Genomic DNA, 227,522 nt, shown 5'->3' with positions numbered 1-227,522 from the left:
CCGCGCACGTCGTAGATCCGAGTCACCACCGCCCCGAGCGCGAGGCCGATCCCGAGACCCAGCAGGGTCATCAGGGCGCCGCGGGTCAGCCCCGCGGGGCCACTGCCGTCGAAGTACAGGATGGCCCGGGTCGCGATGTACACCTGATGCATCGGTTCGAAGGTCGACAGCCACGTGTACAGCGGGGGCATCGCCTCGAGCGGCACGGTCCCGCCCGACGACGGCAGGCCCAGGATGATGAAGATCAACAGGTTCACCAGCAGTCCGGCGGAACCGAACACGGCCATCACCGAGATCGAGGTGACGCCCACGGCCGTGATCGCGAGGGCCCCGTACTCCCACAGCAGCAGGGCGCGGGTCACGGGCATGCCGAGCAGGGTGGCGATCCACAGGTAGAGCGCCGACACGATCAGCCCCAGGATCACCATGATCGCCCACTTCACGAGCAGCACCCGGAACCGCGACAGATGCGCAGTCTTCCGGTCGACGTACCACGGCCCGTACTCGGTGGGGACGAAACCGAGGGCGCTGTCGACGAGCGAGTTGACGATGGTGGCGCCGGTGAAGCCCGCGAGAATGAGCAGCAGTGTGTAGTAGAACGCGGACAGGCCCAGTCCGGTGCCGTCGGGCAGCGGCTTGTGCTCGACGAAGCGGACATCGATCGGATCCGCCAGCGTCAACCGGCTGCCGCCGGACAGCTGCAGATCCGGGGCGCTGGTGGCGAGGGTGTCGGTGACCGTGGTGGTGAGTTGTTCCCCGACGGTGGCGTTCACGGTGGTCAGGGCGCGGTCGGCGATCGATTCGACGATGCCCTTGCCGAAGGTGCCGATGCGGGGGTTGGTGTAGACGGTGATGATCGGCTTCTCGATGTCGCCGGGGATCACGCTGCCCTGCGCCAGGATGGACGTGCGTTTGGTGAAGTCGCTCGGAATCACGATCGCGCCGTAGAGTCGGCCCGAGTCGAGACCCGAGATCGCCCCGGAGATCCCGACCTGCTGCAGGTCGATCTCCGCCGGATCGACCCCGTCGGCGACGGCGGCGGTGATCTCGGCGCCGAGATTGCGCTGCTGGTCCGAACCGGGCAGCACGTCGCCGACGTCCTGGTTGACGATGGCGACCGGGAACCTGTGCAGATTGTCGGCCGGATTGATCATGCTGCCGATGTAGAGGGCCGCCAGGGCCGCCATCACGGCGGTCACCACGACGACCGGCGCCAGCCAGAAGTGGGGGCTGCGCAGGGTGCCGGCGTGCGGGTCGGCGCTGATCTCCGTCGAACTCATTCCAGGCCTTCCGTGATGCGTCGAGTCGGTGCGGTGCCCTTCAATTGTGCACACCCGTAGTCAGATGCGGATGCTTCCCCGCCGCCTCGTGGTACGAGACACGAAACGTGCACGCCCGCGAGGCAGCTCACTCCCGGACTGTATGGTGCCCCGCGGAACAATTCGATACGGGGGGATTTCATGGGGGAAATCGTGCGCGCGGGCCGGGCGTCCGTCGCGAAACGGGCGGTGCCGGTGCTCGTGTCGTCGCTGCTGCTCGTGGGCTGCGGCGGCGAGAGCCGGGACCACATCGCCGAGACCTACGAGCATCGGGAGACGAGGAGAAACACCGAGGTCTACCACTCGCCGGATCCGGTGCAGGCGACGGTCGACGCGATCGTGCGCAGGCAGGAGCCGACCGCGCAGACGGTCGATCGCGGCCGGTGGGAGCTGCGATTCCCCGGCGACGTCGTGATCGTCGAGGCCGCGGCCGAGGGCGGCAGCACAGTCATCGTCCGGGACCTCGACCGGCGACCGCGCCGGGGTCTGTTGCAGCGGCTGGGGGCGCTGTTCGGCTCCGACGCGTCCGGAGCGGGGCACCGGTCGGGGTCCGAACGAGGGGCGAGGTAGGAGCGTAGGCGGGCGGTCGATCGGGATGATCCGGCCGACCCGCGCGTGAGCCGTGGTCGTTCGGCCGCCGGTGCCCTCCGATGCTCTGCCGGGTCGGGGGGCACACCCATGTAATTAATACGTGTACTAAATTATCGAGCTCGGATAAGGTGAAGGCCATGACCGAAGCGGACGCCCGCGACCTCGACTACTGGTCCTTCGTCGAACTCGCGAACCGGCGCCTGAGCAACCGATACGGCGACTACCACGAGCAGGCCACCGAGGTGCTGCTGACTCTCAACCGCGCCTCCGACATCGTCACGTACGACCTCGAGGCGGCCGTGCACCGCCCGCGGGGGCGGTCGTGGTCGGCCTATCGGCTGATGTTCGTCACCTGGCTGGCCGGTCCGATCGAGCCGAAGATGGCCGCCAAGCTCACCGGCATGAGCCGTGCCGCCGTCTCCAATCTGGCGAAACCGCTGGTCGAGGCGGGTCTGTTGACGCGAACCCCGGATCCGGAGGACGGCCGGTCGGTCCGCTTGTCGCTCACCGAGGCCGGCGAGCGGGAGATCGTGGAGACGTTCCGTGCCCAGAACGAGCGGGAAGCGGCATGGGTGGACGTGCTGAGCGAGGCGGAGCAGCAGATTCTCGTCATGCTCCTCAACAAGCTCATCACCAAGCGCAGCCAGTTCGACATGCGCGACCGCAACTGACGACCGATCGGGCCGATGTGGTTGCGCTCACGCCCGAAAAGTAGTTAAGGTGTTTATCAACACCGCGGCCTCCCGCGGATCCGCCACGAAGAGCCCGAGGAGCTGAATCTCATGGCGTTCTACCGACAGCTCGGCGTCATCCCGCCGAAGCGCCACACCCAGCACCGCAACGAAGACGGCGGGCTGTTCTACGAGGAGCTGATGGGCGAGGAGGGCTTCTCCTCGGACTCGGCGCTGCTCTACCACCGGCACATCCCGTCGGCCATCGTCGACGCCACCGAGTGGAAGCTGCCCGACCAGGCCACCACCCCGAACCACCCGCTCAAGCCGCGCCACCTGAAGCTGCACGATCTGTTCCCGCAGACCGTCTGGGCCGAGACCGACGCCGTCACCGGCCGCCGGCTGATCCTGGGCAACGCGGACGTGCGCCTGTCGTACGTCGTGTCGGCGAAGGAGTCGCCGCTCTACCGCAACGTCGTCGGCGACGAGATGGTCTACGTCGAGTCGGGAACCGCCCGCGTCGAGACCGTCTTCGGTGTGCTCGACGCGAAGGCCGGCGACTACGTGCTGCTGCCGATGGCCACCACCCACCGCTGGATCCCCACCGGCGACGAGCCGCTGCGCGCCTACGTCATCGAGGCCAACAGCCACATCGTCCCGCCGAAGCGCTTCCTGTCGCGGTTCGGCCAGTTCCTCGAGCACGCGCCGTTCTGCGAACGCGACCTGCACGGCCCGACCGAGCTGATCCAGGTCGAGGACAGCAACGTCGAGGTCCTGGTCAAGCACCGCACCTCGCACGGCATCGTCGGCACCCGCTACCTCGTGCCCAACCACCCGTTCGACGTCGTCGGCTGGGACGGCTGCCTGTACCCGTACACCTTCAGCATCCACGACTACGAGCCCATCACCGGCCGGGTCCACCAGCCGCCGCCGGCGCACCAGGCGTTCGAGGGCAACAACTTCGTCATCTGCAACTTCGTGCCCCGCAAGGTGGACTACCACCCGCTGGCGATCCCGGTGCCCTACTACCACTCCAACGTCGACTCCGACGAGATCATGTTCTACTGCGGCGGAGACTACGAGGCCCGCAAGGGCTCCGGCATCGGCCAGGGATCGATCTCCGTCCATCCCGGCGGCCACGCCCACGGTCCGCAGCCCGGCGCCTACGAGCGCAGCATCGGCGTCGACTTCTTCGACGAGCTCGCCGTCATGGTGGACACGTTCCGGCCGCTCGAACTCGGTGAGGGTGCGCTCGCGTGCGAGGACGCGGCCTACGCCGGAAGCTGGAACCGGGGGCTGCAGAAGTGAGCACTCTCGGAGCCCTGCTGACGGAACTGTGCGACGACGCCGCGCTGTTCCCGCCCGGTAACGCCCCGCTCGATCGCGCCCTGCCGGCCCATGCCGCGCACCGCATCGCCGACCATGCCGGGCTGGTGGGCACGTTCGTGTTCCCGGCGCCGCGGATCCCGGAGTTGCTCGAGGCACTCGGACAGCGCCCGTTCGGGGGCGACCTCACCCTGAGCCTGACCGTTCCGGGCGGGCCGTCCGCGGTCGTTCCCGCAATGGAGAGCCTGCGCGACGTCGACGGCGTCACCGTGGCCGCCCTCGAGATCGCCGTGCCCGCCGGGGAGAGCCCCGCCGGTGTGCTCGTCGCCCTCGACCTGATCGCCGCAGAGTACCCCGGAGTCGCACTGTTCGTGGAGGTTCCGCGCGACGAGCGCCGCGCCGAGATCCTCCAGGGACTCGTGGGATCGCGTTACGCGGCGAAGTTCCGCACGGGCGGGGTGGTCGCGGAGGCGTACCCCGACGAATGGGAACTCGCCGACGCCCTCTCGACCGTGGTCCGCACGAAGGTCCCGTTCAAGGCCACGGCGGGCCTGCACCACGCGGTCCGCAACACCGACCCGCACACCGGGTTCGAACAGCACGGATTCCTCAACGTGCTCGCCGCCGTCGACGCCGTGCTCGACGGTGCGGACACCGCGGCCGTCGCGGCGGTGCTCGCCGACCGGGACGGCGCCGGCCTGGCCGCCCGGCTGCGCGACCTGTCGCCTGCTCGAATCGAGGAGCTGCGCAACAGCTTCCGCTCGTTCGGCACCTGCAGCATCGTGGAGCCGCTCGCCGATCTCGTCGAGGTCGGCCTGGCTCCGCCGACGATGTCCCCGATCACCGAAGGATCTCTCGCATGACCGTCATCGACATCCCGGAAGGTTCGCTCTTCGGCGCGAACAACCTGCCCTACGGCGTGTTCTCCACGGCCGGAACGCAGCCGCGCGTCGGCGTGCGTGTCGGTGACTCCGTTCTCGACCTGTCCGTCGTGTTCGACGATCCCGCGTTCGCCGCGCCGACCCTCAACGCCTTCATGGCGCAGGGCCGCGCCCGCTGGGACGAGGTGCGGGCCGCGCTGCAGGATCTCGTCGCGGGGGACGTGCCCGCCGAGGCCGTGCACGCCGTCGCGGACGTGACCCTGCATCTGCCGATCGACGTCGCCGACTACGTCGACTTCTACGCCTCGGAGAACCATGCGTCGAACCTCGGGCGCCTGTTCCGGCCCGACAATCCGTCGCCGCTGATGCCGAACTGGAAGCACCTGCCGGTCGGCTACCACGGCCGGTCGAGCACCGTGGTCGTGTCGGGAGTGGACATCGTGCGTCCGTGCGGACAGCGCAAGGGCCCGAACGATCCGGCGCCCGTGTTCGGCCCCTCGATCCGCCTCGACATCGAGGCCGAGATGGGCTTCGTCGTCGGCGTCGGGTCGCCGATGGGATCGTCGATCTCCCCGGACGAGTTCGCCGACCACTGCTTCGGGGCCGTCATCCTCAACGACTGGTCGGCCCGCGACATCCAGGCGTGGGAGTACGTGCCGCTCGGTCCGAACCTCGGCAAGTCGTTCGCGACCTCGATCTCCCCGTGGGTCGTGCCGCTGGCCGCGCTCGAGGCTGCCCGCGTCGACACCCCGGTGCAGGACCCGGAACCGCTGCCGTACCTGAAGGGCACCGAGAAGTGGGGCCTGGACATCGATCTCGAGGTCGAGTGGAACGGTCACGTCGTCTCGCGTCCGCCGTACGCCCAGATGTACTGGTCGCCGGCGCAGATGCTCGCGCACACCTCCGTCAACGGTGCCGCCACCCGCACCGGCGACTTGTTCGGCTCGGGCACCATCTCCGGTCCCGAGAAGGACCAGCGCGGGGCGTTCATCGAACTCACCTGGGGCGGTATGGAACCAGTGCAGGTCGGCGACGAGACCCGGACCTTCCTCGAGGACGGTGACGAGATCTCGATCTCCGCCACCGCGCCCGGGCCGGACGGCACCCGCATCGGGTTCGGTGAGGTCCGCACCCGCATCCTGCCCGCGAAGGACTCGGGCCGCTGACCGACCCGGATCCGCGCGCCGGCTCGACAGCGGCGCGGTGAACTCCGCGCGTCGACGTCCGGTCGGCGCGCGGATCCGTTTCAGCGAACGGTCAGTGAGTCACCCAGCGAGAGAACGCCTTCCGATACGACGTCGGCGTACACCCCGATGCACGGTGCCGGCCTGGCCTCGGGACGGTTCGGGACGCGGTTGCGGTCGGTGACGGTGCGCAGCATGTCGCGCCGCGCCGGCACCTCCTGGTGCGGCAACGTCACCATCACGCACCGCGCCGTGCGCTGCGTCGGCACGAGCGCGACGGAACCGGCCTCGAGCCGGCGGCCCAGCCAGCCGTCCTCGACGAAGCCGGTGCCGTCCGCCGAGACCACGACGTTGGGGCGGAAGCGCCGCAGCGCGACGTCGGCGGGGTCGCCCGTGCCGAGCGCGTCCACGGCTGCCGTCGTGAGCAGGTGCAGCGGCGCCTCGTCGTAGGTGCGCGGGCGGGCCTCCAACGTCAGTGCCCGCCCGGTCAGTTCCGACAGCAGCGCGGGGGTGCGCGGGTCGTCGCCGCGGGTGCACCGGCCGTCGGGCAGGGTGATCTCGAGGACGGCGGGATCCGACGGGTCGGCGTCGTCGAGCAGCCGGGCGCGGCATTCGAGCAGTCGCGACCAGGCGCGCACCTTCTTCGCCGTCGCGACGGCGCCGGTCTCGGCGTCGATCACCGCCCACAGGTGGTCGCCGCGCAGCCCGTCCGGCTCGATCGTCGCCGACGGCAGTTGCTCGCCGCCGAACGACTTGACCGGGTAACGCCAGAGCTGAGAGACCTGCACAACGGGCCAGCATACGGACCGGTGTGCCCTTTGGGCGGTCCTGGCAGCCCAAAGGACGCACCGGCGCAGCCTAAGGTGTGGCGTATGAGCGATGATGCGACGCCTCGCCGTTGGGGCCTGACGATCCCCCTCGACGGCATTGCCCTGCCCGACCAGCGAGATCTGATCGCCGAACTGCCCGACCTCGGCTACACCGACGTGTGGTCGTCCGAGAGCAGCGTGGCCGACGCCTTCACGCCCCTGGCGCTGGCGAGCGTGTGGGCCCCGACGCTGCGGCTGGGCACCGCGATCGTGCCGGTCTTCACGCGCGGTCCCGCCACCCTGGCGATCTCCGCGGCCACCCTCGCCGCCGCCGCCCCGGGCCGTTTCGTCCTCGGCGTGGGCACCTCGTCCAACGTGATCGTCGAGAAGTGGAACAGCACCCCGTTCGAGGAGCCGTTCAAGAGAGCCCGCGACACCCTGCAGTTCCTGCGTGCCGCGCTCGCCGGCGAGAAGATCAGCCACAAGTACGACACGTTCGAGGTCGGCGGGTTCCGCGCCGGACTCGTCCCCGATCCCGCCCCGCCGCTGCTGCTCGCCGCCCTGCGCCCGGGGATGTTGCGCCTCGCCGGACGCGAGGCCGACGGCGCGATCGTCAACTGGCTCTCGGCCGACGACGTGCGCACCGTCGCGCCGTACGTGCACGAGGGAGGAGCGGGCAAGGAGATCGTCGCCCGCATCTTCGTGCTGCCCGGTTTCGACGCCGAAACCGCCCGCAGCATCGGTCGTCGCATGATCGCCGCCTACATGAACGTCCCCGTCTACCGTGCCTTCCACGAATTCCTCGGACGCAGCAACGATTTCGAGGGCATGTGGCGGTTGTGGGCGGAGGGGGAGCGGTCGGCGGCCCTCGCTGCGATCCCGGACCACGTGGTGGACCAGCTCGTCGTGCACGGGCCGCCGGAGGCGTGCCGCGAGCACATCGAACGGTACGTCGAGGCGGGCGTGACCACTCCCGTGATCGCGATGACCACCGCCGGCGACCCGACGGAGATGATCCGGGCCCTCGCCCCGCGCTGACCATCGGTCACGATTCGGTCGCGGCCGTAACGCGCGGCTCGGGCATCGACGACATTCCCGGCAGATCGACCGCTGGGAGGCCGCGATGCCTGGACCGGATCCGCGCCGGGTGACCGTCGCCGCCGACGACGGTGTGCCCCTGTCGGTGCGGGTGCACGGACCCGTCGACGCGCTCGTCACCGTCGTGCTGGTGCACGGCCACTGCCTGCACACCGGCAGCTGGTCGGCGGTACGCGAGCGCCTTGCCGGGCAGGCCGGCGCGGGGGTCCGCATCGTCGCCTACGACCAGCGCGGGCACGGCCGGTCGGGGATCGGCGCGCCGGAGACGTACACCATCGAGCAACTCGCCCACGACCTCGACGTCGTCCTGCGCACCGTCGTGCCCCCCGGGCCGGTGGTGCTGGCGGGGCACTCGATGGGCGGCATGGTGGCGATGGCCTACGCGCGGCTGTACCCGGAGCGGATCGGCAGCCGCGTCGTCGGTGCCGCCCTCGTCGCGACCGCGGCGAGTGGCCTGGCCGAGTCGGGGCTCGGCCGTTATCTGCGGCACCCGGCGGTGTCCGTGCTGCACCGCGCGGTGCGACGCGCGCCGCGGGTGATGCAGGGATCGATGCGGATCGGCGGGCGCATGTGCGGTCCTGTGGTCCGTCGCGGCGCCGCGGACTCGTGGGCACGGTCGCTGGCGACGGCCCTGGCCACCGAGACGTCGATCGTGACGCTCTCGCGCTTCCTGGCGGCGTTCGCCGTGCTCGACGAGTCGGCGGCCCTCGCCGTGCTGGCTGCGATCCCGGTCCTGGTGCTCGGCGGCTCGGCGGACGAGCTGACGCCGTTCGCGCACTCGCGGGCCATCGCCGCGCGGCTGCCCGCCGCCGAACTGGTGCGGGTCGACGGGGCGGGGCACTCGGTGATCGTCGAGCGCGCCGACGAGGTGGCGGCCGCGCTGCTGCGACTGCTCACCCACGTTCGGGGGGTGGCCGCCCCCGTCGCGGTGGTGTAGGCAGGAGCGCATGACCGACACGCGCACCGACCAGCCCGCCGCCGTACTCATCGCCGTCGACGAGGCGTCCGGGATCGGCCTGCTCACCCTGAACCGTCCCGATCAGCGAAACCCGTTGTCCGCGTCGGCGATGCGCGAGGTCACGATGGGGCTGCGCGCGCTGTCCGCGGAGTCCGCGACCCGGGTGATCGTGATCCGCGCCGAGGGCCCGGTGTTCTCGGCGGGCCACGACCTGCGCGAGATGATCGGCCGGACCCTCGAGGACGAGCGGGTCATCTTCGACACCTGTACCGAGATGATGCAGACCGTGCAGTCGGTGCCGCAGCCGGTGATCGCGTCGGTGCAGGGTGCGGCCGTCGCGGCCGGCTGCCAGCTGGTGGCGTCGTGCGACCTGGCGGTCGCGTCGTCGGACGCGGTGTTCGGCACCCCGGGGGTGAAGATCGGCCTGTTCTGTTCCACGCCGATGGTCGCGCTCAGCCGGGCCGTGGGGCGCAAGCGGGCCATGCAGATGCTGCTCACGGGCGAGACGATCGACGCGGCGACGGCGGCGGACTGGGGGCTGATCAACTTCGTCGTCGACCCGGCGGCCCTGGAATCCGAGACCGCGGCCCTGGCCGCGAAGATCGTCTCGGCGTCCCCGGCGACGGTGCGGATCGGGAAGGAAGCCTTCTACCGGCAGATCGAGCTGCCGCAGGAGCAGGCCTACGAGGCGATGGCCGAGACCATGGCGACCAACGCGATGATCTGCGACGCCCAGGAGGGCATGACGGCGTTCGTGGAGAAGCGCCGGCCGGTGTGGCAGGGTCGCTGACGCTATCGATCGATCGGTCTGGTCAATTGGTTGGACGTCCTATAACCTGTCGGCCATGAGCCTCGACCCGCGCGCGAACACCGTCGACGGCGTGCTGCACCGCAGCGCCGTCCGCTTCCCCGACCGCACCGCCCTGCGGTTCGGCGACCGCACCCTCAGCTACCGCGAGCTCGACGACGCGGTCACCCGGGCGGCCGGACGGTTGCGCGCGCTGGGCCTGGACCAGGGCGATCGCGTCGCCGCGTACGGCACCAACTCCGACGCCTACGTCGTCGGGTACCTCGCGGCCGCCCGGGCCGGCCTCGTGCACGTGCCGATCAACTACGCCCTGCGCGGCGAGGAACTGAGCTACCTGCTCGGCCAGTCCGGGGCGCGCGCCGTCCTCGTCGACCCCGCGTTGCGCGAGAACCTCGACGCAGTCCTCGGCGACGTCCCGGCCGAGCATGTGGTGCCCCTGCGCGACGCCGACGACTCGCTCCTCGCCGTCGCGTGCACGGGCGACGTGCCGGAACTCGACGTGACCGTCTCCGACGCCGACCTCGTGCAGCTGCTCTACACCTCCGGCACCACCTCGAAACCCAAGGGCGCCATGATGCCCCACCGGGCGCTGGTGCACGAGTACACCTCGTCGATCGTCGCCCTGGACCTGGCGGCGGACGACAATCCGCTGATCTGCATGCCGCTGTACCACTCCGCCGGCATGCACGTGTTCATGCTGCCGTACCTGGCCGTCGGCGCCACGGTCACGCTGCTGCCCGCCCCCGACATCCCGGAGATCCTGCGGCTCGTCGAGTCCGAGCGGATCGGCTCGCTCTTCCTCGCCCCGACGGTGTGGGTGCCGCTGGCGAGCCACCCCGACCTCGAGACCCGCGACCTGTCGTCGCTGCGGAAGGCGCAGTACGGCGCGTCGATCATGCCCGTCACCGTGCTGAACCGGCTCCGCGAGCGCTACCCGGACCTCGGGTTCTACAACTGCTTCGGTCAATCCGAGATCGGGCCGCTGGCAACGGTTCTGCGCCCAGAGGAGCACGCGGACCGGCCGTCGTCGTGCGGGAAGGCGGTGCTGTTCGTCGAGACCCGCGTCGTCGACGCCGACGGCAACGACGTGCCCGACGGCGAACCCGGCGAGGTGCTGTACCGGTCGCCGCAGCTGTGCCTGGGCTACTGGGACAACCCGGACGCCACCGCGGAGGCGTTCCGCGACGGGTGGTTCCACTCCGGCGATCTCGTCACGCGCGACGCCGAGGGCTACATCACCGTCGTCGACCGGATCAAGGACGTCATCAACACCGGCGGCATCCTCGTCGCGTCCCGGGAGGTGGAGGACGCCCTCTACACCCACGAGGCCGTCGCCGAGGTCGCGGTCATCGGCACCCCCGACGAGAAGTGGATCGAAGCCGTCACCGCCGTCGTCGTGCTGCGCGCCGGCGCGGACACCGACGAGAACGAGCTGATCGACCACGTCAAGCAGCGCCTGGCGCCGTTCAAGGTTCCGAAGCTCGTCCGGTTCGTGGACACCCTCCCGCGCAACCAGAGCGGCAAGCTTCTCAAGCGCGAGCTGCGCACCCGGTGACCGAATGTCACATGGGTTCGATCGAATCGACGCGATGTGACATTCGGTCACGCCGGACGGAAGGTTGAAGGACACCGATGGTGACGAAGCACGTGCCGTCCTGGCACGACGACGAGGTACAGGCCGTGTCGGAACTGGCCCGCGACTTCTTCGAGCGCGAGGTCATGGCCCATGCCGAGAAGTGGGACAGCCAGCGGCGCATCGACCGCGAGGTGTGGCTCGCGGCCGGCAAACTGGGACTGCTGCTGTGCTCGATCCCGGAGGAGTACGGCGGCGGGGGCGGCACCTTCGCGCACGACCTCGCGGTCTTCGAGGCGCAGGGCTACTCGGGTGACCTCGCCCTGGGCATCTCGGTGCACAGCGGCATCGTCGCCCACTACATCCTCGAGTACGGCAGCGAGGAGCAGAAGCGAACCTGGTTGCCCGGCATGGCAACCGGCGAGATCCTCGGCGCGATCGGCATGACCGAGCCGGGCGCCGGGTCGGACCTCAAGGCCATCAAGACCACCGCGCTCCGCGACGGCGACGAGTACGTGGTCAACGGCTCGAAGACCTTCATCACCAACGGTTCGTCGGCCGACGTCATCGTGCTCGCCGTCAAGACCGACCCGAAGGCCGGCGCCAAGGGCGTCTCCCTGCTGATCGTCGACCTGCGGGACTGCCCCGGCTTCGCGGTCGGGCGGGTGCTGGACAAGGTCGGCCAGCACGGCGCCGACACCTCCGAGCTGTCGTTCACCGACGTGCGGGTGCCGGTGTCGAACCTGCTCGGCGAGAGCGAGGGGCAGGGCTTCGCGCAGCTGATGGCGCAGCTGGTGCAGGAACGGCTCATCATCGGCGCGCAGGCGGCCGGGGCGATGGACCGCGCGGTCGAGGAGACGGTGCGCTACACGAAGGAGCGGCAGGCGTTCGGGCACAGCCTGTTCGAGTTCCAGAACACCGCGTTCGAGCTGGCGGAGTGCCGAACCATCGCCCGCACCTGCCAGGTGTTCCTCGATCACTGCATCGAGCAGCACCTGAAGGGCGAACTCGACGCCGCGGACGCCGCGATGGTCAAGTACTGGCTGACCGACAAGCAGTGCGAGGTCATCGACCGCTGCGTGCAGCTGCACGGCGGCTACGGCTACATGCGCGAGTACCTCATCGCCCGGATGTACGAGGACGCCCGCGTGCAGCGGATCTACGCCGGCGCGAACGAGGTGATGAAGCAGATCATCGCCCGCTCCCTCTGAGTCCGTCGGAGGTGGAGGGCTCCCGCGAGGAGCCCTTCGCCTGCCGGGTGTGGTGCGCGAGCACCTTCGTGAGCAGGACGGCGAGCTGGTCCCGCTCGGCCGGGTCCAGCGACGCGAACGCCTCGTCCTGCGCCGCGACGAGGACGTCGTCGAGGGTGCGCAGGTGTTGCCGCCCACGGCGCGTGACGCTGATGATGTTGCGGCGCCGATCGGTGGGATCGGGACTGCGATCGACGAACCGCCGATCGGCCAGCTCGTTGACGGTGGCGACGATGTCGCTGCGGTCCATCCCCGCCCGTCGGCCCAGATCCGCCTGACACAGCGAGCCGTACTCCTCGAGCGCCGCCAGCGCGCGGTAGTGGTAGCCGCGGGCGTCGGCCAGGCCGAGCCGGCCGGACGCCACTCGGTGCACGTGGCGCGCGGACTGGGTCAGCAGCCAGCTCGGGAGCCGCGCGAGTCTCGTGGGCGCGGTCGAAATGTCTGGGTCGGACATGCCACCAGGGTACGGTCCGGCGGCCGAAATCCGACGGTCAGCCGTCGGCGCCGCGGCAGCGCAGCCCGGCGGTACCGGGCCGACGACTCCGGCCCCGGCGGCGCGACCGGCGCGGAGACCTGCTCAGTGCCGACGATGATCGGTGATCGGCGTGCGCGGCCCCCGCCGCGGGACCCGCCCCGCCCCGCCGGTCGCCATGATCAGCCGCACGGCCCGGTAACGATGTGGCCGAAGGGGTTCCAGGTACTCCACCATGCCGGCGTCGTCGAGCGGCGCGCCGAGCAGCGACCAGCCGACGATCTTCGCGAGGTGGTAGTCGCCCACCGACAGCGCGTCCGCGTCTCCGAAGGCGCGCTGCGCGACCTCGGCGGCGGTCCAGATCCCCACGCCCGGGATCGAGTGCAGTCTGCGCTGTGCCTCGACGGGATCGAGGTCGACGAGGCGCTCGAGCCGGTCGGCCAGCTGGGCGCAGCGCACGACGGTGCGGGCCCGGCCGGGGTCGACGTTCGCCCGGTGGAACTCCCACGACGGAACGCGGCGCCACGTCTCGGCGGCCGGCGGCACCCGCATCCCCTCCGGTGCCGGGCCGGGCGGGTCGTCGCCGAACCAGGTGACGAGCCGCCGCCACGACGCGAACGCCGCGACGGCGTGCACCCGCTGTTCGAGGATCGCCGGGACCAGCGCCTCGAGCACGCGGCCGGTGCGTGGGATCCGCAGGGCCGGGAGACGTCGATGGGCCTCGGCCAGGCGCGGATGCTCGGGCCGGAACCCGGTCGGATCGTCGTCGGCGCCGAGCAGGGTGGGAAGACGGTCTGCCAGTTCCGCGGCTCCGGGACCCCACGCCTGGCAGCGCACGCCACGTGGACCGTCCTGCACGAGCCGGTAGGTGACCGGCCCCGACGCCAACCGGGACGTGCGCCACACCGCGTGCCCGTCACGGCGGTGGCAGGGGTCGTAGGGGCCGCGCTGGAGCGGCTGCAACGTCAGCGCGACGTCCACCGGCCGGGGCAGCTCGGCGCGGACGACGAGCGCGCCGGTGCTGGGTGGAGCGGGGACGGGCACCGGTCCACCGTACTGTGCCGCCGTACCGGGCGACGAGGTGCGGATCGAAGGCGGCGACCCGCCGAGTGTGCGCTTCTCGTGCCGACACGCCGAGGAGGGCCGCGATTTCTGCACAGCCGCGGCGCGTCGGTGCCTCGGGCGCGACGTCGCCTCTGCCACGGGATATGGTCTGGCACATGATCATCGTGAGCACCGACGGTTCGTGCCTTCGAAACCCGGGCGGCGCCATCGGATGGGCGTGGGTCAATCACGAAGGGCCGAGCCGGGCCGGCGGGGAACGCTCCGGCACCAATCAGATCGCCGAGCTGCGGGCGCTGCTCGAGGCGCTGAAGGCCCACCCCGGTCCGGAACCGATGATCATCGAATCCGACTCGCAATACGCCATCAAGTGCGCCTCGGAGTGGCTGCCCGGATGGAAGCGCAAGGGCTGGAAGACGGCGACGGGCGCGCCGGTGAAGAACCTCGACCTGGTCCAGGCCATCGATCGCGTCCTCGCCGAGCGGTCCGGGCCGGTGCGGTTCCGGTGGGTGCGCGGGCACGTCGGCAACCACTTCAACGAACTCGCCGACAAACTGGCGGGCGAGGCGGCACGCGCCCAGGGGGCGGCCCCGCCCGCTCCGAAGGCGCCCGTCTCCGAACCGGCCGGGCCCGAGCCGACCCCCGCGCCCGCGCGGCCCGAGCCGACCCCCGCGCCCGCGCGGGCGAAGAAGGCGGTGCGCCGGACGGTGAAGGTGGTCGAGGAGGTCGAGCTCACCCTCTTCTGACGAGCCGTCAGAATCCGTCGGCGACCTCGATCACCGCCCGGCCGGTGAACTTGCCGGCCCGCACGAGATCGAGCACGGACACCAGCTCCCGGGCGGGGATGCGGCGCATGATGTCGGCCAGGTGCCGGGGACGCAGGTCGCCCGCGAGGCGCTCCCACAGCTCGCGCCGCGGGACGATGGGCAGCTGCACCGAGTCGATTCCCAGTAGCGCGACGCTGCGCAGGATGAACGGCATCACCGTGGTCTGCAAGGCGGCGCCGCCGGTGAGCCCGCTCGCGGCGACCGCGCCGCCCCACTGCACGGTGCTGAGGACATGGGCGAGGGTCGCGCCGCCGACGCAGTCCACGGCCCCCGCCCAGTGCGCCTTGCCGAGCGGTCGCGGCTTCGCGTCGGGGTCCTCGGGCAGCCGTCCGATCACCGAGGCGGCGCCCAGCTCGGTGAGCAGGTCGTGGGCTTCCGGCTTGCCGGTCGAGGCGACCACCTCGAATCCGGCCGCGGCGAGCAGGTCGACGCTGACGGTGCCCACGCCGCCGGAGGCGCCGGTGACGACGATGGGTCCGTCGTCCGGGGTCAGGCCGTGCCGCAGCAGCGCCTGCACGCTGAGCGCCGCGGTGAAGCCGGCGGTGCCGATGGCGGCGGCGTCGGCCGTGGAGAGCTCGCCGAGCCGGACGAGCTGGTCGGCGGGGACGCGGGCGTACTCGGCGTAGCCGCCGTGCCGGCCGGTGCCGATCTCGTAGCCGTGCGCGAGGACCCGGTCGCCCGGCGCGAAGTCGGGGTGATCCGAGGTGACGACCTCACCGGCGAGGTCGATGCCGGGAATGATCGGGTAGTTGCGGACCACGCCGCCGCGCGGGACGACGGCGAGGGCGTCCTTGTAGTTGACGCTCGAGTGCAGGACGCGGACGGTGATGCCGTCGTCGGGCAGCATCGTCTCGTCGACGGTCTCGGGGGCGAAGTCGATCGCGCCGTCGTGCTCGCGCGCGACCCAGGCGGAGAACGTGGTTGAGGTCATGATCCGACCGTAGTGGCGGCGCGCTCGTCCGTGTGGAGACACGACTCTTGCCAACGGTAAGTAAAGGCATGCTAAGTTAGGCAACGCTTCGCTGAGTTCGGGGTGGCGGCGGGGCCGCACGAGCGGCTTCGCCTACCCCGGAAGTTCAATTTTCAAGGAGATTGCCCATGCGTATCCGGTTGTCCGCCGCCGTCGCGTTAATCGCGGCCGCCTCGCTCGGGCTTTCCGCCTGCTCCTCCGACACCTCCTCCGACACCGCGGCGGACACCGGCGCGACCGTGGTCATCAGTCACGCCCAGGGCGAGACCGAGGTGCCCGTCGATCCCGAACGGGTCGTGGTCTTCGACCAGAGCGTCCTGCAGTCCATGATCGACCTCGACCTGCCCGATGCCGTCGGCGTCCCCGCCCTCACGAACTGGCCCGAATCGTTCGCACGCTACCGGGGCGACGACGTCGCCAAGGTCGGATCGCTGTTCGAGCCCGACTTCGAGGCCGTCAACGCCCTCGAGCCCGACCTCATCATCGTCGCCGCCCGGTCGGCCACCAGCTACGACGCGCTCAGCGAGATCGCCCCGACCGTCGACCTCTCCGTCGACTCCAAGGACTTCCTGAACAGCGTCGAGACGCAGAACCGCAACCTCGCCACCATCTTCGGAGCCGAGGACGCGTTCGAGGAGAAGTTCGCCGGCATCGAGGAGTCGTTCGACGCCGTGTCCGCGGCGGCCGCACAGGCGAATCTGCGCGGGCTCATCGCGCGCGTCGAGGCCGCCGAGGTCACCGCGTACGGACCCGGCTCCCGGTACGGCATCATCCACGACCTCGGCGTCAAGCCCGTGTCGGAGACCTTCGCCGACGACGTCGCCCACGGGGACGCCGTGTCCTTCGAGTACATCGCCCAGGCCGATCCCGACCTGATGTTCGTCCAGGACCGCGAGGCACCCCTCGGCGACACCACCGGCCCCAACGCGTCCCGAGTCCTCGACAACCCCCTCGTCGGCGGCACCACGGCCGCGAAGGAAGGCCGGATCACCTACCTCGACCTGTACACCTGGTACATGGCGCCGAGCGCGCTGAGCTCCGTCCAGTCCCAGATCGACGTCGTCGGGCAGGCCGTCGGCACGGCCGCGGCGGCATGACCTCCTCCCGCCCGTGAGCGCCCCGGTAACGACCGGCAGGGCCGGCGACCGCACCCCGCGTGCGGCCGCCGGCCCGGCCGTGCGTCTGCGTCCCGTCCTGCTGGGCGCCGTGCTGCTCGCCGTCGCCGCCTTCGCGTCCCTGTTCGTCGGCGTCGCCGACGTCACGCCCGCAGACCTGCTGCGCGGCGACACCGCGACCCTCGAGGTGTTCTTCGTCTCGCGCGTGCCCCGACTGATCGCGATCCTGCTCGCCGGCGCCGCCCTGAGCGTGTCCGGCCTGATCATGCAGCACCTGACCCGCAACCGGTTCGTGGCGCCGGACACCGCCGGCACCGTCGAATGGGCCCTGCTCGGCATCCTCGTCGCGACCCTGTTCCTCGGCGGCCAGTCCGTGCTCGGCAAGATGCTCGTCGCCGTCGCCTTCTCCCTCGTCGGCACCTTCCTGTTCCTGCGGCTGCTGCGCCGTGTCCGGTTCACCGACATGATCGTCGTGCCGCTCGTCGGCCTCATGTTCGGCGGCGTCGTCATGGCCGTCACCACGTTCTTCGCCTACCGGCTCGAACTGATGCAGGCCCTGAACACGTGGACCAGCGGCGACTTCTCCGGCATCCTGCGCGGCCGCTACGAGATCATCTGGGTCGTCGTCGCCGTCATGGCCGTCGCCTATCTGTACGCCGACCGCTTCACCGTGGCCGGCCTCGGCGAGGGCTTCGCGAAGAACCTCGGCGTCCCGTACCAGCTGGTGATCAACATCGGGATGGTCGTCGTCGCCGTCACCACCGCCGTCGTCACCGTCGTCGTCGGCGCCATCCCGTTCCTCGGCCTCGTCGTGCCCAACCTGGTCACCATGGCGCTCGGCGACAACCTGCGCCGCGTCCTGCCGATCACCGCGCTCGCCGGCGCCGGATTCGTGCTCGCCTGCGACGTCGTCGGCCGTGTCATCCGCTACCCGTACGAGATCCCGGTCGGCACCGTCGCGAGCGTCGTCGGCGCCGTCGTGTTCATCGCGCTGATCCTGCGCACCCGGCGAGGTGCGCGATGAGCCAGGTCCTCGCCGCACCCCCCGCGACCCGTCGCCGGAACCCTGCCCGCGTGCTCGTCGTGCTCGGCGTCGTCGCCGCACTGGCGGTGTGCGCCTACCTGTTCCTCTTCGTCACCGGCTCGTGGGACTTCGCCATGAAGATCCGCAGCCGGCAGGTGCTGTCGATGGTGCTCGTCGGCTACGCCACCGCCTTCGCCGCGGTGATCTTCCAGACCGTCACCAACAACCGCATCCTCACCCCGGGCGTGATGGGCTTCGACAGCCTGTTCATGCTGCTGCAGACCCTCGTGGTGTTCCTGTTCGGCGCGAGCGCCCTCGCGACACTGGATCCGCGCCTGAAGTTCGGGGTCGAGGTGCTCGCCATGGTCGCCTTCGCGCTCGTGCTGTTCCGATGGCTCTTCGACCGCGGATCCCGCGACCTGTACGTGCTGGTGCTCGTGGGTATCGTGCTCGGCGCCCTGTTCGGGGGGCTGTCGTCGCTGGTGTCACGGCTGATCGACCCCAACGACTTCATGACCCTGCAGGACGTGCTGTTCGCCAGCTTCAACAACGTGCAGGTCGACCTGCTCGCCGTGTCGGCCCTGCTCGTCGTCGCGGCGACGGCGTTCTCGGTGCCGCTGCTGCGTCAGCTCGACGTCGTCGCGCTGGGCCGCGAGCACGCGGTCGGCCTCGGCATCGACCATCGGCGCGTCGTCACTCGCGCGCTGATCGTCGTCGCGGTGCTGGTCTCGGTGTCCACCGCGCTCGTCGGGCCCATCACGTTCCTCGGGCTGTTGGTGGCCAACCTGGCCCGGGAACTCGTCGGCACGTTCCGGCACCGCTGGACGGTGCCCGCCGCGACGCTCGTCGCGATCGTCGCGCTGGTCGGCGGGCAGTTCGTCCTCGCCCGGCTGCTCGACTACAACTCGAGCCTCATCGTCGTCGTCAACTTCGTCGGCGGCATCTACTTCATCTCCCTGCTCGTGAGGGGTGCACGCCTGTGATCACCGTCCGGGATCTCGCCAAGAACTACGCCGGCACCACCGTGCTCGGGCCCGTCGATATCGACGTCCCGCGCGGCGGGCTCACGTCGATCATCGGTGCCAACGGCGCCGGCAAGTCGACACTGCTGACCATCGTCGCGCGGCTGCTCGACTCCGACGCCGGATCGGTCAGCATCGACGGGCTCGACCTGCGGGCCACCCCCTCGGACGCGCTGGCGAAGAAACTGTCGGTGCTGCGCCAGGACAACACCACCGCGGTGCGGTTGTCGGTGCGTGAACTCGTCGAGTTCGGGCGCTTCCCGCATTCGAAGGGCCGGCTGTCGGCGTCCTGCCACGACGCGGTCGACCGCGCCATCGAGTACACCGGCCTGGGCGGGTTCGAGCACCGCTTCCTCGACCAGCTCTCCGGCGGGCAGCGGCAGCGGGCGTTCGTCGCGATGGTGCTCGCGCAGGACACCGACTACGTGCTGCTCGACGAACCGCTGAACAACCTGGACATGAAGCACTCGCAGCACATGATGCAGCTGCTGCGACGGATGGCCCACGAGATGGGCAAGACCGTGATCCTGGTGATCCACGACATCAACTTCGCGTCGTGCCACTCCGATCGCATCGTCGCGATGCGCGACGGTGCCGTCGTCGCCGACGGGGACGTCGACGAGATCCTCCGGCCCGAGGTGCTGCGCAAGGTCTACGACATGGACATCGCCGTGCACGAGATCGACGGCCGTCGCATCGCCGTGTACTTCTGAGGCGCCTTCGGCGCCGGTGTGTCCTTCGGGCGGCTGGGGCAGCCCAAAAGGCGCACCGGCGGTGGGGTCGCTACCTTCGGGGGATGGACGAAGCGCAGCAGGTAGCCGACTTCCGGGACCGGCACGGCCTCGACGGTCTGATCGACGTGCACACCCACTTCATGCCCAAGAGCGTCATGGACAAGGTGTGGGGATACTTCGATTCCGCCGGACCGCTCGTGGGACGCGAATGGCCCATCACCTATCGGCACGCCGAGGAGGAACGCGTCGAGCGGCTGCGGCGTTTCGAGGTCCGTCGATTCACGGCGATGCTCTACCCGCACAAGCCCGCGATGGCCGCGTGGCTGAATTCCTGGGCCGTGGACTTCGCGGCCCGCACCCCCGACTGCCTGCACACCGCGACGTTCTACCCCGAGCCCGAGGCGGGTGACTATGTCGCCGCGGCGCTCGAGCACGGCGCACGGGTGTTCAAGTCGCACATCCAGGTCGGGGACTACGACCCCAACGATCCGCTGCTCGATCCGGTGTGGGGCCTGCTCGAAGACGCCGGGGTGCCGATCGTCATCCACTGCGGCTCGGGGCCGGCGCCGGGCGCGCACACCGGGCCCGGGCCGATCGCCGCGCTGCTGGACCGGTTCCCGCGGCTGGCGCTGATCGTCGCGCACATGGGCATGCCCGAGTATCGCGAGTTCCTCGAACTGGCCGAGAAATATCCGTGGGTGCACCTCGACACGACCATGGCGTTCACCGACTTCACCCAGGAGTCGATGCCGTTCCCGGAGGACGAGCTGCCGCGGCTGCGGGCACTGGGCTCGAAGGTGCTGTTCGGCAGCGACTTCCCGAACATCCCGTACCCGTACATCCATCAGCTCGAGGCGGTCGAACGGCTCGATCTCGGCAGCGAATGGGTCCGCGCGGTGTGCTGGGACAACGCGGAGGCACTGTTCGGCGCGGTGTGAGCGGGGGCCGTCCGGCCGAATGTCACACCGGTTCGATGTGATCGAACCGGTGTGACATTCGGCCACTCAGGTGCAGCAGTGGGGGTCGAGGACGAGGCGGAGTGCCTGCAGTGCGTCGCTGCAGGCACGGTGGTGGACGTTCATGCCGCGGCGGGTCGATTGCACCATCCCCGCCTTGCGCAGCTGGCCGAGGTGGTGGCTGACGGTCGACTCCGTCAGCCCGACGGCCGACGCCAGGTCGCACGTGCACACGTCGTCCTCCCGCGTGGTGAGCAGGATCGACATCAGCTGGATGCGGGTCGGGTCGGCGAGCGCCTTGAGCCGCAGCGCCACCTCGAGGGCGGCTGCCTCGCTCATCGGTGCCGCCGAGACCGGCGCACAGCAGATGGGGGCGGAGACGTCGATGACCGGGAGCGCCTTGGGCATGCCCCCATCATCCACCCCTCTTGACATATGTCAAAAAGGTGACGACAGTGAAACCAGCAATTCGACGTATGTCTCACAGGTGGAGGTCATCATGTCCCGCGTCCAGCTCGCCCTCAACGTCGACGACCTGCAGGAGGCCGTGACGTTCTACACCAAGCTGTTCGGCACCGAGCCGGCCAAGCTGAAGCCCGGCTACGCGAACTTCGCGATCGCCGAGCCGCCGTTGAAGCTCGTCCTGATCGAGAACGCGGGCAAGGGCGGCTCGATCAACCATCTCGGCGTCGAGGTCGACTCGAGCGAGAAGGTGCACTCCGAGATCGCCCGCCTCACGGACGAAGGACTGTTCACCGACGAGGAGATCGGCACCACCTGCTGCTTCGCCACCCAGGACAAGGTGTGGGTCACCGGCCCGGCGGGGGAGAAGTGGGAGGTCTACACCGTCCTCGCCGACAGCGAGACCTTCGGCACGAGCCCGAAGCTGCTCGACCAGGACGAGAACGCGGAGGGCGTGTGCTGCGGCTCCGCCGCCGAACGGGAGCAGGAATCGGCGACCGGCACCGAGAAGGCGCCGGCCGCGACGACGTGCTGCTGAGCGACACCCACGGCCCCGCTCCGGGCCCCCGCCCGTAGGCGGGCCCGAGCCGGCGCGTCGTCGGCATGCCGGCGCCGCCGCAATCCGGTGCCGGACACCCGGCCGGAGCCCTATCGTGAGGGGATGACTGCCGACGAGCGCAGTGGCGGGGCGACGGGCGGGCGTCCGGCCCGGCCGTCGGAGGAGCTCACGCCGCTGCCGGATCTGGTGCACGGCCGTCCCCGCGCGGGGCCGGTGCGCCGGCGTCGGCCCGTGTATGTGGATCTGCTGCCGCCGTGCAACGCACGGTGCCCCGCCGGGGAGAACATCCAGGCCTGGCTCGCGCACGCGAAGGCCGGCCGGTACGAGCAGGCCTGGCGGCAGCTCGTCGCCGACAATCCGTTCGCCGCCGTCCACGGCCGGGTGTGCTACCACCCCTGCGAATCCGTCTGCAACCGCGCCACTCTGGACAGCGCCGTGTCCATCCATTCGGTGGAGCGCTTTCTCGGCGACCGGGCACGCGAGCAGGGCTGGATGTTCGAGCCGCCCCCCACCCGCACCGGCAAGCGGGTACTGGTGATCGGTGCCGGGCCGAGCGGGCTGTCCGCCGCCTGTCACCTCGCCCGCCGCGGCCACGACGTCGAGATCCGCGACGCCGGCGCCGCGCCCGGCGGGATGATGCGCTACGGCATCCCGAACTACCGGCTTCCGCGCGACGTGCTCGAGGCGGAGCTGGAGCGGGTCGCGGCACTGGGGGTGCGGCTGACCTGCAACCACCGGGTCGAGGATCTCGCGGCGGAACGCGCGGAGGGCGGTTTCGACGCGGTGTTCGTCGCGGTCGGCGCGCATCTGGCCAAACGGGTCGACATCCCGGCCTGCGACGCGGGCACGATGATCGACGCGGTGTCGTTCCTGCGCGGTGTCGCCTCCGGGGAGAACCCGCCCGTCGGGCGGCACGTGGCCGTCTACGGCGCCGGCAACACGGCGATGGACGCGGCCCGGGTGGCCCGCCGGCTCGGGGCCGAGGACGCGGTCATCGTCTATCGCCGCACCCGCGAGCAGATGCCCGCCCACGCGGAGGAGGCCGAGGACGCCGAACGCGAAGGCGTGCGGATCAACTGGCTGCGCACGGTCACCGCCTTCGACGGGCCCGAACTGCAGGTCGAGGTCATGGAACTCGACGAGTCCGGTCGTCCACGGCCCACCGGCCGTTTCGAGACGCTGGCCGCGGACACCCTGATCATGGCGATCGGCCAGGAGACCGAGTCGGCGTTCATGCGCACGCTGCCCGGGGTCGAGTTCGAGCGGGACGGCAGCGTGCGGGTGGACGAGTCGCTGATGACCGGCTGCCCCGGGGTGTTCGCAGGCGGCGACATGGTGCCCGGCGAGCGCACCGTCACGGTGGGGGTGGGGCACGGGAAGAAGGCGGCGCACCACATCGACGCCTGGCTGCGTCGAGTGTCCGGCGAGCGGCCCGCCAAGCATCCGATCGCGACGTTCGACCAGCTGCACCTGTGGTACTTCGCCGACGCGGATCGGCGTGTTCAGCCCGAATTGCCTGTCGAGGAACGTCTTTCCGGATTCGACGAGGTGGTCGGCGGAGTGTCGGCGGAGGCGGCGACCTTCGAGGCGGGCCGGTGCCTGTCGTGCGGCAACTGCTTCGAGTGCGACGGCTGTCTCGGCGCGTGCCCGGAGGACGCGATCGTCAAGCTGGGTCCCGGCCACGGCTACCGGTACGACTACGGCAAGTGCACCGGCTGCGCGGAGTGCTTCGAGCAGTGCCCGGTGCACGCCATCGAGATGTTTCCGGAGCCGACATGACGCGTGCCACGGTGGACGGTAACGAGGCGGCCGTGTCGGTCGCCTACCGGCTCAACGAAGTGTGCTGCATCTATCCGATCACCCCGTCGTCGGCGATGGCCGAGCTGGCCGACGAATGGTCCAGCCGGCACCGGCCGAACCTGTGGGGCACCGTGCCGAGTGTGGTGGAGATGCAGAGCGAGGGCGGCGCGGCGGGCGCGCTGCACGGCGCGCTGCAGGGCGGGGCACTGGCGACGACGTTCACCGCGTCGCAGGGCCTGCTGCTGATGATCCCGAACATGTACAAGATCGCCGGCGAGCTGACCTCGGCGGTCATGCACGTCGCTGCCCGGTCCCTGGCCGCGCAGGGACTGTCGATCTTCGGTGACCATTCGGACGTGATGGCGGTGCGCCAGACCGGGTTCGCGCTGCTCGCCTCGGCCTCGGTGCAGGAAGCACACGACCTGGCGCTGGTGGCGCAGGCCGCGACCCTGCGGACGCGGGTGCCGTTCGTCCACTTCTTCGACGGCTTCCGCACCTCGCACGAGCTCAACACCATCGAGACGCTGACCGACGACGACCTGCGGGCACTGGTGCCCGAGGAGCTGATCCACGAGCATCGCGGACGCGCGTTGTCGCCGGAGCGGCCGTTCATCCGGGGCACCGCGCAGAACCCGGACACCTACTTCCAGGCACGGGAGACGGTCAACCCGTTCTACGCCCGGGTTCCGGCGGTGGTGGACGAGCTGATGGCGCAGTTGGGTGAGCGCACCGGCCGCGGCCTGCGCATCGTCCAGTACGCCGGGCACCCCGAGGCGGAACGAGTGCTGGTCTTGATGGGATCCGGGGCGCAGACCGCATCCGACACCGCTGCCGCGCTCGCCGCCCGCGGTGAGCGCGTCGGGGTGGTGCAGGTGCGGCTGTACCGACCCTTTCCCGCCGAGGCGCTGCTGGCGGCGCTGCCGGCGACGGTGCGCGCGATCGGCGTGCTGGACCGCACCAAAGAGCCCGGGTCGCACGGCGAGCCGCTGTATCTCGACGTCGTCGCGGCCCTCGCGGAGGCACATGCCGACGGTGAGCGAGCCGTCATGCCCCGGATCTGCGGCGGCCGCTACGGCCTGTCGTCGAAGGAGTTCACACCCGGGATGGTGGCCGGCGTCTTCGCCGAGCTCGCCCGTGAGCGGCCCCGACGCCGGTTCACCGTCGGCATCGACGACGACGTGTCCGGCACCAGCATCACCTACGACCCGTCCTTTGACATCGAATCCCCCGACACCGTGCGGGCGATCTTCTACGGCCTGGGCTCGGACGGGACCGTCGGGGCCAACAAGAACACCATCAAGATCCTCGGCGACGAGGAACACCTGCACGCGCAGGGCTACTTCGTCTACGACTCGAAGAAGTCCGGCTCGCAGACCGTCTCGCATCTGCGTTTCGGACCGCGGCCCATCCGCGCACCGTATCTGGTGAGCCGCGCGGACCTCGTCGGCTGCCATCAGTTCCGATTCCTCGACAAGATCGACGTCCTGGGACCGGCCGCACCGGGAGCGACCCTGCTGCTGAACTGCAGACACCGGCCGGACAAGGTCTGGGACGCGCTGCCCCGCCGGGTCCAGGAACAGATCCTCGACAAGGGGATCACGCTGTACGCCGTCGACGCGGGCCGGATCGCTCGCGAGGTCGGGCTCGCCGGGCGGATCAACGTCGTGCTGCAGACCTGCTTCTTCGCGATCTCGGATGTGCTGCCGCGTGAGCAGGCCGTCGCCCGGATCAAGAAGTCGGTGGAGAAGACCTACGGCAACCGCGGAGCCGACGTGCTGCGGCGCGAACTGGCCGCGGTGGACCGGGCGTTGGACGAGCTGCACCGGATCGAGGTGCCCGGCCGGGTGACCACCACCCGAGTACCGGCGCCGATCGTGCCGGAGCACGCGCCCGAGTTCGTCCGCACCGTCACCGCGGAGATGATGGCCGGGCGTGGGGATGCCTTGCCGGTCAGCGCGTTTCCCGTCGACGGGACCTATCCGAGCGGCACCACCGCCTACGAGAAGCGCAACATTTCGGAACTGGTCGCAGCATGGGACCCGGACACCTGCATCCAGTGCGGAAACTGCAGTTTCGTCTGTCCGCACAGCGTGATCCGCACCAAGTTCTACGACAAATCCCACCTGGACGGTGCCCCGGAGCAGTTCGCCTCGGCGGCACTGGGGGCCGTGGGTCTGCCGGACGCCCGGTACACCCTGCAGGTCTACACCGAGGACTGCACCGGGTGCGGGCTGTGCGTCGAGGCCTGTCCCGCCGTGACTCCCGGCGCGACGGTCACCAAGGCCATCAACCTCGCACCCCGCGAACCGCGAGTGGCCGCCGAACGCGAGAACATCGCCTTCTTCGAGACGCTGCCGACGGCCGACCGGGCCCGGGTGGACTTCGGCACCGTCCGCGGAACGCAGTTCCTCGAGCCGCTGTTCGAATTTCCCGGCGCCTGCGCGGGCTGCGGGGAGACCCCGTACCTCAAGCTGCTCTCCCAACTGTTCGGCGACCGGTTGATGATCGCGAACGCCACGGGCTGCTCGTCGATCTACGGCGGCAATCTGCCCACCACCCCCTGGGCGACCAACGCGGACGGCCGCGGCCCCGCCTGGTCCAACTCGCTGTTCGAGGACAATGCCGAATTCGGGCTGGGGTTCCGGCTGGCCGCCGACGAGCACACCCGGCTCGCCCGGCGGCGCCTGACCGAACTGCGGGAGGCGGTCGGTGCCGACCTCGCCGACAGCATCCTGACGGCGCCGCAACTGCGCGAGTCCGAGCTGCGCGCCCAGCGGGAACGGGTCGCCGAACTCGAAACCCGTCTCGCAGAGCTTGATCCGACCACGGCCGCCGACCTGCGCAGTGTGCTCGACCACCTGGTGCGACGCAGCGTGTGGATCGTCGGCGGCGACGGCTGGGCCTACGACATCGGTGCCGGGGGTCTCGACCACGTCCTGGCCAGCGGTCGCAACGTCAACGTCCTGGTCCTCGACACCGAGGTGTATTCCAACACCGGGGGACAGATGTCCAAGGCCACCCCGCTCGGCGCGATCGCGAAGTTCGCCGCAGCCGGCAAGACGGTTCCGATGAAAGACCTTGCGTTGCAGGCCATCGCCTACGGCAACGTCTACGTCGCCCGGGTCGCGATGGGTGCCGATCCGCAGCACACCTTGCAGGCGATGCGGGAAGCCGAAGCCTACGAGGGCCCGTCGCTCGTCATCGCCTACAGTCAGTGCATCGCGCACGGTATCGACATGCGTCACGGGATGGACCAGCAGTACCGCGCGGTGGCCAGCGGGCACTGGCCGCTGATCCGCTACGACCCGGTGTTGCGGGCGGCCGGGGAGAATCCGTTCCTGCTCGATTCGCACCGGCCGAGGATTCCGCTCGAGGACTACCGCAGCCGCGAGCTGCGGTACCGCGCGCTCGCCAACACCGACCCGGCGGAATACGACCGGCTTCTCGGCCTCGCCGAGGAGGCGATCGCTCAGCGCTGGGACCGGTACGAGGACATGGCATCGCAAGGGTCGCACCACTTCACCGCCGACGCCCGCAAGGATCGCTGATGGACCTGTCGACGCGCTACCTGGGCCTGGGCCTGCCGAATCCCCTGATGGCGGCGGCATCCCCACTGTCCCGCACGGTCGGTGGGGTCCGCCGGCTCGCCGACGCGGGCGTCGGTGCGGTGGTGCTGTGTTCGCTGTTCGAGGAGCAGCTGCTGCGTGAGGCGGAACGCAATGCGGCACTGACCGAGCACGGTTCGCAGAGCTACGCCGAGTCCTCGTCGTACTTTCCGGACGACGCCGTCGAGGACCATGGACCGCGCCGCTACCTGAGCCTGCTCGAACGCGCCGCGCAGGCGGTCGCCGTCCCGGTGATCGGCAGCCTGAACGGCGTCACCCCGGGCGCGTGGGCGGGCTACGCACGCTCGATGCAGGACGCCGGTGCGGCCGCCATCGAGCTGAACATCTACTACCTGCCCGGTGATCCGCACATCAGTGGCCGGGACGTCGAGCAACGACACCTCGACGTCCTGGCCCGGGTCGCGGACGCCGTCACCGTGCCGGTGGCGGTCAAGATGAGCCCCCAGTTCAGTTCGATCGGCGAGATGGCGCTCCGTCTCGACGAGGCCGGGGCCGACGGACTGGTGCTGTTCAACCGGTTCCTGCAGCCCGGCATCGATTCCGAAACCCTCACGGTGGTCCCGGCCGTGACCCTGTCGACCCGCGCGGAGACCCGGTTGCCGCAGACCTGGATCGCGTTGCTGCGGGGACGGGTGCGCGCCGACCTGGCCGCGACCACCGGCGTCGAGGACGCCACCGACGTGATCGAGTATCTGCTCGCCGGTGCGGACGTCGTGCAGTCCGCCTCGGCATTGCTGCGCCACGGACCCGAGTACGCCGCCGTCCTGCTCGACGGTGTGCGTGAGTGGATGCGCCGCAAGGGATATCACAGTGTCGACGAGTTCCGCGGCGTGCTCGCCGTGTCGTCCGGCGCGGACGGGACCGGCCGCGGACGCGGTGACTACGTCGGCGCGCTCCGCGAGGCCGACCACCGCGCCTACGGCATCGTGTGAGGCTTCCGGTCCCGCTCGAGCCCCGGGGGTGCTCATAGGGGCGTTCCGGCCGCGGTGCCGGCTCAGAGGTCCAGCGCCAGGCCGGCGACGGTGGCCTTGGCGGTGCGCCCGACCCCGATCAACGTGGCCGAGCCGGGGCCGGTCCAATCCCCGTAGCCGAGCAGATGCAGCTTGGGTTCCTTCAACGCCTGGGTGCCCGCCACATCGATCGAACCGTCGGGCCCGCGCAGGTGCAGCGGCCGCAGCGGCGCCAGGGCGGGGCGGAATCCGGTGGCCCAGACGATCACGTCCGCGCGCCGGCTCTCCCCGGTGTCGTCCCACGAGATGCCGTCCCGGGTCAGCCGGTCGAACATCGGCAGCGGATCCAGCGCGCCGCGGTCCCGGGCCGCGAGGACCTCCGGAACCATCACGATGTCACCGAGGTCGGTGATACCGCCCGGATCGGGGCGTCCGGCCGCCAGCGCCAGCGCGCGCCGCGAGGCCATCTCGAACAACACGCGTCCGTCGACGTCGTCCGGCAGGAACCGCGGCGGCCGGGTGGTCACCCAGGTGGTGTCGGTGACCTCCGAGATCTCGGCGACCAGCTGGGCGCCGGAGTTGCCGCCGCCGACCACCACGACCGCCTTACCGGCGAATTCACCCGGGGTGCGGTACTGCACGGTGTGCAACTGTCTGCCCGCGAAGCCGCGGGCTCCGGGACAAGCGGGCCAGAACGGCTGCTGCCAGGTGCCGGTGGCGCTGATCACCCGCCGTGCCCGCCACACCCGCTCCGCGGTGTCCACCCGCAGCCGCTCCCCGTCGTCGTCGCGGGTGACCGCCCGCACCCGCACCGGCCGCCGCACCGGCAGGCCGTAGCGGCGCTCGTACGCGGTCAGATACTCGATCACGTGCCGGGCGGGTGGGAACCCGTCCCGCCACGGCGGCATCGGCCATCCCGGCAGCGACGCATACTCCGCGGGGGAGAACAACCGCAGCGACGGCCAAGTGTGCGGCCACGCGCCGCCCGGTGTGGGCTGATCATCGAGTACGACGAACTCGAGCCCGGCCCGGCGCAGGTAGTACCCGGCGGCCAGGCCGGCCTGCCCGCCCCCGATCACCACGACGTCCACCTCGACCGTGCTCATCGTCTCCCTCGGCATCGCGTGCGCAGATCGTCGATCCCGGCCGTCAGGGGTGACCGGGGGCGTCGAGCAGGCTCGCCGCGGCGATCAGGGCGGCCTTGACGATCAGTCGTTCGGGGATCTCTTCGAAGGTGACCGGTCCGAGTGCCACTGTCCGGCACGGGGAGTCGCCGCACACCGAGCAGCAGCGGCTGCTGCCGACGTCGGCGTCGAGCCAGTCCTCGAGCGGGCGGCCGGCGATCCAGATGCGGTTGGATTCGGCCGGGTCCGCGGCGAAGGCGGCGTCGTCGAGTTCGCGGACCTCGAGGTGCGGTGCGATGCCGAGCGGGCGCAGGACCTGCTCGAGCGTGCCGATCGCGTCCTGGACCTGCTCACCGGTGCCGGCGCAGCGGCGGCACGTCTGTCCCTGGCTGACCAGGCGTTGCCAGACGATGGGCAGTGCCGTCATCGCGCACCCCTTCTCGGTTCGCGGGGAAGGTGGGAGTCGACCCGGCTCCAGTGTGGCCGACCCGGCCGGGCCGCAGGGCGTGTCCCGGTGGATCCGGCCGGACACGCCCTGCGCTCGGTCAGCTGCGGACGGCGCCGGGGACGAGTTCGGCGATCAGTGCCTCGACCCGCGTCTTGATCTCGTCGCGGATGGGGCGGACCGACTCGACGCCCTTGCCGGCCGGGTCCTCGAGCACCCAGTCGCGGTAGCTCTTGCCGGGGAAGACCGGGCAGGTGTCGCCGCAGCCCATGGTGATCACCACGTCGGAGGCTTCGACGGCGTCGGTGGTGAGGATCTTCGGGGATTGGGTGGAGATGTCGATGCCGAGCTCGGCCATGGCCTCGACGGCGGCGGGGTTGACCTGATCGGCGGGGGCGCTGCCGGCGGAACGGACCTCGACGGCGTCGCCGGCGAGGGCGGTGAGGAATCCGGCGGCCATCTGGGAGCGGCCGGCGTTGTGCACGCACACGAACAGCACGGACGGCTTGGTGGTCATCGAGGGAACCTTTCGGGTGTCAGGCGGTGGGAACGGCGGTGAGGTCGGCGAGCAGAGCGCGGACCCGGGCGTCGACGTCGTCACGGATGGTGCGGACGACCTCGAGGGATTGCCCGTCCGGGTCGGGGACGGTCCAGTCGAGGTAGCGCTTGCCGGGATAGACCGCGCAGGCGTCGCCGCAGCCCATGGTGACGACCACGTCCGCGGCGGCGACGACGTCGTCGGTGAGCGGTTTGGGGAACTCGGCGCCGAGATCGAGGCCGAGCTCGGCCATGGCCTCGACCACCACCGGGTTGATCGCCGCGATCGGCGCGGAGCCCGCGGAGCGGACGTGGACGCGGCCACCCGCGTGGTGATCCAGCAGGGCGGCGGCCATCTGGGAGCGGCCGGCGTTGTGCACACAGACGAACAGCACCTCCGGAACGTCCTTGGCGACGGCGCCTTCGGCCTGGGCCAGTGCGGTCAGGCGTTCGGCGGCGAAGCGCGGGGCGAGCGCGGTCAGGTGGGTGTAGACGGTCGCGGTGCGGCGCAGCGCCGCATAGGACTCGAACACCACCCGTTCGACGGTCTGCGGGGAGAAGATCCCGTCGTACTTGTCGGCGAGGTGCTCGGCGGCACGCTGGAGTACCGCCTGCGGCATGAGCAGTTCGGGCTGGTAGCGGTCGGAGTGGTCGGACATGTCGGCTCCCTGGCTCTCGGGCTTCACGAAGCGGCAGGGGTGGCGGAGGGGGCGAAGCGCTTACGCAGGGCGAGCGAGACGTAGACGAGGCCGACGAGCACGGGCACCTCGATGAGCGGTCCGACCACTCCCGCGAGGGCCTGGCCGGAGGTGACGCCGAAGGTGGCGATGGCCACGGCGATGGCGAGTTCGAAGTTGTTGCCGGCCGCGGTGAACGCGAGGGTGGTGGTGCGCTCGTAGCCCAGGCCCATCGCCGCGCCCAGGAGGTAGCCACCGCCCCACATGATCGCGAAGTACGCCAGCAGCGGCAGGGCGATGCGGGCGACGTCCCACGGGTGGGAGGTGATCTGCTCGCCCTGCAGCGCGAAGAGCATCACGATGGTGAACAGCAGGCCGTACAGGGCCCACGGCCCGATCCTGGGCAGGAACTTCTGCTCGTACCAGGTCCGGCCCTTGGCCTTCTCGCCGAAGTGGCGGGTGAGGAAGCCGGCGAGCAGCGGGATGCCGAGGAAGATGAGCACCGACTTGGCGATCTGCCAGGGCGAGACGTCGAGGGTGGTCTGTTCGAGTCCGAGCCAGCCCGGCAGCACCGAGAGGTAGAACCAGCCGAGGCCGGCGAACATGATCACCTGGAAGACGGAGTTGAGTGCGACGAGGACGGCGGCGGCTTCGCGGTCGCCGCAGGCGAGGTCGTTCCAGATGATGACCATGGCGATGCAGCGGGCCAGACCGACGATGATCAGTCCGGTGCGGTACTCGGGCAGGTCGGGCAGCATCAGCCAGGCCAGGGCGAACATCAGCGCCGGCCCGACGATCCAGTTCAGGACCAGCGAGCCGATCAGCATCCGCCGGTCGCCGGTGACGGTGTCGAGCCGGTCGTAGCGCACCTTGGCCAGCACCGGGTACATCATGATCAGCAGGCCGAGGGCGATCGGCAGCGAGATGCCGTCGATCTCGACGGTGGAGATGATGTCGCCGAGGCCCGGGATCAGGCGGCCGAGCAACAGGCCGGCGACCATGGCGACGCCGATCCACACCGGCAGGAACCGGTCGAGGGTGGACAGCTTGCCGACCACGGCCGGGTGGTCGCTGGTGGTGGTCACGAGGCGACCTCCTCGAGGGTGCCGGCGGGCGCGCACGACGAGGTCGCGACGAGCCCGGATTCGACGGACAGCACCGCGGACAGCTGGGCCAGAGCGGCGGGGACGACCCGGTAGTGCACCCAGGTGCCGCGACGTTCGCAGTCGAGGAGGCCGGCCTCCCGCAGCACCTTCAGATGATGCGAGATGGTCGGTTGCGACAGGTCGAAGGACGGTGAGATGTCACACACGCAGCACTCGCCACCCTCGTGGCTGGCGATCAGGCTCAGCATCCGCAGGCGCACCGGATCGCCCAGGGCCTTGAACATGCGGGCCAGGTCACCGGCCCAATCGGAGGTGAGCGGCTCGCGGCTGAGCGGCGGGCAGCAGGGCTCGTCCCCGCGCGGTGGTTGATTCGGCATGCGTCTATATTGACGGTTGTCGAAACACGGCGTCAAACGGACAGCCGGCCCGGTCGAAAGGAAACCCTCCCGTGCGCACACCTTCGGTGCTGTTCGTCTGCGTGAAGAACGGCGGCAAGTCCCAGATGGCCGCCGCGCTGATGCGCAAGGCCGCCGGCGGCCGCATCGCCGTGCACTCCGCCGGGACGGCACCGGGTTCGGCGCTCAACGCCCTCTCGGTGCAGGTGCTCGAGGAGGTCGGCGCACCGGTGGCCGGCGAGTACCCCAAGCCGGTCGATCCGCAGCTACTGACCGAGGTCGACCTCGTCGTCACCCTCGGCCGCGACGCCCGCGTCGACGCGGCGCACGTGGAGAACTGGGACACCGACGAGCCGTCCGAGCGCGGCATCGACGGCATCGAACGGATGCGCCTCGTGCGCGACGACATCGCCGCCCGAGTCGACGCCCTCGCCGCCCGGCTGCTCGACTCCGCTTCCCCCACCCGCTGATCCGACCAGGAGAAACCATGAGCACCATCGCAGTCTTCGAGCCGGCCCTGTGCTGCAACACCGGCGTGTGCGGCGACGACGTGGACCGCAACCTCGTCACCTTCACGGCCGACATGCAGTGGCTGAAGGATCAGGGTGCCACCATCACCCGCCACAACCTGGCCAACGATCCGCTGGCCTTCGCGCACACTCCCGCCGTCAAGCGCTTCCTCGAGGTCGCCGGCTCCGCCGGTCTGCCGCTCGTGCTCGTCGACGACGTCACCGTGCTCACCGGGCGCTACCCCGATCGGACCCAGCTCGCCGCGTGGGCGGGACTCGACGTCGCCGAGGCACCCGTCGGCGCGACGATGCTGAATGTCGCGGACGATGCCTGCTGCACACCCGGCGACGCCACCTGCTGCTGAGCCGTCGAGGACGAGGAGAGCACCGGATGACCACCCCCACGTTTCTGACCGACCCGCCGAGGTTCGTGTTCTTCACCGGCAAGGGCGGCGTCGGCAAGACCTCCATCGCCTGTGCGAGCGCACTGCGTCTCGCCCGCGCCGGGAAGAAGGTGCTGCTGGTCTCGACGGACCCCGCCTCGAACGTCGGTCAGGTCTTCGGCCTCACGATCGGCAACGCCCTCACCGCGATTCCCGCGGTGCCCGGCCTGTCGGCGCTCGAGATCGATCCCGAGCAGGCCGCCGATGCCTACCGGGAACGCATCGTCGGGCCGGTGCGGGGATTGCTGCCCGACGCCGAGATCGCCTCGATCACCGAGCAGCTCTCCGGTTCGTGCACCACCGAGGTCGCGTCGTTCGACGAGTTCACCTCGCTGCTGACCGACACCGACGGCGAGATCGCGTCGTTCGACCACGTGCTGTTCGACACCGCCCCCACCGGACACACCATCCGGCTGCTGCAGCTGCCCGGGAACTGGACCGAGTTCCTCGCGGCGGGCAAGGGTGACGCGTCGTGCCTCGGACCGCTCGCCGGGCTCGACAAGCAGAAGGCCATGTACGCCGCCGCGGTCGACGCCCTGGCGGACCCGCAGCGCACCCGGCTCGTGCTCGTCGCCCGCGCCACCCGCTCCGCTCTCGCCGAGATCGACCGCACCCACGGCGAACTCGCCGCGCTCGGGCTGAGCCGCCAGCACGTCGCCGTCCGGCGACACGGACCCCCTCGCCCTCGCGATCCACCGCCGCGAACAGGCCGCGTTGGCGGGCATGCCGGCGGCGCTGAAACCCTTGCCGCTGGACCTGATCGAGCTCGAGGCCGCGAACATGATCGGTCTCGATGCCCTCGGGACGCTGTTCGAGACGGCCGACGTCGGCACGGACCTCCCTCCGGAGATCGGTGCGGTGCCGGACGTCGCGGATGCACCGCTGCGCGCCCTGATCGACGACATCGAGCGGGACGGGCACGGTCTCGTGATGTGCATGGGCAAGGGCGGGGTCGGGAAGACCACGGTCGCCGCGGCCGTCGCCGTGGCCCTGGCCGAACGCGGGCACGAGGTCCGCCTGACCACCACCGACCCTGCCGCACACCTGACCGACACCCTGCACGGCGACGTCGAACACCTCCATGTCTCGCGCATCGATCCCGCCGAGGCCACTCGCGCCTACCACGAGCGGGTGATGGCCACCAAGGGTGCGCACCTCGACGAGCAGGGCCGGGCGACCCTCGCCGAGGACCTGCGCTCCCCGTGCACCGAGGAAGTGGCGGTGTTCCAAGCATTCTCGCGGGTGATCCAGGAGTCCCGGCGCAAGTTCGTCGTCGTCGACACCGCGCCCACCGGCCACACCCTGCTGCTGCTCGACGCCACCGGGTCCTACCACCGCGACGTCACCCGGCAGCTGGGCCCGGGCCTGCACGCCGTCACCCCGATGATGCGCCTGCAGGATCCGGCTTCGACGAAGGTCCTGTTGATCACCCTCGCCGAGACCACTCCCGTGCTCGAGGCCGCGGGTCTCCAGGGCGACCTCGAACGTGCCGGCATTCACCCCTGGGCGTGGGTGATCGACAACTCCGTGGCCGCCGCCGCGCCCACCGCACCGCTGCTGCGCCGCCGCGCCGCCGCCGAACTCGGGCAGATCGACAAGGTCCGCACCGAACTCGCCGAGCGCTACGCGGTCGTGCCGCTGCTCGCGACCGAGCCGGTGGGAGTTCCGGCGCTGCGAGCACTCGGCGAGGCCCCCACCCGCGTCGCCGCCCGGTAGATCACGGCCACGAAAGGCACGGCCCCACCCCGGTATCCGGGGTGGGGCCGCGTGTGGGAGGCAGGATCAGGCGCCCGCAGCCTCGAGGCCGGTGGTGAGGTCGGCGAGGATGTCGTCGATGTGTTCGATGCCGACGGCGAGGCGGACCTGGCCGGGGGTGACGCCGGCGGCGAGTTGTTCGGCGGCGGTGAGCTGGGAGTGGGTGGTCGAGGCGGGGTGGATGACCAGCGAGCGCACGTCGCCGATGTTGGCGACGTGGCTGTGCAGGGTCAGCGCGTTCACGAACTTCTTGCCGGCGTCGATGCCGCCGGCGAGTTCGAAGGTGACGATCGCGCCGGTCCCGCGCGGGGCCAGAGCCCGGCCGCGCTCGTACCAGGGGGAGGAGTCGAGGCCGGCGTAGGCGACGGCGGTGACCTCGGGGCGGCGGGCGAGGAAGTCGGCGACCCTGCCGGCGTTGGCGACGTGGCGTTCCATGCGCAGGCTCAGGGTCTCGAGGCCCTGGGCGATGAGGAAGGCGTTGAACGGGGAGACCGCGGCGCCGAGGTCGCGCAGCAGTTGCACGCGGGCCTTGAGGGCGTAGGCGGGGGCGCCGAGGTCGGCGTAGACCACGCCGTGGTAGCTGGGGTCGGGGGTGGTGAACTGGGGGTGGCGGGCGGTGCCGTCGGGTCCGGCGGCGGTCCAGTCGAAGGTGCCGCCGTCGACGATGACCCCGGCGATGGCGGTGCCGTGGCCGCCGAGGTATTTGGTGGCCGAGTGCACGACGATGTCGGCGCCGTGCTCGAGGGGGCGGATCAGGTAGGGGGTGGCGACGGTGTTGTCGACGATCAGCGGCAGGGCGTGCTCGTGGGCGACGGCGGCGACGCCGGGGATGTCGAGGAGGTGGTTCTTGGGGTTGGCGATGGTTTCGCCGTAGAAGGCGCGGGTGGTGGGGCGGACGGCGGCGCGCCACTGGTCGAGGTCGTCGGGGTCGTCGACGAAGGTGACCTCGATGCCGAGGCGGGGCAGGGTGTAGTGCAGCAGGTTGTAGGTGCCGCCGTAGAGGTAGGGGCTGGCGACGAGGTGGTCGCCGGCGGCGGCGAGGTTGAGGATGGCGTAGGTCTCGGCGGCCTGGCCGGAGGCGAGGAGCAGGGCGGCGACGCCGCCCTCGAGGGCGGCGATGCGTTGTTCGACCGCGTCCTGGGTGGGGTTCATGATGCGGGTGTAGATGTTGCCGGGTTCGGTCAGGCCGAACAGGGCGGCGGCGTGGTCGGTGTTGTCGAAGGTGTAGCTGGTGGTCTGGTAGATCGGCAGGGCGCGGGCGCGGGTGTCGCCGCCGGCGGGCTGTCCTGCGTGGATCTGCTTGGTCTCGAAGCTCCAGGAGGCTGCGGGATCGATGGGGGTTTCGCTCATGGGGTTGCTGCTCCGTTGTTCGGTCGACGATCGTCTCGGGGTGACGTGACGGTTCCCGCCCGGGACGAGACACGGGGACGCCACGTCGATGCACACTCGGGATGCCCGGTACGGGCGAGGATCGGGTGCGGCCGGTCAGACGGCCGGACACCCGCACATACACATGCACACGGCGTGGCAGCGGGCGGAGGGCCCCGGCATTGCCTGAATTCGTGTCCGGCTCACGCGCCCGACACTATCTGCTCCGCGGGACGCCGACCAGCGCTCGCCGGAATTCACGCGATCTCGACCACGGTTCGCACCGGGGTCGGGTTGCGCGTCAGATCGAGGACGGGGCAGTGGGCGTCCACCGCTTCCTGCAGTTCGAGGTAGCGTTCGCGCGGCTCCGGTCCCGACAGCGTAACGGCGACCCGCACCTCCCCGAATCCGGGGCGGACGTCGCCGAAGCCGAAGAACCCGCGCACGTCCAGATCGCCTTCGGCGCGCGCCGAGATGTCGTCGACGCGGATCCCGAGCTGCTCTGCCCAGACGCGGTAGGTCACCACCTGGCAGGACAGCAGCGAGGCGAGGTAGTACTCGACGGGGTTCGGCGCGGTGTTCTCCCCGCCGAGAGCCGGCGGTTCGTCGACCTCGACGCTGAACCTGCCGAGGGCGACGGTGCTGGCGACGGCGTCGTGCCCGTGCGCTTCGGCGCGGAAGACGGCGTGAGCCCGGGTGGGGTCGCCGGCGATCGCCTCACGATTCGTGTCGACGACGGCGCGCAGGTGGGTGGACGGAGCAGTGGTCATGAATGTGCTTCCTCGACAGTCGGTTCGGGGGAGAGACGGGCCTACGGGCACGGACACGTGGACGTCGCCGTGCGGGCGAAGTCGATGTGGCGGCGACGGGTCAGCAGGAGCACGGCGCAGACCGTAACCAATTCCCGACCGGAAAGCTAGGGATAGGTGCGTGTGTTCCGCGGCTCAGTGGGTGCACCCGGCGGACGTCAGTTCGGCCAGCCGGGCGATCACGTCCTGGGCGGTGCCGCCGGCGGCGAACACCCGTCGCTGCCGGACGGCCCCGTTTCCGCATCCGAGCACGGCGTGCAGACCCTCACGCGCCTGCTGGTAGCTGCCGAGATCCTCGAGGGCCGGCCGGACGTGCTCGATCATCGCCCTGAGCAGGTGCGCGGCCGGGCGGCGGGCGGTCGAGGGCAGGTCGATGCCGTCGCCGGGCAGGCCGTCGCGCGCCGCGCGCCAGTACGCGGCCCGCAGTACTTCGGAGGAGAAGGCCACGGCGGTGCGGCCCGCTTCGAGATCGCGCAGAGCCGTGAGCACCAGAGCGCGAACGAGGACGGCGACGAGGACCGTCTCGGCGACGGTCACGGGGACGTCGCACACCCGCACCTCGACGGTGGGGAAATTGGTCGACGGACGGACGTCCCAGTAGACCATCGCCTTGTCGAGGATGCTGCCGCACTCCAGCATGGCCGCGACGGTGCTGTCGTACTCCTCCACCGACGAGAAGTACGGTGGTGGACCGGCGCTCGGCCAGCGCGACCACAGGATCGAGCGCCAGCTCGCGTACCCGGTGTCGACTCCCCGGTGGATCGGGGAGTTCGCCGACAACGACAGCAAGGTGGGCAGCCACGGCCGGAGGTGATTGCTCACCTGCACGGCGGTCGCCCGGTCCGGCACGGCCACGTGCACGTGACAGCCGCAGATGCCCTGTTCGCGGGCCAGCATGCCGAAGTGCCGTTCCATCCGCAGGTACCGCGGCTTCTCCGTGACCGGAAGCTCCCGGGACCCGACGACCGGGACACCCACCGCCACCAGCCGGGAACCGCAACGGCGGGCGGCCTCGGCGACGAGGGATCGCCGGGTGGACAGGTCGGTGTACAGCTCGTGGGCGTCGTGGCAGACCCCTGACGCCGTTTCGACCTGGCACCGGTCCAGTTCGTACTGCAGTTCCACCCCGAGGGCGCGGGCCTGCTCGACGACGTCGGAGTTGTTGACGGCGGGTTCTCCGGTTTCCGCGTCGACGAGGAGGAATTCCTCTTCGACCCCCACCGTGGGGAGGTCGGACGATGTGGCCATGGTGCCCCCGGCGGGAGTTGCGGTTCGTACCTGAATTCTGCGCCGCCGCCGACGGTGGCGCAGCACTTGTCCGGATACGCGTTCCCGGAGCGGGTGCGCCGGCGACGGGATTCCGTCGAGGAGGCCCGGCGGACGGCCCGGCCGAGTAGGGTCGTTTCCCGAACCGGGGAGGCGTGGTGAACGAATCGGCATCGGTTCCGGGCGGGGCGTGGCCGCGATTGCGCACGGCCGACTGGGCCGCGACTCGGGACACCCTGCACATGTGGTTGCAGATCGTCGGCAAGATCCGGCTGGCTCACGCGCCGATGGTCAACCACTGGTGGCAGTCGACGCTGTACGTCACGCCTCGCGGGCTGGGGACCTCGTCGATCCCGTACCGGCACAACGTATTCGACATCGAGTTCGACTTCTGCGAGCACCTCCTGCGTATCCGCTCGAGCGACGGTGGCAGCGGCTGCGTCCCGCTCGCTGCGCAGTCGGTGGCGGATTTTCACGGACGCGTTCTCGGCACCCTGGACGAGTTGGGCATCGCCACCCGGATCCAGGGCACCCCGAACGAGGTGGATCCGGCGATTCCGTTCGTGCAGGACCACGAGCACAACACGTACGACCCCGACGCGGCCCACCTCTTCTGGCGGCAACTGCTCGAGGCCGATCGCGTCCTGCACGAGTTCCGAGGGGACTTCCTCGGCAAGGTCAGTCCGGTGCACTTCTTCTGGGGCGCGATGGATCTCGCCTGCACGCGCTTCTCCGGGCGCACCGCGCCACCGCACCCCGGAGGCATCCCCAACTGCGCCGACTGGGTGATGACCGAGGCCTATTCGCACGAGCTCAGCAGCTGCGGATTCTGGCCCGGGGGCGCGGACGAAGGCGCCTTCTATTCCTACGCCTATCCGGCGCCGGAGGGTTTCGCCGAGTATCCGGTGCACCCGGACGCCGCGTACTACTCCACCGAACTGGGCGAGTTCCTGCTGCCGTACGAGGCGGTGCGGACCGCGGCCGACCCCGACGCGGAACTACTGCGGTTCCTGCGCAGCACCTACGAGGCGGCCGCCGATCTCGGCCGCTGGGAGCGAGCCGATCTCGAGCGGCCGACCGGATGAGGGTGCGTGCCGGCGACCCCGACCGGACGGGTCGCGCGAGACCCCACGACCTCGCGCGACCCCGCCGGTGACGGCTCAGAGCAGGTGGACCTTCTTGTAGAGAATCTTCGACGGCCCACCGATCAGGCCGACGCTGTCGAGGAACGTCATGAGCTTGGCGCCGGACTTGCGCACGCGGTCGTGGTAGTGGGTGTTGTTCGCGGCCTCGGCGAGTGCGCGGTCTCGGTCGAGTCCCGCGTTGCTGTACACGTCGGGATGGATCATGCTCTTGACCACGAAGTACACGGTCACCGCGGTGTTGATCCGCTCGAACTGCAGGCGGGCGCGGCTCGCCCCGGCCAGCCGGCGCGCGACCTCCTCGCGGGCGAACCGGATGTGCCGGGCCTCTTCGAGGACGTGGATCTTGCTGACCGTGCGGGTGACCGGCTGGACGCGTTCGTCGCGCATGAAGTCGCGCTGCATCATGTCCAGGATCTCCTCCGCGGCCATGACGCTCGCGTAGGCGTTGGCACCCCGGAAGAACCCGCCCCACACCCGGCCGAGGCGGTGGATGTAGCGGGCCGGGCCGTAGTCCGGCATGCCGAGGCGTTCCCCGGCCCGGCCGAACATGACGGAGTGGCGGCACTCGTCGGCGACCTCGGTGAGGGCGAACTGCACGTGGCGGGAGTGCTTGTCACGGTTGTAGACGTCGCGCAGCAGCATCTGCATGAGCAGGATCTCGAACCACAGGCCCACGCTCGAGACGCTCGCGGCCTCGTGCTTGGTCAGTTCGATGCGCTGTTCCTCGGTCATCTCGTCCCACAGTGCCGTGCCGTACAGCGTGCTCCACTCGGGGGTCATGCCGTACTTGTCGGTGGGGACGGGGGCGTCCCAGTCGACCTCCACCGTCGGGTCGTAGGACTTGCGGGCCGACGAGGCGAGCAGGCGCTGCGCGGTCTCCTCGCGCTCGGACAGCGGGACGCCGGGGACGAAGCCCTTGCTCTCGGCTTCCGACGGGCGGGTGAGCGATGCGGTCATGTCTCCACCTTTTAGTGTGACGACTGGTAACTGTTAATCCGAGGTTACCTCGACAGCCGTCGGTGCACAACGGGTGCGTGCGGATCGGGGCCGTGAGGGCCCGTGCGCGTCCGGCCCGGCAGTGCGTCGACGACACACCGCCGTGAATCGGGGCGCTGCTCAGTCCTGGGCCGGCCGCAGCACCGAGGGGCGCAGCCGATGGAAGTCCTTCACCCGCAGCGCCCGCAGGGGACGCAGCCGAAAACGGTCGTCGCCTTCGAGCACGTCGGCGAGGGTCGAATCGACCAGCACCGTCCCCGGTCGTGCGGCACCGGTCAGTCGCGCGGCGATGTTGACCGCCGAGCCGAACATGTCCCCGAACCGGGCCAGGACCGGCCCTTGCGCCATGCCCACCCGCAGATCCGGGGCGTCGGGTCGCGAAGTCGACGACTCCTGCAGCGCGAGCGCGATCCGCGCCGCGTCCGCCGGATCCTCGGCGGCGAACATCACCTCGTCGCCCACGGTCTTGATCACCCAGCCGCCGCCCTGGGTCACGATGCCCGTCGCGGTCGACTCGAAGTCCTCGAGCAGATCGTTGAGCTCGTCGGCGTCGATCCGACGGGTCAGGCGGGTGTACCCCACCATGTCGGCGAAGCCGACCACCAGGACCCGGCCGGCGGACTCGCCCCCGGCCCGCACCACGTTGCGCCCGGTCGTGGCCACCAGGTGCCGGCGCCACACGTACAGCTGCAGGTTCTCGGTGAGCGGCAGCACCCGTTGCAGCAGGCCGTCGACGAACGACCGGATCTCCTCCTCGGACGGGGTGGCTCCGGTGTACTCGGTCTCGAGCCGGTCCAGGATGTGGGTGTTCATCAACGTCACCTCCCACTCGGCCAGTCGCGACATGGACTGCCCCAGCGACCGCGCGGCCGCGAGCTCCAGGTCGGGGTGCAGGGCGCCGCTGCTCACGATCGCGTCGATGTTGCGCAGAGCCGCGACGTCACCGTCCGTGAACGTCCGCGCGTCCGGGTCCGGGTCCACGGTGAATCCCAGCGCCTGCCAGAGCCGTTGGGCGCGTTCGAAGTCCACGCCGGCCAGGGCGGCGCTCTCCTCCTGGGTGTAGCGGCGTTCGCCGCCGAGCAGGGTCCGTTCGAGTTCGGCCTGCACGGCCTGCAGGAGCTCGGTCCCGAGCTCCGGTTGCTCCGACGCGCTCACGTCGCTCCTTCCCGGCCGCCGAAGGTGACCGGCCGACCCAGCATCGCCCACCACAGTTCGGGTGCGCAACGAATTCGCGAGAGTGTCGCACCTGTGTGCGACAGTGATCGCGCCTCCTGCACCCCCAGCACGAAAGGACGCGCATGCCGCCCCGCAGACGAGCCGGCGCCACCGGCCCGGATCACCTCACCGACGAGCAGCTCGCCGAGCTGACCTCCGCCGTCGCGGACGGTCGCCGTGCCACCGTCTATCTCATCGAGGGCATCCCGAGCCTGGGCATCGCGCCGGGCACGTCGGCCCGGGCTGTGTCGGTGGCGGGCCGCACCGTCACCGTCCGGCCCAAGGGCGTCGACGACGAACTGCCCTTCGAGGCCGAGGAGTTGCGCCTGACGAAGGAGCCGGCCCGCAAGGCCGCGGATCGATCCACCCCGCGCCCCACCGCCCCGCGCCCCACCGCCGCGCGCCCCACCGCCCCGCGCACCCCCGCGCCGCAGCCGGCGGCATCGGGGGCCGCCCGCGGTCCCGCCCCGACGAGCTCGTCCCCGGCGTCCCCGCCCGCCACGAAGGAGACCACCGCCGTGCCGCCCACCGCACCCGAACCGCAGACCGGCGCGACCCCGAAGCCCAAGGCCGCGCCGCGCCGGGCCAAGAAGCAGCCCGGAGTGACCGTCACCATCACGATCGATCCCGAGCAGGAGTGGACGGTCGGTGTCGCGCAGGGCACCAGACGTCTGAGCAAGGCCAATCCCGTCAGCCCCGACGCCGTCGAGCGCGCCGTGCTCGAACTCGGCGACGAGGCGGCCCTCGAAGCGGTCCGGTCGGTGATCGACGCGGCGCGTCAGGCGGCGGAGGAACGCGTCGCGCAGCTCAGCCGTGAACTCGAGGAGGCCAGAAAGGCGTTGGAGAGCCTGGGGTCGGGTTCGACCGGGTAGGCTGACCCGCTGATGCGGCCGGAACCGGCCGGGCGGGAGGGCTCATGTTCAAGCGCGTTGCGATGGCGATCGTCGCAGGTGTTGCACTGCTGGCAGGTGGGACGGGCGTCGCGGTCGCGGCGCCGCCGGTTCCGCTCGGGGGCGGGTCGGGCATCACGCTCGGCAACGGTTCCGAGGATCTGTTCGACTGCACGCTCGCCACGATCGGCAACGACCGGGCCGGCCGGCTCGTCGGCTTCACCGCCGGACACTGCGGCGGACCCGGGACGACCGTGAAGTCCGAGATGGACCTCGGCGCCGGCGTCCTCGGCCGGATCGTCGGGACCAACGAGGTGCTCGACTACTCGGTCATCGAGTTCGACCGCGGCCGAGTCGCACCGGTGAATCGGGTCGGCAACGTCACCATCACCGGCGTCGGCACCCCCGTGGGGTTCCCCAACGTGGCGTGCAAGGAGGGCCGCACCACCGGCAACACCTGCGGTGTCGTCTGGGGCGACGTGTTCAACTCCCAAGAGACCTGGACGCAGGTGTGCGTGGTCGAGGGCGACTCCGGTGCCCCGCTGGTCGTCGGCACGACCCTCGTCGCCATGGTCAACGCGTACCTGCTCACCCCGTGCATCGGCCCGGAGGTGGGCACCAACTTCGTCACGATCCTCGGCGACGTCGACGCCCGCGGCGGCGTCGGTGCGGGGTACCGCCCCATCTGACGTACCGGCGCGGGCTCGTCGGCTACGGGACCGACAGCGGTAGCGGCCGGCCGACGAGGCTCCGTCTCGGGGCCGGCAGGGCCGCGGCGATCTGCCGGATCTGCGAGACGGAATGGGCGTGCGGCGTCGCCACCACGGCCGGGACGCCACTGTCTCCCGCCGCGCGTAGCTCGATGTCGAGAGGCACCTGCCCGAGGAGCGGTGCCGCGATGGCCCGGGCCAGGCGCTCGCCGCCTCCGGTACCGAACAGCGGTGTGCTCGCCTGGTAGGACGAGCACACCAGTGCCGACATGTTCTCCACGACGCCGACAACCGGCATCCGCAGGTCACGCGCCATGCGGCCCACCCGCTGGGCGACGGTCTGGGCCGCCGGTTGCGGCGTGGTGACGGCGAGGAGCGCCGCATCCGGCACGAGTTCGAGCAGCGAGAGGGTGACGTCTCCGGTGCCCGGGGGCAGGTCGACGAGCAGGACGTCGAGCTCACCCCAGTACACGTCGCGCAGGAACTGTTCGATCGCCTTGTGCAGCATGGGGCCGCGCCAGACCACCGGCTCGTCGTCGCGGACGAAGAACCCGACCGACATGAGAGCGACGCCGAAGGCTTCGACCGGCAGCATCGTTCCGTGCAAGGCGACCGGTGCGCGGCGCACTCCGAACAGATGCGGAACGGAGTAACCCCAGACGTCGGCGTCGAGAACGCCGACCCGCTTGCCCTGCTGGGCCAGCGCCACCGCGAGGTTGGCCGTGAGCGTCGACTTGCCGACACCACCCTTGCCGGAGGCCACGGCGTACACCCGGGTCGGCGAATCCGGACCGAAGGGGGGAGCGTCCGTGGGTTTCGCGCCGCGCAAGCGGGCGGCGAGTTGCCTCCGCTCGGTTTCGTTCATCGTCGCGAAGTCGACCTCGACGCCGGTCACGCCGGCGACTGCCCCGGCGGCCGCGGCGACGTCGGCGGAGAGGGTGGCCCGCATCGGACACGAGGCGGTGGTGAGCCGGACGGTCACCCGGACGAGTCCGGAGCGATCGATCTGCACCTCGCCGAGCATGCCGGCCTGCTCGAGCGGCAGATGCAACTCGGGATCCACGACCCGGGCCACCGCGGCCCGCACCGCCGCCGCGGAGACTGCCGGGCCGGACGTCCTCCGCGACAGCAGACTCATGCTCGCTCCTCCGCCCCGGGCGCGCGGAAGGCACGCCGACGGGGTTTGACCGGCCGCATCAGGAACTCCGGGCGGCGCAGCCCGGACCGGCTGGGCCCGGGCCGGGTGCACTCCATCCAGGTGCGGTAGACCTCCCGGGACCGCCGGGTGTCCACCACCACGTCGCCGTACCGGTCGTCGGTGCGGGCCTTCTCCACGCGCACCTTCTGGTGCCAGCAGTGCATGCCCGACAGGGGGTCGGGGTGCACGGCGAAGGCGAGGTTCTGATGCACGCCGGGATCGTCCCAGTAGATCCGCTCGCTGTCGGGATCGTCGCTGCGGAACGGCTGTACCCCCTGCTTGTAGCGCAGCCGCCACACCCCGTTTCCGTCGTTGTCGAGATCGACGAGGCCCATGGCCCACCGGGAGCCGGCGTTCTCGGACGTGCGCCAGCGGCCCATGTGGTGCGAGAGCGCGAGGACGCCGGGGCGGATCGCCTCGGTGGCCCACACCCGGGCCACGAAGTACCCGATCTCGGTGTTGATCCGGACCAGATCGCCCGTGCCGACGCCGAAGCGCGCGGCGTCCGCGGGATTCGTCCACAGCGGATGCGTGTTGCTGATCTCGTTGAGGTACTTCGCGTTCCCGGAGCGAGTGTGGACCAGGGTCGGCAACCGGAAGGTCGGTACGAGCACGATCTCGTTGTTCGCCGGGTCGATCGAGCGGTGCCCGACGTGGGACTCGATGTAGCCCGGGGTGGCGTACTCCTCCCACCCGAAATCGACCATGGTCTCGCTGAACAGCTCGAGTTTGCGCGACGGGGTGAGCCACCCCGCGGTCCTGCTGCCGTCCTCGTGGACGACGCCGACCGCACCCGCCTCGCCGACGAGAGGTGGGGTCGAGTCCAGGGTCACGGCTTTGCGCAGGACCCCGTGCTCGTCCGGGTCCGCCCCCTCGGTCTCGGCGGCCGTCAGCGGCCGCTCGTCGAGTCGGTAGGTGTCCTTGGCGACCTCGAAGACGCCGTATCTGCGCATGTACTCCAGCGGGGTGAGCCCTCGGTCGGCTGCGGCCTTCGGCAGACCCGGCACGCTGTTCTCGAACACCCACCGGTAGTACTCGTCGACGGTGACCTTCTCCCCGGGCCGGTAGGGGGATTCGAAGAACTTGCGGATCCCGAGGCTGCCGTCGGGGTCGATGCGCCAGGACAGCTCGAACCAGAACTCGTTCTCCTCCCACACCTCTCCCGGATTGGACTCGCGGGAGTCGGACACGCTCCGGCCCATGCGCTCGAGCGCCACCCGGGTGACGGGCTGACGGAACCCGAGCCACTTGCCGGCGTACTGCTCGTAGGACTGGGTGTCGTGCCGCTCGGTGCTGTGGCCCATGGGCAGGACGTAGTCGGCGAAGGTGGCCGTCTCGGACCACGTGGGGGTCAGCGCGACGTGGCAGCCCACGAGCGATTCGTCGGTCAGGGCCTCCAGCCAGCTGAAGCCGTCGGGGTTGGTCCACACCGGGTTGTAGACGCGCGAGAAGTACATCGACAGCGTGCCGCGGCCGTCCCGGAGCAGATGCGGCAGCAGGATCGACATCTCGTTGGTCGACAGGGGGAACTCGGCGGGCCAGAGCAGCTCGTTCCAGGACTCGTGTCCCTGCGGCACGTTCGGGCCGTGCGCGATGATCTTGTCCCAGCCGTTGGGGCTGGTGCCCCCCTTGGTGCCGACGCTGCCGGTGAGCACGTTGAGGAAGAACAGGGCCCGCGAGACCTGCCACCCGCCGAGGTTGCCGGCGGTCGCCGCCCGCCAGACGTGCGCCGACAGGGCCGAACCGGCGGTGGCGACGATCCGGGCGAGCTCGGCGATCTGCGCCTCGGGAACCTGCGCTTCCTGTGCGGCGTAGGCGAAGGTGTACCCGGAGTAGTCCTCGGTCAGTGCGCCGACGAACGCGTCGAAGTCGTCGGCGGGCAGTTCGGGGTGGCGGTGCTTCATGTAGGTGGACCAGTTCACCCAGCGACGCAGGAAGGCCCGGTCGATGCGGTCGGTGCGCAGCAGATGCGATGCGACGGACAGCAGGATCGCGGCCTCGCTGCCGGGCCACGGGGCGATCCACAGGTCGGCGTGCGACGCGGTGTTCGACAACCGCGGATCCAGGACGACGACCTTGGCGCCGCCCTGGATCTTGCCCTCCATGATCCGCTGCGCGTGCGGGTTGAAGTAGTGCCCGGTCTCGAGGTGGCTCGAGATCAGCAGGATGACCCTGGCGTTCGCGTAGTCCGGGGAGGGCCGGTCGTAGCCGCCCCACAGGGAGTAGCCCAGCCGGGCGCCGGCGGAGCAGATGTTGGTGTGGCTGTTGTGCCCGTCCACGCCCCACGCCAGCAGGAACCGCTCGGCGAAGCCGTCCTCGCCGGGCCGGCCCACGTGGTAGACGACCTCGTCCCGGCGGTCCTCCACGATGGCGGCCCGGATCCGGGCGGCGATGTCGTCGAGGGCCTCGTCCCAGCCGATGCGCTCCCACTGCCCACTGCCGCGGGCACCGACGCGCTTGAGCGGGTGCAGGATGCGCTCGGGGTCGTTGATCTGGTTGATCGTCGCGGGACCTTTGGCGCAGTTGCGCCCGCGTGAGCCCGGATGGGCCGGGTTCCCTTCGAGCCGCTTGATGGACAGATCGGACTTGTCGACGTACGCGAGCAGACCGCATGCCGATTCGCAGTTGAAGCAGGTGGTGGGCACCAGCATGTACTCGTGCGGAACCTTACGAGGGTGGGCCTTGGCGTCGTATTCGACGTGATGGTCCCAGTTCTCGACCGGAGGAAAGTTCCGCAGCCGCTCGTGCGTGCGCTGACCGGGCAGCACCGGCTCGGCCGCGATGTGTTCCGGCTCGGCCGCGATGCGCTCCGTCTCGGCAGTCATGGCAGTTCCCTTCGGATGGATGGGCGGGTGCCCGGTGGGCCCCTCACGACAGCGGCGGATCCTGACCCGCCCGGACGAACACCGTCTCGTAGGCCAGCAGCGCGACCTGCGTCAGCAGACCGGCGGCAATCAGGAGGACGGCACCGGCGGAGCCGTTCCACGACGGGGCGGCCAGCGCGGCCGCCACCACTGCCGGGGCGATCGCCCCCAGCCGGAACAGCCGGGCGTAGCGGCCTCGGGTGACGATGTGCGCGGCGACGGTCGCCTGCCGGCTCGCATGCCTGCCGGAGTACTCGATGCCCAGCATCAGCAGATGCAGCACGGTCGAGATCACGAAGACGCGGACGAGGAAGGCGACCGCACCGTCGGTGAGACCCGCGAACGGCGCGAGGACGAGCAGTGCCCCGGTCCCGACCATGGCGGCCTGGACCAGCAGGTGCCAGAACAACAGCGGTGACTGCCACAGGTCGCGCCCCTCGGCCTGCCCGAAGAGGAACCCGGTGTAGCCGGCGACGAGCGCGCCGGAGGCGAGGGCGGCCCAGGCGAGTACCGTTGTCGCCCAGCTTGATTCGAGCAGGCTGGCGAGGACCCACAGGGCGGCGACACCGCCGAAGGCGGCCAGCGCGTACGCGCCCCACACGAGCCACGAGGACCAGTTGGATTTGAGGAAGATGTAGAGAAAACGCTCGGGCCGCTTCAGGTCCCAGATCAACAGCACTCCGGTGAGCGCCGCGCCCGCCATGGCCACCACGGGGGCCGCGTAGTCGCCCAGCCACCCCAGGTCGATGCCGAGGAGGTGGGCCAGCCCTGCGACGGCGAGGGCGCCGGCTCCGACGGCCTTGGTCCACAGGTAGGTCGTCACGCGCCATCCCCACGGCCGCGGATGGGCCGTGTTCAGCGTGGTGCGCGCCTTGGTCGTGCGATCCCTGGGCAGGTCGGCGGCGGTCTCGCGGCGGTGCGCGTCCGGCTCCGCCCAGATGTAGGTGTCGGCGACCGGCGCGGCCAACGGATCGAGGACCGCCCGGTCGGCACCGAGATAGAAGACGTTCGGCCCGGTGTTCTGCTCCGGGGAACGCACGGTGGTCTGCTGCGTGCTGACCAGGGTGGCGATGCCGCTCGTCGGATCGTCGAGGTCACCGACCCAGATCGAGTGGGTGGGGCACACCACGACGCAGGCAGGCTCCATCTCGTTGTCGATACGATGCGCGCACATGTTGCACTTCGCCGCGGTGTGGGTGTCCTGATCGATGTAGATCGCGTCGTAGGGGCACGCCTGCATGCAGCTCTTGCACCCGATGCAGCGCTCGTTGTCGAAGTCGACGATCCCGTCGTCGCGCTTGAACAGCGCTCCGGTGGGGCAGATCTTCACGCACGGCGCATCGGTACAGTGGTTGCACCGCATCACACCGAAAGATCTTGTGGTGTTCGGAAACTCGCCGGAGTCGACGTACTTCACCCACGTACGGAACTGGCCGAGCGGCACCTCGTGTTCAGTCTTGCAGGCGACCGTGCAGGCGTGGCAGCCGATGCACGTGCGCTGGTCGATCGCGAAGCCGTAGCGCACCGAATCACTTCTTCCGGATGAGGTAGCGGTGGATGCCGTCTTCGCTGTTGTTGTCCAGCAGTTCGTTTCCCGTGTCGTTCGCCCACGAGGGGATGTCGCGTCTCGATCCGCCGTCGGTGGCCTCGACGAGCAGGATCTGCCCCGACTCGAGCTTCTTGATCGCGCGCGAGGCGAGCAGCACCGGCATCGGGCACTTCTGTCCCTTGGCGTCGACGACGACGTCGATCTGGTAGTCCACGGTCGGCTCCTGTGTCGGGAACGGATCAGATGAACAGGCTGATCTGGGACCTGCTCATGGCGGAGAGGGCGGTGGCTGCACCGACGGGCTCGCCGACGCCCTCGATGAGCTGGTCGTGGCGCACACCGAGCAGGTCCATGCTCATCTCGCACGGCCACAGGTTCACCCCCATTTCGGTGCACATCTCGACCAGCTCGGCGGGATGGGCCACATTCTTCTGGCGGGCAAGCTTTTTCATCATCCACGGGCCGGCGCCACCCAGGTGGAGCTTGGACAGTTTCATGTGCTGCATCCCGGGCCGGTTCATGCCGGCCAGCGCCTTGGTCATCGCGTCGGTCCCGGTGATCCGGACGTCGTCGCGCACCAGGGGGAACAGTCCCCAGAAGGTGAAGAAGATCGTGGTGGACATTCCGTAGGCGGCACCGGTGGAGCCCAGGATCAGCGCCGGCCACATCCTGTCCAGATCGCCGCTCCAGGCCACGATCGTCATGCTCTCGTCGTCGACGTCACGCTGCGGGTTGTCCGACATGCGCCGGCCCCTTTCGTGGTTGCCGGGGAGGCCTTGTCCGGCCTTCGCGCGGAGTGTTGCGATATGTGATCCAGGACACTACATTCGTGTATGCGCATACCGCAAGATGGTTCGGAAAGTCGCCCTCCCGGTGTGCGGACCACCCGCCCGTTTCGTCCCTGGGAGGACACGTGGCCGATACCGTCACCGCCTCGGAGCTGTTTCTCGAGCTCCGGGCGGGCACCGTTCCCGAGATCCTCGACATCCGCAGCACCGAGGATTTCCGGGCCGGCAGGATCGAAGGACCCCGGCCCGTTCCCACTCGCCACGTCCCGGTCTATCGGGTGATGGAAGAGCTCGAGGAACAGGCCGCCGCCACGCGGTCGGGTGCCGTCGTCGTCTGCGGGCAGGGCAACGGCTCCGAACTGGTCGCCGAGGAATTCGAGACGCTGGGCCTGCGCACCCGTTCCCTCGAGGGCGGTACCGACGCGTGGAACCGGCTCCTCGTTCCCGTCGAGATCGCCGGACTGCCCGGCGACGTGCGCATCTGGCAGTTCCAGCGCCCGGCGAAGGCCTGCCTGTCGTACCTCGTCGGCGTGCCCGGCGGCCGCGGCATCGTCGTCGACCCCGCCAGGTCGACCGAGGCATACCTGGAACTCGCTCGAAAACAAGATGTTTCGATCGTGCACGTCGTGGACACCCACGTGCACGCGGACCACGTCAGTGGTGGCCCGGCGCTGGCGGCCCGGCTCGATGCGGAGTATCACCTGCCGCCGGAGGACGCCGGCGGCATCGTCCCGTTCCCCAACCGGCCGCTGAAGGAGGGCGACGAACTCGACCTGGGATCCGCCGCCGTCCGGGCCATGACCATGCACCTGCCGGGCCACACTCCCGGCACGACGGCACTGCTGATCAGCGAATCGGTCCTGCTCGTCGGCGACACCGTCTTCGTCCGGGGCCTCGGCCGGCCCGACCTGACCGGCCGGGCCGAGGAGCTGGCGCGGGATCTGTTCCGCAGCGTGCACGACAGGCTGCGGCCCCTCGACCCGCGAACGACGATCGCCCCGGCCCACTGGTCGAGCAACGAGGAGATCAACGCCGACGGACTGGTCGTCACCACGCTCGAAGAGATCTTCACCGCCACACTGCTGAACGAGCACGCCCTCGAGCGCTTCGTCGAGCAGATCGTGAACTCGCTGCCCGCCGCCCCGGACACCTACGAGACGATCCGCCGCGTGAACGCCGGACAACTCGCTCCCGCCGACGACGAGATCGACGTCCTCGACGTCGGCCGCAACCAATGCGCGGCCTCGACCTCCCTGAAGGCCACCCACTGAGCGGCACGGCCGCCGACGACACCATCACGCTCGCCGCGCTCGCGCCCCGGCCGCGATCCGGGACGCCGCTGCCCCCCGACCGGCACACCTATACTCGGCACCCGACGTTCGGAGGAGTGATGGAACAAGACATCGCGGCACAGTTGCAGGAACTCCACGCCCGAGTCTGCAAGGCCATCGCCGACCCCAAGCGACTGCTCATCATCAACGAACTCCGGGACGGTGAACTCAGCGTCGGTGACCTGTGCGAGGCGCTGGGCTTCAGCCAGTCCAACGCCAGCCAGCACCTGTCCGTTCTCCGCGAGCGCGGGATCGTGAACGCGCGACGTTCCGGCAACAACGTCTTCTACTCGCTGCGCAGCCGGAAGATCGTGCAGGCGGTGGACCTGCTCCGGGAATTCCTGGCCGAAGACCTGGCCGACCAGGCGAACCTGCGGGGCGCCCTCGACGGCCGGAAAGTCGACCTCGGCCTCGATCGGTAGGGCGCCGTCACGCAGGACGATTCGCCACCGTCCCGGCGGATCCGCGAATCGGGTCAGCCGCAGACCGCCCCGCCCGACGCCGAACCGACCAGCTTCGTGTACTTGGCCAGCACCCCGCGCGTGTAGCGGGGAGGCAGCGGCTCCCACCCCTGCCGGCGGGACGCGAGTTCGTCCTCGTCGACCAGCACGTCCAGGGTGCCGTTCGCGACGTCGAGCCGGATCGGGTCGCCGTCGCGGACGAACGCGATCGGGCCGCCGTCCACGGCTTCCGGCGCCACGTGCCCGACGCACAGGCCCGTCGTGCCCCCGGAGAACCGGCCGTCGGTGAGCAGCAGCACGTCCTTGCCGAGCCCGGCGCCCTTGATCGCGCCGGTGATGGCGAGCATCTCCCGCATTCCCGGCCCACCCTTCGGGCCCTCGTACCGGATCACCACCACGTCGCCCGCCGTGATCGTGCCGTCCTCGAGGGCATCCATCGCCGCCCGCTCGCGCTCGAAGACCCGGGCGGTGCCCTCGAACACCGACTCGTCGAAACCGGCGGACTTCACCACCGCCCCGCCCGGGGCGAGACTGCCCTTCAGGATCGTGATGCCACCCGTGGGATGGATGGGCTCACCCAGGGCGCGCAGCACCTTGCCGTCCGGATCGGGCGGGGCGATCTCGGCCAAGTTCTCGGCGACGGTCCGCCCCGTGACGGTGAGGCAGTCACCGTGCAGCAGACCCGCATCGAGCAGCGCCTTCATGATCACCGGCACGCCGCCGATGCGGTCGACGTCCTGCATCACGTGCCGGCCGAACGGCTTGACGTCGGCCAGGTGCGGGACGCGCGCACCGATGCGGGAGAAATCGTCCAGCGTCAGCTCGACCCGCGCCTCGTGCGCGATCGCCAGCAGGTGCAGCACCGCGTTGGTCGACCCACCGAACGCCATCACCACGGCGATCGCATTTTCGAACGCCTCCTTCGTGAGGATGTCGGAAGCGGTGATGCCGCGGCGCAGCAGGTTCACCACGGCCTGGCCGCTGCGGCGGGCATATCCGTCGCGGCGGCGGTCCGTCGCCGGCGGCGCCGCGCTGCCCGGCAGCGACATACCGAGCGCCTCGGCCGCGCTGGCCATCGTGTTCGCCGTGTACATGCCGCCGCACGCGCCCTCGCCGGGGCAGATGGCCCGCTCGATCGCGTCGACGTCCTCCCGGCTCATCAGCCCCCGGGCACACGCGCCGACCGCCTCGAAGGCGTCGATGATCGTCACGTCGCGTTCGGATCCGTCGGACAGCTTCGCGACGCCCGGCAGGATCGACCCCGCATACAGGAACACGGCCGCCAGGTCGAGACGCGCGGCGGCCATCAGCATCCCGGGCAGGGACTTGTCGCACCCGGCGAGCAGCACCGACCCGTCGAGCCGCTCCGCCTGCATGACGGTCTCCACGCTGTCGGCGATCACCTCGCGTGAGACCAGCGAGAAGTGCATCCCCTCGTGGCCCATCGAGATGCCGTCGGAGACGGAGATCGTGCCGAACTCGAGCGGGTAGCCGCCGGCGGCGTGCACGCCGTCCTTGACCGCCTGCGCCAGCCGGTCCAGCGACAGGTTGCACGGGGTGATCTCGTTCCACGACGAGGCCACCCCGATCTGCGGCTTGTCCCAGTCGTCGTCGCCCATGCCGACCGCACGGAGCATGCCGCGTGCGGCGGTCTTCTCGAGGCCGTCGGTGACGTCGCGGCTGCGGGGCTTGATGTCCGGCTCGGTCGCCCTGCTCATCGCGTTCCTCCCGGCCGGGGGTCGCGCCCGGTCAGCGCCAGCAACCGGTCCTGCAGGGGCGCGTCGTCGGGCATCGGCACCGGCGGCGCGAACAGCCCGCTCGCACCCAGCATCTCGCGCTGTGGCTGCAGGTCCTCCCAGACGGCCGTCACCAGGTCGGGGTCGAGGGTCTCGTCGGCGCCGACGGCCCGCGCCAGATCCCAGGTGTGGATCGCGATGTCGCCCACCTGCTGTCGCAGATAGTCCCGCGCGGGGACCATCCCGTACGACAGGTGTACCTGTCTGTCCGGATCGGTGGACGCCCACGCGACGGACGCGTCGACCGCGTGCCGGTCCCACTCGGCCGACAGGTCGTCGCCGAGGGGGACGAGGTCGGCCTCCGCCTCGGCGATCGTCTTTCCGGCGAGGAGGGGCGGCACCCACCGTTGCTCGTCCACCACATGCCGGACCAGCGTGGCGACGTCCCATTCGGTGTCGGGGGTGGGGGCGGACCAGTCGGTGACCGCCGAGAGCCGGTTCTCGAAACCCTGCCGGGCGATGCGCTGCAATTCGAGCCAGTCGTACGACATGGATTCAGCGTAGGCGGGTGGTGGCGACGGCACCGGGTTTCCCGGACGTGCGCCGGATGCCGATGTTCGGAAGGATCGAGCAGGCGCGCCCGGCGCGCCTCCCGCTCGTCCGACATGCACTGGAGAATTCATGCCCGTCCCCACCGTCGCCCTCGCGCCCGGCCTGACCGTCAGTGCCCAGGGATACGGCGCGATGTCCGTCTCGCCCGCCTACGGCCCGGTCGACCTCGACGAGGCCCTCGCCACGCTGCATCACGCGGTCGATCTCGGCATCACGTTCGTCGACACCGCCGACGTCTACGGCGACGGCACCAGCGAGCGGGTCGTCGGGAAGCTGCTGAAGGATCGCGGCGACGAGGTGCAGGTGGCCACCAAATTCGGCCTGGTCGGCGCGCTGGGTACCGGCAACCGCGGTATCGACGGCCGCCCCGAATACGCGAAGCGGGCGATCGACGAGTCCCTGAGCCGGCTCGGGGTGGACAGCGTCGACCTGTACTACCTGCACCGCGTGGACCCGACCGTCCCGATCGAGGACACCGTCGGCGCCCTCGCCGAGCTGGTGCAGGCGGGCAAGATCCGGCACATCGGCCTGTCCGAGGCCACCGGCGACGAGTTGCGGCGCGCGCACGCCGTGCACCCGATCGCCGCGATCCAGTCCGAATGGAGCATCGTCTCCCGTGACGTCGAGAAGAACGTCGTGCCGACGGCCGCCGAGCTGGGCATCGGATTCGTGCCGTACTCGCCGGTCAGCCGGGGTCTGCTCACCGACGACTTCGACGCCGGACAGATCGGCGACCGGGATCTGCGCCGGCGTTTCCCCCGGTTCGACGCCGAGGCGCTGCCCGCCAACCTGCAGGTGCGCGCCGCGGTGCGCGCGGTCGCGGACGAGGCGGAGGCGACCGTCGCCCAGGTGGCGCTGGCGTGGCTCGACGCCAGGGCGCGGCAGTTCGGGTTGCCGTCGATCGCGATCCCGGGCAGCCGCTACGCCGCGCGCGTCACCGAGAACGCCGGGGCACTCGACGTGCGGCTCACCGACGAGCAGCTCGTCCGGCTCGACGCCCTCGCCGACACCGTCGTGGGCGGGCGGGCCGCGGACCCGACCTGGGTGTCGTGGGGCCGGGAGTGACTACCGGCGGGTAGACGCCTCGCCGCGTAGGGTCGTTTCATCATGAAACGGGTGTGGTGGGTGTGGGGCGTGGGTGTCTTCGCCTATGTCGTGGCCGTCATGCATCGCACGTCGTTCGGCGTGTCCGGTCTCGCCGCCACCGAACGTTTCGACATCACTCCGGCCGTGCTCTCCGGATTCGTGGTCCTGCAGATCGTGGTGTACGCGAGCATGCAGATCCCGGCCGGGGTGTTGCTCGACCGGTTCGGTTCGCGGGTGATGATCGCCTCGGGTGCGGCGATCATGGCGTCGGCGCAGCTGGTGCTGGCGTTCACCGAATCCCTGCCCGCCGCCTATGCGGCCCGAGTCTTCGTCGGCGCGGGCGACGCGCTCACGTTCATCTCGGTGCTCCGACTGGTGCCGGTGTGGTTCGACGTGCGACGGGTGCCGCTGGTCTCCCAGCTCACGGGCATCCTCGGGCAACTGGGGCAGGTGCTCTCGGCGCTGCCCTTCGTGCTGATCCTGAACGGATCGGGGTGGAGCGCGGCCTTCGCGAGCGCTGCCGCTCTGGGGGTGCTCGCGTGCGTGCTCGCCGTGGCCGTGGTGCGCGATGCACCGCCCGGCGTGGTCGTGCGGACCCAGGCTGCGGGGATGCGGCAGGTGCTCGGGCAGCTCGGGGTGGTGTGGCGCCGGCCGGGGACGCGGCTCGGGTTCTTCACCCACATGGGGACCCAGTTCTCCATCACCACGTTCGCGTTGTTGTGGGGCATGCCGTATCTCCAGTCGGCGCAGGGACTGTCCGCGGCCGCCGCCGGTTCGCTGCTCACCCTCTCCGTGGTGTCGGCGATCGCGGCCGGCCCGGTGCTCGGGATCCTCAGCGGCCGCTTCCCGCTGCACCGCTCGTGGCTGGTGCTGTCGATCATGGTGAGCAACGCGGTGATGTGGACGATCGTGCTGCTGTTGCCGGCGCCGGCCCCGATGTGGCTGCTCGTCCTGCTGATCGTGATCATCTCGGTCGGCGGGCCCGGGTCTATGATCGGATTCGACTATGCGCGGACATTCAACCCGAGCACCGCGCTCGGCACCGCCCAGGGCATGGTCAACATCGGCGGATTCCTGGCGTCCCTGCTGGTGATCCAGGCGATGGGGGTGATCCTGCAGCGTCTCGGTGGTTACACCTTCGAGGCGTTCCGGGTCGCCTGGCTGGCGCAGTATCCCGTGTGGATCGTGGCGATCGTCGGGGTGCTCGTCACCCGCGGCAAGGCTCGCCGCGAGGCGGGCGTATCGCCGCGGACGTTGCGGCAGGTGCTGCGCGACGGTCGTCGCGCAGGGCCGGCGAATCCGCAGACGCGCGTCGAGGAGGCTGGCGATGACGGGGATCGGACCCGAGCGGACTGACAGCCCCCGACGGGATCCGGCCGGTGTCGGCAGGTCCGGCGGGTTCGCCCTGGAGGACTTGCGGACCAAGGTCGGAATCGTGCGGGACGAGTTCGTCGATCGTCACGGCTACGACCCCGTCGAACACGTCGAGTCGTGGACAGCCGCTGCCGCGCCGTCGGCCGGGCTCGCCGGAATCCGCATCACGTGCGGAGTGAACGCCGACGTGTACCGGCTGCGGGATCTGCTCGCCGTCCGGCGGGACGTGCGGGTGGTGGAGGCGCGGGACTACATCAGACGCGCGGGTCCCGACGGATACCGGGGTCTGTGCCTCGTCGTGGAGGTTCCGGTGGCACGGTCGGACGGCGTGCGCGCGGTGCGCGTCGAAGTGCAGATCCGCACCGGGATCATGGAATCGTGGGAGTTCGTGGCGACCCGGCTGCGCACCGGATTCGCCGATCACCTGCCTCCGGAGATGCTCGACGAGCTGGGCGCGGCAGCCGAGCGTGCCCGCGACCTCGACTCGCGGATCGGCGCCCTGCACCGGCGCATGGAGGACCGCATCGCCGGGTCGCAGCAGGAGGCGCCGCCGGCCTAGGCCCGGCCGTGCACTTGCGCGCGCAAAACCTTGTCGCGCGGGCATTTACGGGCGCATACAGCACCACCCCGCGCGGGGACGACGACGGCACGGACCCCCGCCGAGAACTCGACGGGGGTCCGCGGTGTGAGGCTCAGTTGTAGCTGTAGAAGCCCTGGCCGGTCTTGCGGCCGAGACGGCCGGCGTCGACCATGCGGCGCAGCAGCGCCGGCGGCGCGTAGTGCGGCTCGGCGAACTCGTCGTACAGCGACTGGGCGGCGTTGAGCGTGACGTCGAGGCCGACGGTGTCGATGAGGGTGAGCGGACCCATCGGGTAGCCGCAGCCGCCCTTCATCGCGGCGTCGATGTCTTCCTTCGTCGCATAGCCCGACTCGAGCATCCGCACGGCGGAGGTCAGGTACGGGATCAGCAGCGCGTTGACGATGAAGCCCGCGCGGTCGCCGGCGCGGACCGTCGTCTTGCCGAGGGTGTTCTTGACGTAGTCGAAGACGGCGTTCGCCGTCTCCTCCTCGGTGGTCAGCGCCGAGATGATCTCCACCAGCGGCATCACCGGCACCGGGTTGAAGAAGTGCACACCCACGACCTGACCCGGACGCGACGTCGCCTGGGCCATCTTGATCACCGGCAGCGACGAGGTGTTGGTCGCCAGGATGCCGGACGGCTTCACGACCGCGTCGAGCTTGGTGAAGATGTCGACCTTGAGCGACTCGATCTCGGGCGCCGCCTCGATGACGAGATCACGGTCGGCGAGATCGGTGACGTCGGTGGTGACGCGGACCCGCGCGACGGCGGCGTCGGCCTCCTCCTGCGTGATCTTGCCGCGGGCGACGCCCTTGCCGATCGAGCCGGCGACACGCTTGCGTGCCGCCTCGGCGAATTCCTCGCTGGTCTCGAGCACGATGACGTCGCTGCCGGCCTTGGCGCACACCTCGGCGATGCCGGCACCCATCGTGCCGCCACCGACCACGCCGATCAATTCCACTGCCACGGGGGATTCTCCTCGTTACGAAGGTTGGACCAGGGTGAACTTACTGCCGCGGGGTCAGCGCAGCAGCGCGCGGGACATGACGACCCGCTGGATCTGGTTGGTGCCCTCGTAGATCTGGGTGATCTTGGCGTCGCGCATCATGCGCTCGACCGGGAAGTCGGTGGTGTATCCGGCGCCGCCGAACAACTGCACGGCGTCGGTGGTGACCTCCATCGCGACGTCGGACGCGAAGCACTTGGCGGCGGAGGAGATGAAGCCGAGGTTCGGCTCGCCGCGCTCGGCGCGTGCCGCCGAGGTGTACACCATCAGGCGTGCGGCCTCGACCTTCATGGCCATGTCGGCGAGCATGAACTGCACGCCCTGGAAGTCGGAGATCGGCTTGCCGAACTGCTTGCGGTCCTTGGTGTAGGCGATCGCCGCGTCGAGCGCGCCCTGGGCCAGGCCCACGGCCTGCGCACCGATGGTGGGCCGGGTGTGGTCCAGCGTGGCGAGGGCGGTCTTGAAGCCGGTGCCGGGCTCGCCGATGATGCGGTCGCCGGGGATGCGGCAGTTCTCGAAGTACAGCTCGGCGGTCGGGGAGCCCTTGATGCCGAGCTTCTTCTCCTTGGGACCGACCACGAAGCCCTCGTCGTCCTTGTGGACCATGAAGGCGGAGATGCCGTTGGCGCCCTTGTCGGGGTCGGTCACGGCCATGACGGTGTACCAGCTGGACTTGCCGCCGTTGGTGATCCAGCACTTCGAGCCGTTGAGGATCCAGTCGTCGCCGTCGGCCTTGGCACGGGTACGCATGCCCGCGGCGTCGGAGCCGGCCTCCCGCTCGGACAGCGCGTACGACGCCATCTCGCCCTTGACCAGGTCGGGCAGGACCTTCTGCTTGAGCTCCTCGGAGCCGGACAGGATCAGGCCCATGGTGCCGAGCTTGTTCACGGCCGGGATCAGCGAGGACGAACCGCAGACGCGCGCGACCTCCTCGATGACGATGCAGGTGGCGACGGAGTCGGCGCCGTCGCCGCCGTACTCCGTGGGGACGTGGATCGCGTTCAGGCCGGACTTGTTGAGGGCGTCGAGCGCCTCCTGCGGGAAGCGGGAGTTCTCGTCGACGTCCTTGGCGAAGGGCGCGATCTCCTTCTCGGCCAGCGCGCGGATCGCGGCGCGAAGCTCGTCGTGCTCCTCGTTCAGCTTGAACAGACCGAACTCCGGGTTGAAGGCCATGACGGCGGACTCCTATCGGCACGCAGTGCCAGTATCTGAGTTGGTGTCGCCTTCACCCTAGCGGACGTAGGGCGCGCGACGTCATGAAATTGCATCAAGTGAAGCACGGCACTCAGTGCCAAGTCAATGGCTGTGCTGGTCGGTTGTCCCCCGCGACGTCAGTCCGGTGTCCCCTCGAGCTGCGCCTGCACCCGGCGGGCGACCTCCGCAGGCGGGGTACCCGGCGGATAGGTGACGACCGTGATCGCCCGCTCGCCGGTGGCGGGCGTGGCCTCGGGGGCCCCGCCCTGTCCCGGTGCGACACCGAACGACCGTCGCACCTCGAGCAGCGCGCGGCGCAGTTCCTCCGCCGTCGCGGACTCGTCGCCGCGGATCATCGCGCGCAGCAGGAAGTTGTGCGTCGCGGTCATCGCGGCCGCGAAGCTGACGATCCGCACCCCCGACTCCGACGGCACGGCGGAACGCAGGTAGTCGGTGAACAGCCGCTCGTAGCGGTACGTCGTGACCAGCTCCCGCTCACGCAGCGCGGGCACCCGCTGCACCACCCGGTACCGCCACACCGCAAGCTCCCGCTTGTCCCGGAAGTGCCCGAACACCAGCTCCGCGGCCTCGGCGGTGGCCGCCCACGGATCCGCGAAATGCCCCGACAGGTACCGCGCGACCTGCTCGAGCAGCGACTCGTGATCGGCGAAGATCACGTCCTCCTTCGAGCGGAACTGCCGGAAGAAGGTCCGGCGCGAGACCCCCGCGGCCGACGCGATCTGCTCGACGGTGGTCGACTCGTAGCCGTACTCGGAGAACAGGCGGATCGCCTGCGTCACCACGTGCACCCGGAACTGGGCGGGATCGGGGCCGGTCGCGTCGATGCGGCGGGTGGAGTCGGGACCGAGTGCCATGGTTGTCAGTATCCAATCCGCCGCATCGAAGTCGAAACGGCCGCGCCGCCGATCCTTGCGGCGCGGCCGGCCTCAGGCCTGCGGCGAGTGCGCGGCCCGCAGCTCGAACTTGAGGATCTTGCCGGTCGGCGTGCGCGGCAGGTCCAGCGGGAACACGATCTCCCGCGGCACCTTGTACCCGGCGAGCAACGTGCGGGTGTAGGAGATGAGTTCCTCGGCCGTGACGGTCTCGTCCTTCTTCAGGATCACGAACGCCTTGGGCCGCTCGCCCCACTTCTCGTCGGGCACGCCCACCACCGCGACGTCCAGCACGGCCGGGTGGCTCACGATGGCCTGCTCGACCTCCACGGTGGAGATGTTCTCGCCCCCGGAGATGATGATGTCCTTCGCGCGGTCCTTGAGCTGGATGTAGCCGTCCGGGTACATCACGCCCAGGTCGCCGGTGTGGAACCAGCCGCCCTCGAACGCCTTCGTCGTGGCTTCCGGATCCTTGAAGTAGCCCGCCATGACGTTGTTGCCACGCAGCACGATCTCGCCCATCGTCTGCCCGTCGGCGGGCACGTCGTTCATGTTCGCGTCGACGACCCGCGCGTTCTCCGCCTGCAGCATGCCCACGCCCTGACGCGACAGCAGCGCCGCGCGTTCCTCGGCGGGCTTGTCGTCCCACGAGTCCTGGTACTCGCAGATCGTGTACGGCCCGTAGACCTCGGTCAGGCCGTACACGTGCACCACGGTCACACCGATCTTCTCGAGCTGTGCGATCACCGTCGGCGACGGCGGCGCGCCCGCCGTGGTGATCCGCAGCGGCCGGTCCAACCGGTGGGCCTGCGGGGCTTCGGCGATGGTCGAGCACACCGCCGGAGCGCCGCACAGGTTGGTGACCCCGAGGTTGTCGATTGCGTCCCAGATGGCGTCGGCCCGCACGGCGCGCAGGCAGATGTGTGTACCGCCCGCCGCCGTCACCGCCCACGGCGTGCACCACCCGTTGCAGTGGAACATCGGCAGGGTCCACAGGTACTGCGTCTTCCCGTCGAACGCGTTGTGGAACGTCTCGCCGAAGGAATTGAGATACGCGCCGCGATGCGTGTACATCACGCCCTTCGGCTTGCCGGTGGTGCCCGACGTGTAGTTCAGGGTGATGACCTGTTCCTCGTCGTCGACGCCCCAGTGCAGCGGGGTGTCGTCGAGGCCGTCGGCGGCGGCGAGGAACTCGTCGTACCGGGCGGTGACGATCCCGGCCGGAACGTCCGGGTACGGAACCGTCGAATCCGGCACCTCCACGACCTCGGTCAGCGACGGCACGCTGTCCGCGACGCCCGCGACCGAGCCGACGAACTCCGAGTCGACGAACAGCAGCGACGCTTCGGCGTGACCGAGGATGTACTCGAGCTCGGGTCCGGCCAGCCGGGAGTTCAGCGCGATGAGCACGCCACCGGCGAGCGGCACCGCGAAGTGCGCGATGAGAAGTTCCGGCACGTTCGGCGCCAGGAACGCCACCCGGTCGCCGGGCTGGATGCGGCTGCGCAGAACCCGTGCGAAGCGCTGTGCCTCGTCGGCGAACTGTGCGTACGTGTAGCGGCGGTCGCCGTGGATGATCGCGGTGCGATCCGGGAACACGGACGACGACCGTTCGAGGAACCGCAGCGGGCTGAGCGGGGTGTGGTTCGCCGTTCGGGCGGCGGAGCTGGACGTGAGGGTGGACGACGGGGTGGACACGGATACCTCCGGAACTTCGGCACTCGGTCGGTGTACGCCATTGTGATCGCTGCAACACCGGAACGGGTGGAGGTTATGGGTCACGGGAGATCCCCCGCTACCCTCCGAAGTGGGTATTCGTGGTCTCGGAGGTGGTTCCGGTGAGTTCTGTGTCGGAGAAGCTCGGGACGTCGACTGCTGCGCCGACGCGACCGGGCCGGCACGCGCAGCTGCGGCCGAGCGACGAGGACGCGCTGCGCGCCGAGCTGCGCCGGCTGCAGACCTCCACGGGGATGCCCGTGCTGTTCGGCGGCACCGTGCACGGCGGGGACATGCTCCTGTCCGGGTTCGTCGGCACGCGCAGCGGCATCCTCCGCGACCTGGTGATCAGCTCCGAGTGCGGGCTCGGCGGCAAGGTGGTCGCCGAGCAGCGGCCCGGCGCGGTGTCGGACTACTTCAACTCCCGCCAGATCTCCCACGAGTACGACCGCGAGGTCGCGGGGGAGGGCATCGAGTCGCTGCTCGCCGTGCCGGTGGTGGTGCGCCGCCGCACCCGCGCCGCCCTGTACGGCGGCCTGCGCACCAACCTGCCCATCGGCGACGTCGTCGTCGAGCAGGTGCTGCGCTCGGCCCGCACCCTCGCCCGCGAGATCGAGATCCGCGACGAGGTGGACCGGCGGGTCGCTCTCATCGACAACGCCCGTGCCGCCGCCCCGCCGGCCGTGTCCGCGGCGGTGTCGGAGGGCATCACCGAGAGCTACCTGGCCCTGCGGGAGATCGCGGCACAGACGTCCGACCCGGCGATCGAAGCGCGCCTGCGTGAGGTCGAGGAGAAGCTGCGGACACTGACCGGCGGCAATGCGGCACCGGCGGTGCGGCTGTCGGCGCGGGAGCGGGATGTGCTGGCGTACGTGGCGCTCGGGTGCCGCAACGCCGAGATCGCCGAGCGGCTGGCGCTGAGTGTGGAGACCGTCAAGAGCTACATGCGCAACCTGATGGGCAAGCTCGAGGTGGGCAGCCGGCACGAGGCGGTCGTCGAGGCCCGTCGGCAGGGCCTGCTGCCCTAGCGAAGCTTTGTCGCAGCCCACCTGCGTAGCGGACCGAGTCGGATTCCCGGCTCGGCGCCAGCCGGTAGCGGTGGGCAGCACCGGTATCGGATGAGCTTCTTCAACAGATCTTCACGGGATTTCGTGCCCGACTACAGAAGTGGACACCTACGGTGGGTGAACCCGCCGCAACCGCGGTCGGAGAAGGCGCCGGTGGCGCGCGCATGCCTCCGAGGTGAGAGATGTCTGCACCCGAAGCTGGTTCTGCGGAATCCGTAGGTGGATCGGGTGGTTCGACCCAGGCCCCGCTGCTGACGGCAGAGGGGGTCGAGAAGAGTTTCGGTCGTGGCTGGTGGCCGCGGCGGCACCGCACCGCGGTGCTGCGCGGGGCGGAACTGGAGTTGCACCCCGGCGAGGTGGTGGGGTTGGTGGGGGAGAACGGCTCGGGCAAATCGACGCTGATGAAGATTCTCGTCGGGGATCTGCGGGCCGATGCCGGCAGTGTGCGTCGTCCGCGGCGACTGGGCTATTGCCCGCAGCAGCCGGTGGTCTACGACCGGCTCACCTGCGACGAGCACTTCGAGTTGTTCGGACGGGCGTACCGGATGAGTCCGGAGGCCGCGCACCTCTCCCGCGGCCGCCTGTACACCGCGTTGGGGTTCGACCGCTACGCCGGTACCCGTGCCGACCGGTTGTCCGGCGGGACGCTGGCGAAACTGAACCTGGGGCTGGCGCTGCTGGCCGATCCGGAGGTGTTGTTGCTGGACGAGCCGTATGCCGGGTTCGACTGGGACACCTATCTGCGGTTCTGGGAGATCGTGGCGCAGCGTCAGCAGGCGGGTCGCTCGGTGCTGATCATCAGTCATTTCGTGGCGGACGAGCAACGGTTCGATCGCATCGTCGATCTGCGGGAGGGGCGGACGGTGCCGCGATGATCCTCACCCCCACCGCGCGGTCCGCGGTCGACGATGTCCGGGCGCTGAGCGGCCGGTTCCTGGCCGACTACGCCCGCAACCCGGTGAATCTGCTGGTGCTGGTGGTTGTGCCGGTGGTGTTCGTGATCGTTGCGGCCGGCGCGATGGCCGATGCGGCCCGGCTGCTCGGGGGTGCGAGCGGCCCGGCGGTGGAAACGGCGACGGCCGGGTGGGCGGCGGGTTTCCTGGCCGGGATCGCGATGTACTTCCAGATCAATGCCGCCCGCGCGGCGGACCGTCGACTGGTGTCGGCGGGCCTGACGGCACGGCGGCTGGTGCTGGCCCGGCTCGGTACCGGAGTGGTGTTGGCGGTGCTGGTCTCGGCGGTGGCGTTGCTGGCGCTGGCGGTGCGGGTCGGAATCGATGCTCCGGTGCGGGTGACGGTGGGCACGATGATGTTCGCGGTGATCTATCTGGCCATCGGGGCGATGGTCGGGGCACTGGTGCGCAACCCGGTCAACGGCACCGTGCTGATCCTGTTCGTTTGGATCGTCGACGTGTTCTTCGGGCCGGCGATCGGCTCGGCGCAGCGGGTGGCCACCCGCGGATTTCCCACCCACTTCGTGACGCTGTGGATGGTGGATGTGCCTTCCCGACACGGCGGGAAGGTCGGGGACCTGGGATGGGCACTGGTGTGGATGGCCGGGGCGCTGCTGCTCGGGGCGATGGTGGTCACCGCCACCGTCGGGGGATTGCACGGGCACCGCAAGCGCACCGGCCGGGGTGGGCGGGCGGACCGGTTCTCGGTCGGTCTGACCATGGGATTGCGGGACTGGCGCCGCAATCCGGTGCTGTGGGTGCTGCTGGTGGTGGTGCCGATCGTGTTCATCGCCTTGTCGAAGGCGATGACCGTCCCCGAGTTCGGAATGTTCTCCCTGGTCGAGGACGGACAGGCGGTGACGGAGGTGTTCTGGCTGCCGGACGTGCATGCCGGGACCATGACTCCGATCGCGATTGCGTCGCTGTCGGCGCTGGCCGGGTTGTTCGTGGTGCTCGATGCGCGCAGCGGTGATCGGCGACTGTCGCTGGCCGGCTTCGGCGCCGGGGTGCTGCTGGCGGTCCGGTTGACGGTGATCGCGGTGGCGGCGATGGTGGTGACCGCCTCGTCGTTGCTGGTCACCGCCGCGGTGTTCGATGCCCGTCAGTGGGGCCTGTACGCGGCCGGGAATCTACTGCTGGCATGGACCTACGGGCTGGTGGGCGTGTGCCTCGGGCCGCTGTTCGGGCGGGTCGGCGGCGTGTTCATCGCGTTCTTGGTGCCCTTCCTGGATCTGGGGATCGGGCAGAGTCCGATGCTTCGTCCGCAGCCGCCGCAGTGGGCGCAGCTGCTGCCCGGCTACGGCGCGACCCGGATGATCCTCGACGGCGGGCTGACCGACAGCTTCGACACCGCCGGCCCGCTGCTGGCCGCGTTGGGGTGGCTGGTCGGGCTCACCGCGGTGGCGGCCTGGTTGTTCCGCCGGGCCCCGGCAAGCACACCGCGGCCCGGCGCCGGGCTCTGAACCACCCGGCAGGTCAGTAGCTGGCAACGGTGAGCAGCGCGACCGTGTCGGCGACGGCGTCGATCCGGTGCCGGGTGCGGGGCAGGGCGATCAGGTCCCCGCCGCGCCCGTCCCAGCTCGCCTGGTCGGCGACGACCCGCAACCGCCCGCGCAGGATGTACACCGTTGCCTCACCGGGACCGACGTGCTCGGCCGTGGACTGCCCGGCCTGCAACACCATCAGAGTCTGCCGCAGCACATGGTCGTGCCCACCGTAAACGGTTTCGGCACTTCGACCGCTGGATGCGGTGGCGGCATGCGCGGCCAGGTGCCGGGCGAGCGCGTCGAGCGAGAGCTTCCTCATCGCCGCCCCCGTCCGCTGGTGCCGGCCTGCGCGGTACCGCGGGCAGGGATGGTGCGCGCGGTGCTGCGGGCACCTGCGGCGGCGGTGGCGGGCAGGCGCACGGTGAATCGGGCGCCGGTTCCGGGTCCGCCGCTGGAGGCGGTCAGCGTACCGCCGTGGGCCTCGACCAGGGCGCGGGCGATGGTCAACCCGATGCCGCTGCCCCCTTCTTGCCGGCGACGGGAGGGGTCGGCACGGTAGAACCGGTCGAACAGGTGTCTCAGGTGTTCGGGGGCGATGCCGTCGCCGGTGTCTGTAACGGTGATCTCGACGTCGCTGTCGACGGTGGTGGCGGCGAGGGTGACCGTGCCCCCGGTCGGCGTGTGCCGCAGGGCGTTGTCGAGCAGATTGCCCAGCACCTGCCCGATCCGATCCGGGTCGGCCGTGACCGCGTCGGGGTGCTCGACGTCTTCGACAAGCGCAACGCCCTTGGCGGCGTAGCGGTCGGCGGCGACGCGGACGGCGGCGTCGACGAGGGAGCGGGTGTCGGTGCGCGCGGGCGTGACGGACAGCCGGCCTTCTTCGGCACGGGAGACGGCGCCCATGTCCTCGGCAAGCCGTCCGAGCCGGGCAGTGCTCGACCGTAGGACCGCGAGGGTCTCGGCGTCGGGAACCCGGATGCCGTCTTCGAGGGCCTCGATGTGGGCATCGAGTGTGGCCAGCGGGGTGCGCATCTCGTGCGCGAGATCCGAGAGCATGCGCCGCCGGGTGGTTTCCACCGAGTCCAGCCGATCGGCGAGCTTGTTGAATGTTTCGGCGAGCTGGTCGAACTCGTGGCCGAGACCGGGGCCGGGCAGACGCACGTCGTAGTGGCCGCCGGCGATCTCGGTGGCCGAGGTGGCCACGCCGGTGACCGAGCGCTGCACCCTGCGGGTGAAATACCAGCTCACCGCCAGCGCCATCAGCGCCGAGACCACCAGCGCGATGGCCAACGAGATGATCATCGCCGAAGTGAACGCCTCCTCGACGTGCGCCGCCTCGGTCGAGACGTGCTCGATACCGGCCTGCTGGAGGTGATTGTGGAACAGTCCCGGGGCGACGGCGGCGGCCACCAGCCAGGCGCTGATTGCGCCGCCGACGACGACGATCGCTTGCGCGGCCAGTAGTCGGCTGCCGAAGCCTGCACTGCGACGCCCGGACCTCCGTCCTGCGGCCGCGGGTGGGGTCGTCATTGCCCGGCTCCCATGCGGTATCCGACCCCACGCACGGTGCGGACGAACACCCCGCGGGTGGCGTCGTCACCGAGCTTGCGACGCAGATGCCCGATGTGCACGTCGACCAGGTGTTCGTCACCGACCCAGCTCGGCCCCCACACCGCGGTGATGAGCTGCGCCCGGGTGAACACGACGTGGGGGTGCGCCGACAGCGCAGCGAGGATGTCGAATTCGGTGCGGGTCAATGCGATCGGGACGCCGTCGACCCACACCTCGCGTCCGGCGGCATCGAGGGTCAATGATCCGAAGGTACGGCGGCCGGTGTCGGCGCCGGACGACGCAGACGCAATGCTGTCGCCGGTCGAGGGCCGGGGGCGACGCAGCATTGCCTGGATGCGGGCGATGAGTTCGCGGGGGCTGAAGGGTTTGGTCATGTAGTCGTCGGCGCCGACCGAGAGCCCCACGAGGGTGTCGATCTCGTCGGCGCGGGCGGTGAGCATCACGACATAGGCATCGGAGAACGTGCGCAGCTGCCGGCACACCTCGATCCCGTCCAGACGCGGCAACCCCAGATCGAGCACCACGACATCCGGATCGACCTGGCGGGCACGCTCGACGGCAGCGAGCCCGTCGTGTACGAGCGTGATCTCGAAGCCGGCGCGTTCGAGGTAGGTGCCTACCACCGTGGCCAGCGCCATTTCGTCTTCGACGACCAGCGCCCGCAGACCGGTCGGGGGGCCCGGTGCGGTCGCGGCGGGTACAGGGACGAGCTGATCGGAACCGGAGGCCATGGTCCTATCGTGGCCGTCGCAGCAGGCTGGTGGCGACGTTCTTCAGCGAACCTTCATCGAACCCCCACCCCCGGCGTCGGGTAACGCACCCAGACTCGGATGCGAGACTTTCGAGAAGGGAGCAGCCGTGATGTGGGGTACGGGTGCGATGGGCTGGGCCGGCTGGATGGTCATGGGGCTGGTGATGATCGGTTTCTGGGCCCTGGTGGTCTTCGGCATCGCCGCAGTGTTCCGCACCGGTAAGCCACCGCGCCCGACATCGGGGGATCCACTGCGCGTCCTCGACGACCGGTTCGCCCGGGGCGAGATCGACGCCGAGGAGTACCGGGCCCGGCGTCGGGCCCTGCGTCCCCAACCGTGAGTGGCGCCGACCCCGTGTCGTGCGTTGTCGTCGCCAGTCGATCCAGGAGATCGTGTGATGCAGATGTCCCGCCGTTCGTTTCTGCTCGGTGCGTCCGCAGCCGCCGGGGCGATGGCCCTCGGTGGGCTGACCGGCTGCGCCCGCCCCGGTGTGGCGGGAGATCCGGTCGGGCCGAGTGCCGAGGTGGTGCGCCGGCTCGAGGCCCAGCGCCGTACCGCAGGGCAGACGGTGGTCGCCGCGCAGGTGACAGCGCGGCCGGTGCAGGTCGAACTCGGCGGTGCGGTGGTGTCGACCTGGGGATACGGTGACTCGTTGCCCGGTCCGCTGCTGCGAGCCGGAGCCGGAGATCTGCTGCGAGTGCAGGTCGACAATCGGCTCGACGTCGACACCAGCATCCACTTCCACGGCATCGCGATGAGCAACGACATGGACGGGGTCCCGGGACTCACGCAGCAGCCCATCACGGCCGGGGAGTCGTTCACGTACGAATTCACCGCCCCGCACCCAGGCACCTACTTCTACCACTCGCACAGCGGGCTGCAACTCGACCGCGGACTGTACGGAGTGGTGGTGATCGACGATCCGGCCGAGCCAGGCGGTTACGACGACGAATGGGTCGTCGTGCTCGACGACTGGGTCGACGGCACCGGTCGAACCCCCGAGGATGTCGCCCGCGAGCTCGGCATGCCGGCCCCCGGCCGGCCCGCCCCCCGCACGGGTGGGATGGGCTCGATGATGGACCACGGCGCGATGGGCGACATGGGCTCGATGATGGGTGCAGAGAGCATGCGCTCGGACCTGCTCGGCGGCGCCGGCGATGTGAACTACCCGTACTACCTGCTCAACGGCCGCACCCCTGTCGACCCGGTGACCTTGACCGCCGCGCCGGGACAGCGGGTGCGGATCCGGCTGGTCAATGCCGCCTCGGACACCGCCTTTCGCGTCGGGCTCGGCGGACATGCGATGACCGTCACCCACAGCGACGCCTTTCCTGTGACACCGGTCGACACCGACGCGGTGTTGCTCGGCATGGGCGAACGGTTGGATGTGCTGGTCACCCTCGCCGACGGGGTGTTCCCGCTCTTCGCCGACGCCGAAGGCAAACCCGGTCATGCGGTGGCCGTTGTGCGCACCGCCGCCGGGACAGCCACCACCGATACCCGGCCCGACGAGCTGGATCGACTGGTGCTGCTCGGTACCGACCTGTCCCCGGCCGAGCAGGTTCGCCTGCCCCGACGCTCCCACGACAACTACCTGAGCGTCGACATGGGCGGCACGATGATGCCGTACCGGTGGATGCTCAACGGCGCCACCTTCCCCGACGCCGCGCCGCTGACCGTCGCCGAGGGACAACGGGTGCGGATGCGGCTGCGGAACATGTCCGACATGTTCCATCCGATGCACCTGCACGGCCACACCTTCGCCCTGGTCGACGGCGGAGCCCGCAAGGACACCGTGACGGTGCGCCCGATGCAGACCGTGGAGATCGAGTTCGACGCCGACAACCCCGGCCAGTGGGCCCTGCACTGCCACAACGCCTACCACCAGGAAGCCGGGATGATGACGACCCTGTCCTACCGCGCCTGAAGAAGCGCCTGGAGACAACGGAGCCTGCGTATGACAACTCCTCCCGGTGACCGTCCCGGCACCGCCGAAGCCACGAGTATCCCCTCGGCGGCCCTGCCGTCACACAAGCGTCCGCTGGCCGCAGCCTGGAACGCCGTGTCCGCGACCCTCGGCGCGGTGATGGGGCTCGTGCCGCACGTGCTGCATCACGTGGGCCTGATCGCCGGCGCCGCGCTGGTCACCGGAGCCGGGGGCAACCTGTTGTTCTTCGCCCTCGGGGTGGTGCTCTCGATTCCGTTGCTGCGCCGACTGTATCGGCGGTTCGCCACCTGGAAGGCCCCAACGATCGCCCTGGTGGTGTTCGCGGTGATGTTCGCGTTGTCGGCGTTCGTGATCGGACCGGCCCTGACCGGCCGCTCGGATCCCGATCCGGCGCCGGGACCGAGTCCGGTGCCGACCTCCACCGTTCCGGCCGACCACGGCGAACACCACGGCGGTTGAGCAACTGGCACCGCAGGATCGGCCGGTACGGGTCCGGGCCACCTGCGATGCCCACCTCCGAATCTTCAACCGATCTTCACGGAACCGCCAGCCGAAACACGTACCGGGACCGGAAGAGTCATCGGTGGGCATGGTACTTCCACCCGCACATCGCCGATCCGAGGAGGCGAGATGGTCGACGCGCCGGGAGTGAACATCACCGGAGTCGAACGCGTGGGGCGGATGTTCCTCGGCGGCGCCACCGGATGGACCGTCGTGCCGGCGGTGCTGCCGCCGGCGGCCGGGGTGGACCTGCCGGTCACCGCAGCGATCGGACACTGGCCGCTGTACCACGAGTTCAGCTGCGTGCCGACGTCGTCGAGGACGGAATCGCGATGAACGAGACGAACGCACACGACTGGCGTCCCAGGGAATCGGTGGCCTCCGACCCCCCGACGGAACCGGCGGGCACCGGGGGACGGATCCGTCACCGCTGGATGATGCTCGTCTGCTGCGTACCGATGTTGATCATTGCCGGGGTGCTGGTAGTGACCGGAAATGTGAGCGTCGGCGGGCTCGTGTTCGCGGTCGTCTGCGTGGCGATGATGGCGATGATGATGGCCTCAGCCGGCAGTCACCGCCATTGACCGTCCCCGAACTGCTGCCGGAGGTGCAAGGTGAACGTCATCGGTGAGCCGGTTGCGTCCCGACCGTCTCTTCGGTCCCGACGTCGGCGCCGGAGTGCGGTGACCGCCACGGTCTTTCTCACGGCGGTGGCGCTGGCAGGGTGTTCCGAGGAAAGCGGTCCCACCCCGGGTCCGGCCTCGACGGCGGCCACCTCCGGCCCGCCCGGGCCTGTGACCGGGTCGGTGTGGGTCGCCGACGAGGACGGCAACAGCCTCACGGTCCTGGACGCGGCCACCGACGAGGTGGTGACGACCGTGACCGGGGTGGACTCCCCGCACAATGTTCAGGTCGGGCGCGACGGTGCGACCGTGTACACCGTCAGCGGTGACGACCGGGTGATCGAGATCGATCCCGCCACCTATGCGGTGCGCGCCGTCGCGCCCACCGGTGCAGCGCCGGCACACGTGATCGACGCACCCAACGGCAAGGTGTACGTCACCGATGCGGGGAACGGCACGGTCTCGGTGTTCGCGACCCCCGGACTGCAGCCGGCAGGGCGAATCGAGCTCGGCGGGATGCCGCACGGTCTGCGGCCCGCGGCCGGCGGCTCGGTGATCGTGGTCGCCGACACCGCAGCCGGCGTGGTGCACGTGATCGACCCGGCCGCCGATCGGGCCATCGGGGCGGTACCCGTCGGCGCCGCCCCGGCTCAGGTCGCGGTCACCGGCGACGGACGGTTCGCCTACGCCGGGACCACCGAGCCGGCCGCGGTGGTCAAGGTGGATCTCGCTGCCCGCCTGGTCGTGGGTGCCGCTCCGGTGCCGGCCGCGCCCGTGCAGCTGTACCTGTCCCCGGACGAGAAGACCGTGGTCTCCGCAGACCAGGGCACCCGGCAGCAGCCCGGGAGCACCCTCTCGGTGATCGATACAGCCGAGATGACGATCCGCGGGGCGGTCGGCACCGGCGCCGGTCCGCACGGGGTGGTGATCGATCCCTCGGGTACGCGGGCGTGGGTGACGAACACTTACGACGACACGGTGTCCGTGGTCGATCTGCCCAGCCTGTCCGTGGTGGCGACCGTGCCGGTGGGCGAGCGGCCCAACGGGGTCAGTTTCTCTCCCCGCTCGCCTGCGGTGGCCGGCAGCCGCACCCAGTTACCGCTTCCCACGTCGACCACCCCCGGTCACGGCACCGACGAGGGGGCCGAGCGAGAGCATTCGGACGAACACGGACCCTGACCCGAGACCCGGAGTTCTTCAACGAATCTTCATCCAACCGCCAGAAGATGCCACGGCGGGGCCGAGCAGACTCGGACACGGTCGGCGACGAGCGTGTATCGGTGCCGACCATCGGTAGCGGTATCGGAGCATCGCACCGCGCAGAGGGCGGGCATTGCGTGCCCGGCCATGAGAGGGAGGGACCGGATCGTATGAACCGAACCACCGTTCTGGAAGTAGGCGGCCTGCACTGGGCGACGTCGACGTCGGCCATCGAATCCACCTTGCTGCGCCGACCGGGGGTGTCCGCGGTGGAGGCGAATGCGGTGAATCAGACCGCCACTGTCACCTACGACTCCGACCGCACGTCGGTGGTGGAGCTGTCGGGGTGGGTGCGGGACTGCGGCTATCACTGCGCCGGACGGTCGGTGCCCGAGCACGTGTGCGACCCGATGAGCGAACCGGCTCCCGGCCCCGGCGCACCCGCACATCCCCCGCACCCGGCGGCGCACAGCCACGTCGAACAACAGGGACCTGCCGGGAAGGAGCACCGCCCCCACGCCGAGCACGGCACCCGCTCCGCCCAGGAGATGATGGGTCACGGCGGGCATGCGGGGATGTCGATGGATGCGATGGTTCGGGACATGCGCAACCGGTTCCTGGTGGCGCTGGCGCTGTCGATTCCGATCATGTTGTGGTCGCCGATGGGCCGCGACATGTTCGGTTTCACGACGCCGGCGCCTTTCGGGTTGCGCGACGACGTGTTCGCCCTGGTGCTGAGCCTGCCGGTGATCTTCTATTCGTCCTGGATCTTCTTCGACGGCGCCTACCGGGCTCTGAAGGCCCGGACCCTGGACATGATGGTGCTCGTCGCCGTCGCCATCGGCGCCGGCTGGCTCTACAGCGTGGGCGTGACCCTGACCGGCGGCGGCGAGGTGTTCTACGAGGCCGCTTCCGTGCTGGCGAGTTTCGTGTTGCTCGGGCACTGGTTCGAGATGCGTGCTCGCGGCGGCGCCAACGATGCCATCCGCACCCTGCTCGAACTCGCGCCCCCGAAGGCGGTGGTGCTGCGCGGCGGTGAGCCGGTGGAGGTCCCCACCGCCGAGGTCGTGGTCGGGGATCTGCTGCTGATCCGGCCGGGGGCGAAGATCCCGGTCGACGGTGTCGTCGTCGAGGGCAGCTCCGAGGTCGACGAGTCGATGGTCACCGGTGAGTCCCTGCCGGTGACCAAGGCCGAAGGCGCGGAGGTGATCGGTGCGTCGATCAACACCACCGGCACCCTGCGGGTCCGGGCGACCAAGGTCGGCTCCGACACGGCCCTCGCCCAGATCGTCGCCCTGGTGCAGGAGGCGCAGAACTCGAAGGCGCCCGGTCAGCGCCTGGCCGATCGGGCCGCGTTCTGGCTGGTCTTGGTCGCCCTGATCGGCGGGGTGAGCACCTTCCTGGTGTGGTGGCTCGTCGACGGTGACGTGCAGAGGGCGCTGCTGTTCGCGATCACCGTCGTGGTGATCACCTGCCCCGACGCGCTGGGGCTGGCCACCCCGACGGCGATCATGGTCGGCACCGGCCTGGGCGCCAAGCGCGGCGTGCTGTTCAAGAACGCCACCGCCCTCGAGACCTCGGCGCGGATCGACACGGTCGTGATGGACAAGACCGGCACCTTGACCAAGGGCGAGCCGGAGGTCACCGACGTCGTGGCCGACGGGCTGCCGGAGGACGAGATGCTGGCCTTGGTGACCGCGGTCGAACGCGAATCGGAGCATCCCCTGGCGGGGGCGATCGTGCGCTACGCGACCGCCCGTGACATTCCAGAGGTGTCGTTGGGGCACTTCCGCAACGTGCCCGGTCACGGCGCGGTCGCCGAGGTGGCGGGCCGGCGGGTGGCCGTGGGCAACCGCAAGCTGATGGTGGCCGAGAACGTCGACTTCGGCGCGTTGACGGACCGGCGCGACCAGCTGGCCTCGACCGGGCGTACCGCGGTGCTCGTGGCGGTCGACGGCCGCGGCGTCGGGGTGGTCGCCCTGGCCGACGCCGCCCGGGAGACCTCGGCCGAGGCGGTGGCGTCGCTGCACGATCTCGGCATCGAGGTGGTCATGCTCTCCGGCGACAACGAGGCCACGGCCCGGCGTATCGCCGGGCAGTTGGGCATCGACACCGTCATCGCCGAGGTGCTGCCCGGTGACAAGGCCGACAAGATCGCCGAACTGCAACGCGGCGGGAAGAAGGTCGCGATGGTCGGCGACGGTGTCAACGATGCCCCGGCCCTTGCGCAGGCGGATCTGGGCATTGCCATCGGTGCCGGCACCGATGTCGCGATCGAAACCGCCGACCTGGTGCTGATGCGTTCGGACCCGCTGGATGTGCCGATCGCGCTGCGCATCGGCCGCGGCACCTTGCGCAAGATGCGGCAGAATCTCGGTTGGGCGATCGGTTACAACACCATTGCGCTGCCGATCGCCGCCGGCGTGTTCGAACCCGCCTTCGGACTGGTGCTCCGCCCGGAGATCGCGGCGCTGTCGATGTCCGGCTCGAGTCTGATCGTCGCGGTCAACGCGCTGATGCTCAAGCGGCTGCAACTGCCGTCCCCACCGCAGGAGCAGCCGGCCCCGCGCCCGGCGCCGGAGCCGATTCCCACCAGTCCGCGCCGCTGATCCTTTTCGGGCCGCTGATCCTTTTCGGGGTGCCGGTGCATCAGTGGGCACCGACGAGAAGTCGGGTGGGCCGGCGTGGCGGTAGAATCGGTGGTGTGGTCCTCGTATACGAGATCGCGCTCGTGCTGGTGGCCGTGCTGATCGTCTGGTTCTCGGTCTATGTGCTGTACCGCCTGGTCACCGACGACTCCACCGGTCGCCACTACCGTCGCTGACACCGCCGCTTCCGGTCCCTGCGCAGCGGACGTGGGCGGAGCGATCGAATCCGATTGCAGGGGTCACGCTTTCGGGTCCGGACGATGGGTGTGCAAGGCGTCGAGACGGCGCCGGTATTCGTCCTCGTCGATCTCGCCCCGGGCGAAGCGCATGGCTACGACCTCTTCCGGCGTCGGGGCATAGCCCGACGGGGGCGGTGTCGACCGGGGAGCCGCGGCGCGCACCAGCATCACGATTCCGACGATCACCAGGGCCCAGAACGCCACCATCCCGACTGTCATGAGCACATAACCCCAACCGCTCATGCCGTCGCCGTACCAGAACATCATCGTCAACCACCCTTCCTCGGTCGGTGCCCGTGCACCGACTGTCCGGCCCCCGCACAGGGCCCACAGTGCCGGTCCCGTGCTCAGCGGCGCGATCCCGGTTCTGCGCTGTCCACGGTGCCCGGCCCGGGTGCGTTCTTCTCCGTCGTTTTCGTGAAGATCTGCTCAAGAACTCCGGTGACGGCCGCTCGGACGCCCGGGTGGAGTTCTTCAGGAAATCTTCACAGAATGGTCCGGGCTGCCACCGGGTGCAGCTGCCAGGCTCGGATCCGAACAAGGTGCACCGGCTCACCGGCCGGTCTGCAGCGCCGGCGCCCGCAGTGGTCCGCGTCCCGACGAGGGGCCCGTAACGGGACCGGGTTTGCCGCCTCCCCTGTGAGGGGATGCTTGCGATATCGCCACCGCGGGGCCTGCCGGTGCGCGTACACAACGGAAAGGAATGTGCTTGTGAGGAAGAAGTCCCTGGCCACCGGCGCGGTGGCAGTTGCCGCGGCGCTCACCCTGGCCGCCTGCAGCGACTCCGGCAACGATCAGGCCTCGCAGGCGAGCCCGTCGGCGACGGCGACCGCGAGTGCCTCCGCCGAGGCTGCCGCCGACCACAACCAAGCCGACGTGACCTTCGCCCAACAGATGATTCCGCACCACAGCCAAGCCATCGAGATGAGCGATGTCATCCTGGCCAAGGAGGGCATCGACCCACGGGTCACCGAACTCGCCCAGCAGATCAAGGCCGCCCAGGGTCCGGAGATCGAACAGCTGCAGAGCTGGCTCGCCGACTGGGGGCAGCCCACCATGCCCATGGGCACGACCAGCATGCCGATGACCACACCGAACATGCCCATGTCGTCACCCGGCATGGAGATGCCCGGTCACGACATGCCCATGCAGTCCACCCCCATGCCCGGCGGCGGACAGATGGGCGGCGGCATGAGCGGAATGATGTCGGCCGAAGACATGGCCGCGCTGCAGAACGCGGAAGGCGTCGACGCCTCCCGCCTGTTCCTGACCCAGATGATCGAACATCACCGCGGCGCGATCGAAATGGCGCAGACCGAGATCGATACCGGGCAGAATCCCGAGGCGGTGGCCATGGCCCGCACCATCGCCGAGACCCAGCAGCAGGAGATCGCGACGATGGAGAACATCCTGTCCTCGTTGTGATCACGAGAGAGTCGGTGAGCTCGCGGGACCGACACGGCAAGGCCCGGCACACACGTGTGCCGGGCCTTACCGGTTTGCTGGGCCGCAGCGCGGCCGGTCGCGTCAGGTCAGGGTGTACAAGGCCTCGGCGGTAGCGGCGTAGGCGGTGTCGAACCCTGTGGCGGTCAGCGCCTCCACCGCCCCGACGAAGACCCGCTGCTCCCAGGCGGCTCCGTCCCGGCTGCGCCAGGCGTAGCCGTCGGTGTCGATGCCCCACAGTCCGTCGCCGGTGCCGGTGAGCAGCACGAGGGCGGGTGTGTCCTCGACCGGGGTGAAGGTGTGTGCCAGGTCGGTGCTGCGCTCGAGCCCGGCCGGCGTGATCGCCCACACCGTGGCCGGGGTCAGCGCCAGGGCCGCAGCCGCCACGGGAGCACCGGCGCTCCAGGTGGTGCCGGCGTCGGTGGATACCCGGATCCCGCGGGTGCCGTCGAAACCGACCACCACCGTGCCGTCCGTGGCCAGAGCATGAAAGTCCACCTCTCCGACCAGGGACCGATCGGTCCAGGTGCGCCCGCCGTCGTCGCTACGGCGCAGTCCCAGCGGGTTCGGACCGGGGTTCGACGGCCCCGGGTGGCCCGAGGCGACCAGGACGTCGCTGCCGGGCACCCCGGCCAGCCCCATCAAGTCGTCGTCGGAGGTGCCGACCTCGGTGGTGGTGCCGGACGGCGCGAGAGCGACCAGTCCGCTGTGGGTGCCGGCCAGGATAGTGCCGGCGGAATCGACGGTCAGCCCGTGCACGTGATCGAGCGTCGGGGACAACGCAACGTGCGGTGCGACGACAGCGCCGGGAGGTGCGGTCGCCGCGCTCCGGGTGTCGGGGGACGAGCACCCTGCCACGAGCAAGGCGGCTGCGGCAATTGCCGACACGGCGCCCGGCAGGCGGGACACAGACATACGGGGATTCCTCTCTTCGGGCCGGACGAAAGGGTGCCGGCGGGGGCATCATGCCGAGGCCGAGACCTGCTCGTCGGTCGGCGTCGGGGGTGGCGCGGTGAGCCGGCCGGTGCGGTGGAGCAGAAACAGCGCTGCCGCGCACCCGATCCCGATCGCGGTGAGCAGCACCCAGATCAGCCATTCCAGGCCGGCGTCGGCGGCCCACCCGAACACCGCCCCGGTGCCGAGGTTGCCCAGCAGGATGCCGACCCCGACGACGGTGTTGTAGAACCCGTAGTGGGTGGCCACAAGCCGGTTCCCGGAGAGTGCGACGACGGTGTCCATCTCGAACGGGAACACCGCCGCCGTACCGACGGAGAGGATCACCGCCGACAGCACCAACGCCCCCGCGGCCATCGCCCAGCCGGTCCCAGTGGGGGAAGAGAACACCGCTACGGGTACGAACGCGGTCGCCATGACCACCATCCCGACGGCCAGGCTGCGTCCGGGTCCCCACCGGTTGCCGCACCAAGAAGTGATACGTAGCTGCCCGGCGATCGCCACCAGCCCGGAGACCGCGAACAGCGAGGTCACGAGCACCGTGGCCGATACCTGGTCCGGGGCGACGACCTCGGCCTGCAGCGGCAGGGCCAGATACACCTGGAACGAGAGAACGTACGAGCCGATCATCGCCGCCGCGAACAGCACGAACGACCTGTTGGTCACCACCGTGCGCCAGTCGTCGAGTATCGAGGGGCGGGGTCCGGCAGGGGTAGTGGCCTCGACGGTCTGCGCCGGCAGCGCTCGGATCTGCGTCAGCGTCAGCGCCGCGAATACCGCCGCTGCCACCAGCGCGGTGATCCGGAAGTCCACCGCGGTCAACGCCAGACCGACCAGCGGACCGAGCAGGATCCCGGCCTGGTAGAAGACGTTGAACACCGCGAAGGCCTCGACGCGGCGGGGCCCGGCGTCTGCGGCCAGGTATGCCCGCACCGCGGGGTTGAACAACGCGCCGGCGAATCCGGTGGCTGCTGCGGCCACCAGCACCGCCGGCAGCGAGTCGACGGCGGCGAGCAGCACGAACCCTGCGGTCCGTAGCAGGCAACCGGCGACGATGAGCGGCTTGTAACCCAGCCGGTCGGCCAGGGTGCCGCCCACCAGGAACATGCCCTGCTGGGAGAAGTTGCGCACCCCCAGCACCAACCCGACGGCCCAGGCTGCCAATCCGAGCGGTCCGGCCAGGTAGCTCGCCAGGTACGGCATGAGCATGTAGAAGCCGACGTTGATGGAGAACTGGTTGACCATCAGCACCTGGCTGGGGCGGTCGAAACTGCGGAATCGGGTGATCAGCGCCTTCACGACCGCAACTCCGCGGGGTCGACGACGGTGGCGCACCGCGTCCACGAGCGTACGACGCGGTCGGTGGGATGGTCGATGGTCATCGGTTCGGTCGGCGCCGGTCCGTCCAGCAGGCCGTGCTCGGCGCAGAAGTCGTCGTTGTAGACGGTGTCGAAGTACCGCTGGGGGCCGTCGGGGAAGATCGCGGCGATCCGAAGGTCGGGGGCGTGGGTGCGGGCGAGCCAGCCGGCGGCCAGGGCGACCGCCCCCACACTCCAGCCCCCGCTGGCGTGGTGAGTGGCGGCCAGGGTGCGGCACGACCACACCGCTTCCCGCGGAGCGACCCAGTGCACCTCGTCGAACGCGCCGTAGTCGATATTGCCCGGATGGATGCTCGAGCCCAACCCGCGCATCAGGCGGGAGGTGACCGGCTGGCCGAACAGGGCCGAGCCGACGGTGTCGACGCCCACCAGTTTCAACTGGGGGCAGAACTGGCGCAGCACCCGGGCGATGCCGGCCGAATGCCCACCGGTACCGACCGAGCAGACGAGTATGTCCACGCGACCGAGCTGGCCGAGCAGTTCCAGGGCCAGTGACTGGTAGGCCTCGACGTTGTCGGGGTTGTTGTACTGATCCGGGCACCAGGAGCCGGGGTGGGCCTCGAGCAGCTGACGCACCCGGTCCCGCCGGGCTTGTTGCCATCCGCCGGTCGGGTGCGGTTCGGTGACGAGCTCCACGTCGGCACCATAGGCGGCGAGCATGCGACGGATGATCGGTTCGAGACCGGGGTCGGTGACCACGGTCACCGGGTGACCGTGGACGATGCCGGCCAGCGCCAGGCCGAGTCCGAGAGTGCCGCTGCTCGACTCGATGATGCGGGCCCCGGGGGCCAGCTCGCCCCGGCTGCGGGCGCGTTCGACCATGTGCAGGGCGGGGCGGTCCTTCATGCCGCCCGGGTTGTTCCCTTCGAGCTTGGCCCAGAACCCGGCGCCGGCATCGGCGAAGGGTTCACCGATCCACAGCACCGGCGTGTTGCCGACCATGGTGGTCGGCTCCGGGCAGCACGGGGCAGAGGTCAACAGCCGAGCCGACGATTGCGGCGGAGTGGAAACGGGGAAGACAGCACTGTTCATGACGAGTCATCTCTGTGGTGGCGCGCAATGAGCGCACGATGCGATGGGCAGCACGAGACGGGCCGACAGGGGGTCCCTGCGGCCGGTCCGCTGCCGATCAGCACCTGCTGATACAGAGTTCGTCGAGGATCGCCCGGCCGCTGCGGGCCGGGGCGGGCGCCGGTGGCGGGGCCCGCGACAGGGTCGGGGCGTGCCGCCGGGCGATCGCGGCCGTAACCACCACCGCGACCACCGTGACCACCGTGACCACCGCGATCGGACGCCCGGCGTTGTCCGCACGAGGGCCGAGGAACAGTTGATCGTGGTGAGGATCGAGGCCGGACGAGTCGTGATCGACATGGGCATGCCCGGGCGCCGTTTCCGCACCGGGTTGCGCGGTCGCACTCACGTGCACATCGTCGTGATGATGGCCGTCCGCCACGGTGAGACCGCACTGCACCAGGGTGTAGCCGAGAAGGTAGAGGACGACCAATGCGACCGCGGTCCGCAGGGGCGGAGAAGTCGATCGGGCCGTCACAACTTCCCGACTGTAGCAGTGCAGCACCGGCGACCCGGCCGACCGTACATCCCGTCGCCCCGTTTCGGCACCCGCTCCGACACTGCTGGGTCAGTGGGTGAGGATGCGATTACAGAGACACAAGTGATGAAAGTGCACTAGCGTTACGGTGTGTCGCCTTGACAAACCCCCATATACCTCTCCAATCGGACATTTCTCGTGAGGCGGCGGGAGGAAGTGCCATGCACCGCACGCACAGCGGCCGGTGGGCCGCGTTGATCCTGGGAGCGTCGACGGCGGGACTGACGGTCCCGTTGCTCACGGCCCCGACGGCCGGAGCGACGCATCTGTCACCGGAGCCGGTGGCGGCGTCCGTGGCCGATGCGCTGACCATCACCGGAGCCGACCCGGCCGGGCAGGTGGTCGATCCCGCTCGATGGCAGACGGTGGCGAACATCGCCGCCGCCGGCGTGCGCGCCGCCCGGGACAACGGCGCACTCGACGACACGGTCGCCACCCTGCAGTCCCTGGCCGGCTGCGCGACCCGATGGAGCGCCCAGGGCACCGGGGCAAGCCTGTTGTCGGTGTGCCGCACCGAACTGGCCGGACTGGATTACAGCATCGCTCCGCGTCTGCTGGCAGCGTTGGCCGCCGACCCCGGTACACCTACGGCACCGGGTCGTCACGGCCCCCCGGCACCGGAGCCCGGGACGCCACCCGAGGAAGACGATGCGCCGGCTGCGGGCGCACCCGATACGGCCCCCGGGAACGAGGGCGCCACCCGGCTGGAAGACCCCGGCGCCGCACCGGCAAGCCCTACCCCGCCGCGCCCGGCCGAGGGCGGGCGTTGGGGTGGGACCGGCCGGCCCGTCGCCCCGACCGCCGGGGTGATCACCTCCACCTTCGGTGACGGGCGCGGACACGGAGGCATCGACATCGCCAACACCATGGTCGCACCGATCGTCGCCGTCGCCGACGGAGAGGTCGTCAGCGCCGGACCGGCACAGGGTTACGGGTTGTGGGTACGCATCCGGCACGACGACGGCACGGTGACCACTTACGGCCACAACAACGCCAACCTGGTGAAGGTCGGGCAACGAGTCGAAGCCGGGCAGAAGATCGCCACCATCGGAGATCGCGGCAACTCCACCGGACCCCACTTGCACTTCGAGGTCGAAGACCCCTCCGGCGCCAAGACCGACCCGGCGCAGTGGCTGGCCGACCGCGGCACCCCCCTCATCGCTGCGGACTGACCTCCGAGCGGGCAACCGCACCTCCTCCTGCCGTGCCGGGACCCCGATGGTCGAGATCCCGTGAAGATCTGTTGAAGATCCCGGATCTCGCACTCGAGGCGGCACATCGGGATCGTCGGCGGGCGATAGTGGGACGATCCCTCCCCGAGGACTACTCGGCTCCAGGAAAGGTCACGGCCGTGAACATGATGGGCATGATGGACCAAGCGCACACCCTGCTGCACCAGCTGATGATGTGGCTCCACGAGATGGGTGGGATGCCCATGATGAACATGCCGATGTAGCGCCACCGCTCGTCGCATCTCGCCGACTGTCCGGGGCCCGCCCCAGCCGGCAGTTCCGGCCGTCTACAGTGGAAGATCCCAGGCGGGAACACCCCCACGGTCGCCTGCGCGGCGCGCCGCAACAGGGACCGCGTGTGCGGCGCCGGTTCACACATCCAGCGTCACCGAACACGACCATCCTCCCGGTCCGCGCTCGAGGCGCAGCCCGTGCAGCGACACGGCCTTCGGGACCGCACCCACCTGTGTGACCGAGGCGACGTCGGCCATCGAGAACCGCACTTCCGCCGTGCCGGCACCGGAGTCGACGGCCACATCGACCGGGACCTCCCCGGCCGCGTCGAGCAGGTAGACGATCTCGTCGAGTACCGCGACGAGCAGGTCCTCGTCGCCGTCGGCTGTCAGCCGGCGGGTGCGCACCCGGACCGGCCCGGCGGAGGAGGTTTCCGCGAAGCTCGCGACGGCGCCGTGCACCGCCTGCGCGATGCACTCGTCACGGGTGGGTGCCCACGCCTCGATGCGCAGGTCCGCCGTGTGCGGCACCGACCGGTATCCGCTTTCGTTCATGACGCGCTCCTGTGCAGCGGGCATTGCAGATTCTATGGTGGAACGAAGCCGCCGACGCCGCGTTCTCCGCCCCGGATCGGACAGTGATGAGGATCGTCGAGGAGACCCAGTACCGGTTCCGGATCGACCGGACCGGCGCGATGCGCGTACCCGGGATCGTCTTCGCGGCCCGGTCCCTGCTTCCCGCCGCGGAAGGAGACGAGGCGCTGACCCAGGTCGCGAACGTCGCGACCCTGCCGGGAATCGTCACCGCGTCGTTCGCCATGCCGGACGTGCACTGGGGTTACGGCTTTCCCATCGGTGGAGTTGCGGCGACGGACATCGACGACGGCGGCGTCGTCTCTCCCGGTGGGGTGGGCTTCGACATCTCGTGCGGCGTGCGGCTGCTGATCGCGCGTGACGCCGACCGGTCCGCGCTCGCGCCGCGCCTCGGGCTGCTGATGGACCGGCTCGGTCACGTCGTGCCCCGTGGCATGCAGACCCGGGGCGTGTGGGAGCTGCCGAACCGCAGCGTGCTGCATAGGGTGCTCGAGGGCGGCGCCCGGTTCGCGGTGGACCAGGGGCACGGTGTCGTCCGCGATCTCGAGCGGTGTGAGGACCGGGGCGTGTTGGCCGGCGCCGACTCGGCCGCGGTGAGCGACCGGGCCGTCGAGCGGGGCCTCGGTCAGCTCGGCAGCCTGGGGTCGGGCAACCACTTCCTCGAGGTGCAGGCCGTCGAGCAGGTCTTCGACCCGGCCGTTGCCCGGCCGATGGGTCTCGACGTGGGCACGGTGTGCGTGATGATCCACTGCGGGTCCCGCGGTCTCGGCCACCAGATCTGCACCGACCACGTACGTGAGATGGAGAAGGCGATGGGCCGCTACGAGATTCACGTTCCCGACCGACAGCTGGCGTGCGTGCCGGTCCGGTCACCGGAGGGGGAGGCGTATCTCGGGGCGATGGTGGCGGCGGCCAACTACGGCCGGGCCAACCGGCAGTTGCTCACCGAGGCGACCCGCCGGGTCTTCGAGGACACGGCCGGTACCACTCTCGACCTCCTCTACGACGTCTCGCACAACCTGGCGAAGATCGAGCGGCACGAGGTGGACGGGCAGGTCCGCACCCTGTGCGTGCACCGCAAAGGCGCGACGCGATCACTGCCGCCCCGCCATCCCGACGTCCCCGAGGACCTGGCGGACGTCGGTCAGCCCGTGCTCATTCCCGGCACGATGGGCACCGCCTCGTACGTGCTCGCCGGTGTCGCCGGGAACCCGGCGTTCTTCTCCACCGCGCACGGGGCCGGCCGGGTGCAGAGCCGGCACCGCGCCGCTCGACACACCGACGGCCGGGCGGTACGCGACGCGCTCGAGTCCCACGGCGTGCTCGTGCGGGGGAGTTCGTGGCGGGGACTGGCCGAGGAGAAGCCGCAGGCGTACAAGGACATCGACGCGGTCACGGAGGTGAGCGAGCGGGCCGGTCTGGCCCGTCGGGTCGCACGGCTCGTGCCGCTCGGCGTCGTCAAGGGGTAAGCACCCCCGCCCTGGGCCGAATGTCACATTCGGTCGACTACATCGATGCGATGTGACATTCGGTCGCCCCGCCGGGCGGTGTCGTGAGGGTCGACGTCGAAACCCGGGCGCGGCAACAGCTCTCAAGCGATACCGCGAATGGGCCACTGCGGGTCCACATCCGACACGTCGCGCCCGAGACCCGCGAGATACTCGGCGAACGTGCGTTGCCGCTCCGCGTGCCAGGCCGCCTGGTCCGTCATGATGTCCAGGTCGGCGAGCTGCGGGAAGCGGGTGCACAGCGCCCGCGCCAGTTGCCCCGCCGCGAGGGCGTCCGCCTCGGCCTGATGCGCGGCGGTCAGCGCGATGCCGTACGCATCGCAGACCGCCTGCAGGGTGCGGCTGCCCTCGCGGTCGCGGTCCATCTCGCGGTCGACGACGTACGGGTCGAACACCAGGCCCGTCTCGAGTCCCGGCAGGCCCAGCCGGCGGCCCTCGGCGTCGACCACCGTGAGGTCGTAACTGGCGTTGAACGCCACGACGATGTGATCGCGGACCCACGCCTCGCACAGCGCCTCGCGGATCTGGGTGTAGCCGGCCGTGTACTCGAGGCCCTCGGCGCGCGCCCGCTCCGTGGTCACGCCGTGGATCGCCGCCGTCTCCTCCGAGATCTCGATGCCCGGATCGAGCAGCCACGTCCGCGACGAGACGGTGTCGCCGTCGAGGACGACGACGGACGCAGTCACGATGCGCGCGACCCGCGGATCGCGGTCGGTGGTCTCGAGGTCGAACGCGCAGATCGGTCGATCGGGCCAGTGCGTCATCGGGGGGTCCTGTCGTCGGTCGGTCGGGTCGGTCACGGCGATTGTGGCCGCAGCCACCGACACCGCGCGCGGCGCGACGCCGTGCACGGGACCGGCTGGCTCCGCACGGCACGAAGGCGTACGCTGCTGGGGGTTCGTCAGGCCCCCGGCACGGTTCCGGGTGATGTGGAGGAGGTGGGACTCGCGATGCGCAGTCGACCTCCGAGTACCAGCTGACGGCAGCCCGTACGCGCCCTGTCGGTGCGCGACGGTTGCCGTCGCGTGTGCGTCCCACGGCGACCACCCTCGCCGTCGCCCTCCGTGCCTCCGAAAGGCCGTGCCGACATGCTGCCCAACCGTTCCGTCCGTGCCCTGCTGCCGCGTCGCTCCGCCCCGGCGACCACCGACCCGTCCGCCGGTTTCGGCGCGTCCCTGAATCCTGCCGCCGCGCAGAGCCCCGGCCGGGACGGTGCGGCGCGGGCGGAGAACAGCATCGTCGACAGCGCGGTCTACCGGGACGGCCGCCGCGTCGCGTCGCCGGCGACACTCGCGCAGGCCCTCGATTGCCTGCCCGAGCCCGGTTCGATGGCCTGGATCGGGATGTACCGGCCCACCGACGCGCAACTCCATGCCGCCGCAGAGCAATTCGGACTGCACGAACTGGCCGTCGAGGATGCCATCGCCGCCCACCAGCGCCCGAAGCTCGAGCGCTACGGCGACACCCTGTTCGTCGTGCTGCGCGCTGCCCGCTACGTCGACGAATCCGAGCGGGTCGACTTCGGTGAGGTGCACGTCTTCGTCGGACCGACGTTCGTGCTGACGGTCCGGCACAGCGAATCGCCCGACCTGTCGGCGGTGCGGGACCGGATGGAGAGCGAGCCCGAGCTGCTGCGGCTGGGCCCCGAGGCGGTGCTCTACGCGATCCTCGACGCCGTCGTCGACGGGTACGCGCCGGTCGTCGCGGGCCTGCAGAACGACATCGACGAGATCGAGACCGAGGTGTTCAGCGGGGATCCCCGGGTCTCGCGCCGCATCTACGAGCTCTCCCGCGAGGTCATCGAGTTCCAGCGGGCGGCCAAGCCGCTGCTCACGGTGCTGTCCGGTCTGTCGTCGGGATTCGCCAAGTACCGTACCGACGACGAACTGCAGCGCTACCTGCGGGACGTCACCGACCACGCGACGACGGTCGTCGAGCAGGTCGACAGCTTCCGGCAGTTGCTCGGCAACATCCTTACGGTCAACGCGACACTGGTGTCGCAGATGCAGAACGAGGAGATGCGCAATCTCAGCCGGGCGAGCATCGAGCAGAACGAGGAGATCAAGCGTATCTCGGCGTGGGCGGCAATTCTGTTCGCGCCCACGCTGATCGGCACGGTCTACGGGATGAACTTCGACACCATGCCGGAATTGCATTGGGCCGCAGGCTATCCCATGGCCCTGCTGATGATGGTCATGACGTGCGCGGGTCTCTACGCGATCTTCCGCCGCCGCGGCTGGCTGTAGCCGGCCGCGGCGGACGGCGGCCTCAGAGCGTGTCGGTGCAGACCACGAAACGACGCTCGCTGTAGACGAATCCACCCTCGGAGACGGAGCAGTCGTTCACGTTGTCGGTGTTCTGCAGGATCTCGGTGACCTTCTCCGTTTCGGGGCCGGGTGCGGCGCAGTCGACGCGCTGCGGGTCCTCACCGGAGATGTCCATGCAACTGTCGACCACCCAGTCGACGTCGAGGCACAGGGCACCCACCTCGACCCCGGCGGAGGACTCGTAGTAGGTCTGGTCGGCGTCCGAGACGCACTGATCGCTCGTCTCGACGATGTCGATCACCTTGTAGTTCGAGTCCATGCTGCCGCAGGTCGCATTCTCGATGGTCGCGTCGTCGACGGTGCCACCGAGGCGCACGCAGTCACCGATCTCGACGTCGATGTCCAGACCGGAGGAGCCGGGGGACGTCGGTGCCGTGGTGGTGGTCGGACGGCCGGTGGTCGTCCGGGTATCCGATGCGCTCGCCGACGTGGTCTCGGACCCGGGCTCGGGCACCGCCCGGGGCTCGACGTCCGATCCGCACGCGCCGAGCACCAGAGCCGCCGCAGCCACCGCGACGACGGTGCCGCTCACCCGTCGAATGAAGTTCATGGGGGGAGAGTACGGAATGTCCGCCTCGGGCGGGAACCGTAGGGCGATTTCTCACAGATCCGGCGGGCACGTGTCGGCCCCGGGTGCGACCATGAGCCGGTGCAGCTGCCAGTCGAACCGCCGATCGCACCGATGCTCGCCAAGGCCGTGCCCGAGGTTCCGGCCCAGCCTGCCGACGGCGACCCCGAGTGGTCGTACGAGCCGAAGTGGGACGGCTTCCGGGCTGTCGTGTTCCGCGACGGCGACGAGGTGGTGCTGAGCTCGCGGGGCGGGAAGGACCTGGTGCGCTACTTCCCGGAACTGACCGCCGCGGTGCGGGCGGAGCTGCCCGCCCGGTGCGTGGTCGACGGGGAGATCGTGGTGCCGCGCCCGCACGACGGCCGCAGTCGGCTCGACTGGCAGGCCCTGTCGGAGCGTATCCACCCGGCGGCGAGCCGCATCGCGCTGCTCGCCGAACAGACCCCCGCGCAGTTCGTCGGCTTCGATCTGCTCGCCCTCGGCGACGAGAACCTGATGGAGACGCCGTTCGCGCGGCGCCGGGAGCGGCTGCGGGCGGCGGTCGGGGGCGGCCCGAGCTGCCATGTCACCGCCGCGACCCTCGACGCGCAGATCGCCGGCCGATGGTTCGCCGAGTTCGAGGGCGCCGGCCTCGACGGGGTCGTCGCCAAGCGTCTCGACGGACCCTACGTGCCGGACAAGCGGGAGATGCGCAAGGTCAAGCATGCCCGCACCGCCGACTGTGTGCTCATCGGCTACCGCCCGCACAAGAGCATCGACGGGGTCGGGTCCCTGCTGCTGGGGCTGTACGACGGCGGGGACGAACCGGTGATGGTCGGGGGCGCGTCGGCGTTCACCGTCGAGCAGCGCCAGGAGTTGCTCGCCGACCTCGCGCCGCTGCGGGTCGGTGCCGACGTCGTCGCCGAGGGCGAGCCGAGCCGGTGGCGGACGGCCGCGGACCGCCGATGGATACCGCTGCGGCCCGAGCGGGTCCTGGAGGTGGCCTACGACCAGATGGAGGGCAACCCGGAGGCCGGCCTGCGGTTCCGGCACGCGGCCCGGTTCCTGCGGTGGCGGCCCGACCGCGATCCGCGCAGCTGCACCTTCGAGCAGTTGGACGTGCCGGTGCGGTACGACCTCGCCGACGTCCTCGACCGGACAGGAGTGTGACCTGCGGTGCCCGACGCGAAGCGCTCTCCCGCGATGGAACTGGACGTCGGCGGTGTGCCCGTCCGCCTGTCCAACCCCGACAAGGTCTACTTCCCCCGCCTCGGTGAGGCCGGCAGCAAGCGCCGCCTCGTCGAGTACTACCGGACCGTCGCGACGGCCGGCTCGGCGCCGCTGCTGCAGGCGCTGCGGGAACGGCCCACGCACCTGCAGCGGTTCCCGGACGGGATCGAGGGCGAGGAGATCTACCAGAAGCGGGTACCTGCCCGCCGGCCCGACCACATCGCGACATGCGAGGTCACGTTCCCGTCCGGCCGCACCGCCGACGTGCTGCGGGTGCGCGCCGCCGCGGACGTCGTGTGGGCGGCGAACCTGGGCACCGTGACGTTCCATCCGTGGGCGGTGCGCTGCGGGGACGTCGACCGCCCCGACGAGTTGCGCATCGATCTGGACCCGCAGCCGGGGACCGCCTTCGACGACGCCCGAGCGGTCGCCCTCGAGGTGCTGCGGCCGCTGCTCGACGAACTGGGTCTGGTCGGGTTCCCGAAGACGTCGGGGGGCCGCGGCCTGCACGTGTACGTGCGCATCGTCCCGGAATGGGACTTCGTCGGTGTGCGCCGCGCCGGGATCGCCCTGATGCGGGAGGTGGAACGTCGCAGCGGCGGACGGGCCACCACCGCGTGGTGGAAGGAGGAGCGTGGGCAGCGCATCTTCCTCGACTTCAACCAGAACGCCCGGGACAAGACGATCGCATCGGCCTACTCGGTGCGGCGCACCCCGATCGCGACGGTGTCGACACCCCTGACGTGGGACGAACTCGCCGACGCCGACCCGGACGATTTCACGATCGCGACCGTGCCGGGGCTGCTCGAACGCCGCGGTGACCCGATGGCCGCGATGGACGAGACCGCGCAGACGCTCGACGTGCTGCTCGAGATGGCCGAGCGGGACGCCGCCGCAGGCCTCGGCGACCTGCCCTACCCGCCCACCCACCCGAAGATGCCGGGCGAGCCGAAACGGGTGCAGCCGTCGCGCGACACGGATCGCAAGCGGCCCGGTTAGGCATTCCGCTGGGCGTAGTCACCGGAGCGGTGACGTCCCGTGACCGCATCGATGCCCGCCCACCCGGTGAACCGGTGCGCGTCTCCGTAGACTCCCCTGAGGGGATTCGGTTTGCGGGGGACGAGGCCGGAGGAGGCAGTCACCGTGTCGGTGGTAGCGGATGCACGGAAGTCGGTTCGGGTGCTCGGCGGTGGTGCGGTGGTGGTCGCGGGTGTCGCGGCCGCACTCGTCGCGGCACCGCCCGCCCAGGCGGTGACGTGCGCGGCGCCCCCGGGTTCGGCGACCTCGGTCACCCAGCTCGACGGGCGGACCGCGTGCGGTGCGGTCGCGGATGCGCCGAGCGGCGCGTGGGGCTACGGCGACGGCGGAGTCGGCTTCGCCGACGCCCGCACCGGGGCGCGCGTGCTCGCGGCCGGACTGGCTGGGGGTGTCGGGGCGGGCGAAGCTGCGGGAGGTCCTCTCGCCGCCGTCGGCTACGGCGAGAACGCCCTGGCACTGGGGATCGTCGAGGAGCCCGCGGCCGCGCTCGTCGTGGCCGGCCCGCAGTCCCAGGCGTTCATCGGTGACCTGCGCGATCCGGTGCTGTGTGAAGGGTCCGCCGCGACCGCGGTCAACCTCACCACGGGACGGGGCTGCGTCGTGCTGGGGACGTTCCGGTACGTCGCCCCCTGACGGGACCCTTCGGCAAAACCCGTTCGGGAACGGACGCTGCGACGTAGCCTGGCGGCACGAAGTCGACTGGGAGGTATCACGGATGACAGCCCGACCGGTGCGGGGCGCGGCGGCGGTCCAGGACCCGCCGCCGACCGAGATGCACGTCGACCGGCGATTCCTGCCGCTCGCGGATCGCTTCTTCGACCTGTACCGGCTGCCCCGGCACGGCGGCGGTGCCCTCGCCGCCTACCTGGACGGCGAGAAGGTACTCGACATCTGGGCGGGCTGGGCCACCCGCGACCGGCGGTGGAACCGCGACACGGTGTCGCTGTCCTTCTCCACCGGCAAGGGCGTGGCGTCGACCGTGGTGCACCGCCTCGCAGACCGCGGCCTGATCGACTACTTCGCGCCGGTCGCCCGGTACTGGCCGGAATTCGCGGCGGCCGGTAAGGAGCACGTCACCGTCGCGGACGTCCTCACCCACCGGGCCGGACTGCACCGGGTGCGCAACCTGCGGCCCGGCCGGATGGGCATCGTCGACTACGACGCGACGGTTCGTGCGCTGGCGGCGGCGCCGCCCGATTCTCGGCGGCTGAGCGGACCGGGGTACCACGCGGTGACCTACGGCTGGCTCGTCGCGGAGATCGTGCAGCGGGTGACCGGGCTGCCGTTCGTCGACGTCGTCCGGCAGGAGATCGCCGAACCCCTGGGCACCCCCGAATTCTGGTTCCGGGTTCCGGAGGACCAGCGGCACCGCATCGCCAAGCTGTTCCCGCGGATCAATCCCGCCGGACTGCACTGGGGGATGACCGCTTCGGTGCTGTCGCGGGTGAGCCTCACCCGCGGTCTCGCGGAGGCTGCGATGCCGGAGGAGTTCGACGAGCTGGTGCGTGATCCGTCGGTGCACGACGCGGTGATGCCCGGGTGGAACGGAGTGTTCTCGGCGCGGGCGCTGGCACGGATGTACGGGGCGATCGCCGCGGGCGGCACGATCGACGGAGTGCAGTTCCTGAAGCCGGAGACCGTCGAGGCCATGAACGAGGTCCGGGTACGCGGGCGCGACTACGTGCTCGGCGTCCCGATGGCGTGGCGCCTCGGCTACCACCAGCCGGTGTTCGTCAGCCGGGAACGGCCGCGCGGGGCGCTCGGCCACTACGGGGTCGGCGGTTCGGGCGCCTTCGCCGACCTCGACACCGGCCTGTCGCTCGCGTTCACGACGAACCGACTGGGCAGCGGCCCGATCGCGCTGGGCGATCTGCGGCTCGCGCGACTGGGTGCGGTGGCGCGTGAACTCGCCCGTCGCGCGTGAGAGGACGGCCACGAGTGTTCGAAGCAGTTCGATACGGAGGGAGCGAAGCTGTGAGCCACGTGTACCGGGTGATCGAGGTGGTGGGGTCGTCGACGGACAGCGTCGACGACGCGATCAAGCAGGCCGTCGCGCGGGCGGCGGAGACCACGCGCCATCTCGAGTGGTTCGAGGTGATGAACGTCAGGGGCCACATCGACGACGGGGCCGTCGCGCACCTCCAGGTGACCGTGAAGATCGGCTTCCGTATCGAGCCGAGCGACGGCTGACCCCCGGCGCGGGGGACACGCCGGGAGAGCAGGTGCAGCGAACCGGATCTCGACCGGAATTGGAACACGTTATAGTCTGGGGGGGTCGTCGAACCCCCGGCACTTCAGGCAGGTATCCACCGTGGTTTACGTGATCACCCAGGCGTGTTGCAACGATGCCTCGTGCGTCGAGGTCTGCCCCGTCAACTGCATTCACCCCACGCCCGACGAGGCGCCGTTCGCCACCACCGAGATGCTCTACATCGACCCGGACACCTGCATCGACTGCGGCGCGTGCGTGGACGAATGCCCGGTGGACGCGATCTACGCCGACAACGAGCTTCCCGCCGAGCACGAGCCGTACCTGAAGATCGCCGAGGACTACTACCGGCGCTACCCGATCGGACCGGACTGGCCCGAGGAGCGCGACCGCACCAAGATCCCCGCCGAACTCGGCTCCCTGCGGGTCGCGATCGTCGGTTCGGGCCCGGCCGCCTGCTACGCCGCGCTGGAGCTGACCAGCCGGTCCCGCGTCGAGGTCGACATCTTCGACCGTCTGCCCACCCCGTACGGACTCGTCCGCGCCGGTGTCGCCCCGGACCACCAGAGCACCAAGTCCGTCGGTGAGCTGTTCCGCAGCGCCCTCGGCCACAAGAAGAGCCAGTGCTGGTTCAACGTCGAGGTGGGCACCCACATCAGCCACGAGGAACTGCTCGCGCACCACCACGCCGTGATCTACGCCGTCGGTGCCGCCGCCGACCGGCACCTGGACGTGCCCGGCGAGGACCTGCCCGGCTCGCACGCCGCCACCGAGTTCGTCGCCTGGTACAACGGGCACCCCGACTACGCCGACCGCACCTTCGACCTGTCCGGCGAACGCGCGGTGATCATCGGCAACGGCAACGTCGCCCTCGACGTCGCGCGGGCACTGGTCGCCGACCCGGACGAGCTGGCGAAGACCGACATGGCCGATCACGCCGTCGCCGCCCTGCGCGCGTCGAACATCCGCGAGGTCGTCGTCGTGGGACGGCGCGGACCCGCCCAGGCCGCCTACACCAATCCGGAACTGCTGGCCCTCGGTCAGCTCCGGGGCGTCGACGTCGTCGTCGACCCGGCCGACGCCGAACTCGACCCGGCCAGCCGGGCCCTCGTCGACGACCCCGCCGTCGAACCACGGATCGCACTGAAGGTCGAACAGGTCCAGGGCTTCGCCCGCCGGACCCCGACCGAGGACAACAAGCGGATCGTGCTGCGCTTCCTCGCCGCACCCGTCGCGCTGAACGGGGACGGCCGGGTCGACTCGATCACCCTCGAACGCACCGAACTGGCCGAGACCAACGGCCGCCTCGAGGCGCACCGCACCGGGCAGACCGAGACCCTGCCCACGGGCCTGGTCCTGCGGTCGGTCGGCTACCGGGGGCGTCCCGTCGCCGATCTGCCGTTCGACGAGACGCGCGGCATCCTCCCCAACGAGGAAGGCCGGGTCGTGGACCCGGAAACGAACGAGCCCCTGCCCGGGGTGTACACCGCAGGCTGGATCAAGCGCGGGCCCACCGGCGTCATCGGCACCAACAAGCAGTGCTCCGCGCAGACCGTCGAGCATCTGGTCCAGGACTTCGTGGCCGGCCGCCTCGTCGCCCCCGTCGCCGACCGGGAGAAGCTCGCGGCGCTGATCTCCGAGCGCCGGCCGGACTATGTGGACTACCGGGGCTGGCAGCAGATCGACAAGCAGGAACGCGCCCGGGGCGGTGCTGTGGGCCGCTCCCGCGTGAAGTTCGTCGCTGTCGACGATCTCCTCGCTGCCTCCCGAATCGAGTCCTGACCTGGCGTCGAGCTCCCGACGGGCCACCCGGACGGGCGCGGTCGAATTGCCCGCCCGCAGGTGTGCTGTGTCTAATGGGTGCGCCAAGTCGTCGCTGTCGGGGCGGACGTGGGTGCGACGGCACGAACGAACGATGGGTTGTCGAATGTTCGAGAAGAAGGGTCGGCCGAACAGTCGCGGCCGCGCCGGACGCTGGTCCGGCCGTGTCGTCACCGCGCTGGTGGGCGTCGGCGCCGCCACGCTCACCATGACCGGACCCGCCGCCGCGGTACCCCTGTGGCCCGGCGGACCCGAACTGCCGAGCGTGCAGGAACTCGTCGAACGGCTGCCCGGCCAGGCGCCGGAACCCGCCCCGTTCTCCGCACCGTCGATCAACCCGTCGAACGGTGAGACGGTGGGCGTCGCGCAGCCGATCATCATCCGCTTCGACGAGCCGATCACCGACCGCGCCGCCGCCGAGCGGCACATCGAGGTCCAGGCCGACCCGCCCGTCGACGGGCACTTCTACTGGGCGTCGGACCGGCAGGTGCGCTGGCGGCCCTACGAGTTCTGGCCCGCCCACACCCAGGTCACCGTGAACGCCGGGGGCACGCAGTCGTCGTACACCGTCGGCGACGCGCTGATCACCGTCGCGGACGACGCCACCAAGACCATCACCGTCACCCGCAACGGTGAGGTCGTCAAGACCATGCCGACGTCGTTCGGCAAGCCGGGCTACGAGACGCCCAACGGCACCTACATCGTCGGCGAGAAGTTCCGTGACATGTACATGGACTCGTCCACGTACGGCGTGCCGGTGGACTCGCCCGAGGGGTACCGCACCTACGTCGAGTACGCGACCCGCATCTCCAACAGCGGCATCTTCGTGCACGCGGCGCCGTGGTCCGAGTGGGCGCAGGGCAACACGAACGTCAGCCACGGTTGCCTGAACGTGAGCACCGAGGACGGCCGCTGGTTCTTCGAGAACGCCCGGAAGGGTGACCCGGTGATCGTGCAGAACACCGGGGGCGGCATCCTCAACGGCTGGGACGGCCTCGGTGACTGGAACCTCTAGCCGGACAACGGCCGGCGCCGGCGAGCACTTCGTACCTCGACGGTGACGAGAGTACTCGTCGGCGCCAGACCGGCGTAACCTCCGGTTCGTCCGCGGCAGACACACTGCCGCAGTGCGCTCGAGTCCGGAAAGAGTACTGCCCCGAACCGACCGGGGTCCGTGGGGACGCCCGTGGGGCGACTACGCGCTGTTCGCCGCGCTGATCGGACCGAATCTCGCGCTGCTGGTCCTGTTCACGTACCGGCCGCTCGTCGACAACATCCGACTGTCGTTCTTCGAGTGGAACATCTCGAGCCCCACCGCGACGTTCGTCGGACTGGGCAACTACCGCGAGTGGTTCGGCCGTGCCGACACGTGGCAGATCGTCGGCAACACCGTCGTCTTCACCGTCGCGACCGTCGCGGGCTCCATGCTGCTCGGACTGGCGCTGGCTCTGCTGCTGGACCGGAAACTGCTGGGCCGCAACCTCGTCCGGTCCGCACTCTTCGCTCCGTTCGTCATCTCCGGTGCCGCGGTGGGGGTGGCGTTCCAGTTCGTGTTCGATCCCAACTTCGGCCTCGTCCAGGACCTGCTGGGCAGGCTGGGGCTCAACACCCCGGACTTCTACCAGGATCCGGCCTGGGCGCTGGTGATGGTCACCCTCACCTACCTGTGGAAGAACCTCGGCTACACGTTCGTCATCTATCTGGCGGCCCTGCAGGGCCTGCGTCCCGAACTGTCCGAGGCCGCCGCGATCGACGGCGCCTCGTCGTGGACGGTCTTTCGACGCGTCCTGCTGCCGCAGCTCCGTCCCACCACGTACTTCCTGTCGATCACCGTGCTGCTCAACTCCTTCCAGGTCTTCGACATCATCAACGTGATGACCCGGGGCGGGCCGCTCGGTACCGGCACCACCACGATGGTCTACCAGGTCTACAACGAGTCCTTCCGGAACTTCCGGGCCGGCTACGGTGCCACCGTCGCGACGATCATGTTCCTCGTGCTGCTGGCCGTCACGGTCTACCAGGTGCGCCTGATGGACCGCGACGACACTGCGCGCCCCGCCCGCCGTCCCCGGCGCGCGCGTGGGGGTAGGCGTGGGCGTGGGCGTGCGACCGAATGTGACACGCGTTCGATCACATCGAAGCCATGTGACATTCGGTCGGTCCAGCGGACGGGGGGTGCGGAATGACGACGCTCCTGGAGCGCCCGGTCACGACCACGGAACCGGCAGCGGCGCAGCCGTATCGGCGTCGCGAGCGCACGATCCGGGTACTCGCCTACGCCGCGATGGTCGTGGCACTGCTCGTCGTGGCGCTGCCGCTGTACTGGATCGTGGTGACCTCGTTCAAGCAGCGACCCGACATCTACACGCTGCCGGTCACCTGGTGGCCCTCCGTGTTCCATCCCCGGAACTACACGGAGGCAGTCACCTCGGTGCCGTTCGGCACGTTCCTGCGGAACTCGTTGATCATCACCACGGTGCTGTCGAGCGTGAAGTTCGTCCTCGGCATCCTGAGCGCCTACGGTCTGGTGTTCCTGCGCTTCCCCGGCAAGAACCTCGTGTTCCTCGGTATCGTCGCCGCGCTGATGGTGCCGAACCAGATCACTGTCATCTCCAACTACGCGCTGGTGGCGGAATGGGGGTGGCGCAACACCTTCCAGGGGATCATCGTGCCGCTGGCAGGTGTGGCATTCGGAACGTTTCTGCTGCGCAACCATTTTCTGTCCATTCCCGCCGAGATCATCGAGGCGGCGCGGATGGACGGGGCCGGGCACGTCCGCCTGCTGTGGCGGGTCGTGCTACCCGTGTCCGGACCGACCCTGGTCGCGTTCGCGCTCATCACCGTGGTCAACGAGTGGAACGAATACCTGTGGCCGTTTCTCATGGCCGACGACGCGTCCGTGGCGCCGCTGCCGATCGGGCTGACCCAGCTGCAGAACAACGACGGCGTCACCAACTGGGGGCCGGTGATGGCCGGCACGGTGCTGGCCATGCTGCCGATCCTCGTGATCTTCCTCGCGCTGCAACGTCACATGATCAAGGGCCTCACCTCCGGTGCGGTCAAGGGCTGAACTCTCCAGGAGCAATTTCGTGAACATCGACAGGCGTGGATTTCTGGGACTGACCGGGCTCGTCGCCGCGAGCGCCGCGCTGGCGGCGTGCGCCGGCACCGGGTCGTCCGGGTCCTCGGAATCCGCATCCGCGGCGAACACCATCAAGTTCTGGTCCAACCACCCGGGCAAGTCCCAGGACGTGGAGCGCGAGCTCATCGCCCGGTTCGAGGCGAAGTACCCGGACCTGACGGTCGACCTGATCGACGGCGGCAAGAACTACGAAGAGGTGTCGCAGAAGTTCAACGCGGCCCTGTCCGGAGGCGACCTGCCCGACGTCGTCGTCCTGTCGGACGTGTGGTGGTTCAACTACGCGCTGACCGGCGCGATCACCCCGCTCGACGACCTCTTCGCCGAGGTCGGCGTGGACACCGGGGACTACGTCGATTCCCTGCTGGCCGACTACCTCTTCGAGGGCCGTCACTTCGCGCTGCCCTACGCCCGCTCGACGCCGCTGTTCTACTACAACCGGGACGTCTGGCGGCAGGCCGGTCTTCCCGACCGCGGACCCGCCACCTGGCAGGAGTTCGCCGAGTGGGGTCCCGAACTGCAGCGGGTGGTCGGGTCCGGCAAGCTGGCACACGGCTGGGGTAACGCCAAGGACTACCTCGGCTGGACGTTCGAAGGACCGATCTGGACGTTCGGCGGAGCCTACTCCGACGGCTGGCGGCTGCGTTTCGGCGACGCGGAGACGATCGCCGCGGGTCAGTTCCTGAAGGACATGATCCACACCGGGAGGTACGCGGGCGTGTCCACGGACATCGCCAACGACTTCTCCGCCGGGATCATCGCGTCCACCATCGCCTCGACCGGCGATCTGTCCGGCATCACCGCGAACGCCGCGTTCGACTTCGGCACCGCGTTCCTGCCCGCCCCCGACGGGACGCCGGGATGCCCCACCGGCGGTGCGGGACTGGCGATTCCGGCGAACATCTCCGACGAGCGGAAGCGCAACGCGCTGAAGTTCGTCGACTTCGTCACCAACGGGGAGAACACCGCCTACTTCTCGCAGAAGATCGGCTACATGCCGGTGCGCAAGTCCGCCACCGAGGATCCCGGGATGAGAGCATTCCTCGAGCAGAACCCCAACGCCCGCACCGCTGTCGATCAGCTCGCGCGCACCCGGTCGCAGGACTACGCGCGCGTCTTCGTGCCCGGCGGCGACCAGATCATCGGCACCGGCCTCGAACAGATCGCGCTGCAGGGGGCCGACGTGCCGACGGCGTTCGGCGACGTCGCGCGGCAGCTGCAGCAGATCATCGACCGTCAGATCACCCCGAATCTGTAGGGAAAGCCTTGGCAAGCATACGTTTCCGGTCCGTCACCCACTGCTACCCCGGTGCCGATCGGCCGTCGGTGGACCGCCTCGACCTCGATGTCGCGGACGGGGAGTTCCTGGTCCTGGTCGGGCCGTCGGGCTGCGGGAAGACCACGAGCCTGCGCATGCTCGCGGGCCTCGAGGCGGTCGACGACGGTCGCATCGACATCGGTGGGGCCGACGTGACGGGACTGCCGCCCAAGGCCCGCGACGTGGCGATGGTGTTCCAGAACTACGCGCTGTACCCGAACATGACCGTGGCCGAGAACATGGGTTTCGCGTTGCGCAACGCCGGCGTCGGCAGGGTGGAACGGACGACGCGGGTGCTCGACGTCGCGCGGATGCTCGAACTCGAGCCGCTGCTCGACCGCAAACCGGGCAAGCTCTCGGGTGGGCAGCGACAGCGCGTGGCCATGGGCCGGGCGATCGTGCGACGGCCCGCGGTGTTCTGCATGGACGAACCGCTGAGCAACCTCGACGCGAAGCTGCGCGTCAGCACGCGTTCGCAGATCGCCGGACTGCAGCGGCGACTCGGCACGACGACCGTGTACGTCACCCACGACCAGGTGGAGGCCATGACGATGGGGGACCGGGTGGCCGTCCTCGACGGCGGTCGCCTGCAGCAGGTCGCCGCACCCCGCGTCCTGTACGACAACCCCGTCAACACCTTCGTCGCCGGGTTCGTCGGTTCGCCCGGCATGAACCTGCTCGACGCACCCGTCCGCGACGGCGCGGCCGTGCTCGGCGCCCTACGAGTGCCGGTTCCGGCCGACGTCGGCGCCGACCGGATCGTCGTCGGGGTGCGGCCCGAGGCATGGACCCCCGTGGGCGCGTGGCGGTCCGGGACGCTGTCCCTGACGGTGGACCTGGTCGAGCAGCTCGGCGCGGAGGCCTTCGTCCATGCGACGGCGACCGGGCCGGCCGACTGGTCGAGCGCGACGGGCAAGGTCGTCGTACGGGTGGATCGACGAGTTGCGATCGGTCCGGGGGAGCAGGTGTACCTGCTCCCGCAGCCGGGGGAGGTCTACTTCTTCTCCGCGACGACCGGTGCTCGCCTCGGTGTCGGCGACCGAATGTCACATACGTTCGATTCGATCGAACGCGTGTGACATTCGGTCGAACCGGCGGCATGCGGGCGAACCGGCGGCATGCGGGCGAACCGGCGGCATGCGGCGGGCGGGCTCAGCCCGGATACGGCGGGTACTGCCGTTCGCGCAGCACGGTGCTCAGATGGACGGCGTTCCGTGCCAGTGCCTGCGTGGTCGTGGATACCTGTTCCGGAACCTCGGACAGGTCCTTGAAATCCGTGCCGGACATCGCTTCCCCGTTCCAGTAGGTGCAGCCCTGGGCCGGGATGCTGAACCCGATGTCGTTGAGACCCTGGAACAGGTCGGCGACGATCTTGTGCGCACCGTCCTCGTTGCCCACGACCGCGGCGACGGCGACCTTCCCGACCATGCGTGGCCGGTTCTCGTCGTCGGTGCTCGACAGTTCCGCGTCGAGGCGTTCGAGCACGCGCTGGGCGACGCTGGACATGTGGCCCACCCAGGTCGGCGTGGCGACGATCAGGATGTCGGCGGCGGCGACGCGTTCGAGCAGGCCCGGCCACTCGTCGCCGTCACCCATGTCCGCCTCCACACCGGGACGGACGTCGTGGTCGACGACGCGCACCGATTCGGTGGTCACGCCGTGCCCGGCGAGCGCGGACAGGACATGCGACACCATCAGGTCGGTGCTGGACTCCGCCGGGGACGGTTTGAGTGTGCAGTTCAGGGCGAGGGCACGAAGGGTGGTCATGGGTGCGGTTACCCGGTCCGGTGGGTGTCAATCCCCGGCCGCGGGTTTCCCCGGGCTCGGTTCGGGCACCCGGGTGATCGCATCGGTGCCGTAGCGAGCGGCGCCGGCGCTCAGAGCGAAGTGCGGACCGGAGGAACACCTGATGACAGAGCCGAATTCGTATCGATACACCGCAACGGCCGAGGACACCTCGGTGCGCATCGACGGGCATTCACCGGACCTGCGCGTGACGACGCCGGACAACGCCGCCGGGTTCGACGCGGTGACGCCCGAGCAACTGTATGCGGCGGCATTGGCGGCGTGCGTGTACCAGACCCTCATCGCGACGGCGTCGGCCGGCGATCACGACCTGGGGGAGTGCGCCGTGGACGCCCGCGTCGAACTCACTTCACGGGGCAACCAGGAGTTCGATCTCTCCGCCGAGGTCGACGTGCGGCTGCCTCGTGTCGAGGATCGTGATGCCAGGGAAACCCTCGCGTTGCGGGCCGTCGAACGGTGTCCGATGGCCAAGTCGGTCCAGGTGCGACTCGCCGGCGCGCACGCGTAGTGACGAGCACGAGCCGGAACGCACGGTGACCGCGCCGTCCGGATGGAGCGGACGGTCGAGCGCTACCGCTCCGCGGCGGCCGGCGCCTACCCGGCGGGAAGGCACGGTCCGTCGGGCGGCGGGGTGTGTTCGTAGCCGGGGTAGCAGGGCAGTACCTGTGGTGCTGCGGGCGCCGGTGCAGGTGCCGGGGCGGGCGCGGGAGCCGACCCGGCGGGAAGGCACGGTCCGTCGGGCGGCGGGGTGTGCTCGTAGCCGGGGTAGCACGGCAGTACCTGTGGTTCTGCCGGTGCAGGTGCAGGTGCAGGTGCAGGGGCGGGCGCGGGAGCCGACCCGGCGGGAAGGCACGGTCCGTCGGGCGGCGGGGTGTGCTCGTAGCCGGGGTAGCACGGCAGAACCTGTGGTCCTGCGGGCGCAGGTGCCGGAGCCGGGACGGGGGCAGGGGCAGGAGCCGGCGGTGCCGATCGAGGCGCCGGCCTCGCGGGGGCGGCGTCCTGGGGTGGAACTTCGCCGTCCTGGGCTGGAACCTCGGCAGCCTGGGACTCCGTCCGAGGTGGCGTCGGCTCCTGTTCCGCGGCTGTCGAGGTGGTCGGTGCGGCCGAGGGCGTGGACGTCGGAGAGGCCGGCTGCACCGCGATGGGGACGGGCGTCGGGTCGGCGTCGTCGGACGACACGGCCCCGAGGGCCACGCCGCCGACGACGAGGACGGCGACGATCGCCGCGAGAACCGGGATCATGACGCGCCGGTTCCGGGTGAGCGGAGCGACCGCGGGAACGGACCTGCCGGTGGGATGTGACGGCGCGGCCGCGGCGCGTGCCGCCGCGGCCAGCTCGCTCACCGATCCGTAGCGCCGCGCGGGTTCGGGTGCGGTTCCGCGTGCGACGACCTCGACCATGCCGGCCGGAAGATCCGAGACCGCCGACGACGACTGCGGGGCCCCCGCTCGTCCACCCGAGGACTGGAAGAGTCTGCCGGTGAGGCATTCGTACAGCACCGTCGCCAGGCCGTAGACGCCCGTCGCCGCGCCGGGATGCGGGGGGAACCCGACGTCGGTGAGGAGAACATTTCCGTCGCCCTGCACCAGGACGTTCGCCGACGTCACTTCCTGTTCGACCAGCCCGGCCGCGTGCACGGCCTCGAGCGCCGACGCCAATTGCTCGACGACACCGACTGCCCGCGGGACGTCCATCGCGCCGGTGGACCGGAGCATCGTCTGCAGATCGGTGCCCTCGACGACGGGCGTTGCGAGGAAGAGCCGGGTGCCGATCTGCCCGAAGTCGTGGATCGGGAGCACACGAGGGTTCCGGATCCGGGCGGCGATCTCGGCTTCGCGTTCGAAACGAGCGCGGTACTCGTCGTCCTCGGTCACCTCGGGTGGCAGCGCCCGCACCGCGACGTTCCGGCCGGTGGTGGTGTCGAACGCGGCCCATACCTCGCCCGTCGCGTCCACCGACAGTGGACGGTCCAGGCGATACCTGCCGAACAGGGCACCAACTTGCATCTGTCACTCTCCGCCCCTGGAAGTAGCTGTGGCTGCGGATCCGTGCACCGGAAGGATCGACCGCCTCCTCCACCGGAAGTCTATGCGGCGGATGTGCGCAGTGTCGCGCTCGGCCTCGAACCGCGCTCCTACGCTGGTTCTTTCGCCCGCGACCTCAGGCCACCGGCTGCGTCGTTGCCGGAAGCGCTGCCCGGGAGAAGCGCACGGCGCCGTCCTCGAGTCGTCCGCGGCGCATCATCACCAGGTCCCGGACGTAGTTCTGGAACAGCCGCCACGGCGCCGCGGGGCCCTGCCTGGGCATCGAATCGATGCTGCGCAGGACGTACCCGGACGCGAGATCGACCAACGGGGACGTCGCGGTCGTGGTCGCGGGGGCCGTCGGGGTGCAGTAGGCGTATCCGCGGGCGTCCATGTGGCGCAGCAGGCGGCACACGTATCCGGCGACGAGATCGGCCTTCAACGTCCACGACGCATTGGTGTATCCGACGGTGAATGCGAGATTGGGCACCCCGGAGAGCATCATCCCCTTGTACGCCAGCGTCTTTCCCATCTCGACGTCGCGACCGTCGACGCTCACGGCCATCCCGCCGAGCAGAAGCAGGTTCAGTCCCGTCGCGGTGACGATCACGTCGGCGGCGAGTTCCTGCCCGGATTCCAGGCGGATCCCGTGTTCGGTGAAGGTGTCGATCGTGTCGGTGACGACCGTCGCCCGGCCCTCCCGCAGCGCCCGGAACAGGTCGCCGTCGGGCACGAAACAGACGCGCTGGTCCCACGGGTCGTATCGCGGCCGGAAGTGCACGTCCACCTCGTAGTCCGCGGGCAGGTGGCTCTGCACGCCCTTGCGTAGCAGCCGCTTGACCAGATCGGGCCGGCGCCGGCTCAACTGGAAGAAGGCCATGCTGCCCAGCACGTTCGCCCAGCGGACGACAGGGTAGGCCAGCTTCAGCGGTATCCGGCCGAGCAACGCGCCGGCGACCGGGTCGATCGAGGGACGCGACATGACGTAGCTCGGGGAGCGCTGCAGCATCGTCACGTGTGCGGCCGTCCTCGCCAGTGCTGGGACGAGAGTCACGGCGGTGGCGCCGCTGCCGACGACGACGACGCGCTTGCCGGTGCAGTCCAGGTCCTCTGGCCAGTGCTGTGGGTGTACGAGGGTGCCGGTGAACCGTTCCACGCCGGGAAACTCGGGGGTGTAGCCCTCGTCGTAGCGGTAGTAGCCCGAATTGACGAACAGGAAGCCGCACGTGAGGCGAACTCGTTCCCCGGTGTCGGTGCGCTCGGCCGTCACGGTCCAGCGGGCGGCCGGCGTGGACCATTCGGCGCGGACCACGCGATGCCGGAACCAGACCTTCTCGTCGATGCCGCGATCCCGTGCGGTGCGGCGGACGTAGTCGCGGATGGACGGGCCGTCGGCGAAGGTCTCGGGCTCGGCCCACGGCTCGAACGAGTACCCCAGGGTGAACATGTCCGAGTCGGACCGGATGCCCGGGTAGCGGAAGAGGTCCCAGGTGCCGCCGATGACGTCGCGTGCCTCGAGGACGGTGAAGGTCTTGTCCGGGCATTCGTCCTGCAGGTGACAGGCCGCGCCGATACCGGAGAGTCCGGCGCCGACGATCAGGACGTCGACGTGTTCGTCGTGCATCGCGCTTCTCCGTTCCCGGGGGTCTGGGCGACCGGGGCAGCTGACGCAGACACTACCAACGCGCCGAGCACTCGGCGGCGACGCCGCTGTGGAATCAGCGGCGACGCCGCTGTGACATCGGCGGCGACGCCGCTGTCGTATCGGCGGTGATGCCGCTGTGGAATCAGCGGCGACGCCGCAGCGCCCCCTGCAACGCTGCGGTGCCGCCGATACCTGCTGCCAGCACGAACAGCAGCAGGACGACATTGGCGGTCACGGCTGCACCTGCCGTGCCGCGCTTCGGAGACCGCACCCGCGGGGTGTGGTCAGGATGGCGAGCAGATGGACCATGGCTGTTCCTCCGTCGACACTTCCGACTGCTGGAGCAACGCCCGTCCGGGCAGGGAGCGCAGCAGTCGCCTCTACGAGACGAAACCGGCTGCTTCTCAACCTTGTTTGCAAGAGTAACGTCTCCGCGGCGTGCCCGTAGGCCGAATCCGTGAAGATTCCGTGAAGATCCCGGAAGTCCCGTCGCGGCCGTGGCCCGAGCATCTCAGCGGGCTCCGGAGCGTACGGACCGCACCGACCGCGGATCCGCCGGGACGCACCTCTCGTAGGTGCGCACGGCGTCGGCCGCGGAACGGTCCCACGAATAGCGGGTGCTCGCCCGGTCGTGGCCGGCGAGACCGAAGGCGGTGCGCTGGACGTCGTCGGTGAGCAGGGTGTGTACCGCCGCCGCGACCGCGTCGGCCGCGTGCGGGGGCACCAGCGTGCCCGTGACCCCGTCGACGACCGTGTCGAGCAGGCCGCCGACCGCGGTGGCCACCACCGGCCGCCCGCATGCCATGGCTGCGAGCGGCACCAGGCCGAGCGGTTCGTACCAGGGCGTGCATACGACGACGTCCGCCGACCGCAACAGCGCCGGCATGTCCGTCCGGGACACGTGCCCGGTCATGTGCACCCGGTCGAGCACGCCGTGGTCCCCGGCGACGGCGCGCAGACGTGCGGCCTCGTCGGGGGCGCCGTCGTCCGCCGGTCCGCCGGCGATCACCAGTTCCGTGCCGGGGAGCAGGGCCAGCGCCCGGATCGCCACGTCGAAGCCCATCCGCGGCACGAGCGGCCCGACAGCGACGATGCGGCGCCCCGGCCCGCGCGCCGGAGCCTCGGGGCCGGTGGGCGCGAACTGCGCGAGGTTCACCCCGCAGGGCACGACGGACGTGCGGGTGCGGGGCAGGCCCAGCGCGGCGAGCTCGAACACCTCGTCCGTGCAGGTCGCGGCGACCCGGCTCGCGCCGCGCGCCAGGAGCCGCTCGATACGGATCCGGTTCGGCGACCCGGTCTGCGCCCCGCCCCGATGCCGGCTCTCCACCACACCCAGGGTGTGGAAGGTCTGCACCGTGGGCACCGTGACGGTGCGGGCGGCGAGCTGCGTCGCGATCCCCGGCATCCAGCAGTGGGCGTGGGCGACGTCGGGCCGATCCCTCGTCCATTCCCGTTCGAGGAAGGTACCGAGCTCACCCATCCGTGGGAGCAGCTCGTCCGCCGGTAGCGGAGCCGGCGGACCGGCGGGGACGTGGACCACCTCGTACCCGTCGTCGGTCGGGACTCGCTCGGGTATGTCGGGGTCGTCGCGACGGGTGTAGACGGTCACGTCGTGTCCTGCGCGCACCAGCGCCGCCGACAGCTCGGCGACGTGCACCTTCCGGCCGTCCGCATCGACGTCGCCGGGGACCGTGAAGGGGCTTGCGTGATCGGACACCATCGCGATCTTCATGGCCCTTCCCTTCTGCGGATCGTCGTGCCCGTCGCCTCGCCTGACAGCGCCTCGCCTGACAGCCTCGTCGCGCCGCCCGACCGCGCGTACGACCCGCGGACCCACCGCCGGTCGTGGTGCAGGTCCGGACTCCGAACGTGCGGGGGCATCACGTGCGGGGGCATCGACGAGCCGTGGACGTGCCACGACGGCACGTTCACCGAGGACGCCATGGGTGCAGGGTTGCCGATTCTGCGGCAGGTAAACCGCGCGGACGGAAATTGCCGCCGGATCGGTGCGGGCACGTTTACTCGCGTGGGTCGGGGGCACACGAATCGAGAGACCGTGAGGCACCGACGAAGGAGTAGCTGTGCACGCCGATCGATTCGCAGACTTCACCACCGCGACCGGCCCGTTCGCCTCGGTGTACTACGAGGATTCGCACGCGACCGAGGATGCCGCAAAGGTTGCGGAACTGACCTGGCGTTCCATCGCGGAGCAACTGGAACAACTCGGGACTCCGCAGGCCGTGCTCGGCCACGTCGAGCGCGCGGTGACCGAGGCGCCGGCGGCGGTCGGCAGCGGTGGCCGCGCGATCGTCGCGAACCCGGACGGGGTACTCGTGCACGAGCGGCTCGTGCGCCCGCCGCTGCGCACCGAGGTGCGACTGTCCGACATGCCTTACCTGCTCCCGCTGGTGGAACACGGCACGAGCGGCCGGCCCTACCTCGTGGCCGCCGTCGACCACGCGGGCGGCGACCTGACCGTCTACGACCGGCACGGCGGCGTGCTCCACGAGGAGACGGTCGCCGGGGAGGGCTACCCGATCCACAAGGCGGCCGGCGCCCAGTCGCCCGGTTACGGGGATCCCGAACCCAACGTCGAGGAGCAGCGGCGCCGCAACATCGCCGCCGCCGCCGACCGCATCACCGAACTGGCCGACGAGCACCACGCCGAGCCGGTGTTCGTGATCGGCGAGGTCCGCTCCCGCACGGACCTGGCGGAGGCCCTGCCCCAGCGCACCGGCGACGTCCTGGTGCAGGTGCAGACCGGTTCTCGCGCCGACGGCTCCGACCGCGAGCGGATCCGGGATGTCATCCAGGAGGAACTGGCGCAGCGTCGCCTCGCCGAGATGGACGACGTGGCCGAGCGCTATCGGGCCGGCGCCGGAACCGGCCTGGCCGTCGAAGGGGTGACCGAGGTGACGGCGGCGCTGCGCGAACGGCGGGTCGACACGCTGATCCTGGGGGACCTCGACGACACCACGGTGCTCGTGGGCGACGACCCGTCGCTCGTGGCCGCCGACGCAGGAGCGCTGTCCGAGATGGGTTCGGGCAGCGAGCGCGTCTGCCGCGCCGACGAAGCCCTGCCGTTCGCGGCCGTGGCCACCGGCGCCGCCGTGCTCCGCATGGACGAGCGCCTCACGCCGGCGGACGGCATCGGCGCCCTGCTGCGCTACTGACGGCCGGTGTCAGGACTGCACCGGCCACGGCACCGTCGCCTGCAGGACAGCCTCCTGCAGCGCGTCGGTGCGCCACGCCGTGACCCGCTGGTACTCGGGGTCGGCGACCATCTCGGAGAAGGCACGCCGCGTCGGGTAGCGCACGAGCAGGACCGCGTCCCAGTCCTGCCCGGTCTCCGCCACGAGCGCGGTCGACCCGTCGCCCGCGTAGAGCACCTCGCCGCCGTAGCGCGGCAGGAACGTCTCGTGGAGGGCGTCGGCGTAGCGGGCGTAGATCTCGCGACCACCGGTGCCGAACCGCAGCAGGTTCAGCATCACCACCGGCCCGCCCGGGTCCTCGGCGAGAAAGCGCTTCAGGTCGGCACCACGTGGATCGACAGCCATGTTCCGGAGTCTGGCACAACATCGGACACGCCGTGCTCTCCGACTGCCGGCGCGGCGGCCGGTCATGGGGGCCGAACCGCAGTCGCTGCCGTACCGCGTACGGTCGGAGAACGTTCCGTGCACCCCTGGTTCAGGAGCCCACCACATGACCGAGCCCGCCGAACCCATCGTCGTTCTGCTGGTCGAGGACGACGCCGGCGACGAATTGATGACCCGCGAGGCCCTGGAGGACCACAAACTGGCCAACGCACTGCACGTCGTACGCGACGGTGAGCAGGCGTTGAGCTTCCTCTTCCGGCGCGACCCCTACGCCGACGCGCCGCGGCCCGATCTGATCCTCCTCGACCTGAACCTGCCCCGCTACGACGGCCGGGAGGTCCTCGCACAGATCAAGGCCGACCCGGAACTGCGGCACATCCCGGTGGTGGTGCTCACCGCCTCCGCCGCCGAGGAGGACCTGCTCCGCAGCTACCGGCTGCACGCCAACGCCTACATCACCAAGCCGGTCGACTTCCCGCAGTTCGCGGAGGTGATCCGGCGGATCGACAACTTCTTCCTCCACATCGTGCGCCTTCCTCGTTCCCACTGAGTTCCGTCGGCGGCAGGTTTGGTTCGTTGCGCAGGGGGTAGCGCCTCCGGTATGACGCGTACGGACCGGATCCGGGACCCGTGGGGTGCTCGCACTCCCTACGGTCCCGGTGAGACGTGGCCGACCAGGGTGGACATGTATCTCGCCGAGGGGGTGGACGAGGACGACGTCGACACCTGGGTGCAGTCGGCGACGATCCTGCACTCGAACGGGGACGGGCTGGACATCGCCGTCGAGAACGGGCGCATCGTGGGCGTGCGGGGCCGGGCGGTCGACCGGGTCAATCACGGCCGGCTCGGTCCGAAGGACCTGTTCGGCTGGCAGGCGAACCATTCGCCGGATCGGTTGACCACACCGCTGATCCGGCGCGACGGTGCGCTCGTGGAGACGGACTGGGACACGGCGATGGACGCCGTCGCCGGGCGCACGAAGGAGTTGCTGGCCGAACGCGGTCCGAGTTCGATCGGCTTCTACACCACCGGTCAGCTCTTCCTCGAGGAGTACTACACGCTGGCGCTGATCGGACACGGCGGCATCGGCACCAACCACATGGACGGCAACACCCGGCTGTGCACGGCGACGGCGGCCGCGGCGCTGAAGGAGTCCTTCGCGTGCGACGGTCAACCGGGGTCGTACACCGACATCGACCACGCCGACGTGATCGCCCTGTACGGGCACAACATGGCCGAGACCCAGAGTGTGCTGTGGACCCGGGTGCTCGACCGGCTCGCCGGCCCGAACCCCCCGGCGATCGTCTGCGTCGACCCGCGGGAGACGCCGGTGGCGCGCGCGGCCACCGTGCACCTCGCACCCCGGCCCGGCACCAATGTGATGCTGATGAACGGGCTGCTGCACGAGATCGTGCGGCACGGCTGGATCGACCGCGACTACGTCGACGCCCACACCGTCGGCTTCGACGAGCTGGAGAAGCAACTCGAGGGCTACCCGGCGGAGAAGGTCGCGCAGGTGTGCGACGTCCCGCTCGCCGACCTGCGGGCGGCCGCCCGGCTCCTGGGCACCGCCGAACGGTTGCTGTCCACCGTGCTGCAGGGTTTCTACCAGTCCCATCAGGCCACCGCCGCTGCCGTCCAGGTGAACAACGTGCACCTGATCCGCGGCATGCTCGGCAAGCCGGGGTGCGGGGTGCTGCAGATGAACGGCCAGCCCACGGCGCAGAACACCCGCGAGTGCGGGGCCGACGGCGACCTGCCGGCGTTCCGGAACTGGGCCAACGACGAACACATCCAGGAGCTGGGGCGGGTGTGGAACATCGACCCGATGCGGATCCCGCACTACACCGCGCCCACCCACCTGATGCAGATGATGCGGTACGTCGAGGACGGTTCGATCCGGTTCCTGTACGTCAACGGCACCAACCCGGCGGTGTCGTTGCCGGAACTCGGCCGCATCCGCGAAATCCTGTCCCAGAAAAGGCTTTTCCTCGTCGTGCAGGACATCTTCCTGTCCGAGACCGCGCAACTCGCGGACGTCGTGCTGCCGGCCGCCACGTGGGGGGAGAAGACCGGCACGTTCACCAATGTCGACCGCACCGTGCACCTGTCGGAGAAGGCCGTCGACCCGCCCGGGCAGGCCCGGCCCGATCTGGACATCTTCCTCGACTACGCCCGCCGGCTGGGACTGCAGGACAAGGACGGGCAGCCCCTGGTCAAGTGGTCCACGCCGGAAGAGGCGTTCGAGGCCTGGAAGCAGTGCACCGCGGGACGGCCGTGCGACTACACCGGCCTCTCGTACGACAGGCTCCGCGGCGGCAGCGGCATCCAATGGCCCTGCAACGACGAGCACCCCGACGGCACCGAGCGCCTCTACGCCGACGGGAAGTTCTGGAGCGCACCGGACTACTGCGAGAGCTACGGTCGCGACATGGTCACCGGCGCCCCGCTCGAACCGACCGAGTACAAGGCGATGAACCCCCTCGGCAAGGCCGTGATCAAGGCAGGGGAGTACCTGCCCCCGCACGAGGTGGTCTCCGAGGAGTTCCCCTACCTGCTGACCACCGGGCGGACCCTCTATCACTTCCACACCCGCACCAAGACCGGGCGGGCACCGCAGCTGCAGAACGCCGCCCCCGAGGTGTGGGTGGAGATGTCCGCCTCCGACGCCCAGCGGCACGGCTGGGGGGAGGGCGACCTGCTGCTCATCACCACCCCGCGTGGCCGGGTGGAGGCACGGCTGCGGATCAGCGGCATCCGCCCCGGCGTGCTGTTCCTGCCGTTCCACTACGGCTACTGGGACACCCCCGGCGGGCACGAGCCGGGCGACTCCGAGGGCCGCGCCGCCAACGAACTGACCGTCACCGACTGGGATCCGGCGTCGAAACAGCCACTGTTCAAGACCGGCGCCGCCCGGGCCGAGCGTCTCCTGGCCGGGGACGGCACACCGTCCGCCGCGCCGACGACCACCGCCTCACGACCGGTGGGCACCGACGTTCCCGACACCGTGGGCGGTCCTGCCGGCACCGCGACCGAGACCGTCGTCGACACGAGCGGAGGCGCATCGTGAACAAGGTAGGTCTGGCAATCCGCGAACTGCACCGCGCCGAGAACGACCTGGCGGGGGAATTGCTGCAGATCTCGGACCGGCAGAAGGCCGACCACGAGATCTTCTACCTCGGACGGGATCTCGCGCGCTGGTCCCAGGAACACGTGCGCGAACTCGCCCGGGTCGGGCGCGACTACGACCTCGACCTCGACGCCGAACCGGAGGACGACCACACGATCCTGGCCCGCCTGCGGCAGAAGGGCAGCGAACTGCTCGGCCGGCGCCACGAGCCCGGCCTGCTGCTCCTGCACGACCTGCGCGAGATCCACCGGATGGCAGCCGGGGTCTCACTGGACTGGGAGATCCTGGCCCAGACCGCGCAGGCCATGCAGGACCGGGAACTGCTCGCCACGGCCGAACGCTGCCACCCGCAGACCCTGCGTCAGTTGCGCTGGGCCAACGCGAAACTCAAGGAGAGCGCCGCGCAGATCATGGTCACGGGCTGACCGGTACTCGTCCACGAGCACCGACTCCCGTGGTGAAGACAATTCCGCGGGAACGGATTACCTGTCGGAACCGCCCCCGAGTTCGAGGATGTCGACAACCTTCTCGGCCCGGGCGATCCACTCCCGTACTCGCGTCCCGGAAACCCGGCGGGGAAGCTGCCCCAAACGCAGCGTGCGCGTGTAGCCGCCCGCTCGGTCGCGAACCGGCAGTACGACGGAACCGATGTCGTAGGTTTCCTCTTCCTCGAGGTCGCGCAACGTGTAGTCGACCGCCGATTCGACCACGCGCTCGCGGATGTTCCGCTCCTGCGCCGGGGTCAGTCTCCCGTTCGCATAACGGTGGGTGGCGTCGCGCATCCCTTCGTATGCGGCTCCGCCTTCCCGAGGAAGGAACGACAGCAGGAACCCGTGTGCGCGGACGAAGTCGAGACGGTCCCGGTAGAGCTGCCTCCCGGGCTCCTCGACGCCGTGGGCCTTGGCGAGCCACCGCTCCTGATCCTCCGGCGGGAGATCGAACACGAGCGAGTCACCGATCGGGGGCACGATCGGAACTCGCTGCGCCAGGCCGTTCTCCGGATCGACTCCGGGAGCCGACGCCGAGAGTACCGTTGCCATCTCGTCCCGACCGACCGCGGTGTAGACCGTGACCTCGCAACCGATGTCGTGCGCGAGGTCCTCGACGGCCGTCCGTGCGCAGTCCGCCTCCCGAATCGCCGACAGCAGCCGGTGCTCCATCCGAGCCATCAAGGAGGTCCCGACGAAACTCCCGTAACCGCCCTGGAAGAAGATCAGCGGGGCCACCGGGTTGGTGACGGCCATGTCCGCCACAGCGCACAGGACGATCCAGTGATCGCCCGCCTCCACCGTGTCGGTGATGCGGGTGTCGATCCATGCCACCGAGTCCGCCAGCACCGGATCCCCCGACGGGGACGGGAACCAGTCGATTCCGTCGAACTTGTTCTCCCAGCGCCGGGCGAGGGTGGAGACCAGTTCCTCCTGCTCACCGCCCACGATGTTGATGCACAGCGACGCGCACTCCCGCATCTTGGCGAACGTCTTCGACGTCTTCATCGGCATGAAGGAGACGAGGGGCGGATCGAGAGACACCGACCCGAAGGTCCCGACCACCAGCGCCAGCAGTTCGCCGTTGTCCGCACGGCCGGTCACGACGGCCACTCCGGTCGGGTAGTGCCCCATCACCTCCCGGAAGAGCCCTCGGTCGACCGGGGTCGCGATATCCGTCATTGCGGTCCTCCTGATCTCGGGGACGGGATGGCTCCGGCGTGCATCGAGATGCCGGTTCAATGCTTGACGTACTCGGACTGCAGTTTCCGGCCGAGGCTCTCGGGCCGGAGGAACAGGATGCAGAGCACGCCGCCGACGAGGAGGATGATGCCGGTGATGGTGAATGCCTGGTGCACACCGACCGCCATGTTCGTCGCCATTTCGGGAGCCAGTGTGCTGCCGGCAGGGGGCGAGACATAACCGGCGCGGGCCATCAGCCAGCCCACGAGCGTCGGGGAGACGATGGCACCGATCGAGGCCACGCCGCCGAGCGTGGCCATGAGAATCGGTCGCTGCTTGGCGCCGACCGCATAAGCGATCGCAGAGGCGGTCATCGGGTACGCGAGGCTGCAGCCGGCGGCGAGGCACAGCAGGGCGACGGCCGGCACACCCGACGTCGTCTGGACCAGGATGAAGCAGATTCCGGCCACCAGCGCTGCGATACCGAACGGGACCGCGATCGCGCGATGCGCGTTGTGGCCGTGCTTCATCAACCGGTGGCCGAGGAAGCCGAGCAGCAGCAACACGGCGGCACCGAGGATCCAGGGAATGGTGGTGACGGTGCCGACCTGAGGAAGTGACAGGCCGACCACGGTGCCGAGGTACTGAGGCAACCAGGTCGTGACGAAACCCTGGACCCAGAAGTTGGAGGCCCCTCCGATCACCGCGGCGAGGAAGGTCATGCTGAGCAGGGCGCGCCATACGACGACCGGCTTCTGCTCGTCCACCTCGGCCGTGGCGACCTCCGCGGTGCCCTGCGCCGGCTTCCGGTCGCCGGTACGGTCGTTCGCCGGAGTGTGCTTGCCGTGCCCGGCGAACGGTCCGTCGGCGGCGATCAGGAGCCAGGCGACGACCCACACGAATCCGACGATGCCGAGGACGCCGAAGGCCCAGCGCCAACCCCAGGCGACGATGACCCAGGCGAGGGCAGGCGCGGCGATGACCGGTCCCAGGGTCGAGCCGGCAGCAACCAAGTTGGACGGCAATGCGCGACGACGCGGCTCGAACCACGAATGAGCCGAGGTGAGGGACATCGCCGTCGCGGGGCCTTCAGCGCCGCCGAGGACGATGCGGGTCATCAGCAGCACCGCAGCACCGCCACCGAGGAGCATCGGGAACTGCATGACCGCCCAGACGACGCCCATCGTGAGGATGATCCACTTGACCGAGAATCTGGCAGCCAGGAAACCCGTGATCACGGAGACCACTGCGTAGAGGAAGAAGAACGCACTGCCGATGAATCCGAACTCGACGGCGGAGATTCCGAGATCGGGCATGGCCTCGGAGGCCACCAGGCCTAGTACGGCCTTGTCGGCGAAGGCCACGATCTGGAAGAGGACGAGCAGCGCCGTCACTATCCACGCCTTGCGGTTCATCCTGTGGAAGTCGATCCTCTTCTCCCCGTTTTCCGGGGAGGCGGAGACATCGGGCGCCACGGTCGAAGCCATGAGCAGCCACCTTTCCTAGCGAGCCGCGGATGCTGAATCCGTCGGCGAGTCGACAGTGGTTCAGAAGCTATTTCCACGCATCCCTACTGCGGTAGGAGGGAAACCTTTACTGTCGGCTCCCGCCGTGTTCACCCAGAATGAAGGGGTCGAGACCGGAGGAGGACTATGAGCACGCGCGCGTCGGACCTGTCCCTGGGTGAGCAGGTCGGGGCTGTCCGAACCGGGTCGGTGACGGCCGAGGACCTTGCTACGCAGGTCAGACGAGCGATCGAGCTGCGGGAACCGGAACTCGGTGCGTGGGTGTGCCTGTCGTCGACGATTGCGGAGCAGGCCCGTGCCGTCGACCGGGACCCCGGCTCTGCACCGTTGGCCGGGCTGTCCGTCGGAGTCAAGGACCTCATCGACGTCGCCGGGATGCCGACGCGCGCCGGTTCCGCAGTGACCTCCCCGAATCTGGTCGGCACCGACGCCGCCTGCGTGAGCCGCCTGCGTTCCCTCGGTGCGATCGTCCAGGGCAAGACCGTGACGACGGAGTTCGGCTACTTCACCCCCGGGCCCACCCGCAACCCGCACGCTCTCGGTCACACCCCCGGCGGGTCCTCCAGTGGCTCTGCTGCGGCCGTCGCAGCGGGGACCGTGCCCCTCGCGCTCGGCACCCAGACGGCCGGCTCGCTGACCCGGCCGGCCTCGTACTGCGGAGCCGCCGGCATGGTTCTCGCGCACGGCACCACGGACATGTCCGGCATCACCGGTCTGAGCGAGTCACTGGACGCCCTCGGCCTGCTGACCCGGTCCGTGTCCGATCTTCGCTTCGTGCACAACGCATTCAGCGGCCACGGGCACTCGGAGGTCCCGGCTCCGGAGCCGGTGACTCGGGGCCTGGTCTGGAACGCCGGTGCCCTCCACCCCGTGGAGCCCCCAATGTCGGCGTTGCTGGAACATGTGCCCGCCCTGTTGGAGGAGATCGGGGTGAAGGCCGAGCCTCTCGACTGGGACGATCATGTCCAGACCTTGTCCGAGGACCACGTCACCGTCATGTCGTACGAAGCCGCGCGGGCGCGGGCCCACGAATTCGACGAACACGCGGGTGCACTGAGCGCGCCGATCCGGGATCTGCTGGAGAACGGCCGCAGGATCGCCGGAACCGAGTATTCCGCGGCCCTGACCCGTCGGGACCGCTCCCGGGAACTGCTGGACGCGATTCTGGCCTCCGATCCGATCATCGTCGGCCCTGCAGCGCTGGGACCGGCCCCGCTCGGTCTGTCCGCAACCGGGTCGCCGATACTCAGCCGCCCGTGGCAGCTGCTCGGATTGCCGGTCGTGGTCGTGCCAGGTGCCCGCACGTCCGCGGGACTGCCACTGGGTCTTCAGATCGTCGGGCTACCGGGGCACGAGGACCGGCTGCTCGCCGTGGGCGAGAAGCTCGAAGTGCTCCTTCGCGAACTGCCGGAGATTGCCGTCTGAGCCGGCAAGCTCGCTCGGCTCGGTGAATCTGCTCGCTCGGCTCGGTGAATCTGCTCGCTCGGCTCGGTGAATCTGCTCGCTCGGCTCGGTGAATCTGCTCGCTCGGTAGAAAGGACCGCTCATGCTCGAACCCCGCCCGACCAACCATCACAGGATGTTCCTCACCTGCTACGAGGACACCTTCGACCGCGGTTGGCACCACGTCGATCTGTTCGTCCACGACGAGCACGGCCGTGAGGTCAACTGGGTCCACTGGACAGTGGAAGCTGACGGCCCGGAGGCGGCCGACGAGTCGGTCCACAGAGAGGAACCGCTCCTGCGACGGACCACCGAGTGGCGGCACCGAGTGAGCGCCGCGGGAATGGACTATTGGACTGCCGATGCCTGCTGGGACGACGCTCCGGCGGACGTTGCGTGAGCCGGTCGTTCCCGCCGGGCGGGGGCGGGGACAATGTCGGGAGTCGGGGAGAAGCCCTGGCTCCCGAATTCGGAGGTGGTGACGACCCATGGCGGAGAGTGCGGAAGACCTCCGAGCCGAGACGACGGTGTACGTGGTCGACGACGACTTCGAAGTATGCGAATCCGTCGACTGGTTGCTGGAGAGCATCGGGATCAGACCGGTGGTCTGCCACAGCGGCGAGCAGTTCCTCGACGCCTACGACGGCAGCCGGCCGGCCTGCATCGTCCTCGACGTGCGCATGCCCCGTATGAGCGGGACGCGGTTGCAGGAGAAGCTCAACGAGTTCGCGCCGCACGTCGCGATCATCTTCGTCTCCGCCCACGGTGACATCCGGATGTCCGTCTCCACCCTGAAGGCGGGTGCTCTGGATTTCCTCGAGAAGCCCTACGATCCGCAGCGGCTGTTGGACGCCGTGCAGGCCGGGGTGGAGAAGGCCCGCCTCCGTTTCACCGATCACGTACTGCGAGAATCGGTGCGGAGCAAGGTCTCGTCCCTCACCCCGCGCGAGCGCCAGATCCTGGCCCTGGTGGTCGAAGGTCTGCCCAGCCAGAACATCGCCCGGAAACTCGGCATGAGCGTGAAGACCGTCGACGTCCACCGCGCTCGCATCAAGAGCAAGACCGACGCCGACAGCATCAGCACCCTCGTACGGGACGTGCTCCGGTACGGGGTGGACGTGCCGGTGGAGGATCAGTAGTAGTCCAGCACCAGGCGCTCGCCGGCGGCCCGCGACACGCAGACCGCCATGACCTCGCCGGACTCCTTCTCGGACCGCGTGAGAACGTTGTCCCGGTGGACCGGAGTCCCTGCGACCACCTGCATGATGCAGGTACCGCAGATGCCCTCCTGGCAGGACGTGTCGACGTCGCAGCCGTTCTCCTGGAGCACCTCGACGATGCTCCGGTCGGCCGGGACCCGATAGGTCTCCCCTTCCAGTTCCACCTCGAACGCGGAGTTCTCGGATGCGTCCGGCTGTTCCGTCGCGTGGAAGTTCTCGAGGTGGATCGATCCGGCCGGGACGTGCCGGCTCGCGAGCGCAACGACCTTGGTCATGAACCCGTCGGGTCCGCACGTGTAGACGTGGGTTCCGGGATCCGTTCCCGCAAAAATGGTTCCGAGAATCTCGTCCTGCTCGTCCCGGCCCACCCCGAGATGGGCATGGAGCTTGTCCGGGCAGCGCTCGCGCAGCAGCGGCAGGAAGGCGGCTTCCGTCTCGCTGCGGGCGAAGTAGTGCAGTTCGAAGCTGATGCCGTGGACGTCCATGTAGCGTGCCATGCTCAGCATCGGCGTGATGCCGATGCCGGCCGCGACCAGGACGTGGTGCGTGGCGTCCGCCGCGATGCTCAGCAGATTCCGTGGCGGGCTGATCCGGAGAGCGTCGCCCACCCGCAGCTCGTGGAGGGCCGCTGAACCCCCGCGGGAGTTCTCCTCGCGCTTGACCGCGAACGCGAACGAATCCTGCGCATCGGGTGTGCTGAAGAGCGAGTACTGACGGGTGATCGAGGTGGGTCCGACGACGTCGATGTGCGCACCCGGCCGGTACGTACCCAGTGGCGACCCATCGGTCTTCGTCAGCGTGAACGATCTGACGGTGGGTGATTCCTGAACGATCTCGGCGACGGTGACGTCGATGAGTGCCATGTCCGTTTCTCCTCGTGAATTTCTCCGGACGGAAGTGCCGACCGGACCCTCCCGGGCAGGAGGATTCCGGTCAGCGCAGATACAGTCCGCCGTTGACGTCCCAGCAGGCGCCCGTGACGAAGTAGGCGTCGTCCGAGGTGAGCAGCCCGACCATGTCGGCCACGAACGACGGATTTCCCAAGCGTCCCACGGGGATCCCGGCGACGATGCCTTCGAGTCTGTCGGGGGGCACCGTCGCGCGCACGACCGGGAGGTCGTGCGGGCCGGGAGAGATCGCGTTGACGGTCACTCCCCGGCCCGCCAGCTCGCGCGCGAAGACCTTGGTGGTGGTCAGGATCGCTCCCTTGGAGGCCGCGTAGTGGCCCCCGGTCGCCGTCCCGCCGTTCTGTCCGGCGAGCGACGCCATGTTGACGATCCGTCCGAAGCCCCGCTCGGCCATGGCCGCACCGAACACCTGGCAACCGAAGAAGATGCTGTTCACGTTCGTCGTGAGGACGCTCGTGAAGTCCGCCTCCGCCAGGTTCATCAGATCCGCTGCCTGCGTGACGGCGGCATTGTTGACGACGATCGTGGGGACGCTCCAGATCTGCCGGCAGGTCGCCAGCGCTTCCTCGAATCCGTCCTTGCGGCTGACGTCGAGTTCGAGGCCACGTGCGGTCGACCCGTCGCCGGACAACTCCGCTGCGAGGGCTTCGACACCGGCCGTGTCGATGTCGGTGAGCAGAACCCTCCTACCGTCGGTGTGGAGTTTCCGGGCGATCGCCGCACCCATACCTCCGGCCGCGCCCGTGACGACGGCGATGCCGGGTCCGGTGGACTGAGAGATCACATCGGCCCCCTACAGCAGGTAACCCGAGGCGCTGACCGCGTCCTCGCTGTCGATGAGCCGCACGACCTTGAGAGCGATCGCGTCCCTGTCCTCGCCGAGAGCGATCCGGTGGGTCAGCTCGGCACCGACGGTCGTGAACTCGTTGCGCTTGAACGCATTGAGGATCTGGGCCGACCGGAGGGTGACCGACGTGTCGGTGACGTCCTCCACGGTGAACCGCGAGACGATCCGCACGGTCCGGGCCGCGGCCACCGCAGAAGGCGAATAGCCCTGCATCATCCGCTCGACGCGCAGGTGCCGCATGCGCTTGTCGTCGTAGACCATGTTCAGGCCTGCGGCGAAGTCGTCGGTGTGCGGATCGATGGGAATCACGTAGTGAGCGTCGTCCGTGTACATCTGCTCCCAGGTCCGATAGTCCTTGGCATCGAGGACCTGTGCTTCCTTCCAGACGAGCTCGATCGCGCGGAGGGTGCGGGAGTCCGTCAGGGTCGACATCGTCAGGGCCTCAGTCATTGCTCATCATCTTCTTCCACATCGCGTAGGCCTCCCGCATGCCCGTCTCGTCGGTGACATGTGAGGTGGGCCAGCCTTCTTCGGTCGTGTACTCGCGTCCCTCGCCGCGGTTGACGAGGATCGGCATGTTCGGATTGCCGCCGGCCCCGATCTGCACCCGGATCCACCCCTCGGCGTCGTCGGGGCTGCCGAAACCGAACGGGCCCTGGAAGTGCTCGTGGATCCTCAGCCGCTCGCGGTTGATGCTCTCGGGTCCGCCGTCCATTCCCAGTGCCATGTGCCAGATCTCGGTCTCGTCGACGGAGAGGGGGATGAGGACGCGGAAGAACGACGACGACATCGCGACGTTCGGGAAAGTGTTGAGATTGAAGCCGCAACCGTGCATGGACCGCATGTAGCGACGGATCCGTTCGGGGCTTTCTCCCGCGGCGGCGAGCTCGTCGACCAGGTGCTGGAACCGAGGCTGGATTTCCTCGCTGCCGTCGTCGATGTCGAGATCCGCGTGGGCTGCGGCCATGATCGCGACGCTGTGTCCGTTGCCGAGGGCGTGGGTCTCGGCCGTGGGGTCGTCCATGAACGACATCATGTCCGCCGTCTCGGCGTCGACCGAGGCCATCCACGACTTGTGCACCATCGGGAAGTGGTAGCCGTCCGTGGTGTTCTCGAGCTGGATCTTCCAGTTCCCCTTGAAACGGAACTTGTGAACTCCGATCACCTTGGTCGGAAATCCGTTGCTCTGCTTGAAGAAGCGCTCCATCCAGATCTTCGCGTCCCCCAGGAAGTCCTCGAGGGGTTCGATGTCCGGGTCGAATGTTGCCCAGATCATTCCCAGGTAGCTCTCGGTACGCAGGGTCTGGAGCGGGAAGTCCTTCTTGTCGACGACGCCCTCGTATCCGTCCGGGTAGGGAATGCCACGAAGGCGTCCGTCGAGTGCGTAGGACCAGTTGTGGTACGGGCACGTGAAGCCGTTGGCCTTACCGCTGCGCTGATCGCAGACCGTCGCACCGCGATGCCGGCACCGGTTCAGCAGCGTGTTGAAGTTGCCCTTGCGATCCCGGGTCACGATGACCGGCTGATCCCCGACCTGGGTGGTCTTGAACGAACCCGCTTCCGGGATCTCGCTCTCGTGTGCCACCCACACCCAGGTCTTGTAGAAGATCCTCTTCATCTCCTCCTGGAAGATGTCCGGGTCGGTGTACAGCCGGCCCGCGACCCGATCCTTCGCGACGAGGTCCGCGTAGGTGCGTGCGGTGGGTTCTTCTGTCGTCGTCATGTCATCCTTCGTTCGTGAGGTCGGGCGGTCGCCCCGGATAGGTGGGCCATCGCGTCGGTCGGCAGCGGCGCAGCGAACATCCGCCGGGTGCGGAATCGGCTCATGCGGGCCGCCGTCCGTCCGGATGCCCGGTCCAGGTCGAAGTCGATCGTGAGCCGGGCGCAGAGAAGTTCGGCCGTTTCCGTCGGATGGAGCGAGAACTGCTGCATGATCCACCGTCCGCTCGCACGGTTGCCGTCGAGACGGATCTGCTCGCTGCCGAGGAGGTGCACGTTGCGGAGGAAGTGGTCGGCCGGCGGCAGGTACCGGGACACGAGAGTGACGACTTCGTCTCGCCCACGGGCGATTCCGAACTTGTCGGCGTACTCCGGACCCAGCCCTTCCCACGTTGCGTCGTCGGTGAACAGGACGCCGAGCTGCTCCGGGCTCTGCAGAGGTCCGGGCACATCGCACAGGTCCAGGTAGCGAGCGATGCAGTCACGGACGGCGTCCTTCGCCTCGACGACCTCGAGGCGCTGGTCGGTGCCGGTCACGGGTCAGACCGCGACGTCCGCGCGGATCGTCAGTTCCCGGCCCATGCGGGCCTCGATCTTGAAGTACTTCCACAGGGCGTACTCGCCGATCATCGTCGTCCGCAACAAGTTGCACGCGGCCCGGACGGTTTCCTGGTCCTTCACGTCGGCCAGGACGTAGCAGGTCCAAGGCCAGCCGTCGGACGGGCCGACCATGTGGGCGTCGTCGTCGAAGGTGCCGATGACCTGGACGCCGTCCATGTTCGCGAGAGCCGAGAGCATGGTGGAGATGCCGACCCACACCGGGCCGATCTCCGCCTTCGGCAGGTCGAAGAAGTTCTGGTTGTTGCCGATGCAGAACAGGGTGCGCAACGGTTCGGCGGTCATGGGCGTCCTTTCGCGGGGAAGGCAGGAACTGGTCTCGAACGGTCGTGTCCCGGTCAGGGGAAGCTGGGAATGCCGGGGTCGAGGCCCAGCAGGACGGCTCCGGCCGCCTCGAAGGTGTTGGTCTGAAGCATGGCGTGCTGGGCCGGGACGAGAGCGTCCCGCAGGTAGCGCTGCAGCGGGTGGCTCTCGTAGATCGCCCCGGTGCCGGCCAGGTCGAACGCGGCGAGCACGACATTGCGGCCGACGTGGGCGGCCTGGGTCGCTCCCAGGCGGAGCAGGGCCGTGTGTTCGGCGGTGATCTCGTCGCCGCGGACCGCCAGATCCCACACCTCGTCGGTGATCTCGTAGAAGAAGGCCCGAGCGGAGCGGAGATCGGCCTCGGCGCGGGCCAGCCCGGTCTTGTACGCGGGACGGTTTCCCTTGCTGTCACCGCCGGTGATGCTGGATCGCACCGCCCCGACCTCGTGGGCGTAGTCGAGAGCCCCCCGTGCGGCACCGAGAGTCACCACCGCCAGCACCTGGGCCGCGTAGGCGAGCGTCGGATACCGGGTGAGCGGCTCGTCGATTCGGGGAGCACCGCCGCGGACGAACGTCATCTCCTCGGGGACGAAGAGTCTGTCGGCCTTCACTGCGTGTGATCCCGTCGCCTTCATGCCTGCGACGTCCCAGTTCTCCACTATCTCGACGTCGGCGGGGTCGACGAGGGCGGTCAGCGGCTTGCCGTTCGTTTCCGGACCGCCGGCGAGGCCGATGCCGAGGATGTCGGCGCCCAGGCATCCGCTGGCGAACTGCCAGAGGCCGCTGCACAGGTAGCCGCCGTCCACCTTCTCGGCCTTCTGCATGGGGAACAGCCCGCCGGCATAGGCGACGTCCGGGCCGTCGGAGTAGATCTTCTCCTGGGTTTCGACCGGCAGGGCCGCGAAGTACACGAGTGAGGACCCGAAACTTGCCACCCAGCCGGTGGCCGGATCCACCGCGGAGATCCGCTCGACCTGCTTCATGAAGGAGGCGGGGGCCATCGGTTCGCCGCCGAACTGTGCGGGGGTCGACGCGCGGTAGAGCCCGGCGCGCTTGAGGAGCGCGACGAAGTCCCTCGGTACGAATCGTTGCCGGTTGAACTCGTCGCGCCGGTCCCGCAGCACGGCGAGAGCGTCCTCGAAGGCCTTCTCCCGCGCGGGGCCCGCTGTCGCGGCCCGCACTGGATTCATCGTGCTCCGGATCGCCATCGTCGTCTCCATCCACCTCGTCGTGTCGCGCTGAGGAGAACGCTAGGAAAGGTTCGGACGAGGCGGTATCGGGATTTCCTCCGCCGGTCATAAAGCAATCCCCTATGGTCGATCCGCCGATCGTGGGTCGACAATGAACCGTCACGGCACCCGGAAGTGAGGATCGATGTTCCCGACAGGCCGCGACTTCCAGGAGATGGTGGAGAAGACGGAGACGGGGATCCTCATCCACGAGGCGGCGTCGAAGAACATCCTCTGGGCCAACCCGGCTGCGTGCCGGATGTTCGGTTTCACGCTCGAGGAGCTGCGACCGCTGAAGGCCCACCACATGAGCAGCCAGGAGCGTCAGTACCGGCGCTCGGTCGGGGTGGCGTGGCTGCAGGACGCCGTCGTACGTGGTTCGAGCCGCAGACAATGGAAGTACCGGACCAAGGACGGGCAGGACTTCCTGGCCGATGCGGTCGCCTCACGCCTGACGTTCCAGGACGGGCAGGTCGTGATGGTCGAGTTCCGCAACATCGCGGAAGAGGTGGAGCTGCAGGAGGAACTCAGCTGGGTGTCACAGTCGCTGCAGCGCATCATGACGCACACGTCGGCGGGCATCGTGGTGCTCGACGAGACGAACTGCATCGAAGACATCTCGCCGCTCGCGGCCCGGCTGTTCGGCAGAACCCCGGACGAACTGTCCGGGGTGTATCTCGAGGATCTGGGCCGTTGTGAGCCCCGGCTGACCGCCGAGCCCGTCGTGGCCAAACTGGACGCGGCGGCAGGACCGGTGGGCATCATGCAGGAGATCGAGAAGAGCGACGGGACGACGACCTGGTTGTCCGGCTTCCTCGAGGCCGTGGTGCACGACGGAATGACGTCACGGGTGCTGACGATCCGAGACGTCACGGATCGTGTGGAGTGGGAACGCCGTCATGCCTACCAGGAGGCCAACCTCCAGTACCTCAGCCGGTACAACGCAATGGGGGACATGGCCATGATCCTCGCTCACGAACTCGGGCAGCCCCTCGCGGCCTCGACGAACTACCTGAGCGGCCTCAAGGCACGGATCTCCGATGGATCCCTCGACCCCGAGGCCCTGAGCTACGGGCTGGACAGGATGGAGAAGCAGCTCGGCCGGGCGGCGGAGATCGTGTCCTCCGTGAAGCGCTATGTGCGGCGGATCGAGAGCACCAAGGCCGCCATCGACCTCAACGAGACGGTCGACGAGAGCCTGTACTTCGTTCGGCTGCGGGCAGCCGAACGGGGGGTGCACATTTCGCTCGACAGGTCCCGTTCGCCGTTGCCCGTGGTAGGGGAGAGCGTGCTGATCGGGCAGGTGGTGATCAACCTCTGCTTCAACGCGATCGACGAGATCGTGTTGCCCTCGACCGCCGTCAAGGAGCTCACCGTCCGGACCGCTCGGCGTGGAGAGTGGGCCTGTGTCTCCGTTTTCGACCAGGGACGGGGCATGGATGATGCCTCGGGAAACCGGCTGGCCTCCGGGGCGTTCTCGGCCAAGCAGGACAGTTCCGGCATCGGTCTGATCATCTCGGAGCACATCGTCGAGCGACACGGGGGCAGCATCCGCTATCTGCCCAACGAGCCGCACGGCACCGAAGTCCGGATGTGCCTGCCCCTCTCCGAATCCGGAGAGGATTGACGGTGCCGTTCTCCGGGCAACACTGCACGCATGAGCATCGACATCGTTCTCGCCACCGTCGGGGTGCTGGGGGTCGGTGTGGCGGCGTTGTCGGCGAAGATGCGCCGCCTGCCGCTGTCCGAACCCCTGCTCGGACTGGCAGCGGGTGTGCTGCTCGGACCGTACGTGCTCGATGTGCTGTCCCTACCGCCGCTGACGGCCGAGCACGGGTTGTTGCACGAGGCGAGCCGGATACTGCTGGCGGTATCGGTGATGGCGGTGGCGCTGCGGTATCCGATGGCGGACGTGCTCCGGCAATGGCGTCCCGTCGCCGTGTTGCTGGCCGTAGCGATGCCGGTGATGGCGGCCGTCACCGCCGGGTTGGGGTGGGCGTTGCTGTCCATGCCCCTGGCCACGGCCGTGTTGCTGGGCGCGGCCCTGTGCCCGACGGACCCGGTTCTCGCCTCGAATGTCGTCACCGGAGAGGCGGCCGAGGAGGATCTGCCCGCCCGGAACCGGCAGGTCCTCTCGCTCGAGTCCGGGGCGAACGACGGTCTGGCGTTGCCACTGGTGCTGGCCGCGGTCGCCGTCGCCGGAGGCATGGGAGCGGGCACGGCGGCACTGGAGTCGCTGTGGCAGGTGGCCGGGGCCGTGCTGATGGGGGCCGCGAGCGGATGGGCCGGTGGCCGGGCCCTGCGCTGGGGTGAAAGGTACGGGGCGACGGATCCGGCGCCGGCCCTGTTCTTCACCGTCGTGCTCGCGCTGGGAATTCTGGGTGTCGCCGGGTTGATCCATGTCGACGGGGTGCTGGCGGTGTTCGTCGGCGGGCTGGCATTCAACCTCACCAGTACCGGCAGCGAGCGGACGGCGGAGGTGCCGATCGACGAGGCGATCAACCGCTTTGCGGTGTTGCCGCTGTTCGTCCTGCTGGGGGCGGCGCTGCCCTGGCCGCAGTGGGCCGAGCTGGGCTGGGCGGGGGTTGGTCTCGTGGTGGCGGTGCTGGCGTTGCGCCGGGTGCCGGTTCTGCTGTTGCTGCGCCGTCCGCTGCGCTTGTCGATGCCGGATGCTCTGTATCTGGGCTGGTTCGGTCCCATCGGGGTGTCGGCGCTGTTCTACCTGACGCTCGAAGCGGAGCGGATGGGTGCGGACGAGACGGTGCTGGCGGCGGGGTCGCTGGTGCTGGCGGCGAGCACGGTGATCTTCGGTGTCACCGCGGTGGCCGGCCGGGTGCTGTACCGGCGGGCCACGGCTCCGGCGGCGCGGTCCCCCGAGCGGCACCGGTGAGCGCCGCCCCGGTTCCGAGTGTGATTGCCGGGCCGTTCCCGGGGTATTCGCAGGAGATGTGGTTCGAGACGTGGTCGGAAATTGTGCGGGTGCTGCTGGTGGGCTCGGTGATGCAGCACCGAGTGAGCCTGCGATGACCGACGACTCCCGGACCCGGACACGACAGGGACCGATCGGGGCTGCGCTGAAACGCCGGCAGGTGTTCGTCGAAGCGATACGGTCGCGGCTGTGGCCGGTCCCGGCAGCTGCGGTGCTGGTGGCCGTGCTGGCCGGCATCGGCATACCCGAGCTCGACGCCGCCATCGACGACCGGCTGCCACCGACGGTGGCGGGGTATCTGTTCGGTGGTGGTGCCGACGCCGCCCGCGAGGTGCTGAGTGCGATCGCCGGCTCGCTGATCACCGTCACCTCGCTGACGTTCTCGCTGACCCTGGTGACCCTGCAGCTGGCCAGTAGTCAGTATTCACCGCGGTTGCTGCGCACCTTCGCCGCCGACCGGGTCGTCCAACGCACCTTGGGACTGTTCCTCGCGACGTTCGTCTACGCGCTGACCGTGCTGCGCACGGTCCGCAGCGGCACCGACGACACCGACGACAGTGCCTTCGTCCCCCAGCTGGCGGTCACGACGGCGTACCTGCTCGCGGTCGCCAGCGTCATCGCCCTCGTGCTGTTCCTCGGGCATCTGGTCCGGCAGATCCGCGTCGAGGCCGTGCTCGAACAGGTGCGCGCCGACACCTGCGAGACCGCCGCCAGGTTGCTACCTCCGGATCGGCAGGATCGGCCCACACTGCCCGTCCCCCCGCCGGCCCCGCATGTCGTCGAAGCGGACTCGTCCGGATTCCTGGTCGAGCTCGACGAGTACGCGCTGCTCGCGGCGGCCGAGGAGGCCGAGGCCGTGGTGTGGGTGAACCGACCGGTGGGCAGCCCGGTGCTGGCGGGCACGCCGGTCGCGTCGTGGTGGTCCCTGCGTCCGCAGCCCCTGACCGAGGACCAGGCCCGAAGGCTGTGCGACCGGGTGCGCGGTGCCCTGCGCACCGGTAGCGAACGCACCGCCGTCCAGGACCTCGGGTACGGACTGCGGCAGCTGACCGACGTGGTGGTGCGGGCCCTGTCGCCCGGCATCAACGATCCGACCACCGCGGTGCACGGCCTGGTCTCGTGCACCGCGGTCCTGGGCGAGCTGCTCGACCTCGAGCTCGGCCCGTACCCCCTGTGCGACGAACACGACCGGGTCCGGGTGGTGCTGGCGCGACCGACCTTCGCCGAACTGCTGGATCTGGTGTGCACCCAGCCGCGGCTCTACGGCGCCGACGATCCGGTCGTGCTGGACGCGTTGCTCTCGATGCTGCGGGAGCTGGCATGGAAGGCCACCACTGCGGAACAGCGTGCGGCGATCACGGACCAGCTCGGTCGACTGCGGGAGCACATCCCCGGCCACGGTACCGCGACGCGTGGGCACTTCGACGAGCTCACCCGGCAGGTAGGCGACGCCCTCGAAGGACGATGGCAGACATCATGATCTGGATCTCGAGCATCGTGGGCGCGGCGTTGATCGTCGGGGCACTGCGGGACATCTTCGTCACGTTGTGGCATCCCCGGGGATTGGGCACGATCTCCCGGGGGGTGTTCGTCGTCCTGTGGCGTGGGGCGCACCACGCCGGGCGACGAGGGCGGCTGCTGGGCTCGGTCGGGCCGGCCGGACTCGTCGTCACCGCCGGGGTGTGGGCGACGATGATCGTGCTCGGCTGGGCACTGATCTACCTGCCGCACATGCCCGACGGGTTCTACTTCGCCAGTGCGCTGCGCCCGTCGGCCGCGTCGGACCCGGTCATGGCGCTGTATCTGTCCCTGGTGACCGTCGGCACCCTCGGCTTCGGGGACATCACCCCTGCCTATCCGGCGCTGCGACTGCTGATTCCGTTGCAGGCGCTGATGGGGTTCGTGCTGTTCACTGCGGCCATTTCCTGGGTGCTGCAGATCTATCCGGCGCTGAGCCGTCGCCGCGCCACCGCCCGCCGGCTCGTGCTTCTGACGGCCACCGGCACCGAGCAGATCCTTCCCGCCGCCGAGGCGAGCATCGCCGTGCAGTGGCTCGACTCGGTCACCGAGTCGCTGATCACGTGCGAACTGGACCTGATGCAGTACGGCGAGACCTACTTCTTCCGCGAATCCGACGCGGACCTCTCGTTCGCCGCCGCTCTGTCGTACGCACCGCGACTCGCGGCCGCGGGCGCCGGGTCGTCCGCGGTCGAGGTCCGCCGAGCCGCGGCGATCCTCGACGAACAGACCCGTCGCCTCGCCGGGCGTCTGGACACCGGGTTCCTCCACACCGGCGGAACCGTCGACGAGATCTGCGAACGCTTCGCTGACGACCACCGGCATCGGCCGGTGAGCGCCTCGTAACAGGACGCCCTGCAACCGGAATCGCCTCGGGGAACGAATCGTGTGTCTGGTGTTATCTCGTCGATCCTGTGGGTACGCGAGTCGGTACCGGATCTCGGTCGACACCGATCCGGATCAGCCGAACAACGAGTCCCCACGAAAGGACGCACATTCATGAGCACTGCAGCGACCATGCTCGACAGCTACCCGAAGGACCTCGACGGCGTCGACACCGGCAAGCTCGCCGCGTGCATCGAGGCGTGTATCGAATGCGCTCAGGCGTGCACCGCCTGCGCCGATGCCTGCCTGAGCGAGGATTCGGTGGCGGAGTTGATCAAGTGCATCCGCACCGATCTGGACTGCGCCGACATCTGCGAAACCACCGGCCGGGTCCTCTCGCGCCATACCGGCTACGACGCCGACCTGACCCGTTCGGTGCTCGAGACCTGCGCGGCGGCGTGCAAGTCCTGCGGGGACGAGTGCGCGCAGCACGCCTCCCGTCACGCGCACTGCAAGACGTGCGCCGATGCGTGCCGGCGATGCGAGCAGGCCTGCCGGGACCTGATCGGTTCCCTCGGCTGAGAGTCCGCCGTCACCACCCTTGCCGCGAACACCGGACGCTCGGCCGCTGGGCTGGACGATCGGCGGGTGCCCACCGTCATTGCGCCGAGCGTCCGGTGGACCGCCGGCGGTGTGCCACGTGGCGGCGCACGATCAGCCATTGGCTCGCGAAGACGGCTGCGGCCACCACCGCGGTGACAACCACCGTGAACAGATCCGTGCGCACCTTCATGATCACGAACGGCACGAGCACGAGCACGTCGAGCGCGATCGCCACGGCCGGGACCCAGGTCGCGAACTCGACCTCGTCGCGCAGGCGGCGGACCATGCCCCAGTGGATGGCGATGTCCATCGACAGGTACAGCATCGCCCCGAGTGAGGCGATCTGACTCAGGTCGAACACCGTCGCCGTCACCAACGCCAGCGCGGCCGTGATCAGCAACGACTGCCGGTTCACCGACCCCGGCAACCCGGGCACCTGTCCCATCTCCCGCAGCATGTCGTACAGCCGCGACACGGAGAACAGGCTCGCCACCAAGCCGGACAGGGTCGCGACCACCGCCACCGCCACCGTCAGCCACACGCCCCAGGACCCGAACAGCGGCTCGGCGGCCTCGGCCAGTGCGTAGTCCCGGGCGGCGACGATCTCCGGCACCGACAGGCTCCCGGTGACCGCGACCGTCAGCAGCAGATACAGCACCGTGCACACCGCGATCGCGATCACGATCGAGCGCGCGATGTTGCGCTGGGGATCGCGCAGATCGTCACCCTGATTGGTGATCGTGGTGAAGCCCTTGTACGCCAGGATGCACAGAGCGATGCCGGCCAGGAATCCGAGCAGTCCGCTGTCCGGCGGCGTCGCGTCCGCACCCCCGGTGACCAGCCGGGAGAAGGCCGACACCCCGGTGGCGGCGATCCCGGCCACCGCGAGCGCCGCGATCCCGACGATCTTGATCGCGGCGGTCACCGTCGCCGACCCTTCCACCCACCGGTTGCCGACCAGGTTGACCACCGTCGCGGCCGCGATCGCCACCACGGCCAGGACCGGCACCCACACCGCCGAGCCCTGCATCCCGAACGGACGCAGCAGGTACGTGCCGAAGGTCCGGGCCAGCAGACTCTCGGCCAGGATCATCGACACGTACATGAACAACGAGAACGACCCGGCCACCACCCCGGGGCCGTAGGCGGCTTTCAGGATCATCGCGATCCCGCCCGAGGACGGGTTCGTGCTCGAGTACCGCACGTACGAGTAGGCACTGAAGGCCACCACCACCGCGCCCGCGACGAACGCCCAGGGGACCCAGGACCCGGCCAGTTCCGCCACCTGCCCGACCAGGGCGAAGATGCCCGCGCCGATCATCACCCCGGTTCCCAGCGCGACCGACCCGGTCAGCGACAACTTCTTCTTCTGCTCGGTCTCCGACGGCACGCGTTCCACCTCGTCTCACGTCCACAACCTCGTCACCTCGACCTCCGGGCGACCGGTGATGCGAGCCCCACCGAACGGCGCACACATCGGCGGACGCACCGGGGACGGAGCGTGCGACGGCAACTCCACGGAGGACTGCACGGCTAGATTACCCTCGGTCTGCCCGTCGAACACCTCGACGGACCCTCCTGTCCACAGCTGTCCGGACGCCCGGCCGAACCGGTCCGTCGGATCGAAAGGGGAGACGGTGCCCCACAGCGTCCTCGTCGTCGACGACGAACCTCACATCCGTCGTGTCCTGCGCGGCTATCTGGAGGCGGACGGCTACGACGTCATCGAAGCCGCAACAGGCTCACAAGCGTTGACATCGGTGCAGTCCCGCCGCCCCGACCTGGTGTTGCTCGACATCCGCCTTCCCGATCTCGACGGCCTCGAGGTGCTGCGCCGGATCCGCGGGTTCTCGGACGTGTACGTCGTGCTGATCACTGCCCGCGCCGAGGAGGTCGACAAGCTGGTGGGACTCGCGGTCGGCGCCGACGACTACATCACCAAACCGTTCGCGCCTCGCGAGGTCGCGGCCCGCGTCCGTGCCGTCCTGCGCCGCGCCCGCGGCACCGGCGGGGCGCCCTCCCGGGTCGTGGCCGCCGGTCTGACGGTGGACCCCGAGACCCGGGAGGTGACGGTCGACAGCATGCCCGTGGAACTGTCCGCGCTCGAGTTCGATCTGCTTCTGGCCCTGGCGCAGGCCCCGGGCCGGGTGTACTCGCGGCGGCAGCTGCTCGAGAAGGTCTGGGGCGGAGACTTCTTCGGCGACGAGCGGGTCGTGGACGTGCACATCCGCAGCATCCGCCGGGCGCTCGGCGACGATGCCACCGCCCCTCGTTTCATCGGGACGGTCCGCGGTGTCGGCTACAAGTTCGTGGCCGCGAGCGAGGTCGACCGGTGAACCGCGGTCTCCGGCTCCCGGTGCCGAGCCTGACGATGCGACTGTTCGTCTCCCACGTGCTGGTGGCGGTGGTCGGAGCGCTCGTCACCTTCGCCGTCGTCCGCGCCGCGGCACCGGCGCTGTTCGAAGAACGCGCCGCCGGCCCCGGCAACGGCCGCGGTCGTGCGAACGGGTCTGGGCCGTTGCGGGAGGTCGTGTCCGATGCCGTGACGACGGCATTGCTGCTCGGGGTGCTCGCCGGAGTGATCGCGGCCGCCGCGCTGGGTCTGCTGGCGTCCCGCCGCCTGCTGCGGTCGCTGCGGTCGGTGCGGTCGGGTACCCGGGCAATCGCCACCGGTGACTACCGGCACCGTATCCCGGTGCCGCCGGAGTCCGAACTCGCCGCGGTCGCCGGCGACGTTAACGATCTCGCCGTCCGACTCGCCGACACGGAAGCCCGGCGGGTCCGGCTGCTGTCGGAGGTGGCGCACGAGATGCGCACCCCGCTGACCGTGATCGACGGCTACGCCGAGGGCGTCCTCGACGGGGTCTTCGCGCCGGCAGAGCTGGTCCGGATCGAAGCCGAGGTGGGTCGACTGCGCAGGCTCGCCGACGATCTGTCCACCCTGTCCCGGGCGGAGGAGGGCCGGCTGGACCTGCAGCCGGTCGAGGTCGACCTGTACGGGCTGGTGACCCAGGTCGCGGGCCGGCTGCGCCCCCAGTTCGACGACGCCGGCCTGACCGTGACCGTACTCCCGCCGTCCCGCCCGGTCGTGGTGTGGGCAGATGCCGACCGGATCACGCAGGTGCTGACCAATCTGCTCGGCAATGCCCTGGCCGCCACGGAGACCGGCGGGGTGAGCATCGACGTCACCGCCGGTCGGGACGTCGCCACCGTGACCGTCACCGATACCGGCGAGGGACTCGAGCCCGACGATGTGGAACGGATCTTCGAGCGGTTCTACCGTGTTCCGTCCCGGCGCCGGCAGGAGCACGATCCAGGTTCGGGCATCGGCCTGACCATCAGCCGGGGAATCGCCCGCGCCCACGGCGGCGACCTGTCCGCCGAGTCCCCCGGACGCGGTCACGGATCACGGTTCACACTGCAGTTGCCCACCCGAAACCGCCATCCGGCCGGAGACTGACGCCGGGCCGGTCCGAGTCGGACCGGCCCGCGTGCCGTAGGTTCCCGGCGGGCTGCACTCCGACAGCGAGCCGGCTGCCAGGTGTTACTCCGGGTGCTGCGGCCCCTGGCCGTGCCCCTGCTGCCCCTGGCCGTGCCCCTGCTGCCCCTGGCCGTGCCCCTGGCCGTGCCCCTGCCCCTGCCCCTGCCCCTGGCCGCCGGGTAGCTCCTCGCCGGCCGCGGCTGCCTGGAAGGCCTGCAGGTGATGCTCGGAACCGGTGCGCAGCCTGCCGTACACGCGGTCGATCGCGTCCTCGTCGCTGACATCGATCGCGCGGGACAACTCGGCGATATCGGCGGCCTCGAGTTCGGCGCCGACCGCGTACGCCTCCTCGACGGAGGTCAGACCGCGGGCCAGCCAACTGTCGTAGGCGCCCTGCAGTCGAGAGTCGCCGTAGGTTCCCGCCGCGAGCCCGGCCGACGGATCGCTCACGCCGTACCGGTCGAGCAGACCGCCGACGGCATCGTAGTGGCGCTGTTCGCTGTCGGAGATGCGCTCGAAGGTCTGCACCCCCCACTTCTGCGCGAACTGCTGGTACAGATCTCGCTCCAGCCGTTCCTCCTCGCGCATCGCCACCAGATCGGACTGCTCCTGCGTGGACAGCGCACCGCCGCTCGTATTGCCCTCGGGCGCTTGGGCGGTCGCAACGGCCGTTCCGAATCCGGCGATTCCGATCGCCACCCCAGCCGCGAGTGCGGCCACAGTCCTGCGCCGTGTGTTCATTGCCGGCACCACCTTTCTCTCCCCACCGAGTCAACGCACCGTCGGTGAAGACTTCCCGTTCCGGAATGTGAAGCTTGTGTGAGAGCACCCGTCGTCCCTCCTCCCGGCGGCCTCGGATCCGAGCCCGGCGACACGAGCGGGACCGCCTACGCTGCGGCGTCACCGAACGCCGATCCTCAGGGGCGAACGACGGGCAGGGGCCGAACTGTGGGCTTTCGGCCCTTGAGGGCCGGTGCAGGGATTCGTAGCGTCGGAGTCGGGCATCGTGACGAGGAGGCCGGCGATGACGAAGGCAACCCCCATCCCGCCCGGCATCGAGTCGCCGGACCAGGTGCACACCCGGGTGGGCACCTTGCGGTTCTTCGACGGCGTTCCGGACGACGCGACGGTCCGGACGTTGTTCGACAACCTGGACTTCCAGCGCGCCGTCCAGGCATACCTGCTGGCTCTGCCGGTGCTGAACATACAAGCAATGCGCACGGCCCTGCTGAAGTGGGGCCCGGTCAATTCGACGGCGTACGTCTTCGAAGACCTGATGCACCCGTGCACCGTCTGGCTCACGGCGAACACGAGTACCTCCTACACCGCCATCTGGATCGACCTGCGCGACGGTCCGCTCGTGGTCGAGGCGCCGCCCGGTGTGCTGGGGGCGATCAACGACAGCTGGGGACGCTGGGTGGCCGACGTCGGCGTGTCCGGCCCCGACAAGGGTGAGGGCGGCGCCTACCTGCTGCTGCCCCCGGGCTACGACGGTGAGGTCCCCGACGGCTACTTCGTGGTGCGGACCGACAGCTTCGGGATGGTGCTGTTCGCGCGGGGTTTCCTCGACGAGCACGGCGATCCCCACCCCGCCGTCGAGGTCGTCAAGGCCCGGACCCGGGCCTACCCTCTCGCCCTCGCCGATCGTCCACCGTCCATGCGGTTCGTGAACGTGTCGCCGGAACCGATGGTCGGCGTCCCGCCCGCCGACTTCCGGGCGTGGGAAATGCTCGACGAGGTGGTGCAGTCCGAGCCGGCCGAGTCGTCGGATCCGCTCACCCTCGGATTCTTCGCCTCGATCGGCATCCGGCGTGGCCGGCCGTTCGACCCCGACGAGCGCATGCGGGCGATCCTCACCGAGGCCGCCGCGGTGGGCGACGCCACCGGTCGCGCCCTCACCTACCGGTTCCGGGAGCCGGCGGCCTACCGCCACCCGGGCGGTGCCTGGCGCGCCATCTTCCTCGGCGGCCACCGGTTCGAGGAGGACGGGGTCGCCCTGCTCGACGCGGCCGCGCAGTTCAACTTCTCGGTCATCGGCATCAGTCCGGCAGAGGACGTCGAGAAGGTCGGCGCCGGCTCCCAGTACGTCGTCGCCTGCGTCGACTCCGAGGGGGCCCCGTTCGACGGCGGAAGCGCCTACCGGCTCCGCGTCCCTGCGGACGTTCCGGCAGCCGATTTCTGGTCGGTCCTCGTCTACGACACCCAGACCCGGTCCATGCTGCAGACCGGGCAGGAGTGGCCGTCGGTGACGAGCCAGGACCGCGATTTCACCACGAACGACGACGGTTCCGTCGACATCCACTTCGGTCCGGAGCAGCCCGAGGACGGCCACAACTGGATCCAGACCGTGCCCGGCAAGAGCTGGTGGGCCATGTTCCGGCTGTACGGTCCCCTCGCACCGTGGTTCGACAGGACGTGGCGGCTGCCGGACGTCGAGCCGGTGTGACGTCAGATCTCGCGCCAGCTCTCCTCGGTCATGTCGTGACCGTGCGCGGCCATGAGCATCAGCCCCCCGTCGACGGGGATCGAACCGCCCGTGAGGTACGACGAGCGCGGCGAGGCGAGAAACGCGATGGCCGAGGCGACTTCGTGGACGTGCCCGGGCCGGCCGACCGGATTTCCGGGACGGTCCTCGTGAAACGCCTGCGACTCGTCCATGCCCGTCATCGGTGTCGAGATCTCGCCGGGCGCAACCGCATTGACGAGGATCCCGTGCCGGCTCAGCTCCAGTGCGAGGCACTTGGTGAGCATGCCCAGGCCGGCCTTGGCGCTGCAGTAGGCGGCGGCCCCGAGCCGGGGGATGTGCTCGTGCACGCTCGTGACGTTGATGATCCGGCCCCCGCGGCCACCGGCGATCATCCGGCGGGCCGCGCGCTGGGCGCACAGGAACGGACCGTCGAGGTCCGTCGCGAGCACCTCGCGCCACGTCTCGTAGCCGAGGTCGAGGACCCGGTCCATGTGCCCGGTTCCGGCGTTGTTGACCAGAACACCCAGCCCGCCGAGCTTCTCGGCGAGCGTGTCGACGACGTCGGCGGTGTCCGGACTGGTCAGATCCTGGCGGACGACGAAGCAGCGCTGGCCGCGCTCCTCGATCCCCTCCCGGGTGTTCCGGGCGCCGGCGTCGTCGGTATGGAACGTGATGCCCACGTCGAATCCTTCCGACGCCAGCGCCTCGGCCGTGGCTTTGCCGATTCCGGAATCGGCACCGGTGACGATCGCGAGCCGCTCGTGTGCGGGAATGCTCATGACCGGCGAGTACCCACTCGCCGGGCGCCGACACGTCATCGGTGGTCGGCGGGTGGTCGTCTCGAGTAACCTCACGCGGGGGAGCACAGGAGGCGCACATGACCACCTTTGCCGTGACCGACACCGGCGACGGGCTGGACGTCACACTGAACGGCACGACCCACCGTCTCGACGTGGCGGACGCGAGCCGGCTGGCGCACCGGATCCTCGACGTCGTCCATGCCGCCTACCCCGAGCGCACGGGCCGGGGCCTGGAATCGTGGCCCACGGAGCGCGTGGAGGAGTTCGTCGCCGACCTCGAACGGACCGTGAACCCGGACCGGCCCGGGCATATTCTCAGGGCCGCCCGGGTAGAGCTGGATCGCCGTCGGGGCGACGTCCGGTGATCAGGAAGACGACCCGTTCGGCCACGTCCACGGCCTGGTCACCGAAGCGTTCGTAGAAGCGTGCCACCAGGGCGAGGTCGACGGCGGGGGTCACGCCGTGCGTCCAGGACGGGTCCTGCAAGGTCCCGAGGACGCGGGCGTGGACGAGGTCGAGTTCTGCGTCGGTGTTCCGGATCTGCGAGGCCGGCTCCAGCTTCGGCTCGCGGAAGGCATCGCACAGGGCGCGGACCATCGTGGCCGTGAGCTCACCCATCCGGGTGATGTCGCCCCGGACCTGATCGGGGACGAGCTCGCCGGGGGTGCGGCGCCGGGCTGCGCGCGCGATGTGCAGGGCGAGCTGGCCCATACGCGCCAGATCGCTGCTCATGCGCACCGCGGAGAACACGAACCGGAGATCCCCGGCCACCGGATGCTGCAACGCGAGGATCGCCACGGCCCGCTCGCTGCACTCCGTGTGCAATGTCTCGATGTCCTCGCCGAGGTCGAGCGCTTCCTCGGCCGCGACGACGTCGCCGTCGAGCAGCGCGCGTGTCGACAGCTCCAGCGCCTTCGCCGCGAGTTCGGCGAGGCCCCGGAGCCGATCGGTGAGATCGCGCAACTGCTGATCGAACGAAGCCCTCATGTGTACCGATCCACTGCGCTGTCCTCCGTTGCTGTCGGGAAGGCATACCCCGAGCCGGCCGCCGGTATACCCGCATCGACGAGTTGTCCCCGAACCGGCCGTCGACCGTCGCGGCACGAAGTCCGACGATCCCCGCAATACGGTCCGAACGGACGGCCGAGGTTTCGGGGCGACCGGACGGGGATAGCCAGTTCACGATGAGTAAGAACATTTTCGTACCCGGACTGACCGATCTGCAGCGAGGAGAGCTCGGCACCGTCGAGGTTCCCGAAGGGTTCACCCTCCACGGGTTGCTCGACTACGAGTCGCTGGTCTCCGCCGACAGCTTCGACTTCGACGCCTTGCTCGAGAGAGCGGACAAGGAGCTCGATTCCTTCGAGGGCAGTGTCGACGCGATCATCGCCCACTGGGACTTTCCGACCAGCGTGCTCGTGCCCGTTCTCGCGGCCGAACGCGGCCTGCCGTCCCCGAGCCTCGAGAGTGTGATCCGCAGCGAACACAAGCTGTGGAGCCGCATCCTGCAACGCGAGGTCGTGCCCGAGTGTGTGCCGGCCTTCGACGCCTTCGATCCCTTCGACCCCGAGGCACTCGACAAGATCGACGTCCCGTTCCCGTTCTGGGTCAAGCCGATCAAGGCGCACTCGTCCCAGCTGGGATTCGAGGTCTCGAACGCCGAGGAGTTCGCCTCCGCCACCGCCCGCATCCGAGAGGAGATCGGCCGCATCGCGAGTCCCTTCGACCAGGCGCTGGCTCACGTGGACGTCCCGGCGGAGGCGCGTGCCGCGGGCGCACGCACCTGCCTGGCCGAACAGATCGTCACCGGGACGCAGGCTGCACCGGAAGGGTCGATCTTCCAAGGGGAGTTCGGGGTGCACGGCGTGTTCGACATGCGCAAGGACGAGGCCGGCCACAGCTTCGATCATCTCGACTATCCCGCGCGCACCGTCCCGCCCGAGGTGCAGCAGCAGATGATCGACGTCACCGAGCGCTATCTGCGGCACACCGGTTACGACAACGGCTGCTTCAACTCCGAATTCATGTGGGACGCCGACACGGGCAAACTGTGGCTCATCGAGGTGAACACCCGCATCTCGCAGTCGCACAGCGACCTGTTCGCGAAGGTGGACGGAGCGTCCAACCACGCGGTGGCCATCGACGTCGCCCTCGGCCGCCGGCCGCGGATGCCGCACCGGCAGGGCGAGTTCGCGGTGGCGGCCCAGTGCATGGTGCCCCGCTACGACGACGGCATCGTCACCCGCGTCCCGAGCGAGAGTGAGATCGCCGCGCTGCAGGCACGTTTCCCCGGTACGGTCGTGCGGATCGATGTGCGGCCCGGCACCCGGCTGTCGGACCTGCCCAACCAGGACGCCTACCGGTACAAGCTCGCCACCCTCTACCTCGGCGCTTCCGGTCACGACGAACTGGAGCAGCGGTACCGCGACTGCCTCGAGGCACTGCCCTTCGAATTCGAGGAGGTCACCTAGTGCACACGGTCGAGTCGTTCCCGTACGAGGTGCGAGACGTCGAGAACGTGTTCATTCCCATGCGCGACGGCGCGCGCCTGGCCGCCCGGATGTGGCGACCGATCACCGACGAACCGCTCCCGGCGGTGCTCGAGTACATCCCGTACCGGAAGCGGGACCTGACCCGGGCGCGGGATGCCCTCAACCACCCCTATCTCGCCGGGCACGGCTACGTGTCCGTGCGCGTGGACATGCGTGGCAGCGGCGACTCCGACGGGGTGCTCGCCGACGAGTATCTGGACGCCGAGCACGACGACGCCTGCGACGTCATCGCGTGGCTCGCCGAACAGCCGTGGTGCGACGGCAACGTCGGCATGATGGGCATCTCGTGGGGTGGGTTCAACAGCCTGCAGGTGGCCGCCCGCCGCCCGCCGGCGCTCAAGGCGATCGTCAGTGCCTCCGCCACCGAGGATCTGTACGTCGACAACATGCACTACATGGGCGGATGCCTGCTCTCGGACAACCTGTCCGAGGCAACGGTGATGTTCGCGTTCAACAGCCTGCCCCCGGATCCGGCGATCGTCGGTGACCGGTGGCGGGAGATGTGGCACGAGCGCCTGTCCGGCAGCGGATTGTGGATCGAGAAGTGGCTCGGGCATCAGCACCGCGACGACTACTGGAAGCGCGCGTCGGTGAACGAGAACTACGGCGACGTGGAGTGTCCGGTGCTCGCGGTGGGCGGCTGGGCCGACGGCTACACCAACGCGATCTTCCGGTTGCTCGAGCATCTGCACGTTCCGCGTCTCGGTCTGATCGGCCCGTGGGGGCACCGGTATCCGCACCTGGGCGTGCCCGGCCCGGCGATCGGGTTCCTGCAGGAACTCGTCCGCTGGTGGGACCACTGGCTCAAGGGCCGCGACACCGGGATCATGGACGAGCCGGTGTTGCGGGCCTGGATGCAGGACAGCATCCCGCCGCAGCCGTCGTACGCGGACCGGCCCGGTCGCTGGGTGTCGGAACCGTGCTGGCCGTCCCCGAACATCGAGGACCGGCGATACACCCTGACCCGGCATTCGTTGTCCGACAAGCCCGCCGAGGAAGCCGATCACCATCGGATCCGGCTGCAGTCGCCGCTCAGCGTGGGCATGTTCGCCGGCAAGTGGGCCTCGTATGCCGCGACGCCGGACCTGCCGGGCGATCAGCGGGAGGACGACGGCGGATCGCTGGTGTTCGAGACCGAACCGCTCGGCGACACCTTCGAGGTGTTCGGGCTGCCGACGCTCGAGTTGGACGTGTCGGCGGACCGGCCCAATGCGATGGTGGCGGCGCGTCTGTCGGATGTGGCGCCGAACGGCGAGGCCACCCGCGTCACCTACGGCCTGCTGAATCTCACCCACCGCGACGGCAGCGGCGACCCGCAACCCCTCGAGCCGGGCCGGACGTATCACGTGCGTGTCCCGCTCAACGGAATGGCGCATTCGTTCCCCGCCGGCCATCGCATCCGGTTGTCCGTGTCCTCGTCGTACTGGCCGCTGGCATGGCCGTCGCCGGAACCTGTGATGCTGACGGTGAATACGGGAACCAGCACCCTGACGCTGCCCCACCGCCCCCAGCGTCCCGGGGACGACGAGAGACTACGAGCGTTCGGTCCCCCCGAGGTTGCTCCCGAGGCGCCCGCGACGCACCTGGAACCGGGCAGGCACCACTGGAAGGTCGAACGGGATCTGGCGACCGGGGTCTCCACCCTCGAGATCGAGAACGATCAGGGCACGATCCTGCTCGACGACGTCGGCACGACGGTCCGCCGCGCCACCACCGAATGGTTCAGTTTCCGGGGCAACGACGTCGATTCCGTACGGGGCGAGACGCGGACCGTGCGCCGCCTCGAACGCGGCGACTGGCGTACCGAGATCACGACGAACACCGTGCTGCGCTGCACGGCAGACGAATTCATCATCGACGCGCGACTGGACGCGTTCGAGTTGGGAAATCCGGACGTCGATCCGCGGCCGGTGGAGAATCGGGTCCACTCGCAGAACTGGCACCGCCGGATCCCGCGAAATCTCGTCTGACCGCCGAGGTGGAACCTCGTCTGACCGCCGAGGTGGAACCTCGTCCGACCGCCGAGGTCAGTTCGCTGTTTCCTGCTCGCGCTGCCGGCGCAGCCGCTGTGCGGCCGTGTGGGCGCCCTCCCGCTCGAGGGCGTCGAGCATCGTCTTGACCTTGTCGGCGGAGGCACGCGGTGGCAGCAGCGGGGTGGCCGGGTCGACGACCGCCTGGATCAGCACCGGACGGTCGGCGGTCAGGGCGGTGCGCCATGCCTCGTCGACGTCCTCGGGCCGATCGACCCGGATGCCTTCGAGACCGAGCAGGCGGGCGTAGTCGGCGTAGGGGAACGGCGGGACGGTCTGCGAGGCGGGGATGCGGGCGTCGCCCTCCATTTCCCGCTGCTCCCAGGACACCTCGGTGAGGTCGCCGTTGTCGAGGACGAGGACGGCGAAGCGGGGATCGGCCCAGTCACGCCAGCGGTGGGCGAGAGTGATGAGCTCCGAGATGCCGTTCATCTGCATGGCGCCGTCCCCGGCCAGCGCGACCACCGGGCGATCCGGGTGGGCGAGCTTGGCGGCCAGCCCGTACGGCATCGCGGACCCCATCGAGGCGAGGGTGCTCGACAGGTGTGCCGGCACCCCCGGTGGCAGTCGCAGGAACCGGGCGTACCAGTACACGACCGAGCCGACATCCACGGCCACCTGGGCGTCGGGTGGGAGGTGATCGGACAGGGCCGCGACGACCGCCTGCGGATCGAGCCCGTCCGCGGGCTCCGCGCATCGTGCGGCGGCGATCCGCCGCCAGGTCCGGACCATCTGCTCGACGTCGCGCCGCCACGGACGGTCGGTCCGGTGCAGCCGCGGCAGCAGGGCATGCAGGGTTTCGCGGGCGTCCCCGGCGAGCGGCACCTCGACGGGGTACTTGGCACCGAGGTTGCGGGCTTCGATGTCGATCTGCACGGCCCGCGCCTGGCCCGGAGCGGGATAGAACTCCGTCCACGGGTCGTTGCTGCCCACGATCAGCAGGGTGTCGCAGCCGGTCGTCAGGTCCGCCGCGGCGGTGGTGCCGAGATGCCCCATGACGCCACAGGCCCAGTCCCGGGACTCGTCGATCACCGGCTTGCCGAGCAGCGACGTCGTCACCCCCGCACCGAGCAGGTCGGCGAGTTCGTCGATCTCGTGGGCCGCACCGTATGCGCCCTGGCCGACGAGCAGCGCGATCCGCTGCCCGGAGTTCAGCAGGTCGGCGGCCCGGTCGAGGTCGGCGTCGGTGGGCAGGACCCGCGGGACCGCGACCGTCGCGGCGCTGGGAACCACGCCGTGCGTGTGCTCGTCCTCCGAGACGCCCGCCTGCTGCACGTCGTGCGGGACGATCACGCACGTCGGGCTCGAGGTCGCCCGGGCGGTGCGGAACGCGTTGTCGAGTACCGCGCCGAGTTGTTCGGGGGTGTCGAGAGTCTGCACGTATTGGGCGCACACGTCCTTGAACAGGGTGGGCAACGCGACTTCCTGCTGGTAGCCGCTGCCCTGGGCCGTCGTCACCACGTGCCCGACGATCGCCACCACCGGCTTGCCGTCCAGTTTGGCGTCGTACAGCCCCGTGAGCAGATGCACCGCTCCCGGTCCCTGGGTGGCCAGGCACACCCCGACCTCGCCGGTGTACTTGGCGTGGCCGGTTGCCATGAACGCGGCCATCTCCTCGTGCCGGGCCGTGACGAGTTCGATGTGCTCGCCCGCGCGGTCGAGCGCGGCCAGGATGGGGTCGATACCGTCTCCGGCGTAACCGAAGACGCGGTGCACGCCCCAGGCCCGGAGCCGGTCGACAATCCCGTCGGCGACGTTGGCCATGGTGTTCCTCCCGGTGGTGCCCGCCGTCCGCCGTGGGCATCGTTCGTCGTGTATGCGTTCGTCGCGTACTCGGGGCCGGGTGCCCGGTGGGAGCCGTGCGAAACCTCGGATGTCCCGGTGGGCGGCACACTGGTCGCATGAGGTTGCTGCTGCTGGCCGACACCCACGTCCCCGTCCGCGCGCGGGACCTGCCGGCGCGGGTGTGGGAGGAGGTCGACCGCGCCGATGTGGTGCTGCACGCCGGTGACTGGGTCGACATCGCCCTCTTCGACGCCCTGTCCGAGCGGGCGGCCCGGTTGGTCGCGTGCTGGGGCAACAACGACGGTGCCGAATTGCGGGGCCGGATGCCCGAGATCGCACGCGTGACGCTGGAGGATGTGCGCTTCGCGGTCGTCCACGAGACCGGAGCCTCGGCGGGCCGCGACCGGCGGATGTCGGCGGCGTATCCGGACACCGACGTCCTGGTGTTCGGGCACAGCCACATCCCGTGGGACACCACCACGGCCACGGGGCTGCGGCTGCTGAACCCGGGGTCGCCGACGGACCGCCGGCGACAACCGTTCTGCTCCTTCATGACCGCCGCCGTCGCCGACGGCGCACTGGGCGAGGTCGCACTGCACCGCCTGTGACCGGAAATCGAGCCGGACGACCGGTTCGGGCGTACGGTGGGTGTGCCCCGCCACCGCCCGAGGGAGCTCACATGCCCGCATCCTTCTTCGCGCATCCCCACCAGGCGTTCACGGCAGGTTTCTACCGCGACGAGGACTTCGACTTCGACGTCCGCTTCCTGCTCGGGCAGGCCGTGCACGGCGCGGCGGACGTCGGCGAAGTGCTCGCCACGATCGCCCCGCTCGGCGAGAAGGACCACGAGAAGTGGTTCGACGCCTGGGTTGCGCTCGGCACTCGCGTCCGACGCCTCGCCGATGCCTCCGCCGAGGCCGGGCACGCGGTCAGTGCCGCGGGCGCATACCTGCGTGCGGCAACGTATTTCGCCACCGCGGTCAACTCCGTCGACGGGCTGGGCGACGACGGCCCGCTGCTGCCGACGTTCCGGCAGCATCGGGCGGCGTGGGACCGGTTCGTCGAGACCACCCCGCACCCGGCCGAACGGGTCGACATTCCCTACGAGGACGGCTTCCTGCCGGGCTACCTGCTCCGTCCGCTCGGTGAGGAGACCCGCGAGCCCCGCCCCACGCTGATCCTGAACAACGGCAGCGACGGACCGATCAGCAGCCTGTGGACCGCCGCCGGGGCCGGCGCCCTGGCGCGCGGCTACAACGTGCTGTTCTTCGACGGACCGGGCCAGCAGTCCATGCTGTTCGAGCGCGGCGTGCCGTTCCGGCACGACTGGGAGGCGGTGATCACCCCGATCGTGGACTTCCTCATCCGATACCCGGAGGTCGACGACTCGCGCATCGCCCTCTACGGGATCAGCCAGGGCGGATACTGGGTTCCGCGCGCACTGGCCTTCGAGCACCGGATCGCCGCCGCAATCGCCGACCCGGGTGTGGTCGACGTGGCCGCGTCGTGGCTCGCCCACATGCCGAAGAACATGATCGAGCTGCTCGAGAAGGGCGACCGGGAGAAGTTCGACCGTGACATGGCCTTCGGCATGCGGCTGTCGGGCCGGCTCGAACGCACCTGGCGGTTCCGGGCGCGCCCCTACCGTCGGATGGACTCGTACTTCGACACCCTCACCGAGGTGCTGAAGTACCGGCTCGGCGACCTCGCCGGCTCGATCACGACGCCGCTGTTGGTCACCGACCCGGAGGACGAGCAGTTCTGGCCCGGCCAGTCCCGCCGGCTCGCGGACGGGCTACCGGGGGTGACGGAACTCGTCGCGTTCACCGCTGCAGAGGGCGCCAACTTCCACTGCCAGCCCCTCGCCCGCGCTCTCACCGATCAGCGGATGTTCGACTGGCTGGACACAATGCTGGTCGACCCGGACCGCGTCCGGGCTCCGGGCGGCGCGTCGTCGCGCGAGGCCGCGGAAGGCTGATCGAGGTGGCAGCCGGCAGGAGCCGGCCCCGCGGCGGTGTCCTGTCCACACCCGCGCGGTCCCCGGGCAGCCGCGACCGCCGTTGCTGTCGCGGCTGACTGCCCGGCGCGCGGTTGCGCTTCCTCCGACCGAATGTCACATTCGGGTCGCGGAACCGACCGGATGTGACATTCGGTCAGGCAGGACGCGCTACCCACAGCCGCTAGCATGCGCTAATCTGTGACTCGACCGTGACCAATCCGTTATTGAACGGACTACTCGAACGTCGAGGACAGCAGTTTGGCCCCGTACGCCCGCCCCGATGGTGACAACTTCAGCGAAACACTCGAACCCGCAGTACCCCGGCGTGGGGCACACCGGCGCGCGCACCGGAGTGGGCCCGCTCGCCGGTTGCTGACCATTCCCCTGGCGATCGGTGCCGTGCTCGCGGCCGGCAGCGCCGCGGCCCAGGCGGCACCCGGACAGCCCCGCGCCCAGGCCGCCCCCGAGCGGCAGCAGCCGACGGTCGGACTCTCGACGGCGCCGCAGGTGCTGCAATTCCCGGACGCCGGCACCGACCGGTACGTCGACCAGTTGCAGCGTGCCGCCGAGCGGGAGACCGCGCGCCTGGCCGCGGAGGCCGCGGAGCGCCAGCGCGAGGCCGAGCGGATCGCCCGGGAGGAAGCCGAGCGGATCGCGCAGGAACTCGCGAGCCGCCCGAGTGCCGTCTTCCCCACCATCGGGGCGCTGACCTCCGGGTTCGGGCCCCGCTGGGGAACGGCGCACAACGGCATCGACATCGCCAACGCCATCGGCACGCCGATCAAGTCGGTCACCGACGGCACCGTGATCGAATCCGGCCCCGCCTCCGGCTTCGGACTGTGGGTGCGCATCCAGCAGGACGACGGCACGATCGGCGTCTACGGGCACATCGACCAGTCGCTCGTGTCGGTCGGCCAGCAGGTGCGGGCAGGCGACGTGATCGCCACGATGGGCAACCGCGGCCAGTCCACCGGGCCGCACCTGCACTTCGAGGTGTGGCAGCCGGGCGGCGCCAAGATGGACCCGCTGGCCTGGTTCGGCTCGCGCGGGGTATCCGTACCACAGTCCTCGCGTTCCTAGTCGGACGCCGGTACGCCGCCCCGTCGGGGGGCGCGGCGCACCGGCGTCCGGCTCACCAGATCCGCACGCGCTGCGCCGGGTCGAGATACAACTCGTCGCCGGGGTGCACGTCGAACGCCTCGTAGAAGGCGTCGATGTTGCGCACCACCCCGTTGCAGCGGAACTCCGGCGGGGAGTGCGGGTCCACGGCGAGCCGGCGCAGCGCCTCCTCGTCGCGGACCTTGGTCCGCCACACCTGCGCCCAGCCGAAGAACACCCGCTGCAGGCCCGTGAGGCCGTCGATCACGGGCGGTTCGGCTCCGTCGAGCGCGATCTCGTACGCCTTCAGCGCGATGGACAGCCCGCCGAGATCGCCGATGTTCTCGCCGATGGTGAAGCTGCCGTTGACGCGGTGCCCGGCGAGTCCCTTCGGTTCGAACTCGTCGTACTGCGCGATCAGTGCCGCGGTGCGCTTACCGAACTCGGTGCGATCGTCGTCGGTCCACCAGTTCTCGAGATTGCCGTCGCCGTCGTACTTGGCGCCCTGATCGTCGAAGCCGTGCCCGATCTCGTGCCCGATGACGGCCCCGATCCCGCCGTAGTTGGCGGCGTCGTCGGCATGCAGATCGAAGAACGGCGGTTGCAGGATCGCGGCGGGGAACACGATCTCGTTCATGCCCGGGTTGTAGTAGGCGTTCACGGTCTGCGGTGTCATGAACCACTCGTCGCGGTCCACCGGGCCGCCGAGCTTGGCCAGGTCGCGGTCGTACTCGGCGGCGTAGCCGCTGCGGTAGTTGCCGACCAGGTCGTCCGCGGCGACGGTCACGGCCGAGTAGTCGCGCCACTTGTCGGGGTAGCCGATCTTCGGCGTGAACTTCTCCAGCTTGCGCAGCGCCGCCTCACGGGTCTGCGGGCTCATCCATTCGAGCTCGGCGATGCTGCGCCGGTACGCCTCCTGCAGGTTGGCGACGAGCTGCTGCATGCGGTCCTTGGCCTCGGGCGGGAAGTGCCGTTCGACGTACAGCTTGCCGACAGCCTCGCCGAGCAGGTCCTGGACGAGCGCCACGCCGCGCTTCCACCGGTCGCGGATTTCCTGCGCCCCGGTCAGGGTGCGGCCGTAGAACGCGAAGTTCTCGTCGACGAGCTTCTCGGTGAGGTACGGCGCGCGGGAGTGCAGGACCCGCCAGGTGGCCCAGGCCTTCCAGTCGTCGAGGGGCGCCTCGGCCCACAGCTGCGCGAACGTGTCGAGAAAGCCCGGTTGGCGGACCACGATCTCGGCCCACTGTTCCTCGGTGGCCCCGAGCGCGCCGATCCAGCCGCGCCAGTCGAAACCGGGTCGCTCGGACGTCAGCGCCTCGAACGTCACCAGGTTGTAGGACAGGTCGGCGTCTCGCCGCTTGACCACGTCCCAGTGCCCGGCCGCCAGGCGGGTCTCGAGGTCGAGCACCCGCTGCGGGTCGTACTCGATGCCGGCGAGCTCGAACATGCGCCCGATGTGCGCGACGTACTGTGCCCGGATCTCGGCGTGACCGTCCTCGCGGTAGTACGACTCGTCGGGCAGGCCCAGACCGGACTGCGTCGTGTGCATCAGGTAGCGCGCCGAGTTCTTCGCGTCGGTGTCCACGTAGTGCCCGACGGCGCCGCCGATCCCGACGCGCTGCAACCGGCCGAGCACCGCCGCGAGCGCGTTCCGGTCCGCGGCGTCCGCCACGGCGGCCAGTTCGCCGGCGATCGGGTCCAGGCCCGCCGCCTCGACGGTCTCGGTGTCCATGAAGCTGGCGTACAGGTCACCGATGCGCTGCGCGTCGGTGCCCGGCTCGGCCGAGGACGCGGCCGCCTCCTCGATGAGGGTGCGGACGTCGACCTCGGCCTTGTCGAACAGGGTGCGGAATGCGCCGTCGAGGGCACGATCGGCGGGGATCTCGTGTTCGGCGAGCCAGCGGCCGTTGACGTGCTCGAACAGATCGTCCTGCGCTCGGGTGCGCTCGTCGAGGTGGGTCAGGTCGATGCCCGAGTGTCGGGCCCGGGGATGCTCCACGATGGTCATGCCGTCCATCCTTACACCCATTCCCCGCACCCGGCACGGGCCTGCGTACGGGCGACGGGCCGTCTCCGCCCGCGACACGCCGCGCTCGAGTTACCGTGACCGAAGCCACACAGACACGTGGAAGCGGGGTGGGCGAGTGGGTCTGATGGACCCGATCGACGCGGTTCTCATGACGGCAGAGCTGCTGGCGAACCCCATGCACGTCGGGGTGGTGCTGATCCTGAACCCACCCGAGGACGCCGGCTCCCGATTCGTCGACGACGCCTACCGGGACGCGCTCGGCCGGGGCGACGAGGTGGATCCGGTGCTGCGACGCCGGGCGCACCGGGGTGTGGACACCGGCGGGTGGTGGGCCTGGCGCGACGTGGACGACATCGATCTGAGCTACCACGTGCGGCGGGCGTCGCTGCCGCCCGGCGCTGGACGGGACGCGCTGTGGCAGCTGGTGGGGGAGCTGCATGCCGAACCGCTCGACCGCTCCCGCCCGATGTGGGAGGCCCACCTCGTCGACGGCCTTCCCGACGGCCGATTCGCGCTCTACACGAAGGTCCACCACGCGGTCCTCGACGGGATCGCGGGCCTGCGGATGATCGAGGAGTCGATGTCGCCCGACCCCGATCGCCGGTCGATGTCCCCGTTCTTCGCCACCGGCAGGCACCCGCGGCCCGACGCCGGGCACGGTGGTCTTCCGACGCCGCTCGGCCTGGCCCATTCGGTCCTCGGGGCCCTCACCTCCGGTGTGGGCCTGGTTCGCCGGACCGTCGAGGGGCAGGTCGGGGCCACGGTGCAGGGTCTGACCACCGACACCACGGTGCTGCCGTTCGGGGCGCCCCGCACCCGGCTCAACGGGCCACTCGGAACCGGACGCGTCTTCGCCGCCGCCGGCTGGCCGAAGTCGCGACTGCGCGCGATCGAGCGCGCTGCGGGCGTGACCGGCAACGACGTCGTCACGGCCGTGGTGGCCGGGGCGTTGCGCTCGTGGTTCGGCGAGCACGGCGAACTCCCCGGCGACTCCCTCGTGGCGATCTGCCCGGTCTCGGTGCGCGGACGGCAGGACGGCGCGACGGCGGGCAATGCGTTCGGAACGGCGGTGTGCACCCTGGGCACCGATCTCGCCGACCCGGCCGACCGGCTGCGGCTGATCCACCGCTCGATGCAGGTCGCCAAGGACCGCGTCGCAGCGCTGGGGCCGGTGCCGTCGCTGGTGGTGACGGCACCGAGCATCCTGCCGACCATCCTCGCCCCGATGCTTCCGTTCGACCCGGGGCTGCGGCCCGGGTACAACCTGCCGATCTCCAACGTGCCCGGTCCGCGCACCGAGCTGTACTGGAACGGCGCCCACCTCGAGGAGATGTACCCCGTGTCGATCGTCTACGACGGGATGGCCCTCAACGTCACGGTGTGCTCGTATGCCGACCGGATCGGTTTCGGATATGTGGCCGGCGGGGAAGCAATACCGGACATCGCGACGTTGATACCTCTGACGGAGCGGTCTCTGTCGGAGTTGGAGACTGCGGTAGGAGTGGCGTGATGAGTTCCGATGCCGGAGCGGCCAAGCGGGTGGACGGCGAGCACCCCCCGACCGAGATGATCGTCGACCCCCGCTTCCTGCCGGTCGCCGACCGCTTCTTCAAGATGTTCCGCGACACCCGGAACGGCGGCGGGGCGCTCGCGGCGTACCTGCACGGCGAGCCGGTGCTCGACATCTGGGCGGGCTGGGCGTCCCGGGACAAGCGGTGGACCCACGACACCGTCGCGCTGTCGTTCTCCACGGGCAAGGGCGTCGCGAGCACCGTGCTGCACCGGCTCGCCGAGCGCGGGCTCGTCGACTACGACGAACCCGTCGCGACGTACTGGCCCGAGTTCGGGGCCGCCGGAAAGGAATCCATCACCGTCCGGGAACTGATGTCCCACCGCGCCGGTCTGCACCGCGCGCGGGGCCTCGTCCCGGGACGCTTCGGGCTGCTCGACTCCGATGCGGTGGCGGCCGCGCTGGCGGCCTCCGTGCCGGACCCGCGGCGGCTCGCCGGCCCCGGCTATCACGCCGTCACCTACGGCAACCTCGTCGCCGAGATCGCCATCCGGGTGACCGGCCTGTCCTTCACCGAGCTGGTCGAGCAGGAGATCGCCGGCCCGCTCGGTCTGCGCGAATTCTGGTTCCACGTGCCGCAGGACGAGCGGCACCGGATCGCCCGGGTCTTCCCCCGGCTGAACCCGACCCCCGCGCCGTGGGCGGTCACCGGCACCGTGCTGTCGCGGCTGCCCGGGCTGCGTGGCGTCGCCGAGGCGGGCATGGCCGAAGGCTTCGACGAGCTGGCCCGCAGCCCCGCCGCGCACGACGCGGTGATGCCGGGATGGAACGGGGTCTTCACCGCCCGCGCGCTGGCCCGGATGTACGGGGCGCTGGCGAACGGCGGCGAACTCGACGGAGCGCGGCTGCTGAAGGCGGAAACCCTCGAACAGGTCCTCGAGGTGCAGACCCGGCGCCGCGACTACGTGCTCGGTATCCGCCCCAACTGGCGGCTGGGCTACCACCCGGGCTGGGTCGCCCTGCGGGAACAGCCGCTGCAGTCGATCGGTCACTTCGGCTTCGGCGGCTCCGGCGCGTTCGCCGATCCGGAGACGGGCTTGTCCATCGCCTTCGTCACCAACCGCCTCGGCAGTGTCACCCCCATCTCGGACATGCGGTTCCCGCGGCTCGGGGCCGCGGGCGTCGTCGTCGCACGGCGGGCGGCCTGACGGCCGACGCCCGTTCCGTCACCGGTCCTCCGTCCGGCCGCGCTCGTGAGCCGTCGTCAGGGCGCCAGCAGCTGCACGCTCGCCTGGGCCCGGACCAGGACCGCGCCGTCGGGTGCGGTGAGATGCGTGTCGATCGAGGCGAGCCGTCGGCCGGCCCGGGTGACCCGGGCCTCGACGAGAAGGTCGGGGCCGGGTGCCGCGGGGGAGCGCAGGTAGTCGAGCGTCAGGTTCAGCAACCGGTACTCCTGTCCGGCAGCGGTGAGGGTCTGCGCCGCGAGTTCGGCGACGGTGCCGGCGACGGAGACCAGGACCCCACCCTGCACGGCGCCCATCGGATTGGCCATCCATTCCGCGGGTGGTACGACCGCGGCGACGCGTCCCTTCTCGACGGCGCCGACGCGCAGATCGAGCAGCCCGGCGAGCGGGCCCCGGGCCACGGTTCCGGCGGCGATGCCGGAGACCGTGTCGAGGCCGGTGCGCTCGGCGAGTTCCGAAGGGTCCGTCCAGGGTTCGGGGGCGGGCCGGACCAGTCCGGACGCGTCCGCGAACGCGTCGAACACGGCGGGACGATCCACGACCATCGACCGTCCCGTCAGCTGGATCACCAGATCGCCTGCGTCGTCGCAGATCTGCGCGGTGCTCAACGCGGTGGCGTCGTCCACGTGGACGGCGCGGCCGGTGCCGTGCAGAGCCCCCCGGGCCGGCATCGGATTCGCGGTCGAGGCGCTGAGCTGGCTCAGGACGGACCGGGTGTCGCGGCCCTGCCCGCGCCACACGAGGTGCGGGGCGGCGCCGAGAAGGACGTCGGTGAACACGCCGACGGATCCGACGGTGGTGCGGCCGCGGTGGTCGACGAATCGGGCGCCCAGCGGCTGGCGGAACGACACCGTGCCCGGCTCCCCGCTCACGGTGTCGATGCCCATGAAGGCGTTGAGACGATCGGTTTCGGGGGCGGTGACGGTCACGGCGACATCCTGAGGTCGAGCGGAGCGAGGGTTCGCTCGGTCACGGTACCGAGGCCGGGGCCGGGCGTTGCGCCCACCCCGGTCAGCCGATGCGGGCGTGCATCTCCCACACGAGGATTTCCGCGGCCGTGTCGGTGTGGACCCGCTGTCCGCCGGAGCCGGTCAGCCGCACGGCGTCGCCCTCCCGCAGGATTCCGGCGCCTTCGAGCTCGGCTGTGCCCTGGGCGACGAAGAGGTGCAGGTAGGGGGCATCGGGCAGGACGACCGGCCGGCCCGGCTGCAGGCGGGCGACCGACAACCCGGCGTACTTGTTGTGGATGCGGATGGCGGCGTGATCGCGGTGCTCGGGGATGCCGGTGGCGACGGGCACCAGGCCGCCGCGCATGAGCTCGTCGTCGATCTCGAGTTGCTCGTAACCGGGGGTGATGCCCGATTCGTCCGGCACCACCCACATCTGGACGAAGCGGACCGGCTCGGCGTGCTCCGCGGCGTGCACGCCGGTGGCGCCGGGCAACCGCCAGGAGTCGTTCTTCTCCGAGTGCAGGATGCCCGTTCCGGCGCTCATCCGCTGTGCCAGGCCCGGATAGATGACGCCCGAGTGCCCGATCGAGTCCTGGTGCACGAGGCTGCCGCGCAGCACCCAGGTCACGATCTCCATGTCGCGGTGCGGATGCGTGTCGAAGCCCTGACCGGGCAGGACCGTGTCGTCGTTGTTGACCAGCAGCAGCCCGTGGTGCGTGTTGTCCGGGTCGTAGTGGTGGCCGAACGAGAACGAGTGCTTCGAGTCGAGCCAGGAGATGTTCGTCGTCAGCCGGTCCTCGGCGCGCCGGATGTCGAGAGTCGTGGCGTCGGTCATGGATTCTCCTCGGTGAGGTGCGGCGGGTTCAGGGTACGAGCGCGTCGGCGCAGCGTCAGGGCAGCTGTTCGTGCCCGGCCGGGATGGTCCCGAGACGTCCCGCCTGGAAGTCCTCGAACGCCTGGATGATCTCGGCCTTGGTGTTCATCACGAACGGCCCGTACATCGCGACGGGCTCGCGGATCGGCCGTCCGCCGAGCAGGAACACCTCGAGGGACGCGGTGCGCGAGTCCTGGGTGCGGTCGGCGGTGAACGTGACGCTGTCGCCGTCCGGGCCGAACACGGCGGTCTGTCCCGCCCGGATGGGGGCGTGCTCGGCGCCGACGGTGCCGTCCCCGGCGAGCACGTAGCCGAGCGCGTTGTACTCGCGATGCCAGGGCAGGGTCACCGACGCGCCCGGCGCGACGGTCAGGTGTGCGAGGGCGATCGGGGTGTGGGTCACGCCCGGGCCGCGGACACCGCCGATCTCACCGGCGACGACGCGGACGAGGGCGCCGCCGTCGGGCGAGGAGGCCAGGGCTACGTGGCTGCCGGCGATGTCCTGGTATCGCGGCTGCGCCATCTTGTGGTTCCGGGGCAGGTTCACCCACAACTGCACGCCGTGGAAGAGGCCGCCGCTGGCGACGACGTGTTCCGGCGGCGCCTCGATGTGCAGGATCCCCGAGCCCGCGGTCATCCACTGGGTGTCGCCCCCGCCGATGGTGCCGCCCCCGCCGTTGGAGTCCTTGTGTTCGAGGATCCCGTCGATCATGTAGGTGACGGTCTCGAATCCACGGTGCGGGTGCCACGGGGTGCCCTTGGGTTCGCCGGGGGCGTACTGCACCTCGCCCATCTGGTCCATGTGGATGAACGGGTCGAGGAAGCGCTGGTCGATGCCTGCGAATGCCCGGCGCACCGGGAAGCCCTCGCCCTCGTATCCGACGGGAGCGGTCCGCACGCCGAGGACCGGACGGGCGGTCGCGTCGGGTGCGGGGGCCGGGATGCGGGGCAGGGTGAGGATGTTGTCTACGGTCACCGCGGGCATGGCGGGCTCCTTCGGCATGTAGTTGACTATGCAACTACTCTAACCGACGGGCCGGGGGATTTGTTCCTGCGCTCCGAGCGGTGTGCAGGCGGACCCGAGAGACGACGAAACCCCCTGCCCGAGGGGAGGGAGGGCAGGGGGTCCGCGCCGGGCGTGTGACGCCCGGCGCCACGTCCCGCCTTCGGGGGGAGGGAGGAGGGACGCGGTGTCGGTGGCGGCCGATCGTCTCCGTCGGCCGGGTGAGGCCAGGATACATACCCGCAGGGGTATGGTCCATCACCTCGGCGCGCGGAGCACCGGGCGCCGAGCATAGTTTCTCGCTCCGATGCGTGCCGGGGTTTCGGCGATCCCGTCCGGCGCGATGAGTTTTCCGGAGCCGGACGGTCTACCTTCTCGACACCTCACACGAGGTGCCGGCCGTCCGCTCACACACAAGGAGTTGAAGATGTCCCGCATGCTCTTCGCCAACCTGTCCGTCAAGGACGTGGCTGCCGCCCGCACGTTCTTCGATGCTCTCGGCTTCACCTTCAACGAGATGTTCTGCGACGACAACACCGCCTGCCTCGAGATCAACGACCAGACCTACGTCATGCTCCTCGAGGAGGCGCGCTTCCGCGACTTCATCACCGGCGACATCTGCGACACCGCCACGGCCCGCGAGGTGCTCCTGAGCGTGTCCGCCGAGAGCCGCGACGACGTCGACCGCCTCGTCGATGCCGCGCTCGCCGCCGGTGGCAGCGACTGGATCACCGCCGGGTCGGAGGAGATGAAGACCGACTTCATGTACGGCCGGGCCTTCCGCGACCTCGACGGGCACGTCTGGGAGGTCATGTGGATGGACGTCCAGGCCGCGGCCGCCGCGATGGGACCGCAGGCCGAGACGTCCGCGCAGGCGTAGCGGCCGGCGTCAGGGGTGCTCGGGTAGTCCGAACAGGGCGAACAGATCGGTGTCGAAGAACACGGTCACATGCACGACCCGGTCACCCACGACGTCGAGCACCTGCAGCTGGAACGGATGGTGCTGCCCGTCCTCGCCTCGCATGTAGAGGCCGAGGGCGGGCTGCCCGTTCGCCACCGTGGGCAGCAGAACCTGGTCGCCGGGACCGCTCGCCGGGCAATGCGTCCGGATGAGGTTTCCGATCGCCTCGGCGCCGCGGTACCAGCCCTCGAACGGCGGCATCTCCCACACCGCCTCCTGGGTGAGCATCTCGACGATCGAATCGATGTCGTACTTCTCGAACCCCTCGACCCAGCGCCGCACCAGCGCCTGGGCCTCCGGACTCTCCGGCTCGACCAGATCGTCCTTCGTCACCTGCGCCTGCTCCAGCTGCGCGCGGGCCCGCTGGAGCAGACTGTTCACCGCGGCCGTCGAGGTGTCCAGCGCGGCGGCCACCTCGGTCGCCCGCCACTGCAGGACGTCCCGCAGCAGCAGCACTGCCCGTTGCCGCGCCGACAGATGCTGCAGCGCCGCGACGAACGCCAGGCGGATGGACTCCCGCGAGGTCACGATCGCCGCCGGGTCCGTCGGATCGTCCGGCCGGCCGTCGTCGCCGAAGGACCCGCCGGGAATCGGCTCGAGCCACGGCACCTCCCCGCGCTCGACGAGGTCGTCGGCCGGATCCGAGCTCGGCGCCCCCAGCCCCGTCGGCAGCGGCCGGCGCGACCTGCCCTCGAGCGCGGTCAGGCACACGTTGGTCGCGATGCGGTGCAGCCACGTCCGCAGCGACGAGCGGCCCCCGAAGTTCGCGTAGCCGCGCCAGGCGCGCAGGTACGTCTCCTGCACGAGGTCCTCCGCGTCGTGGATCGAGCCGCTCATCCGGTAACAGTGCGCCAGCAGCTCCCGCCGGTACGGACCGGCCAGCGTCAGAAAGTCGTCCTGCGAGTCGAGAACCTGCTCCGTCATGTCGTACCCCCGCCTGCCCGTCGCTGCCGAAGTGCAGTTACGAGCGTGAGCGTAGTCCCGGGGGCCGACAGGAAACAGGGTCTCGAACTATCTGTGCACTCCGGGTACCGTCCAGTAACTGCCCCGGCCGACAGCCCCGCCGGCAGGCAGAAGGACGAAGGTGACCCGTGCCCGACATCGCGCCCCGACCGACAGGCCCGTACGCCGGGGGACCGCCCGCGTCGGCGCTGCATGTCGACATGCCCCCGCTCGAGCGTTTCGGCCTGCGCGAGGCCGGTCGCACGGTCGTCATCGGTGTGGTGCTCCTCGTCAGCGTCCTGCTGAAACTGCTCGCCTGGCCGCTGCGGCCCGACGGCCGCGGCCCCGCCGATGCCGCTGCCGAGGGCACCGTCGATGCGTTCGAGATCCTCGGTCCCACATTCGTCAAGCTCGGCCAGCTCATGGCGTCGTCGTCCGGGGTGTTCCCCAGGCCGCTGGCCGACGCGTGCCTGCGCTGCCTCGACGACGTCGCACCCGTGCCCGCGGACCGGGCCCGCGCCGTGATCGAGGAGGATCTCGGCCATCCCGTCGGCGAACTGTTCGCCCGGTTCGACGACGTCCCGCTGGCCGCCGCGTCCGTCGGCCAGGTGCATGCGTGCGTCTTGCACGACGGCCGGGAAGCGGTCGTGAAGGTGCAGCGGCCCGGCATCGCCCACCGCATGCTCGTCGACCTGCGGGCGGCCTACGTCGGCGCGCGTCTGCTGCAGGCGTTCGAGTTCTTCCGCATCGCCAACGCCACCGCCATCGTCCGCGACCTGCACTCGTCCACGATGACCGAACTCAACAGCGCGGTCGAAGCGGACCGGCAGAGCCGATTCCGGGAGTGCATCGGCGCGTTCGGGGACAACACGACCGTCACCACGCCGCAGGTGTACTGGGACTACTGCGGTCCGCGCGTGATCTGCATGGAACGGCTCCGCGGTGTGCCCATGGACCGGGTGCCCGCCGACTCGGCGATCGACACCAGTCTGCTCATCCGCCGCGGGGTGAAGGTATGGATCGAATCGGTCGTCCTGCACGGACCGTTCCACGGCGACGTGCACGCCGGCAACCTGTGGCTGCTCGACGACGGCCGTCTCGCCTTCCTGGACTTCGGCATCGTCGGTGAGCTGCCCGAGCACTGGCGCGCCATCCTGCGCGATCTGTTCCGCGCGACCGCCATCGACGGGGACTTCGCCCGTGTGGCGCGCGGCATCCGCGCACTCGGCTACACCAGCGGGCTCGACGCCGACGACGCCGAGATCGGCCGCCAGGTGGCGCAGGCGCTCGCTCCGATCCTCGGGCGCGACCTGGGACAGCTGCGGCTCAGCGACCTCATCGTCGCGCTGATCCGGCTCGGCAAGCAGTGGGGGATCGCCAGCCCGGAGGAACTGGTGCTGTTCGGCAAGCAGCTCGGCTACTTCGAGCGCTACGCCACCGCCCTCGCCCCCGGCTGGGTCATCGGCCGGGACCTGTACCTGCTGCGCAACGTCTTCCCCGAGGAGGTGGCGCGCCGCGCCGCCGAACAGGGGCTCGAGCTACCCGCCTGACACGGAGGCGCCGGGCCGCGGAGCGTGCGGACCCATCGCCCGGCTCCGCACGCCGGCGGCATGGTCCGTTCGCTCGGTTCCAGCCGGCCCGGGCGGGGCGTGGTGTGTCCGGCGCGTCAGCCCACGTGGGTGACGGGGATCGAAGCCCCGGTGACGGCGGCGCCGTCGTCGGAGAGCAGGAACCGGATCACCCGCGCGACCTCGGCCGGCCGCGACCACGAGCGCCGGTCCGCGTCGGGCATCGCCGCCCGGTTCGCGGGTGTGTCGATGACGACGGGCAGCAGCGCGTTGACCCGGACACCGTCGCCGGCGTACTCGACGGCCAGGGTCTCGGCCAGTGCGGTCACGGCAGCCTTCGACGCGACGTACGCGGCACCCCCGGCGAACGGCCGTTTCGTCGCCGCGGTGGACATGCAGACCACCGACCCGCCGCCGCCCGCGAGCAGGTGCGGCAGCGCCGCGCGGGTCACGGCGTAGGCGGTACGCAGGTTCAGATCCAGCTGGGCGTCGAGGACCTCGACGGGCGTCTCGTGTACCCGGGGAGCCCGAGGTGAACCCGCCCACCAGATTCACCACGCCGAACAGCGGCGCGGAGTCGTCGGCGGCCGCGAGCGCGACGGCCTGCCGCAGCTGCGCGTCGTCCGACACGTCCGCCTCCACGAGATGCAGACTCGGATGGTCCCCGAGCCGCCCGAGTTCGGTACGAGCCACCCAGGGGACCACGACCCGCCAGCCCGCCTCGAGCAGATGCGTCGTGACGGCGGCACCGAGACCGCCGGTGCCGCCGGTGACGAGCGCGGACCGGGTCGTGGTCATCGAAGATCCTCTCGGCGAGCGGACGGATGCCCGTCCACGATAGGCGCCGGGCGCACCCGCGCATCGCGATACCGGGCTACGCGCTCCGGTTCCCGACATCGACAACCGTCCCGACGGTTGTCGACGTCCGGATCTGCACTCCGGTAGGCGAATCCGGCCCGCCGGCGGAGAGGGGGCCCTACGCGGAGCGCGACGCCGCGTACGCGCCCTGCCACACCGTGTCGAACGGGGTGTGCGCCCCGACCCGGCCCTCGATACCGGCGGTGACGAAGTCCTTCGCGAGCGCGACGGCGGCCGGCACGTCGGCGCCCTTGGCGAGTTCGGCGGTCACGGCCGCGGCGAGAGTGCAGCCGGCACCCGACACCCGTTCCCGGCCGACCTTCGGCGCGGCGAGGACGGTGACCTGCTCGCCGTCGAAGAGCACGTCGACGGCATCGTCACCGGCGAGTTCGACGCCGCCCTTGGCCAGGACGTACCGCGGGCCCAGGGCATGGATGCGGCGAGCGGCCTCGACGAGGTCGTCGACGGTGTCGATGCGGTCCATCCCCGCCAGGGTGCGGGCCTCGAACAGGTTGGGGGTGACCACCGTGGCCAGGGGAAGCACGGACTCACGCAGCGCGTTGTCGGTGTCGAGCGCCGCCCCGGGTTCCTGACCCTTGCAGATCAGCACCGGGTCCAGAACGACGTGCCGCCACGACCGGCCACGCAGACCTTCGGCCACTACGTCGATCGTGGCGGGGGTGCCGAGCATGCCGATCTTGACGACGTCGAGGTCGTGGGCCGCGGTGGCCGCCTCGATCTGGTCCGCGACGACCTCGGGCGCGATCGGGACGAAGCGGTGCGACCAATTGTTGCGGGGGTCGAAGGAGACGATGCAGGTCGTGGTGCCGACGCCGTAGACGCCCAGCTCCTGAAACGTCTTCAGATCCGCCTGCAGCCCTGCGCCGCCGGTGGCTTCGGACCCGGCGATGACATAGGCGAGGTCGACCACGGTGTACTCCAATCCGATGGGGGACAGACTGCGTGCCGGACCGAGGAGCCCGCACGTCCGGGGAGACCACGGCTGTCCGCGACGTCGTCGCCGGATTCGCGACCGGTCCCGGCACCCAGGCTAGCGCGCCCGGTCCGGCGTCCCGGCCGGACGGCCCCCGCCGATGACCGGCGTCACACGCGTGTCGGTGCGGTGCGGCACCATGGGAACCGACCGGTCGAGGCCCGACGACGGAAGGTGAGTGCCCATGTGCGGTCGGTATGCGAGCACGGTCACCGATCAGGAACTGCGCTCCCTGTTCGACGTGGTGGAGACGGTGGGCGAGCCGCTGCCCCCGTCGTACAACGTCGCGCCGACGCAGACCGTGCGGGTGGTGCTCGAGCGCGCCCCGAAGGGCGAGCCCGGCGCGGAGGCGGTGCGGCAGCTCCGGTCCGCCCGGTGGGGGCTCGTGCCGTCGTGGGCGAAGGACCCGAAGATCGGCAACCGGATGATCAACGCCCGCTGCGAGACGATCACCGAGAAGCCGTCGTTCAAGGCCGCCGCCTCGCGGCGACGGTGCATCCTGCCGGCCGACGGGTACTTCGAGTGGCAGAAGCGCGAGGACGGCACCAAGATCCCGTACTTCCTGCACGGCGACGGCGTGCTCGCGATGGCGGGACTGTACGAGCTGTGGCCCGATCCGGACCTGCCCGACGACCATCCCGACAAGTGGCTGTGGACCGTCACCGTGCTGACGACGGAGGCCACCGATGCGGCCGGGCAGATCCACGAGCGGTGTCCGCTGGTGCTCCCGTCGTCCTTCCACGACGTGTGGCTCGACCCGGCCCTCACCGACCGCGACGACGTCGACGCGCTGGTCGCCTCGGTACCGGAACCTCACCTGCATCCGTACGAGGTCAGCACCGAGGTCAACAACCCCCGCAACAACCGTCCGGAGCTGCTCGAGCCGGTGTGACGGGGCCGGGTCCCCGGGCGTCCGGGTGGCCGCACCCTCCCGGTCCGGGCAGGATGGGCACGATGCACACTCCTCGATTGGCCTGTCGACGTGCCGGTTCCGGCGAGCCGCTGCTTCTCCTGCACGGGATCGGCGCTACTCGCGACGACTTCGCCGAACTCGTTCCGCGCCTCGCCGAGCACTTCGACGTCCTGGCCGTGGACCTTCCCGGCCACGGATCGTCACCGATGCTGCCGACCCGTCCCACCGTCGAGTCTCTCGGCGCTGCCGTCGCGGCGGACCTCGACGCCCACGGGCTGGACCGGGTACACGTCCTGGGCAACTCCCTCGGCGGCCGTCTGGCGTTGGACCTGGCGCGGCGCGGGCGCGCCAGGTCGGTGGTGGCGCTGTCCCCGTCCGGTCTCGGATTGCCGCCGGAGCGGGCGTTCCAGGGACTGCTCATGGCCGTCGCGCGGATCGTCAACAAGGCACGCAGCCCGTTGATCGAGCGGATGTCGGACAGCGCCGTCGGGCGCACTGCGCTCACCGCCGGGCTGCGGGCCCTGCCGTGGCGCACCTCGAAGGCTGAATCCCTGTCCGTGGCGGGAGGTTTCGCGGAATCGGAAGGTTACTGGTCGATGCTGTGGAATGCCGTGCTGACGGACGTGCCGACGGGTCTCGACCGCATCTCGTGCCCCGTCACCCTCGCGCAGGGCGTGCTCGACGTCGTCGCATCCGCGCAGACGGTGCGGTACGTCCCACTGATTCCCGGGGCGCGGTTCGTGCCGCTGCCGTGGGCCGGGCACGCGCCGCAGTCGGATGCTCCCGTCGCGATCGTCGACCTCGTGCGGCGGACCGCGGCGCAGGCATGATTCCGACGCGGGTTCCTCAGTCGATCCGGACGCCGCCCGTGACGACCCAGATGCCGTCGGCCCCCTCGCGGACGGGCTGGCGTAGCTGAAGCACCACGATGCTGCCGTCCGTCCGGTCGGTCACCTCCACGGTGTGCGGGTCGGCCGTGCGCGCCTCGGTGTCGCTCCAGCCGAACCGGTCCGCCACGAACGCCTGCGCGACCAGGGACGGATCCAGCCGCCACGGCCGGCTGCCCTCGTCGACCGCACGCTGAAGTTCCCCGGCCTCCTCCGGGGTCAGGTTCTCGCCGGGAAAGGACGCGTCGGTCGGTGGAGCGGTGTCCCCGGTCGCTGTGGTCGACGAGGTGTTCGGCACGGGGGTGCTCCCAGCCGTCGTCGCCGTCACCGGTGCCGGTGACGACGCGGGCACGCCGGTGGTCGGCGCCGGGCCCGGCGGGGTGTCGCCGCACGAGGTGACCAGTCCGAGCGAGAGGGCCACTGCAGCAAGAGTTTTCGATGCTCTGAGCCGCACGCTTTCGAACCTCACGCCGTCCTCCTCGCGGTCCCGGTCACGAGGTCCTCACTGGCGGTAGGACTCGACCTCCCCGACCGGCCGCGCCTCCGCCTCGTCCGGGTCGTTGCCGAACTCGGCTTTCGCGCGGCGTTGCCGGAGCAGGTCCCAGCACTGGTCTAGGCGTTCCTCGACGGCGCGCAGGCGCTGCCGGTCCTGATCGCTCATGCCGTCGCCGCTCGACTTCGAACGCAGCGCCTTCTCCTCGTCCACCAGTTCCTCGATGTGCTGGAAGAGGTCGTTCTCGTCCATGGGAAGACTCCCTCGCTGTGGTCGTCTCCCCGGCATATCCGGCCTCCGACCCCGGTAAACCTGCGCGTTTCCGCGTTCGCCGGCTCGGGTACGTCACAGTCATGAGTATCGAAGACGGCCCCGGCGACACCCTCAGCCCCAGCGAGGGCCTCGACTCCGACGAAGTCCGCAACGACGACGGTGACGAGGTCGTGGACCCGCCGGAGGGCTGGAGCGGTGCCGACCGATTCGGCACCACGCAGCGGGAGGAACAGGAGGGCGAGTCGCTGGACCAGCGCCTCGCGGAGGAGGAGCCCGACGTGGCACCCGCGGAGCCGCTCGAACGGCCGGTCGCGGCCATGCCCGACGACCAACTGACCGAGGATGTCGTCGACGAGGTGGTCGACGGGGACGCCGCCGTCGCGGGCGGCGGTGGGAAGCACGCCGAGGTGGTCGAGGGTGTCATCGTCGAGGACTCGCGCGTCGATCGAGGGCAGATCGACGGCAGTCCCGAGGACGGCGACTCCCTCTTCCCGATCGTCGAGTGAGTCGGGCCGTGAGGACGTGCCGAAGCCGACACGGAGGGCGCCGAACCGCCGTTGGGATGTCCGCGGGCGCATTAGCTGTCATGATCATTTGTTATGAGTGACAACTCGGGAGACGCAGGTCGCGGCGGGCTCACCGTCGGCTCGCGGGTGGTGGTGCGCCGCGGCGACGAGAAGAGCCGTGCACCCGGTGTAGTGGTCGAGGACTATGCCAGCGAGGCTGCCCAGGCCGGCGAGCAACTCGGACGGGACTGGGCGCCGGTGCGCCGTTGGGCCGTCGCGCTGGACGACGGCCGGTTGGTCTTCGCCGACGACGACGAGGTGGAGGCGGAGCCGAAGAAGGGCTGACCGCGTCACCGGAGCCGCCTGCCGAACGGGTGGTACCCGGCAGTACGGAGCAACGCAGGCCCACCGCGGGGAAGGCGCCGGACCCCGGCGCCCTCCCCGCGCTGTGCAGAGCGTGCGACGGGCGTTTCGGACGCGCAGTCCGCAGCCGAAGACCGGCCGGCCTATGCCTAGGTCTGCTAGGTTCATGCCTAGCAGACCTAGGCATAGGAGACCTATGTACATCGAGAAGGACCTCGTGGCCGCGTCGGCGACCCCGCTCGTGCTCGGAATCCTCGCCGAGGGCGATTCCTACGGCTACGCCATCCTCAAACGCGTCAAGGACCTGTCCGGCGGACGGATCCAGTGGACCGACGGAATGCTCTACCCCCTGCTGCACCGGCTGGAACGGTCCGGATACGTGTCGGCATCGTGGGGGAGTTCCGACACCGGACGACGACGCAAGCACTACGCGATCACCGACGCGGGACGGAGCGCGCTCGCCGAACGGCGCAGCCAGTGGGACGTGGTCGCGGACGCGCTCGACCAGGTCTGGCGCTGCGCGGAGATGCCCGCGGCCCCCGGGTGGTCGTGATGGACGCCGCGCTGGAGACGCAGATCGGCCGATGGCGAGGTTACGTCGAACGGCGTCGCGTGATCTCCACCGCCGACGCCGACGAGATGGAAGATCATCTGCGGGACCAGATCTCGGATCTGTCCGCCGCGGGACTGGCGGCCGACGAGGCTTTCCTGGTCGCGGTCAAGCGCATGGGCAGCGTGGACGACATCTCCCGGGAGTTCGCGCGCGAGCATTCCGATCGGCTCTGGAAGCAACTCGTCCTGACGTCCGTCGCCGCGGACGGCAGCGGTCCCCGGCCCAGGCGTGAGTTGCTCGTCGTTCTCGCGCTCGCCGTCGGCGGCGCCGTCGCACTGAAGGCGGGACTGGCGACCCTGGACGAGGGCATCGTCGCGCGCAACCTCGGCCTGCTCGTGCTCCCGTTCCTCGCCGCCTACTTCGCGTGGAAGCGCCGGATGTCGCCCCGCGGCGCCGTGGCGCTGCTGGTGCCGTTCGCGCTGGCGGCGGCCGTGACGAACGGATACCCCTTCGTCCCGAGCGGTTCGACCGAGGTGATCGTCGCGATCCACACCCCGATCGTGTTGTGGTTCGTCGTCGGTCTCGCCTACGTCGGTGGCGAGTGGCGGTCCGACCGGCGCCGGATGGACTTCATCCGGTTCACCGGCGAATGGGTCGTCTATCTCACCCTTCTCGCCCTCGGCGGGGGTGTGCTGGTGGGTCTGACGATCGGCGCGTTCGATGCGCTCGGCACGGATGCCGAGTGGGTCGTCGAGGAGTGGGTGCTGCCGTTCGGCGCGGCGGGCGCGGTCGTCGTCGCCGCCTGGCTGGTCGAGGCGAAGCAGAACGTGGTGGAGAACATCGCGCCCGTCCTCACCCGCGTGTTCACCCCCGTCACGATCGTCATGCTGCTGGTGTTGCTCGCGGCCCTCGCGACGACGGGAAGCGTCGTCGACGTCGACCGGAATCTGTTGATCCTGATGGACCTCATCCTCGTCGTCGTCCTGGGCCTGTTGCTGTACGCGGTCTCCGCCCGCGAGCCGCATCTGCCGCCCGACCTGTTCGACCGCCTGCAACTCGTCCTCGTCGTCCTTGCGCTCGTGGTCGACGTGCTCATGCTGACCGCCATGCTCACGCGAATCGCGGAGTTCGGCTTCACTCCGAACAAGGTGGCCGCACTCGGGATGAACCTGGTTCTGCTGGTCGGTCTCACCTGGTCGGCTCGGCTCCTGTTCGGGTTCGTCCGTGGCCGCCGCGGTTTCGGCTCCGTCGAACGCTGGCAGACCCGCTACCTGCCGGTCTTCGGGATCTGGGCGGCGCTGGTGGTGTGCGTGCTCCCACCCCTGTTCGACTTCGCGTGAGCGCGGGCGTTCGACTTCGCGTGAGCGCGGCCGGCCCGGCCGTCGCGGCGTCCCCCTCTTTACAACGGGTCCTCGGCACAGTAATTTGAACGATCGTTCGACCTAATCTGCTGCCTGCCGTTCCGTCGGCCGAAAGGACCTCCGCATGAGCGCACCCGAGGACGTCGTACTCTCCAGCCGCGAAGGCCACGTCACGACGTGGACGATCAACCTGCCCGAGGCGCGCAATCCGATCTCCGGCGACGACGTCGTCGAGCGGCTGGTGCAGCTCGTGGACGAGGCGAACGCGGACTACGAGACCCGCGTGGTGATCCTCACCGGCGCCGGGAGCGCGTTCTCGGCCGGCGGCAACGTCAAGGACATGGCCGACCGTACGGGGATGTTCGGGGGTGCCCCGCATCAGCTGCGGGAGGGCTACCGTCGCGGAATCCAACGGCTGCCCAAGGCGATCTACCACTGCGAGGTGCCGATCATCGCCGCCGTCAACGGTCCCGCGGTCGGCGCCGGCTGCGACCTGGCCATGATGTGCGACATGCGGATCGCCTCGAACACCGCGTTCTTCGCCGAGAGCTTCGTCAAGCTCGGCATCATCCCCGGCGACGGCGGCGCCTGGCTGCTGCCCCGCGCCATCGGTGCGGCGCGGGCCGCGGAGATGGCCTTCACCGGCGACCGCGTCGACGCCGCCACCGCGCTCGAGTGGGGCATGGTCTCCCGGGTCGTCGAACCCGATCAGCTGCTCGCCGCGGCCGGTGAGCTCGCCGCCCGCGTCGCCTCGAACCCGCCGCACGCACTGCGCATGACCAAGAAGCTGATGCGCGAGGGGCAGCGCCAGGATCTCGACAGCATCCTCGAGCTCTCGGCGGCGTTCCAGGCCCTCTCGCACCACACCGCCGACCACGGCGAGGCCCTCTCGGCGTTCCTCGAACGCCGCGGCGGGAACTTCACCGGGAACTGACCGCCGCGCCCTCGCGGGTCGCCGCACGCAACGAAGGGAATACGGCCGTGGAGCGGACGATCTTCAGCCGGGAGCACGACGAATTCCGGTCCATGGTGCGCGATTTCATCGCGCGAGAGGTGCTGCCGCATCGCGAGGAGTGGGACGAGCTGGGCCGGCCCCCGCGCGAGTTCTTCCACCGCCTCGGTGAACTCGGCATCCTCGGCATCCAGGTGCCCGAGGAGTTCGGCGGTGGCGGCGAGGCGAGCTTCAAGTACAACGCCATCGTGTTCGAGGAAGTGGCGCGGGCCGGGGTGTCCTTCGGCTCCTACACCGTGCACTCCTGCCTGATCCTGCCGTACCTGCTCGAATACGGCACCGACGAGCAGCGGAAGCGCTGGTTGCCGGACTTCGCGTCCGGGCGGATGATGACCGCCGTCGCGATGACCGAGCCCGGCACCGGCTCAGACCTGGCCAACATCGCCACCACGGCCACGCTGTCCGCCGACGGCTCGCACTACGTCGTCAACGGCGCGAAGACGTTCATCACCGGCGGCGTCACCGCCGACCTGGTCCTCACCGTGTGCCGCACCGCCCCGTTCGACCCGGAGGACCGTCGCGCCGGACTGTCGATCCTCTGCGTCCCCACCGACGCCGAGGGGTTCTCCGTCGGCCGCAAGCTCGACAAGCTCGGTCTGCACCAGCAGGACACCGCCGAGCTGTCGTACCAGGACGTGAAGGTGCCGGTGGAGAATCTCCTCGGCGAGGAGGGCAAGGCCTTCGGCTATCTCGCCCACAACCTGCCCCAGGAACGTCTGAGCATCGCGTTGAACCAGGTGGGCCAGGCCGCGGCCGCGATCGAGCATGCCCTCGCGTACACCCGGGACCGCACGGTGTTCGGCAAGGCGGTGGCCTCCTTCCAGAACACCAAGTTCGTTCTCGCGGAATGTTCCGCCGAGGTGCAGGCGGCGCGGGTCTTCGCCGACCACTGCCTCGAGCTGCTCGACCGGGGCGAGCTGTCGGTCGCCGACGCCGCCCGGGCGAAGCTGTTCTGCACCGAGGTCGCCGGTCGCGTGATCGACAGGTGCCTGCAGCTGCACGGCGGGTACGGCTACATCACCGAGTATCCGATCGCCCGTCTCTACGCCGACACCCGCGTCAGCCGGATCTACGGCGGCACCAGCGAAGTCATGAAGACGATCATTGCCAAGGACCTCGGCCTGTAACCGTACTGCCAGGGCAGGTGGAAGGAGCTCGGATGTATCCCGGACGCTACGCGTCGGTCACCCCGGACAAGCCGGCGGCGATCGAGGCCGCCACCGGCCGTGTGGTGAGCTACCGTGAGCTCGAGGACCGTTCGGTGCAGTTCGCACACTGGCTCCGCGCCCACGGCCTCGGCCTCGGGGACCACCTCGCGGTGCTGTCGGTCAACGACGCCACCGCATTCGAACTGTACTGGGCGGCAGTACGTTCCGGAATGTACGTGACGTTCGTCAACACGCATCTCGCCCCCTCCGAGGTCGCCTACATCGTCGACGACTGCGACGCCACCGCCCTCGTGGTCTCCGCGCCGCTCGCCGACCTGGCCGTCGCCGTTGCCGACGACACACCGAAGGTGCGGCACCGCTTGGCATTCGGCGGCGACATACCCGGACACCTCGGATACGAAGCCGAGATCGCCGCGATGAGCACCACCCCGCCGGCCGACCAGCCCGGCGGCACGGACATGCTCTACTCGTCGGGCACGACCGGCCGGCCGAAGGGGATCAAGCCCGCGCTCAGCGGAGTGCAGGTCGGTGAGCAGGCGGCCTCCAACGCGGTCGGCCTGCTGCAGAGTTTCGGCTTCGACGACGGTTGCGTGTACTACTCCCCGGCGCCGATCTACCACGCTGCGCCGCTGCGGTTCGGGGCCGCGGCGCAGGCCCTCGGGGGCACCGCGATCGTCGCGGGCAGGTTCGACGCCGAGACCTGCCTCGCCGACCTCGAGCGCCACCGCGTCACCCACAGTCAGTGGGTGCCCACGCATTTCGTCCGGTTGCTGAAGCTGTCCGAACGGGCCCGCGGCCGCTACGATCTGTCCGCGATGCGGGTGGCCATCCACTCGGCCGCGCCGTGCCCGGTCGAGGTCAAGCGCGCCATGATCGACTGGTGGGGTGAGCGGATCTACGAGTACTACTCGTCCACCGAATCCGTCGGCAGCACCCTCGTCTCGCCGCAGGAGTGGCTCCGCAAACCCGGCACCGTGGGCCGCACCGGTCACGGCCACCCCAGCCGTGCCCGCATCTGCGCCGAGGGCGGAACGGAGTTGCCGCCCGGGCAGATCGGGTCGATCTACTTCGAACGTCCCGGGTACAGCTTCGAGTACCACAACGATCCGGAGAAGACGGCCGAGTCGCGCCACCCGCTCCACCCCACCTGGGCGACGACCGGGGACATCGGATATCTCGACGAGGACGGCTACCTCTTCCTCACCGACCGGGCCATGTTCACCATCATCTCCGGCGGGGTCAACATCTACCCGCAGGAGATCGAGAACGCACTCGCCTTGCACCCCAAGGTGTTCGACGTCGCGGTGATCGGCGTGCCCGACGCCGAGATGGGCGAATCGGTCCGGGCGGTCGTCCAGCCGGCGGTGGGCGTTGCCGGCGACGAGGCGCTCGCCGCCGAGTTGATCGCCTACTGCCGCGACCGCATCGCCGGGTACAAGTGCCCGCGCAGCGTCGACTTCGTCGCTGCGCTGCCCCGGACGCCCACCGGCAAGCTCGTCAAGGGGGCGCTGCGCCCCGTGACCGCCGGAGGTGACCGATGAGCGTCCGGCGGGGCACCTATGCACGACAGGGAGACACCGTCGTCCCCTCGGAGCGGCAACGGGTGTTCATCGAGGCGGCCCGTCGCGAGTTCGTCCGCAACGGATACGGGGCCTCGTCGATCCGGACGATCGCCCAGGAGGCCGGCGTCAGCCTGTCCGCGCTGTACTACCACTACAAGAACAAGCAGGACCTGCTGCTGGCCATCCTGATCGACGGCGTCAACGCCTTCGACGCGATGTGCGACGAGGAACTCTCGCGTGTCGGGGACGACCCGGTGGAGCGACTGCGGGCCCTGGTGATCGCCCTCGTCCGGTTCCGCACCACCTGCCAGGAGCAGAGCCTGATGATCGGCACCGAGGTCCGCAACCTGGAACCGGAGAACGCGGCGGTCTACGAGCAGCGGCGACGTTCCGGAAACGAGTTGCTGGGCAGCATCATCGAGGACGGCGTGAAATCCGGAGCGTTCACCACCCCGTACCCGGAGGATTGCCGTCGCTCGATCCTGGCGATGACGACCTCGATCGCGAACTGGTACGACCCGGACGGTCCGGACACCCCCGCCGACATCGCGGCCCGGTACGGCGACCTGGCCCTGCTGCTGCTGCAACCGCGACCCTGACCCCCTCACGGAAGAAGACGACGATGCGTACATCACTGGTGCCGTCCGCCGGTGCCCCCGACCCGAGCCTCGCCGCGTTGCGAGCCGAGGTGCGCGCCTTCCTGCGCGAGCAGATCGACGCAGGCGTGTTCACCCCCGGCGTGGACACCTGGCTCGCCCGCTGGAACACCGACTTCACCAAGGCCCTCGCCGCCCGCGGCTGGGTCGGCATGACCATCCCCACCGAGTACGGCGGGCACGGCCGCACCTTCATGGAGCGTTTCGTCGTCACCGAGGAACTCCTCGCGGTCGGCGCACCGGTCGCCGCCCAGTGGGTCGCGGACCGGCAGGCGGCGCCGTCGCTGCTCAAGTACGGCACCGAGGAGCAGAAACGGCGGTTCCTGCCCGGCATCGCCCGCGGCGAGATCTGCTGGGCCATCGGCATGAGCGAACCCGAGTCCGGATCCGACCTGGCGAGCGTGAAGACCAGGGCCGTGGAGGTCGACGGCGGCTGGCGCATCACCGGCACCAAGCTGTGGACCTCCGGCGCCCACCACGCCGACGCCTTCTTCGCGCTGGCCCGCTCCGCGCCGCTCGACCCGGCGCACCGGCACGCCGGACTGAGCCAGTTCATCGTCCTGCTGGACTCGCCCGGCGTGGAGATCCGGCCCGTGCTGTCGATGTCCGGTGAGCACCACTTCAACGAGGTCGTCCTCGACGACGTGTTCGTGCCCGACGACCTCGTGCTCGGCACCGTCGGCGACGGCTGGGCGCAGGTCACCTCCGAACTCGGCTACGAGCGCAGCGGCCCGGAACGCTTCATGTCCACGTTCGGGGTGCTCGCCGGGGCGGTGGACGAGGCCGGCGCCGGCCGTCTGCCGGCCGACCCCCGCATCGGCGCGTTCGTCGGCCGGATCTTCGGCCTGCACCACATGTCCCGCGGGGTGTCCGAGGCACTGCAGCGGCACGAGAACGCGGAGGTCGCCGCGTCGGTGGTCAAGGTGCTCGGCACCCAGACCGAGGGCGACATCGCCGACCTCGCCGACGAACTGGCCGACGAGAGCGACACCGCCGGGGAGGGGTTCGCCGAACTGGTCCGAGCCGGCGTCATGCAGCGTCCCGGATTCACCCTCCGAGGCGGCACGAGTGAGATTCTGCGCGGGGTCATCGCGCGGGGATTGGGGATGCGCTGATGAGTAACGCGACTACTGGCAACGACGTCGAGATGCGCGAACTCGCGCAGATGCTCGAACAGCTCTTCGGTGAGCGCCGCGGCGACGATCACCGCCTCGACGGGCCGCTGCGTCTCGACCGCGAACTGTGGTCGACCCTGGCCGAACTCGGTCTCGCCCGGCTCACCGGTCCGGAGGCGGACGGGGGCAGTGAGGCGGGCTGGGCCGAAGCCGCCTACCTGCTCGGCGCCGCGGGCGCCGGTGCCGCGGCGGTGCCGGTTGCCGAGAACGACCTCCTCGCCGGCTGGCTGCTGCAGCTGTCCGGCTGCGAGCGCGCGGTGACCGATCCGGCGGCGGCACGCACCGCCGCCGTGCTGACCGCCGACGGCTCGGCCCGGCACGTGCCGTGGGCCCGCGACGTCGACGCCGTCGTCGTGCTGTGGGAGGCGGACGGCACGTGGCGGGTCGCCGACGTCGCCCGCGCCGACGTCGAGGTCACCGAGGCGGTCGACGTCGCGTCCGAGCCGCGCGACCACATCCGCGTCGACGTCGCCGCGCTCTCCGGTGCCGCGGTGCCGGACGGCACCGCGGAGGAGTTCCTGCGCCGGGGCGCGCTCGCCCGGGCGCTGGCGATGAGCGGCGCGATGGAGCGGGTGCTCGACCTGGTGGTCGGCCACACCACCGCCCGCGTCCAGTTCGGCCGTCCGCTCGCCAAGTTCCAGGCGGTGCAGCACCTGGTGTCGGACATCGCCGCCGAGGGGGCGCTCGCCCGCGCCGCCGCGCAGGCCGCCGTGACGATCGCCGAGGATTCCGGATTCGGCAGCGACGAAGCGGGATTCGCGATCGCCGCCGCGAAGTCCTGTGCGGGGCACGCCGCGTCGGTGGTGGTGCGCAACGCCCACCAGAGTCTCGGCGCGATCGGCTTCACCATGGAGCACGAGCTGCACCGGCACGCGAACCGGCTGCTGTCGTGGCGCCGGGAATTCGGCTCCGTCCGGTTCTGGGACGACAGGCTCACCGCGGCGGCCGTCGAGGCCGGGTCGCGCGGGCTCTGGCCGCTGATCACCGACGGCCGGCCGGAGTAGTCCGTACCGGGACCCCGCTGGACAGGGACCGCCGGTCGGGTATCGACTGTGGGGCGACGGGGCACGGGTCCCGGACGAACGAGAAGGGGTGCACGTGCAGGACGAAGAGCAGTCCGGACCCGGGCCGGTGAACCTGCGGGACCTCGGTGGGCTGGCGCTGACCGACGGCGGCCGCACCGCCGCCGGTGTGCTGTACCGCGGCGATGCCTGCTACACCGGCGACGTGGTTCGCGGACTCCTCGCCGAGCGGCCCCCCACGACGGTCGTCGACCTGCGCTCCGACGCCGAGCGCGGCCACCGCACCTACACCTGGCCGGACGGCACGCACGTGCACCGGCTGTCGCTGCACGCGGACGCCGCGCCGGGCGGGCGCACCGGCCTCGCCGAACTCTACGGCCGCGTGGTCGACGTGGCCGCGCCGCTGTTCGCCGGGCTCGTGCCGGTCGTCGCGCGGGCCGCGGGCCCGGTCCTCGTGCACTGCACCGCCGGCAAGGACCGCACCGGCCTCGCCGTCGCCGTCCTGCTGCTTGCGGCGGGGGTGGAACCGCAGGCCGTCGTCGACGACTACGTGGCCACCGACACGAACATGCCCCGTCTGTACCGTCGCTGGGAGGCCGTCGGCCTGCGCGTGGGCGGCTCGTCCCCGGGCGGTGGCCGGGCGGTACCGTCGGAACTGTTCCGCGCGCCCGCCGAGGCGATCACTCCGATCGTGGAACGCCTCGTCGCGCATCCCGGCGGGCCGGAGGCGTGGCTGATCGACCACGGCGCGCCGGAGGACGATGTGCGACGGTGGCGCTGCCGTGCCCGGGGAGAGGCCGCGACGGCATACGAAGACAGGAAGGCGCACACGCGATGAGCGAGCACAGCGAGCCGGGAAGCGAGGCATCGACGGGCCTGCCGCTGGCGGGCATCACCGTCGTCAGCCTCGAGCAGGCGGTCGCCGCCCCCATCGCGACCCGCCACCTCGCCGATCTCGGCGCCCGCGTCATCAAGATCGAACGCATCGGGGAGGGCGACTTCGCCCGCAACTACGACGCCGCCGTCCACGGGCTGGCGTCGCACTTCGTGTGGCTCAACCGCGGCAAGGAGTCGATCTGCATCGACCTCAAGGCCGCCGAGGGCCTCGCCACGGTGCGTCGCCTCGTCGACGACGCCGACGTGGTGCTCCAGAACTTCGCGCCCGGCGCGGCGGCGCGGCTCGGGCTCGGCGCCGACGAGCTGCGGCGCGCGCGGCCCGAGCTGATCGTGGTGAACATGACCGGTTACGGCACCGAGGGCCCGCTGCGCGAGCGCAAGGCCTACGACATGCTGGTCCAGGCCGAGACCGGGCTGTGCTCGATCACCGGCACCCCGGAGACCGCCACGAAGACCGGCATCCCGACCTCCGACATCGCCGCCGGCATGTACGCGCTCACGTCGATCCAGGCGGCGCTGTTCCGGCGCGAGCGCACCGGAGCGGGTGCGACGATCGACGTGTCGATGTTCGATGCGACCGTCGAGTGGCTCGGCCACCCGATGTACCTGCAGATGTATCAGGACACGCAGGTCCAGCGGATGGGTCTGAGCCACGCGTCGATCGCGCCCTACGACGCGTACCCGACCGTCGACGGGAAGATCCTCATCGGCGTGCAGAACGACCGCGGCTGGCGGGCGCTGGTCACCGAGGTGTTCGGCCGCCCGGATCTCGCCGGGCACCCGAAGTTCGCGACGAACATCCTGCGGGTGCAGCACCGCGCCGAGACCGACGCGGTCGTCGCCGAGCACACGCGCCGCTTCGAGACCGCCGAACTCGACAAACGGCTCGCCGCCGCGGGGGTACCCGCCGCCCGGCTGAACGAGATGAAGGATCTGATCGAGCACCCGCAGCTCGAGGAACGGAACCGCTGGCGGGAGGTGGGCACCGAGGCGGGCCCGGTGCGGGCCGTGCTGCCGCCCATGACGTTCTCCGACGTGGAGATGCGCATGGGGGCGGTCCCGGCGCTGGGCCAGCACACCGACGCGGTGCTCACCGATCTCGGCCTCACCGACGAGCAGATCGCCGGGCTGCGTGCCGCCGGCATCGTGCAATAGCCGGTAGCCGACCCGGCACGGTCATCGACCCGGCGCAGTGATCCACCGGCGCAGTGATCCACAGGTGCAGTACTCGAACCCGAAGGAGCCCGACGTGCCCCAGCTGTTGCAGCTCGATTCGTCCGCGAACCTCGAGACGTCCGTCTCCCGCGAGCTGACCCGTCTCTTCGCCGACACGTGGCGCCGGCGCGGACCCGGCCACACCGTGATCCAACGGGACCTGCACCGAGACCCGGTCCCGCATCTCGGGGACGCGGAACTGCACTACGCGCCACGCCTGCGGGCACCCGGCGCCTCCGTCGATCCCGCGGCGGAGGCCTTGCAGACGGAGTTGATCGCCGAGGTCCGGAGCGCCGATGCCGTCGTGATCGGTGCCCCGATGTACAACTGGTCGCTGCCGTCGACGCTGAAGGCGTGGATCGACCACATCCACGTACTCGGCACCACCGTGCCGTTCGACACCCCGGACCAGCCGTTCGCGGGCACGCCCGTCGTCGTGATCTCGAGCCGCGGGCTGGCCTACGGCCCCGGCGACCCGGACGAGGGCCTCGACCACACCGTGCCGCCGCTGCAGCAGGTGCTCGGCACGTCGCTGGGCATGGACGTCACGGTCGTGACCGCCGAATACACCCTGGCGGGACGTATTCCGGCACTGGAGCCGATGACCGAGCGCTCCACGGCAAGCCTGGACGCGGCGCGCGAACGGGTGCAGCGGCTCGCGCACGGTCTCGGCGCCTGAGCCGGGCGCGGCCGGTCCTCTCGTCGGCTCTCAGGCGAATCCGGCGGCGGCTCCGAGGCTTCAAAAGTAGTTCCGCGCCAGTGACTGCGCTGGGAGATGCGTCGTTTATGGCTGGCCGACGGGGCTCCCCCTCACGTCCATTCGTTCGGTTCTTCCGGGCCGCGCTCGAGCGGTCGCTGTCGGTGTGATGCGTCCAAATCGCGAGTCGCTCGTCAGAGATGTCGACTTCCCAACCCAGGGAAGCGCCGTCTCGGAAGGACCCTCAGATGACGACCATCCGTGTCCACATCGCGCTCGACGCCGACGACACCGACGCACCACCCCTCCTTGCGGGGGTGCCCCGACGTCCGGGCCGGCGACGCCGGAGCGCGCCGGCAGTGCACGTGCCCGGCACCGGTTCGGAGGCGTGAGATGAACGCCCCTGCAGTAGTAGTGGACGATCTCCACGTCGCCTACGACAAGACGTGGGCGCTCGACGGCCTCGACCTCGAGGTGCGGGCGGGCACGACGCTCGGCGTGCTCGGCCACAACGGCGCCGGTAAGACGACCTTGATTCGCGTGCTCACCACGCTGGTGCGGCCGACCGTCGGCCGGGCGCTGGTCGAGGGCCTCGACGTCGTCACCGACGCGATGGACGTGCGCCGCCGGATCGGAGTCACCGGCCAGTATGCCGGACTCGACGAGTTCCTCACTGCCCGAGAGAATTTGGAACTGATAGGCCGCCTCACCGGTCTGCGCGGCCGGACACGGGCTCGGGCCGACACTCTGATCGACCGGCTCGGGTTGCTCGACCTCGCGTCGCGGCGGGTCGGTGAACTCTCCGGTGGGTCACGACGTCGGGTCGACCTGGCCGCCAGCCTGGTCGGATCTCCGTCGGTACTGTTCCTCGACGAGCCGACCACCGGCCTGGATCCCATCGCCCGCAGCGCGCTGTGGGACGTCGTCGACGAACTCACCACCAACGGCACCACCGTCGTGCTCACGACCCAGTACCTCGAAGAGGCCGACCGGCTTGCCGACCACATTGTCGTGCTCAACCGGGGGCGGGTCGCCGCCCGCGGTACGCCCGCCGAGCTGAAGCGGATTGTCGGCGGCAAGGTGGTGACCGCCACGATTCCCACGCACCAGCTCGGCGGCCTGCCGTTCGGGCCCGAGACCGAGAATCCCGTCGACGGCGGTCGGGTCCGTGTCTCGCTCACCGTCGGCGACGCGATGACCGCTGCCGAACTCGTCGCCCAGCTCGCCCGGGACCGCGTCGACGTCAGCGACCTCGATGTCGCCTCGCCCAGCCTCGACGACGTCTTCACCCACCTCACCCACGACGGAGCCACCCCATGAACGCCATGCTCACCACCCGATCCGGGCGGTCACCCGCCGCAGACCAGCTCGCGGCCCTTGTGGTCCGCAATCTGCGCACCAGTGCCCGCGTCCCGCAGTTGCTGATGTTCTCGCTGACGATGCCGATGGCGATGTTGGTCCTGTTCAGTCAGGTGTTCCGCAGTGTGGCGGCCGGACCCGGTTTCCCTCCCGGGGTCAGCTACATCGACTTCCTCACCCCCGCCATGCTGGCAGTCTCCACCGTGATGGCCGGCACCAACGCGGGGGTGTCCGCGGCGATCGATCACACCAACGGCCTGCACGACCGCTTCGCCGTGCTTCCCATGCGGGCGGCGCTGCCCGGTGTGGCGCGCACGCTCAACGAAGCCGCGTTCACACTCGCCCGGGCCGCGCTCCTCGGTGTCGCCGCCGTCGTACTCGGGTTCGAGTTCCATGGCACCGTCGTCGACGCCCTGGCCGGCATCGTCGTGCTCGCCGTGCTGGCCGCGGCGATGAGTGCCCTGTTCGGGCTCATCGGTGACCGGCTCCGCCGTCCCGATGTGGTGCAGTTCGCCGGGATGATGGTGATGATGCCGCTGATGTTCGTCTCGAGCGCGTTCGCCCCGCTCGAGACCATGCCGGGTTGGATGCAGGCCGCCGCGACGCTCAACCCGGTCGCCCACGCCACCGATGCCCTGCGCGGATACGAGCTCGGCACCGCCACGTTCGGCGACACGGCCACTGCCGTTGTCGCCGCGGTCGCGCTGTGGGCGACGGTGACGCTCCTGCCCGGCATCGCGCGCCGGTTGCGCGCGTCGGTCGCGCGTTGAGCCTGCCCACCTGGGCGGTGCGCTGCCCGGATGGTTCATACCCGCGATCGGACTGACCGTCCACGGGACTGGAAGGTCGTCGTCGGTCGAACAGATCGCTCGACTGTGTAGTCGAGAGAAGGCGCAGGAGGCGAAGATCGCGCCCTACCTGAACGACCTCGTCATGCAGCGCGGACGCACACGCCGTGGGCGCTCGAATGGGACCTGCGACGAGATCGCCACGCCGGGGGGAGTGAGCGACCGCGGGTAGGGTCAGCCGGCCGCCGACGTAGCACGGTCCGGCAGCCAGCGGACGTACCGCAGTCCGCGGCGTTCCCTCTCGGTGAGTCCGCCCCAGATTCCGTGCTGTTCCTTGTTCTTCACGGCATGGTCGCGGCACGCGATACGAACGGGGCAGGGTGCGCAGATGTCCCGGGCCGCTCGTTCCCGGCGTTGCCGCTCGCCCAGGGTCTCGCCCTCGGGGGCGTAGAAGGTGTCCGGTCCGATGAACCGGCAGCGGGCGTGCAGACGCCAGTCGGGTGCGTCGGGGGCGACGATGGGGTCCGGTGCCGGGGCAGGAGAAGTCATGTCGGTTCCGGGGTCAGGCCATGAGTGCGGTGAAGCGCCAGTCCAGCACGGCTGCCGGCGCGTCGGTGCCGCGGTGGGCGTGGACGATCGAGCGCAGTTCGAGGACGCCCCCTCCGCTGTCGAGGGGGTGGGCGGACTCGACGTGCAGGTCGCTGGTGAGGGTGTCGCCCTCGTGGACCGGGCCGGTGTGGTCGCACGAGTGCCAGCCGAGGACGGTGACGAGGTTCGGCAGCGCCCGGGTGGCCTGGGCCAGGGCGAGACCGATGGTGTGACCCCCGTACACCAGTCGTCCTGCGGCACCGACACGTTCGTCGTGGTGGGTGGCGGCGATGTTGAGGGTCAGCCGCGCCAGCTCGGGTGCGCTGGTCACGACGTCGCCGCTCGACCGCAGCACCGCACCGGCCAGCGACGGATCGAAATGCGTTCCTGGAACCCGTGTCCGGTAGGCGGCGAGATCCCAGTCGGCGGGCGCGGACCACCGCGGCGGCTCCTGCGGGCCGATCGCGGACAGGTCGTCGGCGGCCACGACGCGTTCGGGATCGGGGTTTTCGCTCAGCGGCAGCATCGCGCACCGGTAGAAGTCGAGGACGGTCCGTCCGTTCTGGTCGACGGTGTTCATCCGCAGCGCCGCCAGGCCGGTGGGTTTGCGGCCGGGCTTGACCGAATTCTCCTTCAGACCAACCACTTCGGTGGTCGTGTAGAGCGTGTCACCGAGGTGCGGGAAGCGGTGGAAGCGCAGGCCGCGGTAGAACAGGTTGGCCTTGACGTGGTGGGTGACCAGGGTGGACTGGCCGATCGCGAGATCGGTGACGAGCCCGGCGTGCGCGACGGGCCCACCGGCGACGGCCGCCGACAGGTGCGCATCGAGGGGCAGGCGCAGCCGGTCGCCGAGGATCGCCTGGTGGGCGGCGGCGAGGCCGTCGGTGATCGTGACCGCGGGGGCGGTGTCGAAGACCTGGCCGACGGTCAGCTCGTCGAAGTAGGGGCCGCCGACCTCGGTGGCGGCGTTCGCGGTGGTCATCTCAGTTCTCTCCGATCAGGGCGAGGGTGCGGCGGGCGGCGACGGCGACCGCCTCGTCGAGCATCTGTCCGTCGAGCTGGGCGGCGCCCGCGCCGCGGGCCTCGGCCTCGGCCAGGGCGGCCAGCACCCGCCGCGCCTGCTCGGCCTGCTCGTCGTTCGGGGTGAAGGCCGCTGCGGCCGAGTCGATCTGGGCAGGGTGGATGACCCATTTGCCGTCGAAGCCGAGGTCGGCGGTCCAGCGGGCGGCGTGACGGAACCGATCGTCGTCGGTGATGCCGAGGAACGGGCCGTCGATCGCCTGCACGCCCGCGGCGCGGGCGGCGTGCAGGATCCGGTCCTGCACGTACAGCCAGTGCTCGGGGGCGGCGGTGCGGGTGCGGCCGAGCGCGGCGCCGAGGTCGGCGTAACCGAGGATCACCGCGGCCAGTCGCGGGCCGGTGACGATCTCGTCGAGGCGGGTCACCCCGGCCGGCGTCTCGATCAGCGCCTGCACGGCCAGGTCGGTATCGCCTGCCGCCGTGAGGATCCGGTCGGTCTCGGCGAGGTCGGCCGGGCCCTCGACCTTGGGCACCACCACCGACGACAGGGCCGATCCGAGGGCGGCGCAGGCGCGCAGGTCGTCGGCGAACCACGGCGTGCCGGGACCGTTGACACGCACCGCGATCGTGCGACCGGTGCCGTGCGTGGACACCAGGTCGGCGACGAGGTCGCGGGCGGTGTCCTTGTGGCCGGTGGCGACGGCGTCCTCGAGGTCGAGAACCACCTCGTCGGCCGGGGAGGCCAGAGCCTTGCCGGCCTTGCGGTCGTCGGAGCCGGGGGCGACGAGCACGGCTCGCCGGCGGCGGGGCTGGGCGAGAGTCACGGATCAACCTCTGCTGTGGGGCGGTCGGGAACGCGCTAAATGTACGGCCATTGTCCGGTCCGGCGCTACCCGGAGCGGACCTATAGGCGACGGCAGGGTCGACGTATAGGCGGTTCGAGGGGTGTCGTGCGACCGGATGGTGTTGACACGGCCGGGTGCGCCACGAAAAATGGCCGTACAAATGACGGGTGGGATCGCAGGTCCCGTGTCGATTCGAGGATTTTTCCGTGAGCTACCTGAGCGACGAAGAGACCTACCTGGTCAAGACGGTGCGCGAGTTCATCGACCGGGAGGTCAAGCCGTCGGTGCAGGAGGTCGAGCACTCAGGCGAGTACCCCGAGAAGTGGATCGAGCAGATGAAGCAGATCGGGATCTACGGGCTGGCCGTGCCGGAGGAGTACGGCGGGATGCCGGTGTCGATGCCGTGCTACGCGCAGGTCACCGAGGAACTCGCCCGCGGCTGGATGAGTCTGGCCGGGGCGATGGGCGGGCACACCGTCGTCGCCAAGCTGCTGGTGCTGTTCGGCACCGAGGAGCAGAAGCAGCGTTGGCTGCCGAAGCTCGCGACCGGTGAGGTGCGCGCGACGATGGCGCTGACCGAGCCGGGCGGCGGCTCGGACCTGCAGGCGATGACCACCACCGCCCGCCGGGACGGCGACGACCTGGTGATCACTGGCGCCAAGACGTGGATCACCAACGCCCGTCGCGCCGGGCTGATCGCGCTGCTGTGCAAGACCGACCCGGCCGCCACCCCCCGGCACAAGGGCATCTCCATCGTCCTGGTCGAGCACGGGCCCGGCCTGACCGTCTCGCGGGATCTGCCCAAGCTCGGCTACAAGGGCGTCGAGTCCTGTGAGCTGAGCTTCGACGGCTACCGCGCCCCGGCGACGGCGATCCTCGGCAGCGAGCCCGGCCGGGGTTTCGGGCAGATGATGAAGGGCCTCGAGACCGGCCGCATCCAGGTCGCGTGCCGCGCCCTCGGCGTCGCCGCGGCCGCGCTCGAGGACTCCCTGGCCTACGCGCAGCAGCGCGAGAGCTTCGGCCAGCCCATCTGGAAGCACCAGTCGATCGGCAACTACCTGGCGGAGATGGCCACCAAGCTCACCGCGGCACGGCAGCTGACCCGCTACGCGGCCGAGCGCTTCGACAGTGGCGAGCGGTGCGACATGGAGGCCGGCATGGCCAAGCTGTACTGCTCGGAGATCGCGATGGAGATCGCGCTGAACGCGGTGCGCATCCACGGCGGCTACGGCTACTCCACCGAGTACGACGTCGAACGCTACTTCCGCGACGCCCCGCTGATGATCGTCGGCGAGGGCACCAACGAGATCCAGAAGGGCGTCATCGCGTCCCAACTGGTGGCCCGCGGCGGCCTGTGACCGCCCGTCACTAGGATCCGTGATCGTCATGGGCGAACGCGACACGGAACCGGCGTACGCGCAGCTGTCGCGACGGCTGCGCGAGGCCGTCGACGCCGGCGAGTACCGCGGCGGCGTGCGGCTGCCCACCGAGGCCGAACTCGCGCAGCGCTACGGACTGAGCCGGCAGACGGTGCGGCGGGCGTTCCAGGACCTCGTCGCCGACGGCGTCGTCTACCGGGTGCCCGGCCGCGGCACATTCGCCGACGAGGGCGGGCGGCGCTACCGGCGCCAGCTCGGCTCCATCGAGGACCTGCTCGACCTCGCCGCCGACACCACGATGGAGATCGTCGCGCCACTGAGACGCGGCGTGCACATCGAGGCCGCGAGCCGGCTGCGACTGGACACCGATCTGGTGCATTCGGTGGCGCTGCGCCGCGTGCACGACGGGATCCCGTTCGCGCTGACCACCGTGTACCTGCCCGATCACGTGGCCGCGCACGTGCTCGATGCCCCGGAGCTCGCGGCCGGGGCGTCGAGCCGGAACACTGTGATGGGTCTGCTCGAACCGCACCTCGAGCATCCCATCGTCGAGGCGGCACAGACGATCACCGTCGCGCGGGCCACGGACGAGGTTGCGCGCGAGCTGAACTGCACCGCGGGGCATCCCCTGCTGCGGGTGGACCGGCTGTACTCGAACGATCTGGGCGAACCCGCCGAGCTGTCCGTCAGTTACTTTCTGCCCGAGCACTACACGTATCGCGTCACCCTCCGTCGCGCCGGACACCGTCCGCAGCGGCCCTGACCCGGGAGAAACGAATCATGCGCACATTCCACGGAATCGACGAGATCGAGGCGGCCGTCGGCGAGGATCTCGGCCACAGCGAGTGGCTCGAGATCACCCAGGAGCGGGTGAACCTGTTCGCCGAGGCGACGGGGGACCACCAGTGGATCCACGTCGATCCCGAGCGCGCGAAGGACGGGCCCTTCGGCCGGACCATCGCTCACGGCTACCTCACCCTCTCGCTGCTGCCCGTCCTCGGATCCCAGATCTTCGCCGCCGAGGGCCTGAAGATGCGGATCAACTACGGTGCCAACAAGGTTCGATTCCCGTCGCCGGTGCCGGTGGGGTCGAAGGTCCGGGCGACCGCGAAATTCACCTCGCTCGAGCGCACCGCGAAGGGCGCGAACCTCACCGTCACCTACACCGTCGAGGCCGAGGGTGCCGAGAAGCCGGCGCTGGTCGCGGAAACCATTGCCGTGCTCGTGGCGTAGCGGTCCACCAGCCTGCGGACGGACGCGGGCACGGGCACGTCGTCCGCGACCCACGGCGCGGCGACCGGACGGTCCGCGACCGTCCGCAACGGGACCACACCCGCCCACGAGCCGTCGCTCACGTCGGGCGCGGACGGGGGTGCGTCGCGGATCTTGACCGTCCACTGTCCGGCGCGGATGGGCAGGACCAGGGTGGCGGTGGCCGCCAGTTCCTTCCTGGTGTGTGCCCGGGTCTCGGTGCTGCGCCCCGGAATGAGGCCGTCCGACAGGGCATCCAGGGCGGCGGCGGACTCCTCGGCGGGCAGGGCCGTGACCTCGCCCCGGACGACGGCGGATCGGAAGTTCGCGGACGAGTGGAACAGATCCTGCGCGACGACGACACCGTCGAGGAGCGAGACGCACACGGCCACCGGCGCACCGGATGCGGCCAGGCGCAGTGCGCCCGCGCCGGTGGAGCCGTGCAGCAGGATCCGGTCGCCCTCGCGCGCGTACAGCATCGGTACCACCCACGGCAGGCCGTCGACGACGGTCGCGAAGGTGCAGGTGACGGCCGCGTCCAGCACCGCGTCGAGGTCGGCCCGTCGGGTGCGGGCCCGTTCGGGATAGCGCCTGATGTTCTCCATGCCGGTGAGTCTGTCGGTTATCCGGTCCACTGAACAGGTCCACAAAGCGCGCACAGTCCAGGACCAGTATCGTGGCGCCGTGCCCCGTGTCGCGCCCCCGGTCCATCCGGCCTTCGAACTGCCCGACACCGACGCGCCCCTCCGGCAGCGCCTCGCCGAGGCCGTCGTCGACCAGATCCGGTACGGCCGCATCCGGGTCGGCGATCCGCTGCCGTCGACCCGCGTGCTGGCCGCCGAGCTCGGGGTGTCCCGCGGGTGCGTCGTCGACGCCTACGACGAGCTGTGTGCCTCGGGATTCGCTGTGGCGCGGGCGGGTTCGGGCACGCGCGTCGCGCCCGGTGCCGACGTCGCGGCGCGGGCGCACGCCGCATCCCATCCCGTCGTGCCCGCGGCGGCGACGGAGCCGGATCCGGTGCGGCGCGCGCCCGCACTGGACCTGCGGCCGGGGATCCCGGATCCGGCGCTGATCTCGGAACCGGAGTGGCGTCGCGCGTGGCGGGCGGCCGCCGCGGCGCCGCGGGCCCTCGGCGTCGCGGATCCGGAGGCTCATCCGGATCTGCGCCGGGCGCTGGCCGACCATCTCCGGCGGACGCGGGGCCTCGCCTGCGGGGCGGACGAGATCGTCGTGCTGCCGGGCGTCGCCGCCGCGGTGCGGGTGCTCGCGATCGCGGCGCGGCTGCGAGACCGCGACGTCGCGTTCGAGGATCCGGGATACCTCCGTGCGCGACGGGCGCTCGTCGGTGAGGGCGCCCGGCCGCGTCCGGTCCCGGTGGGGGAGGACGGTCTGGATCCCGACCTGCTGCGGGACACGGACGCCGCGGTGTACTGCACGCCCGCACATCAGTATCCGTTGGGGGCGCGCATGCCCGTGTCCCACCGCGCCCGGCTCGTTGCCCGTGCCGCCGAGAGCGGAACGATCGTCGTCGAGGACGACTACGACGGGGAGTTCCGGTACGACGTGTCGGCCCTGCCGGCGCTGCGCAGCATCGACGGCGGCCGCGAGTGCGTCGCCTACGTGGGGACGGCCTCGAAGATCCTGTCGCCGGATCTGCGGCTCGCGTGGCTGATCCCACCGGCCCCGTTGCGCTCGCGCATCGCGGCGGCCGTGGCCGAGAGCGGGGAGGTGGCCGGCTCGGTCGCCGCGTCCGCGCTGGCCCGGCTGATCGAGTCGGGGGCGCTGTCTCGGCATCTGGCGCGTGCGTCCCGCACCTACCGCGCCCGTCGGGCGGCGTTCGTCGGTGCGCTTCATGGTCTCGAACGGTCCGGGGTGTCGGTGACCGGCATCGAAGCGGGTCTGCATGTGGTGCTCCGGTTTCCGGAGGGTGTCGACGACGTCGCGATCGCCGCCGCAGCGCGACGGCTCGGTGTGGAGACCACGCCCCTCAGCAGGTACAGCGCCGGCCCCGGTGGTCCGAGCGGCCTGGTGTGCGGCTACGCGCGGTTGCCGGAATCGCGGGCGGCGGCCGCCGCCGACGCGATCGGAGCCGCCCTACCCGGCGGTGTGCCCTTTGGGTTGCCCTAGCAGCCCAAAAGGCACACCGGCGGCGGAGCCGCCTGCGTGCTACGTGTTGCGGCCCCGCGCGGCGACTGCCCACCGGTCGACCGCCGTGTCCCCGGCGACGACAGTCAGGTCGTCGGCGAGGTTGACCGTGGAGCACACGTGGTTGGGGATCACCCGGAGGCGTGTGCCGAGGGTGGGGCGGTCGGAGTCGTCCGGCCACAGCACGGTGGCGTGGTGTTCGGACAGCGCGACGATGCGCGCGTCCGGGGCGCCGAGGATGCGGCCGTAGCCCGTCGCCCACGGGGCGCGGTCGGCGCCGAGCACCTTGCTGCCGGCGTCCAGCACGACGGTGTCGTCACGCGCCGACACCACCGTCGCCAACGCGGTCAGCGCGATCGCGTCCTCGTCGATCGTGCCCAGTTCGAGCTGCTGGGCGTCGCCGAAGACGTACACGCCCGGGCGCAGTTCGGTGGCGGCCGGCACGTCGAGGTGAGCGGTGGGGGTCGAGCCGCCGCTGATCACCTCGGCGTCGTGCCCGGTGGCCTCCAGGGCCGCCACCGCCCGGCTCAGCGCTGCCGCCTCGTCCGTCGCCGCGACCGCCGGCCGTCCCGGGCCGTACGAGTGCCCCGGAAAGGTGAACACGCCGCGCACCTCGAGCCCGACGGACGCCGCCGCGACGGCGACCGACCCGGCCCGCTCCGGCGCGACGCCGGTGCGGTGATGACCGCTGTCGACCTCGACGAGCACGGTCAGGCCCGGCCGGGCGTGCTCGGCGAGGGCCCGCGCGCCCTCCGCCGAGTCCACGCCCACGGTCAGCCGGACCTCCGCGGCGAGCGCGCGCAGCCGGGCACCGCGCGCGGCATCCGTCCACAGCGGATACGCGACGAACAGGTCGCGGAAGCCGGCATCGGCGAAGACCTCGGCCTCGGAGACCGTCGCGACGGTAAGCCCGACGGCGCCGGCGGCGAGCTGACGCCGGGCGATCTCGACGCACTTGTGGGTCTTCGCGTGGGGGCGCAGGGCCACCCCGCGGGTACGTGCCGCGTCGGCCATCCGCGCGATGTTGCGGTCGAGGACGTCACGGTCGACGAGGAGGGCGGGGGTGGCGGGAACCGCCGGGAACGCGGGCATGGCCGCACTCTATTCGCGGCGCTGTCCCGCGCCGGTCCGCACCCCGGGTTGCCCGAAAATAGAGAGCGGTCGTCCTCTTTCTGTCTATGCTTCGTGCATCGACGTGAGGGAGATCACATGAACACGACACCGGCGCCCACCGAGTTCGACCTGGTCGTCCGCGGCGGACTGTGGTTCGACGGCACCGGCGCCCCCGGCGTGGTCCGCGACCTGGGCATCAAGGACGGGGTGGTGGCGACGGCGAGCGCCGACCCACTGCCCGTCGGACCGGGCACCGAGGTGATCGAGGCGGCCGGCCGCTGGGTGATGCCCGGCTTCGTGGACCCGCACACGCACTACGACGCCGAGGTGCTCGTCTCGCCCGGCCTGCCGGAATCGGTGCGGCACGGCGTCACCACCGTCCTCATGGGCAACTGCTCGCTCTCGACGGTGTTCGTGCCGCCGCTCGACGCCGCGGACCTGTTCAGCCGGGTCGAGGCGCTGCCCCGCGAGCACGTCCTGACGGCACTCGAACAGGGCCGGACCTGGTCGTCGCCCCGGGAGTACGTCGCCGCGCTGGACGCCCTGCCGCTCGGCCCGAACGTCGCCGCGTTCATCGGGCACTCCGACGTGCGGGCGGCCGTCCTGGGCCTGGGCCGCTCCACCGATCCCTCGAGCCGGCCGAGCCGGGCCGAACTCGCCGCGATCGAGGCCGGCGTCGAGGACGCCCTCGACGCCGGCTTCCTGGGCGTGTCCACCATGACGAATCCCTGGGACAAGCTCGACGGCGATCGCTACCGCTCCCGCACCCTGCCCTCGACCCACGCGTCGTGGTCCGAATTCCGCCGGATCCACCGCATCCTGCGCCGCCGCGGCCGCGTCCTGCAGGCTGTGCCGAACCTCAACACCAAGTACGACGTGGCCTTCTTCGCCCTCGCCACCACGGGTGTGGGCCGCAAGCCGATGAAGGCGGCCGTGCTCGCCGCCGCCGACACCAAGGCCGAGCGCTGGGTGCACCGCATCTTCGGTCCGATCGCCTTCGCCGCCAACCGGATCGGGCGCGGCGCGTTCCGGTGGCAGCACCTGCCCACCACGTTCGAGGTGTGCTCCGACGGGATCGACCTCGTCGTGTTCGAGGAGTTCGGTTCGGGGCGCGCCGCGCTGCACCTGAAGGAGGAGGTCGCCCGCAACGAACTGCTGCGCGACGAGGCGTACCGGCGCTGGTTCCGGCAGGACTTCGACAAGAAGTTCTCGCCGCGCGTGTGGCACCGCGACTTCGACGACACCACCATCGTCGGGTGCCCCGACGCGTCGCTCGTCGGTCGCTCGATCGGCGACGTGGCCCGCGACCGCGCCGTGCATCCGGTGGACACCTTCCTGGACCTCGTCGTCGAGCACGGACGGAAGTTCCGCTGGCACACGGTGATCGCGAACGACCGGCCCGAGGTGGCCAATCGGCTGCTCCGGCAGCCCGGCGTGACCGTGGGCTTCTCCGACGCCGGTGCGCACCTGCGCAACATGGCGTTCTACAACTACGGCATCTGCATGCTGCGCCGCATCCACGAATACGCACGGCGCGGCAAGCCCGTCATGCCCTTGGAGTCGGCGATCCACAAGCTCACCGGCGAACTCGGCGACTTCTACGGCATCGACGCCGGGCACCTGCGCGTCGGCGACCGGGCGGACCTCGTGGTCGTCGACCCGGCCGGGCTGAACCAGGACACCGACGCCTACCACGAGGCGCCCATGCCCGAGTTCGGCGGGCTGAGCCGCATGGTCAACCGCAACGACGCCGCCGTCACCGCGACCGCGGTGGCCGGTCGCGTGGTGTTCCGCGCGGGCGAGTTCGTCCCCGGGTACGGCGCCACCGTCGGCGCCGGCCGGTTCCTGCGCGCGGGCACCGACGCGCGCGGACCGGTGCCGGCGCGACGCCCCGCTCCGCGCGCCGCTGCACCGCCCGCCGCCGTTCCGCCCGCCGCCGCTCCGCCCGCCGCCGCTCCGCCCGCCACCGCCCCGGCCGGCAGCGCGGCGCCGTGACCGGGACCGCGGCACCGTCGCGCCGCACCCAGCAGCAGCGGCGCACGGCGACGATCGAACGGATCCTCGACGCGACCGTCGCGTCGCTGGGCGAGCTGGGTTACACGGCCACCACCATCGGGGAGGTGTGCCGCCGCTCGGGGGTGTCCTCCGGAGGGGTGTTCCGGCACTTCCCGACCCGGCTCGACCTGATGATCGCGGCCGCCGACGCCGTCCGCGAACGGCAGTTCGCGAACTTCCGGCTGGGGTTGACGCAACTCGGCGGGCCCGACGAAAGCCCCGAATCGGTCCGCGAGTGCCTGCGCCTGCTGCGGGCCGCGTGCCGTGCCCCGATCAACGCCGCCTGGTACGAACTGCTCGGCGCGGCGCGCACCGACCCCGCGCTGCGCGAACGCCTGGCCCCCATGGCACAGCGGTACCACGGCCGGATCGCCGAATTCGGGCGCACCCTGCCGATCGCCTCGCGATTCGAACCGGCGGAGTTCGACACGCTGCTGTTCACGCTGGTGCACCTGCTCGACGGGGAGGCCGTCGCGGCGGTGGTGCACCCGCAACCCGAGCAGGAGGAACCGCGCCTCGAACTGATGGCCCGCCTGGTGACCGGGGCCACGCCACGCAGTAGATTCAGGTAATGAGCATCGACAACGATTCGGCGCCGAAGTGGTTCGTCGAGGCCCTGTCCGCGCCGGTGGAAACGGGCAGCGTCGAGGTCGACGGCGCCTCGATCGCGTATCGCGCGTGGGGTGAGGAGGGCCGCCCCGGCATCGTGCTGGTGCACGGCGGGATGGCGCACTCGTGCTGGTGGGATCACGTCGCACCCCAGCTCGCCCAGGGCCGGCGCGTCGTCGCGCTGGACATGAGCGGGCACGGGGACAGCGACCACCGCGAGCACTACTCCCTCGAGACGTGGGCGCGCGAGGTGCTCGCGGCGGCGCAGGCGGGTGGGATCGCCGGAGCGCCGGTCCTGGTCGGGCACAGCATGGGCGGGATCGTGTCCTTCGTGGCCTCTCACCTGTACGGCGACCGGCTGGACGGGGTGATGATCCTCGACTCGCCGATCCGGGACCTGACGCCCGAGGAGATCGAGATGCGCGCTCAGGTGGCCCGCGAGCGCAGCGGCACGAAGGTGTATCCGACGGCGGAGGAGGCGATGGCCCGTTTCCGGCTCGTCCCGCCGCAGGACACCGCCGAGCCGTACGTGCTCGAGCACATCGCCCGTCAGTCCATGCGGCAGGTGCCCGGCGGCTGGAGCTGGAAGTTCGACGCCCTGCGGATGACGAAGGACCGGCGCACCAGCCTCGAGAGCTTCGAGGCGAAGTGCCGCGTCGCCTATTTCCGTTCCGAGAACGGGATCGTCGCCCTCGATCTGCTCGGTCGCATGCGGCCGCAGTTCGGTCCGGGTGCGCTCGTGGCCGAACTGCCCGCCGCGGGGCACCATCCGATGATCGACCAGCCGCTCGCGGTGGTGACCGCCGTGCGGACGGTCCTGGCCGGATGGGCGGCGCCGTGAACCCGCTGCGTCCCGTCGCGGTGCAGCTCGGCCGGCAACCGTGGCTGCCGCGGTTCACCCCGCAGATCGTCACCGTCGACCACACCCTCCAGCGGGTGACGTCCGGCCGGGTCACGCTGTTGACGCTCGCCGGGCTGCCGGAACTGGTGCTCACGGTCCGCGGCCGCAAGAGCGGGGTGGAGCGCCGCACCCCCCTGCTGTGCGCCCCGCGCGACGACGGCTGGCTCGTCGCCGGAAGCAACTGGGGGATGCCCGAACTGCCGGGCTGGGCGCACAACCTCGAGGCCGCCGACGAGGCACTGGTGACCTACCGGGGGGAGGACACCGTGGTCGTGCCGCGCCGCGCGCGCGGCGTCGAGCGCGACGTGCACTGGGAGGTGCTGGTGCAGGTGTGGCCCAATTACGAGCTGTACGCCCGGCGCACCGAGCGGGAGATCCCGGTCTACCTGTTGACACCGAAGGACTGAGGGACTCACCGCCCTCGGGGTCCACGGAAATTCCTGCGCCGAACCGGAATTCGCCCCCGCCGCGGCGCGAGCGGATTCCGGATCGGCGAGCAGATCCAGAACGGCTCCTGCAGCCCGGTACCCGGACGGCCGTGCGTCGGGGCCGTCAGCCGGCGCGCATCGCGGAATGCATCGCCTCGTAGGCGGCCTTCTCGGCGTCGCGCTGCCGGACGCGCCGGGGGTTCTCGAGGTCGCCCGGCAGGCCGTTGCGCTCGAGCCGGCGACGACGGTTCTGTGCCATGTAGGCGGCGGAGAAGAACAGGGCGAGCGCGACGCCGAGCCCCATCGTCGACAGGCGCAGCCACACCGGGCCGGGTAGCAGCAGGAAGGCGGCGTACAGCGGGAGGAACGGGATCTGGCTGCGGATCATGTGGCGGGCGACGGCGTGGTCGCCGACCAGGTCGTTGCGCACCCATTCGCGCATCGAGGCCGGGAGGGGACGGCCGAAGGCGTAGGCGAGCCATTGGAACGGTCCGGGGCGGGTGTGCATTCTCTCGGGCCTTTCGTGCGGGAGTGGCACCTCGGAGTCTAGACATTTAGATAGTGCGTTAACTAATAGCAGGCTAAATATGTCCGACGTCACGCTCACGCCGCGCCGGCCTGTGTACCTTTTCGAGAACGTGTTCTATATTTCGTTCATGTACGCGTGGTCCGACACCGATCTCATGTTCCGTGACGCCCTGCGCGGATTCATCGAAAAGGAGATCCGCCCGCACGTGGATCGGCTCGAGAGCGGTGAGCTGCCGCCCTACGACATCATCCGCAAGCTGTTCGCCGCCTTCGGCATCGACGAGCTCGCCCGCGACGGCCTGAACAAGGCCCTCGCCCGGGAGGAGGCCGGTGAGGTGCCGTCGGCAAAGTCGGGTGGCGGCATGGGCTCGGGCGGCATGGCGGCCCTGCTCAACAGCGAGATCGCCGGCGTCAGCCTCGGGCTCGTCGCCTCGATGGGGGTCAGCCTCGGTCTCACCGCCGGCACCATCCGCAGCCGCGGCACCCTCGCCCAGAAGAAGCGGTGGCTGCCCGAACTCGTGACGTTCGAGAAGGTCGGCGCCTGGGCCATCACCGAACCCGACTCCGGGTCGGACGCCTTCGGGGGGATGAAGTCCACGGTCCGGCGCGACGGCGAGGACTACATCCTCAACGGGCAGAAGACGTTCATCACCAACGGTCCCTACGCCGACGTCGTCGTCGTGTACGCCAAGCTCGACGAGGGTGACCCGAGCGTCGACCGGCGCGACCGCAAGGTGCTGGCCTTCGTGCTCGAGAAGGGCATGGAGGGGCTCACCCAGAGTCCGCCGTTCAAGAAGATGGGCATGAACTCCTCACCCACCGGCGAGCTGTTCTTCGACAACGTGCGCCTCACGCGCGACCGGCTGCTCGGTGAGACCGAGGAGGGTGGCCGCAGCGACGGCAAGGAGAGCGCGCGGGAGTCGTTCGCTGCCGAGCGGATCGGCATCGCCTACCTGGCCCTCGGCATCATCGAGGAGTGCCTGCGCCTGTGCAAGGACTACGCGCGCAGCCGCACCCTGTGGGGCCGCGAGATCGCGCAGTTCCAGCTGATCCAGCTCAAGCTCGCCGAGATGGAGATCGCCCGCATCAACGTCCGCAACATGGTGTTCAGCGCCATCGAGCGTGCCGAGGCCGGTAAGCCCGTCGCTCTCGCCGAGGCGTCGGCGATGAAGCTGTACTCCTCGCGTGCGGCCACCGAGGTCGCGATGGAGGCGGTGCAGCTCTTCGGCGGCAACGGCTACATGGCCGAGTACCGCGTCGAGCAGCTCGCGCGGGACGCGAAGTCGCTGATGATCTACGCGGGCAGCAACGAGATCCAGGTGACGCACATCGCCAAGGGTCTGCTCTCCGGGTGACCGCGGTCCGGGCCGCGCCGTGCGGTCCCGGTACCAGGGACAGGTATCTGCACTCGGGCTGCAGGTTCCACTATCGTGTCGCCATGCCCGAGCTCATGCCGGACTCGCCCGACGTCGACCCCGTACCGGCCGACGCGACACCCTTCCCCGACCCGGTCCTCGCGGCCCCCCACACCACCGGTGTCACCGTCGAGGAATGGCTCGTTCCCGGCGCGCTCGGCGACCCCGAGGTGCCCGTGCGGATACACACGCCCGACACCTGCCCGGACGGCAACCCCGCGGCGCGGCCCGTCGTGCTCGAGATCCCCGGCCGCGGGTCGGGCCCCGGCAGCGCCGCCCCCGACGAGGCCTTCGCCGCCGCCGTCGCCCGCGCGACCGGCGCGATCGTCGTCTCCGTCGACTACCGGCTCGCGCCCGAGGACCCTCCTTCTGCGGCGGACGACTGCTACGCGGTCCTCGAGTGGGTTGCCTCCGGCGCGGCCTGCCTGGACATGGATCCGGACCGCATCGTCGTCCTCGGCGACGCCGCAGGCGGCGCCCTCGCCGCGGCCGTCGCCCTGCGGGCACGGGACGAGGACGGCCCGCACATCGCGCTGCAGGCCCTGCTCGAACCCGGACTCGACGACCGGACCGGCTCCGTGCGCGACGGTGCCGCCGGACGGGACGACCTCGACGCCACCCGGGACCGGCGGCACCACCTCGGCGGCCGGGAGGCCACCGAGCAGTCCGGGCCCGCGCACCGGATCGACCTGACCGGACTGCCGTCGACCTACCTCGCCGTCGACGAGCACGGCCCCTTCCGGGACGCGGCAACCGACTACGCCCGACGGCTCCTGCAGGCCGGCGTGCCCGTCGAACTGCACTGCCACCGCGGCGCGTTCCCCGGATCCCTCCTCGCCCGGGATGCCGGCGCCCGTGCCACTCGCGCGCTGTGCGACGCGATCGTCCGGGCCACGGCCCGCACCCCCGTTCTCGATCCCGACTGAACCGCTCCCCGCGCGGCGCCGCGCTCCTCGGTGACACAGGCCCTGGCACAATTGGGTTCGCCGCACCGGTTGGGAGGAGCCGGTCGGCGACACGGGAGGAGAGACACGTGACCGTCACCGACGGACGCGTCGCGCGGGCCGAACGGACCCGCCACGCAGTGATAGAGGCACACATCGCCCTGATCGAGGCCGGGGAGCTGAAACCGACGGGGGCGCAGATCGCCGCCCGGGCCGGGGTCTCGCTCCGGGCGCTGTGGGCGAACTTCAACGATCTGGAGACGCTGTTCGCGGAGACCGGGGCGGAGTTGCTGCGGCGACAGGACTCCGCGTTCGCCCCGGTCCCCGTCGACCTGCCGCTCGGCGAGCGGATCGACGCGTTCTGCCGGCAGCGCGCCGAACTGCTCGAACTGATGGCGCCGTTCGCGCGCTCGTCCGCGATGAGAGCGCCGCAGTCCGAACGGATCCGGCGAAACAAGTTGCGGCACATCGCCCGGGTGGTCGAAGAGGTCGACGCGCTGTTCGCGGCGGAGCTGACCGCGCTCGACCCGTCGCACCGGGGCCGGCTGGTGCGGTCCGTGGCGGTGGCGAGCACCTGGGGATCGTGGGTGGCGCTGCGCGACGTGCTCGGCCTGCCGGTCGCCGAAGCCACCGAGCTGATGAAGCACACCGTCACCGCGCTGTTGTCCGAGGCCGGCTCGCCGGCACTGTCCGAGGCCCGCCCGCCGGCACTGTCCGAGGCCGGCCCGCCGGCACTGTCGGAGGCACACCCGTCGGAGGCACGCCGGCCGGCGTCGTGCTGAGACCGGTCAGGGGGCCAGCCGGTAGAACCGCCAGAACCCGAAGTCCTCGATCGGCAGCACCGACACGTCCGAGAAGCCCGCGTCGAGCGCATACCGGCGCAGGGTGTCCGCGCGCATCACCGTGCCGGTTCCCGCGCTCGGCGGATGGCTCATGCCGTCCGGCAGGCAGCACACGATGCTGAACCCGTACATCAGCCGCTCGACCTCGTCGCCGGGCGCGGTGAACCGGTCGGCGACGGCCTCGTCCATGACGACCATGACACCGTCGGGCGCGAGTGCACCCCGCACCGCGGAGAGCACCTCGACGGGGCGCGGCATGTCGTGGACGCACTCGAAGGCGAACGCGGCGGTGAAGCGTTCGTGGGGCAGGCCGGCCGCGTCGGCCTCGACGACGGTGACCCGGTCGGCGACGTCGGGGCACGCCGCGACGTTCGTCCGGGCCAGGGCGACCGTCGCCGGATCTATGTCGACGGCGAACAACCGGGCCTGCGGGTACGCGCGGGCCAGCGCGATCGTGGACCATGCTCCGCCACAGCCGATGTCGGCGATCACGGCCCCCGGCCGGCGTAGCAGGGCGTCCAGGTCCGGCACGGACGCCAGGGCACCCGGAAGCGCCTTCTCGTACCACGGCCGGTTCATGTCCGCCTGGCTCTCGCGCGCATCGGTGCCGAGCTGCGCCCAGCTCACGCCGCCGCCGGTGCGGTAGGCGTCGAGCAGAGCCGGGAGTTGCACGGACACCCCGGCGAACATGCGGGCCAGCGGCCCGAGGTAGTTGAGACTCTGCTCGTCGGTGAGGACCTCGGCCACCGCGGGCGGGAGCGTGAAGCGCGGCGGATCGTCGTCGTCGACCTCGAGCAGACCGGTCACCGCCTGCTGCTCGAGCCACTCGCGGGCGTAGCGCGGGTCGGTTCCGGTGCGCGTCGCGAGTTCGTCGGCGGCGGCGGGGCCGTCGGTGACGAGGCTGCGGTACCAGCCGAGCCGGTCGCCGAGGTAGATCGCGATCAGATCGACGGCGCCGAGCGCGGAGTCGAGGACGCGCTGAGCAGCGGTGTCGACGGGGGAGACGGTGTGCGTCACGGTGGGGCCTTCCGGAGGGGACAGGGGTGATTCCGAGAGTCCTCCGACTCCGGGCGGCGGACAACACCCCCTTGGGGGCCGAATGTGACATCCCGTCGATCAGATCGAAGCGATGTGACATTCGGCCACCCCCACGCAGCGGGGTGCGGGAACCAGATGCGTCCGCCGGACGTTCGGAGTCGTGCAACCGGAAGGAGTTCACCGTGCAGATCACCGCCAGTGCCCTGTCCCTCAACGTTCCCGACGTGGCCGCGTCGGCCGACTTCGCAACCCGCCACCTCGGGTTCACCGAAGCGATGGCCGAGGACGGGTTCGTCTCCCTCACCCGTGAGGACGCCGGCTTCAACCTCGTCTTCCTGCGGACCGGGCTCGGCAGCTTCAAGCCCGCGAGCATCGCGGGCGACGCCGGGCAGGGGACGCTCGTCGCCTTCGTCGTCGACACGATCGACGACGAGTACGAACGCCTGCGGGCCGAAGGAGTACCGATCGTCACCCCGATCGAGACCGAGCCGTGGGGCGAGCGGTACTTCCAGATGCGCGACCCGAACGGCATCGTCTACCAGCTCGTGCAGTGGGTGGACGAGCCGTCCTCGGCGAGTTAGCCGGACGAGTCGTCGGCGTGCGCCGCGAGGAACGGTTCGATCACGGACAGTACCTCCGGCGCCGCCGCGATCGTCGTCGCGTGGTCGTACCCCCGGATGACGGCGAGCAGGGCCCCGGGGATCGTCCGCGACAGCTCTCGGGTGTCGTCGATCCGTTCGCCGTCCTCCGAACCGACGAATGCCAGCGTCGGCACGTCCAGCGCGGCGAGGGCGGCGTCGTCGATGCCGGGTTCGCGATCCGACCGCCGCATGTACGCGGCGAGGGCGGTTGCGTCGTTCGCCCGGAACGCGGCCTGTGTCGCCGCGTCGACGGGTGCACCGAGGTGTTCCGCCCATGCCTCGAGGAACCCGTCGATGCCGTAGTGACCGAGCACGTCGGCGCATCCCGGGAAGAACAACCGGTCGAACGTCCCGGCCTGCGCACGGGCGCTGCCACCGCCCACGGTGAGCGTCCGTAGCCGCCCGGTGTCCCGCACCGCCAGCGACAGGCCGACCCGGGCTCCGAACGAGTATCCGAGGTAGTGGACGCGGTCGGTGGCGGCGGCGTCCAGTACCGCCAGCACGTCGTCGACGATCAGGTCCATCGCGTAGGCGTCCGGGACGTGGGGCTTGTCGCTGCGGCCGTGTCCGCGCAGGTCGGGCAGGATGAGCCGGTACCGCTCCCGCAGGGGACGCACGTACCCGAATCCCCGCCAGATGGCGGACGAGAGGGCGCTGCCGTGCGCGAGCAGCAGCGACGGGCTGCCGGCGCCGGCGTCGGAGTCGATCACCGAGAAGGCGATGCGGGTTCCGTCGACAGGGTTGATCGCATGGCTCACCGCTCCAGTCTGACCGACCGGGTCACGCCGATGTCGGCCAGGAACCGCTCGTCGTGGCTGACCACCACGAGGGCGCCCCGGTAGGCACGCAGCGCCTGCACCAGGTGTGTGAGGCCGGGCAGGTCCAGGTTGTTGGTCGGTTCGTCGAGGAGCAGCAGCCGCGGCGCCGGGTCCGCCGCCAGCAGGGTCGCCAGCGCCGCCCGCAGGCGCTCGCCGCCCGAGAGGGCGGCCGCCGGCACGTCCGCGTCGGCACCGCGGAACAGGAACCGGGCGAGCAACGCCCGGACCTGCTGCGCCGACAGGTGCGGGGCACGCAGCGCGACGTTGTCCGCCACCGACAGCGTCCCGTCGAAGATGTCCAGCCGCTGCGGCAGCACCGCGAACGGCACCCGGGGGCCGGCCGCGACGACGGCGTGCAGCAACGTCGTCTTGCCCGAACCGTTGGGTCCGCGCAGCGCGATCCGCTCCGGGCCGACGATCTCGAGCGGACCCTCGGCGACGCGCGCCCCGGCGTGCACCTCCGTCTCCGGCAGGTCCACCCGGATCTCCCGGTCGTCGCGCACGGTGTCCTGGGCCTGCTCGAGGGTCTCACGCGCGCCGGCGAGCTTGCCCTCGTGTTCGCGCCGCAGCCGGCCCGCCGACTCCTGGGCCTGCCGCTTGCGGGCGCCCATCACGATCTTCGGCTCCCGCTTGTTCTCGAACATCTTGCGGCCGTAGCGCTCTCGCCGGGCGAGCTTGATGTGCGAGTCGCGCAGTTCGCGCGCCTGCCGGCGCACGTCCGCGCGGGCGTCGCGCACCGCGGCCAGCGCGGCCTCCTGCTCGGCCGCGACGATGCGTTCGTACTCGCTGTAGTTGCCGCCGAACAGCCGCAGGTCTCCGTCCCGTACCTCGGCGACGGTGTCGACCCGTTCGAGCAGGTCGCGGTCGTGGGTCGCGACGACGAGGGTCCCGGGGAACTCCCGCAGGACGTCGTACAGACGCGTGCGGGCCGCCGGATCCAGGTTGTTCGTCGGTTCGTCGAGCAGCAGGACGTCGGGCTCGTCGAGCAGACGGGCCGTGAGGGCCAGCAGGACGGTCTCGCCGCCGGAGAGGGTGCCGACGGTGCGATCGAAGTCGCTGGGGGATCGGACGATGCGGTCGAGGCCGAGGTGGTGCAGGGTGGCCAGGGCGCGCTCCTCGACGTCCCAGCGCTCGCCGACGGTGTCGAAGTCGCGGGCGGCGGTCGAGCCGGCCTCGATGCGCCGCAGTGCCGCACGCACGCCGTCGATGCCGAGGACGGCGTCGACGGTGCGGTGCCGGTCGAGGACGATGTCCTGCGGCAGCAGCGAGACCCGGCCACGTATCGTGACGGAACCGCGGGTCGGGGGCAGATCGCCCGACATGATGTGCAGCAGAGTCGATTTGCCGGACCCGTTGCGCCCGACGAGTCCGGTGCGGCCGGTGGGGAGGGTGGTGTCGAGACCGTCGAACACCACGGTGCCGTCCGGCCAGGTGAACGCGAGGTCCGAGAGAATCGGGGAAGGGTGTGACATGGCTGCTCCCGGCAGTAGGTGACGACGTACCGCGCGCAGGGTGCGGCGCGGCGGGCGAAACCTCTACAGGAGCAACGGCCTTCTCCGATCGGCGGGAACGTGACGAGAATCCACGGTAGATCGGTGATCGCGGAGCGGCAACCGGTTTTCTGCGCGACCGCGACCCGCGTCACAACGTGCCGCCTGTACGGCACGCCCTCCCGGGTCGTGCCCGACGGCACCGTCCGAATTCGGGCATGATCGTGGTCGTGCCCATCCTTCGACGCCGACCGGTTCCGCTCCTGACGACCGTAGTCGCCGCGCTCGCGGCCGCCGGGTGCTCCTTCGGGCCCGACCAGCCCGAGACCGTCGTGGGCGAGTTCGCGGCGGCGCTCGAGGCCGGCGACGTGCAGGCCGCGGCGGACCTCACCACCGACCCCGCGGCGGCGGCCACGACGATCGGCGACGTGTTCGACGGTCTCGGCGTCGACGGGTCCGGCACGGTCCGCCCCGACGTGAACCTCGCCGGCACGGGGGACGCGGGCACGTTCGACCTCGACGTCGCGTGGACCTTCGGCGCCGGGCGGGACTGGGCGTACCGCACGTCCGGCAGTGCGGTGGACCTCGACCCGCAGGGCTGGCGCATCGAGTGGGATCCGGCGCTGCTCGCCCCGGACCTGACCGCCGGCACCACCCTGAGCTACACGACCACGGTGGGTCCGGCGCCGTCGGTGCTCGACCGCCGCGGGCAGCCGATCCTCGAACAACAGGTCGTGACGCTGGTGAGCCTCGATGCCACCGCCGACCCGGCGGCCGTCGCGCCCCTGCTGGCGACGGCCGCGCCCACGATCACCGCGCAGTCGCTTGCCGCCGACGTCGCCGCCGCGGCGGGCAAGCCCGTGACGGCGGTGACCCTCCGGGAGACCGACCTCGCGCCGATCGAAGCGCAGCTCGCCGCGCTGCCCGGGGTGACCCTCGTCCGGCAGACCCGGTTGCTGACGGTCGACCGAACCCTGGCCTCGCCGGTGCTGTCCGGGCTGGGCGAGCTGTGGCAGGAGGGGCAGGACGCGTCCGCCGGTTGGGCCGTGCGGCTCGTGTCCGGGGACGGCAGCGCGCGCCGCGTCGCCGGGGCCGACGGTCCACCGGCGCCGGACCTGCAGACCACGCTCGACCTGGACCTGCAGACGCGCGCCGAGGCGGTCCTGGCGCCGATGCAGCAACCGGCGGTGATCGTCGCGATCGAGCCGTCCACCGGGGCGGTGCGGGCGGTGGCGCAGAACGCCGCCGCCGACGCCGAGGGGCCGCTCGCCCTGACCGGGCTGTATCCGCCCGGCTCGACGTTCAAGACCGTCACCACCTCGGCCGCGCTGCAGGCCGGGGCCACGACCCCCGACACGGTGGTGCCGTGCCCCGGGACCGCGAACATCGAGGGTCGCGTCATCCCCAACGACGACAGCTTCGACCTCGGCTCCGTCCCGTTGCACACCGCCTTCGCCTTCTCGTGCAACACCACGATGGGCCGGCTCGCCGTGGGACTGCCGGCGACCGCGCTCACCGACGCGGCCGCACAGTTCGGGCTCGGGGTGGACTACGTCACGCCCGGACTGGTCACGGTCACCGGCAACGTGCCCGAGGCGCGGACGCCGGCGGAGCGCGTCGAGTCCGCGATCGGCCAGGGCCGGGTGACGGCGTCCCCGTTCGGGATGGCACTCGTGGCGGCGTCCATCGCGCACGGGTCGACACCGCTGCCGATGCTCGTCGAGGGCCGGCCGGGGGTGGCCGATCGCGCGCCCGGCGCCGCGCCGGAGGAGGTCACTGCCGCGTTACGGACGATGATGCGGGAGACTGTCACGGGGGGAACCGCGAGTGCGCTGCGGGACATCCCCGAACTCGTCGGTAAGACGGGGACGGCAGAGTACGGTGATGGCACCGGTGCCCACGGGTGGTTCGTCGGCTCGCAGGGAGACCTCGCATTCGCGGTTTTCGTTGCGGGAGCGGGCAGTTCGGCGCCGGCAGTGGACGTGGCGGGACGCCTGCTGAGGGGGTGATACGCGGTTCGAGGCGCAATCGTGATCGCATCGTAGGCAGGACGTGCTTGTTGCTGAAGTGACAGAAGTGAAAGTTGGTCGTTATGGGTTTTCGGGACTGGCGCAGGATGCGCGGCCGCGTGACAGCCCTGGTCTCCGTCGTGGTTCTCGCCGCGGGCATGGCGTCCTGCGTGTTCGACGACTCCCGGAGCGACGCGCAGCGACTCGTCGACGACTTCGTCGCGGAACTGAACGAACGCGACGCCGCCGGCGCGGCCGCCCTCACCTCGTACCCGAACGCCGCCGAGACGTCGATCAGCCAGATGTTCGAGGGCATGAAGGACGGTGACGTCGAGTTCGACGTCGCCCAGTTCGTCGAACTCAACGAGCAGACGGGATTCTTCTCCCTCGGAGCCGACTGGAACTTCGGGCCCGGCAAGGACTGGGGCTACCAGGTGGACGGCGTGGCCAAGAACCTCGCCGTCGGCTGGCGGATCTCCTGGGACCCGCAGGTGCTGGTGCCCGACCTGAACCGGACCCGCACCGTGCACCACGTGCGCACCGACGCCGCCCCGCCGAAGATCTTCGACCGCACCGGTCGGCTGCTCATGGCCGAACAGACCATCAACGCCGTCGTCGTCGACCCCGCCCTCACGTCCGATCCGGTCGACACCACGACACGGCTCGCGAAGGTACTCGAACCGGTCGCCCCGGTCATCACCGCCGACCTGCTGCAGCGCAACCTCGCGGCCGACCCGGGCGCGCGCATCACCGCGGTGAAGCTGCGCGACCAGGACTACCAGTTCCTCGAGGACGACATCGTGTCCATCCCGGGCGTCGTGGTGGTCGAGACACCGACCCTGATCAGCGCGGACCGGCGGATCTCCACACCCCTGCTCGACCCGTTGCGCGCGGCCTGGCAGCTCGAACGCGACGCCACCGCCGGCTGGGCCGTCACCCTCGAAGAACCCGGCGCCGACCCCGTGCAGCTCGCCGGCTTCCAGGGCCCGCCGCCGCCGGACCTGCAGGCGACCCTCGATTCGCACGTCCAGCTCGCCGCCAAGGAAGCCGTGGTCAGCGTGGGTACCCCCGCGGCCATCGTGGCCATCCAGCCGTCCACCGGCGGCGTCCTGGCCCTGGACGTGAACAACTGGGCGATGGAACTCGGACCGGTCGCCTCGCGCGGGCTGTACCCGGCCGGACAGGTACTGGATCCGGTGCGCCTGGCCGCGGGCCTCGACCGGGGCGTCGATCCGGTCTCGGTGAGCACCGACGATCTGGCCGCCACCGCCCGCCGGCTCGGGCTCGGACTCGACTACGACGTTCCGGGGTTCGACTTCGAGACCGCGCAGATCGGGGACAACCGGTCGGGCGTGGTGCAGTTCTCCGGCTCGGACGGCGGCAGCGAGGCGCTCGTCAGTCCGTTCGGGGCCGCGCTGCTCGCCGCGTCCGTCGCGCGGGGGGAAGCGCCGCTGCCGGCGATCGTGCAGGGCAGGTCGGCGAAGGTCGACGAGACCGTCGAACCGCTGCCACCGCAGGTGACCGACGCGTTGCGCGCCGCGATGGCCGAGAACGTGCGCAGCGGCCCCGCATCGTTCCTGAAGGGTCACCCGGGTCTGGCCGGCATCGCGGCCGCGAGCGGCGACGACCGGTGGTTCTACGGATACACCGGCGATCTGGCGTTCGCGGTGTTCGTCGCCAACGCCGACGGCGGCGACCGTGCGGTGAAGATGGCCGACATGTTCCTGCGGGAGCTGGCCAAGCCGCCCACCGACGGCTGACCGCCGCGGACCTCGACGGTCCCGTCGGAGCGGACCCGGGTACGTTTGTCGCTCGTGACCCCCGTCGACCTGCTGCTGCTCGCGGTCGCGGGGTTCTTCGCCGGGCTCATCGGGTTCGTCACCGGCCTTGCGTCCATCGTGTCGTACCCGGCGCTGCTCGCCGCGGGGCTGCCACCCGTCGCCGCCAACGTCACCAACACCGTCGCGATGGTGGGGGTCGGCGTGGGGGCACTCGCCAACTCGACCCGCGAGGTCGTCGACACCGGCCCACGGCTGTGGCGGTGGACCGCGTACTCGGCGCTCGGCGGCCTCGTCGGCGTGTGGGCGCCGGCGGGGTCGTTCGAGGCGGTGGTGCCCTACATGGTGGCGTTCGCGGCTCTCGCGCTGCTGCTCCAGCCGCGGATCCGCGCCCTGTCCGGCGGCCGGGACCTGCCGGGACCGTACTCGGCGCTGCTGTTCGTCGTCGCCGTGTACGGAGGCTACTTCGGGGCCGGGGCGGGCGTCGTCTTCCTCGCCGTGACCCTGATCTGCACCTCCGAGCACATCTGGCGCGCCACCATCCTCAAGAGCTACCTGCTCGGGGTGGCCAACCTCGTCGCGGCGATCGGGTTCGCCGCATTCGGCCCGGTGCACTGGGGTGCGGCCGCGGCGATGGCGCTGGGGGCCGTCGCGGGCGGGTGGTGCGGACCGCCGGTGGTCCGGCGCATCCCGCCCGACGTGCTGCGGGTGGGGGTCGCACTCGCCGGATTCGGGCTGGCGGTGTGGCTGGCCCTCCGGTGAGCCCGCCGCGCCCGTGCACACCGTCGACCTACGGTCGGTGACATCGTCGACCTACGGTCGGTGACACCGCCGGGTCAGTGCACCCCCTGCATCTTCCGCCGGATCCAGGGCGACAGCAGCGCCAGCACGACGCCGATCGCGATCGAACCGAAGCCGATCCACGCGAAGTACGGCTTCTCGTTCGCCTCGTCGTAGTACTTGGCGAGCGTGCCGGCCATCGCCGTGCCGAGTGCGACGGACAGGAAGAACAGCGCCACCATCTGGGTGTGGAAGTTGCGTGGGGCGAGCTTCGTCGCGAGGGACAACCCGACGGGGGAGAGCAGCAGCTCGGCGAACGTGAACAGCAGCAGGATGCCGGCGAGACCGAGCACGGGAGCACTGTTGGGGCCGCCGCCGGACATCGGGACGAAGCACAGGAATGCGATGCCCATGAGCATCGTGCCCATCGCGAACTTCGCCGGCGACGACGGCTGCCGGGGCCCGAGCCGGGTCCACAGCGCGGCGAACACACCGGCGAACACGATGATGAACACGGGGTTGATCGACTGCACCCATGCCGGCGGGAAGTCCCAGCCGAACAGGTTGCGGTCGAGGCGCTTGTCCGCGTAGACCGCGACGGTGGTGAACTGCTGCTGGAACAGCGACCAGAAGGCCGCGCTGGCCAGGAACATCGGGATGAAACTGACCACCCGGCTGCGTTCGGCCGGGGTGATCTGCCGACTGGACAGGATCACCACGAAGTAGACGACGGAGGCCGCGACGATCGTGCCGACCACGACGTCGGACAGGTTGTCGACGGTGACCAGTCCGGTCGCGAACAGCACCGCGATCAGGGCGAGCACGACGAGGGCGATCCCGGCGGCGCGGACCCGCTGGGTGGCGGGCAGCGGGTGCGGGGGCGTGGCGCCGATCCCGCGCAGGTGCTTGCGGCCGAGGGTGTACTGGATCAGGCCGAGCGCCATGCCGATCGCGGCCAGGCCGAATCCGTAGTGGAAGCCCAGCTCGGTCTGCGCCCACCCGGTGAGCAGCGGACCGATCAGCGCCCCGATGTTGATGCCCATGTAGAAGATGGAGAACCCGGCGTCGCGACGGGTGTCCTGCTCGTCGTAGAGATCACCGACGAGCGACGTCGCATTGGCTTTGAGGCCGCCGCTGCCGACCGCGACGAACACCAGGCCGACCGCCACTCCGGCGAGTCCGGGCAGCAGAGCCAGCGAGATGTGGCCGAGCATGATGAGGATCGCGCTGTAGAACAGCGTGCGTTCGGAACCGAGCAGCCGGTCCGCGATCCAGGCGCCGAGGATCGTCGACAGGTAGACCGTGCCGCCGTACGCGCCGACGATCGACGTCGCGGCCAGCTCGCTGATCCCCAGTCCACCGTCGGCGGCCGAGTAGTACAGGTAGTAGATCAGGATGCCCTGCATGCCGTAGAAGGAGAATCGCTCCCACATCTCGACACCGAACAGGTTGGCCAGGGCGAAGGGCTGGCCGAAGAAGGTTCGTTCCCGAGTCCGTTCGGGCGGCGGCGCGGTCTCGCTCATGGCTGTCACTCTCGCACAGCCCCGGTCTCCCGGACGGCGTTCGCCCCGGACCCTGTCCGATATGCGCACTACGGCTCGGACGGGGCGGAACGGTCAGGCGGCGTCGACGCGTCGGCGCGCCCAGAGGCCCGCCAGCAGGCGCCACCCGAGCAGGAACACCGCGAGCACGATCGATGCGACGACGATGAACGACCCGGCGGTGCCCTGGCCGGTGACGACCCGCAACAGCATCCCGACGACCACGGTGGACAGCCAGGCGAGCACGCCGGTCGGGACGACCAGCCACGGATCGAACTTCTCCTTGTAGAGCGCAGCCGTCGCGATCCATCCCGCGGTCAGGCCGGCCAGGAACGGCCATGCCGTGCTCGCGAGTCCGACCAGATCGACCCCCTCGTCGTGACTCGCGCGTCCGAGCGCGGCGAACACGATGACCAGGACGACGTCGATCAGGGCGGGTGCGTACTTCTTCACGTCGTCCAGCGTAGGGCGACGACGACAGCGAGCGCCCTCCGGGACGGGAGAGCGCTCGCTGTGCGGGACGGGATCAGGCCTGCAGGCCGGCCTCGATCTCGAGGTTGATGGTGATCTTGTCGCCGACGACGGCGCCGCCGCCCTCGAGCGGCATGTCGATGGAGATGCCGAAGTCCTTGCGGTTGAGGACGGTGGTGGCCTCGAAGCCGGCGACCGGGCCCTGGCCCATACCCGGGTTCACTCCGTTGAACTCGAGCTTCAGTTCGACGGGCTTGGTGACGCCGTGCAGGGTGAACTCGCCGTCGACCACGTAGTCGCTCCCGGCGGTGCGCACGCCGGTGGACCGGAAGGTCGCGGTCGGGAACTGCTCGGCGTCGAAGAAGTCGGCGGAGCGGATGTGGGCGTCGCGATCGGCGTTCCTGGTGTCGATGGACGCGACCTGGATCTCGGCGGCGACGGCGACCGTGCCGTCCTCGGCGACGGTGACGGCGCCCGAGAAGTCGTCGAACGTGCCGCGCACCTTGCTGACGACGAGGTGCCGGACGGTGAAGCCCACCGTGGAGTGGACCGAGTCGATGACCCAGGTGCCGGCGGTGAGCCCGGGGAAGGTGGCGGTGGTGGCGGCGGTGGTCATGGGTGCTCCTCCTGGTCGAGTATTGGTTGAAGTTTCAACCTTCGATGCAGTCAACGATCGCATCCAATGGTTGATTCCGCAACTACTTTTGATGTGAGGTGGATCTCACTCCGGCGCGGGGGTGCCCTCGCTCGCGGCCCGGCCGCGACGTCGTTCGAGCACCGAACGGGCGTGTTCCTCGCGTTCGAGATCGGCGTCGATGTCCTCCTCGTGCCGGCTCGTCCGGAACTTGAAAGCCACCACCGTCCACCCCACCAGTGCGACCAGGATGAAGCTCACGCCCCGGTACACGAACACCGCCGCCAGGGCCTGCGAGGCACTCATCCCGGCCGCGGTGAGCGTGGCGATCAACGTGCCGTCGACGAAACCCAGCCCGCCGGGCGCGAGCGGAATGCTCCCCACCGCCTTGGCGGCCGCGAACGCGATCAGCAGTCCCGGCAGCGACGGCTCCCCGCCCACCGCCCAGCACGCGAACCCCAGACACGCGACGTCGAAGACCCGGTGCACGGCCGACCAGCCGATCGTGGCGAGCCCGTCGCGCCGACCCAGGTGCACCGCCTCGATCTGCCCGAGGACCTGCTCGAACTTCTCCAACCCGGTGTCGGCCGGCTTGCGCAGCAGGCGGTTGACGCGCGCGAGAACCCACGCCCCGGCCGACTCGACGGACGACGGATTGCGGGACGCGTACCGGACACCGACGATCAACGCGATCACCCCGGCCACCGACAGCACCAGCGTCACCGGGCTCACCCGCGTACCGACCGCGAACGCGCCGCCCACGCCGACCGCTGCGAGCGTCACCGCCGCGATCACCCCCGAGACCGCGAGTTGCCACGACGCCACCACCGGCGTCGCACCCCAGCGCCGGGTCTGCTGGTAGGTGAACGCGGTGGAGAACACCGGACCGGCCGGCAACGTCACCGCCATCGCCGTGCTCGCATAGATCACCGACGCCGAGCGCACGTGCCCGACGACGACCTCCCCGGCGCGCAGCAGCCGTCGCTGGACTTCCGCGAAGCCGCTCAGCGACAGGGCCTGCGCGAGGATGCACGCGGCCAGCCAGCCCCAGTGCAGTTCGGTCAGAGCGCGCCAGGAGTCGGCCAGCGTCGGCCACAGGTAGATGCCCTCGACGACCAGCAGGGCGACCAGCGCCACGGCGAGCAGCCACTTCACCCGCCCGAAGCGACCCCGGCGCCGCGTGGCGTCGGGTGCTGGCGGATCACGTCGGGGCTGCGCCACAGGATTCAGCGTAGCCAAGCGGACCGGAGGGTGGATCGTCCTTTTCGTCGCCGACTCGTCCGGCCGTCCGTCACTCGTGGCCCGATTCCGGATACCGCACCGGCCAGGCGAGATGCGTCACCCGGCGGCGGCCCCGCAGCTGCACCTCGTCGCCGAGCTCCCAGTGGGCCCGTTCCTCGTCGTCGGCGAAGTACAACGCGCTCGACGACGCGAGCACCCGGCTCGGCCGCAGCTTCGCCAGTTCGGTCAGCCGCGACGCCTCGTTCACCGGATCGCCGATGACGGTGTACTCGAACCGTTCGGCCGCGCCGATGTTGCCGGCCACCGCCAGCCCCGCCGAGACCCCGATGCCGATGTCGAGATCGGTGATCTCGTCCAGCGCGAATCGCAGCTCCCGGGCCGCCGCGAGCGCGGCGGTGGGCGCGTCGGGCCGGTCCAGCGGAGCGCCGAAGATCGCCAGCGCCGCGTCGCCCATGAACTTGTTGACGAAGCCGTGGTGCCGGTCGACGACGTCCACCACGACCCGGAAGAACTCGTTGAGCAGCTCGACGACCTCGCCCGGCGGGCGTTCGGCCGCCGTCGCCGTCGATCCCACCATGTCCACGAACAGCACTGCGACGTAGCGGGTCTCCCCGCCGAGCTCGGTGCCGTACTGCAGGGCACGGCGGGCCACGTCCTCGCCGACGTGCTGACCGAACAGCTGGCGCAGCCGCCGCCGCTCGTCGGACTCGGCCATCATCCGGTTGAAGCCGACCTGCAGGCGGCCGATCTCGCTGCCGTCGAACACCTCGACCTGCACGTCCGTCGCGCCGCGCTGGACCCGCTCGATGGCCCAGCGCAGCTGCTTGACCGGGTCGGAGATCTGGGCCGCGGTGAGCGACGACAGCACCCCCGCCAGACCGATCGCCATCACCGACAGGGCCAGCACCGCCCAGGCCATCGCGTCCACCGGGAACTCGACGTCGGTGGTCAGCTGCGTGACGCACAGCAGGGCGATGCCGCCGGCCGGCATCAGCGTGCCGAGCCCCCACGTCATGGCGAGGCGCGTACCGACACCCGGCGCGAGGGTCCGGTCGAACTCCCCCTCGCTCAGGGCCCGCGCCGCCACCGGCCGCAGGATCCGCTCGCCGAGCATGTACGTGAACCCGAACGTGCTCGTGGCGGCCATCGCGACGGTGATCGCCACCGCCACCGCCAGCTCCGGCATCTCCTCCGCGGTGAGGAACACGAACAGCACGCCGCCGAGGATCCACAGGACCAGGTGCACGATCGCCTGCCGCAGCGGCGCGTGCAGCGCGGACATCTGCTCGGATCGGGTCGGCGGGCCGCCGCGCAGCTGCCACCGCACCACCGCCCGCAGCATCAGGGCCGCGGCCGTCAGGCTCACGATCCCGGCGAACACCAGATACACCGCGAACACCGCGAAGTTGCGGACCCGGTCCGCGATGATGTTCTCGTTCTCGGACAGCGGGATGCCGTACCGGACGAACGCGAACACCAGCAGCGCGCCGAACAGGTTCGACGCCCCCATCGAGGCCATGTAGAGCGGCCAGCGACTACGCAACGTCGCCGCGACGGCTCGATAGGACCCCAACACGACATCAAATCAAACCACTGTGCCCACCGTCACAGCGCACCATGGTCGTGATCCGGGCGTTTCGGGCGGTTACCCTCGGCGCGACGACCGACCGGGAAGGGGAACGTCCGCATGGTCCGGCGCAGAGCCGACGACAGGCCGCCGCGTCGCGTCGCCGTGCCCGCCGCACCCGCCCGGGACCGGATCGGCGCCGACCCGGACGCGCCGCTGTGGCGGGCCGCGCAGGTGTTCCGGCTCGTCACCGTCGTCTACGCCGTGAGCTCCCAGTTCTCCACCGTCACCCACTACACCTCCCCGCAGCTCAGCTGGTTCTTCGTCGCGCTGCTGGCGGTGTGGTCCGGCGTGTCGGCGGTGCTGCTGTCGCAGGGAGTCGGCCGGCGCGCCGTGGTGGTCGGGATGGATCAGGTCGTCGCGGTCGCACTCATGGGCGCGACGCGGCTCGTCGCCGACCACGACTGGTACAGCGCCCATCAGACGCTGCCCACCACCCTCTGGGTCGCCAACGCGGTGCTCTCGGCCGCGATCCTCGGCGGTCCCGCCGCCGGCGTGGCATCCGCGCTGGCGATGGCCTCGGTCAGCGCGGTGGTCCGCGACCAGATCAACCTCGACCTGTGGCGGGACGCGACCGCCCCCGTCCTCGTCGCGGTCGGCGTCGCGATGGGATTCGCCACCACCACCGCCCGGCGCGCGCACCGGCAGCTCGAACAGGCCGTGCGGGTGGCGGCCGCCACCGAGGAACGCGACCGGCTCGCCCGCGAGGTGCACGACGGGGTGCTGCAGGTCCTGGCCCTGGTGCGGCGCCGGGGCACCGCTCTCGGCGGGGAGGCCGCCGAACTCGCCCGGCTCGCCGGGGAACAGGAGGCCGCGCTGCGGATGCTCGTCTCCGAACAGGGCACCCGGCTCGACCGCGGCGACGAACTCGTGGACCTGCGGGCGCTGCTGCGGGGCCAGGCCGGTGCCGGCGTCACCGTTTCGGCGCCCGCCGACCCGGTCCTGCTCGACCGCGTCCGCGCCGCGGAACTGGCGGCGATCGCCACCACGGCGCTGACCAACACCACGCTGCACGCGGGTGCCGGGGCGAAGGCGTACGTGCTGGTCGAGGACCTCGGCGACGAGGTGATCCTCAGCGTCCGCGACGACGGGAAGGGCATCGCGGACGGGCGGCTCGCCGAGGCCCGCGCCGAGGGCCGGATGGGTGTGTCGAAGTCGATCGTCGGCCGCGCGCAGTGGCTCGGTGGCGTCGCGGTGCTCGACAGCGCGCCCGGTGCGGGCACCGAATGGGAGATCCGGATTCCGAAGAGGGGAGCACGAGGTGGGTGAGGACAGCGCGACGAGCGGCCCGATCACGGTGATGGTCGTCGACGACCACCCGATGTGGCGCGACGGCGTCTCGCGGGACCTCGACGCGGCCGGCTTCCGGGTCGTCGCCACCGCCGACGGCGTCGGTGCGGCCGCGCGCCGGGCCGCGGCGGTGCAGCCGGCCGTCGTGCTGATGGACATGACGCTGCCCGACGGCACCGGCACCGAGGCCACCGTCGCCGTGCTCCGGGCCTCCCCGGCCAGCCGCGTGCTGGTGCTGTCCGCGTCCTCCGAGCGGGACGACGTCCTCGGGGCCGTGAAGGCCGGTGCCTGCGGGTACCTGGTCAAGAGCGCGTCGGCCGCCGAGCTGGCCGAGGCCGTGCGGGCGACCGCTGCCGGGCAGGCGGTGTTCACGCCCGGCCTGGCCGGTCTGGTCCTCGGCGAGTACCGCCGCATGTCCTCCGGCGAGTACCGCCGCATGTCGTCGGACTCCGGCCGGCGCGCCCCCGCCCCGCCCACCCTCACCGAACGCGAGACCGAGGTGCTGCGGCTCGTCGCGAAGGGACTGTCGGCCAAGCAGATCGCCGCCCGGCTCACCCTCAGCCACCGCACGGTGGAGAACCACGTCCAGGCCACGCTGCGCAAGCTGCAGCTGGCCAACCGCGTCGAGCTGACCCGGTACGCGATCGAACAGGGACTGGACTAGCGCACCGGGCGTCACCGGTCCTCTAGAATTCGACCGCTTCCGCAGTCCGGTTGCGGCGGTGGCGTGCTCGATCGAAAGGCGGAGCGCGGATGACTACCCCTGGCGTGGCGCTCGGCGTACTCGGAGGCTTCGCCGTCAGCGTCGACGGACGACCCGTCGACCTCGGTGGCATCCGGCAGCGCGCCCTGCTCGCCGCGCTCGTCGTCGCGTTCCCGGGCGACGTGTCGGGTGAGCGGCTGCTCGAGCAGGTCTGGCACGACGTCGACGACCCGAAGACGAGCTCGCTGCACTTCGCCGTCTCCAAACTGCGCGACCGGCTCAGCCCGCAGCGGCCGCGCGGGGACGAGGGCGTGATCGTCCGGGAGGGCTCGCGGTACCGGCTCGCCGTCGCCGCCGAGCAGATCGATGCCGTCCGGTTCACCGACCTCGTCGCGCGGGGCGACCGGCTGCGCGAGCAGGGCGCCGCTCAGGCCGCCGCCGAGGCGTACGCGACAGCCCTCTCGTGCTGGCGCGGGTCGCCCTACGCCGACGTCGCCGACGCCGAGTTCGTGCGCCCCGAAGTCGCCCGGCTGACGGCGGTCGAGTTGCGCACCCGCAAGGCCCTGCTGCAGATCCGGCTGGACCTGGGCGGCGCCGACGTCGTCGAGACCGCCGAGCGGCTCGTCGCCGCGCACCCGCTCGACGAACGGGCCTGGGAACTGCTGGTCGTCGCCCTCTACCGGGCGGGCCGGCAGGCGGACGCGCTGGCGGCGCTGCGCCGCGTGCGCACCGTGCTCGACGGTGAACTCGGCATCGAACCGGGCACCGGACTGCGCGAACTCGAAACGGCGGTGCTGCGGCAGGACGACGCGCGGCTGCTCGGCACGGCGATCCCGCCGGCGGCCGCGGCCCCGCGGAACCCGAACTCCACTCTGCCGTGCCCACGCACCGCCCTCGTCGCCCGCGGCCGTGAACTCGCGGAGGTCGGTGCGGCGGTGGCCCGGGAACCGTTGGTCACGCTCGTCGGCCCCGGCGGGGTCGGCAAGACACGTCTGGCGGTGGAGGTGTGCCGCCACGGCGGTGAACGCCGCGCCGACGGACCGTGGTTCGTGGACCTGGGGGCGGTGCGCGCCGACGCGCTGGTCGCCGCGACCGTGGCGGCAGCCCTGCAGATCCTCGGCCCCGGAACCGTCGATCACCTGGCGACGGTCCTCGCCCCCCGCGAGTTCGTCCTCGTCCTGGACAACTGTGAGCACCTGCTCGACGGGGTCGTGGAGCTGGTGACGGCGCTGCTCGAGCGCTGCCCCGGCGTGCGGATCCTGGCGACGAGCCGGGAGCCGCTCGGCCTCGACGGCGAATGGGTCTACGAGGTGCCGCCGTTGGACGAGGACGCGGCCGTCGAGCTGTTCGGCGTCCGGGCCGCCGGGGTGGTGCCGGGCTGGACGATCCACGACGCGGTGACCGAGCCCGTGCGCCGCATCTGCACCGAGCTCGACGGGATCCCGCTGGGCATCGAGCTGGCGGCGGCACAGCTGCGGGTGCTGTCCGAGCAGCAGATCGCGGAGGGGCTGAGCGACCGGTTCGCGCTGCTGCAGGGCGGCTCTCGCACCGCTCCGCCTCGGCAACGCGGACTCGCCGACGCGATCGAGTGGAGCTACCGGCTCCTCGACGACGAGCAGGCGCGGTTGCTGCGCGAGGTGGCGGTGTTCGCCGGCAGCTTCGATCTCGAGGGCGCCGCCGCCGTGCACGGCAGCGCGCCGCCGCTGAGCGTCCTGCCGCCGCTGACCGCCCTCGTGCGACGGTCGCTGCTACGCGTGGAACCGGCGTCGTCGCCGCGGCGGTACTCGATGCTGCAGACGATCCGGGAGTTCGCCCTGGAACGCGTGGACGCGTCCGAACGGGACCGGACCGCCGTCGTGCACCGCCGGTTCGTGCTGCGGCGGGCCCTCGCGGCGACGCCGCACCTGCGCGGCTCCCGGGCGCGGCAGACGTTCGACGCCCTGACGGCGGACATCGCCGAGCACCGGGCCGCGGCGGCGTCCGCCGCAGCCGCCGGCGACGCCGTCTACCTGCTCGAACTCGCCGGAGCGCTCTACTGGTTCTGGTACCGGCGCGGGCACATCCGGGAGGGCCTCGGGGTGATCTCGGCGGGGCTCGGGGCGGTGGAGGGGTCCGCCGCCGTCGTCCCGGATGCGACCCTGTCGTCGGCGCTGACCGGACTGGGCGGACTCACCTACCTGGCGGGCGACCCGGCCACCGCGGCGGCCGCGCTGCTCCGGTCCGCCGAGACCGCGGCGCGCACCGGCGATGCCGTCACCGAGGCATGGATGCGCTCCTGGTGGGCGTACTGCTCCGCGATCACGGGACCGTCCGAGGAGTTCCTGCACGCGGCCCACGAGAGTGCCGACGTCCTGCGCCGGGAGGGTGCCGTGTGGCAGCGCGCCGACGCGCTGCTCATCGAGGGCATGATCCTGCGCTTCCTCGGCCGGCCCGAGCGGGCCCAGCAGGTGTTGCGCGAGGCCGTCGAGACGGGCGAGCGCTGCGGCCACGGCTGGGCGGTCGGCTCGGCGTCGTGGACCCTCATGCGCACCGCGATGGACGTCGGGGACACGGATGCGGCGCTCGACGCGGTCCGGGTGATGCAGCCGGTTCTCGAGGCCGAGGGTGACGTGACGTCGTGGCTGGTACTCGTCCACAGCGCCGCGGCCCTGGTGGCCCGGCTCGGCACACCCGACGTCGGCGCGATGCTGCTCGGCGCGGTCCGTGCCCTCGGTGGCCGCATCGGCTTCCTGCCCGAGGTGATGGATCCCGTCGACGGGCCGCGCGAGGTGGCGGTCGTCCGCGATGCGCTCGGGGGGACCGAGTTCGAACGGTACGTCGGTCTCGGCGCCGGCCTGGACCGCGCGGAGGTGAGCGCGCTGCTCGACCGGCTGTGCCGGACGGGGCACGTCGGTGCCCAGCCGGAGCTAAGCGGCCGCTAAGCCCCGTTCGCTGTCCTGGTGGGGACCCCGAGTCGTCCCCACCGAGGAGCATCATGTCCCACCAGCCGTCCCCGACCCTGGCCGCCACGTCCGTCGCCGACCGCCTCCGCACCGCCGTCGCCGGCGCGGTCCACGCCCCCGACGACGAGGGTTACCGCCTGTCCGCCACCGGCTTCAACGTCGCCACCGTGCACCGCAGCGCCGCGGTGGTGGTCGCCTCGAGTGCCGCCGACGTCGCCACCACCGTCCGGATCGCGGCCGAGTGCGGACTGACCGTCGCGGTGCAGGCCACCGGCCACGGCGCGGCCCCCGCACCGGAGAACAGCATCCTCGTCGACACCGCCCTCCTCGACGGGGTGAGCATCAACCGGGCCGAGCGCACCGCCACCGTCGAGGCCGGGGTCCGCTGGCGGCAGGTGCTCGATGCGGCCGCCCCGCACGGGCTGGCACCGCTGGCCGGGTCGTCGCCCGACGTCGGCGTGGTGGGGTACACCCTCGGCGGTGGTCTCGGACCGATCGCCCGCACCCACGGCTTCGCGGCCGACCGGGTGCTGCGGATGGAGGTCGTCACCGCCGACGGACAGCTGCGGCGGGTCACCCCCGACGAGGAACCCGACCTGTTCTGGGCGCTGCTCGGCGGCGGCGCGGCGTTCGGGATCGTCACCCAGATGACCTTCGAGCTGCTCCCCATCCAGACCCTCGACGGCGGCGGCCTCTTCTACGACATCGCCGACGCACCGGCCGTGCTGCGCCGCTGGCGGGACTGGATCTCCGCGGCGCCGATGTCCGTGTCCAGCTCGCTGGCGATCGTCAACTTCCCGCCCCTGCCCGTCCTGCCCGAGCCGCTGCGCGGCCGCACCGCCGTGCACGTGCGGTTCGCGCACGTCGACGACCACGAGGACGGGGTGGAAGTGCTCGCCCCGATGCGGGCGGCGGCCACCCCGATCCTCGACACCGTCGCCGAGATCGTGTACCCGGCGCTGGGCTCGATCCATGCCGACCCCACCGATCCGATGCCCGCCGCGGAACGTTCCGTGTTGTTGCGGGAACTCCCGGACGCCGCCCTCGACGCCCTGCTCGCGGTCGCCGGTCCCGCCGGCGGGCTGCCGATCGCGTTCGCCGAGCTCCGCGCGATGGGTGGCGCCCTGAGCGCTCCGCCGGAGACCACCAACGCGGTCGGGGGTCGCGACGCCGCGTTCAATCTGTTCACGGTCGGTGTGCTGGCGCCGCCCGTCGCCGACGCGGTGCCCGGTGCCCTCGAGTCCGTCGTCGAGGCACTCGCGCCGTGGGGAACCGGGGGCGCGTCGACGAACTTCGCCGGCGCGGCGGACGGTGTCCCTGCCGCTCGGGTGGCGAGGGCGTGGACCCCGGCCCAGCGTGCGCGGCTCGCCGGGATCCGCGCGGCCTACGACCCCGCCGGGGTCTTCGCGTCCGCGGCGCGGTGGCCCGCCTCGGCGGTCTGAGCCCGACGATTCCTCGCTTCATGATCGTCCGGCAAGCGCGGCAGCGCCTACCCTGTCGATCATGGAGTCGAGGGATCTGCGTGTTTCGGACGCCGAGCGCGAACACGTCGGAACGTTGCTGCAACGGGCGGTGGGGCAGGGGATGCTGTCGCTGGGGGAGTTCACCGAGCGGATGGACACCGCGCTGGCCGCGAAGACCCGCGGAGAACTGAACGCCGTGCTCGTCGACCTGCCCGGCGTGCAGGTGCGGCCCGAATACCTGCCGCACCCCGCCCAGCCCGGTCCCGTCCCGGCGCCACCCGTGCCCGGCCCGGGGCATTCCGCCCCACCCGTGTCCGGCCCGGTGTATCCCGCGCCGTCCCCGCACATGCAGGTACCCACCATCCGTGGCCGGATGTCCACCCTCAGCCGCAAGGGCCGGTGGGAGGTGCCACCGGTGCTGCGGCTCGACACCCTGATGTCCTCGGTGACCCTCGACTTCACCGAGGCCGTCATGCGCACCCAGGTCGTGCGGATCCAGGTCGACGACTACCTCAGCTCCCTCACCCTGATCGTCCCCGCCGAGGCCACGGCCGACATCAACGGTCTCGACACGGTCGCCGCGAGTGCCCAGTCGAAGGTGCGCAACGGACCCCCGTTCGGTCCGCTGCACCTGATCGTCGACGGGACCGTCCGCCTCGGTTCCGTCAACGTCAAGCACCCGCTGGGGACGACCCTACGCAAACTGCTGGGCTAGGCAGCAGTACCCGAGCCGCATGTGCGGTAGTGATACTCATGCCCACGGACGCCGGGCCGCGGACCATGTAGGCATGAGTACGCCGACTCCGCCCGGTCTCGATCCGCGGCTCGTCGCCCAGCTGTCCGGCGAGTGCTACGCGCTCGAACAGCACCTGCACGCCGTCGGCGCGCACGTCGCACACCTACGGGCCCAGCTCGACCGCCTCGCTGTCGTACCGGCGCCCGTACCGGCCCCGACCCCGAGCCCGGTGCCGGCCCCGCCGCCGGCGCCGTCCATGACGCGGACCCCGCCGCCACCCCGACGGCCGGTCCCGCCGGTGGCCCCACCGAAACCGTCGGCACCGGCGCGGGAACCGTGGTGGCAGCGCGACGGCGTGATCAGCCGCCTGCTCGCCGTCGCCGGGGTGGCGGTCACCCTCATCGGCGTCGTGATGCTGCTCGTGCTCGCCGCACAGGCCGGGATCTTCGGTCCCGTGCCCCGCGTCGTCTCCGGTGCGGTGCTGTCGGCCGCGCTCGTGGCTGCCGGGATCCGGGTGCACCGCCGCGAGGGCGGACGCGTCGGCGGGGCCGCCCTGGCCGCGACCGGTTTCGCGGGCGGCTACCTGGTGGTCTTCGCCGCGACCGCGTACTACCGGTGGGTGCCGGCGGTCGTCGGTCTGGCCGCCGCGCTCGTCGTCGCCGGCGCGGGCGTCGCGCTCGCGGTGCGCTGGTCGGACCGGATCCTGGCCGTGCTGCTCGTGCTCGGTGCCGCACTGCTCGCCCCGGTCCTGTCGGAGGGCGACCCGCTGCCGCTGCTCGGCTTCCTGCTGGTGTTGCTCGTCGCGAGCTTCCCGGCCCAGTGGCAGCGCAACTGGGCGCTGCTGCATCTCGCGCGGGTCGTGCCGATCGTCGCGGTCCTGCAGGCGACGATCGGCGGGGGCGAATTAGCCGACCGCGGCGAGCAGGCCTGGCTGGTCGGATTCCCGGTGGCGGTGGCCGTCTTCGTCGCCGGCACCGCGGTGCTGCTGCTGCGCCGGGACCCGGGCGACGTCGTCGCCGCGGTGTGCCTGGCGGTCGCGGCACTGCCGCTGCTCACGGTCGGAACAAGGCTGGACCGGTGGCCCGCCGTCGCACTCGAAGCCACGGCCGCCGCCGGGTACCTCGCGCTGTTCGCGCTCGCCGGCCCCCGGTCGCGCCCGCTTCGGGTGGCGTCCGCCGCGGTGGCGGCGTTCGCGCTGCTGCACGCATGCCTCACCGGTGCGAGCCCCGACGCGGCCGCCACCGTCCTGCTCGCCGTCGCCGCCGGTTATGCAGGCGCGGCCGCATCGATGCGCTCACGTCTGCTGTTCGTCGCCGGCCTCGGCTTCTGGGTGCTCGGCGGCGCGATGTTCTACGACGGGGCCGAAATCGAGAATCTCACCGACCGGATGCAGGCGGTGGACCGCCTCGACGTGACCACGCTGGTCACGTCGGTCCTGCTCGCCGCGGTCACGCTGCTGTTCGCGTGGACGGCGACACGACTGCATCTCGTCCGGGACCGGGGCGTGCCCTGGGTGTGGAGCGGCGCGGCGCTCGTGGTGCTGTACGCGGTGACCACCGCCCTCGTCACGGCCGGCGTCCTCCTGGGCGGCGCGGATGCGGGGTTCGTCGCCGGGCACGCCGCCGCGACCATCTGCTGGATGATCGCGGCGACCGCGATGCTGGCGTTCGGTCTCGCCCGCACCGAGTATGCGCATGCCGCGCTGGCCGCCGGGCTGTCGCTGACCGGTGCCGCCCTCGCCAAGCTCTTCCTCTTCGACCTCGCCGCCCTCGAAGGGGTGTGGCGGGTCGTCGCCTTCATCGTCGTGGGCCTGCTACTGCTCGCGGTCGGCACCCGCTACGCCAAGGCGTTCGCCGGCCGGGAAGCCGGCTCGTCGGAGTCGGGGCACGACGCGGACTGATCCGTGCGGGTCAGTCGCGGCCGGTCAGTCGCGGCGGGTCAGTCGCGGCGGGTCAGTCGCGGCGCTGCCGCGCGATCAGTTCGCTCACGCTGATCGACTGGCTGTTCTCGGCTCCGCCGTGCCGGCCGCCCTGCGCGTGCTGCTCGTCGGCCTGCGCCCGCTGGGCCGGGGCGTCGTCGGTGGGGGCGCCGGTCTCCGCCGGCGGTGTCGTCTGCGTCCGATCGCCGGTGACCGGCTGATCCGCCGTCCGCGGATTCGCCCGGCGCAGCTGTGAGAGCCAGTTCTCGATCGCCTGCGGGTCCCGGACGGGTGCGCCGGAAGAGCGCGGTTGCGGCGGTTGTGGACGCACGTAGGTCTGCGTCACCGGGGGTGGCACGTCGCCGCGTTGCCGACGGGGCAACGGGGGCGTGGCGGGCCGCCCCGCGGGGGAAACGCCGCCCGGCTCGCCGCTCGGGGCCGGGGACGGCGCCTGCGGATCCGGGGCCTGCTGCGGGCGGGGCCGCTGGGGCAGGGGACGTTGCGGCAGCGGTTGCGGCGCCTGCGTCGGCTCGGCGCGCGGTGGCCGCGGTTCGGGTGCCGGCGGACGGGGACTGTCCTGGGCGGGCGGACGGGGACTGTCCTGGGCGGGCGGACGGGGACTGTCCTGGGCGGGAGCCGGCCGGGGTGGCGTCGGTGCCGGGATCCGGCCCGACGGATTCTGGGCCGCCGGTTGCTGCGGCCGTGCCGGCGAGGCCGGGGCGGCACCGGTCGGGCGGCGGGGCGGCCGGTCCCGATCCTCCGGTGCCCGTGCCGGGGGCTCCACCGGGCGTGAGGGGCGCGGCGGCGCCGACCGGCGGACGGGCGGCTGGAGGTCGCGCACGCGTCGCTGTTCGGCGGCCGAGCGGGGTGCGGCGATCTTCGGCAGCGGCTGCGTCATCGGATCGTCCAGGGCGACGCCGGCGACGGTCGGCAGTCGATGCGATCCGGTGGCTGCGACGGTGGCCGGGCCGAACATGCCGACGGTGATCAGCTCCGGCACGTCCTGCGGCATGAGCTCGTTGTCGAGGATCGGTTCGGCGAGCCCGATCTTGGCCTGGATGCGTTTCATCCACGCCGGCGCCCACCAGCAGTCGTCGCCGAGCAGTTTCATCGTCGCCGGAACGAGCAGCATGCGGATGACGGTGGCGTCGATGATCAGGGCCGCGATCATGCCGTAGGCGATGTACTTCATCATCACCAGTTCGGAGAAGCCGAAGGCACCGGTCACGACGATCAGGATCAGCGCTGCGGCCGTGATGATGCGGCCGGTGTGGGCCGTGCCGATCCGGATGGACTCGGTGGTGCTCGCCCCCTGCGAGCGGGCTTCGACCATGCGGGAGAGCAGGAACACCTCGTAGTCGGTGGACAGGCCGTAGATGATCGCGATGATGAGCACGAGCACCGGCGACATGATGGGGCCGGGGGTGAAGTTCAGTGGGCCGGCCCCGTGGCCGTCGATGAAGATCCACGTGAGGATGCCCAGGGTCGAGCCCAGGCCCAGGGCGCTCATCAGCGCCGCCTTGATCGGCAGCACCAGCGACCCGAAGGCCAGGAACATCAGCAGGGTCGTGAGCACCACGACCACCGTCACCATCAGCGGCAGCGTGTTCATCAGGGCGGCGATCGAATCCTGCTCGATCGCCGGTGTCCCGCCGACGAGTACCTCCACGCCGTCGGGCCACTGCGCCGCATGCAGGTAGTCGATGGTCTCCGCGGAGTTGTTGCGGTCCTCGAGGCCGGCCTTGACGACGCGGACGCCGTCCCGGGCGGGGCCCTCGATGGTGAACTTCTCCACCAGGCCGGGGGCCGAGCTGGCCGTCTGGATGATCTGGTTGAGGTCGCCCCCCTCGGCCCCGCGGACGACGATGCGTACCGGCTCGGCGCGCTGGCCGGGGAACAGGTCGTCGAACTGCTCCTGGGCGAGCCGTGTCGGATGGTCGGGCGGCAGGTAGGTCTCGTTGATGCCGCCGAACTTGATGCCGGTCAGCGGCACGATGAGCAGCAGCAGGCCGATCACGGTGGGAATCGTGACCTTGAGCGGGTTGCGCATCACCCAGCGGGTGATGCGTCCCCAGATGCTGTTCTCGATCTGTTCGTTGGACTGGATCTGCCCGAACCGGGACCAGCCCCACTTGTCGATGTTCCTGCCGAGGATGGCCAGCATGGCGGGCAGCAGTGTGATCGAGGTGATCGCCGCGAGGGACACCGTCGCGATCGCGCCGTAGGCGACGGACTTGAGGAATCCCTGCGGGAACAGCAGCAGGCCGCCGAGGCTGGTGACGACCATCGTGGCGGAGAACACCACGGTGCGTCCCGCCGTCATCACCGTGCGCCGGATCGCGGCGGGCGTGGCGTAACCCTCGGCGAGTTCCTCCCGGAACCGGGACACCATGAACAGGCCGTAGTCGATCGCCAGACCCAGGCCGATCAGGGACACCACCGGGGCGACGAACGAGTTCACCTCGGTGAAGTTCGTGATGAGCCGCACGATGCCGTTGGCGGCGACGACCGTCAGTCCGCCGGTGATCAGCGGCATCGCGGCCGCGATCACGCCGCCGAAGACGAAGAACAGCAGGATGCCGACCGCCGGAATGGCGAGCAGTTCCATGCGCTTGATGTCCTGCGCCATCGTGTCGTTGAGGGCGCCGGAGATCGGTTGCAGGCCGGCGAGCTGCACGTCGACCCCGTCGATGAGGAACTCGTCCTTCACGTCGCGGAAGTTGTTGGTCAGCTCGGTGTCGTTGTCACCGGCGATGGCGATCGACGCCACCGCGTGCTGCCGGGACTCGTCCGCGAGGGCGGGCACCGCGGGCGCCCCGTTGGTCGGCCAGTACGCGCCGTTGATCTTCAGGATCTGCTCGGAGTGGTCCTCGACCAGCGAGTTCAGGCTGTCCTTGACCTTCGCCGCGAACTCCGGATCGTCGACCGTCCGGCCCTCCGGCGCCGTGTACAACGCGAGGACGTCGCCGTTCGTGTCCCGGCCGAAGGTTCCGTCGGCCAGCTTCGCCGCGGCGACGGACTCCGAGCCGGGATCGTCCCAGCCGCTCTGGCTGAGATGATCGCTCAGGCCCGCGCCGTACCCGGCGAGCCCGAGCAGACCGGCGACCATCACCGCGATGACGGTGAAGCGCGCGCGGTGGACGAGCTCTCCCCAGCGGTCGAACACGAAACTCTCCTATTCGGCCACGCTCTTGCGGCCCACGAGCAGGGCGGACAGCGGTCGGAACGGCTGCAACCAGGCGCCCTCGTCGGGCAGCGAGTCCAGGCTCACGCGTGGCAGCGGCTCGCGGAACACCCCCGGGATGTCCTCGAGATCGAGGAAGTCGAGCACCTCGGACGTGACCGCCCAGCTGGCGTGCTCGCGGAAACCGAGGACCTGCACCGCCACGCCGGTGGCGGCGATCTCCTCGAGCGGTTCCCGGAACGCCTGTCCGTCGGCGGAGGCGACCATCACCCCCGCCAGACCCTCACTGCGTCGCAGCGCGATGTGCCGCAACATGTCGGAGTCTACGTCGCTGTCCTCGTCGATCTTCGGCTTGGCGAACACCGCGAAACCCACGTTGCGCAACGCCTCGACCCACGGGCGCACCACGTCGGCGCTGCCCGGCGCGATGTTCGTGAACACCGTCGCCTCGGGTTCGAGGGTGGCCGTCGTGGTGCGGGAGAGTTCGGCCGTGCGGCTGAGCAGCCACCGTCCGAGCGCGTCGAACCGCGGCCGGTACGCGGCGGTGGGCCGGCCACCCAGAATGGCACCGAGACCCATGTCCAGGTTCGGGGCGTCCCACACGAGCAGCACCCGCTCGCGCCGCTCGGTGCCGTCCGCCGTGGGAGCCGCGGACACGTCGGACAGTTCTTCGTGGACGCTCATGCCCTGATCTTCCCCCACACGAGCTCCGTGATGCTGCTGCCCACCCGCTGCGCCTTGTCCTCGAACTTCGTGACGGGGCGTTCGTGGCTGATGGGGGAGTCCCAGTCGAGGCTCGTCAGCAACGGCTCGGCGTTGCCCGCCTCGGCGATGGCTTCGGCGTACTCGGCGTGGTCGGTCGCCACGTGCAGCACGCCACCCGGCTGCAGCCGGCTCGCGATCAGGGCGAACGTCGGCGGCTGCAGGAGCCGGCGCTTGTGGTGGCGGGCCTTGGGCCACGGGTCGGGGAAGAACACCCGCACTCCGGTCAGCGACTCGGGCGCCACCATGTGCTCGAGCACCTCGACGGCGTCGCCGCGCAGGATCCGCAGGTTCCGGATCGGCGTGTCGGTGTCGTAGGTGCGCTCGATCTGCTGCAGGGTCTGCGCGATCCCGGGCTTGTAGACCTCGACGGCGATGAGGTTCACGTGCGGTTCGGCGCGGGCCATCGTCACCGCGGCGGTGCCGGTGCCGGAGCCGATCTCCAGCACGACCGGAGCCGAACGGCCGAACCAGGCGTCGACGTCGAGCCGGTCGTCGCCGACGTCGCGGCCCAGCTCGGGCCAGCAGCGGTCCCACGACTCCTGTTGCGGAAGCGTCAGCGCACCCCGCCGCGAGCGGAAACTCGTCACCCGCGGGTACAGACGGTTTCCTCGGGTCGGGCCCTGCTCCAGCGTCTCGGTCGTGTCCAGATCGGCGTCGTTCACCCGACCATTGTCGCGTATCGACGGAGTGTGTGGCAGGAGGGACTGATGTGACCACAGTGTTTTCTCAGGGTGCCCTGGGTTTTCTCGGGGTGTCCCGGGTTTTCTCGGGGTGCCCCGCCCCGGGCCGCTGCCGTCGGCGGCCCCCTCTGCCAGAATCGGCGGCGACACACGGGGGTGGTCATGGTGGGGGATGCGGGGGCCGCGCACGCTCGGTGGCGGCAGATCGTCGAGGACATCGGCCGGTTCGACGCCGGAGCCGGCCGACAGGCCCAGTGCGCTCTCGAGCGGCACGACGCCCCGCTGCGGGTGCAGATCGCCGGCCGCGGCGGTGCGGTCCGTCCCACCCTCCGCACCGCCGTCGAGTCGGCGGTCGCGACGGTCGCGCACGTCGAAGCCGCGCACGTCGAAGCCGCGCACGTCGAAGCCGCGGAACTCGACTCGCCGGACCGGCCCGAACCGGTCCTCGACGCGGACGTCGTCCTCCTCGTCCTCGCCGCGCGGGCACACCCCGCCGATCTGGCGGCCCTCGCCCGCTCCGCGGATCCGGCGGCACCGGTCCCGGGCCGCGACGAGCGCCTCGTCGTCGTGCTCGATCGGACCGAGGGACTCGACGACGCCGACGCCGCGTTCGCCCGTGCCGCCGCGCAGGTGCGACGGCCGGTCCTCGCGCCCGGGTCGGCGCCGGCGGCGGTGGCCGACCGGCTCGGATCCGCGCGCCGCCGCCGGGCCGCCGCGCTCGCCCGCGACCTGGCCGGCATCGCGGCCGGCCCGCGGGCCCGCGACGTCATCGAGGCCGCCCTCGACGATCTCCTCGGGACGGCGTGATGAGCCCGGCCGACGTCGGCGACGTCGTGCGCCGCTGGAACCCGGACGGATGGACGCGGCTGCACGCACCGTCGGGCCCGCCGCGGGTCCGGGTCGCCGGGGTGGACGGCTGCGTTTGCGCAGCGCTCGTCGACGAACTCTCCGCGCTCGACGCGGCCCCGGAGTACGTCCGTGACGGCCGCGCGACCGTCGTGCTGACGGTGTTCGAGGCCTCGGCCTACCTCGGCCGGACCGAACTCGCCGTCCTCGAGTCCGCCGGACGGGGCGCCGGCCGCGTGGTGTGCGCCCTCACCGGCATCGACGCACACCCGGACTGGCGGGAGGTGCACGAACGGGACGTCGCGCTGCTGCAGCGGCACGCGCCCTGGCTCGGTCCGGTGACCCTGCTGCCCGTCGGGACGTCGCTCGCCGCCCGCGCCCGCGTCGTCGGCGGCGACGCGGGCGCGGTGCTGCGGCTCGAATCCGGGATCGTGGACCTGCACGAGGCCCTGACAGCGGCGCTCGTCGCGGGCCCGCACACGGACCGGGCCCTGCGCACCGCCGTCGTCGCCGAGACCCGCCACCTCGTGGCCCGCGCGGCCGCCGAGTTGCGCGCCGGCGACGACACCGCGGCGCTGCGCGCCGAACGGGCGCGGTGGAGCCTGCGCGCGTCCACTCCCGCCGACGACGGCGGTCTCCGCGCCGAGCTGCAACGGGCCCGTCTCGACACCGCACAGGCCGTCTCGGCGGCCGTCCGGGCGGCGTCCGCCGAGGTCCGCGACGCCCTCGAGTCGGTGGACCCGGCGCGCGTGCCGGACCTGCTCGGCGACGCGGTGCGCGACCTGTACGTCCGGGTGGATGCGGTCGTCACCGCGCGGCTGGCCCGCATCGGTCCGGCCGAACAGCGACCGGACGGACCGCCGGTGGCGCCCCCGCGTCTCGCGCCGCCGTCCCCGCGACGTTCCGTGGAGGACCGCCTCACCGTGGTGATCGGTGCTTCGGCGGCGGCCGGGCTGGGGCGGGTCGCGGTGTCCCCGCTGTCCCTGGTGCCCGGGCTCGAGCTGGCGACGGTACCGCTGAGCCTGCTGCTCGGCGCGGCGGCGGCGTGGTGGCTGGTGCGGATCCGGCGCCGGCTCGCCGAACGGGACCGGATGCGCCGGTGGGCGCTCGAGGAACTCGTCGACGTGCGGGCCGAGCTCGAGGCAGTCGCGCTCGAGCGGATCGTCGACGCCGAGGCGCGGCTCGGGGCCGCCGTCGCCGCCGGGCGCGCCGCCCGGATCGCCGCCGCCCGGGAGCGCATCGCCGCCGTCGACGACGAACTGCGACGTCGCGCCGAGGACCGGGCCGGGAAGCTGGTGGCCTGCGAGCGCGATCTCGCGGTACTCGCCCGGGCGGGAACCGGAGGCCGGGCGGGCGCGTCCAACGCGATGACGGCGTCCGACGGTGTGACGCGGGAGTGAGGAGCGCACGATGGTGGACGGTTCGATCGGTATCGACGACGGGGAACCCGACCCACCCGCCCCGGGACGTCCGGCGTTCGTCCCGGGACTGGCCCCGGCGCTGCTCGACCCGGCCGGTCCGGGTGCGCTGCCCCCGGCCGTGGACGTCGACGGCGACGGGTTGCCCGAGACCGTCACGTTCACCACCGCGGAGGCTCTCGTCGTCGCCTCGGACACCGACGCCGACGGCTGGTTCGACCGGGTCACCGAACTCGGCGACGACGGACGGTTCGGCGTGTGGCAGTTCCGGCGCGACGTCGACGGGGCAGAGTCCTGGACCCGGATTGACGAAGGTCACCTGGACGGGGGAAAGTGAGGCAAATCGCCTGTGCCGGGAGGGTGTGATGCGGGTACGCTGTCGCCCCTCTGAATCGTTTCTGTGACATTTCCGACCGGCCCCGATTGCCATCACCCCGAAGTCCGGCGTTAACCTCTATGAATAGGACATCCGGCGCCCGCCTCGTCCGTTCGGCCACGGAGGAAGCGGGTGGTACCCCTGCCGAGAGGGGGAGTCCGGGTCCGCCGCTGGTCCCTGGGACGGTTCGTCGCAGGTCGGGGGAGGGATCCGGTTCCGGCGCACCCCAGGAGAGTTTGATGACCTCAGTGACCATTCCCGGTCTGAACGGCACCGACGGCACACCCCCGACCCAGCATGCCGAGCTGCTCGCATGGGTCCAGGAGGTCGCCGAACTCACTCAGCCGGACCGGGTCGTCTGGGCCGACGGGTCCGACGAGGAATGGGACCGGCTGACCACCCAGCTGGTCGAGGCGGGGACCTTCACCCGCCTCAACGACGAGAAGAAGCCCAATTCCTTCCTGGGTAACTCCGACCCGTCGGACGTCGCGCGCGTCGAGTCGCGCACCTTCATCTGCTCGCGCAACGAGGTCGATGCCGGACCGACCAACAACTGGATGGATCCGGCCGAGATGCGGGCCACCATGACCGAGCTGTACCGCGGCAGCATGCGCGGACGCACCCTCTACGTGGTGCCGTTCTGCATGGGCCCGCTCGGCGCGGACGACCCGAAGCTCGGCGTCGAGATCACCGACTCGGAGTACGTCGTCGTCTCCATGCGGATCATGACCCGCATGGGTGCCGCGGCTCTGGAGAAGCTGGGCACCGACAAGCCGTTCGTCAAGGCCCTGCACTCCGTGGGTGCGCCGCTCGAGCCCGGCCAGAAGGACGTGCCGTGGCCGTGCAACGACACCAAGTACATCACCCACTTCCCGGAGGACCGCGAGATCTGGAGCTACGGCTCCGGCTACGGCGGCAACGCCCTCCTCGGCAAGAAGTGCTACTCGCTGCGGATCGCGTCGGCCATGGCGCACGACGAGGGCTGGCTCGCCGAGCACATGCTGATCCTCAAGCTGATCTCGCCGGAGGACAAGGCCTACTACATCGCGGCCGCGTTCCCCAGCGCCTGCGGCAAGACCAACCTTGCGATGATCCAGCCGACCATCCCGGGCTGGCGCGCCGAGACCCTCGGCGACGACATCGCCTGGATGCGCTTCGGTGAGGACGGCCGCCTGTACGCGGTCAACCCGGAGTACGGCTTCTTCGGCGTCGCGCCCGGCACCAACCACGGCTCCAACCCCAACGCCATGAAGACGATGGAGGCCGGCAACACGCTGTACACCAACGTCGCGCTGACCGACGACGGCGACGTGTGGTGGGAGGGGCTCGAGGGCGATCCGCAGCACCTCACGGACTGGAAGGGCAACGACTGGACGCCCGAGTCCGGCACCCCGGCCGCGCACCCGAACTCGCGGTACTGCACCCCGATGTCGCAGTGCCCGATCCTCGCCCCCGAGTGGGACGATCCGCAGGGCGTGCCGATCTCCGCGATCCTGTTCGGCGGTCGCCGCAAGACGACCGTGCCGCTGGTGAGCGAGTCCCTCGACTGGCAGCACGGCACCTTCCTCGGCGCGACGCTGTCGTCCGAGCAGACCGCCGCCGCGGAGGGCAAGGTCGGCACCGTCCGTCGTGACCCCATGGCGATGCTGCCGTTCATCGGGTACAACGCCGGCGACTACCTGAACCACTGGATCAACATCGGCAAGTCCGCCGACTCGGACAAGCTGCCGAAGATCTTCTACGTGAACTGGTTCCGTCGCGGTGACGACGGCCGTTTCCTGTGGCCGGGCTTCGGGGAGAACTCCCGTGTGCTCAAGTGGATCGTCGACCGTATCGAGCACCGGGCCGGTGCCCAGTCCACGCCGATCGGCTTCGTGCCGTCGGCGGCGGACCTCGATCTCGAGGGCCTCGACGTCGACCGCGACGACGTCGACGAGGCCCTGAAGGTCGACGTGGCGGAGTGGAAGGAAGAGCTGCCCCTGATCGAGGAGTACTTCGAATTCCTCGGTGAGAAGGTGCCCTCCGGCATCCGTGACGAGTTCGAGGCCCTGAAGCAGCGCCTCGGCTGACGCCTGACCGACCGAATGTCACATCGGATCGCTTGGATCGATCCGATGTGACATTCGGCGTTTCAGGGTGCCGGTTGCTCAGGACGACCGGCTCGTGAGCCATTCGTCGATGCGACGTCGTGCCTCCTCGGGCGCGACGTCCTCGACCCGCGTCATGATCGCCCACCGGTGCCCGAACGGGTCGAGGATCGTCCCGAACCGGTCGCCGGTGACGAATGTCGACGGTTCCTCGAAGACCTGCGCCCCTTGCTCGACGGCGCGGGTGAACGTCGTGTCGACGTCGGTGCAGTACAGCACGTAGGAGTGGTCGACGACGTTCGTCCCGTCCGGGGCGCGCAGGCCCATGGCCGGCGCGGGGTCGCTCAGCTGGAGCCGGCCGCTGCCGAAGTCCAGTTCGGCGTGCGCGATCGTGCCGTCGGGCCCGTCGGTGCGATCGACGACCTCGGCACCGAACACGGTGCGGTAGAACTCGACGGCGCGGGCCGCACCGTCCACGACGAGGAACGGGGTGAGGGCGGTGTAGCCGGTGGGAATCGGTTTCACGGAATGCGTCATGCGACCAGTCTCGCGTCGTCACCGTCCGCAGTATTGGACGTTTCCGACATCGTTCGCCCGGCCCACGGACCGAATGTCACATGGGTTCGATTCGATCGAAGCCATGTGACATTCGGTCCGTTCCGCGGCGACGGGTTCGCGGTGGCACGCTGTGCGGCTCCCCACGTGAATCGGGCATCCGGCGGAATGATGCAATAGGTGACGACGGAACCAATCCGGTCGGCACTGCGACCGGGAGGAGGATCGGGCCCATGAGCGGTATCTACAACAATGTCACCGAGCTGGTCGGGCGAACCCCGATCGTGCGGCTGAACCGGCTGACCGAGGGGCTCGACGCCCAGGTCGCGGTCAAACTCGAGTTCTACAACCCGGCCAACAGCGTCAAGGACCGGATCGGCGTGGCGATCATCGACGCGGCCGAGAAGTCCGGCGAGCTGCGGCCCGGGGGGACGATCGTCGAGGGCACCAGCGGCAACACCGGCATCGCGCTGGCGATGGTCGGTGCCGCGCGCGGCTACAAGGTCATCCTGACGATGCCCGAGACGATGTCCACCGAGCGGCGGGTGATGCTGCGTGCGTTCGGCGCCGAGATCGTCCTGACCCCCGGCTCCGAGGGCATGGCCGGGGCGGTGTCGAAGGCGGAGGAGATCGTCGCGAAGACCGAGAACGCGATCCTCGCCCGCCAGTTCGCGAACCCGGCGAACCCGGAGATCCACTACAACACCACCGGTGAGGAGATCTGGAAGGACACCGGCGGGGAGGTCGACATCTTCGTCGCCGGCATCGGCACCGGCGGCACCATCACCGGTGCGGGCCGCAGGCTCAAGGAATACAAGCCGGAGGTGAAGATCGTCGGCGTCGAGCCCATCGATTCGCCGATCCTCACCGGCGGGCAGCCGGGCCCGCACAAGATCCAGGGCATCGGCGCGAACTTCGTGCCCGACGTGCTCGATCGCGCGGTCTACGACGAGATCGTCGACGTCTCGTTCGACGACGCCGTGCGCGTGGGCCGGGATCTCGGTACGCAGGAGGGCATCCTCGGCGGCATCTCGTCCGGCGCGATCGTGTGGGCGGCGCTGGAACTGGCGAAGCGCCCGGAGAACGCCGGCAAGCTCATCGTCGCCGTGGTCTGCGACTTCGGCGAGCGGTACATCTCCACTCCGCTGTTCGAGCACATCCGGGACTGAACGAATCGTGAGTGTTCTGCGCACCCTCCGGGAAGACCTGCAGGCGGCCCGGGGCCACGATCCGGCCTCGCGTGGTGACATGGAGAACGCCCTCGTGTACTCGGGCCTGCACGCGATCTGGTCGCACAGGCTGGCACACCGGATGTGGGCGCGACCGGCGCTGCGGGGACCGGCTCGCGTCCTGGCGCAGTTCACCCGCTTCCTCACGGGCATCGAGATCCACCCCGGCGCGACGATCGGCCGGCGATTCTTCGTCGACCACGGCATGGGCGTGGTGATCGGGGAGACCGCCGAGATCGGCGACGACGTGATGATCTATCACGGCGTCACGCTCGGCGGGCGGTCGCTGGCACGGACCAAGCGGCACCCGACCATCGGCAATCGGGTCACCATCGGCGCGGGGGCGAAGGTCCTCGGGCCGGTGGTGATCGGCGACGACGTCGCGATCGGCGCGAACGCGGTCGTCACGCGCGACGTCCCCGCCGACTCGATCGCCGTCGGCATCCCGGCGACGATCCGGCCCCGCAAGTCGCACGAGGAACTCGTCGACCCGGCGTGCTACATCGATCCCGCGATGTACATCTGACGTCTGCCGCCGCGTGACGGCCGCAGGTCGCGTGACGGCCGAATGTCACATCGGGTCGATTCGATCGACGCGATGTGACATTCGGCCGAAGCCCGCGAGAGTCCGTCAGGCGCCGTAGCCGGGCGGGTACAGCACCGACTTGGTCTCGCAGAACGCCTCGACGCCCTCGGGGCCGTTCTCCCGTCCGATGCCGGAATTCTTGTAGCCGCCGAACGGTGAGCCCGGATCGAAGGCGTACCAGTTGATGCCGTAGGTGCCGGTGCGCACCCGCGACGCCACCTCGAGGCCCTTGTCGACGTCGGTGGTGTAGACGGAGCCGGCGAGGCCGTAGTCGGAGTCGTTGGCGATCTTGATCGCCTCGTCCACGCTGTCGTAGGGGATCACGCACAGCACGGGGCCGAAGATCTCCTCGCGCGCGATGGTCATGGAGTTGTCGACGTCCGCGAAGATCGTCGGTTCGACGAAGTACCCCTTGTCCAGGCCTGCGGGCCGGCCGCCGCCGAGCACCAGTCGCGCGCCTTCCTCCTTGCCCGTGGCGATGTAGCCCTCGACGCGGTCGCGCTGCTTCGCGGAGATCAGCGGTCCGAGTTGCGCCGCCGCGTCGTCGGGCATGCCGACGGGGAAGAACGCGGCGGTCGCCACCATCTTCTCGACGACCTCGTCGTAGCGCGAGCGCGGCGCGAGGATGCGGGTCTGGCCGACGCAGGCCTGCCCGGTGTTCATCAGGCCGGACATCACGAGCATCGCGATCGTCGAGTCGAGGTCGGCGTCCTCGAGGACGATGGCGGCGGACTTGCCGCCGAGCTCGAGTGAGCAGCGGGTGAGGTTGCGTGCTGCGATCTCGCCGATGTGCTTGCCGACGGCGGTCGAGCCGGTGAAGGTGATCTTGTCGATGTCCGGATGCGCGACGAGGTACTCACCGGTCTCGGCGCCGCCCGGGACGAGGGAGAGCACGCCTTCGGGCAGGCCCGCCTCGGCGAAGATCTCGGCGACCGCGTTGGTGGTCAGTGGCGACTCGGGCGCGGGCTTGAGCACGACGGTGCAGCCGGCGAGCAGGGCCGGGCCGAGCTTGTTGATCATCAGGAACAGCGGCACGTTCCACGCGATGACGGCGGCGACCACGCCCACGGGTTCACGCGTCACCCGGGAGCGTCCGAAGGCGCCGGTGCGCTCCTCCGTCCACGGAAACGAATCGGCAAGGCCCGCATAATAGTTGATCGTCGCCAGCGACGGCGTCACCTGCATCATCTGCACCGAGGCCGGCGGCTGGCCCATCTCGGCGGACAGCGACGCCGCAAGGTCGGCGCTGCGTTCCTCGATCAGCTTGGCGGCCTTGGCGAGCACCTGGGCGCGCTCGGACGGCGAGGTGCGGGGCCACGGTCCGTCGTCGAAGGCGCGACGGGCGGCGGCGACGGCGGCGTCGATGTCCTGCGGCCCGGCGACCGGCACGGAACCGACGCGTTCCTCGGTGGCCGGCGAGAACACCTCGAGGCGCTCGTCGGTGGATGGGGCGGCCCAGCGTCCGCCGATGAAGAGCTTGTCGTAATCGGTCATGTCACCTTTCCTCAACGATCTTCGGTTGCGCACTTGTCCGACCGGGCGGGGTGGGTGTCGACGAACCCGGTGAAGCCGTACTGCCGGTGCGGTCCGATCACGGCGACCTCGAACAGTCCCGTGCCGACGGCGTCCGACCCGGTGATCCGGAACCGCGCGAGATGGTCGGTGGGGCAGAACAGCAGCAACGCCGGGTCGATCTCGCGGACGTCGCGGCGCAGCGCCTGCACCACCAGCTCGCCCTGCCACATGCCGTGCCGCCAGTCCTGCTCGAGCCCGTAGCCGGTACCGACGGCGAGCAGGTTCGGCACCAGCAGTTCGCAGTCGACGGTCACGACCTCGGACCCGGGCCGGTGGAACGTCAGCACCGCCCCCGTGACGTTGCGGGTGCCCGGCGCGAACACCAGCCGGTGCTCCGGCCGGCCCAGCCACTCGGGCTCGGCGCCGGGCCGGATCCGGATCGCCTCCTCGACCAGACGCCGACCCTGGTCGTCCTCCTGCACGATCGTGACGAGCGTGTCGTTCTCGAACTGCATCACCGAGTAGATCCAGAAGAAGCCGGGCGTGCCCTCGTGCGCCTTGCGTCCGGGCGGCTCCGGTTCCCCGACCGGGCGCACGCCCCACGAGCGGTCGCGGTTGCCGAGCCACGTGCGCGGATCCACGTGCCGCGTCTGCCCGTCGACCGTGAGGGTGCCCGACCATCGGCCGGATTGGACGAACCGTGACGTGTCCATGACGACGCGCTCGAGCTGGCGCAGTCGCTGCGGTGTCTCCTCGGTGGCCGGGACGGTGCCCTCGAAGGTGAGATCGAAGGAGAGGTCGGCGGTCTCGGCGTGGCCGGGTTCGAGGACCACCCGCAGCCGCCGCAGCCCCTCGAGCACCTCGACGCGCAGCGGTCCGACGGCCGTGTCGGTCCGATCGGTGCCCAGTGCCTTCGACGCCCGGACGACGAGGTGGTCGTCGCCGCGGCGCAGCACCGCGAAACCGTCGGCCACACCGAGATTCGGGTACTGGCCCATGCCGACGATCAGGAACAGGTCGGCGGTGTCGGCGGGGTAGCAGTTGAAGTAGTACCGGTCGTAGAAGTTGCGGTCGGACGTCGCGACGCGCCGGATCGGTTCGGCCGTCTGGTGGACGGGGTAGTCGTCCAGGGGGGACAGGGAGCTCACGACGCCGACCCCTGCCGGTCGGTGCCGTCGAGCATCGCCTCGAGGGTGGCGCGGTGCATGATCGCGTCGTCGGGGTCGTGGGGTGGCTGCGCCTGCCCGAAGTGCACCGCGCGAGTGTGGATGCGCAGCATGATGATCGCGTGCTGCAGCGCCGCGTGGACGGTGTAGAAGTGCAGGTCGCGCGGGACGTGACCGGTGCGCTGCGCGTACGTGCGCGCGACGTCGTCGAGACGCAGGAAGCCCGGCAGACCCGGGAGCCCGGCGGAGGCGGCGATGTCCTCGAAGAACCGGTGCAGGAACGTCATCCAGGCCAGGTCCATCTCGCGGGCGCCGAGGGTGGCCAGTTCCCAGTCGAGCACCGCGACGGGCCGGAACCCGTCGAAGAGGATGTTGCCGATCCGCGCGTCGCCCCAGCACAGCACCGCGGGGGAGGGGTCGTCGGGACGGTGGGCGTCGAGCCAGGTGAGCGCCCGCTCGACGAGCGGGGAGCGGGGGCCGCCGGTGCGGGTGGTCCATTCGTAGTAGGCGCGCTGACGCTCCAGGTGCGCCCGGACGGCGTCGGCGACGGTGCCGGCCGGTCCCAGCCCGGCGCTCGCCGGCGGGACGTCGTGGACACCGGCGAGCACCTCGACGCAGGCGTCCTGCATGGCGGCGCGCTCGGTGTCGCCGGCCTCGGTGACCCAGGAGCCGAAGTTGTACGGCATGACGTCCGGCGGTACGCGACCGGCGACGCGGGTCATGACGAAGAACGGGGCCCCGAGCGGGGCGGGGTCGGGTTCGTACCAGTGCACGGCCGGGACGGGGACGCGGGAGTGCTCGGCGACGGCGCGCATGACACGGGCCTGGCCCTCGAGGTCATAGGTGGGGAAGACGGGCACGGCGGTCTCGGCCGGGGCGACGCGGGCGACCAGCGGACGGTCGGTGCCGTCCCAGCGGGCGTCGAACAG

At 70.5% G+C, this 227,522-nt stretch carries 214 protein-coding genes and 2 pseudogenes (2 of these 216 running past the window's edge); 127 read left to right on the top strand and 89 right to left on the bottom strand.

Annotated elements, in window-relative coordinates; genetic code table 11:
* Window positions 1–1,280: the 5' portion of a YhgE/Pip domain-containing protein gene (locus F1734_RS24390; RefSeq protein ID WP_048771577.1), read on the bottom strand. 55 nt of this gene lie to the left of the window's left edge; the window shows 1,280 of its 1,335 coding nt (coding positions 1–1,280); its start codon is at window positions 1,278–1,280; the stop codon falls past the left edge of the window.
* A gap of 180 nt (window positions 1,281–1,460) precedes the next feature.
* On the opposite strand from F1734_RS24390, the gene F1734_RS24385 reads away from it, so the two are divergent.
* From F1734_RS24385 to fahA, 5 genes are all read left to right on the top strand, one after another.
* The gene (locus tag F1734_RS24385; protein WP_010595649.1) at window positions 1,461–1,889 is read left to right on the top strand and encodes a DUF4247 domain-containing protein; all 429 of its coding nucleotides are present in this window, start codon (window positions 1,461–1,463) and stop codon (window positions 1,887–1,889) included.
* A 158-nt stretch (window positions 1,890–2,047) separates the two neighbouring features.
* Complete coding sequence (locus F1734_RS24380; RefSeq protein ID WP_026137528.1) at window positions 2,048–2,581, top strand: MarR family winged helix-turn-helix transcriptional regulator; 534 nt, start codon at window positions 2,048–2,050, stop codon at window positions 2,579–2,581.
* A 111-nt stretch (window positions 2,582–2,692) separates the two neighbouring features.
* Window positions 2,693–3,889, top strand: coding sequence for a homogentisate 1,2-dioxygenase (locus F1734_RS24375; RefSeq protein ID WP_017679703.1), 1,197 nt, complete (start codon window positions 2,693–2,695; stop codon window positions 3,887–3,889).
* On the top strand, window positions 3,886–4,770 hold the full coding sequence (locus tag F1734_RS24370) for a hypothetical protein (RefSeq protein ID WP_203011165.1): 885 nt from the start codon (window positions 3,886–3,888) through the stop codon (window positions 4,768–4,770). The genes F1734_RS24375 and F1734_RS24370 overlap by 4 nt, the downstream gene beginning before the upstream one ends.
* The gene (gene fahA, locus F1734_RS24365; protein WP_010595645.1) at window positions 4,767–5,954 is read left to right on the top strand and encodes a fumarylacetoacetase; all 1,188 of its coding nucleotides are present in this window, start codon (window positions 4,767–4,769) and stop codon (window positions 5,952–5,954) included. The genes F1734_RS24370 and fahA overlap by 4 nt, the downstream gene beginning before the upstream one ends.
* Before the next feature lie 80 nt (window positions 5,955–6,034).
* Here the strand turns inward: fahA and F1734_RS24360 are convergent, their stop codons facing one another.
* Entirely contained in the window at window positions 6,035–6,760 is a 726-nt protein-coding gene (locus tag F1734_RS24360; protein ID WP_040274702.1) for an MOSC domain-containing protein, read from the bottom strand.
* Window positions 6,761–6,844: 84 nt separating this feature from the next.
* Between F1734_RS24360 and F1734_RS24355 the strand changes: the two genes are divergently transcribed.
* From F1734_RS24355 to F1734_RS24335, 5 genes are all read left to right on the top strand, one after another.
* Window positions 6,845–7,819: an LLM class F420-dependent oxidoreductase gene (locus F1734_RS24355; protein ID WP_203011164.1), complete on the top strand. Its 975-nt coding sequence runs from the start codon at window positions 6,845–6,847 to the stop codon at window positions 7,817–7,819.
* Between the two features lie 109 nt (window positions 7,820–7,928).
* The gene (locus F1734_RS24350) at window positions 7,929–8,816 is read left to right on the top strand and encodes an alpha/beta fold hydrolase (RefSeq protein WP_010595642.1); all 888 of its coding nucleotides are present in this window, start codon (window positions 7,929–7,931) and stop codon (window positions 8,814–8,816) included.
* Between the two features lie 10 nt (window positions 8,817–8,826).
* Window positions 8,827–9,627 carry an enoyl-CoA hydratase gene (locus tag F1734_RS24345; protein ID WP_010595641.1) on the top strand — a complete coding sequence of 267 codons (801 nt, stop codon included), beginning with the start codon at window positions 8,827–8,829 and terminating at the stop codon, window positions 9,625–9,627.
* 55 nt (window positions 9,628–9,682) lie between these two features.
* Window positions 9,683–11,200 (top strand): acyl-CoA synthetase, encoded by a 1,518-nt coding sequence (locus F1734_RS24340; RefSeq protein WP_040274704.1) that lies wholly within the window; start codon window positions 9,683–9,685, stop codon window positions 11,198–11,200.
* A 77-nt stretch (window positions 11,201–11,277) separates the two neighbouring features.
* Window positions 11,278–12,429, top strand: a complete 1,152-nt coding sequence (locus tag F1734_RS24335; protein WP_040274706.1) for an acyl-CoA dehydrogenase family protein — start codon at window positions 11,278–11,280, stop codon at window positions 12,427–12,429.
* On the opposite strand, the gene F1734_RS24330 is transcribed toward F1734_RS24335, so the two are convergent.
* Complete coding sequence (locus F1734_RS24330) at window positions 12,410–12,922, bottom strand: MarR family winged helix-turn-helix transcriptional regulator (RefSeq protein WP_203011163.1); 513 nt, start codon at window positions 12,920–12,922, stop codon at window positions 12,410–12,412. The genes F1734_RS24335 and F1734_RS24330 overlap by 20 nt on opposite strands.
* Window positions 12,923–13,045: 123 nt before the next feature.
* Window positions 13,046–13,984, bottom strand: coding sequence for a DNA-3-methyladenine glycosylase family protein (locus tag F1734_RS24325; RefSeq protein WP_017679694.1), 939 nt, complete (start codon window positions 13,982–13,984; stop codon window positions 13,046–13,048).
* Between the two features lie 176 nt (window positions 13,985–14,160).
* Between F1734_RS24325 and F1734_RS24320 the strand changes: the two genes are divergently transcribed.
* On the top strand, window positions 14,161–14,748 hold the full coding sequence (locus tag F1734_RS24320) for a ribonuclease H family protein (protein WP_010595636.1): 588 nt from the start codon (window positions 14,161–14,163) through the stop codon (window positions 14,746–14,748).
* A 7-nt stretch (window positions 14,749–14,755) separates the two neighbouring features.
* On the opposite strand, the gene F1734_RS24315 is transcribed toward F1734_RS24320, so the two are convergent.
* Together F1734_RS24315 and F1734_RS26350 are read right to left on the bottom strand one after the other, a co-directional pair.
* Complete coding sequence (locus F1734_RS24315; RefSeq protein WP_010595635.1) at window positions 14,756–15,760, bottom strand: acrylyl-CoA reductase family protein; 1,005 nt, start codon at window positions 15,758–15,760, stop codon at window positions 14,756–14,758.
* A gap of 145 nt (window positions 15,761–15,905) precedes the next feature.
* Window positions 15,906–16,046, bottom strand: coding sequence for a hypothetical protein (locus F1734_RS26350; protein ID WP_234420128.1), 141 nt, complete (start codon window positions 16,044–16,046; stop codon window positions 15,906–15,908).
* Here F1734_RS26350 and F1734_RS24310 point away from each other — a divergent pair.
* From F1734_RS24310 to F1734_RS24290, 5 genes are all read left to right on the top strand, one after another.
* Window positions 16,039–16,896 (top strand): siderophore ABC transporter substrate-binding protein, encoded by an 858-nt coding sequence (locus tag F1734_RS24310; RefSeq protein WP_238424054.1) that lies wholly within the window; start codon window positions 16,039–16,041, stop codon window positions 16,894–16,896. The two genes, F1734_RS26350 and F1734_RS24310, sit on opposite strands and share 8 nt — an antisense overlap.
* A gap of 13 nt (window positions 16,897–16,909) precedes the next feature.
* A complete protein-coding gene (locus F1734_RS24305; protein WP_010595633.1) occupies window positions 16,910–17,938 on the top strand; it encodes an ABC transporter permease in 1,029 nt (342 codons plus the stop codon).
* Window positions 17,935–18,921, top strand: coding sequence for an iron chelate uptake ABC transporter family permease subunit (locus tag F1734_RS24300; RefSeq protein ID WP_238424051.1), 987 nt, complete (start codon window positions 17,935–17,937; stop codon window positions 18,919–18,921). Before F1734_RS24305 ends, F1734_RS24300 begins: the two co-directional genes overlap by 4 nt.
* Window positions 18,918–19,673 carry an iron ABC transporter ATP-binding protein gene (locus tag F1734_RS24295; RefSeq protein WP_010595631.1) on the top strand — a complete coding sequence of 252 codons (756 nt, stop codon included), beginning with the start codon at window positions 18,918–18,920 and terminating at the stop codon, window positions 19,671–19,673. The genes F1734_RS24300 and F1734_RS24295 overlap by 4 nt, the downstream gene beginning before the upstream one ends.
* A gap of 83 nt (window positions 19,674–19,756) precedes the next feature.
* Window positions 19,757–20,632 (top strand): amidohydrolase family protein, encoded by an 876-nt coding sequence (locus tag F1734_RS24290; RefSeq protein WP_102031673.1) that lies wholly within the window; start codon window positions 19,757–19,759, stop codon window positions 20,630–20,632.
* Window positions 20,633–20,698: 66 nt separating this feature from the next.
* Here the strand turns inward: F1734_RS24290 and F1734_RS24285 are convergent, their stop codons facing one another.
* Window positions 20,699–21,058, bottom strand: a complete 360-nt coding sequence (locus F1734_RS24285; protein ID WP_010595629.1) for an Rv2640c family ArsR-like transcriptional regulator — start codon at window positions 21,056–21,058, stop codon at window positions 20,699–20,701.
* 91 nt (window positions 21,059–21,149) lie between these two features.
* Between F1734_RS24285 and F1734_RS24280 the strand changes: the two genes are divergently transcribed.
* The 4 genes from F1734_RS24280 (at window position 21,150) to F1734_RS24265 (ending at window position 28,029) form a co-directional block, all read left to right on the top strand.
* Window positions 21,150–21,650, top strand: coding sequence for an ArsI/CadI family heavy metal resistance metalloenzyme (locus F1734_RS24280; RefSeq protein WP_010595628.1), 501 nt, complete (start codon window positions 21,150–21,152; stop codon window positions 21,648–21,650).
* Between the two features lie 123 nt (window positions 21,651–21,773).
* Window positions 21,774–23,450 carry an NAD(P)-binding protein gene (locus F1734_RS24275; RefSeq protein WP_040274716.1) on the top strand — a complete coding sequence of 559 codons (1,677 nt, stop codon included), beginning with the start codon at window positions 21,774–21,776 and terminating at the stop codon, window positions 23,448–23,450.
* Window positions 23,447–27,019 (top strand): pyruvate:ferredoxin (flavodoxin) oxidoreductase, encoded by a 3,573-nt coding sequence (gene nifJ / locus F1734_RS24270; protein ID WP_203011162.1) that lies wholly within the window; start codon window positions 23,447–23,449, stop codon window positions 27,017–27,019. Before F1734_RS24275 ends, nifJ begins: the two co-directional genes overlap by 4 nt.
* The gene (locus tag F1734_RS24265; protein ID WP_124259210.1) at window positions 27,019–28,029 is read left to right on the top strand and encodes a dihydroorotate dehydrogenase-like protein; all 1,011 of its coding nucleotides are present in this window, start codon (window positions 27,019–27,021) and stop codon (window positions 28,027–28,029) included. The genes nifJ and F1734_RS24265 overlap by 1 nt, the downstream gene beginning before the upstream one ends.
* 62 nt (window positions 28,030–28,091) lie before the next feature.
* Here the strand turns inward: F1734_RS24265 and F1734_RS24260 are convergent, their stop codons facing one another.
* From F1734_RS24260 to F1734_RS24235, 6 genes are all read right to left on the bottom strand, one after another.
* Window positions 28,092–29,153, bottom strand: coding sequence for an ArsO family NAD(P)H-dependent flavin-containing monooxygenase (locus F1734_RS24260; RefSeq protein ID WP_040274721.1), 1,062 nt, complete (start codon window positions 29,151–29,153; stop codon window positions 28,092–28,094).
* 43 nt (window positions 29,154–29,196) lie between these two features.
* On the bottom strand, window positions 29,197–29,598 hold the full coding sequence (locus F1734_RS24255) for a DUF2703 domain-containing protein (RefSeq protein WP_017679685.1): 402 nt from the start codon (window positions 29,596–29,598) through the stop codon (window positions 29,197–29,199).
* 118 nt (window positions 29,599–29,716) lie between these two features.
* Window positions 29,717–30,133, bottom strand: a complete 417-nt coding sequence (locus tag F1734_RS24250) for an arsenate reductase ArsC (protein ID WP_006945074.1) — start codon at window positions 30,131–30,133, stop codon at window positions 29,717–29,719.
* A 19-nt stretch (window positions 30,134–30,152) separates the two neighbouring features.
* Complete coding sequence (locus F1734_RS24245) at window positions 30,153–30,812, bottom strand: arsenate reductase ArsC (RefSeq protein ID WP_010595622.1); 660 nt, start codon at window positions 30,810–30,812, stop codon at window positions 30,153–30,155.
* A 23-nt stretch (window positions 30,813–30,835) separates the two neighbouring features.
* On the bottom strand, window positions 30,836–31,915 hold the full coding sequence (arsB, locus tag F1734_RS24240) for an ACR3 family arsenite efflux transporter (protein WP_017679683.1): 1,080 nt from the start codon (window positions 31,913–31,915) through the stop codon (window positions 30,836–30,838).
* Window positions 31,912–32,313: an ArsR/SmtB family transcription factor gene (locus F1734_RS24235; RefSeq protein WP_029540137.1), complete on the bottom strand. Its 402-nt coding sequence runs from the start codon at window positions 32,311–32,313 to the stop codon at window positions 31,912–31,914. Before F1734_RS24235 ends, arsB begins: the two co-directional genes overlap by 4 nt.
* Window positions 32,314–32,384: 71 nt before the next feature.
* On the opposite strand from F1734_RS24235, the gene F1734_RS24230 reads away from it, so the two are divergent.
* The 3 genes and pseudogenes from F1734_RS24230 to arsA all read left to right on the top strand — a co-directional run bounded on the left by F1734_RS24230 (window position 32,385) and on the right by arsA (window position 34,999).
* Complete coding sequence (locus F1734_RS24230; protein WP_040274727.1) at window positions 32,385–32,801, top strand: arsenate-mycothiol transferase ArsC; 417 nt, start codon at window positions 32,385–32,387, stop codon at window positions 32,799–32,801.
* Between the two features lie 17 nt (window positions 32,802–32,818).
* Complete coding sequence (gene arsD, locus F1734_RS24225) at window positions 32,819–33,205, top strand: arsenite efflux transporter metallochaperone ArsD (protein ID WP_010595618.1); 387 nt, start codon at window positions 32,819–32,821, stop codon at window positions 33,203–33,205.
* A 26-nt stretch (window positions 33,206–33,231) separates the two neighbouring features.
* Window positions 33,232–34,999 (top strand): annotated as a pseudogene (arsA, locus tag F1734_RS24220) (arsenical pump-driving ATPase).
* A gap of 66 nt (window positions 35,000–35,065) precedes the next feature.
* Here the strand turns inward: arsA and F1734_RS24215 are convergent.
* The 3 genes from F1734_RS24215 to F1734_RS24205 form a co-directional block, all read right to left on the bottom strand.
* Window positions 35,066–36,388, bottom strand: coding sequence for a bifunctional o-acetylhomoserine/o-acetylserine sulfhydrylase (locus F1734_RS24215; RefSeq protein WP_203011161.1), 1,323 nt, complete (start codon window positions 36,386–36,388; stop codon window positions 35,066–35,068).
* Between the two features lie 275 nt (window positions 36,389–36,663).
* A complete protein-coding gene (locus F1734_RS24210; protein WP_010593711.1) occupies window positions 36,664–37,176 on the bottom strand; it encodes an OsmC family protein in 513 nt (170 codons plus the stop codon).
* Window positions 37,177–37,350: 174 nt separating this feature from the next.
* Window positions 37,351–38,463, bottom strand: a complete 1,113-nt coding sequence (locus tag F1734_RS24205; RefSeq protein ID WP_010593710.1) for a carboxylate-amine ligase — start codon at window positions 38,461–38,463, stop codon at window positions 37,351–37,353.
* Window positions 38,464–38,636: 173 nt separating this feature from the next.
* Between F1734_RS24205 and F1734_RS24200 the strand changes: the two genes are divergently transcribed.
* Entirely contained in the window at window positions 38,637–39,566 is a 930-nt protein-coding gene (locus F1734_RS24200) for a DUF5996 family protein (RefSeq protein WP_124259424.1), read from the top strand.
* A 75-nt stretch (window positions 39,567–39,641) separates the two neighbouring features.
* Here the strand turns inward: F1734_RS24200 and F1734_RS24195 are convergent, their stop codons facing one another.
* Complete coding sequence (locus tag F1734_RS24195; RefSeq protein ID WP_017679675.1) at window positions 39,642–40,583, bottom strand: AurF N-oxygenase family protein; 942 nt, start codon at window positions 40,581–40,583, stop codon at window positions 39,642–39,644.
* Window positions 40,584–40,742: 159 nt separating this feature from the next.
* On the bottom strand, window positions 40,743–41,777 hold the full coding sequence (locus tag F1734_RS24190) for an adenylate/guanylate cyclase domain-containing protein (RefSeq protein WP_017679674.1): 1,035 nt from the start codon (window positions 41,775–41,777) through the stop codon (window positions 40,743–40,745).
* 143 nt (window positions 41,778–41,920) lie between these two features.
* On the opposite strand from F1734_RS24190, the gene F1734_RS24185 reads away from it, so the two are divergent.
* Together F1734_RS24185 and F1734_RS24180 are read left to right on the top strand one after the other, a co-directional pair.
* On the top strand, window positions 41,921–42,709 hold the full coding sequence (locus tag F1734_RS24185; protein ID WP_203011160.1) for a DUF6319 family protein: 789 nt from the start codon (window positions 41,921–41,923) through the stop codon (window positions 42,707–42,709).
* Window positions 42,710–42,753: 44 nt separating this feature from the next.
* Window positions 42,754–43,416: a chymotrypsin family serine protease gene (locus F1734_RS24180; protein ID WP_010593705.1), complete on the top strand. Its 663-nt coding sequence runs from the start codon at window positions 42,754–42,756 to the stop codon at window positions 43,414–43,416.
* A gap of 22 nt (window positions 43,417–43,438) precedes the next feature.
* On the opposite strand, the gene F1734_RS24175 is transcribed toward F1734_RS24180, so the two are convergent.
* Genes F1734_RS24175 through F1734_RS24155 form a run of 5 tightly spaced genes read right to left on the bottom strand, consistent with a single transcriptional unit; the run spans window position 43,439 to window position 49,791 of the window.
* The gene (locus F1734_RS24175; RefSeq protein WP_124258796.1) at window positions 43,439–44,575 is read right to left on the bottom strand and encodes an Mrp/NBP35 family ATP-binding protein; all 1,137 of its coding nucleotides are present in this window, start codon (window positions 44,573–44,575) and stop codon (window positions 43,439–43,441) included.
* On the bottom strand, window positions 44,572–47,460 hold the full coding sequence (locus F1734_RS24170) for a molybdopterin-dependent oxidoreductase (RefSeq protein ID WP_017680820.1): 2,889 nt from the start codon (window positions 47,458–47,460) through the stop codon (window positions 44,572–44,574). Before F1734_RS24170 ends, F1734_RS24175 begins: the two co-directional genes overlap by 4 nt.
* A gap of 43 nt (window positions 47,461–47,503) precedes the next feature.
* Complete coding sequence (locus F1734_RS24165; protein WP_102031661.1) at window positions 47,504–49,024, bottom strand: 4Fe-4S dicluster domain-containing protein; 1,521 nt, start codon at window positions 49,022–49,024, stop codon at window positions 47,504–47,506.
* 4 nt (window positions 49,025–49,028) lie between these two features.
* Window positions 49,029–49,262, bottom strand: a complete 234-nt coding sequence (locus tag F1734_RS24160; RefSeq protein ID WP_010593701.1) for a sulfurtransferase TusA family protein — start codon at window positions 49,260–49,262, stop codon at window positions 49,029–49,031.
* A gap of 25 nt (window positions 49,263–49,287) precedes the next feature.
* The gene (locus tag F1734_RS24155; protein ID WP_010593700.1) at window positions 49,288–49,791 is read right to left on the bottom strand and encodes a DsrE/DsrF/DrsH-like family protein; all 504 of its coding nucleotides are present in this window, start codon (window positions 49,789–49,791) and stop codon (window positions 49,288–49,290) included.
* A gap of 170 nt (window positions 49,792–49,961) precedes the next feature.
* On the opposite strand from F1734_RS24155, the gene F1734_RS24150 reads away from it, so the two are divergent.
* A complete protein-coding gene (locus F1734_RS24150; protein ID WP_203011159.1) occupies window positions 49,962–51,107 on the top strand; it encodes an MBL fold metallo-hydrolase in 1,146 nt (381 codons plus the stop codon).
* A 119-nt stretch (window positions 51,108–51,226) separates the two neighbouring features.
* On the top strand, window positions 51,227–51,589 hold the full coding sequence (locus tag F1734_RS24145; protein WP_026137777.1) for an ArsR/SmtB family transcription factor: 363 nt from the start codon (window positions 51,227–51,229) through the stop codon (window positions 51,587–51,589).
* Window positions 51,590–51,642: 53 nt separating this feature from the next.
* On the opposite strand, the gene ilvD is transcribed toward F1734_RS24145, so the two are convergent.
* On the bottom strand, window positions 51,643–53,346 hold the full coding sequence (ilvD, locus tag F1734_RS24140) for a dihydroxy-acid dehydratase (RefSeq protein WP_203011158.1): 1,704 nt from the start codon (window positions 53,344–53,346) through the stop codon (window positions 51,643–51,645).
* Window positions 53,343–53,915, bottom strand: a complete 573-nt coding sequence (locus F1734_RS24135) for a TIGR03086 family metal-binding protein (RefSeq protein WP_010593696.1) — start codon at window positions 53,913–53,915, stop codon at window positions 53,343–53,345. Before F1734_RS24135 ends, ilvD begins: the two co-directional genes overlap by 4 nt.
* A gap of 130 nt (window positions 53,916–54,045) precedes the next feature.
* On the opposite strand from F1734_RS24135, the gene F1734_RS24130 reads away from it, so the two are divergent.
* The 3 genes from F1734_RS24130 to F1734_RS24120 are packed head-to-tail and all read left to right on the top strand — an operon-like array spanning window position 54,046 to window position 56,995.
* On the top strand, window positions 54,046–55,041 hold the full coding sequence (locus F1734_RS24130) for an aldo/keto reductase (RefSeq protein WP_017680815.1): 996 nt from the start codon (window positions 54,046–54,048) through the stop codon (window positions 55,039–55,041).
* Between the two features lie 42 nt (window positions 55,042–55,083).
* The gene (locus tag F1734_RS24125) at window positions 55,084–56,418 is read left to right on the top strand and encodes an MFS transporter (protein WP_017680814.1); all 1,335 of its coding nucleotides are present in this window, start codon (window positions 55,084–55,086) and stop codon (window positions 56,416–56,418) included.
* On the top strand, window positions 56,390–56,995 hold the full coding sequence (locus F1734_RS24120; RefSeq protein ID WP_203011157.1) for a GTP pyrophosphokinase: 606 nt from the start codon (window positions 56,390–56,392) through the stop codon (window positions 56,993–56,995). The genes F1734_RS24125 and F1734_RS24120 overlap by 29 nt, the downstream gene beginning before the upstream one ends.
* Window positions 56,996–57,128: 133 nt before the next feature.
* On the opposite strand, the gene F1734_RS24115 is transcribed toward F1734_RS24120, so the two are convergent.
* From F1734_RS24115 to F1734_RS24100, 4 genes are all read right to left on the bottom strand, one after another.
* Complete coding sequence (locus F1734_RS24115; protein WP_010593692.1) at window positions 57,129–57,977, bottom strand: 3-hydroxybutyryl-CoA dehydrogenase; 849 nt, start codon at window positions 57,975–57,977, stop codon at window positions 57,129–57,131.
* Window positions 57,978–58,037: 60 nt separating this feature from the next.
* Window positions 58,038–59,195, bottom strand: a complete 1,158-nt coding sequence (locus F1734_RS24110) for an acyl-CoA dehydrogenase (protein WP_010593691.1) — start codon at window positions 59,193–59,195, stop codon at window positions 58,038–58,040.
* Between the two features lie 158 nt (window positions 59,196–59,353).
* Window positions 59,354–60,091, bottom strand: coding sequence for a TetR family transcriptional regulator (locus F1734_RS24105; protein WP_203011156.1), 738 nt, complete (start codon window positions 60,089–60,091; stop codon window positions 59,354–59,356).
* 72 nt (window positions 60,092–60,163) lie between these two features.
* The gene (locus F1734_RS24100) at window positions 60,164–61,807 is read right to left on the bottom strand and encodes an acyl--CoA ligase family protein (RefSeq protein WP_203011155.1); all 1,644 of its coding nucleotides are present in this window, start codon (window positions 61,805–61,807) and stop codon (window positions 60,164–60,166) included.
* A 149-nt stretch (window positions 61,808–61,956) separates the two neighbouring features.
* Here F1734_RS24100 and F1734_RS24095 point away from each other — a divergent pair, with 149 nt between their 5' ends.
* From F1734_RS24095 to F1734_RS24085, 3 genes are all read left to right on the top strand, one after another.
* Window positions 61,957–62,853, top strand: coding sequence for a helix-turn-helix transcriptional regulator (locus F1734_RS24095; RefSeq protein ID WP_203011967.1), 897 nt, complete (start codon window positions 61,957–61,959; stop codon window positions 62,851–62,853).
* Between the two features lie 221 nt (window positions 62,854–63,074).
* The gene (locus tag F1734_RS24090; protein WP_228287123.1) at window positions 63,075–63,767 is read left to right on the top strand and encodes an ATP-binding cassette domain-containing protein; all 693 of its coding nucleotides are present in this window, start codon (window positions 63,075–63,077) and stop codon (window positions 63,765–63,767) included.
* A complete protein-coding gene (locus F1734_RS24085) occupies window positions 63,764–65,308 on the top strand; it encodes an ABC transporter permease (RefSeq protein WP_010593686.1) in 1,545 nt (514 codons plus the stop codon). Before F1734_RS24090 ends, F1734_RS24085 begins: the two co-directional genes overlap by 4 nt.
* Before the next feature lie 13 nt (window positions 65,309–65,321).
* Here the strand turns inward: F1734_RS24085 and F1734_RS24080 are convergent, their stop codons facing one another.
* Genes F1734_RS24080 through F1734_RS24070 form a run of 3 tightly spaced genes read right to left on the bottom strand, consistent with a single transcriptional unit; the run spans window position 65,322 to window position 67,560 of the window.
* A complete protein-coding gene (locus F1734_RS24080) occupies window positions 65,322–65,651 on the bottom strand; it encodes a cupin domain-containing protein (RefSeq protein WP_010593685.1) in 330 nt (109 codons plus the stop codon).
* Entirely contained in the window at window positions 65,648–66,862 is a 1,215-nt protein-coding gene (locus F1734_RS24075) for a sensor histidine kinase (RefSeq protein ID WP_010593684.1), read from the bottom strand. Before F1734_RS24075 ends, F1734_RS24080 begins: the two co-directional genes overlap by 4 nt.
* Window positions 66,859–67,560, bottom strand: a complete 702-nt coding sequence (locus F1734_RS24070; protein WP_026137774.1) for a response regulator transcription factor — start codon at window positions 67,558–67,560, stop codon at window positions 66,859–66,861. Before F1734_RS24070 ends, F1734_RS24075 begins: the two co-directional genes overlap by 4 nt.
* A 205-nt stretch (window positions 67,561–67,765) precedes the next feature.
* Here F1734_RS24070 and F1734_RS24065 point away from each other — a divergent pair, with 205 nt between their 5' ends.
* The 7 genes from F1734_RS24065 to F1734_RS24035 all read left to right on the top strand — a co-directional run bounded on the left by F1734_RS24065 (window position 67,766) and on the right by F1734_RS24035 (window position 74,537).
* Complete coding sequence (locus tag F1734_RS24065; RefSeq protein WP_010593682.1) at window positions 67,766–67,996, top strand: SHOCT domain-containing protein; 231 nt, start codon at window positions 67,766–67,768, stop codon at window positions 67,994–67,996.
* A 57-nt stretch (window positions 67,997–68,053) separates the two neighbouring features.
* A complete protein-coding gene (locus tag F1734_RS24060; RefSeq protein ID WP_010593681.1) occupies window positions 68,054–69,583 on the top strand; it encodes a multicopper oxidase family protein in 1,530 nt (509 codons plus the stop codon).
* A gap of 30 nt (window positions 69,584–69,613) precedes the next feature.
* Window positions 69,614–70,063 carry a hypothetical protein gene (locus F1734_RS24055; RefSeq protein WP_010593680.1) on the top strand — a complete coding sequence of 150 codons (450 nt, stop codon included), beginning with the start codon at window positions 69,614–69,616 and terminating at the stop codon, window positions 70,061–70,063.
* Window positions 70,064–70,234: 171 nt separating this feature from the next.
* Window positions 70,235–70,441: a YgaP family membrane protein gene (locus F1734_RS24050; protein WP_010593679.1), complete on the top strand. Its 207-nt coding sequence runs from the start codon at window positions 70,235–70,237 to the stop codon at window positions 70,439–70,441.
* Complete coding sequence (locus F1734_RS24045) at window positions 70,438–70,689, top strand: hypothetical protein (RefSeq protein WP_010593678.1); 252 nt, start codon at window positions 70,438–70,440, stop codon at window positions 70,687–70,689. The genes F1734_RS24050 and F1734_RS24045 overlap by 4 nt, the downstream gene beginning before the upstream one ends.
* Before the next feature lie 99 nt (window positions 70,690–70,788).
* Entirely contained in the window at window positions 70,789–71,907 is a 1,119-nt protein-coding gene (locus F1734_RS24040) for a YVTN family beta-propeller repeat protein (protein ID WP_010593677.1), read from the top strand.
* 191 nt (window positions 71,908–72,098) lie between these two features.
* A complete protein-coding gene (locus F1734_RS24035; protein ID WP_010593676.1) occupies window positions 72,099–74,537 on the top strand; it encodes a heavy metal translocating P-type ATPase in 2,439 nt (812 codons plus the stop codon).
* A 278-nt stretch (window positions 74,538–74,815) separates the two neighbouring features.
* Here the strand turns inward: F1734_RS24035 and F1734_RS24030 are convergent, their stop codons facing one another.
* Window positions 74,816–75,082, bottom strand: a complete 267-nt coding sequence (locus F1734_RS24030; protein ID WP_010593674.1) for an SHOCT domain-containing protein — start codon at window positions 75,080–75,082, stop codon at window positions 74,816–74,818.
* Between the two features lie 444 nt (window positions 75,083–75,526).
* On the opposite strand from F1734_RS24030, the gene F1734_RS24025 reads away from it, so the two are divergent.
* On the top strand, window positions 75,527–76,240 hold the full coding sequence (locus F1734_RS24025; RefSeq protein WP_017680803.1) for a DUF305 domain-containing protein: 714 nt from the start codon (window positions 75,527–75,529) through the stop codon (window positions 76,238–76,240).
* Window positions 76,241–76,342: 102 nt separating this feature from the next.
* Here the strand turns inward: F1734_RS24025 and F1734_RS24020 are convergent, their stop codons facing one another.
* The 4 genes from F1734_RS24020 to lpqS form a co-directional block, all read right to left on the bottom strand.
* Entirely contained in the window at window positions 76,343–77,173 is an 831-nt protein-coding gene (locus tag F1734_RS24020; RefSeq protein WP_010593672.1) for a F510_1955 family glycosylhydrolase, read from the bottom strand.
* 48 nt (window positions 77,174–77,221) lie between these two features.
* Window positions 77,222–78,499, bottom strand: a complete 1,278-nt coding sequence (locus F1734_RS24015) for an MFS transporter (protein WP_228287229.1) — start codon at window positions 78,497–78,499, stop codon at window positions 77,222–77,224.
* Window positions 78,500–78,507: 8 nt separating this feature from the next.
* Window positions 78,508–79,623: a PLP-dependent cysteine synthase family protein gene (locus F1734_RS24010; RefSeq protein WP_026137770.1), complete on the bottom strand. Its 1,116-nt coding sequence runs from the start codon at window positions 79,621–79,623 to the stop codon at window positions 78,508–78,510.
* Between the two features lie 97 nt (window positions 79,624–79,720).
* Window positions 79,721–80,140, bottom strand: coding sequence for a putative copper homeostasis (lipo)protein LpqS (lpqS, locus tag F1734_RS24005; protein WP_318283933.1), 420 nt, complete (start codon window positions 80,138–80,140; stop codon window positions 79,721–79,723).
* A gap of 221 nt (window positions 80,141–80,361) precedes the next feature.
* Between lpqS and F1734_RS24000 the strand changes: the two genes are divergently transcribed.
* Window positions 80,362–81,372 carry a M23 family metallopeptidase gene (locus tag F1734_RS24000; protein ID WP_203011154.1) on the top strand — a complete coding sequence of 337 codons (1,011 nt, stop codon included), beginning with the start codon at window positions 80,362–80,364 and terminating at the stop codon, window positions 81,370–81,372.
* Between the two features lie 431 nt (window positions 81,373–81,803).
* Here F1734_RS24000 and F1734_RS23995 read toward each other — a convergent pair whose 3' ends face one another.
* Window positions 81,804–82,220, bottom strand: coding sequence for an archease (locus F1734_RS23995; protein WP_010593667.1), 417 nt, complete (start codon window positions 82,218–82,220; stop codon window positions 81,804–81,806).
* An 86-nt stretch (window positions 82,221–82,306) separates the two neighbouring features.
* Between F1734_RS23995 and F1734_RS23990 the strand changes: the two genes are divergently transcribed.
* Window positions 82,307–83,728 carry an RtcB family protein gene (locus F1734_RS23990; protein ID WP_010593666.1) on the top strand — a complete coding sequence of 474 codons (1,422 nt, stop codon included), beginning with the start codon at window positions 82,307–82,309 and terminating at the stop codon, window positions 83,726–83,728.
* A gap of 122 nt (window positions 83,729–83,850) precedes the next feature.
* Here F1734_RS23990 and F1734_RS23985 read toward each other — a convergent pair whose 3' ends face one another.
* A complete protein-coding gene (locus F1734_RS23985; protein ID WP_029539975.1) occupies window positions 83,851–84,531 on the bottom strand; it encodes a 3'-5' exonuclease in 681 nt (226 codons plus the stop codon).
* A gap of 324 nt (window positions 84,532–84,855) precedes the next feature.
* On the opposite strand from F1734_RS23985, the gene corA reads away from it, so the two are divergent.
* Entirely contained in the window at window positions 84,856–86,013 is a 1,158-nt protein-coding gene (gene corA, locus F1734_RS23980; RefSeq protein ID WP_203011153.1) for a magnesium/cobalt transporter CorA, read from the top strand.
* 22 nt (window positions 86,014–86,035) lie between these two features.
* Here corA and lppU read toward each other — a convergent pair whose 3' ends face one another.
* Entirely contained in the window at window positions 86,036–86,644 is a 609-nt protein-coding gene (gene lppU, locus F1734_RS23975; RefSeq protein ID WP_059174301.1) for an LppU family putative lipoprotein, read from the bottom strand.
* 99 nt (window positions 86,645–86,743) lie between these two features.
* Here lppU and F1734_RS23970 point away from each other — a divergent pair, with 99 nt between their 5' ends.
* From F1734_RS23970 to F1734_RS23920, 11 genes are all read left to right on the top strand, one after another.
* Window positions 86,744–87,811 (top strand): ATP-dependent DNA ligase, encoded by a 1,068-nt coding sequence (locus F1734_RS23970; RefSeq protein WP_040274780.1) that lies wholly within the window; start codon window positions 86,744–86,746, stop codon window positions 87,809–87,811.
* Window positions 87,812–87,844: 33 nt separating this feature from the next.
* The gene (locus tag F1734_RS23965; RefSeq protein ID WP_040274821.1) at window positions 87,845–88,870 is read left to right on the top strand and encodes a DNA polymerase domain-containing protein; all 1,026 of its coding nucleotides are present in this window, start codon (window positions 87,845–87,847) and stop codon (window positions 88,868–88,870) included.
* Window positions 88,871–89,014: 144 nt separating this feature from the next.
* Window positions 89,015–89,542: a DUF6764 family protein gene (locus tag F1734_RS23960; protein ID WP_010593659.1), complete on the top strand. Its 528-nt coding sequence runs from the start codon at window positions 89,015–89,017 to the stop codon at window positions 89,540–89,542.
* Window positions 89,543–89,624: 82 nt separating this feature from the next.
* Window positions 89,625–90,833, top strand: a complete 1,209-nt coding sequence (locus F1734_RS23955) for a serine hydrolase domain-containing protein (protein WP_010593658.1) — start codon at window positions 89,625–89,627, stop codon at window positions 90,831–90,833.
* A gap of 50 nt (window positions 90,834–90,883) precedes the next feature.
* The gene (locus F1734_RS23950; RefSeq protein ID WP_010593657.1) at window positions 90,884–91,099 is read left to right on the top strand and encodes a dodecin; all 216 of its coding nucleotides are present in this window, start codon (window positions 90,884–90,886) and stop codon (window positions 91,097–91,099) included.
* Between the two features lie 121 nt (window positions 91,100–91,220).
* Window positions 91,221–92,900 (top strand): FAD-dependent oxidoreductase, encoded by a 1,680-nt coding sequence (locus tag F1734_RS23945; protein ID WP_010593656.1) that lies wholly within the window; start codon window positions 91,221–91,223, stop codon window positions 92,898–92,900.
* A gap of 145 nt (window positions 92,901–93,045) precedes the next feature.
* Window positions 93,046–93,954, top strand: coding sequence for a L,D-transpeptidase (locus F1734_RS23940; RefSeq protein WP_010593655.1), 909 nt, complete (start codon window positions 93,046–93,048; stop codon window positions 93,952–93,954).
* A 112-nt stretch (window positions 93,955–94,066) separates the two neighbouring features.
* On the top strand, window positions 94,067–95,125 hold the full coding sequence (locus F1734_RS23935; RefSeq protein ID WP_203011152.1) for a carbohydrate ABC transporter permease: 1,059 nt from the start codon (window positions 94,067–94,069) through the stop codon (window positions 95,123–95,125).
* Window positions 95,122–96,009 carry a carbohydrate ABC transporter permease gene (locus F1734_RS23930; protein WP_040274788.1) on the top strand — a complete coding sequence of 296 codons (888 nt, stop codon included), beginning with the start codon at window positions 95,122–95,124 and terminating at the stop codon, window positions 96,007–96,009. Before F1734_RS23935 ends, F1734_RS23930 begins: the two co-directional genes overlap by 4 nt.
* 19 nt (window positions 96,010–96,028) lie before the next feature.
* Window positions 96,029–97,336: an ABC transporter substrate-binding protein gene (locus F1734_RS23925; protein ID WP_010593652.1), complete on the top strand. Its 1,308-nt coding sequence runs from the start codon at window positions 96,029–96,031 to the stop codon at window positions 97,334–97,336.
* A gap of 8 nt (window positions 97,337–97,344) precedes the next feature.
* Complete coding sequence (locus tag F1734_RS23920; RefSeq protein WP_203011151.1) at window positions 97,345–98,475, top strand: ABC transporter ATP-binding protein; 1,131 nt, start codon at window positions 97,345–97,347, stop codon at window positions 98,473–98,475.
* A gap of 73 nt (window positions 98,476–98,548) precedes the next feature.
* Here the strand turns inward: F1734_RS23920 and F1734_RS23915 are convergent, their stop codons facing one another.
* Entirely contained in the window at window positions 98,549–99,163 is a 615-nt protein-coding gene (locus F1734_RS23915; RefSeq protein WP_010593650.1) for a flavodoxin family protein, read from the bottom strand.
* 142 nt (window positions 99,164–99,305) lie between these two features.
* On the opposite strand from F1734_RS23915, the gene F1734_RS23910 reads away from it, so the two are divergent.
* Window positions 99,306–99,710 (top strand): OsmC family protein, encoded by a 405-nt coding sequence (locus tag F1734_RS23910; RefSeq protein WP_017680791.1) that lies wholly within the window; start codon window positions 99,306–99,308, stop codon window positions 99,708–99,710.
* Between the two features lie 86 nt (window positions 99,711–99,796).
* Here F1734_RS23910 and F1734_RS23905 read toward each other — a convergent pair whose 3' ends face one another.
* The 3 genes from F1734_RS23905 to F1734_RS23895 form a co-directional block, all read right to left on the bottom strand.
* On the bottom strand, window positions 99,797–101,209 hold the full coding sequence (locus tag F1734_RS23905; protein WP_102031659.1) for a serine/threonine-protein kinase: 1,413 nt from the start codon (window positions 101,207–101,209) through the stop codon (window positions 99,797–99,799).
* A gap of 154 nt (window positions 101,210–101,363) precedes the next feature.
* The gene (locus tag F1734_RS23900) at window positions 101,364–102,851 is read right to left on the bottom strand and encodes a flavin-containing monooxygenase (RefSeq protein ID WP_048773711.1); all 1,488 of its coding nucleotides are present in this window, start codon (window positions 102,849–102,851) and stop codon (window positions 101,364–101,366) included.
* Window positions 102,852–103,383: 532 nt separating this feature from the next.
* Window positions 103,384–104,604 carry a glycosyltransferase gene (locus F1734_RS23895; protein WP_010593646.1) on the bottom strand — a complete coding sequence of 407 codons (1,221 nt, stop codon included), beginning with the start codon at window positions 104,602–104,604 and terminating at the stop codon, window positions 103,384–103,386.
* 349 nt (window positions 104,605–104,953) lie between these two features.
* Between F1734_RS23895 and F1734_RS23890 the strand changes: the two genes are divergently transcribed.
* The gene (locus tag F1734_RS23890) at window positions 104,954–106,045 is read left to right on the top strand and encodes an Rv2629 family ribosome hibernation factor (RefSeq protein ID WP_040274798.1); all 1,092 of its coding nucleotides are present in this window, start codon (window positions 104,954–104,956) and stop codon (window positions 106,043–106,045) included.
* Window positions 106,046–106,054: 9 nt separating this feature from the next.
* Here the strand turns inward: F1734_RS23890 and F1734_RS23885 are convergent, their stop codons facing one another.
* Window positions 106,055–106,429, bottom strand: a complete 375-nt coding sequence (locus tag F1734_RS23885) for a DUF1330 domain-containing protein (RefSeq protein ID WP_010593643.1) — start codon at window positions 106,427–106,429, stop codon at window positions 106,055–106,057.
* A gap of 145 nt (window positions 106,430–106,574) precedes the next feature.
* Here F1734_RS23885 and F1734_RS23880 point away from each other — a divergent pair, with 145 nt between their 5' ends.
* From F1734_RS23880 to F1734_RS23870, 3 genes are read left to right on the top strand one after another with little or no spacing between them, the layout of a single operon-like run.
* Window positions 106,575–107,018, top strand: coding sequence for a response regulator (locus tag F1734_RS23880; RefSeq protein WP_010593642.1), 444 nt, complete (start codon window positions 106,575–106,577; stop codon window positions 107,016–107,018).
* 51 nt (window positions 107,019–107,069) lie between these two features.
* A complete protein-coding gene (locus F1734_RS23875) occupies window positions 107,070–109,538 on the top strand; it encodes a molybdopterin oxidoreductase family protein (protein WP_119700093.1) in 2,469 nt (822 codons plus the stop codon).
* A complete protein-coding gene (locus F1734_RS23870) occupies window positions 109,535–110,023 on the top strand; it encodes a hypothetical protein (RefSeq protein ID WP_010593640.1) in 489 nt (162 codons plus the stop codon). Before F1734_RS23875 ends, F1734_RS23870 begins: the two co-directional genes overlap by 4 nt.
* A gap of 57 nt (window positions 110,024–110,080) precedes the next feature.
* On the opposite strand, the gene F1734_RS23865 is transcribed toward F1734_RS23870, so the two are convergent.
* Window positions 110,081–111,268 (bottom strand): flavin reductase family protein, encoded by a 1,188-nt coding sequence (locus F1734_RS23865; RefSeq protein WP_010593639.1) that lies wholly within the window; start codon window positions 111,266–111,268, stop codon window positions 110,081–110,083.
* 56 nt (window positions 111,269–111,324) lie between these two features.
* A complete protein-coding gene (locus F1734_RS23860) occupies window positions 111,325–112,755 on the bottom strand; it encodes an MFS transporter (RefSeq protein ID WP_040274803.1) in 1,431 nt (476 codons plus the stop codon).
* 165 nt (window positions 112,756–112,920) lie between these two features.
* Between F1734_RS23860 and F1734_RS23855 the strand changes: the two genes are divergently transcribed.
* The 3 genes from F1734_RS23855 (at window position 112,921) to F1734_RS23845 (ending at window position 115,376) form a co-directional block, all read left to right on the top strand.
* The gene (locus F1734_RS23855) at window positions 112,921–114,219 is read left to right on the top strand and encodes an amidase (protein WP_010593637.1); all 1,299 of its coding nucleotides are present in this window, start codon (window positions 112,921–112,923) and stop codon (window positions 114,217–114,219) included.
* Between the two features lie 121 nt (window positions 114,220–114,340).
* On the top strand, window positions 114,341–114,637 hold the full coding sequence (locus tag F1734_RS23850; protein ID WP_040274806.1) for a hypothetical protein: 297 nt from the start codon (window positions 114,341–114,343) through the stop codon (window positions 114,635–114,637).
* A gap of 88 nt (window positions 114,638–114,725) precedes the next feature.
* Entirely contained in the window at window positions 114,726–115,376 is a 651-nt protein-coding gene (locus F1734_RS23845) for a response regulator transcription factor (RefSeq protein WP_102031656.1), read from the top strand.
* On the opposite strand, the gene F1734_RS23840 is transcribed toward F1734_RS23845, so the two are convergent.
* The 7 genes from F1734_RS23840 to F1734_RS23810 form a co-directional block, all read right to left on the bottom strand.
* Window positions 115,370–116,320 (bottom strand): PDR/VanB family oxidoreductase, encoded by a 951-nt coding sequence (locus F1734_RS23840; RefSeq protein WP_010593634.1) that lies wholly within the window; start codon window positions 116,318–116,320, stop codon window positions 115,370–115,372. The genes F1734_RS23845 and F1734_RS23840 overlap by 7 nt on opposite strands.
* Before the next feature lie 70 nt (window positions 116,321–116,390).
* Complete coding sequence (locus F1734_RS23835; protein ID WP_203011150.1) at window positions 116,391–117,149, bottom strand: SDR family NAD(P)-dependent oxidoreductase; 759 nt, start codon at window positions 117,147–117,149, stop codon at window positions 116,391–116,393.
* A gap of 9 nt (window positions 117,150–117,158) precedes the next feature.
* Window positions 117,159–117,662, bottom strand: coding sequence for an aromatic-ring-hydroxylating dioxygenase subunit beta (locus F1734_RS23830; protein WP_010593632.1), 504 nt, complete (start codon window positions 117,660–117,662; stop codon window positions 117,159–117,161).
* On the bottom strand, window positions 117,655–118,935 hold the full coding sequence (locus tag F1734_RS23825) for an aromatic ring-hydroxylating oxygenase subunit alpha (protein WP_010593631.1): 1,281 nt from the start codon (window positions 118,933–118,935) through the stop codon (window positions 117,655–117,657). Before F1734_RS23825 ends, F1734_RS23830 begins: the two co-directional genes overlap by 8 nt.
* The gene (locus F1734_RS23820; RefSeq protein WP_203011149.1) at window positions 118,932–119,468 is read right to left on the bottom strand and encodes a nuclear transport factor 2 family protein; all 537 of its coding nucleotides are present in this window, start codon (window positions 119,466–119,468) and stop codon (window positions 118,932–118,934) included. The genes F1734_RS23825 and F1734_RS23820 overlap by 4 nt, the downstream gene beginning before the upstream one ends.
* 3 nt (window positions 119,469–119,471) lie before the next feature.
* Window positions 119,472–119,834, bottom strand: coding sequence for a hypothetical protein (locus F1734_RS23815; protein ID WP_010593629.1), 363 nt, complete (start codon window positions 119,832–119,834; stop codon window positions 119,472–119,474).
* A gap of 53 nt (window positions 119,835–119,887) precedes the next feature.
* Window positions 119,888–121,072: an acyl-CoA dehydrogenase family protein gene (locus F1734_RS23810; RefSeq protein WP_010593628.1), complete on the bottom strand. Its 1,185-nt coding sequence runs from the start codon at window positions 121,070–121,072 to the stop codon at window positions 119,888–119,890.
* Between the two features lie 154 nt (window positions 121,073–121,226).
* Here F1734_RS23810 and F1734_RS23805 point away from each other — a divergent pair, with 154 nt between their 5' ends.
* From F1734_RS23805 to F1734_RS23785, 5 genes are all read left to right on the top strand, one after another.
* The gene (locus F1734_RS23805) at window positions 121,227–122,708 is read left to right on the top strand and encodes a PAS domain S-box protein (protein ID WP_048773720.1); all 1,482 of its coding nucleotides are present in this window, start codon (window positions 121,227–121,229) and stop codon (window positions 122,706–122,708) included.
* 30 nt (window positions 122,709–122,738) lie between these two features.
* Entirely contained in the window at window positions 122,739–123,971 is a 1,233-nt protein-coding gene (locus tag F1734_RS23800) for a cation:proton antiporter domain-containing protein (protein ID WP_010593626.1), read from the top strand.
* 133 nt (window positions 123,972–124,104) lie between these two features.
* Complete coding sequence (locus F1734_RS23795; RefSeq protein WP_017680771.1) at window positions 124,105–125,490, top strand: DUF2254 domain-containing protein; 1,386 nt, start codon at window positions 124,105–124,107, stop codon at window positions 125,488–125,490.
* On the top strand, window positions 125,475–126,374 hold the full coding sequence (locus F1734_RS23790; protein WP_234574855.1) for a potassium channel family protein: 900 nt from the start codon (window positions 125,475–125,477) through the stop codon (window positions 126,372–126,374). Before F1734_RS23795 ends, F1734_RS23790 begins: the two co-directional genes overlap by 16 nt.
* A 153-nt stretch (window positions 126,375–126,527) precedes the next feature.
* Window positions 126,528–126,935, top strand: a complete 408-nt coding sequence (locus F1734_RS23785) for a four-helix bundle copper-binding protein (protein ID WP_010593622.1) — start codon at window positions 126,528–126,530, stop codon at window positions 126,933–126,935.
* Between the two features lie 76 nt (window positions 126,936–127,011).
* Here F1734_RS23785 and F1734_RS23780 read toward each other — a convergent pair whose 3' ends face one another.
* Window positions 127,012–128,355 carry an APC family permease gene (locus F1734_RS23780; RefSeq protein WP_052455352.1) on the bottom strand — a complete coding sequence of 448 codons (1,344 nt, stop codon included), beginning with the start codon at window positions 128,353–128,355 and terminating at the stop codon, window positions 127,012–127,014.
* 238 nt (window positions 128,356–128,593) lie between these two features.
* Between F1734_RS23780 and F1734_RS23775 the strand changes: the two genes are divergently transcribed.
* Together F1734_RS23775 and F1734_RS23770 are read left to right on the top strand one after the other, a co-directional pair.
* Window positions 128,594–129,292 (top strand): response regulator transcription factor, encoded by a 699-nt coding sequence (locus F1734_RS23775; protein WP_203011148.1) that lies wholly within the window; start codon window positions 128,594–128,596, stop codon window positions 129,290–129,292.
* Window positions 129,289–130,416, top strand: coding sequence for a sensor histidine kinase (locus F1734_RS23770; protein WP_017680769.1), 1,128 nt, complete (start codon window positions 129,289–129,291; stop codon window positions 130,414–130,416). Before F1734_RS23775 ends, F1734_RS23770 begins: the two co-directional genes overlap by 4 nt.
* Window positions 130,417–130,500: 84 nt before the next feature.
* On the opposite strand, the gene F1734_RS23765 is transcribed toward F1734_RS23770, so the two are convergent.
* Window positions 130,501–131,178 (bottom strand): DUF2202 domain-containing protein, encoded by a 678-nt coding sequence (locus tag F1734_RS23765; protein WP_238424047.1) that lies wholly within the window; start codon window positions 131,176–131,178, stop codon window positions 130,501–130,503.
* A gap of 283 nt (window positions 131,179–131,461) precedes the next feature.
* Here F1734_RS23765 and F1734_RS23760 point away from each other — a divergent pair, with 283 nt between their 5' ends.
* Window positions 131,462–132,883, top strand: coding sequence for a DUF1254 domain-containing protein (locus F1734_RS23760; RefSeq protein WP_048773727.1), 1,422 nt, complete (start codon window positions 131,462–131,464; stop codon window positions 132,881–132,883).
* Window positions 132,884–132,885: 2 nt separating this feature from the next.
* On the opposite strand, the gene F1734_RS23755 is transcribed toward F1734_RS23760, so the two are convergent.
* Window positions 132,886–133,683 (bottom strand): SDR family oxidoreductase, encoded by a 798-nt coding sequence (locus F1734_RS23755; RefSeq protein ID WP_010593616.1) that lies wholly within the window; start codon window positions 133,681–133,683, stop codon window positions 132,886–132,888.
* A 98-nt stretch (window positions 133,684–133,781) separates the two neighbouring features.
* Between F1734_RS23755 and F1734_RS23750 the strand changes: the two genes are divergently transcribed.
* On the top strand, window positions 133,782–134,069 hold the full coding sequence (locus tag F1734_RS23750; RefSeq protein WP_010593615.1) for a hypothetical protein: 288 nt from the start codon (window positions 133,782–133,784) through the stop codon (window positions 134,067–134,069).
* On the opposite strand, the gene phoU is transcribed toward F1734_RS23750, so the two are convergent.
* Window positions 134,020–134,691: a phosphate signaling complex protein PhoU gene (gene phoU / locus F1734_RS23745; RefSeq protein ID WP_010593614.1), complete on the bottom strand. Its 672-nt coding sequence runs from the start codon at window positions 134,689–134,691 to the stop codon at window positions 134,020–134,022. The genes F1734_RS23750 and phoU overlap by 50 nt on opposite strands.
* 197 nt (window positions 134,692–134,888) lie before the next feature.
* Here phoU and F1734_RS23740 point away from each other — a divergent pair, with 197 nt between their 5' ends.
* Together F1734_RS23740 and F1734_RS23735 are read left to right on the top strand one after the other, a co-directional pair.
* Window positions 134,889–136,175 carry an ATP-grasp domain-containing protein gene (locus F1734_RS23740; protein WP_010593613.1) on the top strand — a complete coding sequence of 429 codons (1,287 nt, stop codon included), beginning with the start codon at window positions 134,889–134,891 and terminating at the stop codon, window positions 136,173–136,175.
* Complete coding sequence (locus tag F1734_RS23735; protein ID WP_017680764.1) at window positions 136,175–138,226, top strand: CocE/NonD family hydrolase; 2,052 nt, start codon at window positions 136,175–136,177, stop codon at window positions 138,224–138,226. Before F1734_RS23740 ends, F1734_RS23735 begins: the two co-directional genes overlap by 1 nt.
* A gap of 57 nt (window positions 138,227–138,283) precedes the next feature.
* Here F1734_RS23735 and F1734_RS23730 read toward each other — a convergent pair whose 3' ends face one another.
* Window positions 138,284–140,050 (bottom strand): thiamine pyrophosphate-requiring protein, encoded by a 1,767-nt coding sequence (locus tag F1734_RS23730; protein WP_203011147.1) that lies wholly within the window; start codon window positions 140,048–140,050, stop codon window positions 138,284–138,286.
* 137 nt (window positions 140,051–140,187) lie between these two features.
* Between F1734_RS23730 and F1734_RS23725 the strand changes: the two genes are divergently transcribed.
* From F1734_RS23725 to F1734_RS23715, 3 genes are all read left to right on the top strand, one after another.
* Window positions 140,188–140,679 carry a metallophosphoesterase family protein gene (locus F1734_RS23725; protein WP_010593610.1) on the top strand — a complete coding sequence of 164 codons (492 nt, stop codon included), beginning with the start codon at window positions 140,188–140,190 and terminating at the stop codon, window positions 140,677–140,679.
* A gap of 71 nt (window positions 140,680–140,750) precedes the next feature.
* Window positions 140,751–142,049 (top strand): alpha/beta hydrolase family protein, encoded by a 1,299-nt coding sequence (locus tag F1734_RS23720; RefSeq protein WP_203011146.1) that lies wholly within the window; start codon window positions 140,751–140,753, stop codon window positions 142,047–142,049.
* A 390-nt stretch (window positions 142,050–142,439) separates the two neighbouring features.
* Window positions 142,440–143,150, top strand: a complete 711-nt coding sequence (locus tag F1734_RS23715; RefSeq protein WP_040274847.1) for a M23 family metallopeptidase — start codon at window positions 142,440–142,442, stop codon at window positions 143,148–143,150.
* 52 nt (window positions 143,151–143,202) lie between these two features.
* On the opposite strand, the gene F1734_RS23710 is transcribed toward F1734_RS23715, so the two are convergent.
* Complete coding sequence (locus F1734_RS23710) at window positions 143,203–145,176, bottom strand: M13 family metallopeptidase (protein WP_203011145.1); 1,974 nt, start codon at window positions 145,174–145,176, stop codon at window positions 143,203–143,205.
* 136 nt (window positions 145,177–145,312) lie between these two features.
* Here F1734_RS23710 and F1734_RS23705 point away from each other — a divergent pair, with 136 nt between their 5' ends.
* Window positions 145,313–146,707, top strand: coding sequence for a WS/DGAT/MGAT family O-acyltransferase (locus tag F1734_RS23705; protein ID WP_048773736.1), 1,395 nt, complete (start codon window positions 145,313–145,315; stop codon window positions 146,705–146,707).
* The gene (locus F1734_RS23700) at window positions 146,707–147,915 is read left to right on the top strand and encodes a serine hydrolase domain-containing protein (protein ID WP_017681967.1); all 1,209 of its coding nucleotides are present in this window, start codon (window positions 146,707–146,709) and stop codon (window positions 147,913–147,915) included. The genes F1734_RS23705 and F1734_RS23700 overlap by 1 nt, the downstream gene beginning before the upstream one ends.
* Before the next feature lie 56 nt (window positions 147,916–147,971).
* Here F1734_RS23700 and F1734_RS23695 read toward each other — a convergent pair whose 3' ends face one another.
* From F1734_RS23695 to F1734_RS23685, 3 genes are all read right to left on the bottom strand, one after another.
* A complete protein-coding gene (locus F1734_RS23695) occupies window positions 147,972–148,880 on the bottom strand; it encodes a PaaI family thioesterase (RefSeq protein ID WP_017681966.1) in 909 nt (302 codons plus the stop codon).
* Window positions 148,881–148,962: 82 nt separating this feature from the next.
* Window positions 148,963–149,736 (bottom strand): pirin family protein, encoded by a 774-nt coding sequence (locus tag F1734_RS23690; protein WP_017681965.1) that lies wholly within the window; start codon window positions 149,734–149,736, stop codon window positions 148,963–148,965.
* Between the two features lie 55 nt (window positions 149,737–149,791).
* Complete coding sequence (locus F1734_RS23685) at window positions 149,792–150,760, bottom strand: pirin family protein (protein WP_010593601.1); 969 nt, start codon at window positions 150,758–150,760, stop codon at window positions 149,792–149,794.
* 445 nt (window positions 150,761–151,205) lie between these two features.
* Between F1734_RS23685 and F1734_RS23680 the strand changes: the two genes are divergently transcribed.
* Complete coding sequence (locus F1734_RS23680) at window positions 151,206–151,658, top strand: VOC family protein (RefSeq protein ID WP_010593600.1); 453 nt, start codon at window positions 151,206–151,208, stop codon at window positions 151,656–151,658.
* Between the two features lie 9 nt (window positions 151,659–151,667).
* Here F1734_RS23680 and F1734_RS23675 read toward each other — a convergent pair whose 3' ends face one another.
* Window positions 151,668–152,663: a sigma-70 family RNA polymerase sigma factor gene (locus tag F1734_RS23675; RefSeq protein ID WP_010593599.1), complete on the bottom strand. Its 996-nt coding sequence runs from the start codon at window positions 152,661–152,663 to the stop codon at window positions 151,668–151,670.
* A gap of 167 nt (window positions 152,664–152,830) precedes the next feature.
* Here F1734_RS23675 and F1734_RS23670 point away from each other — a divergent pair, with 167 nt between their 5' ends.
* Window positions 152,831–154,231 carry an ABC1 kinase family protein gene (locus F1734_RS23670; protein ID WP_203011144.1) on the top strand — a complete coding sequence of 467 codons (1,401 nt, stop codon included), beginning with the start codon at window positions 152,831–152,833 and terminating at the stop codon, window positions 154,229–154,231.
* Window positions 154,232–154,347: 116 nt separating this feature from the next.
* Here F1734_RS23670 and F1734_RS23665 read toward each other — a convergent pair.
* Window positions 154,348–155,047 (bottom strand): annotated as a pseudogene (locus F1734_RS23665) (SDR family NAD(P)-dependent oxidoreductase).
* Window positions 155,048–155,225: 178 nt separating this feature from the next.
* Complete coding sequence (thiD, locus tag F1734_RS23660) at window positions 155,226–156,038, bottom strand: bifunctional hydroxymethylpyrimidine kinase/phosphomethylpyrimidine kinase (protein ID WP_017681963.1); 813 nt, start codon at window positions 156,036–156,038, stop codon at window positions 155,226–155,228.
* Between the two features lie 247 nt (window positions 156,039–156,285).
* On the opposite strand from thiD, the gene F1734_RS23655 reads away from it, so the two are divergent.
* Together F1734_RS23655 and F1734_RS23650 are read left to right on the top strand one after the other, a co-directional pair.
* The gene (locus F1734_RS23655) at window positions 156,286–156,993 is read left to right on the top strand and encodes an SOS response-associated peptidase (RefSeq protein WP_010593595.1); all 708 of its coding nucleotides are present in this window, start codon (window positions 156,286–156,288) and stop codon (window positions 156,991–156,993) included.
* A gap of 62 nt (window positions 156,994–157,055) precedes the next feature.
* The gene (locus F1734_RS23650; protein ID WP_238424046.1) at window positions 157,056–157,844 is read left to right on the top strand and encodes an alpha/beta fold hydrolase; all 789 of its coding nucleotides are present in this window, start codon (window positions 157,056–157,058) and stop codon (window positions 157,842–157,844) included.
* A 16-nt stretch (window positions 157,845–157,860) separates the two neighbouring features.
* Here the strand turns inward: F1734_RS23650 and F1734_RS23645 are convergent, their stop codons facing one another.
* Window positions 157,861–158,370 carry an acyl transferase gene (locus F1734_RS23645; RefSeq protein ID WP_228287118.1) on the bottom strand — a complete coding sequence of 170 codons (510 nt, stop codon included), beginning with the start codon at window positions 158,368–158,370 and terminating at the stop codon, window positions 157,861–157,863.
* A 33-nt stretch (window positions 158,371–158,403) separates the two neighbouring features.
* Window positions 158,404–158,646, bottom strand: coding sequence for a DUF2630 family protein (locus tag F1734_RS23640; protein ID WP_010593592.1), 243 nt, complete (start codon window positions 158,644–158,646; stop codon window positions 158,404–158,406).
* A 101-nt stretch (window positions 158,647–158,747) separates the two neighbouring features.
* Here F1734_RS23640 and F1734_RS23635 point away from each other — a divergent pair, with 101 nt between their 5' ends.
* From F1734_RS23635 to F1734_RS23560, 16 genes are all read left to right on the top strand, one after another.
* Complete coding sequence (locus F1734_RS23635; RefSeq protein WP_048773742.1) at window positions 158,748–159,173, top strand: hypothetical protein; 426 nt, start codon at window positions 158,748–158,750, stop codon at window positions 159,171–159,173.
* 93 nt (window positions 159,174–159,266) lie between these two features.
* Window positions 159,267–159,518: a hypothetical protein gene (locus F1734_RS23630; RefSeq protein WP_040274862.1), complete on the top strand. Its 252-nt coding sequence runs from the start codon at window positions 159,267–159,269 to the stop codon at window positions 159,516–159,518.
* 214 nt (window positions 159,519–159,732) lie between these two features.
* Entirely contained in the window at window positions 159,733–160,089 is a 357-nt protein-coding gene (locus F1734_RS23625; protein ID WP_010593589.1) for a PadR family transcriptional regulator, read from the top strand.
* Window positions 160,089–161,429 carry a permease prefix domain 1-containing protein gene (locus F1734_RS23620; RefSeq protein ID WP_203011142.1) on the top strand — a complete coding sequence of 447 codons (1,341 nt, stop codon included), beginning with the start codon at window positions 160,089–160,091 and terminating at the stop codon, window positions 161,427–161,429. Before F1734_RS23625 ends, F1734_RS23620 begins: the two co-directional genes overlap by 1 nt.
* 145 nt (window positions 161,430–161,574) lie before the next feature.
* Entirely contained in the window at window positions 161,575–162,384 is an 810-nt protein-coding gene (locus tag F1734_RS23615; protein ID WP_010593587.1) for a crotonase/enoyl-CoA hydratase family protein, read from the top strand.
* 47 nt (window positions 162,385–162,431) lie between these two features.
* Window positions 162,432–163,589 carry an acyl-CoA dehydrogenase family protein gene (locus tag F1734_RS23610; RefSeq protein ID WP_010593586.1) on the top strand — a complete coding sequence of 386 codons (1,158 nt, stop codon included), beginning with the start codon at window positions 162,432–162,434 and terminating at the stop codon, window positions 163,587–163,589.
* A gap of 32 nt (window positions 163,590–163,621) precedes the next feature.
* A complete protein-coding gene (locus F1734_RS23605) occupies window positions 163,622–165,172 on the top strand; it encodes an acyl-CoA synthetase (RefSeq protein WP_203011141.1) in 1,551 nt (516 codons plus the stop codon).
* Window positions 165,169–165,792, top strand: coding sequence for a TetR/AcrR family transcriptional regulator (locus tag F1734_RS23600; RefSeq protein WP_010593584.1), 624 nt, complete (start codon window positions 165,169–165,171; stop codon window positions 165,790–165,792). The genes F1734_RS23605 and F1734_RS23600 overlap by 4 nt, the downstream gene beginning before the upstream one ends.
* A gap of 23 nt (window positions 165,793–165,815) precedes the next feature.
* Entirely contained in the window at window positions 165,816–166,964 is a 1,149-nt protein-coding gene (locus F1734_RS23595; RefSeq protein WP_026138049.1) for an acyl-CoA dehydrogenase family protein, read from the top strand.
* Window positions 166,964–168,028: an acyl-CoA dehydrogenase family protein gene (locus F1734_RS23590; protein ID WP_140188937.1), complete on the top strand. Its 1,065-nt coding sequence runs from the start codon at window positions 166,964–166,966 to the stop codon at window positions 168,026–168,028. The genes F1734_RS23595 and F1734_RS23590 overlap by 1 nt, the downstream gene beginning before the upstream one ends.
* A gap of 88 nt (window positions 168,029–168,116) precedes the next feature.
* Window positions 168,117–168,884: a tyrosine-protein phosphatase gene (locus F1734_RS23585; protein WP_048773755.1), complete on the top strand. Its 768-nt coding sequence runs from the start codon at window positions 168,117–168,119 to the stop codon at window positions 168,882–168,884.
* Window positions 168,881–170,098: a CaiB/BaiF CoA transferase family protein gene (locus tag F1734_RS23580; RefSeq protein ID WP_064065888.1), complete on the top strand. Its 1,218-nt coding sequence runs from the start codon at window positions 168,881–168,883 to the stop codon at window positions 170,096–170,098. Before F1734_RS23585 ends, F1734_RS23580 begins: the two co-directional genes overlap by 4 nt.
* A 94-nt stretch (window positions 170,099–170,192) precedes the next feature.
* On the top strand, window positions 170,193–170,837 hold the full coding sequence (locus F1734_RS23575; protein WP_040274954.1) for an FMN-dependent NADH-azoreductase: 645 nt from the start codon (window positions 170,193–170,195) through the stop codon (window positions 170,835–170,837).
* A gap of 266 nt (window positions 170,838–171,103) precedes the next feature.
* Window positions 171,104–171,247 (top strand): hypothetical protein, encoded by a 144-nt coding sequence (locus F1734_RS23570; protein WP_017681953.1) that lies wholly within the window; start codon window positions 171,104–171,106, stop codon window positions 171,245–171,247.
* Window position 171,248: 1 nt separating this feature from the next.
* Window positions 171,249–172,175, top strand: a complete 927-nt coding sequence (locus F1734_RS23565; RefSeq protein WP_203011140.1) for an ATP-binding cassette domain-containing protein — start codon at window positions 171,249–171,251, stop codon at window positions 172,173–172,175.
* Entirely contained in the window at window positions 172,172–172,984 is an 813-nt protein-coding gene (locus F1734_RS23560) for an ABC transporter permease (protein ID WP_203011139.1), read from the top strand. The genes F1734_RS23565 and F1734_RS23560 overlap by 4 nt, the downstream gene beginning before the upstream one ends.
* Before the next feature lie 252 nt (window positions 172,985–173,236).
* Here the strand turns inward: F1734_RS23560 and F1734_RS23555 are convergent, their stop codons facing one another.
* Genes F1734_RS23555 through F1734_RS23545 form a run of 3 tightly spaced genes read right to left on the bottom strand, consistent with a single transcriptional unit; the run spans window position 173,237 to window position 175,401 of the window.
* Window positions 173,237–173,551 carry a WhiB family transcriptional regulator gene (locus F1734_RS23555; RefSeq protein ID WP_010593576.1) on the bottom strand — a complete coding sequence of 105 codons (315 nt, stop codon included), beginning with the start codon at window positions 173,549–173,551 and terminating at the stop codon, window positions 173,237–173,239.
* A gap of 13 nt (window positions 173,552–173,564) precedes the next feature.
* The gene (locus F1734_RS23550) at window positions 173,565–174,572 is read right to left on the bottom strand and encodes a MaoC family dehydratase (protein WP_203011138.1); all 1,008 of its coding nucleotides are present in this window, start codon (window positions 174,570–174,572) and stop codon (window positions 173,565–173,567) included.
* 1 nt (window position 174,573) lies between these two features.
* Window positions 174,574–175,401 (bottom strand): HpcH/HpaI aldolase/citrate lyase family protein, encoded by an 828-nt coding sequence (locus tag F1734_RS23545; RefSeq protein WP_010593574.1) that lies wholly within the window; start codon window positions 175,399–175,401, stop codon window positions 174,574–174,576.
* Between the two features lie 260 nt (window positions 175,402–175,661).
* On the opposite strand from F1734_RS23545, the gene F1734_RS23540 reads away from it, so the two are divergent.
* Genes F1734_RS23540 through F1734_RS23530 form a run of 3 tightly spaced genes read left to right on the top strand, consistent with a single transcriptional unit; the run spans window position 175,662 to window position 178,067 of the window.
* The gene (locus F1734_RS23540) at window positions 175,662–176,813 is read left to right on the top strand and encodes an acyl-CoA dehydrogenase family protein (RefSeq protein ID WP_010593573.1); all 1,152 of its coding nucleotides are present in this window, start codon (window positions 175,662–175,664) and stop codon (window positions 176,811–176,813) included.
* A gap of 28 nt (window positions 176,814–176,841) precedes the next feature.
* The gene (locus tag F1734_RS23535; RefSeq protein ID WP_040274957.1) at window positions 176,842–177,597 is read left to right on the top strand and encodes a GntR family transcriptional regulator; all 756 of its coding nucleotides are present in this window, start codon (window positions 176,842–176,844) and stop codon (window positions 177,595–177,597) included.
* A gap of 17 nt (window positions 177,598–177,614) precedes the next feature.
* A complete protein-coding gene (locus tag F1734_RS23530) occupies window positions 177,615–178,067 on the top strand; it encodes a MaoC family dehydratase (RefSeq protein WP_203011137.1) in 453 nt (150 codons plus the stop codon).
* Here F1734_RS23530 and F1734_RS23525 read toward each other — a convergent pair.
* The gene (locus tag F1734_RS23525) at window positions 177,995–178,690 is read right to left on the bottom strand and encodes a pyridoxamine 5'-phosphate oxidase family protein (protein WP_203011136.1); all 696 of its coding nucleotides are present in this window, start codon (window positions 178,688–178,690) and stop codon (window positions 177,995–177,997) included. The two genes, F1734_RS23530 and F1734_RS23525, sit on opposite strands and share 73 nt — an antisense overlap.
* Before the next feature lie 79 nt (window positions 178,691–178,769).
* On the opposite strand from F1734_RS23525, the gene pdxR reads away from it, so the two are divergent.
* On the top strand, window positions 178,770–180,212 hold the full coding sequence (gene pdxR, locus F1734_RS23520) for a MocR-like pyridoxine biosynthesis transcription factor PdxR (RefSeq protein ID WP_017682373.1): 1,443 nt from the start codon (window positions 178,770–178,772) through the stop codon (window positions 180,210–180,212).
* Window positions 180,213–180,251: 39 nt separating this feature from the next.
* On the opposite strand, the gene F1734_RS23515 is transcribed toward pdxR, so the two are convergent.
* Window positions 180,252–181,322: an alanine racemase gene (locus F1734_RS23515; RefSeq protein WP_010593568.1), complete on the bottom strand. Its 1,071-nt coding sequence runs from the start codon at window positions 181,320–181,322 to the stop codon at window positions 180,252–180,254.
* A 117-nt stretch (window positions 181,323–181,439) separates the two neighbouring features.
* On the opposite strand from F1734_RS23515, the gene F1734_RS23510 reads away from it, so the two are divergent.
* Genes F1734_RS23510 through F1734_RS23495 form a run of 4 tightly spaced genes read left to right on the top strand, consistent with a single transcriptional unit; the run spans window position 181,440 to window position 185,315 of the window.
* Window positions 181,440–183,338, top strand: a complete 1,899-nt coding sequence (locus F1734_RS23510) for an N-acyl-D-amino-acid deacylase family protein (RefSeq protein ID WP_203011135.1) — start codon at window positions 181,440–181,442, stop codon at window positions 183,336–183,338.
* Window positions 183,335–183,970: a TetR/AcrR family transcriptional regulator gene (locus F1734_RS23505; RefSeq protein ID WP_010593566.1), complete on the top strand. Its 636-nt coding sequence runs from the start codon at window positions 183,335–183,337 to the stop codon at window positions 183,968–183,970. The genes F1734_RS23510 and F1734_RS23505 overlap by 4 nt, the downstream gene beginning before the upstream one ends.
* Entirely contained in the window at window positions 183,970–184,848 is an 879-nt protein-coding gene (locus tag F1734_RS23500) for an alpha/beta fold hydrolase (RefSeq protein ID WP_010593565.1), read from the top strand. The genes F1734_RS23505 and F1734_RS23500 overlap by 1 nt, the downstream gene beginning before the upstream one ends.
* The gene (locus tag F1734_RS23495; protein ID WP_040274889.1) at window positions 184,833–185,315 is read left to right on the top strand and encodes a nitroreductase/quinone reductase family protein; all 483 of its coding nucleotides are present in this window, start codon (window positions 184,833–184,835) and stop codon (window positions 185,313–185,315) included. The genes F1734_RS23500 and F1734_RS23495 overlap by 16 nt, the downstream gene beginning before the upstream one ends.
* A 145-nt stretch (window positions 185,316–185,460) precedes the next feature.
* Here F1734_RS23495 and F1734_RS23490 read toward each other — a convergent pair whose 3' ends face one another.
* Complete coding sequence (locus F1734_RS23490; RefSeq protein WP_010593563.1) at window positions 185,461–185,844, bottom strand: DUF5313 family protein; 384 nt, start codon at window positions 185,842–185,844, stop codon at window positions 185,461–185,463.
* Window positions 185,845–185,992: 148 nt separating this feature from the next.
* Between F1734_RS23490 and F1734_RS23485 the strand changes: the two genes are divergently transcribed.
* From F1734_RS23485 to F1734_RS23475, 3 genes are all read left to right on the top strand, one after another.
* Complete coding sequence (locus F1734_RS23485) at window positions 185,993–187,219, top strand: acyl-CoA dehydrogenase family protein (RefSeq protein ID WP_026138044.1); 1,227 nt, start codon at window positions 185,993–185,995, stop codon at window positions 187,217–187,219.
* An 83-nt stretch (window positions 187,220–187,302) separates the two neighbouring features.
* On the top strand, window positions 187,303–188,205 hold the full coding sequence (locus F1734_RS23480) for an alpha/beta hydrolase fold domain-containing protein (RefSeq protein WP_010593561.1): 903 nt from the start codon (window positions 187,303–187,305) through the stop codon (window positions 188,203–188,205).
* 107 nt (window positions 188,206–188,312) lie between these two features.
* Window positions 188,313–189,005 (top strand): TetR/AcrR family transcriptional regulator, encoded by a 693-nt coding sequence (locus tag F1734_RS23475; RefSeq protein WP_040274892.1) that lies wholly within the window; start codon window positions 188,313–188,315, stop codon window positions 189,003–189,005.
* A gap of 6 nt (window positions 189,006–189,011) precedes the next feature.
* On the opposite strand, the gene F1734_RS23470 is transcribed toward F1734_RS23475, so the two are convergent.
* On the bottom strand, window positions 189,012–190,082 hold the full coding sequence (locus F1734_RS23470; RefSeq protein ID WP_010593559.1) for a class I SAM-dependent methyltransferase: 1,071 nt from the start codon (window positions 190,080–190,082) through the stop codon (window positions 189,012–189,014).
* Between the two features lie 203 nt (window positions 190,083–190,285).
* On the opposite strand from F1734_RS23470, the gene F1734_RS23465 reads away from it, so the two are divergent.
* The gene (locus tag F1734_RS23465; protein ID WP_026138043.1) at window positions 190,286–190,684 is read left to right on the top strand and encodes a VOC family protein; all 399 of its coding nucleotides are present in this window, start codon (window positions 190,286–190,288) and stop codon (window positions 190,682–190,684) included.
* Here the strand turns inward: F1734_RS23465 and F1734_RS23460 are convergent.
* On the bottom strand, window positions 190,681–191,502 hold the full coding sequence (locus F1734_RS23460) for an alpha/beta fold hydrolase (protein WP_040274894.1): 822 nt from the start codon (window positions 191,500–191,502) through the stop codon (window positions 190,681–190,683). The genes F1734_RS23465 and F1734_RS23460 overlap by 4 nt on opposite strands.
* The gene (locus F1734_RS23455; RefSeq protein WP_140188928.1) at window positions 191,499–193,034 is read right to left on the bottom strand and encodes an ABC-F family ATP-binding cassette domain-containing protein; all 1,536 of its coding nucleotides are present in this window, start codon (window positions 193,032–193,034) and stop codon (window positions 191,499–191,501) included. Before F1734_RS23455 ends, F1734_RS23460 begins: the two co-directional genes overlap by 4 nt.
* A gap of 236 nt (window positions 193,035–193,270) precedes the next feature.
* Here F1734_RS23455 and F1734_RS23450 point away from each other — a divergent pair, with 236 nt between their 5' ends.
* From F1734_RS23450 to F1734_RS23440, 3 genes are all read left to right on the top strand, one after another.
* Complete coding sequence (locus tag F1734_RS23450; protein WP_010593555.1) at window positions 193,271–195,061, top strand: penicillin-binding transpeptidase domain-containing protein; 1,791 nt, start codon at window positions 193,271–193,273, stop codon at window positions 195,059–195,061.
* Between the two features lie 83 nt (window positions 195,062–195,144).
* Window positions 195,145–196,821, top strand: a complete 1,677-nt coding sequence (locus tag F1734_RS23445; protein ID WP_048773127.1) for an NTF2-like N-terminal transpeptidase domain-containing protein — start codon at window positions 195,145–195,147, stop codon at window positions 196,819–196,821.
* Between the two features lie 54 nt (window positions 196,822–196,875).
* Window positions 196,876–197,601 (top strand): sulfite exporter TauE/SafE family protein, encoded by a 726-nt coding sequence (locus F1734_RS23440; protein WP_203011134.1) that lies wholly within the window; start codon window positions 196,876–196,878, stop codon window positions 197,599–197,601.
* A gap of 74 nt (window positions 197,602–197,675) precedes the next feature.
* On the opposite strand, the gene F1734_RS23435 is transcribed toward F1734_RS23440, so the two are convergent.
* The 5 genes from F1734_RS23435 to F1734_RS23415 all read right to left on the bottom strand — a co-directional run bounded on the left by F1734_RS23435 (window position 197,676) and on the right by F1734_RS23415 (window position 203,026).
* Window positions 197,676–199,142 carry a peptide MFS transporter gene (locus F1734_RS23435; protein WP_010593552.1) on the bottom strand — a complete coding sequence of 489 codons (1,467 nt, stop codon included), beginning with the start codon at window positions 199,140–199,142 and terminating at the stop codon, window positions 197,676–197,678.
* A 93-nt stretch (window positions 199,143–199,235) separates the two neighbouring features.
* The gene (locus F1734_RS23430) at window positions 199,236–199,613 is read right to left on the bottom strand and encodes a DUF3054 domain-containing protein (RefSeq protein ID WP_010593551.1); all 378 of its coding nucleotides are present in this window, start codon (window positions 199,611–199,613) and stop codon (window positions 199,236–199,238) included.
* A 73-nt stretch (window positions 199,614–199,686) separates the two neighbouring features.
* Window positions 199,687–200,247, bottom strand: a complete 561-nt coding sequence (locus F1734_RS23425) for a YceI family protein (RefSeq protein WP_010593550.1) — start codon at window positions 200,245–200,247, stop codon at window positions 199,687–199,689.
* A 105-nt stretch (window positions 200,248–200,352) separates the two neighbouring features.
* On the bottom strand, window positions 200,353–201,486 hold the full coding sequence (locus F1734_RS23420) for a lysylphosphatidylglycerol synthase transmembrane domain-containing protein (protein WP_040274897.1): 1,134 nt from the start codon (window positions 201,484–201,486) through the stop codon (window positions 200,353–200,355).
* A gap of 70 nt (window positions 201,487–201,556) precedes the next feature.
* Complete coding sequence (locus F1734_RS23415; protein ID WP_010593548.1) at window positions 201,557–203,026, bottom strand: adenylate/guanylate cyclase domain-containing protein; 1,470 nt, start codon at window positions 203,024–203,026, stop codon at window positions 201,557–201,559.
* Window positions 203,027–203,194: 168 nt separating this feature from the next.
* Here F1734_RS23415 and macS point away from each other — a divergent pair, with 168 nt between their 5' ends.
* From macS to F1734_RS23385, 6 genes are all read left to right on the top strand, one after another.
* Entirely contained in the window at window positions 203,195–204,403 is a 1,209-nt protein-coding gene (gene macS, locus F1734_RS23410) for a MacS family sensor histidine kinase (protein ID WP_010593547.1), read from the top strand.
* 31 nt (window positions 204,404–204,434) lie between these two features.
* Window positions 204,435–205,088 carry a LuxR C-terminal-related transcriptional regulator gene (locus tag F1734_RS23405; RefSeq protein WP_225223230.1) on the top strand — a complete coding sequence of 218 codons (654 nt, stop codon included), beginning with the start codon at window positions 204,435–204,437 and terminating at the stop codon, window positions 205,086–205,088.
* Window positions 205,089–205,177: 89 nt separating this feature from the next.
* The gene (locus F1734_RS23400) at window positions 205,178–208,048 is read left to right on the top strand and encodes an AfsR/SARP family transcriptional regulator (protein ID WP_238424044.1); all 2,871 of its coding nucleotides are present in this window, start codon (window positions 205,178–205,180) and stop codon (window positions 208,046–208,048) included.
* 53 nt (window positions 208,049–208,101) lie between these two features.
* The gene (locus F1734_RS23395) at window positions 208,102–209,511 is read left to right on the top strand and encodes an FAD-binding oxidoreductase (protein ID WP_064066270.1); all 1,410 of its coding nucleotides are present in this window, start codon (window positions 208,102–208,104) and stop codon (window positions 209,509–209,511) included.
* A gap of 61 nt (window positions 209,512–209,572) precedes the next feature.
* On the top strand, window positions 209,573–210,247 hold the full coding sequence (locus tag F1734_RS23390) for a DUF1707 SHOCT-like domain-containing protein (protein ID WP_017681937.1): 675 nt from the start codon (window positions 209,573–209,575) through the stop codon (window positions 210,245–210,247).
* Between the two features lie 73 nt (window positions 210,248–210,320).
* Window positions 210,321–212,168 carry a DUF2339 domain-containing protein gene (locus F1734_RS23385; protein ID WP_064066271.1) on the top strand — a complete coding sequence of 616 codons (1,848 nt, stop codon included), beginning with the start codon at window positions 210,321–210,323 and terminating at the stop codon, window positions 212,166–212,168.
* Between the two features lie 52 nt (window positions 212,169–212,220).
* Here the strand turns inward: F1734_RS23385 and F1734_RS23380 are convergent, their stop codons facing one another.
* Genes F1734_RS23380 through trmB form a run of 3 tightly spaced genes read right to left on the bottom strand, consistent with a single transcriptional unit; the run spans window position 212,221 to window position 216,833 of the window.
* Window positions 212,221–215,352 carry an MMPL family transporter gene (locus F1734_RS23380; RefSeq protein ID WP_102031631.1) on the bottom strand — a complete coding sequence of 1,044 codons (3,132 nt, stop codon included), beginning with the start codon at window positions 215,350–215,352 and terminating at the stop codon, window positions 212,221–212,223.
* 9 nt (window positions 215,353–215,361) lie between these two features.
* Complete coding sequence (locus F1734_RS23375; protein WP_010593540.1) at window positions 215,362–216,054, bottom strand: NYN domain-containing protein; 693 nt, start codon at window positions 216,052–216,054, stop codon at window positions 215,362–215,364.
* Complete coding sequence (gene trmB, locus F1734_RS23370) at window positions 216,051–216,833, bottom strand: tRNA (guanosine(46)-N7)-methyltransferase TrmB (protein WP_172603663.1); 783 nt, start codon at window positions 216,831–216,833, stop codon at window positions 216,051–216,053. Before trmB ends, F1734_RS23375 begins: the two co-directional genes overlap by 4 nt.
* Window positions 216,834–216,977: 144 nt before the next feature.
* Here trmB and F1734_RS23365 point away from each other — a divergent pair, with 144 nt between their 5' ends.
* The 4 genes from F1734_RS23365 (at window position 216,978) to F1734_RS23350 (ending at window position 221,524) form a co-directional block, all read left to right on the top strand.
* Entirely contained in the window at window positions 216,978–217,622 is a 645-nt protein-coding gene (locus F1734_RS23365; RefSeq protein ID WP_040274909.1) for a hypothetical protein, read from the top strand.
* Window positions 217,622–219,061, top strand: coding sequence for a hypothetical protein (locus F1734_RS23360; protein WP_010593537.1), 1,440 nt, complete (start codon window positions 217,622–217,624; stop codon window positions 219,059–219,061). Before F1734_RS23365 ends, F1734_RS23360 begins: the two co-directional genes overlap by 1 nt.
* Before the next feature lie 10 nt (window positions 219,062–219,071).
* Window positions 219,072–219,416, top strand: coding sequence for a DUF6802 family protein (locus tag F1734_RS23355; protein ID WP_010593536.1), 345 nt, complete (start codon window positions 219,072–219,074; stop codon window positions 219,414–219,416).
* 278 nt (window positions 219,417–219,694) lie between these two features.
* Window positions 219,695–221,524, top strand: a complete 1,830-nt coding sequence (locus F1734_RS23350) for a phosphoenolpyruvate carboxykinase (GTP) (RefSeq protein WP_010593535.1) — start codon at window positions 219,695–219,697, stop codon at window positions 221,522–221,524.
* 78 nt (window positions 221,525–221,602) lie between these two features.
* Here the strand turns inward: F1734_RS23350 and F1734_RS23345 are convergent, their stop codons facing one another.
* Window positions 221,603–222,079 (bottom strand): VOC family protein, encoded by a 477-nt coding sequence (locus F1734_RS23345; protein ID WP_064066765.1) that lies wholly within the window; start codon window positions 222,077–222,079, stop codon window positions 221,603–221,605.
* Between the two features lie 251 nt (window positions 222,080–222,330).
* Here F1734_RS23345 and cysK point away from each other — a divergent pair, with 251 nt between their 5' ends.
* Together cysK and epsC are read left to right on the top strand one after the other, a co-directional pair.
* Window positions 222,331–223,266: a cysteine synthase A gene (gene cysK / locus F1734_RS23340; protein WP_003939081.1), complete on the top strand. Its 936-nt coding sequence runs from the start codon at window positions 222,331–222,333 to the stop codon at window positions 223,264–223,266.
* Window positions 223,267–223,273: 7 nt separating this feature from the next.
* A complete protein-coding gene (gene epsC, locus F1734_RS23335; protein ID WP_010593533.1) occupies window positions 223,274–223,852 on the top strand; it encodes a serine O-acetyltransferase EpsC in 579 nt (192 codons plus the stop codon).
* Window positions 223,853–223,957: 105 nt separating this feature from the next.
* Here the strand turns inward: epsC and F1734_RS23330 are convergent, their stop codons facing one another.
* The 3 genes in view from F1734_RS23330 to F1734_RS23320 are tightly spaced (at most 11 nt apart) and all read right to left on the bottom strand, a layout consistent with a single transcriptional unit that may run on beyond the window.
* Window positions 223,958–225,406, bottom strand: coding sequence for an aldehyde dehydrogenase (locus tag F1734_RS23330; RefSeq protein WP_010593532.1), 1,449 nt, complete (start codon window positions 225,404–225,406; stop codon window positions 223,958–223,960).
* 11 nt (window positions 225,407–225,417) lie between these two features.
* Window positions 225,418–226,575: an Rv3169 family protein gene (locus F1734_RS23325; RefSeq protein WP_064066766.1), complete on the bottom strand. Its 1,158-nt coding sequence runs from the start codon at window positions 226,573–226,575 to the stop codon at window positions 225,418–225,420.
* On the bottom strand, window positions 226,572–227,522 hold the 3' portion of the coding sequence (locus F1734_RS23320) for a phosphotransferase family protein (RefSeq protein WP_017682248.1). 195 nt of this gene lie beyond the right edge of the window; only the last 951 of its 1,146 coding nucleotides appear in the window; its start codon lies beyond the right edge, outside the window; it ends in the stop codon at window positions 226,572–226,574. The genes F1734_RS23325 and F1734_RS23320 overlap by 4 nt, the downstream gene beginning before the upstream one ends.

It is taken from the genome of Rhodococcus ruber, from assembly GCF_016804345.1.
Lineage (GTDB): Bacteria > Actinomycetota > Actinomycetes > Mycobacteriales > Mycobacteriaceae > Rhodococcus > Rhodococcus ruber.
The sequence above is the reverse complement of the archived record's forward strand: the minus strand, read 5'-3'. Positions and strand labels throughout refer to the sequence as shown.

Coding starts and splice junctions, on each gene's coding strand:
- F1734_RS24265 (WP_124259210.1), top strand. CDS start 27,019: ATGGACCTGTCGACGCGCTACCTGGGCCTGGGCCTGCCGAATCCCCTG.
- F1734_RS24340 (WP_040274704.1), top strand. CDS start 9,683: ATGAGCCTCGACCCGCGCGCGAACACCGTCGACGGCGTGCTGCACCGC.
- F1734_RS23385 (WP_064066271.1), top strand. CDS start 210,321: ATGAGTACGCCGACTCCGCCCGGTCTCGATCCGCGGCTCGTCGCCCAG.
- F1734_RS24175 (WP_124258796.1), bottom strand. CDS start 44,575: ATGAGTCTGCTGTCGCGGAGGACGTCCGGCCCGGCAGTCTCCGCGGCG.
- F1734_RS23810 (WP_010593628.1), bottom strand. CDS start 121,072: ATGGAGACGACGATGGCGATCCGGAGCACGATGAATCCAGTGCGGGCC.
- F1734_RS23345 (WP_064066765.1), bottom strand. CDS start 222,079: ATGACGCATTCCGTGAAACCGATTCCCACCGGCTACACCGCCCTCACC.
- F1734_RS23760 (WP_048773727.1), top strand. CDS start 131,462: ATGACGAAGGCAACCCCCATCCCGCCCGGCATCGAGTCGCCGGACCAG.
- F1734_RS23425 (WP_010593550.1), bottom strand. CDS start 200,247: ATGACCACCGCCGCCACCACCGCCACCTTCCCCGGGCTCACCGCCGGC.
- F1734_RS23655 (WP_010593595.1), top strand. CDS start 156,286: ATGTGCGGTCGGTATGCGAGCACGGTCACCGATCAGGAACTGCGCTCC.
- F1734_RS23480 (WP_010593561.1), top strand. CDS start 187,303: ATGCCCGAGCTCATGCCGGACTCGCCCGACGTCGACCCCGTACCGGCC.
- F1734_RS24330 (WP_203011163.1), bottom strand. CDS start 12,922: ATGTCCGACCCAGACATTTCGACCGCGCCCACGAGACTCGCGCGGCTC.
- F1734_RS23590 (WP_140188937.1), top strand. CDS start 166,964: ATGAGTAACGCGACTACTGGCAACGACGTCGAGATGCGCGAACTCGCG.
- F1734_RS23750 (WP_010593615.1), top strand. CDS start 133,782: ATGACCACCTTTGCCGTGACCGACACCGGCGACGGGCTGGACGTCACA.
- F1734_RS24035 (WP_010593676.1), top strand. CDS start 72,099: ATGAACCGAACCACCGTTCTGGAAGTAGGCGGCCTGCACTGGGCGACG.
- F1734_RS23535 (WP_040274957.1), top strand. CDS start 176,842: ATGGGCGAACGCGACACGGAACCGGCGTACGCGCAGCTGTCGCGACGG.
- F1734_RS23555 (WP_010593576.1), bottom strand. CDS start 173,551: ATGACTTCTCCTGCCCCGGCACCGGACCCCATCGTCGCCCCCGACGCA.
- F1734_RS24335 (WP_040274706.1), top strand. CDS start 11,278: ATGGTGACGAAGCACGTGCCGTCCTGGCACGACGACGAGGTACAGGCC.
- F1734_RS24210 (WP_010593711.1), bottom strand. CDS start 37,176: ATGACCACTGCTCCGTCCACCCACCTGCGCGCCGTCGTCGACACGAAT.
- F1734_RS24290 (WP_102031673.1), top strand. CDS start 19,757: ATGGACGAAGCGCAGCAGGTAGCCGACTTCCGGGACCGGCACGGCCTC.
- F1734_RS23375 (WP_010593540.1), bottom strand. CDS start 216,054: ATGAGCGTCCACGAAGAACTGTCCGACGTGTCCGCGGCTCCCACGGCG.
- F1734_RS23455 (WP_140188928.1), bottom strand. CDS start 193,034: ATGTCACACCCTTCCCCGATTCTCTCGGACCTCGCGTTCACCTGGCCG.
- F1734_RS24060 (WP_010593681.1), top strand. CDS start 68,054: ATGCAGATGTCCCGCCGTTCGTTTCTGCTCGGTGCGTCCGCAGCCGCC.
- F1734_RS24380 (WP_026137528.1), top strand. CDS start 2,048: ATGACCGAAGCGGACGCCCGCGACCTCGACTACTGGTCCTTCGTCGAA.
- F1734_RS23680 (WP_010593600.1), top strand. CDS start 151,206: ATGTCCCGCATGCTCTTCGCCAACCTGTCCGTCAAGGACGTGGCTGCC.
- F1734_RS24315 (WP_010595635.1), bottom strand. CDS start 15,760: ATGACCTCAACCACGTTCTCCGCCTGGGTCGCGCGCGAGCACGACGGC.
- F1734_RS24030 (WP_010593674.1), bottom strand. CDS start 75,082: ATGATGTTCTGGTACGGCGACGGCATGAGCGGTTGGGGTTATGTGCTC.
- F1734_RS23755 (WP_010593616.1), bottom strand. CDS start 133,683: ATGAGCATTCCCGCACACGAGCGGCTCGCGATCGTCACCGGTGCCGAT.
- F1734_RS24130 (WP_017680815.1), top strand. CDS start 54,046: ATGCCCGTCCCCACCGTCGCCCTCGCGCCCGGCCTGACCGTCAGTGCC.
- F1734_RS24235 (WP_029540137.1), bottom strand. CDS start 32,313: ATGCCGAATCAACCACCGCGCGGGGACGAGCCCTGCTGCCCGCCGCTC.
- F1734_RS23815 (WP_010593629.1), bottom strand. CDS start 119,834: ATGACCGCCGAACCGTTGCGCACCCTGTTCTGCATCGGCAACAACCAG.
- F1734_RS23785 (WP_010593622.1), top strand. CDS start 126,528: ATGAGCACTGCAGCGACCATGCTCGACAGCTACCCGAAGGACCTCGAC.
- F1734_RS24000 (WP_203011154.1), top strand. CDS start 80,362: ATGCACCGCACGCACAGCGGCCGGTGGGCCGCGTTGATCCTGGGAGCG.
- F1734_RS23905 (WP_102031659.1), bottom strand. CDS start 101,209: ATGCAAGTTGGTGCCCTGTTCGGCAGGTATCGCCTGGACCGTCCACTG.
- F1734_RS24045 (WP_010593678.1), top strand. CDS start 70,438: ATGAACGAGACGAACGCACACGACTGGCGTCCCAGGGAATCGGTGGCC.
- F1734_RS23790 (WP_234574855.1), top strand. CDS start 125,475: ATGGCAGACATCATGATCTGGATCTCGAGCATCGTGGGCGCGGCGTTG.
- F1734_RS24145 (WP_026137777.1), top strand. CDS start 51,227: ATGGAACAAGACATCGCGGCACAGTTGCAGGAACTCCACGCCCGAGTC.
- F1734_RS23765 (WP_238424047.1), bottom strand. CDS start 131,178: ATGAACACACGGCGCAGGACTGTGGCCGCACTCGCGGCTGGGGTGGCG.
- F1734_RS23845 (WP_102031656.1), top strand. CDS start 114,726: ATGGCGGAGAGTGCGGAAGACCTCCGAGCCGAGACGACGGTGTACGTG.
- F1734_RS23725 (WP_010593610.1), top strand. CDS start 140,188: ATGAGGTTGCTGCTGCTGGCCGACACCCACGTCCCCGTCCGCGCGCGG.
- F1734_RS23490 (WP_010593563.1), bottom strand. CDS start 185,844: ATGCACACCCGCCCCGGACCGTTCCAATGGCTCGCCTACGCCTTCGGC.
- F1734_RS23825 (WP_010593631.1), bottom strand. CDS start 118,935: ATGACGACGACAGAAGAACCCACCGCACGCACCTACGCGGACCTCGTC.
- F1734_RS23940 (WP_010593655.1), top strand. CDS start 93,046: ATGTTCGAGAAGAAGGGTCGGCCGAACAGTCGCGGCCGCGCCGGACGC.
- F1734_RS24215 (WP_203011161.1), bottom strand. CDS start 36,388: ATGAGCGAAACCCCCATCGATCCCGCAGCCTCCTGGAGCTTCGAGACC.
- F1734_RS23800 (WP_010593626.1), top strand. CDS start 122,739: ATGAGCATCGACATCGTTCTCGCCACCGTCGGGGTGCTGGGGGTCGGT.
- F1734_RS23675 (WP_010593599.1), bottom strand. CDS start 152,663: ATGACGGAGCAGGTTCTCGACTCGCAGGACGACTTTCTGACGCTGGCC.
- F1734_RS24245 (WP_010595622.1), bottom strand. CDS start 30,812: ATGTCCGACCACTCCGACCGCTACCAGCCCGAACTGCTCATGCCGCAG.
- F1734_RS23875 (WP_119700093.1), top strand. CDS start 107,070: ATGACGCGTACGGACCGGATCCGGGACCCGTGGGGTGCTCGCACTCCC.
- F1734_RS23830 (WP_010593632.1), bottom strand. CDS start 117,662: ATGACTGAGGCCCTGACGATGTCGACCCTGACGGACTCCCGCACCCTC.
- F1734_RS23620 (WP_203011142.1), top strand. CDS start 160,089: ATGGACGCCGCGCTGGAGACGCAGATCGGCCGATGGCGAGGTTACGTC.
- F1734_RS23395 (WP_064066270.1), top strand. CDS start 208,102: ATGTCCCACCAGCCGTCCCCGACCCTGGCCGCCACGTCCGTCGCCGAC.
- F1734_RS26350 (WP_234420128.1), bottom strand. CDS start 16,046: ATGACCACGGTCGCGCCGGTGTCCGCCGCGGTGTCGGAGGAGGTGTCG.
- F1734_RS24155 (WP_010593700.1), bottom strand. CDS start 49,791: ATGTCGGACAACCCGCAGCGTGACGTCGACGACGAGAGCATGACGATC.
- phoU (WP_010593614.1), bottom strand. CDS start 134,691: ATGAGGGCTTCGTTCGATCAGCAGTTGCGCGATCTCACCGATCGGCTC.
- F1734_RS24105 (WP_203011156.1), bottom strand. CDS start 60,091: ATGGCACTCGGTCCCGACTCCACCCGCCGCATCGACGCGACCGGCCCC.
- F1734_RS23805 (WP_048773720.1), top strand. CDS start 121,227: ATGTTCCCGACAGGCCGCGACTTCCAGGAGATGGTGGAGAAGACGGAG.
- lppU (WP_059174301.1), bottom strand. CDS start 86,644: ATGAACTTCATTCGACGGGTGAGCGGCACCGTCGTCGCGGTGGCTGCG.
- F1734_RS24195 (WP_017679675.1), bottom strand. CDS start 40,583: ATGACCGCATCGCTCACCCGCCCGTCGGAAGCCGAGAGCAAGGGCTTC.
- F1734_RS23500 (WP_010593565.1), top strand. CDS start 183,970: ATGAGCATCGACAACGATTCGGCGCCGAAGTGGTTCGTCGAGGCCCTG.
- F1734_RS23355 (WP_010593536.1), top strand. CDS start 219,072: ATGGTGGACGGTTCGATCGGTATCGACGACGGGGAACCCGACCCACCC.
- F1734_RS24080 (WP_010593685.1), bottom strand. CDS start 65,651: ATGAGGAAGCTCTCGCTCGACGCGCTCGCCCGGCACCTGGCCGCGCAT.
- F1734_RS24180 (WP_010593705.1), top strand. CDS start 42,754: ATGTTCAAGCGCGTTGCGATGGCGATCGTCGCAGGTGTTGCACTGCTG.
- F1734_RS24205 (WP_010593710.1), bottom strand. CDS start 38,463: ATGGCCACATCGTCCGACCTCCCCACGGTGGGGGTCGAAGAGGAATTC.
- F1734_RS23955 (WP_010593658.1), top strand. CDS start 89,625: ATGACAGCCCGACCGGTGCGGGGCGCGGCGGCGGTCCAGGACCCGCCG.
- F1734_RS23450 (WP_010593555.1), top strand. CDS start 193,271: ATGATCGTGGTCGTGCCCATCCTTCGACGCCGACCGGTTCCGCTCCTG.
- F1734_RS24300 (WP_238424051.1), top strand. CDS start 17,935: ATGAGCCAGGTCCTCGCCGCACCCCCCGCGACCCGTCGCCGGAACCCT.
- F1734_RS24050 (WP_010593679.1), top strand. CDS start 70,235: ATGGTCGACGCGCCGGGAGTGAACATCACCGGAGTCGAACGCGTGGGG.
- F1734_RS23360 (WP_010593537.1), top strand. CDS start 217,622: ATGAGCCCGGCCGACGTCGGCGACGTCGTGCGCCGCTGGAACCCGGAC.
- F1734_RS23900 (WP_048773711.1), bottom strand. CDS start 102,851: ATGCACGACGAACACGTCGACGTCCTGATCGTCGGCGCCGGACTCTCC.
- F1734_RS23365 (WP_040274909.1), top strand. CDS start 216,978: ATGGTGGGGGATGCGGGGGCCGCGCACGCTCGGTGGCGGCAGATCGTC.
- F1734_RS24120 (WP_203011157.1), top strand. CDS start 56,390: ATGACGGGGATCGGACCCGAGCGGACTGACAGCCCCCGACGGGATCCG.
- F1734_RS23570 (WP_017681953.1), top strand. CDS start 171,104: ATGACGACCATCCGTGTCCACATCGCGCTCGACGCCGACGACACCGAC.
- F1734_RS23435 (WP_010593552.1), bottom strand. CDS start 199,142: ATGAGCGAGACCGCGCCGCCGCCCGAACGGACTCGGGAACGAACCTTC.
- F1734_RS23990 (WP_010593666.1), top strand. CDS start 82,307: ATGAGGATCGTCGAGGAGACCCAGTACCGGTTCCGGATCGACCGGACC.
- nifJ (WP_203011162.1), top strand. CDS start 23,447: ATGACGCGTGCCACGGTGGACGGTAACGAGGCGGCCGTGTCGGTCGCC.
- F1734_RS23625 (WP_010593589.1), top strand. CDS start 159,733: ATGTACATCGAGAAGGACCTCGTGGCCGCGTCGGCGACCCCGCTCGTG.
- F1734_RS23865 (WP_010593639.1), bottom strand. CDS start 111,268: ATGACGGATATCGCGACCCCGGTCGACCGAGGGCTCTTCCGGGAGGTG.
- F1734_RS23515 (WP_010593568.1), bottom strand. CDS start 181,322: ATGCCCGCGTTCCCGGCGGTTCCCGCCACCCCCGCCCTCCTCGTCGAC.
- F1734_RS24020 (WP_010593672.1), bottom strand. CDS start 77,173: ATGTCTGTGTCCCGCCTGCCGGGCGCCGTGTCGGCAATTGCCGCAGCC.
- F1734_RS24280 (WP_010595628.1), top strand. CDS start 21,150: ATGTCCCGCGTCCAGCTCGCCCTCAACGTCGACGACCTGCAGGAGGCC.
- F1734_RS23930 (WP_040274788.1), top strand. CDS start 95,122: ATGACGACGCTCCTGGAGCGCCCGGTCACGACCACGGAACCGGCAGCG.
- F1734_RS23690 (WP_017681965.1), bottom strand. CDS start 149,736: ATGACCGACGCCACGACTCTCGACATCCGGCGCGCCGAGGACCGGCTG.
- F1734_RS23595 (WP_026138049.1), top strand. CDS start 165,816: ATGCGTACATCACTGGTGCCGTCCGCCGGTGCCCCCGACCCGAGCCTC.
- F1734_RS23565 (WP_203011140.1), top strand. CDS start 171,249: ATGAACGCCCCTGCAGTAGTAGTGGACGATCTCCACGTCGCCTACGAC.
- F1734_RS23605 (WP_203011141.1), top strand. CDS start 163,622: ATGTATCCCGGACGCTACGCGTCGGTCACCCCGGACAAGCCGGCGGCG.
- F1734_RS24355 (WP_203011164.1), top strand. CDS start 6,845: ATGAGCGATGATGCGACGCCTCGCCGTTGGGGCCTGACGATCCCCCTC.
- F1734_RS23915 (WP_010593650.1), bottom strand. CDS start 99,163: ATGACCACCCTTCGTGCCCTCGCCCTGAACTGCACACTCAAACCGTCC.
- F1734_RS23415 (WP_010593548.1), bottom strand. CDS start 203,026: ATGGCCTCGATGGGGGCGTCGAACCTGTTCGGCGCGCTGCTGGTGTTC.
- F1734_RS23995 (WP_010593667.1), bottom strand. CDS start 82,220: ATGAACGAAAGCGGATACCGGTCGGTGCCGCACACGGCGGACCTGCGC.
- F1734_RS23445 (WP_048773127.1), top strand. CDS start 195,145: ATGGGTTTTCGGGACTGGCGCAGGATGCGCGGCCGCGTGACAGCCCTG.
- F1734_RS23700 (WP_017681967.1), top strand. CDS start 146,707: ATGAGTTCCGATGCCGGAGCGGCCAAGCGGGTGGACGGCGAGCACCCC.
- F1734_RS23910 (WP_017680791.1), top strand. CDS start 99,306: ATGACAGAGCCGAATTCGTATCGATACACCGCAACGGCCGAGGACACC.
- F1734_RS23860 (WP_040274803.1), bottom strand. CDS start 112,755: ATGGCTTCGACCGTGGCGCCCGATGTCTCCGCCTCCCCGGAAAACGGG.
- F1734_RS23965 (WP_040274821.1), top strand. CDS start 87,845: ATGGAACTGGACGTCGGCGGTGTGCCCGTCCGCCTGTCCAACCCCGAC.
- F1734_RS24090 (WP_228287123.1), top strand. CDS start 63,075: ATGTCTGCACCCGAAGCTGGTTCTGCGGAATCCGTAGGTGGATCGGGT.
- F1734_RS24055 (WP_010593680.1), top strand. CDS start 69,614: ATGACAACTCCTCCCGGTGACCGTCCCGGCACCGCCGAAGCCACGAGT.
- F1734_RS24065 (WP_010593682.1), top strand. CDS start 67,766: ATGTGGGGTACGGGTGCGATGGGCTGGGCCGGCTGGATGGTCATGGGG.
- F1734_RS24285 (WP_010595629.1), bottom strand. CDS start 21,058: ATGCCCAAGGCGCTCCCGGTCATCGACGTCTCCGCCCCCATCTGCTGT.
- F1734_RS24170 (WP_017680820.1), bottom strand. CDS start 47,460: ATGACTGCCGAGACGGAGCGCATCGCGGCCGAGCCGGAACACATCGCG.
- F1734_RS24185 (WP_203011160.1), top strand. CDS start 41,921: ATGCCGCCCCGCAGACGAGCCGGCGCCACCGGCCCGGATCACCTCACC.
- F1734_RS23855 (WP_010593637.1), top strand. CDS start 112,921: ATGAGCACGCGCGCGTCGGACCTGTCCCTGGGTGAGCAGGTCGGGGCT.
- F1734_RS23885 (WP_010593643.1), bottom strand. CDS start 106,429: ATGGCTGTCGATCCACGTGGTGCCGACCTGAAGCGCTTTCTCGCCGAG.
- F1734_RS23795 (WP_017680771.1), top strand. CDS start 124,105: ATGACCGACGACTCCCGGACCCGGACACGACAGGGACCGATCGGGGCT.
- F1734_RS24135 (WP_010593696.1), bottom strand. CDS start 53,915: ATGTCGTACGACTGGCTCGAATTGCAGCGCATCGCCCGGCAGGGTTTC.
- F1734_RS23560 (WP_203011139.1), top strand. CDS start 172,172: ATGAACGCCATGCTCACCACCCGATCCGGGCGGTCACCCGCCGCAGAC.
- F1734_RS23840 (WP_010593634.1), bottom strand. CDS start 116,320: ATGGCACTCATCGACGTCACCGTCGCCGAGATCGTTCAGGAATCACCC.
- F1734_RS23730 (WP_203011147.1), bottom strand. CDS start 140,050: ATGGCCAACGTCGCCGACGGGATTGTCGACCGGCTCCGGGCCTGGGGC.
- F1734_RS23880 (WP_010593642.1), top strand. CDS start 106,575: ATGACCGAGCCCGCCGAACCCATCGTCGTTCTGCTGGTCGAGGACGAC.
- F1734_RS24275 (WP_040274716.1), top strand. CDS start 21,774: ATGACTGCCGACGAGCGCAGTGGCGGGGCGACGGGCGGGCGTCCGGCC.
- F1734_RS24110 (WP_010593691.1), bottom strand. CDS start 59,195: ATGGCCTTCAACCCGGAGTTCGGTCTGTTCAAGCTGAACGAGGAGCAC.
- F1734_RS23400 (WP_238424044.1), top strand. CDS start 205,178: ATGACTACCCCTGGCGTGGCGCTCGGCGTACTCGGAGGCTTCGCCGTC.
- cysK (WP_003939081.1), top strand. CDS start 222,331: ATGAGCGGTATCTACAACAATGTCACCGAGCTGGTCGGGCGAACCCCG.
- ilvD (WP_203011158.1), bottom strand. CDS start 53,346: ATGAGCAGGGCGACCGAGCCGGACATCAAGCCCCGCAGCCGCGACGTC.
- corA (WP_203011153.1), top strand. CDS start 84,856: ATGCTGCCCAACCGTTCCGTCCGTGCCCTGCTGCCGCGTCGCTCCGCC.
- F1734_RS23650 (WP_238424046.1), top strand. CDS start 157,056: ATGCACACTCCTCGATTGGCCTGTCGACGTGCCGGTTCCGGCGAGCCG.
- macS (WP_010593547.1), top strand. CDS start 203,195: ATGGTCCGGCGCAGAGCCGACGACAGGCCGCCGCGTCGCGTCGCCGTG.
- F1734_RS23850 (WP_040274806.1), top strand. CDS start 114,341: ATGCTCGAACCCCGCCCGACCAACCATCACAGGATGTTCCTCACCTGC.
- F1734_RS23495 (WP_040274889.1), top strand. CDS start 184,833: ATGGGCGGCGCCGTGAACCCGCTGCGTCCCGTCGCGGTGCAGCTCGGC.
- F1734_RS24085 (WP_010593686.1), top strand. CDS start 63,764: ATGATCCTCACCCCCACCGCGCGGTCCGCGGTCGACGATGTCCGGGCG.
- F1734_RS24260 (WP_040274721.1), bottom strand. CDS start 29,153: ATGAGCACGGTCGAGGTGGACGTCGTGGTGATCGGGGGCGGGCAGGCC.
- F1734_RS24375 (WP_017679703.1), top strand. CDS start 2,693: ATGGCGTTCTACCGACAGCTCGGCGTCATCCCGCCGAAGCGCCACACC.
- F1734_RS23895 (WP_010593646.1), bottom strand. CDS start 104,604: ATGAAGATCGCGATGGTGTCCGATCACGCAAGCCCCTTCACGGTCCCC.
- F1734_RS23630 (WP_040274862.1), top strand. CDS start 159,267: ATGAGTGACAACTCGGGAGACGCAGGTCGCGGCGGGCTCACCGTCGGC.
- F1734_RS24385 (WP_010595649.1), top strand. CDS start 1,461: ATGGGGGAAATCGTGCGCGCGGGCCGGGCGTCCGTCGCGAAACGGGCG.
- F1734_RS24250 (WP_006945074.1), bottom strand. CDS start 30,133: ATGACCACCAAGCCGTCCGTGCTGTTCGTGTGCGTGCACAACGCCGGC.
- F1734_RS23640 (WP_010593592.1), bottom strand. CDS start 158,646: ATGGACGAGAACGACCTCTTCCAGCACATCGAGGAACTGGTGGACGAG.
- F1734_RS23510 (WP_203011135.1), top strand. CDS start 181,440: ATGAACACGACACCGGCGCCCACCGAGTTCGACCTGGTCGTCCGCGGC.
- F1734_RS24255 (WP_017679685.1), bottom strand. CDS start 29,598: ATGACGGCACTGCCCATCGTCTGGCAACGCCTGGTCAGCCAGGGACAG.
- F1734_RS23390 (WP_017681937.1), top strand. CDS start 209,573: ATGGAGTCGAGGGATCTGCGTGTTTCGGACGCCGAGCGCGAACACGTC.
- F1734_RS23350 (WP_010593535.1), top strand. CDS start 219,695: ATGACCTCAGTGACCATTCCCGGTCTGAACGGCACCGACGGCACACCC.
- F1734_RS23525 (WP_203011136.1), bottom strand. CDS start 178,690: ATGGAGAACATCAGGCGCTATCCCGAACGGGCCCGCACCCGACGGGCC.
- F1734_RS23550 (WP_203011138.1), bottom strand. CDS start 174,572: ATGACCACCGCGAACGCCGCCACCGAGGTCGGCGGCCCCTACTTCGAC.
- F1734_RS23485 (WP_026138044.1), top strand. CDS start 185,993: ATGTACGCGTGGTCCGACACCGATCTCATGTTCCGTGACGCCCTGCGC.
- F1734_RS23615 (WP_010593587.1), top strand. CDS start 161,575: ATGAGCGCACCCGAGGACGTCGTACTCTCCAGCCGCGAAGGCCACGTC.
- F1734_RS23720 (WP_203011146.1), top strand. CDS start 140,751: ATGCCCGCATCCTTCTTCGCGCATCCCCACCAGGCGTTCACGGCAGGT.
- F1734_RS23985 (WP_029539975.1), bottom strand. CDS start 84,531: ATGACGCACTGGCCCGATCGACCGATCTGCGCGTTCGACCTCGAGACC.
- arsD (WP_010595618.1), top strand. CDS start 32,819: ATGAGCACCATCGCAGTCTTCGAGCCGGCCCTGTGCTGCAACACCGGC.
- F1734_RS23330 (WP_010593532.1), bottom strand. CDS start 225,406: ATGACCGATTACGACAAGCTCTTCATCGGCGGACGCTGGGCCGCCCCA.
- F1734_RS24345 (WP_010595641.1), top strand. CDS start 8,827: ATGACCGACACGCGCACCGACCAGCCCGCCGCCGTACTCATCGCCGTC.
- F1734_RS23530 (WP_203011137.1), top strand. CDS start 177,615: ATGCGCACATTCCACGGAATCGACGAGATCGAGGCGGCCGTCGGCGAG.
- F1734_RS24010 (WP_026137770.1), bottom strand. CDS start 79,623: ATGAACAGTGCTGTCTTCCCCGTTTCCACTCCGCCGCAATCGTCGGCT.
- F1734_RS24075 (WP_010593684.1), bottom strand. CDS start 66,862: ATGACGACCCCACCCGCGGCCGCAGGACGGAGGTCCGGGCGTCGCAGT.
- F1734_RS23685 (WP_010593601.1), bottom strand. CDS start 150,760: ATGCCCGCGGTGACCGTAGACAACATCCTCACCCTGCCCCGCATCCCG.
- F1734_RS23405 (WP_225223230.1), top strand. CDS start 204,435: ATGGTCGTCGACGACCACCCGATGTGGCGCGACGGCGTCTCGCGGGAC.
- F1734_RS23580 (WP_064065888.1), top strand. CDS start 168,881: ATGAGCGAGCACAGCGAGCCGGGAAGCGAGGCATCGACGGGCCTGCCG.
- F1734_RS23635 (WP_048773742.1), top strand. CDS start 158,748: ATGAGTATCGAAGACGGCCCCGGCGACACCCTCAGCCCCAGCGAGGGC.
- F1734_RS23600 (WP_010593584.1), top strand. CDS start 165,169: ATGAGCGTCCGGCGGGGCACCTATGCACGACAGGGAGACACCGTCGTC.
- F1734_RS24320 (WP_010595636.1), top strand. CDS start 14,161: ATGATCATCGTGAGCACCGACGGTTCGTGCCTTCGAAACCCGGGCGGC.
- F1734_RS23740 (WP_010593613.1), top strand. CDS start 134,889: ATGAGTAAGAACATTTTCGTACCCGGACTGACCGATCTGCAGCGAGGA.
- F1734_RS24125 (WP_017680814.1), top strand. CDS start 55,084: ATGAAACGGGTGTGGTGGGTGTGGGGCGTGGGTGTCTTCGCCTATGTC.
- fahA (WP_010595645.1), top strand. CDS start 4,767: ATGACCGTCATCGACATCCCGGAAGGTTCGCTCTTCGGCGCGAACAAC.
- F1734_RS23710 (WP_203011145.1), bottom strand. CDS start 145,176: ATGACCATCGTGGAGCATCCCCGGGCCCGACACTCGGGCATCGACCTG.